This window comes from Mucilaginibacter pallidiroseus (assembly GCF_007846085.1).
GTDB lineage: Bacteria > Bacteroidota > Bacteroidia > Sphingobacteriales > Sphingobacteriaceae > Mucilaginibacter > Mucilaginibacter pallidiroseus.
Genome location: NZ_VOEJ01000007.1, coordinates 1 through 230,686 on the forward strand (window position 1 = coordinate 1; position 230,686 = coordinate 230,686).

Here is a 230,686-nt window from a genome sequence, read left to right on the forward strand (position 1 = left end):
AACCGTACAAAAACATCCGCTCTCAGGAGCCTATCTGTACAACAACTTTACTCTCTTTCAAACCCTAACTCAAAGGGGTCACTTTAGATTGGCGAAGAGGGGTCAACATCAGTGGTATATCCACCTTCACCACCACCTACGATAGCATCAAAGAACTGGAATGCATCGGCGTTCTGTACCACTTCGTAATCTTTACCCACCACCCCTAAAACAGCGTCATTATCATTGCGGACGGTCGCAAAGCAATTGGGCACCTCCGATTTAGAGGTCGCAAAATCGGGGTCGAAGCCGGTTAATTCATTATTCAGTGAATTGGTGAACAAAGGACGTTTCTCCACCGTGTAATCTAAACCTGCATAGCGGATAGCTTCCGCACTGGTGGGGTAATCCTCCACGATCTGCCCCAACCCGTGCCATGCTTTTTCCTTTACACTAAAAAAACTGTGTTTTTCTGACAGTTCGTTATAAAAAAGATTGTGTGCCATTTTCTTGTATTTTAAGGTTAATTTGATTTCCGTACCCTTTAGTTATACTGTTCGCTTGGTTTAATCACGCCCTTTTTGTCGCCTGCCTGTTTAGGTGTGCGTTTATTTTCATTTGCACCGTTCTTTGCCGATTTGGTCAGCATACTGATCTCTTCGGTGCGAAAGCGCAGGCTTGCCATCGGTTCACCATCACGGCTTACCCACGGCTCGGCGGTCATAAAGCCCGATAGCTGTACCAACATGCCTTTAGTTAGAAATGGCGCAATTCCCTCACCCCGCCAGTAGGTGCAATCGATGTAGGCGGTTTCCTCTTTTTGCTCCCCCTGCGATTTGTAACGGCGGTTGACCGCCACCCTGAAATTGGTTACTGTTCTGTCTCCCTCGATGGTTCTTACAGCAGCATCTGCTACCAATCTTCCTGTGATTTCCATGTCCTTGATTTTTAAAATGTTTAATAATTAATGAATACTTGCCTGCTCTCCCTTTCACCTGTGCGACCCTCCCGGATAGCTATTTTTCAAAAGAAAAAACGGTAAAAAAGAAAGTCAAATGAGCGGTCGTAAGGCGGAACGGGAGAACTATAAGTCCCAAAGGGTGGCCGAGCACAGCGAAGGCCATTATGCGTTCGTACGTGACGGCTGACCGAGCTTGACGCCTCTTTTGTCCGTTTCTTTGGGAAATAGCGGAAGGGTCCATTTCCCTAAGCGATCCATCGACTGTTCGACCTCGTTCGCCCTCTATCCTTAAGATGATCGGAACTTTAGTAAATTGTACTAAGAGGTCTGTCATTCGGGAACGTTTCGGATATGCAGTGGTCAGGGCGGGTAGAAATGCAAATGTGGTCAAGGAGCGGATGCTAATGGCAAAAAGCCCGACACCGGTAATCAGGCATGGCTCATTAAAACGCCTGACCTTCTAATGGAAAGAACATCGTCGTAAGCGGTTCGCTCGCCGCTCTTTTTTTTCCGGCGTCATCCGCATTGAGCCGTCGGCCTAGCAAGAGCTAACGCTAAAAGTACAACGCTATAAAACAAGAAAGTGTGGTTTGATGGTCATAGAAGAAGAGCGAAATTCCTGACAGATTGTCTCATTACCTTTCCCCTAATGGTACTCGTTCGAACACAGATCTATGAAGACCACCGACCTGATGATCCGCACCGGCCCGCGTTCAACGCCTCGTTCCCGGAAGTCATTTATAACGATACTTATTTCAGTTATCAGGATTGTAATAGAACAACTTGGAGCAACTGAAGTAATTTACGTCTCAAACAAAGTGGCTTAAGAAAATCCTAGCATTAAATCTTTTATTCGATGAGCGCGATCAGTATCACGTTGAATGTCAAAGGGATTGTTACTTACGCCAAATGACCTGCAGACCCGTTCGATCGTAGCAGCGGTCAAATGATCCCGGGCTTTTCTGGCCTTAAATAACGCTTACGATGGAAAAATTACACCTCCAGGTCAATTCAATAGTCATTACTATGTCGGGAACAGCCGGGCGGAAGCCACCCGTCAATATTGCGTGAGGGCTGATGGCGCCTGTTAAATACCTAAAGAATTTCTGCTATCCATTGCTCACTGCATTCAAGAATAAAACTGCCTTACCATAACCTTCTTATGAAAAACCTTTGCCTGCTGGCCTTTCTACTCTTTACAACATATCCGGCACTCGCTCAGATGAATGACCTTTATAAATTTTCAGAGCTTGAGCTAAAGAAAAAACTGGCAGAAAGTCAAGACGATACTGGAAGGGTCAGGATACAGGTCGGCATTGGCCGGTCGATGTTATATCGTTCAGGAGGCATGCCCAAGACGATCGATTCAGCCATGCTGATGGGCGTAGAAATTGAAAACGATAGCCGGAGACTAAATTACAACTACGGCATCATCAATGGTATGGTCATCAGAACCCTTTGCTTTTATCGTCAGGGTCAAAAGACAAGGGGGATACAACTGGCCAAACAGACACTTATTCTGGCACGAAGTGTAAGAGACAATAACGGTATAGCCGAAGCGTATATCGGAATCGCTGATCAGTACTCGATGAACATCCCAAGTGAGCTCAAGATAAAAAAGCGGTATTATGAGCACGCGACGGATCTTTTCAGAAAAGAGGCTAATTTGCCCCGGCTCGCTGCCACGCTGGAAATGGACGGTGAATTATGCTATTTATCCGGTGAAAAGGCTCAAGCAGTTAAATTGCTGACAGAGGCCCTGAATATTAACAAATCGATCGGAAAAAGAACTGTTCAAGGTATCTATTGGATGATCGCCCGGACCTCAAATAATATGGGAGACTATACGGACGGGGTCAAATATAGCTTATTGGCCATCAGAACAGCGGAGGCGGTCGGCGATTCCACGCTTAAACTTTGCAGCATCTATCATAATCTGGCGACGACCTATATCAATTTGAACGATTATCGTCAGGCGCTTGTGTATTCTTTAAAGGCGTTGCAGATCGCGAGGCGTTTTAAAGACGTTGATTACATCCTCACCGTTGAAATGGCTGCAGCAATGGAGTACACCCACTTAGGGCAATTTCAAAAATCCTTGTCACTTATGGAAGAAATGGAAAGATCGGCCGTAGATATCACCGATAGTATTGCTGTTGCAGGATCTTTCGTTAATAATCTCACCCGGGCCAAGCAGTTTAAGAAAGCCGGCCTGTATGCGAAGAAGCTGACGTACTACTTGTCCAAGATATCCATAGATAATTACAATCAACGTCTTGTACCTTATAATTTCCTGGCGAATCATTACATGCGGACCGGGCAATTAGACAAAGCTGATCATTATATTAACCTACATAGATCCGTACCTCCTGATTACCGTACACCTATAGGCCGTCGCGCCATAGAGATCGCTCAATACAAACTTGACTCGATAAGAGGTAATCTCGCATCCGCTTTTAAACATTACCAAATTTGTCAGCGGATGATCGATTCCGGTCTGAATGTGACCAAAGCATATCAAATGTCCTTACTGCAGATCGAAAATGATACGGAAAAGAAAAACCAGGAGATAGATGTACTCAACAAAAAATCATTGATCAAAGACAACGATCTTAAACGTAATCTACTCATTCAAAAAGTGATCATCGCCGGTACGTTGATGCTGGCGATCATCACGGCACTAATTTATAGCCGTTACCGCCTGAAACAACGCAGCAATACCTTGCTCATGCAGCAAAAGTCCGAGATCGATCAGCAAAATATCGAGCTTCAGTTTTTGGTCAATGATAAGAACGAACTCATCGTTGACAAAGATGTCCTGTTGAAGGAAAAGGATGGACTGCTTTTAGATAAAGATGTATTGCTCAAAGACAAGGACCTATTGATCAAGGAAGTAAATCACCGGGTCAAAAACAATCTTCAAATCGTAATGAGCCTCTTGCAATCCCAGTCCGGCTATCTTAAAGATAAACAGGCGCAGGAGGCGATACTGGAGGGACAGAACCGTGTTCAATGCATCGCACTGATCCATGATCAGTTGTTCCGTAGTGACCATGCAACGGAAGTTGACCTGCCGGCCTATATCGGTGAGTTAGTCGATTGCTTAAATTATTCCATCAACAAAGGCAGCCATAAGGTCGAGATCGGTTTTGATATCGACCCGATCATGCTGGACGTTTCCCAGGCTATTCCCATGGGCATCATCTTGAACGAGGCCGTTACTAACGCACTCAAATATGCCTTCCCTGGCGAAAGGACAGGAAAAATATGGATCTCTGTCAAAGAGTGCAGACAGATCATCACGATCCGGATAAGCGATAATGGCGCAGGCTTGCCGTCAAATTTTACCCTGGAAAAAGTCAATTCGTTAGGCATGACGCTGATCAAGGGGCTGGCAGGACAACTCGACGGCACCTTCGAAATCATTGACAATAACGGAGTGAATATCACTATAGAATTTCCGATGAGCATCCCGGAGGCAGCATTAGCCGTTGCATAATATGTGCCGGATGACAAATGAACGATCACCAACCCGATAGTTTTCGACTTAATCTATTGATAATATTTAAACAATCAATCCTTTGAAAGATCGCGAACCCATGTTTCGGCCGTATGGGCCGGCAGTTATCAAGGATCGCACCGGACAAAGAATTGTTGATTCCGAAGGCGTTACGGATATTGATCATAACAAAAAAACTGCCGCGTTATTTTCCGTAGTAACTAAGCACAGGCGGTGGTTCGATACTTAGCGATTAGGATCTTTGTTAAAATTGAACGGTACTGACGTGATGAATGTCGAATTATCAAGAGGAGTACCGGAAGCATCAAGCTTGAAAATCAGGTTGAGCAGGTTTATGGCTGGAGATGCATTTAAAACCCAAAACGCAGGAGATTTATCAAACCTGTAAATTAACAGTAAAGCCCCGTTACTTTCACGGGGCTTTATTTTTAGGATATCAAAGTCCTGCCAGTGGCTGAAAGCCAATCAGGGAAGATGACAAAGCATGTGTTCATAGAAACTATATCATGGAGGCAATATACTGAGCCACTTCGGCCAGCCGGTTACTAAATCCCCACTCATTATCATACCACGTTGCAATAGACAACAGGTCTCCTTGTTTGGCTGTTAGGTTCAGGTCAATAACGGAAGAATGCGGGTCAGCAACAATTCTGGCTGATGACCACTGGTCTTCCAGTACATCCATAACGCCCGCCAGGTCTGAACCTGACGCCGCCTTGCGGAAAGCATCGTTTACTTCCTCTACCGTACACGGCCGGGTAGTGATCAGGTTGAGCTCCGCTATGCTGCCTGTTCTCGTGGGAACCCGGTATGCCTTACCTGCCACCTTCAGATCGCTCCATATAAATTGTAAAGCTTTCGCGGCACCTGATGATGATGGAATAATATTTTCCGCTGCTGCCCAGGAATCCCGGATGTCTGCCATCGGCTGATCGGTGAGCGACTGAGAGTTGGTATAAGAATGTACCGTGGAAAAAAGCCCGTATTCAATGCCAAAAGCTTCTTTGATGATCTTAATGGGAACAGCCAGTGCATTGGTCGTACAACTGCCCATACTGATGATGTGATGCGCTGCAGGATCGAAATGCTCGAGGTTTATCCCTTTCAGGAGAACAGCATCGCAATCCGCCAGTGACTTGCTCGGTGCGCTGACCAGTACATATTTCGCTCCCTGATCAAGATGGGCCTGTGCACCTTCTCTCTTTGTCGCCCTGCCTGAACAATCTACCACCAGTTCAACACCCATTTTACCCCAGTTAGGTACACCTTTGGAGGAATCTACATAAGAGATTTCATTCCCGTTCAGGTTAAAGGTATTACCTGAAGTGGTTACCGTTCCGTGCCATCGGCCATAATTCGTGTCTACTGCAAATAAAGCACCCAGTGTCTTTAGGTCCTTCAGGTCTGCCACAGCATGCGGAACGAATAATTTTTGTCCAGTGCGATCCTTAACAATTGCCGGCCGATACGGCCAAAGCCAAAAATGGCTATCTTTTTCATAAGCGTAATGGTTAACTGTTTATTTGGTATGGAAGTATATTCTTATTGATGTGTGGATTCAATTAAACGTTTTCGGTTTCCGCACCTGCTGTAACCATGGCCAGATCCGGTATCAACACAGGAAATTCAATGGAAATGGTCACGCCTTCACGGTCTATGATATGGAAAGTGCCGCGGAGCTGACCAGCGAGTCCCCTGATGAGGGTCATGCCCAACGAATTTGCCTTCTCTAACCTAAAGTCGTTAGGCAGTCCAACGCCGTTATCACTGATACACATCCTGATCTGTCCAGCTATCTTCTTGACCGTGATCCGTATTTCACCGGCGCTATGGCCGGGGAAAGCATATTTAAACGCATTCGTCACCGCTTCATTCAAAATTATACCTACTGGTATGGCCTGCGAAACGTCCAACATCATCGCATCTATATCGAACCGGATGTTAACTTTAGTTCCTTCCTTATTAACAGCGAAGTCAAGGGAATGCACCAGGTCGGCAATGTAGCAAGCCAGGTCTATTTCGGTTACGCTATCTGTTTTAAATAACTGATTATGTATGAGGGCAATAGACCGGACACGGTTCTGTCCCTCCAAGATCGCCTGCTGGGCACTTTCATTAGCCATATACGCGGATTGTGACTGCAACAAATTCATAACGATCTGCAGGTTGTTCTTGACCCGGTGGTTGACCTCTTTGATCAGCAGGTCTTTGTCTTTTAAGAGCACATCTTTCTCCAGTAACAGTTCGTCCTTGTCGCAAATAAGTTGGTTCTTGTCACCGACCAGGAGCTGGAGTTCCACGTTTTGCTGATCAATCTCCGATTTCTGCTTCAGCAGCAGCGCGTTGCTACGCTGTTTGAGCCGGTAACGGCTGTAGACTAATGCCGTAATGATTGCCAGCATAACGCAGCCTAAAATGACCACTTTCTGCACCAGCTGATTGCGTTTCAAAATATTATCCTTTGCCAGCGCCTGTTTGTTCAGCGCCTCTATCTGCATATTCTTCTTTTCCGTATCACTTTCGATCTGAAGCAATGATATCTGATAGGCCTTGGTTACATTCAGCCCGGAATCGATTATCCTTTGAACCTGCTGGTAATGATTAAAAGCGGACCTGAAATCGCCTCTGATTGAATCCAAGCTGTAGTAGATACGTTCCCTTGCCCTGTTATTGAGCGGCGTGCGGTTGCCGGCAGGGATTGCCGCCTGCAGATCCGCGTAATGATAGGCCATGTCGATCTGGCGGGTGTCCAAATAATAGTTAGCAAGAATCCCGTAGCATACAATACGTTCATTATAACTGTCTGGTGGAAGTTCTGCCAGATCCTTCTTTAATGTTTCTGCATAGATTGCCGCTTCTTTAAACTGCCTTGCCCATGTCAGGTTATTCAGATAGCATCCCGTTACGACCATTTTTCCATAACCCTCGGTATAAAATTTTTCCATTTCCGCAAGCAGCGGTAAGGCTTTAGAAAATTCATCCAGGCGGGTATATTGAATGGCTAATGCGTAAGCCACCGTCGTAATGTAATCGGGGTCTTTATAACGCCTTGCGATCTTCAACGCCTTTAAGGAATAAGGAAGTGCCTGGCGATAGTCAGTCATGTTCATATAAACGGTGGCCAGGTTGTGGTAGATACTGCATAGCTTAAGCGTTGAATCGCCTACCGCCTCCGCGGTCCTGATCGCTAAAAGGCTGTATTTTACTGCATCCGGGTAGTCCCCCAAGCCATTTGATGTCCGTGCGATCATCCAATAAATCCCGTGGACAGCTTTGTTGCCGAGAACTTCGTTCACATTCAAAGCTTCAAATAACAGTTTGATCGCTTGTGTTTTTTCGTTCGCAAGGAAACACATTTCGGCATCGATCTCCAGGGCCGCGGCAAGCCTGTTCATATTACGTTCTTGTCTGAAAATTGCAGTTGCTTTATGGTAATAAAATGTCTTCAGCCGCAGACTATCGGGAATATGAACAGGAAAAGATTCGGCAATCGCCATGTAGGACTCGGCAATGCCGTTATTGTTCTTTACCTTTTCAGAAAAAGCCAATGCCTCCTGTGCAAGCTTAAGACCGATAGCTGGTTTCCTCTTTTGACTGAAGCATATGGATCTCAATACCACTGCATTGATGACCCCTTCGTGAAAATTGATCTTACGGCTTTCCCGTTCCGCCATGACGCCAAAGTTCATTGCGGAATCGATGGTTTCGGCCTTGTCCCCTGATCTGTATAAAATGGCACGTCCTACAGCTAATCGTGCACGTATCTTATCAGGCCCTTCCTTACTGCGATCCAACTTTTTCCATAACAGGGATTCAGGACCGTCATTGGCGCCATTTCTTTGTGCTTTTATCGGTCTTGAAAACAATACCAGCAAGATCAAAAGGTAATTTATCTTCCTGGACTTCCTAAGAATCATGGTTAGCATCTCCCGAATTTTGCAGTGGCAATTTATCGCTGTTTTCGAACAATGAATAATTACCTGTTTGATAACTCTTATAAGATTTCTGATAGAAAGTTCTCCTGCCTCACAATAAAATCATACCAGATTAAGATGAATGGCCTTTGCTACCGCCTGGCTTTGGGAATTGACCGTCAATTTCCTATAGATGTTTTTTACATGTCCCCTGACTGTCTCCGGGCTGATATTTAATTCCGATCCGATTATCTTATAGGTCATGCCCCTGACTATGGCCGATAGCACATTCTTTTCACGGGGCGTGAGGCCATAATCGGCTGCTGATAAAAAGCCTGCGTTGCGTTTCCCCAGGATCAGGAGCAACTGCCTGGAGATAATTGCACTAAGAATCGGCGCACTTTTTTGCGCCTGCATGAGGACCGGCACGAGGCACGAGTCTATCTCATTTTCCATCATGGCGGCAAAGGCACCTGTACACAGCCAATCGAAAAGCTGATCGTAATTCTGAACTGAGCCTATCGCCAATGCCTGAAGAGCCGGCTCACCGGCTCTCAAAACGTTGAAAAGCTCTTTCTTCTGGGAATTGTCATGTCCTGTATCTGTAATGACGACAGAAAACCTCTCCGGCAATTCATTAACAGGTGCAGTAAGCTGGCTGCAAATTATCGTTTCGATGGCCGGCTCTTCTCTTAAAATTTCCAGAATACTGTCTTGCAGTTTCCCTGCTTTAACCGCGATCAGGACCCGCATACAACCAAATCGGTTACGCAATTGTTCACCTTCACTGCTTTCGTAATTCACCGGTTTAACCCCTTTTCTATTCAGGGCTCAAATTTCGATGCTTTCCCTTTGTTAAGCATTCACCCAGGTTAATAAAGATCGAGTTGCTATGATCATAGCACGTTTTCTAGACAATCTGTTCAACAGTACATTCCTGATCTCCTGTTCAACTCTGATGTGTTGGGGACCACCCTATTTAGGTTATTGCGGCGAACAGCCCGTACCTGTATTTTTGCCGAATGGAAAAACGACTTGTGCTTTTCGCAATCTTCATTCTGGCTCATGCAGGTGAATCGCTGGCGCAATCTCCACCCAGCTTTAAAACAGTTAAAACAAACCAGGAGAAACGGAATGTAATGAGTATTGACCAACCACAACTTTTTCAGTATGGGGTGGCAAACGCCTTTATAGACGGCCTTTATGAGGGCGAACTTTCTGTTGAGCAATTGAAGCGAAAGGGGAACTTTGGCATAGGAGCCCCCAATCACATCGATGGAGAATTGACGATCGTCGACGGAACGGCCTACCAAAGTAATGCTAAAGGACAAACTATTGAAGCGCCGGAAGCGCTTATGACACCCTTTGCATTTGTGACGAATTTCAGGAAGGACACTAATCAAACGTTATCTGATATACACGACCTTAAAGACCTGTTTGCCCGCATCGAAACGCTATTACCCAATCCCAATGCCATTTACGCGTTACGCATAAAAGGCACCTTTTCATCGATACGAACCCGTGCATTTCCACCTGTCCGGGAAAAGCCATTCAAGCCTCTTGCCCAGCTGCTCGATCAGCAGCAGTTCTTTGAGTTAAAAGGAACAGCCGGTGACATGATCGGGTTTTATATCCCCGGATATTTATCAGGAATAAATATTGTCGGTCTCCATTTTCATTTTTTGTCCCAGGATCGAAAGTCAGGCGGCCATGTCGTAGGCGTTCATGCCAAATATCTCACTATAGAAATTGCGGAAATAAAAGCACTCCACCTGCTTCCACAGCACACTGAAGATTTCAAAAATTACAAGTTCAACGGTGTGAACAGCCCGAATTTGCAAAAAATAGAGAAGGGCGCTAATTGAAAACAGCGGAAAGTATCCTGTAATGCAATAGTCCCTGGCGGAGGCAGGCACCTGACCTCGTCATTTTCCTGTTGACCCGTTAAGGCATGTTGGTTTCCATCAACGCGGCTGGCTGGTCGGTTCATTGGAACTTCTTTGCTATGCGATTTCTCGCCGAAATCCCGCGGAGACGATGATCATACCGCCTTCTTATCCGTATTTGGAAGAGAATTTGATAAGTTCCGTCTCTTCTATCAGAAATGACAACTGTTATCCGTATTTTTAACGCGTTCAAAGCAATGAGGCGCGTTGCTAACTAACGAACAATCAATTGCATACGCTTTAACCGGAGGTTAGGAAGCCACTAAAATCACAAGGTTTGGACAGGGAGGATGTGTGATTTCATACCTATGCTGCTATTGTATTATATTCGTGAATTAAAAGTTCCCGACTTATTTGAACCTATCGTCAACACAATTCATGAGAAACGCATTTTTATGCCTTTTCTTACTGCTAACCGCAATACCGACACTGGCTCAAACCAGTAATCTCGATGAATTGCCTATGCCTGTTTTACGGCATAAATTGGCAACAAGCATTAACGATACGAATAAAGTTCAGGTACAACTGGCCTTAGGGCATTTAATGCTTTTGAAACCGACCAAAGGTGAAAAAGACATCGATTCCGCAATAAACTTTGCCTCCCAAGCCTCAATTCTCAGCCGTCAACTTAACTATGATTTTGGAATAATTAATGCAATGCTGCTTCGTGCGGAGACTTTCAAGAACCGGAATAATAGGGAAATGAGTCTAAAGACCGCTCAAAATGCGCTGGCTTTTGCTCAAAAACACAATAATAGTGATGGCCAGGCAAGGTCATACCATGTTATCGCTCAGTATTATAAAGTCTCTGATCCTGCTGAATTGCAGCATCGGATCTTATATATCAATAAGGCAATTGCCATATTCAGGAAAGACCGGAACATTCTTTGGCTTTCTTTTCTGCTGACGGCAAATGCGGACCTTTTATTTCAGGCAGGACGAACAACGGAGGGACTCAGGTTATTGTTCGAAGCGTTAAATCTCGGAAAAGGTGTAAGCCGCAGAACTGTCGAGGGCATCTATTGGAATATCGGCAGGACATCGTTCAGGTTAGGAGATTATACCAATGCGCTTAAATACAATTCATTAGCGCTCAGGACGGCGAGGGAGGTCAATGATACCACCTTGCAGGTAAGCGTAATCAACCATTTTATTGCCTCGACCTATGTTAAAATGCAAGATTACAAGCGGGCAATTCCATATTCCCTCGAGGTACTGAAATTGGCTAAACGCTACAATGACAGCGGCTTTGTCAATACGGAATTGTCGGCGCTTGCGTTGGAATACACACACACCAACCAACTCTCCAAAGCTATAACTATACTCCATGAAATGAAAGGCAGTGCCCGTAGCGATTTGGACAAAATATCGGTCAGCGTGGATTTTCTTAATAATTTAATGTATGCCAAACGCCTGGTACAGGCTGGTCAATATGCACAGGAGGTTAAAGGATTGTTAGCGAGAATCCCCCCTGATAATGTGAAAGAAGTTATGAATGCATACAATTCGCTTGCGTCCTATTATTCCGAGACTGGTCAGGTTAAACTGGCCTATCATTATACAGAGCTATACGCCACCATGGCACATAAGCTGAATTATATTGCAGGCATCAGAACAGCCGAATACCGTTACTACAAGCTGGTTTCTTTGAAGGGTGATCTGAAGTCGGCCATGGCGCATTTTCTTAAAGAACAGAAGATCAAGGACTCCATCGAAAATGCCGAAAAAGTTTATCAGATTTCCCTGCTGCATATTGAGAATGAAACACTGGAGAAAAACAGGCATATCGACTCGCTTACCCGGCAGGCGCAGATAAAAGACAGCAAACTGAAGCGAAACCAGTTGATACAGAACGTAACTATCGGTGGCTGTATCATGCTTTTGATCATCACCGGTTTGATCTACAGTCGATACCGGTTGAAGCAACGCAGTAACGCTTTGCTTACCCGGCAAAAGTCGGAAATCGATGAAAAGAACAGCACCCTTCAACACCTGGTAACGGACAAAAATGAACTTCTGGAAGACAAGGACAGATTATTGCTTGAAAAAGACCTGCTTTTAAAAGAGGTCAACCACAGGGTCAAAAATAATTTACAGATCGTCATGAATTTGCTTCAGTCACAATCCGTTTATCTGTCTAACGAAAGCGCCCAACAGGCTATTCTGGATAGCCAGAACAGGGTTCGCTCGATAGCGCTTATTCATGACCAACTATACAAGACGGAACATATCACACAGATCCATCTCTCCTCCTATATTAGAGAACTGATCCTTTCGCTGGACGGTTCCTTAAATCAGAAAACCAACAATGTAGCGATCGTGTGCGACATTGAAGATATCGCCCTGGATGTGTCACAGGCCATACCTGTAGGTATCATACTCAATGAAATTGTCACCAATGCACTTAAATATGCATTTCCAAATGACCAGATCGGAACAATCAAAATCCTGGTTAAAGAAACAGAAAGTTTTATAGAATTGCAGATCAGCGATAACGGAGTAGGTTTGCCGGAGGACTTCAATTTAGCAAGTACCAAGACTCTTGGAATCACGCTCTTAAAAGGGCTGACGGCACAGTTGAAAGGAACATTTGACGTTGAAAACAAAAACGGCCTGACGATTACTTTAACATTTCCTATTGAAGTTCCCCTTAGTCAGGCACAACTGCAAAGTACCTAACATGCAAAGTTTATTCAGCATCGCTGATCGCTTGTAACACCAGATGCCCAGGTTGGCATCTTATAACCCGAGCACTGTTCAGCATTACAATACATCTGCTCTTTTTGTTACGAATTCATTGCCGCTCAACCATCAGCGAGCATGAATTTCATATCACCACGGTGACTGATCAGGCGGTGAACTTGTTAATGATTGTTAAATGCCCCAAAATATGCCCCTGTGGGCCAACTGACGAACAATAATGCAGTTTCACCAGCGTCCTATTGTCACCGCGGCGAAATCAGAAGGCGCTCTGATAACCGCGATAACTTTATACAAAAACATGAAAAACATTTTATTGACACTGGCCGCAATAAGCGGCACAGCCTGGAGCACATTTGCCCAAACATCGAGTACGCTTCCGAAAGATTCATTGGCAAACGCACCTGACAGCGGCGCACATTTCAGCTTTGGGTTAGAGGGTGGACGTACCGTTCCCGGTCAGGCCAAAGCCATATTGGGAGCATCATTGAAATACGAGCTGCCTTTCGCTGCTCATACGCTCTTTACGGCATCGGTCGGGTACTCTTTCCTGTCGTTCCGTGAAGAAACAAAGAAAGCCCTGAATTTTTATGGCATCAACCAGACCGGAGCGAGTTTTTTACCCGTAAAGGTCGGTGTCAAACACTACCTGAACAATCACTTTTTTGTCGAGGGGCAGGTTGGCGCAGCCATATTACTTAGCGGCGGGAATGCTTACAATCGTTATAGTTCGGCATATATTTATTCCGGCGGATTTGGCTATACCTTTAAGAAAGGGCTGGAACTGGGCGTCAGGTATGAAGACTGGAGAAAAGATGTCAAAATCAGCCAGGCCGCAGTGAGAGTAGCGTACAGGTTTAAATAGACGGTAGTATGCTGACCATTCGCTATAAACAAAGCTTGCTCTAAATGCAATCCGGATGATTCGAAGCGATCAGGGAAGGTCTTCTTTCCCTGGTCGCTTTTTAGTTACACGAGACCATCAAGTGAGCTATCAAAGAACAGCTCATCACAATGGCTACGTCAACCACACTCACCCCTGGATCATGCAAGCAATATTGGTAACACATTTCTGATAGCTCTTATCATTTATATGCTGATGATTCCGGTTGAAGCAACTGTAACTTTATGAAAAAAAGTAGCGGCAACGACTGGTAATATTTCACCAAATTGACATAAATCGTACAAGAGCAATTTGCCGTTCGCTGTCAGGATCGCTGAAAGTATAACAAGATCATGACATTTACCAAATATCTATGCGGGCCAAGCTTATTGTTCCTTTTATTGTCGCTGCGGGCCGCGACACTATCAGCGCAAAGTTTTAAGCTATTACGCTACGATGAGGATTACCATTTCCTGCGGGATCCCAGCGATAACTTTTATAACAGATTGAAATATCTGCCACTTTCAGCCAACAATCTTGTATATATGAGCTTCGGTGGCGAAATCAGAAACGAATACGGGGGCAGGATTGATGAAGACTGGATCAAAGAACAGGGCTATAATTACGCTATTCTCCAGCGTTATTCTTTACATGCGGATTTCCATGCGGGTCCGCAGTTCAGATTTTTTGTCCAGTTAAACAGTGCCCTGGAATATGGCAGCCAATATGGACCTTCGCCTGCAGACGAAGATAAGCTCAATGTTCAGAACTTATTCGGTGAATATAAGATCCAAATGGATCCTGTGCATCAGCTTTCTTTTCGCCTGGGGCGCCAGGAGATCGATTATGGTTCAGGAAGGCTCATCTCTGTTCGGGATGGTAACAATACCCGCCAATATTTTACCGGGGCAAAGCTGCGGTACAGCACTCCCGGATTCACCCTGGATGCTTTTGTCCTTGCTGCAGATGAGGTCAAATTTGGTCTCTTTGACAATCGCCCCAGCCGCCAGGCCAATCTTTGGGGGGTATATTCAAACTTCGGATTTCAAAGAGGAGACAATCTTGATCTTTATTACCTGGGAACCAGGCGTGACAACGGGGAATTTGAGGAAGGTACGGGACGCGAGGTGAGGCATACGCTGGCTGCACGGTATTGGAAGAACGGCAAAGGTTTCACTTACAATGTAGAAGCTGCCTTTCAGTTTGGTAAATTTGGAAGAGGAGATATCGGTGCCTGGACAACGGCGATCGAACTGGGTTATACCTTTGATGATGTTAAATTCAAACCGTCTGTTAATATTCGAAATGATTATGTATCCGGAGATAGGCTGGCGGGGGACGGTAAGCTAAATTCATTTAACCCTTTGTATCCGAAAGGTGGATATTTCGGCTTTAACCCTTTGATCGGACCGTCGAACCTGATCGATATTCATCCCTATTTAACCCTGGCGATCTCTGACCGGCTCGCGATACAGGGTGATCTGGTTTTCAACTGGAGGTACTCCTTGCAGGATGGGTTATACCGGCCAAGCGGCAATTTCAATACTGCCGGGTCAGGTTCAGGTCATCGCTTCATTGGTACAACTTATCTGATCAGCGCAGACTTTCAGTTTAACAAGCACCTTTCCCTTAGCTGCGGTGGGCAATATTTTAGGGTTGGCAACTTTATAAAGGATATAAAGCCGCTTTGGGCGGACTCTAAATATTTCAATGCCCAATTATCTTTTAAGTTTTAGCAGTCCCAGCTAAATTTATATCCGCCAGCCAGTTGAATTAAGCGTCCCGGCAGTCATACAGCAAAATATCATCGTGAAATGCTAAAGGTACCTCTGACGGGTGTGTTCTAATTGCCTGAAAAAGTAAAATGGAAAAGGCAATACTCATATTAGATGATTGCCTTTTCCCTTCATTTCACTGGCCTGCCAGCTTTTGCTTCTTACTTATGTTGATACCCGCCGTAAAAATTCACCGGGCTCCAAGCCGGGAGTGCTTTAGGCACCACAGGAGCTTGCTGTCTGAATTCACCGGAACCGTATACGGCTTTACCATTTAAAATGGTAAGCTCTGACCGGATACTTTTAATATCCTCCTCGTTCATATTCAGGTAATCGCCGGAAAGAATCACCAGATCGGCCAGGTAACCTTCTTTAAGCGTTCCCCTGTCGTGTTCCTGGTGGATCAGTGATGCGCTTCCCTGTGTATATAATTTAAGTGCAGTGATCCTGTCCAGGTAGTTTTCCTTTGCAGTAAATGGAGTGCCACCCACAGATCTCCCGGTGGCGAACTGGTAAATGCCGATCCATGGATTGTAACTGGAAACCCTTGTTCCGTCAGTTCCTCCGCCGACCTTGATATTCTTTTCCAACATCCTTCGTACAGGAGGGGTATTCAGGGCCGCTGTTTTACCGTATCGTGAGATAAATGTCTCTGCCTGAAACGCCATGCGGTCCTGAACCGCTATCCCTCCGCCCAGCGCTTTGATCCTGTCGAGGTTTTCATCGCTGACCGTCTCCGCGTGATCAAAGAACCAGGTAAGCCCATTCAGCGGCGTTTCCTTGTTGACCTGTTCGATCACATTGAGGAACCGGGTAATGCTTTCGTTATACGTCGCATGTAACCGAAACGGCCAGCGATGTTTGACAAGTTCGTTGATGACGGCTTTCAACTGCCCCTCCATCACTGCCGGAAGCTCGGGACGCGGCTTGATAAAGTTTTCAAAATCGCCGGCCGACGAGACCAGGTTTTCTCCGCCCCCCTGCACATGGTATTCAATGGGTTGCTTATCCGAATGGTTATCAGCACTATGTTCTGTGATATCAACCATGCTGATCCACCTGATGTAATCCTGCAGCTCTGTACCGGGCTTCTGCGCAAAAAGGTAGTATGGCAGTCTGACCGTCAGTTCACCTTTTTTGGCTAAAAGGTCGGTAATAGCATAATCATCCGGAAAATTTTGAAAGCCTCCACCAGCGTCCATTACGCTGGTGATGCCGAGAGAATTAAGCTCAGACATAAATTGCCTGGTAGAATTGACCTTTTCTTCCTGGTTCAGTTCTGGCAATTTCGACAACGTAGAGTAAAGGATAAAGGCACTGGGCTCCGCTATCAAAAGTCCCGTTGGCTGGCCGGAGGGATCTTTCTGGATCAGGCCGCCCGTGGGATTTGGGGTGTCACCGGTGATTCCCAGCTTTTCAATACCTGCCTTATTCAAATAAGCAAGGCCGTACAGATAAAGGATAAATGTGGGGGTCTTGCCGGTTGCCTCATTGATCTCGGCTAACGTAGGCAGGCGTTTTTCTTCGAACTGATATTCTGTCCATCCACCCATAACTCTTACCCACTGGCCTTCAGGTGTCCGGGATGCCTGTTCTTTAAGCATAACCAGGGCGCGATTAAGTGTTTTCACCCCGTCCCATCGTAACTCCGTGTTGAAAAACCTTCCCCCGCGTATCACATGAAGATGCGAATCGTAGATTCCGGGAACAACTGTCTTGCCTTTAGCATCTATCATTTGCGATCCGGCACGTTTAAAGCGAAGGATTTGCTGGTTATTTCCCACTGCAACTATTTTGTTACCGGTTATGGCAATTGCTTCTGCTGCCGGGTGCTGATCATCAAGGGTAATGAACTTCCCATTAGTGATGATCAAATCCGCCTTTTGCTGGGCGTAGAGTCCGCTTGTAAAGGCAAGGAATAGGATAATTGTAATTAACGAAGGTTTCATTTCAGTATGTTTAAAAAAACAAAAGGCGGAATCAGATTCCGCCTTTTTGTCGCCAATGTGTTAGTGCTTCATCATTTCCTGTGCATACTGGATGCCGATACCATAAGCGCCCCCGTATTTCTTAACCAGGTCGGTAGTCGCCTTGTAAGTTTCCGAACGGGCCCAGTCGCGCTGGAGCTCCAGCAGATACTGCATTGATGTGATCGGATGGGCGCCTGCCTGCACCATCCTGGTGACCGCCTGATCATGCGCCTCTTTTGATACATCGCCACAAGCATCTGTAATAAAATAAACGGTATATCCGTCGTTGATCGCGGATAAGGCCGGACCAACGATACACACGCTTGTCCATAATCCGCCTAAAACAATCGTTTTTTTGCCTTTAGCGCTAATTGCCTTGTATACATTAGCATCCTCCCAGCTGTTCATGGTGGTCCTGTCGAGAAAGTTCGATGTTGCCTGGGGATAGAACTCGGTTACTTCGGGAAACACCGGACCGCTGAATGATTTGGCAGCAACGGTCGTCACAATTGTAGGAATATTGAAGATCTTGGAAGCGCCTGCAACAAGCGCCGTATTGCTGCGCAATAATTCGATGCCGATATTTTTGGTTGCAAAACCCATCTGACTTTGATAGTCGATCATGACCAACATGTGGTTTGTCGGATTTAATAACGCCGGACTTGGTTTTTGAGCAAAACCGTATAACGATGTCAGGGCAATGACTGATGATAAAAGAAGTTTTTTCATGGTTGTATTTTTATTTGGTGAATTATAATTGTTATGAATTTTCTGGTGTTATATAGCTTGATAGAACTGCCTTTTGAGTCAGCTCTTTGAGAAAAAGTTGGAGAAATCCCAAGGCAGGTAGGAAGATGGCACGCAGCCCGGCAATCTCAGCGCCTAAACTTCCCAGTAAAGTATTTCCAATGAATCCGCAAACCGCAATAGCGAATTTTCTAACTTTCAGCATACATGCCTGCCTGTCCTTATTTGCAAGAAAGTAACTTACTATGTTCAACGACAGCAAAGTGAATCCCACAGGCATTGCTATTATTTCACCATGCAGGCTTTTACTGAAGATATGCTGTGAGCCAAGGTCAAAAACAACTACCGAAACCAGCAGGTAATTCAAAGCTCCGTTGTCATAGTGGAAGATAAAACTCCCTGCACTCCATAAACAGCAGCATGTTATAATAACCCTTTCGGCAAATAACATCCTGCAATTATTGCCTGAGCATAAGCAAATCAGGTATATGGTTTCGGATATCGTTCTGATAAATGACTTCATGGCTTGTAGGAGATGTTTGGGTGTAGCAACCTTTTAAGCAATACAGGATAAGGTTTAAGAAGTCTCCCGCGATTTTTGCGGGAGACTTGCCTTTCATAGGTTGTTGTAAATAAGATGGGTTATTTTTTAATCTTACGATCCAGAAAATCTTTGATCTTTTCAGCGATTTCATTGCCGTGGCTTTCCAATGCGAAGTGACCGGCGTCAAACAAATGAAATTCCAGATTCTTAACATCCTTCTTGTAAGCTTCAGCGCCGCTTACCGGAAAAATATAGTCGTTCTTTCCATAGACAACCAGCATTTCCGGGTTATGGTCACGGAAGTATTGTTGCCACTCCGGATATTTGGGTGGATTGGTGCCGTAATCATAGAACATGTCGAGTTGTATCTGTCCGTTCTCCGGTCTTTCCAGGTGACGAAGGTCCATTTCCCAGTTATCGGGACTAATCACGGAGGTATCAGGCACACCGTGCGTATACTGCCACTTCAAACCATCCGGATTGTGGAAAGTACTTAATGTATGCTCGGCCTCCTTATTATTGTGATCTGCCCAGTAAGCTTTGAACGGATCCCAGAAAGTTTCCAGCCCTTCTTCATAGGCACAACCATTCTGAACGATAAGCGTATCGATCCTTTCCGGATGCTTTGAAGCAATTCTCCAGCCTACGGGGGCGCCGTAGTCCATCAGGTACAAGCTGTATTTGGTAATATTTAATTTGCTCAGTAACTCTTCAATAATTACTGCATAATTGTCAAAAGTATAGTCGAATTCAGCAATAGGCGGCTGCTCGCTTCTGCCGTAACCCGGGTAGTCGGCCGCGATCAAATGATACTTGTCGGATAATTGGTCGATCAGGTTCCTGAACATAAAAGACGATGCGGGGTACCCATGAAGCAATACCAGCGTTGGAGCATCTTTCGGTCCTGCTTCGCGGTAGAAAATGTTGACACCATTGATGTCGGTAAAGTGGTAAGTTGTTTGATTTTTCATGATTTAAAAATTTAATGATTTAAGATATTGGGATAATTTTTTACCGGATTATTGTTTATCACCGGCGACATTTCAAAAGTAGACAGCCCTAAAGTTTTTTGTATATCACGCTAATTATACATGTTATCATTAAATTGATACATATGAGATCAGCCTCATGTACAGGTATTTAGCAACCATTAGAGACCTTTTTAAATCCAGATTGGAAAGCAAGTAAAAAGCTATCCGGTCCAAGGAGAGGTGCATTTTTCGAATCAGTCCGTTAGCAAGTGTTTTGCGCGGAAAAAAAATACCCCCGGGGTGGCCGGAGGTATTTTTTAATCAAATGGGATCAGGAAGGAGAAGTCGTCATTATCGCGTTGGCAGTGCGCTTGCCCCAAATTTTCGTTTGCTCATGCGCTGGTGTGCCGGCTTTTCAGAACAATTTTCAGCAGCTAGATTATAATAGCCGGCGTTATCTTTCAGCTTTCTCCTGCAAAAAGGATCTGATCAGCTGCGCAACCTCAACTCCATATTCTTCAAGCAGAAAGTGCCCCCCGTCGAATAAGTGAAGTTCCGCATCCGGCAGTTCCTTTTGATACGCTAAAGCACCGGTACCCGGAAAGATCGTATCATTTTTACCCCAGGCGATCAACACCGGCGGCTGGTGCTCGCGGAGATAGGTCTGCCATTCTGGGTACCTGGGAAAATTGCTGCCGTAATTGGCAAAAAGTATTTTTTGAACAGCTTTTTTGCCCGGCTGTCCAAAAAAGAAATGATCCATATAGTAACTGTCTGGACTAATACGATCCGGGTGCAGGGTACCTGAAACATATTGTTCTTTAATGCCCTCCAGCGACATCATATACTCGATCGCCGCGTCCAGGCCTGCAAAGTCCTCCGCTGCTGTCAGCGCACCAATCTTTTGTACATCCGGCCCGAGGCCTTCTAAAAATACATTGGCATTTTGAATGATCAGTGTTCTGACCAGTTCCGGCCTTTTTTTTATGATCCGGAATCCGACCGGACCGCCGTAGTCCTGCATATAGAAGCTCATATGCTGAAGCTTTAGCTTATCTATAAATTGCTCAATGATCTCTGCCAGATGGTCAAAGGAGTAATCAAATTCTGAAGGATCCGGGCAACTGCTATAACCAAAACCGGGATAGTCGGGCGCGATCAAATGATATTCCCCGGAAAGCTGTTCAATCAGGTTGCGGAACATGTGCGATGATGAAGGGAACCCGTGAAGCAGTAAGATAGTGGGCTTTTCCGGATCTCCGGCCTCCCGGTAAAACAGTTCTACACCTCCAACCTTCACGGTGTTATAACGAACACCAAGGGCATTGATTTGGTCAGTTATTCTCATAATTTTTTGATTTGTTTTTGTGATTGATACCGGTAAGCAACCGGATAATTAATTCTGAACGTTTCAGCCATGTCAGCTCAGATCAAAATTAAGTCGATCTGTAGATGCCGGTATACCATTTATATAGTAAGTGGTATTAGTTTTATAATAGGTCAGGCTTTTACTTTTGATCGCTTGACGACGTGTTGGCCGCCCGGTCAGGAAAGGTCGAATTCTATTCCACCATGCTTCAAAAGTTTGAACAAAGATTAAGTTCTGTCCACTGTACATCCATGCTGGATAATTCCCTCCGATAAACGGACTTGGAGTCGCCTATGAATTTTATGATAACAGTTATAAGCCGTGTGATGGAGCGCATCAGTTTTGAATAAGTTACGATCTGTAGCTTTGTCCCAACATTTCCCATGCTATGGCACACAACGATTTAGAGAAAAACTCGGAGAAATATGTCGTCGCATATTACGGGAGCAACAGTGTTGCCGGCAATTATTTCCATGATCTCCGACATACTACATCGGTCGTCAAGACGATTAAACAGATTGCCGCACAAAGCGGACTTTCTAAAACTGAAATCCGGTACCTGAAGATCGCCGCCTGGTTCCAGTTTATAGGCTTCCTGGAGTCGCCGGAACGTCCCGAAGAAGCATCGGCGGAACTTGCCATGAATTTTTTGATCCGGGAAAATGCCGGAGATGAACCTTTACGGATCATTCCTGCTTTGATCAGGGCGAAAGCCTCCAAAACTTTCCCCTCCGATCCGTTGGAAGAGACCCTGTTTGATGCCTGCCACCGCTATATGGCCCAGAAATCATTCTCAGATAACAACCGGGCCTTAAAACTGGAAGAGGAGTTCTTCAAACACCAGGAGATCGGCAAAACAGAATGGCTGAAGCGGAGTATTGTGGCGTTTGAAAATTTTCAATATTACACGGCATACGGTCGTACAGCATTCACAAAAAAAAAGGACAGCAACCTGGCGAAATTGAAAAAAGAGCTATGGGTGCGGGAACTGGACCTTGCCGAAAAGCATGCTGAACCTGCGGGTAAAAAAAGTATGGCGATTCATCAGGAAAAAGAAGCCACAGAAAGAGGGATCGATACGATGTTCCGGGTCGCTTGTTCATATAACGAGCGGCTGATTTCGGTCGCGGACAATAAAGCGCATCTCCTTATTACGGTGAATTCCATCATGATGTCGGCGATCATCAGCCTGGTGTTGCGTAAGCTTCCGGAAAATAATTACCTGAGCTTACCAACTTTCATCCTGCTGGTTACCAGTTTTCTTTCGACCATCTTTTCTATTCTGGCGACCCGTCCACCGGTTCCAGCGGGAAAATTTACCCAACCGGAGATGGAGAAAAGAGAAGTAAATCTGCTTTACTTTGGCAATTACTATAAGATGGAAGCAGATGAATACCTGCACAGTCTGCATCAGGTTATAGCCAGCCAGGGGTTTCTTTATGATATGCTGGCCCGAAATATCTATGCCCAGGGTAAGATACTCGGAAAGAAATATGACTTTCTTCGAAAAGCCTATAGTATTTTCCTTTTCGGCCTGACCATTTCCATTCTTGCATTTATGATTGCTTACTTTTTGCGGCCTCTGCCGGAAGTTACGCGTACCTAGCCATTCGGAATTATGAAGAAGTTTCCTTTCATGGTGTTTCCGCAGGTCACTGCGATCTACATCGCCTTTAACTTCAATGCTTTTTACAGCGACTTGCTGTTCAGGCAACGACCAGATATCATAGAGACCGTTTATCCTTTTAACATGAAGACACTCGCATGGTAATTTGTAACAGGTACGGCAGCCAATTCTTCCTGATCAATGAATATTCGGTATATTCGGTCAACAGGATTTTTACCCATTTTACCCGGCTACATCCGATGAGATGCGCTATGAAACCCAAATATCTCAGCATCATTCAAAAAAGGCTTTTGCCGGTTGTCTGGGTGATCCTCTTTGTTTCTTACTTTATCCCCAAAGCAAATGCCCAGCATAATATTGGCGGATCCGAAGGTTTTGCCCGGCAAAACATGCCCGCCCTCACTGCTTTCCGTACGCAGGCCGTCAGTTACGGCGTCATATGGCCGCACATCTGTCAACCAAATAACATTCGCCCGACAGTAAAAAGAATCCCGGACTTCATCTATGGCCCACAACGGACTGAAAAAATTCCCGATCCCGCCTTCAATTACAAGAGCAGTAAAAGCACACATGTTTTATCAGTACGTTATGTGGACGAGAAAGGGGACCACAAAAATATACCTGGTGAAGGCCGGCACCAACCAACGCAGATGACAGGGCGCGTAGCAGATATGAATAAAAATTTAAAAATTGCGGTTGGAGGGCTATTGCTCCTCATAATCGTTCTTTTATTGCAACTTTACAGGATCAGGCTCAACGACAACCGGTCAATGCTAGCCAGCCAACGCGAACTTGACCAGAAAAATACGTTTATCGAAACGCTGAACAGCAATCAGGAAAAATTGCTTAAAGAGAAGGAATGGTTACTTAAAGAAGTGCAACACCGGGTTAAGAACAGCCTTCAGGTGGTCACCAGTTTACTCTATTCACAATCTCTTTATTTAGAAGATGGTGCGGCCATACAGGCTATCAAAGATAGCTTACGACGTATGCAGGCGATGTCACTGATCCATCAGAAGCTTTATCAGGACAACAATACAAGCACCATATCAATGCCGGAATATATTGATGACCTGGTAGCCTATCTGTACGAGAGTTTCGACGCAGATAGCCATATTGTTTTTGAACGGGCTATAGAGCCGATAGAGCTTGACGTATCGCAGGTGCTTCCTTTAGGGCTCATCTTTACCGAGGGCATCGTCAATGCGATTAAGTATGCCTTTCTAAAGGGACAGCAGGGAGTCGTGCGCCTGTATCTGGGTTATGATGGCCCGGGACATTTGTTGCTTGAAATCTCCGATAACGGGATCGGTCTACCGGCAGGCCTGGACGCTATGGAACATAACTCCCTGGGTCTCGACCTTATCCAGGGTTTGTCCAAGCAACTGAAGGGCAACTTTCGGATCGAAAATAACAATGGTGTAAAAATCACGGTGCGGTTTGCTGTTTAGACAGCCGAACGTCAACGTTAATAATCAGCAAAAGTGAATATGAATAAAAAAATACTGATCGTTGAAGATGAATTTGTGGTAGCGAATGCATTGCGTCTGACTTTGGAACAGGCAGGCTATACCATAACCGGCATTGCCTCTTCCGCAGAAGAAGCGGAGAAAATGCTGCAAATTCAAAGACCGGATCTTGTGCTTTTGGATATTCAACTGGATGGAAAGCGTTCGGGCATCGACCTGGCCGGGAAGCTTAATGAAGATGATATCGCCTTCATCTATTTGTCTGCGAATTCCAGCCAAAAGATACTTGAAGAAGCCAAGGCTACCGATCCTTACGGATTCCTGGTCAAACCATTCAGAGAAAGAGACCTGCTGGTAACGCTCGACATCGCCTCATACCGGCAAAGGAGTGCAATGGAGTCCAGGTTGCAGCAGGAAGTGCTCTTGCAGAAACACCTGGCGGACATCGGTAATGAAATTTCGGACGCTAACCAGAAACTATTAAAAGTTGCCCAGGCCATGCGGGTATTTATACCCTTTGATCTTGTTGTTTCGGGTAGTCGACCGGCAAATGCCGGGCAGTTCACTGATTCCGCATACCTACGAATCGGATATGATGAATACCAGTATATCGGTGAAAAGGAATTAATGACCATTGCGGGCCTGAGCAGCAGCAGCCTTTCGGGGATACTCAAAGACAGTTATGAGCTGACCGGTAGTACGCGGTATGAAGGAATATCAGACGAGCTTACCGCATTTACGCCCTTGCAGAAGGTGTGGCTCAATTGCTTCAAAATGAGCTCTTCATTGATGTTCTCGGTGGTTACCGGCAACGGAGCCATGGTAGACTATAGCTTTTATAGCCGTGAGCGCAATGCGTATAAGCAAAAACATGTAGCCGTATTAAGGCTTTTCAAGAACTGTTTGACTAATGTGACTGATAAAATGATGTTGTCAGGAACGGTATCACCTGCCATAGAACACATCACTACCAGTATGGTGCCCGGAATGGAGCCAAACCTCCAGGAATTCAAAGGGATTATCGGCAAGCATCCGCTCTTACTGGCGGCTTTGGATTTTGCCACCCAGGTAGCACCTTACAATACGTCCGTGTTGATACTTGGTGAAAGTGGGACCGGAAAAGAAAAGGTCGCTCATGCCATTCACGATCTGTCAACCAGAAAAAACGGCCCGTTCATCGAAGTAAATTGCGGTGCAATACCGGCCACCCTCATAGAATCAGAGTTGTTCGGCCACGAAAAAGGCGCATTTACAGGGGCTACTGAGAAAAGAAAAGGCAGGTTTGAGCAGGCGGAAGGAGGCACTGTCTTTTTGGATGAGATCGGAGAACTACCTTTAGAAATGCAGGTTAAATTGTTACGTGTCTTACAGGAAAGGGAAATCAATTACGTAGGGAGCAATATTCCAAAGAAAGTGGATGTACGTATCGTGGCCGCTACCAACCGTAACCTAGAGAAAGAAGTCGCAGATGGCAATTTCAGGCTTGACCTGTATTATCGCTTGAATGTATTTCCAATAACATTGCCGCCCTTGCGGGAGAGAAAAAGCGATATTGTGGATCTGATCAACTTTTTTGCCCACAAATTCTGCAATAGTTTCCATAAAGAGTTTAACGGTATATCGCCGTCGATGATCGATGCCATGCTGGCTTATCAATGGCCGGGAAATATCCGGGAACTGGAGAACGTGCTGGAGCGGTCCGTTATCCTCAACAGCGGAAATTCGGAATTGGAATTAAAACAGCACCTGACCGGTGCCACGCCGGAACAGTCAGGCAAGGCCGGTATGGAGACACTTGAGGATGTCAAAAACTCACAGCGCCAAACGGAAAAAGCCTATATCATTTCTGTCCTCAAAAAAACAGAGGGACGAATCCGAGGAAACAATGGCGCGGCGGAACTACTTAACCTTAAGCCTACGACCCTGGAATCAAGAATGGCTAAATTAGGTATAAAGAAGGAAGATTATTAAGGCCCGGGTGGAAGCTGAAGCTGATGAAACATTCCGCAGACGTTTGTAAATACATAATCTCCGTTAGTATCTTAATGATGCGGGCTTCATTTTCAAACCCGAAAAGCTCCTACCAGCATCGCTTAACTCCAATTTTTTCAGAGTCTCATCCAGATCACCTCCGATTTTTTCGGAGGTAATTAATAATTCCGCAATTTAATTAACTATTTAATATTTTATAAATAATTTATTTACAGTTATTTATAAAATTTAAAAGTTAAATAGCCTGTTATAATTTCTGTGGCACGTCTTTGACTATGCTATAGTCATGGAAACGAGCAATCAACCAAAACCAGCAACATTCATCAATCAAAAAGGGCAGCACGTTTACTATCGGAACTGGGTGCCGGAAGGTAAACCCAAAGGCATTATCCTTATCATCCACGGGTTAAATTCCCATGGTGGATATTATCAGAACTTTGCCGCCCAGCTCAGAGAGAATGGATTTGAAGTTTACGCGATCGACCTTGCTGGCCGCGGTCGGTCGGAAGGAGAACGTTACTATATCGCCGATTATCACGACGTGTTTGCCGATATTGACCTCTTGATGAATATCGCCAGTTCTGCGTGTCCATTAAAGCCTATCTTTTTGTTTGGTCATAGCGCAGGCGGCGTTTTCGCATCTGCTTATGCAATTGAAAACCAATCCAAGCTACAGGGCCTTATTTCGGAAAGTTTTGCCTTCAAAATCCCAGCGCCAGCTTTCGCACTTGCGGCCATAAAATTTCTGGCGCGCATCATCCCACATACCCGGCTTGTCAAACTGAATAATGAAGATTTTTCCCGTGATAGTTCAGTCGTGCTGAAAATGGATAAAGATCCGCTTTTGGAGAACGAAAAACAGCCGGCTAAAACCATGCAGCAACTTTTGCTTGCGGCCGAATACCTGAAAAAAGGAATGCCTGCAATTAAGCTTCCCATCCTTATACTACACGGTACAGCGGATAAGGCCACTGAGCCGGCAGGAAGCGAGTATTTCGTGGAACATGCGTCTTCGGCTGACAAACAGCTTAATCTTTATGAAGGGCACTATCATGATCTGTTGAATGACAAATATAACGGGATCGTCAGCAGGGATATCCTGCTCTGGCTGAATCAAAGAGTTTAATCCTATGATACCAGTGCAAATACTCATAACGAACCGATACACATCAAGAAGTATTCAGCATTTCGTTTGCCAGACACAAAACCTGGTCAGCGTTTGCTCCCAATAAATTATTTAAAACACTTAATCCTACAATCTATGATCAATTTAGAATGGTTCAGAACCTTTAAAGTTATTTATGAAGCGGGAACGCTTTCAGCGGCAGCACAAGCTTTATTTATTTCCCAGCCCGGCGTCAGTCTCCATCTTAGTTCGCTGGAATCATATGCCGGCCATCGTCTTTTCGACCGTGATACCCGGAAAATGGTAGCGACAGAGCGAGGTACGATGCTTTATAACTTCATTATAGACCACATGAACAAGCTTGAAGAAGCGGAGCATAATCTTCACCGAAAATCCAAAGTCGAAAAACCGACCGTAAGTATAGGCATGTCTACCGGAATTTTTCAGTATATGCTTGAAGCGCATATTTCCGAGTTGCCTTTCAACCTGGTTACCAGGTTCGGCGATTATCCACAAATGCTTCAGGAGCTAAATAACGGCACGTTAGACTTAATTCTGACGCCTCAAAAAGGCACACAGCATAATCTTGATTATAAGCCGTTCGCCAAAGAGCGGTTCGTCCTGATCTGTGGCAACCAGACAGACACCACTGAGTTTGATGAACTTCTGTTAAAAGGTGACCGGCCGGCGCTGAAGGAGTGGCTCTCCGTGCAGAACTGGTATACTACCGCCTCTGACCAGGAACACCTCAACCGTTTTTGGTCTGCCAGCTTTGATACTTTGCCAAGCTTCCGGCCGAAATATGTCCTACCATCACTCGGCTCGATCCTGCGTTGCATGGCAACGGGTAAGGGATTTGCAGTGGTACCAGATTTCCTCTGTTGTAATGAGATCGCAGGCAATTCCATTAAGGTAGCCTGGGAAGGCAGTCCGCCTGTGGAAGACACCCTATATTTTGGGAAGCGTAAGAATACCGCTTATGCAGAAGAGATCAAATTCCTGGAAGACATTTTAGCCAAGAACTGGCCGAAGTGCCCAGAACTGTTAACGTAGGAAAATTGATACGCAGGAAAAAACGATAAAGAGACCAGAACAAATGAATCTGATCCAGCAGCTTTTTAGTTGAAGGCTTACCTCAAAGCAACGTTTTAAAGACTGAACTATAGAATTCGAAGATAATATCTTATTAAATGAATCCGCTTGTTTGCCGTTTACCCGGCAAGCAAGCGGATTCCCGATTTTTATATAACTGCTGCGTCACAGACACGTTCCGGCTCACCTGCAATTTTCAAATTACACCTGCGCGGTTCATCTGTCCGCAGGGCAGATAGCGGAAGTTCCGCTAAACATCTTGATTGTACGCGGGGAAAATAATGATACCTGAAGTTAGTTCAGGCTTTGAATTTTCTGTTTGTTTCATTTAGCCAGAGACAGTAAGATGGCTGTGAGATTTGTTAATAAAGAACGGGCAAGATACGGGAAGGCTCCTTTGTATTGCCGTCGGATAATTAAAATGCCATTGGATCACCTGCAACCAGAATTGCGTAGTTTTTGATGGTAAATCAACGATGACCAGCAGTGTGCTTATGAAGCATGCTCCTTACGATAGTCAGGCCTGGCTCGTTCAGGCTCGAAGTGCACGCCGGGCGTTAGCCAGAATAAAAGAATGATCCGTGAATACTGAAAAGTAAATGGCCAGAACAGAAAGGCAGGAATCAATGTCGCTGCGATGTATACCCAGGGGTTCCAACTATGGGTAATGATGTAAGTGGTCATTGCAAATGTCAGCATAATGGCCACATTCATTCCGTAGCTGACAAACATGGCTACATAAAAATACCCTGGTTCAATCTCAAATTGAAAGTTACAATGCGGACACCTTTCATTCATTTTCTGACCGAAGATCGCCATAGGGTCTGTCAAAAACATATTGCCCGTGCGACATTTCGGACATTTTCCGTGTAGCGCCGCTTTAAATTCGGAATGAGTATAAGTGCGTTCCTTAATCATTTTATTACCTTTCTTACTATTTTCGAGTTCATTTTTCAGTTATCAGAAAACCTGCCAGTTGAAATTGCAGCGGCCTTATTGTCCTTGTGAGAGCCGAAAACGCTTAATCTCTTCCTCCAGGGATTTTATATATCCATTTCTTTCCGCAAATGCAGCTTCTATTTCTTCCAGGGTGTATCGCGGTGTGATATATTGCGGGCAATTCCAACTGTAACCCTTTACTGAAAAAAGTAACATCCGTTCAGCTTTGTGTTTATAGCCCGCCGGGTCAAGTTGTTTGAAAAGCTCCGGGTCCTCGGAGATCTCCACGATTGTTATATCTGCGAATAGCTTGAGTCGGGCCTTTTGCGGGTAGTCCATCAGGATCAAAGACACTTTAGCGTTATCAGTCGCATTACCAACGGAGATGTATTGCTTATTACCGCTGAAGTCAACCACGCCGAGCGTTGAGTCATCGAGTACCCTGATGAAACCTTTTGGCCCTCCCCGGTGCTGTATATAAGGATAACCCGTCTGGCTGATACTGGCCATATAAAAACTGTCCCTGCTGCTGATAAATTGCTCTTCGGATTCTGTGAGGCCATCTTCATGGTAACCATTTTCCATCCTTTCGTAGGCTGTACGGCTCCCATGCATTTCCTGTAATTTCTTTACCGCGTCGGTAAATGCGATTTGTTCGTAGTTCATATTGCCGGACACTTAGACAGTTCATAAAGTTTTTTCATTCTCCACGATGGCGAGATCATTGATGCTGGCATATCGTTTCTGCATGAGGCCATTCTCATCAAATTCCCAAAGCTCGTTACCATAGCTTCTGTACCACTGACCGGCGGCATCCTGCCATTCATAATGAAAACGTACCGCTATCCGGTTATCATGGAAACTCCAAAGTTCTTTCTTTAGCTTATAATGAAGTTCCTTTTGCCACTTATTGGTCAGGAACGCTTTTACTTCTGCTCTGCCATTAATGAATTCAGCACGGTTCCTCCACTCTGTATCAATAGTATAAGCGAGGGAAACCCGTTCGGGATCACGGCTGTTCCAGGCATCTTCTGCCATTTGAACCTTTTGTAGTGCCGTTTCTAAGTTAAATGGCAGTAGTGGTGCTCTTTGTTCCATGCAAGTGTATATTTTAATTTGTTCTATAATAGTCAATTGGCCTGGTTATCCGTTGATCCCCTTAATTCCCGGCCCAGCGTCCGGATCGAATTCATACTTGTCACAGCGGTCTTCATACCAATCCTTCACAAATTGTTCCTGGCTTTCCAGGTAAGACTCGATGGCAGGTATGCCTTCTGCACAGTTGTCTCCGTCAGCTAATCGAGGCACTGTGGTATTATCGTCTAGGATAAACTCGTACTTTAAGGATGTTCGGTCCAACCGTTCCTTCCAGCCAGTTATATCATGGGCGGCTCCCGGATAATATATTGTGATCATTTTATTGTTCCATTTTTTCTAAATCTCTGTTCAGATCGCTTTGCTCGCAAACCGGTTACCTATTTACCCAGCCGATAACACGAACTTCACAGGACCGATATGCAGGTCAACCAATCCCCTTTAATGCTTTGCAATTTAGAGAGAAAATCCGTTTCCATTCTTCCTTTTGGGATCAGATAAGTAATAAGCGTTATCATTCAAATAATAGAGCGTGACGCCACCAAAAAGCCAATGGTTCAATGGCTGTTGCCAACGCTGTGCGCCCCTAACAGATTGCAAATCGATTTCCACCTGCATCCCTTCGCTTAAATCCATTTTTATCATCAAATGGCTATCAGGGCACATTTTCATATCATATACCTGAAAAAGCTATGGGATAGCATCCTGCGGGCTACTGTTTGTTAAACTGCTGACCACCTAAAGTCAGGAGGTGTTTTTTAACCCAGGTGAATGCTTTACAGATTCTAAGACCTCATTTTTGTCAGGTACAATCACCAGGGATTTAATGAATGAAAAGCGCTATCTGAACCATCATCACAGACACGGGTAGAACCTGATTCGCATCCCCCAATGCTTACATGATCAATATGAAAATGAACGACAATTTAACAAAAAGGCCATTAACGCCGGGCGAAAAGATATACTGGACACTGGAGCAGAAAGGAATGATCCACTTTGTTACCGTGGCAGAAATAGAAACTTCCGTTCCACCAGGAAAAGAAGCCTGGCAAATGGCATTGCAAACGGTTCAAGCAAAGCATGCCGCATTGAATTACAGCATTAAAGGGGAGACGAGCGAAACTGTTCACTTCCAGGAGCACCGAAGCAAGCCTATCCCACTTGAAATCCGCCCGATGCCGTCTGATGGGCTATGGGATCATGAAGCGGAAAAAGAACTTGCAAAGCCTTTTGATCTGAACAGGGCCCCATTGTTACGGGTGACCATCCTGGAGCGAACCGGCGGCTGCGCCGTACTGCTGACCGTTAATCATTCGATCGGCGACGGATTATCCGCCGCTTTTCTGCTGCGCGAAATTGTGGCTACCGTTGCTTCACAAACAACGCTAAGCACTGTCAGGGTGTTAGGGGAAGTATCCGGACAGTACCCGGCCATTCCGGAACGTACCCGCTTTGATAACGCCCCGCCGATTCTCGTCCAGCATGCCGAACTGGGGAGCGAACTGACCTCACACCTTATCGCACGCGCCGGGGAAGAGAAGACCACGGTACACAGTGTCTTTACTGCTGCGGTCGCTATGGCGATCAACAAATTATCTCCTAAATGGCACAGTGAGCAGCTGGGCGTTCTCCATCCGGTTTCTTATCGTCAATTAATGGCTAAAGGTGAAAGTTTTGAATTGCTGGCAGGCATGCAAATCTGCCATTATCCGCTTGACAGGCGGCATTCATTCTGGGCGTTGGTTGAAATCGTCCGCAAAAGCCTGGAAAATGTCCGGAGCCCTGAGACGCTCGGCAGAGAAATGCAGTCGTTAGAACACTTGTTCTCTTCCAATCCCGATACCCATTTCCTGTACCAAACGCTCGACACACTAACACGTCACCAGGTTTTGATCAGTAACCTGGGCTTGGTGCCGGCGGATACTGATTATGGTGGCCTAAAGCTAAAGGCCATTTATGGCCCTATGGTACTTCCGGATCACCAGCATGTCCAAAGCTTCGGTATTACCACCTTGAATGGCAGCCTGACCATAACCTTAACCAGCCGTTGGCCTATCGACGGTCTGCTGGAAGCTGTGAAGGAAATTCTGCAGCAGGTTTAACTTATTATGGGGGCGTTATGCCAGACTATAATGTTCAGAAATCAACAAGGTTTACGAAAGCCGGTTAATAAATTGACCGGCTTTCGTTTTGGCTGTCCATGCGTAGGTTATAGAACCCCGGAAGCGATCTTTCCCCTGATCCTGCTTAACGATTGTGGTGCCACGTTCAAATAGGTAGCGACATAATAATTAGAGAACATGTTCAAAAGATGGGGCTCATTAGCCAGCATCTTTCTATAGCGTTCAGGTGCTGACAACATCATCAGGTTGGTAGCCCGTTCACAGGTCAGTATGTATGCCTGCTCGTTAAGCAGGCGCAGCCAACGCTCTATAGCCATTGAGCCCGCTGAGATGGACTGAACCTCATCAACAGAAAACCTGATTGCCGTAACGGGAGATAGCGTTTCAATGGAAATGCTTGACGGATTCGCAGAAAGGAAACTTTTATAGTCAACTGCAAAAAGATTTTTCAGATTGCTTTCCGGCTTATTGAAATGGAAAAACCAGGTTGTTGTCTTTCCCAAGGAATCAGTGAGGTATGAAATGCACTCTCCGGAGAGGATGAAGTAGAGATATTTACATACACTTCCCATATTCAACAGTCGCTCACCCTTTTCAAATTTTACGAGTTTGCAATGGGTTGCAATTAACGCTCTTGTCTCTTCATCTACGGGAACGCTTTTTGCAACATAATTAAAAAACGGGCGGCAAAATTGTTCTTGGGTACTTGCATCGGCAGCCAGCATATGCTCTTTCATAATATTCCTTTCCTGATGGGTTAAATGACCGATAGGTAAGTGAAAAAACGTTAAAAGCCTGCATGATGATACACCCCGAAGTAATATGTTATTTAAATTACAATCAACAGTTCCTCAAAATCCCATTTTGATCAGGCATTCGGTATCGCTTACTACAAAAAAAAGGGACAGTATACACCGTCCCTTTACATAAATGTCCATAGGCCATTTACGACTACTACTAACTAAACTAACTAAAAAAGTATTGATTTAAGCTCTGCTGTGCGACGCAGAACTGTGATAGAGACCGGTAATGTATATTACAACGGTTACTTTATTTCGCTTGATGATCACGATCTTATCGTTCCTGCAACTTATCCAGTTTTTTTTGGATCTCTATCAGCTCTTCATGCTGTTGTTGTAACGCCGCTACGAGCAACGGTACTAACTGCTCAGCGTTTATGGCTTCTTTACTGGTCGCAACCGGGTTGTTTTTACCTTTCTGCGTCCAGGTCGTCTGCCTGCTGATCAATCCCGGAAATTGCTGTTTGGTCTTTGAGATATCAAAACCGAAAAATTCTTTTTTTGGAGACAGGCTGTGTTCGGGTGCCTTCTTAAGCACTATGGGCTCCAGTTGCATCAGGATAGATACAGGCTGTTTAATCGCACTACCGGATCCTGCCGTTAAATTCTGTCCGACTTGCGCATTCACAGACAAGGTTATGGCCAGTAAAGCGATGGCCGGGAGCATGTTTTTAAGTTTCATTGTTAGGTGTGTTATTTATTGGGTTTCGATCCAGTAATTTCTGGGGTATTGATCTGAGGTCACATTCGATCCGCTACAATGAACGTCAAAGGTTGTTTCTTCCACTTCAAAGATCTCGTCCCAATTTTCGATGCTGAGGCGGATGGTTACAGCACCATAATGGGCTAATCTGGTTTCAAAAAAATCTTTGATCTTAAGTGCGAGTTGGCCTGCCAAAATGGGTATTGCACCCGGGTCTGTATTATTTGCAGCTACAGATGCCACTGTAATCTTAAAGCCTGGTAATTCTATACTATTTTCCATAAGAAAGGGTGTCTTGCGTAAAGACAATTAAGATTATTGCCGGCCTAATCCAGCGCGTTTCGAATCAGTTCATAAAATCTTGCAGCAGACACGTCATCTTCCAGCCAGGGTAAATGTCCGCACTTTTCGATAAAAGAAATCCTGGTTTGCGGGATGATCCGTTTGGTCTCATAGACCGTAGATTCTCCCACCGGATCCTGCCGTCCCTGAATGATGTAAACAGAGCCCCTGAACTTTTTTAGGTTTGCCGCTCTTGACTGTCCGGTTCTCTTATAATCCTGAAGGGTAAGATTATTGATCTTCGCCGCGTTGTGATCGGCAAGGTTGGTGTCTACAAGGCTTTTTGTGGCCATCGCACTTTGCCGGTTAAAAAAGTAGCCAGGCCAGATAGCACTCAGATTAGCCGCCAGACCTTTCGAAGCTTTAGCTTCCGCGAGGTCTTCTTCGCGTAACCGCATCTTCATATTACTATTAAAATATGTAAAAAAATCCCGTGTAATCCCGCCGGAACCAAGCAGTAACAACCGGTCAACATTTTTGGGGTATTTTGCCGCATAAGCCAGGGCGAGCATACCACCCCAGGAATGCCCGGCAAGTACGAGCTTTTTCAATTTAAGATGCTTTCTCAATACGTCCAGGTCCTCGACATACCGGTCTACCTGCATGGTGGCGGAGTCGATCTTAGTTAGGAATGAATGACCGGTACCGCGCTGGTCAGGGACGATAAATTCATACCCCGGTAACGCTTTCCAAATGGGTTCGAGGTAAGCGGCATTAAATCCCGGCCCTCCAGCAAGCAATACAACCGGCTTGCCGCTACCGAATTCATTAACCGTTAGCGTAACATTATCATTTGAATGAATGACAAAATGGTTCTGAGCAATTACGATAGCCGATGGGCAAAGTAGGACGAATAAGATGATTAGACTTCTTTTCATTTCAATCTGTTTAGCGTAACCGACTAATATAATCGGGGCAGTAAATATCAGTCGCCGATTTTAAGCATGCATTCACCTTGGTTAATAAATTAACCGAATGTCAACATTGTTCGTGCGGGAAAGGAAATAGGGGGAAGATTCCGGCGGTAAAAAAATATAGCCAAATTCTAGCGGACCGTTCTGACAAAGGCACGCTTCCTTCATCAACAAAGTCACAACCTGCTTGCGCTACCCGCGAGAAGCTGTGCCTCAAAACAACATGGAAGTTAATGACTGATAGGCAGAACCGGTATGACGTTGCGAACGCCTGCATTCCAGACACGACGCGAAATGAAAGCCAGTGCTAACACCAGTAAAATCAAAAATAACATTGCGGCCGATAAATCAACGCTAAGCAGGGCTGTCATCATCAAGGGACCGCTGCCATAACCGGCGAAAAGGATTGCTGACCCTTTTGCCACTGGCCTTATTGGCGATGAACCTGCCCGGGGCAGTTTGAGTATACCAATAAATAACGGCTGACTACAACCGAACCCGACTGACATGATACCTAGTAAGCATTCGGCCAGCCACAAAGGCAAATTTCCCATCAATGCCAGCAGACCAGCAATGGTAAGACCAAGTGAGGCATAGAGGATAGTGATTACCTTTTTATCAAGCCGGTAAAAATACATCAGCAGGGTGACCACAAATCCGGGCAGGCCGAAAATAAACAGATCAGTCGCGATGTGAAATTCATCTAACCCATAATAGGTGGTGAAATAATGACTGATCCAGACAAATACACCGGAGTGGAACACGCCCGTTAAATAGACGAAGCTGTAGCTATATCTGTTTTTCCATTCGGACCGTGACCTACCCGCGGCTTTTATTATAAATGGTTCGACTCCATCATACCGCTCCCGTCTATCGTGCCTCAAATAAATCAATAATAGTAAGGCTGCCAGCGTCCTGATGATCCTGTAAAGGCATCTCCATCCAATGAATTCGTTCAACCATCCTCCCAAACTTGGCCCGAACGTCATGCCTGTTGCCAGTGCAAATATGACCAGAACCATATATTTAAGCGACCGCTTATGCTCATGAGGCCGTAAAGACAATAATATTGCCGAGGGCAGCATAGCACCGGTTCCTAAGCCCGTCAGGGCCCTGATCGTTAAAAAGCCAACGGCAGAGGTGGCCATACTAAGCAAATAGGTGCCCGCACACAGCGCAACCAGGGAAAATATAAAGTATTTTCGGGGATTTACGGCCGGCTTCACAAAAACCATCGCAACTGCGGAGATCGCAAATGGGATCGCAAAGGCAGGTACAGCGAGGTTTATCAAAGAAGAACTGAAATCCTCTGCCAGGCTCGGAGACAAGGGAGCAATGAGATAAGCCTGAGACATCAACAACATGCATGCTACTGCCGGGATTACCTCAGCCAATGGAAAACCTTGTTTGATATGTTCTTGTTTCATACCCCAAATCTCGGCGGGAGAAGGTTTGTGTGCATATCATATTAATGATATGTGCTATTACCAAATTAATGCTGCAGCAGCAATTCCCAATGGAGTCTCATTCGCAGGAACTTTTTTTGCCAGTCAGTCCTCCAGAATGATGGAGATCAACACGTACAAATCAGCAGCACAGCCATAGAACCGCTTTCCGTCTATAAAAAAGGCGGGCGTCGTGGTCAAGCCGCTTTCCGTTCCAAGCCGGAAGTCTGTATTGATTTTGTAGTGAACATCTTTACTGATAGAATCTGTTACGAACCTGATGTCATTCAGTCCCAGGTTTTCCGAAAGTTTCATGAAAAGGTCATCACTTAAATTGGCCTGATTAGCCATTACGGCTTGATGCATCTCCCAGTACTTACCTTGTTTGCCTGCGGCCTCCACCGCACAGGCAGCATCAAAAGCATAGGGATGGTCGTTGAGCAGCGGATAGTTGCGGAAGGTGAATGAAATTTGCTGCCCGAACTCACGCAAAAGCCCGCGAATAACCGGCTCGGCTGCCCGTGATAAAGGACATTGAAAATCTCCGTATTCTATGATACGGATCTTCGGATTTTCTGCTCCAAGGGAATGCTCTTCCCTTGAAACGATCTGTTTTAACAGTGCCATATAGATTGTTATTTAATTAACTTCATTTACATCTATTCCATCATATTACCGGAGAAATGCAGGTAATCACCTCTGTAATGAGGAGACAACGTTGCAGATGCCGCCGCCTTGCGCTGACAAGCAAAAAGTGCCATTTATGCTTCGCAAAAAAGAGCAGATGCGGCTTAAGGATCATTACCTTGATTATTCTCTTTCGAAGATCAACAGTAAGGCAAGGGATTGAAAATTATTTGCCTTATACCTGTTATCATTATTTTAATAAGAACCACCCGGACTTTGGTAAGCGTACCAATAACTTACTGTCCGGCACCGATCAATAATATCATTTGACTGATAACAGTTAAAAATTCACTGATTTTGATTGCCGGCGTTATAAAAGGAATTTGCCCTGGTCATCCGACGCGCTAACGGAGTACCATGCGGCATGTCGGTAATCTATGTAACTCCGTCGTAATTATGCACGAAAGCCTTTTAATCTGCTTAGCATTGATCTTCAGTGCGTCCATTCTGGTGCTGGTCGCCCGCAAGCTGGCTGTACCATATCCTATATTCCTTGTAATGGCCGGGCTGGCCATCAGCTTTGTCCCAGGAGTTCCCAAAATTCAAATTGATCCCGATATTGTATTTCTCGTCATTCTTCCGCCGTTTTTGTTTGATGCCGCACAGAACACCTCCTGGAAAGCGCTATGGAAATGGCGGCGCATCGTCAGCTTTATGGCGCTGGGCTATGTCATGCTAACCGCGACCGTTGTGGCCTTCGCGGCCAGCTGGCTGATACCAGGGTTTACGCTCTCACAAGGGTTCCTGCTCGGGGCAATAATTTCGCCGCCAGATGCGGCTGCAGCTACCACGATATTGAAGAAAATACGGCTGCCCAAGAGCCTTGTTGCAATCCTGGAAGGTGAAAGTTTGCTTAACGACGCGAGTAGTCTGACCGTTTATCGGTTTGCTTTGGCCGCGATCATTTCCAACCACTTCGAATGGCCCCAGGCTGTCGGAAATTTCCTGCTGATTTCATCATCGGGCATCGCTATAGGATTAATTTTTGGATTGATTTTTTATGCGATTTATAAATGGCTGCCGACAACGGCCAACTTAAATATCGCCCTGTCTTTCGTATTGCCTTACATGATTTACCTGACTGCTGAAGAGTTTCAATCTTCAGGAGTCCTCGCGGTAGTTACCGGCGGCTTGTTTATTGCGTATCAGAATCATCATATTTTTTCGCACAGCAGCCGCCTAAGGTCGAACGCGGTGTGGCTGGCGGTAATCTTTGTGCTTAACGCCGTTATTTTTTTCCTGATCGGCTTACAATTACCCTGCGTTACTGCCGGTATCCCAAATATTACCTCCGCTACGATCATCGCGCTTTTGATCACCACTATCGTTATTGTAACCAGGCTGGTTGCAGGCTATATCTCCGCCCTTTTTACGGCATTTATAGGACGGTATCTCCGGGTTTCCATTAATCATGCAGGCTGGCGAAATCCCCTGATCATCAGTTGGGCCGGAATGCGGGGGGGGTGGTATCTCTCGCTTCAGCACTGGCCATTCCCTTGGTTGTTGCGGAGGGTGTGCCATTTCCATTTCGGCCACTCATCTTATATATTACATTCATTGTTATCATCGTCACCTTAGTCTTCCAGGGACTGGCTCTACCATGGATAGCAGAGGCACTGAAAGCTGAAGGGCTACCCTGCACGAAAGAGGACGAACAGCAACTATTAGAAATTGAAGCCCTGCTGTTCAGCGCCGCCGTTGCAAAACTGAATGCGAGTTACCCGGACGCTATTGAAGAAAACCCGATACTTAGGAATAAAATGGACCTGTTAACGTATAAAGCAGATATTTATCAAAACTTCGGTGACGATGCCGAAAAAAAAGCGGAAGCCGTTGCTATGCATACGCAGTTCAAAGTTATCATGGTACAGGTCATCGAACATCAACGGGAGCAACTCAGCATTTTTCGCCTGAAAGAAGATTTTGACGACGACGTCATCCGCTACATCGAAAACAGGTTAGACCTCGATGAAGAGATACTGGATGATGTTGCGGAATGATGTAAAAGGAGCTGCATGTGTGCATTCAATCAGCCTTTAGCCATAGAATCGGGTCATTAGATATTGTACGCGCTATGATAAATGACCAGTCAGGAAGGATGTCAATTGCCGCAGAAGGCTACTTTAAAAATAGGGATATCGTAATGCCGGACGGGATTAATCAGCGCAGACCTTCAGAGAATAACCTTGCCTCCGAATGTTGACTATCTCTACCGCGGTTTCGTCCCTGAAATGTTTGCGTAGCCGCGTGATATAGACGTCCATGCTCCGCGCGTTGAAGCAATTGTCTTCTCCCCAAAGTTTGATAAGTGCCAACCGCCGCTCAAGCAAATCATTCTTATGCTGGAAAAGGAGCAAAAGAAGGTCTGCTTCCCTTTGCGATAAAAAAATCGCTTTGGAACCCAACAAGAGTTCCTGGTACTGGTGACGGAAACGATAACTGCCGATCAGCATCTCGGGCCCGGCAACAGGAACTGAGCCCGATATTTTCCTCCGAACTAACGCTCTTAACCTTAAAATCAGTTCCTCCATACTGAAGGGTTTTTTCATGTAATCGTCTGCACCGATCTCCAGCCCTTTCAAGACGTCCTCCGTTTGGGTCCTGGCGCTTAGAAAGATGATCGGTACCTGATCATCGATCACCCGGATCTCGGATACCAGGGTAAAGCCATCCTTGCGCGGCATCATCACATCAATGACACAAACGTCCGGTTTGACAGTCTTAAACATCGTCCAGCCCTCAACTCCATTCCTGGCAACATGCAGAATAAAACCACGCTTTTCAAGGGATTCCTTGACAATACCGGCCAATACCGGTTCATCTTCGACCAGCAACACATCTATATTCTCCATGCCTTGTCAAATTTTAATTTAAATGTTGTTCCGCTACCCAGCTCACTGTATACACGAATAGATCCTTTCAATGCAGTGACCAGCTGCCGGACATAAGCGAGGCCAATCCCGTAGCCCTTAACCTCATGCAGATCGCCGGTAGACACACGGTAAAATTTTTCAAATATGTAAGGCAATTCGGGCCGGGGTATGCCCTGTCCCTGATCCCGCACAACTAATTGCCAGCTCTGCGGAAAATCCTCCGCCGTGATTTCGATCACGGCTCTACCGGGCGAATATTTGATCGCGTTATCAAGCAGGTTGACGAGTATGACGCCTAGCATATGCCGATCCGTCTTGATCTCAAGTGAACTATCGATCGCGATCTGCAGTTTCAGATTATCGGTCATCTCGAAGCGCCGGGCAACCTGCCGAACCGTATCGAGCAGCATTACATTTTCATAGACAGGATTCTGTTTTCGTTCCTCAGAACGACTGAATTCCAGGATCCGCTCAATATCTGTATCCAGCGTGTCCAGTACGGATGCGTTCATCCGAAGGTACCTGTTGAGCGATTCGGGATCATCTGCTGCTCCAAAACTGGCCAACGCTTCATTTGACGATTTTAATATGGTCACCGGTGTACGCAGTTCATGGGTAATATTATTGATAAAATCAGTCTTCATCGTGTCCAGCATCATTTGCCGGTTTATTATTCTGCTCATGTAATAAAGACTGCCTGCGGATAGCAAGACCATCAGGGAGGAAACCAGTGCCGGTAAAAAATTACTTACCATCAAGTAATGATGCCCATCCACCATTTCAGCCCTGATCAGTACAGGGTCTTTATAGAAATTCACGGTAGCGGCAACCTGCCCAGGGGATATTGATTTTTGATTCTTATGTGCATACAGCCGGAATTCTTGTGTGAGATAATTTCGCCGTAATTGCCGGTTGAAGATCCTGGTTAAGGTATCGAGATTCAGCGGCAGATGCTTTTGCTGTGACAACAGCCTGCTTACGAGCGCCTTGACTTCTGAAAGGTGCTGCCGGTCAACCGCAACCGTAGCAAATTCAGCGCTGAACCGCCGTTTGGAATCCGGTGTATCCAAGGCCATGGGATCGTTATCAGGCAGAGTCCGCATAAAAAAAGTAAGGGTCGGGTTCTTATGTTTCAACGAGGTAGGCAACTTATTCTGAGCCAATTGATACTGATCAATGCTCTGTCTTAGCGCATAGTTTGCGGTTTGGATGAAGTTCTCTTTCCTGGTTTTATAGTTGAAATAAACCCAATACAGCTGGCATAAGATAATACCACAGGCTGTAACCGCGGCAATCAAAAAAACAAATTGCAATCTCTTTTTCACCAGGGCAAATATTAACGTTTATTGTTTAAACCGGAATTAACGAGGGTTAACACTCGGAAGGAGGAGGTGCAAATTATTTAGTTAGTCATCGCTTTAGTACGTTCCACCAAACCGATCAATTCTCCAGCACTTTCTTCGGCTGACTGCCTTGGATTATAACCGATCAACTGATAACGGATAACACCGTTCGCGTCAATGATGAATTTCGTTGGTACGCCCGGCATGCCATAGAGCAGGTATTGCTTATCTTGCAGGCCGGCGGGCCCCGCCTCATCGAAAACGACATGGAAGGGATACCTGTTTTTTTTCATTTTCGCTTTCACGGTGTTCTGAAAGCCGGGCAATGTTTCCCGGGTATCAATAAAGAGGAATACGACATCTTTATCTGGTGAAAAATGATTGAGGGCTTTCTCCATCGCCGGAAAGCTTTGCTGGCAAGGCACACACCAGGTGGCCCAAAAGTCGAGCACGACCACCTTCCCTCTGAATGCCGATAAGGAAACGACTTTCCCCTCAAGATCTTTTAAGTGAAATTCCGGTGCCGGCCGGTTAAGCACCGGCACGCTGTCCCGGCTCCTTAACAGCCGACCCGCCTTGGCGGGGGCGGCATACGAAAATAATGCGACGGCGATCATAAGGATAATTTTTTGTGGCATAGCGTAATTAATTAAATTTATTTTTAACAACAATGAAGCAAAGTTATCGTCCTGCCAGCATCGGTTTGTTAACGTTATGGAAAACTGTGTTAAGCGGACTTAACATTGGCGTTTAAGTGTGGCTCTCTCAGTAAAAAACAGCGTACGGGCCGTCCAACAGTACAATTGTCAGCTCAATCAGTCTGGTATAGCAGGTTAGTATACCTGTCAGCCGTTGCATAAAGATGTGCCAGATCAAAAGGCTTGCAGATGCAGTCATCAAATCCGTGACCATTATACGTCTCGCCGATGTTGTTATTACAACTTATGGCAATCACGGGCAAGGTCGGGTAGAAACGTTTGATATGGCGGCACCATTCGATACAGAACTTGCCGGCATAAGCAAAATCTAAAAGAATCAGATCCGGTTCATGATGTTTGATCAAAGCCATCAGGTCAGCATTTAAATTACCGAGACCTATTGCAACGAAACCTTGCATTTCAAGGGCAAGACAAATAATTTCCAGCAAGTCGGGATCAGGATCAAATATCAGTATAGTTTTCATCAGTCAGGGATGTAGGCGGAAATTATCAAACAACTCCTCAAATTTCGCTTTGTCTAACCTGATCTAAAAATCAACACACTGATAAGTGCTATAAATGCGCTGATAGGTAGCAATCGAATCCATTAAATCCGAAAATTAAAATACCCGACCTTCAAAGCAACGGTAGTTTTGGTAGCGTGGCCAGACCTGCACTCATTTAATCTGTTCCAGACAGCAATCTGCTTTGATATCCCGATGGTCCAAAAAGCAAAAGCCCCGCACGATACGGTCATGCGGGGCCTTTAAGCATCTGCTCAGTTTTTACTTTGCATCAGCTTTAAATTTCCCCTCATCTACTTCTTTTAAAAATGTGGTCAGGGTACTGAAATAGCGCTGCTGGTCATCATACATGGCCATGTGGCTTCCTTCCGGGCATAAGTATGTACGGCTATTCGGCAACAAGCGTCCTTCTTTCTTCATGCTTTCCGGATTCATTTCATCGTAAACCCCGCCAAGCACCAAAGCGGGGACCTTTATACCAGGTAATCTCGACCAGAAATCCCAGTCCTTAAGATTTCCGGTGACATGAAATTCGTCTACGCCCTGCATCTGAACATAGATTGTCTGGTTTGCTTTTTTGAACGCCCGCGTCAATGGTTCCGGCCATTGGTCCATGGGCAGGCGGCAAATAACCTTGGTATATAGATTATCCATCAAAAGTTCGGTATACTTCGGTGTCGTATAAGCTTTACGCCTGTCCAGCGAATCATATATAGCCCTGTCGCGGGCGGTAAACAACTTTCTTTTAAGCGTTGCCGAATAATCAATATAGTCCCCAATACTTGCTGTCATGTTTGAAAATACAACACCTTTAACGTGTGACTGGTATTTATCGAGGTATTCCATAGCCAACAAGGTGCCCCATGAGTGTCCTACGATGTAAAAATCCTCCAATCCCAGCCCTTTGCGAACCTGCTCGACCTCTTCGACATAACGTTTAGTGTTCCATAAAGAGGTATCGGACGGCGCATCTGAATTACCGCAACCCAACTGGTCATAATAATAGATCTCCATGCCTTCCTTCGGCAGAAAGTCGTCGAAGCACTCCATGTAATCATGCGAAAAACCTGGCCCTCCATGCAGTAATAACACTTTAATCTTTCCATTTCCGACCTTTTTGGTCCATACCTTGTATTTCCCGTCAACGCTGATGAGCCGGTTTCCCCCTGTTTTAATGCTGTCAGCAGTTGCTTCACCCGATGCCGGAGCAGCCTGCTGCGGCTGCTTACAAGCGAATAAGGCGGTCATAGCGACCAATAAAAACTGTTTTTTCATAAATAAATGTTAAAAAATAAAAGTAGACAATGCCAAATTCCCTTGTGTTAAATCGGTAAATGATAGTGTTAACCGGCATTAACAATGCGCGTCCGGCTATGCTTTAAGCCCTGACCGCACCACCTGAAATACGCTGGAACATGAAGACTAAATAACTGATTAACATGATTTTATTTTCATCATTTATCTAATGACAGTTATCATCAGGGTGATGTCAAACTGAGCCTTAGGGTCATCAAAATCCGATACTTTCGTAAACGCTTTGTGAACGATCCTTTCATTTAGAAGCCGCTCATGACAGATGAAGTCTTTTAAAGGATAACCTGCCGGACATCGGCTCGCAGACAGGTAGCGACAATGCATTATTTACTTAACATTAATATTAAAACTATGAAAACAACAATTTTTAAACTAACTGCCATGAGCGTATCGGCACTGATGATCCTATCTACCGCTTTACCGGGAATCGCGCAACAAAAGCCGGTACTGAACGATGCTGAAAAACCGACCATTATTCTCGTTCATGGCGCTTTCGCCGATGGTTCCTCCTGGAACAAGGTTATACCGATCCTACAAAAAAAGGGTTATCAGGCGATTGCCGTCCAGAATCCCCTGACTTCTTTAGGCGATGATGTCGCAGCGGTCGAACGTGCCATCTCAGAAGTAAAAGGAAAAGTGATCCTGGTTGGGCACTCCTGGGGAGGGGCGGTCATTACCCAGGCTGGCAACAATGAAAAAGTTAAGGCACTGGTATATGTTGCAGCCTATGCGCCGAGCGAGGGCCAGAGTATTGACAGTATCAGCAGGGAAGCCTATGCGGAGAGAAAAGTTCCGAATGTACCAGGTTTTAACGATCCGGTTATTACCGACGGATATATTCGTTTAAAGGAAGATGCGATCATTAAATATTTTGCGCAGGACCTGCCCTTACAGGAGGCTAAAAACATAGCCGCCGGACAGGGCCGGTTTCATGTAAGTACGTTAACAGCCAAGATTACCGTTCCTGCCTGGAACAACAAGCCCAGCTTTTACGTCGTAGCAGATAATGATCAAATCATATCGCCGCAGGTTGAAGCCGAAATGGCTAAGAAAATAAATGCCACTACCTCTCACATCCCCGCAAGCCACGTTGTTATGTTGTCCAAACCGGCAGAGGTGGCAGAAGTGATATTCAAGGCCGCAGGTATTAAATAAGCTTAGACCATAAGCCCCAGCAAAGCTACCGCTTTATTGCAGGCAGTAAAATGGTCTTGCGTATTACTACTACGCATTCCCGAATGGATGACAGGCGCTACCTTTTACGGTAACAGGTAGATCTTAACCGGATTTTATAATCCACTAATTATAGCAGCATTAAGCCGACACCCAGTTGGCTTAATGCATTTTGCGTTTAAAAGACCACAGGCGAAAACGATATCAGTATTTAAGGTCAAATCCTGCGGCCACTCTATATCGGTTTTAAAAAGCCGATTCCAAATCGGCAAGATCATCGATCTCTATTTGTAGTGTCGGTAACATTATTGCTAACGGTTAGCGACCAAAATATGAACAGATCGAAGCGCATGATCTGGAAGTAACATAATATTGATAACTATTATCATTCAGGTAATACTCGGGTAATATTCAGGCCAGGTCTGTTAACCCTATATTTGCATGTAACGATTAGATCGAAACCTCGCGAAAGTTCTGAAAACAGAAAAGGGACCAGCTCTGCCCGGAGATAGAGTGTAATTAAATAGTAGCGCATAATTTATATAATGCAGAATCAAACCACTTATAACTACATCGAGGTTGCCGGAGTAAATATCTTTTATCGTGAAGCCGGACCTAAAGATGCTCCCACCTTACTTCTATTACACGGCTACCCGTCCTCTTCTTTCATGTTCAAGGACCTGATCAACGACCTTTCCGATAATTACCATCTGATCGCTCCTGATTATCCCGGCTTTGGCAAAAGCCAACAGCCGGCGGTTGCTGATTTTAATTATACATTTGATAATTATGCGCTGATCATTGAAGAGCTGCTGAGCAAATTGAACGTTGACAAATACAGCTTGTACCTGATGGACTATGGTGCGCCCCTGGGCTATCGGATCGCAGCAAAATACCCGGAAAAGATAGATACGTTAATTGTTCAGAATGGTTGTGCCTATGAAGAAGGCCTTGATACGTTCTGGGAGCCGATCAAGGCTTACTGGCATGACAGGAGCAATAAGGAAGCAGAAGATATACTCCGCAGTTTCTTCCATCCTGACGGGTTGAAATGGCAGTACACACACGGCGTCCCTGACACGACGGTCATCAGTCCCGATAACTGGGAAATGGACCTCCGTCACCTGGAAAGACCCGGGAATGCGCAAATACAACTTGATCTCATCTATGATTACAGGACAAACCCACCCAAATACCCGGAATGGCAACAATATTTTCAGGATCACAATCCCGAAATGCTGATCGTGTATGGTAAAAATGATTACATATTCCCTGCATCTGTTGCAGAGGCCTACAAAAAAGATGTGAAGAATCTTGAATGTCACTTATTCGATACGGGGCATTTCGCACTGGAGAGCCATGGTGTCCAGATCGCGGCGATGATCATTAATTATCTGGACAGGAAGGTGATCCGATGATTTACTTCCAAAAAAGGAGCTACGCCTGCTGAACCATTGCCAAATGACTGTGGTTACCAATTCCCTTCCGGCCGGGCGTTGTCTCTACTCTATTTTTTTAAGCGTAACTGAATAAGGAATTAAATCCGTATTCGCCAGCTTCGTGTGTCGATGTTCCAAGCTATCTGCCGCAGAACAGTATGGAATTGCATTTACCTGAAACTATATTAACGGCTAAAAAAAAAGTTTGGTGTTCATCAAGCGTATCGAGTAATCGCTATAGCCTGCTCGCCGCAGCTTAGAAAGCGGGGTTAAAAGCGATATTTAGCTCGTTCGTAAAGCGTCTCATTTATTTTATAACTTACTATCATACAGGTTATTGCACTTAAATTTCGTTTGGAAAATTCAATTTTACCCCTACTTTTGAGGCGTTGCTGCAGCAGCCAATAAACCAATTAACCAGTTTTTTCACTTTTAACGTCCCTGATGTCATCTAACCGGAGTTGGGCTGAAATGCCTGTACCTGGTTCCAGAAGGATATCAGGCGGAAAGGCGTGAATAACCATTTTTAAAAACCTCAATTATGAAAAAAAGAACATTAAAGATCAGCTTGTTCGTCTTTGCTGCCGCCTGCTCTTTCTGCAGTTGCAAAAAAGGCGATGACATCTCGCAACAAGGCACCGGAGCTGAACAATCTATAAAAGATGAGCCGGCCAAGTCCGTTAACGCTGTAAATGCAAACTGGACGATTAATTGGAATAACCGGGTCAATGGCGCCACTTACACGCAAAGCATGGCCAACACCGATTTCGGCAATACTACGACCTGGTACGGCTCCGGCGGAGCTTACACGACCAACGGTAACGGTGGAACGGTTGGCAGCCGGGTGACGTTACAGCCAAATCTTGATGATGGCGGCGGCCTGATCGCCAATTCCGTAATCGCTGGCGGATCGGCTTACGAGATGGATTACGATGTAAAGTTTCACAGCCAATTCAATTGGGGAAGGGGCGGAAAAGTCGGCTTCGGCTTCGGTATTGGTGAGCATAATACGGGCGGTGACCCCGGGACAGATGGCAACGGTGGTACGCTGCGGCTGATGTGGTATAACACCGGCCAGCGCGTATTTTTTTCAACCTTACCTTTACTACAAAGACCAACCGGGAACTTTTGGCGACACCTTTAGCAGGTCTTTCCCGGGTAGCGGTCAATCTTTGGCGAAAAACCAATGGTACCATGTTCACCTGTACATCAAAAGCAATACGGGCAGCAATACTAACGGTCATGTACAGATCGTGATCGATAACGTAATTGTACTGGACCAGGACATCCGCTGGACGACCAACGATTCTAAACGTATGATCGACCAATTGACCTGGCACACCTTCAGGGGAGGCAATGATTCGGCATGGTGGACGAACACCACAGATTACATCTACTATGACAACCTGGTAGTCCACCGTATCAGTAGCTGATAACCGGACAACGGATCTGGTGGTGCACTGATTGGAGTAAGCCGTCTCTGTATCCCTATAAGGGCCATCAGCAAAACGAACCGGGCTGCTTTCGCTGCCTGGTTCGTTTATTCATTGGTGATAAGGATAGATTAAAGGTGCGCATGCCGACAGGAAGTCTGGCGAAAGGAGATAACTTACAACCTTAGGTTAAGTGACAGATACGGATACCAGCCTTCTTTGGAGTGTCCTGCCAACACCTGGATAACCGCCAAGCTTGCAGGGGCAAAATATACGCCTCCGCCATTGCCGGTATGCCATTTCTCTGAGGACTCACCTTTTACCCAAACGCGTCCGGTATCATAAAATCCCGTTATGCCTAATTGACCCGGTAATATATAGCTGGCAATATTGAACAGCTTTAAACGGGCCTGCAGGTTGTTATACAACATGTGGTCACCTGCAAAGCGGTTGCCCAAATAACCAAGCAGGTTACCCCCTTGTCCGCCCAGGAACATTGATTGGTAGAAGGCTGGCTTACCGATGCTTACGCCACCTCCAATACGATCGGTAAGTACAAAGGTGCCTTTTGAATTAAGGCTGAGGTAATAAGTGAACTCAGGACGGATCTGCGCAAAGGATCGAGTGTAGCTGTTCAGCCCATTGTACGCCTGCAGTGTTACATTAATCAAATAACCACTGCTGGGCAACATATTATTGTCGCGCTGATTACTGTTAAAATTTACCAGTAAGCCCAGATGCGCTTTTTCTTTATTAACGGTCAGACTATCGTACGAATTTATCCGGCCCGGATCATTGATAAAACGACCTGCATTATCATCGGCATCCATCTTGAAATATTGAAAAGATGGTCCCGCGCCGATGGTTGCATTGCTGCCCAGATTCCAGCGCAGGGCAGGGTCAACCTGATAGGTGTTGTAGCGCGTGCGATAGATCCGGCGGTACCCTGGGAATTTAACCAGCGGAATTTCGTTGCCGCGGCCAAAAAAGTTAAGCGTATTGTTAGGCGCCTGTACAAAGGCATTAATCGTCAGGTCAGCATTGCCAATAGCATCGATCCATTCGCCGTTGTAACGTATGCGGAAGGCATCTGTGGCAAAAGCATGGGTAACCATAAGTTGCTGTACGCTGGCGTAGGGCAGTTTACGGAAGCCCTCGCGGCGCGTGTACTTAAAACCCGCACCGATTAACAAGCCATCATCGGCATTAATGGCGGCTGTAGCCAATGGCATCCAGATATTGTAAGGGTTGTTCTGAATGAACCTGGTATTCAACGTATCATTTTTAAGGTGCCTGCTTACCCTTCCATTACCGGTGAACCTAACACTGTCTTTACGACCGTAGATGCGTACGGTGTTTTCAGCCTGTCTGATGTCATACGTTTTTTGCCCGTTTCCGCCAATTACGCGCAATTTGATGGGTGATGAAGCATAATCTACAATTACCTTATCATCGCCGGCTTCCGTGTATATCCTTATCTCCCGGGTGATATCAGGGTCGTAAGCCATGTCGAGAATTTTACCGTTTTTGGCTTCGCCTGCTTTACTCAGCTTAGTGATTTGAATACGTAAGCCTTTGTTGCCGGCGTCGCTGATCATTACCTGCTCACTTTTATCGGTGGTGCGCAGATCTACTGTTTGATTGATAAACCGGTAGTACTCATCCATAGCGGCAGGTATGGCATCGCGCCGTTTTTTCATTTTATTTATAAGCACGTCATGCCGCATTTCATAAACTTCGGGAGGCAGTAGTTTTAACGAGGATTCAAGCACTTCATCGGTTTCGGCTCTTACAAAATCGTTGGCTATACGCATCCATTCTGCATGGGTAAAGTGTGCATCGGGGTAAGCCTGAATAAACCGGGTTTTAAAAAGCGAATACTTCACTCGCGGGATCTCGCCATCGAAGTGATCTAATGCAGGATTGATCCATGAAACTGCTGCCAGCGACGGGCCAAGGCCTTCGCTCAGGTGAAATACCTGGTCGCGGTCGCGTGGAACCGCGTAATAAACTTTTTCTTTACCTTTCTTCCCGTAGGCCCAGCGCCATTGGTCAGGGTGGCGATCCCAGTCGCCGAGGAGCAGGTCAAGCATTCTGGCACGTAAAAACTGTTCTGGCTCAAAACGGTTGTCGTGGTCTTCTTTCAGTTCGCCCAGCATTTTCAAGGTATTATCTGATTTGCCTGCGGGTTCCCGCTCTTCCAGCAATACCACCAATCCGCTGAAAACCTTGCTATACTCGCCCAAGGCCGGGTCGGGTGCCAGAACACCTATAATGGGGTTAGCGTGAGGCACCTTAGCCGCATCGGCCAAGGGCGGCACTACCAATGCCGAAAACGGATGCTGACTGCTCAAGGCGTCGTCTATCCAGTCTACCGCGAAAGTACCCTTGAAATTAGCCGGCAATATGTTTTCAGGTGTTTTCTCAACACTGCGTATTACCCATTCCCTGCCATTTTTATCCTGCAACCGTAACGATTTGGATTGCATACCACCGCCCTCACGAACGGGTTTTAACCCACCGTATACCTCGGAAAGTTTAATCACCGGCAGCTTAACCGGTGTAGCCCATTCCTTGCGGTAATTTTCGCCAAACAGCCAGCGGTGTAAACTGCTGACGCTATCATAAGAGGGATGTACTTTCACGCTGACGCTATCACGAAAAACAGCCGAAGGTTTGCGCTGTGCATAGCTAAATATGGTAACACTCAGTAAAGCCGTGAGGAGGGTAAATTTGCGGATCATAGGAACTAATATCTGAAGCAAAATTAAGTGAAACGGTCGCATCGCATTTACTACAATTCTGATAACTCTTAGTAGAAATCTATAGAATGCTACCATAAAATGGTATATCTGGAAGACGGGAAGAAAATAAATGAAAGATAAGTTGTCCGGAAATGCAGAGATATTCGGCCCGGCAGGACCCCTTCCGACTTCGAAACAGGTCAGCTGATCCCGGTAAGGAATAAGACAAGATCTTAGCAAGAGCTACACCTTAGTATTCGGTAGAAGTGAATAACGCGGGCTAGGTCAGCCCTCATTACTCACTTTCAGATAATTTACGTTATAAAGCAGCAACCCTATATCCGCCATTTAAGAAGACCCGGCTATTTCATAGCAACCACTTTTATTTCGACAACCTGACCGGGTATAGCCAGTTCGCTAACTCCGATGATCGAACTTGCAATCCTTTTTGGATCGGGATAAAATTTAGCGCCTATTGTTTTTCTTGTCTGAAAGCCCGCCTGCATTTCCGTTACATAAATAACCTCCTCCATAATATCATCTTCCAGGTAGCCAAATCCATTTAACAGGTTTTTAATGTTCGTATAGGCTAACGACATCTGCTTTTCCATGCCTTCTGCTAAAGTACCTTTTTCATCATGACCTAATTGTCCCGATACATACACCATATTTCCATTCTTTACGGCCTGCACATAGCCATACTCATCTTCCCAGCTGGCGATCAGCTTACCTTCATCTATGGTTTCATTGACATCAAAATTCAGGGACAAATGAAGCGTACTGGTCTTGGTTCGTATGTTTCGCCCGGCCAGATCTGTCAGCCTGAAAAGCTTGTCGTCAAATGATAATAACCGATCACTTTTGGTGTAACCATTCGTGGCCAGTAGTTGTGCTTTACCTGACTTGACTTTGTTCTCATTGTAGTAAAGAGCGCCATTCAGGCTTTTACCACTTTCAATTTTTGCGACCATAGATCAGCATATTTGTTCATTCTTTCCTTGACCTGATTGATCGATGGCTCCAGCTTCCCATTGATGATTGTCATCAAATTCATCCATAAACGGGTGTCGGGAAAGCCATGAGCGCTATTTATATTCTTAACTGCCTGGTTCAGATTATTGCCGATGTAATTCAACTCCCGTCGGAGCAGGGCTAGTTCCTCCAATATTTCGTCCATAGATTGGTCCCGATGGACTATAGTAACCGGCTCACCTAAAATCATAGCCCGGCTATATTCACTCAGCGTCTGAAAGGTGGATCTTTTATACCGTTTTTGAAGTGAATCTTCTTCGCTGGGTTTCAGCCGGATCTTCAAATACCGCGAACGGTTTTCATCGTTTTTTTCCATGATAAACTTGTCTATATCAAACCGACTCCGGAGTGTTTGACAATGGTCCCGGACCGACTCCGGAGGGAAGGGCAAGATTCGTTTGTGGTACAAACGTACATCTTGCTAACTGCAAAAAGACAGCAGTTTAATCCCTTCCCTATTGTCATTGCATCTCTTCACGGTCTGATTTATTGATCTCCATGTTCCTTCAAAAAGTTCTGTAATGCCTGTATAGTTATATCCTTTTGCGAAATATCATTTCGTGCTCCGTAGGCTTTGATTCTTCTTTTTAATCCTTTAGGGATCCAGTTGTTAAAACGTGCTTCTTCTTCATCCGCAGACACTGTTAGCACCTTGATTGGTTGCACTTGTTGAATAGGCGTTTGAGGCACTTCGTTTTTAATCTTACTTGCCAGGTTACCCAGCTTCTTTTTATAATCATCCATAGCGATCAAACTTTATGAACATTTGTCTAATGCTACAAATGCAGCAATGAATATTTGAATACTTCTTGTAATGAATATTTGAACAGGTCTATATTTGTAGTTTGCTACAAATGCACATTTATACAAACCTACATTTGTACAATTGCAGGTTTATTCAAATGAACGTTTGTACAAATGTTCATTGCTACATTTATACACTGATAAGATCAACGATCTCTTCTGCAAGAAAAGTTATCTCTTCAATTGCCTTTTGATCAGTACTTTTCAGGATGCCGGCTGTCATTGAGGATCGAGCCAGGCTTACCCGGTCAAATACACGTGATTTTAATAAAGGAGTTCCCAGCGTATGAATTAACTCAACAACCTCGGCTGTTATACCAGATCTTGGCTTTAACATATTGAGCACAATCCCCGCCTTTAATCTCTGATTTTGAGCTTGGGCAAATTTGATTAGAGCCAGTGTCGACTTGATCGCCATCACATCAAAGAATCCGGCTTTTGTTGGTACGAGCACATAATCAGAACATCCAAAAAGTTCGTTTAAACGATTAGATAAATAGGGAGGGGTATCGACTATGATCAGTTCATAGTCTAAATAAGGTATCTAACCAATTTTCTCGGGAGCCAGAATCTCAAGTTCCGAAAAATTATCTTTTAAGTGATATATACTGCCCTGTAGATCTGAGTCGATCAGGGCGACCCTTAATTGATCCTTAAAGCATAATGCCAGGTTCAATGCAAGGGTGCTTTTGCCGACGCCGCCTTTCTGGTGCGCCAATGTGATGATCTTTGCCATAACTGATTATTTAAATGTGGACTAATTAATCTCGCATGCTGGAGCGCTCAAGAGATTTCAGAATATCAGAAGGATTAACGGCGCCTCCCCGGTATCAAATTAATGGAGTTGGCAATCTCGGAAAGCGTGCTTTTTTTGCCGGACCTGATCCACTCCAGTAGTTCATTTTTATTAAAGTACAGCTTTTTCCCTTGTTTGCTCACCGGAATTTCGCGGCGGCAAACTTTGCCGTAAATCGTGGAGATCGATAAATTGAGAAATGCCGAGGCCTGCTTTATTGAAAACAAACAATCACTATCCGTCTCATTAGGATGGTCATGACTAAGAATATCTTCAATTTTAGAAACTTTCTCCAAAAGTTCGCTTACCGCCTTGGGTAACTGGTCAAATGTTAATACTTCCATAACAGCTGGTTTTGTTTGTTATGGAGGCAAAGTTATCTACTGAAAACCGGAGGATACTCCGAGTTTGTCCGAGTCGGACAGCTAAAAAATCAAAACATCGGTAATAAAGCAGATTATTCTAAGCGGTAAAGATTTCATCATTGTAAAATTGGGAAGGTAGATTCCGTTTTAAAGGCATTTAAAGCTTCTTAAATGGCTCAAGTCGCAATTGAAAGAATTTTCGTTCTTGTATGCAAGTATTGAAAAACTATGCGAAAACTATGCGAATAAAAAAACCCCACTCGCCAGAGTGGGGTTAAATCATTGATTTTGAGGCTCCTGAGGCTGGGCTCGAACCAGCGACCCTCTGATTAACAGTCAGATGCTCTAACCGGCTGAGCTACTCAGGAGTGTTTTCCGGTTTGGAGAGTGCAAAAGTATGTTTTCTGCTGATATTTCACAATATTTGCGCAAGAAAATTTTAAAAAAAATTAAAAAATATTTTACATGAGTTTGTTAGTTATTGGTACTGTGGCATTTGACGCAATTGAGACCCCCTTCGGAAAAACAGATAAAATTGTTGGAGGGGCCGCAACCTACGCAAGTTTGGCCGCTTCTTACTTTTATGACAAGGTAAAAATTGTTGCCGTTGTTGGCGACGATTTCCCCAATGAGGAAATTGCCGACCTTAATAATCATAAAATCAATACCGAAGGTTTGCAGGTTAAGCAAGGCGAAAAGTCATTCTTTTGGAGTGGCAAGTACCATAACGACATGAATAGCCGTGATACGCTGATCACCGAACTTAATGTTTTGGCCGACTTTGATCCGATCATCCCGGAAAGCTACCAGGACTGCGAATATTTAATGTTGGGTAATCTAACGCCACAAGTACAGCAAACAGTTATTAAAAGGCTTAAAAACCGCCCTAAACTAATTGTGATGGACACCATGAACTTCTGGATGGACATAGCCATGGACGATTTACTTGAAACCATTAAAATGGTTGATGTTTTAACCATTAACGATGCCGAGGCGCGCCAGCTATCAGGCGAGTACTCTTTGGTTAAGGCAGCACGCAAAATTTTGACTATGGGGCCAAAATACCTGATCATCAAAAAAGGCGAGCACGGCGCATTGCTTTTCCACGAGGATCACATTTTCTCGGCCCCGGCCCTGCCACTTGCCGAAGTGTTCGACCCAACAGGTGCCGGCGATACCTTTGCAGGCGGCTTTATTGGCTATATGGCCAAAGTGGGCGCGGTAAACTTCAACAACATGAAAAACGCCATTATCTTCGGTTCCGCCCTGGCGTCATTTTGTGTTGAAAAATTCGGTACCGAAAAAATCAAAAACCTTACCGAAGCAGAGGTTGCTGCCCGTGTGCAGGAGTTTGTTAGCTTATCTTCATTCCAAATCGCTTAATATTTTCAAGCACATACAGCAAGTCCCGGTTGATGTTTTTAATCAACCGGGGCTTCTTATTTATTTGGGCGTTGCCTTCGGCCAGGCTTTCCACTCATACGCCTTCAGGCCTTAGCCACAAGGCCGGTATCCGTTTCAATCCTTAACGCAAGAGAATATGCTGCAAGTAAAGGTGTTTTATCCTTTGAAAGGGATCGTAAAGATGAAGTGGTTGCGTGCCTACGGCACGCATTCCTTTTAGTTTCATACAGCTACAAAGCTTAAATCACTAACGGGACATTCACACGCGCTAACTTTTAACCAAAAAGTCTAATTTTGATTATTCAGCCTGCCGTTCTGCCCCATCCGGGCAAAAGCTTTGTAGAAATCAAGAACATAAAGCATTTGGCTCCGTAGGTGTCAAACAGCCATATATAGCATCAAAATACTCTAATACTCCAACCACTTTTTAATCTTCACGCCTACCTTATCGCCTTCGGTGTATTTGCCGCTTTCGTCGTTTACGGCGCGGAGTAGTACACCGTTATTTTCCAGGATCAGGTCTTCATAAAAACCTTTAAAAAGCACCTGCTTTACTATCCAGGTATTTGTTTTTAAAACATTGCTCAAGCGCACCCATTCAGGATATATCACAACATTACCCTTTTCACTTTTAACGCCCGTTGCGGTAGCAGCTTCTTCGGCGGTTAACACATTGCAGTTGGTTAAAAGTTCGGCGGTATATAGGTTGAGCGGATTGTGATACAATGTTTTTGGGTGCCCGGTTTCCACAATTTCGCCTTGTTTGATTACGATTAGCTCGTCGGCCATAGAGAGGACTTCTGCCGGGTCGTGAGATACCATAATGACCGTAATGCCGGTTTCCTTCACAATCTGCCGTATATCATGCTGTAAGCCTTCTCTAAATGATGTATCAACCTGGTTGAAAGGTTCATCCAGCAGCAAAACTTCTGGGCGTGTAATGATGGCTCGGGCAATGGCAACGCGTTGTTTTTCGCCACCGCTTAAATCTGCAACTCGCTTAAGCGCCATTTGCATCATATTGAGCTGGGTAAGCACCTGCTCGGTCTTTTCTTCTTTAAGCTTAACGTTGGTACTCGGCAGCATGGCCGCAACGTTATCCCAAACGCGGGCAAACAGGTTGAGATCATCGGTATGCTGGGTTACCATTTTCATGGCATCATGGCCGGGTATCAGCTTTTCTTCTGGGCCCCAAATGCGCTCATCTTTAAAAGTTACCTGGCCTTCATCGGGCGATAGTAAGCCGTAAAGTAAACGAAGCAAGGTACTTTTACCGCTGCCGCTTTCACCAATTATCGCCGTGATTTTGCCCGGCGTTATTTCCAAGCTAATGCTCTTTACACCCGACGATGTTGGCCCGCTATATATTTTTGATACTGATTGTGCCTTTAAAAAAGATGATTCTGCCATTTCCGTTCAAAGATAACCGCGATTAAGCAGATTTAAACCGCGATTAAACAGATTATTGAGATTTGCACGATTTTAAACCGTGATTAAGGGCTTGGCACGATATAGTCAAAATCTGATCAATCCCATAATCAGCTTAATCCTGGTTTACCAACCCACGCTCATGCCAAAGTTAAACTGGCGTAGGCCATTTTGGGGAGGGCTATTTTCAAACATATCATTGAAGTAATATTTGGCAAATACACCAATACCGCCGTAACCTATCCTTGCCGCTGCACCGTAACGTACTTTAGCAAAGTGATAGTTTCCACTTAACTTTAGATCGCCGTTTTCTTTGCTCTCCTGTTTAAGGCTGCTGCTGATGAGTATGCCAACATCCGGGCCTAATACAAAGTGCGCGCGCCTGCCGTCAGCATCATCCTTGGTACGAAAATCAAAAGACAGCGGGATGCGGATATATGTTGCCGAAAGGCGGTTCTTATCATACTTTACACCATCGTATATGTAGCTTAGTTGTGGCTGGTCGCGCTGTATGGTAACGCTTTCGCGCAGGCGCAGATTTGTCCAATCGAAACCACCGGCCACATACACCTTAAAGCTGCTGTTGAAGCGGTAACCTAACTGCACAACATCAAAACCAATATTACTGCTGCGCCACGAACGGTAGTTTAAAAACTGATTTTGCGGTTTTAGCGAAAAGCTGCCATTATCATTAAGCGTTGTAAGGCCAATATCAAAGCGGGTAAAAGTAAGCTCGAAGGAAAAGCCCGGCGCTTTTGAGTAAGTGGTAATGGTATCGCGCTGGTTAATGTTAACCTGGGCCACATCATCGCCAAAGCCAAATTTAATGCGACGCGGCCTTGGTTTTTCGTTTTCGCTGGTGTTGTTATTCGTGGTATCGCTGCCGGTTTGCGCAAATACAGTAGCAGCCATAAAACATATGGTAAGGGTAAAAAATAAGCGTTTCATAATGTGTTAATGTGCGAATATAAGCTGATTTTATCAGTCTTGTTTTTTAATTTTCATGAAGCCAAGATTAATACCCGTGATGGTTGCTTCATCGCCATCGGTATTGGTAAATTCAATTAACTTGTCTTTGCGTTTGTCAACCTTGCTTACTACAACGTTAATTAAATCGCCAAGCGTTTTTATGCGTGGTTTTTTATGCGCCACCGCAGCCATGCTTTTTTGCGGCGTTTGCACAGCAGGGTTAAGCCTTGTTTTAAACTGAACATCTTCATCATCAAACTCGGCTGGTTCAACAATGGGCGTTTCTATGCCAGGTACAACCGCAGCCAACAACTCTCCGCGCGGGGCAGCCATCGATTGCTCCCCAATAGGCAGCGCAGCTTTTACAACACGCCTCGATTGGTTATTTGTATGTTTAATTTTAAAACGCGCCGCGGCGATGGCCGTTCTATCAACAGCCGGAGCTTCAGCTATTACTGGCTGCTTTTGTTCAACCTCAATAACTTTTTGTATAGGACTTTTTACGGCTGATATCATTTGGTCTGCCTTATCTTCTTTGCTGTTGTGATTTTTAACAAAGTAAACGCCTGCCATAGCTACAACAAGCAAACTTGCAGCTACGCTTAACCAAGCCATACGCTTTTTGCGTTTGCCGGCATTGATAGTATATGCGATATTTTCCCATACCCTTTCATCGGGTTGTACCTCGAAATTTTGCAGCCCGCTGCCAAACAACTGGTCAATGTCTTTATCTTGCATATTCATATTTTTTTTTATCGATGCTCAACACCTGTTCTTTTAAAATTGCGCGGGCTCTTGATAACTGCGACTTGGATGCACCCTCGCTAATGCCCAATATCTCCGCTATCTCTTTATGCGAATGCCCGTCAATGGCGTAAAGATTAAACACCATGCGGTAACCTGCAGGCAAGCCGGTAATTAATCTCAATAAATCTTTAGCCTCAAGGCTGCTTGCTGCAAGTGCATCTACCGACGGATCGTTGCTTATATCGCTGATATCAACCAACTGCATCATTTTATGGTGTTTGCGGTAATATTCAATAGCGCTGTGCACCATAATGCGCCTTACCCAACCTTCAAAAGAACCATCGCCGCGATAACAATCAATTTTTTGAAACACCTTTATAAAGCCATTCTGCAGCATGTCTTCGGCCTCCATTTTGTCTACTGCATAACGCATGCATACACCCAGCATTTTGGCAGCAAAAAGTTTGTACAATACTTCATGCGCGTTACGCTGCCCGGCTTTACATCGCTGCACCAAATCGTCAATAGAGGCATTAGGTTTCAAAAGCATCATTTAAAGGTTAGATGATGATACTTACCTAATGGTTGCACGAGGTATAAAATATTTTTTAAAGTTTAGTTGGCGCGTAGCTGCTGATAAGCAGACGTTGTGAGTTCCTGAAATAAATTAGGATGACTGGAGAAGTGTGCGACGTAGCCATCATGCCAAGTTACCTGGCATCTTACCGGTAGATTATTTCCGGTGCTTAAAAAGAAAATAAATTCGGGCTACTTCTTTTCCCTAAGATATTTATAGATCTTAACAGCCGACATCAGTATCAGGCTGAAAACAATGATACCAACCACGCCGAAGATCCAATTAACGGCGCTTTTAAGCACCACCAGGAATACTACAGCAAACAGGATGATGGTTGCTAACTCGTTCCACAAACGGAGTTGGATAGATGTCCATTTAAAAATGCCTCGGGCCATTTGTTTCATGATGCGCTGGCAAATGAAATGATATACAATAAGCCCTAAAACAAATGCAAGCTTTACGTGAAGCCACGGCTGTGTCCAGTAATAAGGGTTAAGATACAGCATAGTGGCACCGGCAATAATAACCAGGTACATGCTAGGCGTAGCAATTGCCCACCAAAGGCGCTTCTCCAATATCGCAAACTGGTCTGACAGGATACTTTTAGCAGGCTCGGGCTTTTCTTGCGCCTCGGTGTGGTAAATAAAAAGGCGCACCCCGTAAAACAGCCCCGCCATCCAGCAGACTACAAATATGATATGTATGGCTAAAACGTATTGGTACATATGCAATCTTAGTAAGTGTCATTGCGAGGAGCGGAGCGACGTGGCAATCGCGTCGCGTTTATTATCAGGCGACGTGATTGCCACGCTAACGCTCGCAATGACATTTGGTTTTACTGTCCTCCTTTCAGGAGGCCGGGGGCTCCGTCTTAATATCTAAACTCTTTTACTACCTCTATAGCGTATTTCACGTTATCAAAAGGAATGTCGGGCATAATGCCGTGGCCGAGGTTGAAAATAAAACCCGGCTCGTTACGCATGCGCTCAAACAAGCGATGAATACGATCTTTGATTACCGGTTTATCAGCATACAAAATATGCGGATCAAGGTTGCCTTGTACGGCTACACCTTGCGGCAGGCGTTTTTTAATATCTAACAGATCAACATTCCAGTCAATAGATACCACATCCGGTTTAGCCTGCGCCATTAGCGGTGCGAATACCGAGCTGCCTTTACAGAAAGATATTACGGGGATATCCTTACGTTTCAGTTTGCTGATGATCTCCACAATATAGCGGTGCGAAAATTCGCTGTAATCATCCCACGATAAGGCCAATGCCCAGCTATCAAATATTTGCACGGCATTTACACCGGCTTCAATCTGCAGGTTCAGATAATCGGCTGTTACGGTAGCTATTTTTGATAGTAGCTGATGCGCCATCTCCGGGTGGTTATGCAACATCAGTTTGGTGAGCTTAAAATCTTTTGATGAACCGCCTTCAACCAGGTAGCTCATTACCGTGAACGGCGCACCGGCAAAACCAATAAGCGGTATGCTGCCATTTAAACGCTGCTGAATCACTTTTATGGCATCGGCAACATACTGCAGGCCGTCGCCTACATCTGTTTTTAGATTATCAATATCAGCCTGTGTACGTACCGGGTTGGCAAACTTAGGCCCTACGCCCGCGGTGAAGCTCAGGTCGCCGCCCATGGCTTCGCCTGTAACCAGGATATCTGAAAAAAGGATGGCGGCATCAATACCCAACAGATCAACCGGCAACATGGTAACATCTGCCGCAATCTCGGGGGTTTTGCACATTTCCAAAAACGAATACTTGTTTTTGATCTCCCAATACTCGGGCATAAAACGGCCTGCCTGGCGCATCATCCACACGGGCGGGCGTTCTGTTAAATTTGAAAATGCGGCTTGTAGAAATAAGGAATCTTTCATGTGCTTGGAGAGTCAAGAATTGGGAGACAAGAGTCAGGACAGCAAAGCCTTAACTCTTGATTCTTATATCTTGAATCTGTTTTAATTTTTCTTCAACTCCTGCTCAACTTTATGGATCACATCCTTCATTTTGGCAGTTATTTTATCTTTATGTTTTTCTGTTAATGACAGGTAGGCCCTGGCTTTATCGTAATTACCGTTGCGTATGCTGATGTTCGCCACATGTACCAGCGCGGCCACATGGTCATTAGCGCTGCGTAGCGGGTATTGTGCTGCAAGCTCGTAATGCACACCGGCTTCATCATACTCCCGCTTTTGCATGCAAACGCCGCCGTAAATAAATTCATAAAAACCACGGCGGTTCTTGCTCAGCTTTTCTGGGTCGGGTACTTGCAGCAGCAAGCTTTCGGCCCGTGCGTAGTCCTTTTGGTGAAAGGCTTTAGCCGCTAATACTATTGTGCCTTGTTTATAATAACCCCATACCAATAATCCGATAAATAAAACTGCGAGTGCCGCAATTTCATAAATCTTCATTTGTATGGCAAAAACAGCAATTAGTACAAAAAGCCCGGCTACAAAAATGCGTGCTTTGCTTGTAAACATTTATTAGTGCTGGTTATCAGTAAACTTATACCCTACTCCGCGTATTGAGTGGAAGTACACAGGATTTTTTGGATCCGGTTCAAAATACTTACGGAAGGTAAGGATGAAGTTGTCAATTGTACGGGTAGACGGGTAAACGTCATAGTTCCATACCGTTTCCAGGATCTGCTCGCGAGATACCGCCTCATTACGGCGCTCGATAAGCAGCTTTAACAACATCGTTTCCTTTTTGGTAAGCGGCGTGATGCTTTCATCCTCATTAACCAGCTCGAACGAATTAAAGTGGATAGTTTTGTCGCCTATTTTGTAGCTGTTAAATTCTTTCAAATCATCGCCTTTAAGGCTGCGTTTTACCAGGTTGTTTACGCGTAGTATCAGCTCTTCCAGGTTAAACGGCTTAGTCAGGTAGTCATCAGCACCTTTTTTAAGGCCCGATATTTTATCCTCATTTGTGTTTTTTGCCGTCAGGAACATGATGGGTACCTCAGAGTTTTCCAGCCTGATGGTTTCGGCAACCACAAAGCCGTCAATCTCGGGCATCATCACATCTAATATTACCAGGTTAAAACGCTCTTCCTTAAATATCTGTAAAGCTTTTTTACCATTATTTGCTGTTGATACTTTATAACCTTCCAGCTCAAGGTTCAGTTTTATGGCTTCTAACAAATGCTCTTCGTCTTCGGCCAGCAAAATTCTTTTTTTAGTTAGCATGGTGTCTGTTAATATGATATAGGTTTATGCAAATACAACCTCAAAAACACTGCCGGCAGGGCGGTTATCTTTAACCTTTATACTTGCCTGGTGCTTATCAAGCACCTGTTTAACAATATATAAACCCAAACCGGTACCTTTTGTGTTACGTGTTTCTTCACTACCTACACGGTAAAATCTATCAAAGATGCGGGCCTTCTCCGTATCAGCTATCCCGATGCCATGATCGGCAACCTGGAAATATATTTTGTTATCTTTCTCCCAAAGCTTCACGTTTACAGATTCGCAAGGGCTTGAGTATTTAATAGCATTTTCGATAAGGTTGGTTACCACCGAGGTTAGCGCAAACTTGTCGCCCGTTATTTCAATCTTTGGCTCAATTTCGGCATTGATGATCTGCTGGTTGCAATCGCACTTACTTATTTGCAGGCGGTTAACAATGCTATCAACCAATACAGATAAATTGAACTCTGCTTTGGGGAAAGTATATGAGCGATTTTCGATCTTTGCCGCCAACAGCATGTTCTCAACCATGTCATCAAGCCGCTCGATATCTAATAGCGACTTATCTATAAAATCAAGCACCTGCGCTTTAGTAAGATCGCGCTTCTGGATGGTTTGCAACAGCAACTTGATAGACGCCAGCGGCGACTTCAGCTCGTGCGTTACCGAGAGCAGGAAGTTTTTCTTTTGCTCGTGCAGTTTGGCCTCTTTATTAAGCGATTTGTGCATGAAGTATGCACCGACAGTAAACACCATGATAAACATTGCCCCTTCGCCAAGTATCATGCCTGTGCGTTGCGGCTGTGTTTTAACTAGCATATACCCCCACCAAATTAGCTCGGCAATTGCATAAGTCACAACGGCATAAAATATGAGCAATGTCTTTTTCATTGAGCCTCCTCTAAATCTCCTCCTGAACGAGGAGACTTTTTTTGTTGTTTTTAATCAGCGCTTAATTGTTACTAAATACAATATCAAGGCTATCAAATATAGCAGTTTTTGTGATTTCCAAATCATTTGCGGTATGGGCAGCAGATATGAAGCCTACCTCATACCCCGACGGACCAAGATAAATGCCCCGGTTTATCAGTTCGCGGTGCATGGTTTTAAACTTGATCATGCTTTCCGGGTCGATATCATCCGCAGTTGCTATTCGCTCTTCATTAGTGAAAGCAAACCAAAATATCGAGCCAATGGTAAATACTTTGAAATTGTAATTACGTTGCTCAGCAAAGTCCTGGATAGCTTTTACGAAACCTTCAGTTTTTAATTTCAGATCATTATAAAACCCTGGTTTTAATAACTCAGTTATTTGGGCTATACCGGCGGCCATTGCCACCGGGTTGCCTGATAAAGTGCCGGCTTGGTAAACCGACCCAACAGGCGAGATATGATCCATAATTTCGGCTGAGGCGCCATAGGCACCAACCGGCAAGCCGCCGCCTATTATTTTACCATAAGTAATAATGTCCGGCTGGATGTCGTAATAGCCCGCTGCACCTTCAAAGCCAACACGAAAACCGGATATTACTTCATCGAATATCAGCATAGTACCATTATCGGTACAAACATCGCGCAGATATTGCAAGTAGCCTTTGGTTTGTAATAACAGCCCATTGTTGGCAGGTACAGGTTCAATGATTACCGCAGCAATTTGCCCTTCAAATTTTTCGAATGCTTCCTGTATGGCGCGTTTGTCATTTAACGCTACTACTATTGTTTCATCAGCAAAAGATTTTGGCACGCCTGCAGATGATGTTTCGCCAAATGTTACCAGGCCCGAGCCCGCTTTTACCAATAAACTATCTGAATGGCCGTGATAACAGCCTTCAAACTTTAATATTTTGTCGCGTTTGGTGTAACCCCTCGCCAGCCTGATGGCCGACATAACCGCCTCTGTACCCGAGCTTACAAAGCGTATCTTTTCAATAAAGCTATTGTTGCTTAGTATCAACTCAGCAAGCTCGTTCTCTAAAGCGGTAGGCGCGCCGAAAGACATACCTTTCTGCATTACTTCGGTAACCTTTTCGCGAACGGCTGCATTGTTATGCCCCAAAATAAGCGGGCCCCATGAGCAGCAAAAGTCAATAAACTCGTTACCATCGGCATCCCAGATATGGCTCCCATCGCCTTTTTCTATAAAAAGCGGCGTACCATATACGGATTTAAATGCCCTTACCGGTGAGTTTACCCCACCCGGAAAGTATGTTTTTGCCTTTTCGTACAGTTCTGCAGATTTTTCTCTGCTTATATCGTTTACTTGCATTTTTTTACTTTATGTCATTGCGAACGATAGCGTGGCAATCTCGTCGCTTTTATACCGTCTTGCGCGGAGATTGCCGCGTCGCTACGCTCCTCGCAATGACGCGTTTTGTTGTTTCGGCCAAGAGCTTTATGCTTTCACCTTTCAACTCCCTACAGCCACTTATTCTCCAACACTTCTTTGGCGTGGTAGGTAAGTATTGCGCTGGCGCCTGCACGGCGGAAACTGGTAAGCACCTCGGTAACCGAGCGTTGCTCATTTAACCAGCCGTTGCGTACTGCAGCTTTAATCATGGCGTACTCGCCGCTTACATTGTAGGCAGCTACGGGTAATTCTGTTTGGTCTTTAATCAGCTTAATTACATCCAGGTAAGGCAAACCGGGCTTTACCATTAAAAAGTCGGCACCTTCCAATTCGTCCAAACGGGCCTCGATAAGCGCTTCGCGCTGATTGGCCGGATTCATCTGGTAAGTCTTTTTGTCACCGAATTTTGGTGCAGAATTTAGTGCATCCCTAAACGGACCATAAAATGCGCTTGCATACTTTGCCGAATACGACATGATAGATACGCCCGTAAAACCAGAGTCATCCAACACTTTGCGTATATAACCTACACGGCCATCCATCATGTCTGACGGGGCAATGATATCGGCACCGCTCCGTGCATGTGCAAGGGCCATTTTGCCCAATATCTCTAAGGTTTCATCATTCAGGATCTCGCCGTTTTCAACAATACCATCGTGACCGTCGCTGCTGTATGGGTCCATGGCTACATCGGTAATTACGCAAGCTTCCGGAAACTCTTTTTTAACGGCGCGTATGGCGCGCAGGTAAAGGCTTTCGTCGCGGTGGCTTTCGGTAGCGTGCCTGTCTTTAAGTGCCTCGTCAATGTTCGGGAACAAATCAAACGAGTTTAAGCCAAGCTTCATGCAGCTCTCTATCTCGCGCAGCAGGTTATCTATCGAGTACCTGAAAATACCTGGCATTGATGATACCTCGGTTTTTTGGTTCTCGCCTTCTACAATAAATAACGGAAAAATTAAGTTGGCCGCACTTACGTGTGTTTCCTGCACCATTTGGCGGATAACTTCACTTTTGCGGTTCCTTCTTGGTCGTTGTAACATAAGTCAGTTCATTTGTTCACAGGTTAATTTGTTGACTGGTAAATGGTGTAAACTTGAAATAAGCGACACCAATGAACCATTAAACAAATAAACTATTGAACATTATAGTCCAAACACAGCCTCTGCAAGCCCAACTTCGTCGGGCGAGAAAGGCAGGGTGTACTTTACACCCATTTCTTCAAATTTCCGGCCGGTTGATTTGCCTATGGCTACTACTTTTTGGCCGGGCTCCAGCAGGTTGTCTGCAAAATAAGCTTCCACATTGCTTGGGCTGGTAAATACCAGCACCTCGGCGCCGCTTGGCTCAACATTTTCTTCTAACACGGTTTCATAAACCGGCAGATCGATTATCTTGGTTTCAGCCGATAAACCCTGCTGTATGCTTCGCATTGGGTTATCAGCTCCCGGGAACAATACGTTTTTACCATTTGCCAGCGCTGCAAAATCAGCAGCTACATCCGCCGTGTCATTGCTATCACCAACAAAATCGGCAAAGTGACCATTACGGCGCAGCATATCTTCGCTGCCTGCACCCATTACCCCAAACTGGATCTTTTTGGGGAACTGCGGGTTAAGTTTAAAAAAGTATTCAACCGCATTTTTGCTGGTAAAAAATATCCAGTCGATGTTCCGTAATATGTACGAATCAAACTTTGTGATAACCGGTACGGTGCGTATTAGCGAGCGCGCCTCGATATTAATTTTATGCTTTGACAACGCACGATTAAAATAGCTTGTAGGTGGGATATCTCGCGATATAAACACGCTCGACGGCAACTTCCTATCTTTGGCAAACTTGGCTACAATAGTATCGGCAACGCCGTCTAAGGTATCAGCCTCAATAAAAAACCTATCAGGAAAATCTTCGCCGGTATCACCTTTAGAGGTAAATACCTGGAATTTGCCTTCGTCGCGGCGGCAGTAAACACCTAAGGGTAAATGACAACCGCCACCAAATTTCTTTAGTACGCCACGCTCCAATGCCAGCTCTTCGGCCACATCCGGGTGGTTAAGTGCCTGAAGGGCCTCGAACAGTGCATGATCGCTTTCACGAATCTGGATACCTAATACACCTTGAGCCGGTGCGGGCACAAATTCGGTAGCGGTTAATTCTTCAACATGAAATTCGCTCAGGTCGATACCTAAACGGGTAACACCGGCTTTAGCCAGCATTATGGCATCATACTTTTCGTCGCGCAGTTTACCAATGCGGGTTGGCACATTGCCACGCAACTCATCTATTTCCAGGTCGGGGCGCAGGGCAAGCAATTGTGCCTTACGCCTGTTTGATGATGTACCTACCAAGCCACCGAATTTAACCGATAACTTTTGGCGCACATCAACACAGTCCTTCAAGATCAACAACAGTTCAGCCGGGTCTTCCCGTTCTGAAACTGCTGCGATAATGAGTCCCGGAGGATTTTCGGTAGGCAGGTCCTTGTGCGAGTGCACTGCAATATCAATGGTGCCTGCCAGTAATTCTTCTTCAAGTTCTTTGGTAAAAAACCCTTTGCCTTCAAGCTTATCAAAGCTGAGGTTAAGGATACGGTCGCCCTGGGTTTTTATGATCTTTAATTCGGCGGGTATGTTTATAGCGGCAAGGCTGTCTTTTACAAAGTGAGCCTGCCATAAAGCTAATTCGCTGCCACGCGTTCCAATGATTACTTTTCTGTCCAAAGATTTAAAATTTACGTTACAAATTTAATTTTTTAATGTACAGTAACGCAGTATTAATTAAGGATATGAGAGTATGCTGACGGATAGCAGATTAATGACAGGCTGTAGCAAGTTTAGCGCAGCTTAATTTGCAGCATTCGTTAAAGGGAGGCTGTAGCTTAATTATTGATCAATATATCCTTCGCCATAATCATGGGTACGCTGATATATTTCTTTTCCATGTAGTTGATCACTTTTTCCAGTATTTCGCGCGATTCTTTATCCATACCTTGCACCTCTTCGGCAAACACGGTATTTACGGCATTATTACGGATCTCTTTGATCTTTTCCGGAACCTGGCGCATGGCCAGTTCAATTTTACGCTGTTTAAGCATAACCAAAAACTCGGATATGTTTTGGTCTATAATGGCTTCGGCGTGTACCAGTTCCTGGTAACGCTCCTGCAAATTCTTTTTGGCAACCTCGTTAAGCGAGTGTACCTCTATAAAGTTAACATCAAACTGCTCCAAAACTTCGGGGGCAGTATCATTTGGCACGGCAAGGTCAACAATTGTTTTTTTGCCGGTTTCGGCATTAAGCAATTTGGTGTAAAGCTCAGGGGTGATAATAGGCTCGGTCGCCGATGTACAAGTGATAATGGCATCAAAGCCTTTATCAAAAGTTTGCAAACCTTCTAACGTGAATGCTTCGCCTTTTAAATCCTCGGCCAATTGCTGCGCTTTTGATAGCGTGCGGTTAAATACCGAGAAATTTGAAAATTTATGCTTTTGAAGATATTTTGAAAGATTGCGGTTAGTTTCGCCAGCACCGATGATAAGCACGCGGGCGTTTGAGCAAAGTTTAAGGTCCTTAAGTTTACGGTACGCCAATGAAACTACCGAAATAGGATTTTTTGAAATATTGGTGTGCGTGTAAACCTCTTTAGCCGTTTTTACTACGCAATCCATTATCATGCGCATCTTATCAGACGTGAGGCCCACTTCCCTGGCATCCTCGTAAGCTTTACGCAACTGGGCAAGTATTTCCTTTTCGCCAACTATAAGGCTCTCCAAAGAGCATGACGTACGCAGCAAATGCGTCATAGCTTCCTGCGCTTCGTAAATAGCGGCAGAATCCACAAATACACTGGTTGCATGTGGACAAAGGCCAATACCCATTGCTTCGATAAAAGCGTGGGCAAATTCTCGGTCGACAATTTGCGGCGTAATCATCACAAATTCGACACGGTTACAAGTGGCAAGGTAAAATATTTCATCGATACCAAACCGGGCTTTAACCTCATGAAGTTTATCGGTAAGGTTCTCCTGGCATATTACCAACCTTCCCAACTCTTTAAGCTCGATTTGTTTATGCGTGAAAGCTATTACCTTTAAATACTTCAATGCCTTTGTTTTTGAACCCTACAAAAGTAATACACCATGTAGCATGCTATGTCAAAAATTTGTCAAACAGGGGTATTTAGAATGGTTATAAATTAGAAAGGATTATCAAAATAGCCTATGCGATTTTGCCAATTCATTGTTAAACAAAATAATTAAGCTGTAAAAATTGAAAATCGTTAAAAAAATCAGTCTTTTAGTTTTGATTGCCGGCTACTTTATAGCCGGGTTAAACCACTTTTATAATCCGGCTTCATACGTAAAAATTATACCTGATTATCTACCTTTTCCATTAGTGTTGAATTATCTTTCGGGCGTATTTGAAATACTATTTGCTGCTTTATTAATCAGTACTAAAACCCGAAAGCTTGCTGCTTACGGAATAGTTTTAATGTTGACAGCTTTTTTACCAGTACACATCACAATGCTTATTGATGCACCTATGCAATTGGGTAAGTTAACGGTTACACCTGCACTTGCATGGGTGCGGTTGTTGTTACAGCCCCTGCTGATGCTTTGGGCATGGTGGCACAGGCGTTAAGTTGCCATTAAATTATTATCGCTTGCTACTCCAAACCAAACAATTACAGCTAAACATAGTTAAAAAGGCACTATGGATTTGCAAAGTATTGAATTACGCAACCTGGAGGCACAGGACTACCAGGAGTTAAAAAAGTCAATGAAATCGGCGTACCTGGATATGGACGAAGATTACTGGGACGCCAACTCTATTAAAAAACTCATTAAGCTTTTTCCTGAAGGCCAGGTTTGCGTTACGGTAAACGGTGAGGTGGTTGGCTGCGCGCTATCCATCATAGTTGATTACAGCAAATACGGCGATAACCATACTTACAAGCAAATAACTACCGATGGTAGCTTTAAAACCCATACCGATAAAGGCGACGTACTTTATGGTATTGAAATATTTGTACACCCTAAATACCGCGGACTGCGCCTTGCACGCCGTTTATATGAAGCCCGCAAGGCACTATGCGAAAAGCTGAACCTGAAAAGCATTATTGCCGGTGGCCGTATCCCTAACTACCAGAAATATCAAAACGACCTTACCCCGCGCCAATACATAGACAAGGTAAAATATAAGGAAATATACGACCCTACGTTATCGTTCCAGCTATCGAACGATTTTCACGTGCGTAAAATTTTACGTAACTACTTGCCCGAGGATAGCCGCTCTAAAGGTTTTGCTACGCTGATTGAGTGGAACAATGTTTACTACGAAGAGGTAAGCTCGGTCATCAACCAAAAAACCAACGTACGTATTGGCTTAGTTCAATGGCAAATGCGCTCATATAACAACCTGAGCGAACTGCTTAAACATGCCGAATATTTTATTGACGCGGTAAGTGATTACCAGTCGGACTTTATATTGTTTCCGGAGTTGTTTAATACGCCGCTCATGGCCGAGTATAACCACATGGATGCTGCGAAGGCCATGCGCGAACTGGCTAAATTTACCGAGCCTATTGTTGAGGCGCTATCCAAATTTGCAGTATCATACAACGTAAATATCATTGCGGGCAGCATGCCTAAAATAGAGGATGAATCGTTATACAACGTATCGTACCTGTTCCGCCGTAATGGTAGTATGGAAGAAACCGTTAAGATACATCCTACCCCATCCGAGATCAGTTCATGGGGTATGCGCGGCGGCAACGACATCAAAGTATTTGATACCGATGCCGGTAAAATAGGTATTTTGATATGCTATGATGTGGAGTTCCCTGAGCTGTCGCGCATATTGGCTAACCAGGATATGCAGATATTATTTGTGCCTTTTTTAACCGATACCCAGAATGGTTATAACCGTGTTAAGTTTTGTGCACAGGCCCGCGCTGTCGAGAATGAGTGTTACGTTGCCATTGCCGGCTGCGTGGGCAATTTGCCTAATGTAAATAACATGGATATATCGTACGCGCAATCGGCCGTGTTTACCCCATCCGACTTTGGTTTCCCAACAAACGGCATCCAGTCTGAAGCTACGCCGAACAGCGAAATGATTGTTATTGCCGATGTTGACCTTTCGGTTTTGGGCGAGCTGCACGAATACGGCAGCGTACAAAATCTTAAAGACAGGCGTACGGATTTATACGGTATTATGTATAACGGGCGTAAAGTGTAGATTAGCCGCATGATTCTTACCGAGCAATATACCATTCCCGGAGCTAAGGGCCGCCCAATAACGGCCGATCTTACTTACGATGATACCAATAAGCGCGCGCCCTTGGTTATTTTCGCACACGGCATTCGCGGGTTTAAAGATTGGGGGGGCGCACCATTTAGTTGCCAGATATTTCGCCGAAAATGGTTTCCGGTTTTTAAAGTTCAACTTTAGCCACAATGGTGTTACTGCCGATCAGCCTACCGAGTTTGCCGACCTGATTGCCTTTGGTGATAATACGTTCTCAATTGAATTGGAGGATTTGGGCAATGTGATAGACTTTGCCTGCAGCGGCTCGGCTATACCGGAAGCAGATGGTGTTTACCTTATTGGCCATAGCATGGGCGGAGGCATCAGTATTATAAAAACTGCCGAAGACAGCAGGGTGAAAAAGCTTGTTACTATGGCGGCTATATCCAGCTTTTACAACCTTTGGCCCAAACAAGCCGAAGAACAATGGCGCCTGCAGGGTGTAGTTTACATGAAAAATGCCCGCACCGGCCAGGATATGCCCTACCGTGTTACACTACTCGAGGATGTCGAAAAAAATCCGACAAGGTTGAACATACAGCAAAAAGCATCGGCAATAAAACAACCGTGGTTAATTATTCACGGGGATGAGGATACAAGTGTTCCGCTAAGCCATGCCGAACTATTGCATGAGGCACAACCATTGGCAAGCTTTAAGGTAATTACCGGTGCCGACCATGTATTTAATGCCACTCATCCTTATTTAAAAGATATCCTGCCTGCTCAGCTACATAAATTTTGCGATGAGGCTATTAACTTTTTGAACAAATAGGTCAGTAATATCATATTTCGGTAAGCTTTGCAGCATATTAAACATATTGTGCTGACTTGAAGTTATTATTGCGATATGAATTTGACAGGCTCTATCAAAAAAGGCAAAAAATTTATCAATCCAATCCCTACTGATGAAGCGGGCTTAGATAAGATGATTCCCATCATTGCCGAATATATTTACCATTCGGGCCAAAACGTACCAAAGAAGAAACTGGGGCCTTTTAAAACCGATACTAGTATCTACAACACGTCGCCTGCCAGCGGCCTGCGCGTTACCTGGGTTGGGCACTCCAGCTTGTTTATTGAGGTAGATGGCATCCGTATACTTACTGATCCTGTTTGGAGCCAGCGCGTATCATTTAGCCAGGCAATGGGCCCGAAGCGATTTTTTAATCCGCCAATTGCACTTACTGATGTGCCGAAGCCAGATGTGATCATCGTGTCGCATGATCATTATGATCACCTTGATAAAGCAACCATCAAGTTTTTTGCCGGATCGGATATCCAATTCATCACGCCGTTGGGTGTTTCTAAATACCTCGAGCAATGGGGTATCTTAAAAAACTACATCCATGAGGTTGATTGGGGCGATAGCGTAATGATAAAAGATTGCAACATAACCTCCACCCCATCCAGGCACTTTTCGGGCAGGGGCATTACAAACCGTAATGAAACGTTGTGGTCGTCATTTGTTATTAAAGGGCCGCAGCATAATATATTTTTTGGCGCGGACTCTGGCTGGTTCCCCGGCTTTGAAGATATCGGCAAAGCTTTCGGCCCGTTTGATTTAACCATGCTGGAGATAGGCGCATATGGCAAGTACTGGCCTGATATACACATGGGGCCGGATAATGCATCCAATGCGCATATAGCCCTTAGAGGCGACATTATGATGCCAATACATTGGGGCACGTTTAACCTTGCACCACATGATTGGTTTGAGCCTGCCGAAAGGCTGGAAAAATTTAGCAAAGAAAAAAATATAAAGTTATTTTTACCTGAGCCGGGCAAACCTACAGAAGTAAGTACCTATAATTCCAAGTGGTGGAAACCATTTATGTAGGCTGGCAAAAAACCAATTAAACACCTTCATGAAAACAACGCGCTCAATTTTAAATGTGATATTTTTAATGACCGTGTTTTGTGTAACGGCTAATGCACAAACGGTTATCCCGCTATGGCAAAAAGGCGCACCTGGTTTTGAGAACCGCCGTAACGAGCCGGAAGTTGCCCGCGATTATTATGTGCGCAATATTCACAACCCTTCCTTAACTGTATTTGCACCTCCGGCCGATAAAGCCAACGGTGCTGCCGTTGTAATATGCCCAGGTGGTGGGCATAGGCTATTGGTATATAATTCGGAAGGTGTTGCGCCTGCAAAATTCTTTAACGATTTAGGTTTAACTGTATTTGTATTAAAATACCGTTTGGCATTGGATACCCTATCACCTTATAACGTGGAGATACACCCGCGGCAAGATGCATTACGGGCCATGAGGCTTGTGCGTAGTATGGCTGCCAAATACCAACTGGATACCGCTCGTATAGGCATGATGGGCTTTTCGGCAGGCGGCGATGTGGTGGATATGATGGCATTTAGTAATAACGGCCCAAACCCCTCGGCTAAAGACCCGGTGGACAGGCTTAATGCAAAGCCCGATTTTATTGTACAGGTTTATCCCGGCCCAGGTCACATCCCCGAAAGTGTGCCTGCAAATGCGCCGCCCGCTTTTTTGGTTGCCGCAAATGATGATGCCTGCTGTTCATTATCCATTATAAAGCTGTTACAGGCATACCGTGCAGCCAAAGTACCGGTAGAGATGCACATGTATGCCCAGGGCGACCATGCCTTTAACATGGGGCAAAATAGAAAGCTAAAATCCATAAACAACTGGCCGCAACGCCTTGCCGATTGGCTTACCGACAGTCGCATTTTAAAGCCCGAAGCGAAGAAAGTATTATACTAACTAGAGCTTTGCCGTTCACTTTTATTTGATGTACAGATTGGCTTACAATAAGACAACGTCACTGCGTTTACAATGACGTTGTCTCAGTTTAAATGTATAGCATCGAGCATAATCCCGCAATACGGTTAAAGGACGTTATAGGCTCGAATCAAACTCTACAATCCACTCGATACCGTACTTGTCTCTAAACATACCGGCATAAGTACCCCATGGTGTGTCATCAATATCGCCCTCTACATCTCCGCCGGCAGATAACCCGGTAAATACTTTATCGGCCTCTTCGCGGCTTTCGGCAGCTACCAATATTTTCGACCGGTTTTCGCTTTCGCTAACTTTGCCCATAAAGGCAGGCACATCATTACCTAGTAGTAAGTTTCGCTGTCCAATGGGCAGGGCAATGTACATGATCTTATTTTCTTCACTTTCAGATACCTGGAACTCCTCGGTGGCCAGATCTTTAAAGCGGACTACCTTGGTAAACTCACCGCCGAACACCAATTTATAAAAAGTAAAAGCCTCTTCGGCATTGCCGTTAAAGTTTATCCACGGGTTAATTGCTCTCATAATTTATTATTTAGTTTATGTTATTTAAATAGTTTCTTATTTGATTTGCAGGCTATATTAAGCAGCCATAGCTGGAAATTCAAGGATACATGGAATTGATCATGTGATTATACCCAACGGTTCCTACTTGCAATTTACCTAATTATGGCAAACGTTATTTGGCCTTTACCGTTATTTATTAAAAAATTAAAACTATGGCAAACTTCAAGGATATCATAGCATCAGAAAAACCGGTACTTATTGATTTTTCGGCAGAGTGGTGCGGGCCATGTAAAATGATGCCGCCCATATTAAAACAAGTCAAGGAAGCTTTGGGCGACAAGGTTACCATTCTGAAAATAGATATTGATAAAAATCCGTCGGCTGCAAGTGCCTACAATGTGCAGAGTGTGCCTACGCTAATGATCTTCCAAAACGGCCAGAGCAAATGGCGCCAAAGTGGTGTAATACAAGCCGGCCAGCTACAGCAGGTTATACAACAGTTCATATAAAGCATTTACAAGTAACTTAGCCACCACTGAGTGTGTGTTTTCTTGTAATTGGAAAACCATCTGCATGGAAAATAAAGCAAGAGTATAACTATCAACCACACTACATAAACGCTCGCCAGGTTAAAACCAAAACCTGGCGGTTGAAATAGGAATGGCGTGTTAGGCGTTATAATCTGCGATGTTTTAAAGCCCATGGCAAAAAATACGATCACGTTCAAAAATCTTATCAAGTAAAAGTGTAGCACGTAGTAAAAAAACGGAACGCTGCCATAAACCTTTAAAAATGCCGCCAATTTATTTACAGCTTTTTCGGTAAGAGCCAATACGAACAACCCTGCCGAAAGCGTGAGGCAACAATACATTAACGAAGGCGGATATTTTGATACATTAAGGAAGCTCATAAACGTGTAGATGCTATTTTTTTGAGTAGCCCACGGTGCTGGGTCGCCATATTGATTAATTAAACGTAAGGTTATGAACAATACAAGTGCGGTAAGTGATGAATACAATAGTATCGTCTTACGATTGGCAGCACTATATTCGTTTTTGTATACCGTACCAAAAAAATAACCGAGTAACATTACGCCCGTCCAAGGTAGTATAGCGTATAAATCAAAAATTATATGGCTCTTATCCAGGAAAAATATAGTTCCCTTTGCCGTGAACAAAACCTTTATCAAGACATCTTCGGTGGTGTTTGGTAAAGGCTTCAGGTTGGTTATTATATCATGCCCAAAAATTAGTATCAATCCAATTAGGCCAATTACTCGAGCAGGCAGCCATATCAGTAATCCTAATAAGATCATGCTCATACCTATAGCCCATATCACCTGCAATGCAAATGCGTTATAAAGTGGGTTTAAACTAAAAGCTAATGTTATTATAACAAGCTCTACAAATACCAACCAAACGCCTCTTTTAACTAAAAAGCCTAAAAGCTGTTGTTTGGTACGCCGGGTACCGGCCAGATAAGCCGAAATACCACTTAAAAATACAAAGATAGGTGCGCAAAAATGGGTTATCCAACGCGTAAAGAACAACACAGGATAAGTTGTGCGCATATCAGTTGGATCAACCATTTGGCCTCCAATATGTAAAAAGTCGCGTACGTGATCGAGCGCCATAATAAGCATGATCGCGCCGCGTAAAATATCGATTGATTGAATGCGTGTTTTTCGGGCTACAAAGTTGTCCATTGTCGCTAACTGTCAAAGGTTTACAACATGAAGTTAGCAACATTTTCTATAACACGGGTATGGGTTCATACCGCAATTATATTGATTAGACAAATCATACAACAGTACTTACAGGTTGACGTTCGACGTTGTTCAATTAAACAACTTCAGGCTTAGGCGCTTCGGTATCGTCTGCCTTTTTACGGAGGTACAGCCAGGCTAGCACATATAACGATGGCAAGCCTAATAAAAAGCCGCCAAGAACATCTGTGAACCAATGTGCGCCTAAATAAATACGGGATACAGGAATGGTAAAAATAAAAAAGAGTGAAATAACTATTACCACCGTACGCACCCATTTGGCCACACCTTCCAACTGAAACATCAGCACGATCATGAAACCAAAAAATATAACATAAAACATCATGTGCCCACTGGGAAAGCTTTTCTGGCTGGTTTCAAACACAATCCTCACAATATCTTTTGAGGGCCTTGGCCGGTTTACCAGGGCTTTAACAATTGTGCTTAACAAGCCTGATAGTGCAGTAAGCAAAGTATACCCGGCGGCCTTTTTATATTTAAACAGTAGGAACAACAAGCTTGTTGCTACAATCATAATTGGCGCCTCGGGAGTATAACCTGGTGTGCTTATCAGGTACATGATCTTGTCCAAAACCGGATTTTGGCGCGACTGTATGTAATGCGAAAACTCAATATCGAGGCCGGAAGTAGGCAGCAACGCCACAAGAGCTGTAAGCGCAATAAAGCCAATGCCTAATATAATCAATACTAGTAATATGATATTGTGTCTGCGTTTATTCATAAGTATATAGTAACTTCTGCTACGCGGTGATTGTTTAGCGTTAATACGATTGGCAGGTTTAATTTTACTTTTAAACCTCATGCAAAACAAAACGGCCCATGGTGCATACCACGGGCCGTTCTATATTTTAAAAGCGATAAATTATTCGCCTTTTTCTGCGTTTTCTTCTTTGTCAGAAGCAGCAGGAGTTTCAGTAGCAGGAGCTTCTTCAACCGCAGGAGTAGCTTCGGCAACCGGAGCAACCTCAACAGTTTCAGTTTTAGCAGCAGCTTTAGATTTACCACCACGACGACGAGTTGATTTTTTCTCGGTTGCAGCAGCACCATCTTTGGTGTAAACAGTGTTGTAATCTACTAACTCGATGATAGCCATTTCAGCGTTATCGCCTAAACGGTTTTCTAACTTCACGATACGAGTATAACCACCCGGGCGGTTAGCAATTTTTTCAGCAATTTCACGGAACAAAATGCTCACAGTGTCTTTGTCTTGTAAATAGCTAAACACGGTACGGCGAGAGTGCGTAGTGTCGTTTTTTGATTCAGTCAAAAGGGGTTCAACATAAACGCGCAAAGCTTTTGCTTTTGCTAAAGTTGTAGTAATACGTTTGTGTTGGATCAATGAAGAGGCCATGTTGGCCAACATTGCTTTGCGGTGGCTGTCTGTGCGGCCTAAGTGATTAACTTTTTTTCCGTGTCTCATTTGTTTTTGTGTTGTGGCACGTGCATACCGTTGGGCGGCATTTCTGTCAAGCCCTCGGAATTATGCCGATGTTAGTGATCTGTTGATTAGAGATCAGAGATTAGTCACTATAACCCCCGCCCCGTGTGTATAAAATAAAAAGAGGTTAAAGACTGATCACCAATCTTTAACCTCTAATCATTAATATTATTCTTCGTCTAATTTAAATTTAGACAGGTTCATACCAAAAGATAAACCTTTTGATTTAACCAGGTCCTGAATCTCGGTTAATGATTTCTTACCGAAGTTCCTGAATTTTAACATATCAGCAACGTCGTAAGATACCAGGTCTGCAAGGCTGCGGATATCGGCAGCTTTAAGGCAGTTTAACGCACGTACAGATAGATCAAGATCAACCAATTCAGTTTTCAGGATCTTGCGCATGTGCAGGATTTCTTCATCAACTTCTTTAGTTTCTTCTTTAGCCTGAGCCTCAAGCATCATGTTCTCATCAGAGAATAGCATGAAGTGCTGGATAAGGATCTTAGCAGCTTGCTTCAAAGCATCTTCAGGGTGGATAGAACCATCTGTAGAGATATCAAGGATCAATTTTTCGTAATCCGTTTTTTGTTCAACACGATAGTTTTCTAAAGTGTATTTTACGTTTTTGATAGGCGTAAATATCGAATCAATAGCGATAACACCTACAGCAGCGTCAGGATTTTTGTTCTCTTCGTTTGAGATGTAACCACGGCCTTTAGCAACAGTAAGCTCTACTTCTAAAGTTACCGCTGTGTCCATATTACAAATAACCAAATCAGGGTTTAATACTGAAAAGTTGTTTGAAAACTTAGTGATATCACCTGCTTTAAAAGCATCCTGGCCGTTAATGATCACAAATATCTTCTCATTATCACCAGAGTCGCCTACTTTCTTAAAACGAACTTGCTTTAAGTTAAGGATGATCTCGGTTACGTCTTCAACAACACCTTTGATAGTTGAAAACTCATGAGTTACACCTGAGATACGTACAGAAGTGATCGCAAAACCTTCTAACGAAGATAATAAGATACGACGCAGAGCATTACCAATGGTTACACCGAAGCCTGGTTCTAACGGACGAAATTCAAACGTGCCGTCAAAATCGTTCGATTTCTGCATGATAACCTTATCTGGTTTTTGAAATGCTAAAATTGCCATTTATATCTTTGGTTTATTGTTTGTTAATTTATTTGAGACTTGATTAATCAAAGCAATATCTTACTTTTTGTTAACTAATCAATTCTAACACGCATAAAATGCGAAATCTGCGACAGTTATTTTGTCTCAGATTTCACATCTCATTGCCTATATCTTATTTAGAGTACAACTCGACGATAAGGTTTTCCTTGATGTTCTCAGGGATCTCATCGCGGTTTGGATAGTTAAGGAACTTACCTGTTAACTCGGCAGCATCCCATTCCAACCAGCTGTATTTATTCACTTTGCGGCCGGCAACAGAGTTTGTGATGGCTTCAAGTGACTTTGATTTTTCGCGTACTGCAATCACGTCGCCTGCTTTTAACTGGTATGATGCAATGTTTACAACGTTACCGTTAACAGTGATGTGTTTGTGGCCTACCAACTGGCGTGCACCAGAACGTGTAGGAGCTATACCTAAACGGTATACAGCGTTATCTAAACGAGCTTCTAAAAACTTTAATAAGTTTTCGCCGGTAATGCCTTCTTTAGCTGATGCAGTGTGGAACAAGTTTTCGAACTGGCGCTCTAATACACCATAAGTGTATTTAACTTTTTGTTTCTCCATTAACTGTACAGCGTACTCAGATTGCTTGCCTCTTCTTTTAGAAGCGCCGTGCATACCCGGGCCGTAGTTTTTTCTTTCTAACGCTTTATCCGGACCGAAGATTGGTTCGCGGAACCTGCGTGCAATTTTTGATTTTGGGCCTGTATATCTTGCCATTTTTGTGTGTTTTAAAGTATCAAGCAGCCCGCAGCTGCCGAATCTTAGCTTTAAAAATTAGTGAATTAAACTCTTCTGCGTTTAGACGGACGGCAACCATTGTGTGGAAGCGGTGTAATGTCTTTTATAGTAGTTACCTCGATACCGGTAGTCTGCAAAGTACGGATAGCCGACTCACGACCTGAACCAGGGCCTTTAACAAACACTTCAACTTTACGTAAACCTAAGTCGTAAGCAACTTTACCGCAATCTGCGGCTGCTTGTGATGCAGCATATGGGGTGTTCTTTTTTGAACCTTTGAAACCCATTTTACCTGCAGAAGACCATGACACAGCCTGGCCGTTTTTGTTGGTAAGGGTGATGATGATGTTGTTAAAAGTAGCGTTGATGTGTGCTTCGCCAACAGGCTCTACAACAACAATACGCTTTTTGGTAACTTTTTTAGCTTTAGCCATTTTCTTTGATAATTTTTTACAGATTACTCGGATTATACATAACCCCGGACCTGTAACTGTTTATTTTAATTATATTCCTAACAACAAATGAGCATTGGCAAAAACCAGCACTCATTTGTTATTAATCTTACTATTTAGTAGCTTTCTTTTTGTTAGCAACTGTTTTACGTTTTCCTTTACGGGTACGTGAGTTGTTTTTAGTACGTTGGCCACGCAAAGGCAAACCTTTACGGTGACGTGTACCACGGTAGCAACCTATATCCATTAAACGTTTGATGTTCAACTGAACCTCTGAACGCAATGCACCTTCTACTTTAATTTGATCGTTGATGATGGTACGGATAGCAGTTAACTGCTCATCGTTCCAATCCTGAACTTTGATGTTTTCATCAATACCAGCCTCAGCTAATATATTCTCGGCGGTAGTACGGCCAATACCGTAAATATAGGTTAAGCCTATTACGCCTCTCTTGTTTTTTGGTAAATCAATACCTGAAATCCTTGCCATTTTTGTTGTTTTCTTTTAACGTAATACCGAACGGCGGGCCACCGTTGTACGGCACATTACAAATTCTTAATTATCCCTGACGCTGTTTAAACTTAGGATTCTTTTTGTTGATCACATAAAGTTTCCCGTTACGGCGGATGATTTTGCAATCAGCGCTGCGTTTTTTAATGGATGCTCTAACTTTCATCTTGGTTATTTATATCTATAGGTTATTCTTCCCTTTGTTAAATCGTACGGACTCATTTCAAGTTTAACCCTGTCGCCAGGTAAGATCTTGATATAGTGCATACGCATTTTCCCCGATATGTGGGCAATAATCTCATGACCGTTTTCAAGCTCAACCCTGAACATTGCATTTGACAATGCCTCCCGAATTGTACCGTCTTGCTCGATCGAAGATTGTTTAGCCATATTTTATTGATTATTACTTGTTTATGCTGCCCCAAAACCGGGATGCAAAGTTAATAAAAAAATATTAACTTTTATTTTTTTCTTCCAAAACTTTATCAATGTAGGAAAACGATGATAATACATCTGCTTTCCCCCTTTTTACTGCCACGGTATGCTCGAAATGCGCTGATGGCTTTTTATCTACTGTAGATACTGTCCATCCGTCATCCCAAAACTTAACACCTGCACGCCCTGCATTGATCATGGGTTCAATAGCAATCACCATCCCCTCCTCCAGCTTAACGCCAGATCCGCGCTTCCCATAGTTAGGCACTTCAGGTTTTTCATGTAGGCGTACGCCTACACCATGGCCTACAAGTTCCTTAACCACACCAAAACCGTTCTTCTCGGCATGCTCTTGTACGGCATAGCCGATATCACCAACGCGCATGCCAACAACAGCCTTCTCGATACCCAGATCAAGACATTCTTTGGTAACACGTAAAAGTTTTTGGGTAAGCTCGTCAACCTCGCCAATGGCAAATGTATAAGCCGAGTCGCCGTAGTATTTATTAAGGATAACACCGCAATCAACCGATACAACATCCCCTTCAACTAAAATATGTTTGCCGGGAAAACCATGTACCACCTGGTCGTTAAGTGATATACACAAGGAGTATGGGAAACCTCCGTAATTTAAAAATGCCGGGACCCCTCCGTTGTCACGGATAAAGGTCTCGGCAAGTTTATTTAATTCCATCGTAGTAACACCCGGGCCAATAACCTTAGCTATCTCCCCGTGTGTTTTTGCAACAAGTAAAGAACTTTCTCTTATCAGTTCTATCTCCTCGACAGACTTATAAATGATCTTTGACATGTATTAAATTAGATTACCGGCGGTGTTTCGCCTGCAGCAGTAGGTATTGCCGAACGGCCTTTTACACGACCGGTTTTCATTAATCCGTCGTAGTGACGCATTAATAAATGGCTTTCTACCTGCTGTAAAGTATCTAACACCACACCTACAAGGATGATCAATGATGTACCACCAAAGAACCTTGCAAATAAGCTGCTAACACCAACTAAACTGGCCAGGGCCGGTATAATGGCAACGATAGCTAAGAAAACAGAACCTGGCAGAGTTATTTTTGATATAACTGCATCAATGTAATCTGCCGTGGTTTTACCTGGTTTAACACCCGGTATAAAACCACCGTTCTTTTTCATATCGTCAGACATTTGCGTTGGGTTAACCGTAATGGCAGTATAGAAGTAAGTGAACAGGATAATCAATATCGCGAACACTACGTTATGCTCCCAAGAGTTATAGTTTGATAACGAAATCAAAATACCGTTTGCAGCTGCGTTAGGGAAAAACTGAGCAATAGTAGCAGGGATAAACATCAAAGCCTGGGCAAAGATGATAGGCATTACACCGGCAGCATTAACCTTTAAAGGAATGTACTGACGAACGCCACCGTACTGTTTGTTACCTACAATACGTTTTGCGTATTGTACAGCAATTTTACGGGTACCCTGTACAATAAGGATGGTAAACATTACCACACCTAATAAAGCTACAATTTCAACTATAAAGGTAATTAAACCACCTGCACCGTTTGTACGTGATTGAAACTCCACTACAAATGCGCTTGGCAACTCGGCGATGATACCCGTCATGATGATGAGCGATATACCGTTACCAATACCTTTATCAGTGATTTTCTCGCCAAGCCACATTACAAATAAAGTACCTGCGGTTAATACAAATACGTTAAGTACTGTAAATGCAGGATTGCTTATAAGCATAGCATCAGCGCTAACTTGTGATTTAAGGTAACCTATAGCCTGCGCAGCTGTGATAACAATTGTTAAATAGCGTGTATACTGGTTTAACTTGTTACGGCCGCTTTCACCTTCTTTTTGTAATTTGATGAAGTGAGGCACCGCAATACCCAACAACTGTAAAACAATTGATGCTGATATATACGGCATTACACCCAATGCAAAAATAGAGGAACGTGAAAACGAACCTCCTGCAAACATGTTTAACAATCCTACAAGCCCTTCTTTGTTTTGACCGGCATGCAGCGATGCTGCGTTAACGCCAGGCAATACGATGTATGAGCCTACACGATATATCAAAAGAAATAAGAGTGTGTTTGTGATACGCACTCTCAAATCTTCAATTTTCCAGATATTGGATAATGTGGTGAATAATTTCTTCATCGAAATTTACAACTTAACAATAGTTCCGCCGGCTGCTTCAATAGCTTTTTGCGCAGTAGCAGTAAATGCATGTGCCTTAACTTCCAATTTGGCTTTCAACTCGCCACGACCCAAGATTTTCACTACGTCGTTACGAGATACCAAACCGTGCTCTTTCAGTATATCGAAATCAACCGAAGTTAATGTAAATTTCTCGGTTAATGCTTGCAGCACATCAAGATTTACACCTACATACTCAACACGGTTAGGGTTTTTAAAACCAACCTTAGGCACACGGCGCTGTAAAGGCATCTGGCCACCTTCAAAACCTACTTTAGTAGATGTACCTGAACGTGAACCGGCACCTTTATGGCCACGGGTTGATGTACCGCCACGGCCAGAACCTGTACCACGGCCTATTCTTTTTCTATTTTTAGTAGAACCTTCTGCAGGTTTAAGATTACTTAAATTCATGATATTAAATATTTTCTACTGCTACCAGGTGGTTCACTTTCCTAACCATACCTATAATAGCCGCAGTGGCTTCAACTTCCACACTGTGGTTAATTTTCTTAAGGCCTAAAGCCTCAACAGTTTTTTTCTGGCGCTCGCTTCTGTCGATAACGCTTTTAATTTGTGTTATTTTGATTTTCGACATGACTGATTATCCGTTAAATACTTTGCCTAAATTAATACCACGTTGCTGCGCTACTGTGTACGCATCACGTAATTGAGCTAATGCAGATACGGTTGCTTTAACCACGTTGTGCGGGTTTGACGAACCTTTTGATTTTGCCAATACGTTATGTACACCGGCACTCTCTAATACTGCACGCATTGCACCACCTGCAATTACACCGGTACCGTTAGCTGCTGGCTTGATGAAAACAAAACCACCGCTAAATTTACCTATCTGCTCATGAGGAATAGTGTTGTTGATGATAGGAACCTTTACCAAGTTCTTTTTAGCATCATCAATACCTTTAGCAATAGCTTCAGTAACCTCTTTTGCTTTACCTAAGCCGAAGCCTACTACACCATTCTCATCACCTACCACTACGATAGCAGAGAAGCTGAATGTACGGCCACCTTTGGTAACTTTGGCTACACGCTGTATGCTAACCAGGCGATCTTTTAATTCGATCTCGCTGGTTTTTACTCTTTTTATGTTGATTGTTGACATTTCTGTTTTCGATTAAAAGTTTAAACCGCCTTCACGTGCACCTTCTGCCAATGATTTAACACGGCCGTGGTACAAGTAACCATTTCTATCAAAAACAACGTCTTTGATACCTGCAGCAATAGCTTTTTCAGCTACCAATTTACCTACAGCTATTGATTGATCTGATTTGCTACCTTCAGCAGTAAACTCTTTTGATAAAGATGATGCTGAAACGATAGTTTTACCAGTTACGTCGTCAATGATTTGTGCATAAATGCCTTTGTTGCTTCTGAATACAGATAAACGTGGGCGTGCTGCTGATCCTGAAAGGCGTTTACGAATGCCTTTTTTAATCCTGTCTCTTCTTGATAATTTCATGACGATTATTTTTTAGATGCTGATTTACCTGCTTTTCTTCTCAATATCTCGCCAACAAACTTGATACCTTTACCTTTGTAAGGCTCTGGTTTACGTAACGAGCGTATTTTCGCAGCTACCTGACCAATAAGTTGTTTATCGTTTGACTCCAGGATGATGGTCGGGTTTTTACCCTTTTCAGCAGTGGTTGAAACTTTAATTTCTTGTGGTAGTTCAAATACATAGTGGTGAGAATAACCCAACACTAAATCTAATGTATTGCCGGTGTTAGTTGCGCGGTAACCCACACCTACTAATTCCTGCTCAATTTTGTAACCAGTGGTTACACCAACTACCATGTTATTTAAAAGCGCGCGGTATAAACCGTGTAACGCTTTGTGACGTTTTTGATCAGAAGGGCGTTTAACCAACAATTGGTCGCCTTCAGTCTCTACTGTGATATCTCTATCAACAGCTTGTTGCAATTCGCCTTTTGGGCCTTTTACAGTTACAACGTTATCTGCAGATACAGTAACGGTAACGCCGGCGGCTAATGCAATAGGTGCTTTTCCTACTCTTGACATTACTTAATTCTCCTTCTATTAATAAACGTAGCATAAAACTTCGCCACCTACATTCTGTGCACGTGCTTCTTTATCGGTCATAACACCTTTAGAAGTTGACAGGATAGCGATACCTAAACCATTTAATACACGTGGCATGGTGTCCATACCGGCGTATTTCCTCAAACCTGGTTTACTAATACGGTTAATGCTGCGGATAGCAGGAACTTTAGTAATCGGGTGGTACTTCAAAGCAACTTTAATAGTGCCTTGAGGACCGTTTTCCTCAAACTTGTAATTAGCAATGTAACCTTTGTCGAAAAGCACCTTAGTGATTTCCTTCTTCAGATTTGATGCAGGAATTTCAACAACCCTATGGTTGGCTTTAATAGCATTCCTTACTCTTGTAAGATAATCTGCGATTGGATCTGTATTCATTATTATTGATTATGATGGTGGTTTCCTTCCGGGTAACATCCCCGGCGACCTTCCATCGGTTAATTCTTAAAAAATTGAGCCGCAAAAGTACAAAAAAATTCAAAACATATTGTAGTATGTTTTGAATTTCCTCACTCGAACATTATAAAGCTTAACGCCTTACATCATCCGGGCACTCGCATTAGTTTGTGCCTTCTGCCTTTTGGTAAATTACCAGCTTGCCTTTTTCACTCCCGGGATTTTACCGGCAAGTGCCATTTCACGGAAAGTTACACGAGAGATGCCGAACTGGCGCATGTAACCACGTGGGCGTCCTGTTAATTTGCAACGGTTGTGCAATTTTACCGGAGATGCCGCTTTAGGCAATTTATCTAATGCGATGTAATCGCCTGCTGCTTTAAGCTCGGCTCTTTTTTCAGCAAATTTTGCTACTAACTTAGCACGTTTTACTTCACGTGCTTTTACGCCTTCTTTAGCCATTGTTATTTTGATTTTTAAATGGTAATCCAAACTGTTTCAGTAACTCCAATGCTTCAACATCGTTAGTTGCCGAGGTTACAAAAGTGATATCCATACCCTGGATCTTGTTGATCTTGTCAATATTGATCTCCGGGAAAATGATTTGCTCTGTAATACCTAAAGTGTAATTTCCGCGTCCGTCAAAACCTTTATCGTTAATACCTTTAAAGTCACGAATACGTGGCAAAGCTACAGCTATTAAACGGTCAAGAAACTCATACATTGTGTTATCACGTAAAGTAACACGTACGCCTACAGGCATGTTTTTACGCAATTTGAAGTTAGAGATATCCTTTTTTGATTTTGAAGAAACTGCCTGCTGGCCAGTAATGGTAGTTAGCTCAGTGATGGTGTTCTCGATAAGTTTTTTATCGGTAGTAGCACCGCCAACACCCTGGTTAATGGCAATTTTTTGCAACTTAGGAACTTGCATTACGCTTTTGTACTGAAATTTATCTTTCAGTGCGGTGCGGATCTCCTCTTTGTATTTTGATTTTAATCTCGGTGTGTAAGTCATTACTTAATTTCCTCCCCTGATTTTTTTGAAACTCTAACCAATTTGCCGGCATCGTTCAATTTACGTCCAACGCGGGTAGTTTTACCTGTTTTAGGCTCAACCAGCGCCAGGTTTGAAATGTGTATAGCAGCTTCCTGCTTTACAATACCACCGTTAGGGTTGGCTGCATTAGGCTTAGTGTGTTTAGATACCATATTGACACCTTCAACAACAGCCCTGTTTTTATCAGTAATTATTTCAACTATCTTACCTTGCGAACCTTTTGAGTCGCCGGCGATAACCTGTACCAAATCACCTTTGCGGATTTTTAATTTGGCTGGTTTTGTTACTTTCTTTTCCATATTATAATACCTCCGGTGCTAATGATACAATTTTCATAAATTGTTTTTCACGTAACTCTCTGGCAACTGGGCCAAAAATACGTGTGCCCCTTGGCTCATCCTGGTTGTTTAACAAAACAGCAGCGTTATCGTCAAAACGGATATATGAACCATCCTTGCGGCGAATCTCTTTTTTAGTTCTAACCACTACGGCTTTAGATACGGTACCTTTTTTAACGTTACCTGACGGTATAGCGCTTTTAACGGTAACTACAATCTTATCACCGATAGATGCATAACGCTTACCGGTACCGCCCAATACGCGAATAACTAAAACTTCTTTAGCTCCGCTGTTGTCGGCTACATTTAATCTTGATTCCTGTTGTACCATGTTATTTAGCCCTCTCTAAAATTTGAACTAATCTCCAGTTTTTGTTTTTGCTCAACGGACGAGTTTCCATAATCAATACGGTATCGCCAACACCACAGGTGTTTGCTTCGTCATGAGCCATAAATTTGGTAGTTTTCTTTACGAATTTACCATAGATAGGGTGTTTCACCTTACGCTCTACGGCAACAACAATAGATTTTTCCATCTTATTGCTAACTACCAGGCCGGTACGTGTTTTTCTTAAATTTCTTTCCATTATTTCCGACGCTTAAAATTTAATTCTGTTCAGAAGCTGCCGCCGCTTTGCGTTTGGTTAATTCAGTAGTTAAACGGGCGATATCCTTACGCACTTTAGTGATACGTGAAGGGTTTTCAATTGCTGAAACCGCGTGAGCAAATTTCAATTTAGTAAGAGTACTTTTCTCTTCGCCCAGTCTTGCTGCCAATTCTTCGGTTGAAAGCTCTAAAATCTCTGAGTTTTTCATTTTCTTTAATTAATTGTTGTAATGTTTGAAAGTCTTAAAGTTGTTATGCTCTTGTAGTGTTGTATCTAAAAGACCAACTTTTTAGTCTTCAACTTTACAACCTTCCAACTTACTTATTTATGCTTCTACGTAATCCCTACGTGTTACAAACCTGGTTTGTACAGGTAATTTTTGAGCTGCAAGGCGTAATGCCTCTTTAGCAACCTCCAAAGGCACACCTTCGGCTTCAAAAATCATACGGCCCGGGCGTACAACGGCAACCCAATATTCTGGGGCACCCTTACCTTTACCCATACGTACCTCTGCTGGTTTTTTAGTTACAGGCTTGTCAGGGAAAATCCTGATCCACACCTGGCCTTCACGTTTCATAAAACGTGTTACAGCGATACGTGCAGCCTCGATCTGACGGCTGGTGATCCATGCCGCTTCGAGTGATTTTATACCGAAAGATCCGAATGAAAGCTCAGCGCCACGGCTGGCTAAACCTTTCATTCTGCCTTTTTGCATCTTTCTGAACTTCGTTCTTTTTGGCTGTAGCATTTTGTTAAAGCTTTGAGATATCAAGTTTGATTTGCAGGGCCGGCATAACCGGCCCCTTTACTCAAATCTGTATATCTTAATTTTTTGTTACTTAATTTAACTTCAGACATTGCGGCCGGAGATATTTGACATCGATATCGCTCGGAAACAGGATCTGTTGTCTTTTACTAATTATCTCCTTGGTGCACCACCACGGTTTCCACCACCTTGACCACCACGGTTGTTGTTAGCACCCGGGCCGCCTCTGCGGTCGCCACCTGGTTTACGATCGCCACGACGTTCACCGCCACGTTCGCCACCTCTTGCATTATCACGTCCGCCAAAGCCGGCACCACCTTCTGGGCGGCCACCTTTAGTGCTTGCGTTGCTTGTGCTGCCAATGTTTGGAGACAAGTCACGTTTGCCATAAACTTCGCCTTTGCAGATCCATACTTTAATACCTATTTTACCATAAGTTGTCAAAGCTTCGCCTAATGCATAATCAATATCAGCGCGGAAGGTATGTAACGGAATCCTTCCCTCTTTATATTGTTCGGTACGTGCCATCTCGGCACCACCTAAACGTCCGCTTGTCATTACTTTGATACCTTCGGCACCCATTCTCATGGTTGCAGCAATGGTAGTTTTCATGGCACGACGGAACGATATACGTGCTTCAAGTTGTTTAGCAATACCTTCGGCAACTAACTGAGCATCAAGCTCAGGGCGTTTAATCTCGAAGATGTTGATCTGAACATCTTTCTTTGTTAATTTTTTTAACTCTTCTTTGATCTTATCAACTTCCTGGCCGCCTTTACCAATCACAATACCCGGACGGGCAGTGTGGATGGTCACAGTGATGCGTTTTAAAGTACGTTCAATAACTACTTTAGATACGCCGCCTTTGTTAATACGGGCTGATAAGTATTTGCGGATTTTTTCGTCTTCAACTAATTTGTCGGAGTAGTTATTTCCACCGAACCAATTAGAATCCCAACCACGGATTATTCCTAACCTGTTGCCTATTGGATGTGCTTTTTGTCCCATTTCAAATTAGTTGTTATCGTTTTTACTATCCACAATAAGGGTAACATGGTTAGAGCGTTTGCGGATACGGAAACCACGGCCTTGCGGCGCAGGGCGTAACCTTTTTAGCTGACGGCCACCGCCTACTGAAATCTCTTTTACAAAAAGATCATCGGCGTTTTTACCTTCGTTTTTAGCTTGCCAGTTGTTGATTGCTGATAAAAGCAATTTTTCAACGCGTATAGCTGCTTCTTTATTTGTGAACTTTAAGATGCTTAACGCTTTAAATACGTTTTCACCACGGATCAAGTCAACCACCAAACGCATTTTGCGTGGTGATGTTGGGCAGTCCTGTAACTTAGCAACAGAAGCGCCACCTGTCTGAGCTTTAGCAGCTTCTTTTTGTTGCCTGATCAGTACAGACTTTTTGATTTTTGTTGTTGCTTCCATTGCCTGTTATTTTTTCTTCTCTGCGTGACCGCGGAATGTACGGGTTGGTGCAAATTCTCCCAACTTGTGACCAACCATGTTTTCTGTTACATACACAGGTATAAATTTGTTACCGTTGTGTACTGCGAATGTATGACCAACGAAATCCGGAGAAATCATGGAACGACGTGACCATGTTTTTACAACCGATTTTTTATTTGAATCATTCAAGGTAAGAACTTTTCTTTCCAAGTTATGATCAATATATGGTCCTTTTTTAATTGAACGTGCCATTATTTTTTCCTTCTTTCAATGATATAACGATCAGATCCTTTTTTCTTGTCGCGGGTTTTGTAGCCTTTAGCTAACAAACCTTTGCGTGAGCGTGGGTGTCCACCTGATGAACGGCCCTCACCACCACCCATAGGGTGATCTACCGGGTTCATGGCAACACCACGAACGCGAGGACGACGACCTAACCAACGGTTACGACCAGCTTTACCTAATACCGCGTTTGATTTCTCGCCGTTAGAAACGGTACCGATAGTTGCCAAGCAAGTTGACAGGATCATGCGGGTTTCGCCAGAAGGCAATTTGATAATAGCGTATTTACCATCACGAGCAGATAACTGGGCATAAGTACCTGCACTACGTGCAATTGTACCACCCTGACCAGGGTTAAGCTCGATATTGTGAATAATTGAACCAAGAGGGATGCTCTTTAATGGTAAGGTGTTACCAACTTCAGGAGCAACGTTCTCGCCAGATACTACAACCATTCCAACAGTTAAGCCTTCCGGAGCGATCATGTATCTTTTTTCGCCATCAGCAAAGTGTAACAGGGCTATACGTGCAGATCTGTTTGGATCGTACTCGATAGTTGCAACTTTTGCAGGGATGTCAAATTTATTACGTTTAAAGTCAATTAACCTGTATGCTTGTTTGTGGCCACCACCAAGGTAGCGCATAGTCATTTTACCGCTGTGGTTACGACCACCAGACCTGGTATTAGCCGATACTACCAACGACTTTTCAGGAACGTTTGTTGTAATATCTGAGTTAGATACATCAATCCTGAAGCGGGTACCCGGTGTAACCGGTTTAAATCTCTTTACTGCCATGTCTTATATTATATATTGCTGTAAAAATCTATAGTTTCACCATCCTTCAGTGTGATGATGGCCTTTTTGTATGTAGCAGCGCGGCCTGATACTGCACCTGCTTTTGTGTTGCGGGTTTTAAGTTTACCTACATACTTCATTGTATTAACAGCTGTAATGTTAACACCGTACATAGCCTCAATAGCGCTTTTGATCTGAATTTTGTTGGCTCTGTGATCAACTTTGAAAGCATAACGGTTAAGCTTCTCAGTTAATTGAGTTACCTTTTCAGTAAGTAGTGGTTTTTTAAGAATTTCCATAATTACTTAGCTAATGCTTCCTCCAAAGTTTTAACAGCGCCTGTTGTTAACAAAAGTTTGCCTGCGTTTAACACATCATAAGTGTTTAACTGATCGGCAGTGATAACCTTTGCTTTTTTCAGGTTTCTGCTTGATAAATACACATTGTTATTTGCAGCCGGTAGTACCAACAAAGTTTTCTCGTTAGTTACGTTAAGGTCTGCTACAAGCTGGATGTAGTTCTTGGTTTTGATAGAATCGAAATTGAAATCTTCCAATACCAGGATGTTGTTATCCTGAGCTTTGTATGACAAGGCTGATTTGCGGGCCAATGATTTAAGTTTTTTGTTCAACTTAAAGCTATAGTCGCGCGGTTGCGGGCCAAATACACGGCCACCACCATTAAACAATGGCGATTTGATGCTACCTGCACGGGCGCCGCCTGTACCTTTTTGTTTATGTAATTTGCGGGTTGAACCTGCAATTTCATTACGTTGTTTTGCTTTGTGCGTACCCTGGCGTTGGTTTGCTAAGAACTGCTTAACATCTAAATAGATGGCATGATCATTTGGCTCTACACCGAATACGGACTCAGGAAGCTGCACCTTGGCACCTGTTTCTTTACCTGATACGTTTAATACGTTAACTTCCATGTTATTTATCCACTATTACGAATGATCCCTTAGCTCCTGGAATGGAACCTTTAACTACCAATAGGTTTTGCTCTGCAAATACTTTAACCACTTGTAGGTTTTGTACTTTAACACGTGCATTACCTGTTTGACCAGCCATGCGCATACCTTTAAATACGCGTGAAGGCCATGATGAAGCACCCAATGAACCTGGCGCACGTAAACGGTTGTGCTGACCGTGAGTTTGCATACCCACACCGCCAAAACCGTGACGCTTTACAACACCCTGAAAACCTTTACCTTTAGAGGTACCAACCACGTCAACAAAATCACCTGCCGAGAAAATCTCTACGGTAACAGTGTCACCAAGATTTTTTTCGTCTTCAAAAGTTTTGAATTCAACAAGTTTACGTTTTGGAGCAGTACCAGCTTTTTGGAAGTGTCCTTTTAAAGGAGCCGAGGTGTTTTTTTCCTTTTTTTCGCCATACGCCAGCTGAACAGCAGCGTATCCGTCTGTTTCTACAGACCTGATTTGGGTTACCACGCAAGGGCCAGCTTCGATAACGGTGCAAGGGATATTCTTGCCTGTCTCATCGAAAATGCTGGTCATTCCTACTTTTTTACCAATAATTCCTGACATTTTATTTAATTTATTTTGTGCCCATCGAAGCAGTAGGGCTTCGTTCAAGGCATATTACTCCCCTTAAGGGACGGCAAAGATAGGAATTTTGTGTTAACTCTCAAATAGTTACTAAATTATTTTTAAATATTTACAGCGCCCGCATTTTGGCCCGAACAGCTGTGATTATCAGGCACCAATTGCACAGTTAACCGCAATAATTTATATTTACTGCCAACCTCCTAAATTTTAAACACATGGCCTGGGGCATTTCGCCGCGCAAAACCGCGGTTATACCACTCAATAATTATAATACCGACCACTATTTAACCCTCCTTTACCACGCTTTTAACAGCCTTGGCTGGCACATAAGTTACTTTGATCGCGATGGTATTATAGGTTACACTAATATATCATGGCAATCCTACTCCGAAGAGATTTCGGTTCGGATTATAGACGATCATGCCCATGTTAAAAGTGAGTGCGTAGGCTATCAGATGCTATTTACCGATTATGAAAAGAACGAGAAAAACCTAGAACTGCTTTATAATGAGATAACGTATATCGAGTTTCACTTACAGCATACCCTGCAAACAGATACCGATGAACTTATAGCAAGCATACCTGAAAATCAGTTTGTTAGCTTTAGCAATCCGCCGCTTGGTTACAAGGGTAAACTTAAACGCTTCCTATCAGTATTTACGCCAAAGCCGGGCTATTCGGTAACGCCAATACTTGTTCTTGCAAACATTGCCGTATTTATAATAAGTTATGTAATGATGCTTGCCAGGGTGGTGGCAATGCTTTCAGTCGCCCGAGAGCGCAGCGAAACAGCACCGCCAATTAACATGGAAGACATATACTTGTCGTTTGGCTTCAGCAACCGGGCACAGGTGTTGAATGGCGACATTTGGCGTTTGATAACCAGTACCTTTCTGCACTTTTCATTACTGCATATAGCTGGTAACATGATTGCGCTGATTTACATAGGCTCGCTTATAGAAAGCAAACTTGGCCGATGGAATTTCCTGTTATTGTATTTACTGACCGGCCTTTGCGCAAGCATAACATCAGTAGTTTGGCACACCAGTAAAATTATGGCCGGTGCGTCGGGAGCTATATTTGGTTTATTTGGTGTGCTGTTGGCATTGCTAAGCACCAATTTTTATGAACGCAACGCCCGCAGGGCGCTGCTTATAAGCACTGCAATATTTGTAGCATTCTGCATTATTCCTATCGGCAAACATGTGGATCATGCCGCACATCTAGGCGGCGTGGTTTCGGGATATATACTAGGGTTACTTGCTTACTACGGATTGCAGACACAACAGCGAAACTTTGTAGCTGTAGCTGCAAGCGCTGTGGCCATAGTATATACGGCGGCATGCCTTATGCTAGCTCCAGCTTATCAAATAAAGGAGTACAAAGAGATAAACCGACAGACGGAAAAAATCTCTTCGGCTCTTATCAAAGATTTTTATCAGACTGATAGCCTTAACCGCGACGAGCGGCTGCTGCTGCTTAAAAACAGCGCATTGCTAAAGATGGATACGCTTCATACACTTGCCAGAAAGCTAAGCGGCTTGACGTTGCCAAAAAAACAAAAAGAAATTGCAGCCATCCGCTCCAAAATAGCAATGATGGAATGCGAAGTTTACAAGCTGGTTTACCAGGAATTTTTGGAAGATGATAAACTAAAATACCGAACCCGGATATACAATACCACGCAAAAAATCAACGACCTAAGATACAAGTGGGGCCAAATAGATGATTATACTGAAGATGAGTAGCAGCGGCTTTTATTTGATTTAACTTTTACAAGCACCCACATTTGCGTTACTTTGCCTGCATGAATTTTTACACGCGTAAATGGGTAAAACCGGAGGACTTAAATGCACATGGCACACTATTCGGCGGGCGCCTGCTAAGCTGGATTGACGAGGAAGCTGCAATTTATGCCATTATACAACTCCAAACTAATGGTTGTGTTACCAAATACATGTCAGAAATTAACTTCATCAGCTCGGCCAAGCAGGGCGATATTGTAGAACTTGGTATAAAAGCAACTCATTTTGGCAACACCTCAATTACTTTAGCTTGCCAGGTACGCAATAAAATTACCCAGAAAGTTATTGTAACGGTTGACAAAATTGTTTTTGTAGCCCTCGATGAAAACGGCAAACCTGTAGCCCACCACAAAACGGCTATCCATTATACAGATGAGCGGCTAAGGGAAGATTAATTACTAATTTTTTTAGGATTTGATAAATTTTAATATAATTTAGAAGAATATTTAATTACCAATTCCTAAATTAATTCATGAAAAAATTTTTACTGATTCTTATCACAGTACTGCCTACAACACTATTCGCGCAAAAGCTGCTGAAACCTGCGGTTGACAAAATTACCGGCGACACAACATGGAATACATCTAAAGAAAAACTGTATATCCATGGTAATTATCTAACCGGACAGGCCGAGGGTGTTATTACCTGGGTTAAGGTCAACAAGCTTGGAAAAGCTTTGATACTAAATCCGCAAACAACAAATCAGCGTAGTGTTTTTATGCTTACCAAGGACGATAAGGCTTATTTAAAGCTAAGTGACAATACTACTATAACCCTTGTATGTGCTACAAATGATATTGGCCGATCTGGAGCGTTCCTTGCCGGCGACAACGTAATAACGAATGGAAGCGCTTTTGGTATTTATGATTTAACGCCGGAGGATATTGAGAAACTTTCTACAACAGCGCTTACGTTTTTACGAATTGAGTCTTCTTCAGGCAATTTCGATTGCGAAATCAAATCCAAAAATGCCGAGATGTTTAAAAAACAATTTGCTCTTGTTGCCAAATTAAAATAGTTACACAACACCCTTATATAAGTAAAAGCCCTTGTTAATGAATTTAACGAGGGCTTTTATTCTATTCCATCAACCTTCTTATCAATTCGGCGCTTTGCTTTTTGCCTTCTTCAAGGCGGCCGTCAAAAAATTGCTGCACTTCGTTAAAGTGTTTTTTGTAGCCTTCCATATCTCCATAACCTATGATGGCGCTCCATTCGCGCACTGCAGAGTGAAACTCTAAATCATCGCCACGGATGGTTTTATCGTAAAGGGCCGTTTCAATGGATTCTTCCAGCAGCGCTTCGTTTTTAAAAAGATATTCGGCAATACCCAGGCGCAGGCGGAAAGGCGGAGTCTGGCAAATTAGATTGTCATACGGGTTTACGCCAAGGTGGTACCATGCATCAACCATGCTTAGTATGCTAAGGTGCGAATTGGGCTTTTGATGACCGGCATCAGGCGAAAGCGAAAATTCGCGCATGATATCATCATTAAACATAATGGGTTTGCGGCTTTCATGAAATACGAAATCCCGGGCCTTGTACAGTCTATCTCTGAAAGCCTGTTCCTCCTCCTTGATCATCAGCTTGAACAACTCCGACTCCGAATTTGCATACTGCCTTACCTGCTGGCGCGCGTAAGGATTTAATATAGCAAGCCCGGCGTAGACGTGGGCCTTGTAACTAAATATCCGGAGCGTGGTCAGAATCTTAACATTATCTATGCCTCCTACATAAGAAGCGTTTTCCCACGGAAAAAACCCGGCAGATTTCCAGGCCGTACCCATGCTCTCGAAGCCCACGTGTGTAACCGCTTGCGTATCTGCTACTATCTTATCGTGCTCATGATAGTCAGCTATTTCAACTATGTCAGTCTGCAACTGGGCAAATAGACTATACATCCGCTGGTATGCATCTTTACTACCCCTGTGCGGTATCAAAATCAGCTTCTGCCCTTTTGGCTCAAACCCGGGACCGTGCATGGCATGAAAAGTTATGATCTGTGCATCGGCAGGCAGGTGTTTTTCGAAGATGGCAATCTCGGGATGCTTTACAGATGTTTGCCCGGCAACTATGGCACCATATTTAGTAGACGGACCACACTCGGCAACTACCTGCTCCAATTTTTCGGCCTCTACCGAGTAAATTACAAGGTCGCTTACGCGAGCCACGTCTTTGCCGTTTTCCATAACGGTAATACCAAGCGGGCTTAGTTCACCTTCCAGCTTATCACGGTTAGCAGGGAGGTCGCAACCACATACAATATAACCTGCCGCGGCAAAGGCCTTTGCGTACAAACGCCCCATATCACCCAAGCCAATAAAACCAATTTGCATATCTACAGTTAAAGCGACTAAGATAAATGCTTTTATAAAAAACCGCGCATTTATAGGCTGTTAACATCCTTTTTTATACATTTAAAAAGTAAAATCAAATTTTACAGAAATAAACAGATAAAAACCAGGCAAACCTATACCGCCAATTTTGTTTAAACTTTACATTAAAAAATAACGTTAAACTACAAACGGCTGTCCGCCTTCCAAACCCTTTACATACATGATAAAGCTTTTAACACTACGCGCGTTTATTTTGGCAGTTTTAATAACATGCAGCAATGCAGTACAGGCGCAGGACAGTATTAAAAGGAAAGCTCCTGCTAAGCCGGCCACTGTTGCACCCAAAAAATACACCCCGTATGTTAAACCCGCAACGGCAGGTAGCCCGGCAGTTAATTCCGGCAGCTATCGCCAGCCTGCTGCCCCTGCCGCACCTGTTGATAAAAGCTTGCGCGGGCAATACCAATACCTGCTTACCAAGGTTTACAACTACCAGCAGCCACTTGTATCGGCACTGGTTAAAAACTATAATGATACGCTATCTACCACACGTAAACAACTAAAGGCGGCCCAGGCAACCCTTGCGCAGCAAGCCCAAACTATAGATACGTTAAAAGCCACTGCAAATAATAAAGATCAATCATTAGTACAGGCGCAAGCCAAAGTTGATGAAGTGAGCCTTCTTGGCATCCCCATGAAAAAAACCACCTACAACTGGATCATGTGGGGTTTGGTAATTGTATTTGGTGCCGTTGCTGCAATTGTGCTGGCCCGATCTGGCGCTCATAGCCGCGAAGCAAAATATCGTATTAAGCTTTACAATGAGCTCGACGAGGAGTACAAAACTTATAAAGCCAAAGCCAACGAGAAAGAAAAGAAACTTGCCCGTGAGCTGCAAACCGAACGCAATAAGCTTGACGAATTGTTAGGCAACAGCTAGGCGAACCTGCCCTTTGAAAGGTGCGTAAAAGATGACAGATCAATTTACATTTTCTGATTTCGATTCCCACTTCAGGGGGTTAGGGGGCAAAGCGTACCTCTTTGGCTGGAATCCTCATAAATTTGCATGGGAAAATATCGACGATGATATTGAAAAGCTAAAAACTACCGGCGAATTGGAAGATAACTGGAGCGTTGCAAGCCACAAAACCATCAAGCCCGGTGATAGGGCATATATCGTTCGCGTAGGTGTTGAGCCGAAAGGAATATTTGCTTCGGGTTATATATCATCCGAACCATTTCTCGCTTCACGTAAAGGCCGAACTCATCATCGCATCAAAATCAAGCTTGATGTTTTGCTAAATCCCGATAAACAACCAATATTATCTTTGGATATACTTAAAACCGGCAATCTTGCGGAACAAACCTGGACACCGCAGGCTTCAGGAATTTCTATAAGACGGCACCTGGTAGATGAACTTGAGGGTGTTTGGCTTAGCTTCCTGGATGAAGCCGGCTTTATTGATGAGCTATAGTTTGTCGCATTTGCCCCGCTAACTTGTCTGTATTACAGGTTTATCATGCAGTTCTATCGGCTTATATTTGAGTAAACTAAACACTCAAAATATGGCAACTCAAATTTTTGTAAACCTTCCTGTTACCGACCTCAACAAATCAGTTGAGTTTTTTACCAGGCTTGGATATACGTTTAACCCGCAATTCACAGATGAAAAAGCAACCTGCATGATTGTAAGTGATACTATTTATGTAATGCTGCTTACAAGGCCGTTTTTTCAAACATTTACTAAAAAAGAAATTATTGACGCCCATAAGCAGATAGAATGTACCATTTGCTTATCTACCGATAGTAAAGTAGCTGTTGATGACATGGTGGCCAAGGCAGAGGCAGCCGGAGCAACTATACCTAACCCGGCAACAGACTACGGCTTTATGTATCAGCACAGCTTTGCCGACCTTGATGGCCACCACTGGGAAGTTATGTGGATGGATCCAGCAGGCCCGCCGCAGCAGGCGTAAGTGATCAACCCATGCATGCAATAAGCTGGATTGCTTTTTCAGCTTATTGCTATTTTATTTTTTCCAGATGTGCACAATAGGTCTTCGTAACTTTACAATCAAACTCGAGGTTTAAGGCCGCCCTATCATTTATCGCCGGAGTTGTTGATTTTGTGACGCTAACTTTGTCGACCCTACGAAATTTCGATTTGGCGCAGAACTCCAGTACCCGGATCGTATCACCTTCGCTTGTTATAACTATTGCGGAGGTAGCCACTTTAGAATTGCCAAGGTGGCAAAAGCCTTTGTTGTAAGCGATAACCGAGGCTGTTAAATCTTTATCTAAATTGAAATATCGCCATTGGGCCTGGCATTTGTATGTGGCTTGCATTTGCCGCCTTATATTGGCCGGTGCGCAGGAAGCAATGAATAAAACAATCATTAGTGATAAGGTTCGCATGTTTTAAAGATATGCGATTTAACGCAAAAAAGCCACCCTTTAACAAGGATGGCTTTTGTATTTTCGGATCTTCCGGTACTATCACACTTTGATCTCAACTTCAACACCGCTTGGCAATTCAAGCTTCATCAAAGCATCTACAGTTTTTGAGTTTGAGCTGTAGATATCCAATAACCTCTTGTAAGAGCATAATTGGAATTGCTCACGTGCCTTTTTGTTTACGTGTGGTGAACGTAATACAGTGAAGATTTTTTTCTCGGTTGGTAAAGGAAGCGGTCCGCTAACTACGGCACCGGTAGGCTTTACAGTTTTTACGATCTTCTCAGCAGATTTATCTACCAAGTTGTAGTCGTAAGACTTTAATTTGATCCTGATTCTTTGGCTCATGTTAATTGTTTGTTAATGGCTATTCCTAAGAGCTATTTATTAGGGCAGCCGGTTTATTTTAAAAAGTTGACTGAGTAACCAATCTCTGATCACTCAATCAACTAATCTATAATTTACGCGTTAGCAGCAGCTTTTTTTCCTTTAGCTTTAGCAACTACTTCGTCCTGTACGTTACGTGGTGCTTCAGCATAGTGATCAAACTCCATGGTTGAAGTAGCACGGCCAGAAGTGATAGTACGTAACTGCGTTACATAACCAAACATTTCTGAAAGTGGTACAGTAGCTTTAATTACCTGTGCACCATTACGTGAGTCCATACCCAAAAGCTGGCCACGACGACGGTTCATGTCACCGATAACATCACCCATGTTTTCTTCAGGGGTAAGGATCTCGATTTTCATGATCGGTTCAAGCAATACCGGTTTACATTTCGGCAATGCTTCACGGTAAGCCATTTTAGCTGCAAGCTCAAATGACAATGCATCTGAATCGACCGCGTGGAATGAACCATCGATCAGGCGTACTTTTAAGCTGGTTAATGGGAAACCTGCTAATACACCGTTCTGCATTGAAGCTTCGAAGCCTTTTTGTACAGACGGGATAAACTCACGAGGGATTGAACCACCGCTGATCTCGTTAACAAATTGCAAGCCTTCTTTACCTTCATCATTTGGTGATAATACAACTTGAATATCAGCAAATTTACCACGACCACCAGTTTGTTTCTTGTATGTTTCGCGGTGTTGAACAGTACCTGTGATTGACTCTTTGTAAGCAACCTGTGGAGCACCCTGGTTAACCTCAACCTTAAACTCGCGTTTAAGACGGTCCATGATGATATCCAGGTGAAGCTCGCCCATACCGCTGATTACAGTTTGACCTGTCTCTTCATCAGAGTTTACACGGAAGGTTGGATCCTCTTCAGCAAGTTTACCTAAAGCCATACCCAATTTGTCAACGTCAGCCTGAGTTTTTGGCTCGATAGCTAAACCGATAACCGGGTCAGGGAAGTTCATCGACTCAAGGATGATAGGGTGTTTCTCGTCGCAAAGGGTATCACCTGTTTTGATATCCTTGAAACCTACTACCGCAGCAATATCACCGGCACCTACGTTAGGGATAGGATTTTGCTTGTTAGCATGCATCTGGAATATACGAGAGATACGCTCCTTGTTATCTGAACGCATGTTGTGTACATACGAACCTGCATCAAGGTTACCAGAGTAAACACGGATAAAGCACAGACGACCTACGAATGGGTCAGTTGCGATTTTAAATGCTAATGCAGCAAATGGCTCTTTAACATCTGGTTTACGAAGGATTTCTTCGCCTGTATCAGGGTTGGTACCAACAATACCTTCAACGTCCATAGGTGAAGGAAGTAACTCCATCACATAGTCGAGCATGGTTTGTACACCTTTGTTTTTGAAAGATGAACCGCATGTCATTGGTACAATTTTACCAGCTAAAGTAGCCTGGCGTAAAGCGTCCAATACTTCGCGCTCAGTGATGGTAGTTGGATCATCAAAGAATTTCTCCATCAATGTATCGTCGTACTCAGCAACTGCTTCTAATAATTTCTCTCTCCACTCAGTAGCTTCGTCAACCAAATCATCAGGAATTGGCACTTCGGTAAAGGTCATACCTTTATCGTGCTCGTTCCAAACAATACCACGGAAGTTGATCAAATCAACTACACCTTTAAATTGATCTTCGGCACCGATAGGGATTTGCAATGGCACAGCGTGGCTGCCCAGCATATCACGTACCTGCTTAACAACTTTTAAGAAGTCGGCACCGCTACGGTCCATTTTGTTAACGAAACCAATACGGGCAACGTTGTAGTTGTTAGCCAAACGCCAGTTAGTTTCTGACTGAGGCTCAACACCATCAACCGCAGAGAACAAGAAAACCAAGCCGTCCAAAACACGTAATGAACGGTTTACCTCTACGGTAAAGTCCACGTGTCCTGGCGTATCAATGATGTTCATGTGATAGCTGTTGTTCCTGTATTTCCAGTTAACTGTTGTAGCAGCAGATGTAATGGTAATACCACGCTCCTGCTCTTGCGCCATCCAGTCCATTGTAGCTGCACCTTCGTGTACCTCGCCAATTTTGTGGCTGACACCGGCGTAGTACAATATACGCTCTGTTGTAGTGGTTTTACCGGCATCAATGTGAGCGGCAATACCTATGTTTCTTGTATATCTTAGATCTCTTGACATTTTATTTTTTTTGTGATTTCACTAATTTATAAAACGATTACACTGATTTAGAATCAGCTTAAACGCAATCTTACTAAATCAGTGTAATCTTAATATATAATCGGTGTAATCCTTTTATATCGGTGTAATCCCTTTTAATTAGAAACGGAAGTGAGAGAACGCTTTGTTGGCTTCAGCCATTTTGTGCGTATCTTCTTTCTTTTTAACAGCAGCACCTTCGCCTTTAGCAGCAGATATGATCTCGCCGGCTAATTTCTCCATCATGGTTTTTTCACCACGACGACGTGCATAGCTGATTAACCATTTCATACCCAAAGCAATTTTACGCTCCGGACGAACCTCTGTAGGCACCTGGAAGTTAGCACCACCAACACGGCGGCTTTTTACTTCAACAGCTGGCATTACATTGTTCAACGCTTTTTTCCAGGTATCTAAACCGCTTTCGTTGGTTTTTTTCTCAACGATGTCAACTGCGTTATAAAATATAGCGTATGCGGTAGATTTTTTACCATCATACATCATGTTATTTACAAACCTTGTTACCAGGGTATCATTAAACCTTGGATCAGGAAGGATAATTCTCTTTTTTGGTTTTGACTTTCTCATTGCTTTCTATCCTCCTTAATTATTTCTTTTTACCTTTTGTTGGAGCAGCAGCAACCTGACCTGGTTTAGGACGCTTGGTTCCGTATTTAGAACGACGTTGGTTACGGCCGGCAACACCTGATGTATCTAATGCACCACGGATGATGTGGTAACGTACACCCGGTAAGTCTTTAACACGACCACCACGGATCAAAACAATTGAGTGTTCTTGTAAGTTGTGGCCCTCTCCTGGGATGTAGGCGTTAACTTCTTTACCATTTGTAAGGCGCACACGTGCAACTTTACGCATTGCTGAGTTTGGTTTTTTAGGGGTAGTGGTATACACACGGGTGCATACTCCTCTTCGCTGTGGACAGCTGTCCAACGCTGGAGACTTACTCTTGTCTTCCAGAGCTACTCTACCTTTTCTAACTAATTGCTGAATAGTAGGCATTCTTTCCTTTTTTGTTTACTTGTTGTTATCCCGCATTTCGGGACTGCAAAAGTACAAACATTATTTTTGATTTTCAAGCAGTTGCAAAAAAGTTTTTTAAAGTGATAATCAATCGTATAGCAAACATTAATAACATGCAATCATTTTAAATTATTTGAGGGCATCCCTACCGCCTCTTCACCTCATCCAGCATAAATTTTCTGAACTGCCCTACGGCTTTCTTTTCATAAACATCGGTCATGGTAATGATCATGGCCTTGCGTACCATATTTTTACCCTTGATAGGTACTGCGCTTAGTCCGCTACCTTTTACTGTTGTTTTGGCCAGTATTGTATACCAGTTGCCCGCCTTTACAAGGTCGAGCAGCGTGGGGATATCATTAATCTCCAGCGCAATATTCGGCGATAGCTTATTTTGAAGCAGCGTATTGTTTATAAACTCCCGTGTGCTGAAACCATTTGATGGCAGCACCAGGGGCAGCGCCACCACATCTTTTAACAACACCTGATCATGCTGCGCTACGGGGTCTTTTGCTGATGATACCAAACAAAGCGGCGACTCGAACAACAACTCGTACGTTAAATGTGCATCATGCACCACCTCTTCAAACGTTAGCAAAATATCAAGTTCCAGGCTAAGCAGCCTATGCCGCAACTCTTCCGACGTGCCAAACACCACCTGCACTTTTACTTTTGGGAACTTTCTTAAAAAGCGCATCAATGCAGGTGTTAATAAATATCGCAAACCATAAGTTACGCCAATGTTTAACGAGCCGGCCTGCAATTGGTTCAACTCCTGCAACATCAGCTTACCGTTATTGGCGCGGTTTACGCTCTGCAGTGCGTAATTATAAAACAACTGCCCGGCCTCGGTAAGTGCTATACGTTTACCTATTCTGTTAAATAGCGGGATATCCAGTTCATCTTCCAACTGCTTTATCTGTTGCGAGAGCGTGCTTTGGCTGATGTTAAGCGAATCTGCAGCCTCGGTAAAATTGAGCAGTTCTTTGGCCTTTATAAAATATCTGAGCTGACGCAGTTCCATTTTCTTAAATCGGTTTTATCGATTGATGTTATAGAAAAATAACGTTTTACAAATATATGCTTAATGCGGACATTTGTGACGGCAAAGGATAAAGTCTTTTGCAAGTACTTTATATGAATATATTTCGATCTCTTAAATACCGCAATTTTAAATTATTCTTTTACGGCCAGTCCATATCATTAATGGGCACCTGGATGCAAAAAACCGCAGTGGCCTGGCTGGTGTATCGCTTAACCGGATCAGCTTTTTTACTTGGACTGGTAACGTTTGTAAGCCTTATCCCCTCTCTTATACTACCACCATACGCGGGCAGCTTCATTGACAGACATGACAGGTTCAAGACTTTGGTAAATACCCAGATCATATCAATGATACAGGCGTTTGCCCTGGCAGCCATGATCTACTTTAAGTTTTACAGCATAACGGGCATTATCTTTTTAAGCTTGGTGCAGGGTGTGGTAAATGCCTTTGACGTTACCTGCCGCCAGTCGCTAATGATTGACATGGTTGACGACCCTGCCGATTTACCGAACGCCATAGCCCTTAATTCCAGCATGACCAACCTGGCCCGCATTGTAGGCCCTGCCATTGCCGGTGTTGTATTGAGCACGTTAGGTGAGGACTTTTGTTTTGTAAGCAACTTTTTAAGTTACATACCCGTGCTCATCTGTTTATATCTAATGAGGATCAACACATCAGTAACAGAACGGCCGGAGAAAAAGATTTGGGTAGAGCTAAGAGAAGGCTTTTCATACATATCATCAGAAAAGGAATTGAGCAGCCTTATTGTATTACTGGCCATAAGCAGCATGTTCGTGATCCCGTTTAACACTTTAATGCCCATTTTTGCTAAAGATCTGTTTCATGGCACTGCAAAAACCTTTAGTTTATTTGAAAGTGCCATTGGCCTTGGCGCACTTATAAGCGCGGTATATCTGGCCAACTTAAAAACGAGCGAGAATCTTATTAAGATAGCTATTGTAGCTTGCCTATTGTTTGGTGCCGGTATCCTGTTGTTGTCGCTTACCCGTTTTCTGCCGGCATCGTTGTTTTTTATGGTACTTAGTGGCGTAGGCATGATGGCCCAAACATCTGCCATTAATACTTACATACAAACACACGCTGCGCCAAATATGCGTGGCAGAGCCATCAGTTATTACATAATGGCTTATCAAGGGGTGATACCTGTGGGCAGTTTGTTAGTTGGCGCATTGGCCGAGGTTGTAGGCGCCAAAACTACGGTAGCAATTGAAGGCATCATTGGGATAGTTGCAGCAATCGGCTTTGTTTATTACCGTGTTTATGTGCGCGGAAGCGGCAGGCTAAGTCTTGCGGGAATGCGTGCTAAATAATATTTTTAATTTGTAAAATAATATTTATACTAAAAATATAAATATGCAGTTAAGTAGCTAATTAACAGATTCATTAACGGATCAGTTAGTAGTTAATTAAGATTTACGAGAAGCAGGTATAGCGCAAGGCCAAACCTGCTTTTTTTATGTCAAATAAAAAGCCCGCAATCTTTATCAACTGCGGACTTTTACTTATTTGAAAACTATAATCAGTATTATTTAAGCACTTCTCGGCTTATTACTATCTTCTGTATCTCGGAGGTACCCTCGCCTATTGTGCACAGCTTGGCATCGCGGTAAAATTTCTCTACCGGGAAATCTTTTGTGTAACCATACCCGCCAAAAATTTGCACGGCATCATTAGCCACGCTCACAGCCACTTCCGATGCGTAATATTTGGCCATTGCCGATTGTTTGGTAACCGGCAGATGCCTGTTCTTAAAATCGGCAGCCTGCATAATCAACAACTCAGCAGCCTCGATTTGGGTAGCCATATCGGCCAGTTTAAATGATATGCCCTGGAAACTGCTTATAGGCTGGCCAAACTGATGACGCTCTTTAGAGTAATTAACAGCTGCCTCAAATGCGCCTTTGGCAATACCTAATGATAGTGCCGCGATAGAGATGCGGCCGCCATCCAATATCTTCATGGCCTGTGCAAATCCATCACCTTCATTACCCAAAAGATTTTCCTTTGGCACGCGGCAATTATCAAATATCAGCTCGGTTGTTTCGGATGCGCGCATCCCTAACTTGTTCTCCTTTTTACCCGCGCTAAAACCCGGTGTACCTTTTTCAATAACAATGGCCGATATACCTTTCGAGTCGCCTTTACTGCCGGTGCGTACCATTACTACGGCCACATCGCCGCTTTTGCCATGCGTTATCCAGTTTTTCGATCCGTTAATAATGTAATGGTCGCCATCTAATACAGCAGTGGTAGCCATGCGCATAGCATCGCTGCCAGTATTAGCTTCGGTAAGCCCCCAGGCACCTATCCACTCAGCAGTGGCCAGTTTGGGAAGCCAGCGTTGTTTTTGCTCCTCGTTTGCAAAATTCATAATATGGCCTGTACACAACGAATTATGCGCAGCAACAGATAAGCCAATAGAGCCGCATACTTTCGCAATCTCGCTTATAACGGTTACGTATTCTGCGTAGCCAAAGCCCGAGCCGCCATACTCTTCGGGCACCAAAACGCCCATCATGCCTTGTTCGCCAAGTTGCTTAAACAGCTCCACAGGAAAATATTGCTCTTCATCCCACTTCATTACATTGGGGCGAATGTAACGCTCGGCAAAGTCTTTGGCCATTTGGCCTATCATCCTTTGGTTTTCGGTCAAATCAAAGTTATAGGCACCCTCAACCGGGCTATCAGTTAACATGGTATTCATTAAAAAGTAGATTTATAATTGGTTGATGTAAAGCTAATAAAAATAAATTTACTATGCATGCATAGTAAATAATAAATATCAAAAGCTTTAGATTGTTTTGGAGTAAGTGTATATAAGTAAATTACGTTGTCATGCCGAACATAGTGAAGCAGCTACTCTTCGACAGAAAGGCTTGTAAGCAAATTCTTCGTACCTCAGAATGACAAAGGCAATATTTGCAAATTACTCCTATTGTACTGAGGATAATGAACCACCCTCATATTTGCTGCGCAGCGGTATAAATAGCGCTTTATCAGACCATACGCTCTCGCACAGGATAACAAAGCACTATCTCACAAAAAAGCCCCTGCCTTCAATTGAAAACAGGGGCGCTAATCTAATGTTATGTAAGTTTTAATTCACCGTAAGCTTCACTATGGTATCTATAGGGTCAAGTGTTAGGCCATCGGTATAAACAAACAAACCTTCGGGCTGTTGCTTAAATTTTATGGCAGGGCCGCCTGCCAGTAGTGCTGCACTCTTGACGGTGCCTTTCACATCTGGGATAAAAATATATTTTTCGGCAGGTGCGGTAGTTATGTGTGCATACATCGTTTTACCCTTTACCGTTACCACACCCCACTGCTGTGCCGGCACTACAGCGCCGCGTGTTCCATAAATGCTTTCGCCATTTTTTTGAACCCATTTGCCAACTACTGCCATCGTATCGGTAAATTCGGGCTGTATTTTGCCATTAGGCATAGGGCCAATGTTTAACAGGAAGTTTGCATTTTTCCCGGCAGCATTCACCAGATATTGGATAATTTGTTTGGTTGATTTATAATGATCGTCCTTAATGTTAAAGCCCCAGTTGTCATTTATAGTCTCACAAGTTTCAAGTGGTAGCTCACCAATTTTTGAATCGGCACTAAAGCCCGTGGTGTTTGCACCCGGCAGGTCTTTTTCAAACATCTGGAAATCTTCACCCTCTTTTGGTGCCAGGTGGTGATTATTACCAATCAGTATCGATGAATTTAATTTGTGTATAGTTCCGTAGATATCATCATAATGCCAATCGGCTTTTGGGCGTTCCCAGTTACCGTCAAACCAAATACCTTTTACCCCTGGGTATTTTGTAATGAGCTCGGTAAGCTGCCCTTTCATAAAATTAATATAACCAAGCCAGTCGCCAGCTTGCGGCTTGCCATCAACTACAGTAGTGCCGTAAGCATAATCGGGCCTACCCCAATCAAGCAGCGAGTAATAAAAGTGCAACTCAATGCCTTCCTTTTCGCACTCTTTGGCAAGCTCCATCATTGGGTCTTTCTTGTAAGGTGTGGCATCAACAATATTGTAAGCAGACAAACCTGTTTTGAACATACTGAAGCCGTCATGATGGCGCGATGTAACAGTAATGTATTTCATACCCGCTTTTTTTGCAAATGCAACCCACTCTTTGGCATTAAACTCCTGCGGATTAAAAAAATCGGCCAGCCGCTTATAATCATTATATGGAATTTTACGCTGATTCATAACCCATTCGCCGTCCCCCAAAATACTGTAGATACCCCAGTGGATAAACAAACCAAATTTCATATCCTGGAAATGCCTGCGTGCAGCCATGTTCCCTACAGTTGGTGTGTATTTTGCCTGTGCAAAGGCGCTGCTTAAGCAGCACAGCACAACCAGTACGGCAAGAGTTAGTTTTTTGATCATAGCAGTGTATTATAGTGTAAATATGTTATCCATTAACATCCATTTCTCTCCGGCGACAGCCTCTTTCAAAGGTTGTTGGTATTTCCACATCAAGGCCTCCCACTCCTGCACTTTGGCATTACCTTCGTCCATAGCTGCCTTATGTTCAAAGCTGAACTCATCAGTAGTGTCCATAATCATAAAAAGGCGCGTGCCGAGGCGGTAAATTTCCATAGCGGTAATGCCTGCTCCGGTGATGCTTTCTTTGATTTCAGGCCAAACAGCATGGTGATGCGCTTCATATTCGGCTATTAATTGTGCATCATCTTTAAGGTCAAGCGTGAGGCAATATCTTTTCATATAGTAGGTTTAAAGCTAAAGAGATAAAGCTTGTGGCATACAAATAAGCAAATGTTTAAGGTAAAAGCAATAGCTTAGGGTTTAATTTTTAAGGATGAGTACAATAGCACAATCAGAGAATTTAATATTACGCCAGTTTACCCACACTGATGATGCCTTTATTTATGATTTGCTGAACACCCCTACCTGGCAGGAATTTATTGGCAACTTTCAGATAAATGAACTTGCCGACGCATTGGCCTATATCAATAACGTACCCTTAACATATTATACGAAACATGGGTTTGGCCCCTGGCTGGTGGCTTTAAAAACCGGCGAACCAATAGGGATGTGCGGCCTGTTCAAGCGTGATTACCTTGACCAACCCGACCTTGGCTTTGCCTTTTTGCCCGGTTATGCAGGCAAGGGCCTTGCTTACGAAAGTTGCCTTGCAGTACTTGATTATGCTGTAAAGCATTTCAACCTCACAACACTTTATGCCACTACCTCGCAAAACAACCTGCGGTCGCAAAATTTACTAAAGCGTTGCGGCTTCGGGTTCGAAGGAGAGATAACGGTAAACGATATGGGCAGGCTGTCACTTTATAAACTTAGTTTACAAAAAAATAACGCAGCGGTTATTTAAGCGGCTGATAAGTTTATTTGTGATTGATAATTTTGTGTTATGAGTGATTCGAGAAGAGATTTTCTTAAAAAGGCCGCCTTTTTAGCAGGAGCTACCGGCCTAAGCAGCATTTTGCCAGCATCTATACAAAAGGCTATGGCCATAAACCCTGCACAGGGCAGCACCTGGCGCGATGCCGAGCATGTGGTAATATTGATGCAGGAAAATCGTTCATTCGATCATTGCTTTGGCACATTAAAAGGTGTTCGCGGGTTTAATGATCCGCGTGCCATCAGCCTGCCAAACAAAAACCCGGTTTGGCTGCAGTCAAACAAAAAGGGCGATACCTTTGCCCCATTTCATCTTGATATAAAAAACACCAAAGCCACCTGGATGAGTTCGCTGCCGCATAGCTGGAACAACCAGGTAAATGCCTACAACAACGGCAAGCACGATCAATGGCTTATTGAAAAGCAATCGGGCAACCCCGATTATAAGGATATGCCCCTTACCATGGGTTACCATACCCGCCAGGATTTGCCCTTTAACTATGCCCTGGCCGATGCTTTTACCGTTTGTGATCAGTACTTCTGCTCATCGCTAACCGGCACAACGCCAAACCGGAACTATTTATGGAGCGGCACTATCCGCAAGGATCAGGACGAACACTCGAGGGCAAACGTGTGGAACGAGGATTCAGACTTTAGCTCACAGGATTGGACATCCTTTCCGGAGCGTTTGGAAGATGCAGGTATATCATGGAAATGCTACCAAAACGAAATTTCGGTAGGTGTAGGGTTTGAGGGCGAAGAAGATTCATGGCTAAGTAACTTTACCGATAATAACCTAGAATTTTTCAAGCAGTACAATGTAAAACTACATGCCAAGCACATTGCATATTTAAAAAAACGCCGGGCAGAACTTCCGGCGCTGATTAAAAATGCGCAGGCAAAAGTTGAAGGCTCAGCTGCCGAGGGCAAAGAACTACTTAAGTTAAAAAAGCAACTGAAGCAATTACAAAATGAACAGGCATCAATTGAAAAAGACAACTGGATTTTTGAACCCGGTGCTTTTGACAAACTCACACCGCGCGAAAAAAGCTTGCATCAAAAAGCTTTTACAACAAACCAGGGTGACGCTGATTACCATAAACTTGCTACCCTTAAATACGACGACAATGGTACCGAACGCAGTATGCAGGTACCTAAAGGGGATGTGCTTTATCAATTTCGGCAGGATGTAAAAACCGGGAAATTGCCAACCGTGTCATGGATAACAGCGCCTGAAAACTTTTCGGACCACCCAAGCGCGCCATGGTACGGCGCCTGGTATCTGTCGGAAGTGCTGGACATCCTTACCCATAACCCGGAGGTTTGGAAAAAAACCATCTTCATCCTCAATTACGATGAAAACGACGGCTACTTTGATCACATTCCACCCTTTGTGGCGCCTCACTCGCATAAGGAAGGTACAGGCAAGGTATCTGACGGGATAAATACCCGCGTTGAATTCGTAACGCTGGACCAGGAGCTTGACCGCAAAGGTTTCCCTAATAATTACAAACGTGAAAGCGCCATTGGCTTAGGCTTTAGGGTGCCCATGATTGTTGCATCGCCTTGGAGCCGGGGTGGTTACGTAAACTCCGAAGTTTTTGATCACACATCAACCCTGCAATTTTTAGAAAACTGGCTACAGCATAAAACCGGCAAAAAGATTAAGGAAGAGAACATCAGTGAATGGCGACGAACCGTTTGCGGTGACCTTACTTCTGTTTTTCGCTCTTATAACGGCGAGAAGCTGCCTGCGCTTACCTTTTTAAATAAAGATCAATCGGCCGAGGACATACACAAGGCACAGTTTAAAAAACTGCCCGATGATTTTAAAAAGTTTAGCCAGGAGGATATCACAGCGGTAAATAAAAATCCGCTTACATCGCCATTACTTGCCAGGCAGGAACCGGGTATTAAACCAGCCAATGCCCTACCATATGAACTATACGTAGACGGGCAGCTTGATGAAGATCGTCAAAGCTTTAAGCTCACATTTAAAGCGGGCAATACATTTTTTGGCAAGCAGTCGGCGGGCAGCCCTTTGCTGGTTTATGCACCTGGTAATTACACATCTGTTACTGCCCCTCAGACAACCGAAGCGGCGCGTACATGGAACTACGCCGCCAAACCCGGCGACCAGTTACAAGACACTTTTAGTCTGCAGGATTTTGAAGATGGCAACTATCATTTGCGCGCATATGGCCCCAATGGATTTTACCGCGAATTTAAAGGTGACAAAAACGATCCGGGACTATACGCGGCGCTGACTTATGAAACTAAAGACGGCAAGCCTACCGGTAACGCCGTACTTACATTTTCGATAAGCGGAAAGATCGCGCCTCTGAAAATAGAGGTAACCGACAATGCCTACAAAACCGGAACCAAAAAATTCGAGGTACAGCGCGAAAGCTTTGCTCCACAAACTTTAAAACTCGACTTATTAAAAAGTTACGGCTGGTACGATGTAACGGTTAAAGCAAACGGCTTTGCACAATTTAAAAAGAGGTTTGCAGGCAGGGTTGAAACAGGCCAAGCTACGCAGACCGATCCGCTAATGGGCCGAGTGGTTTAAAAACTTACCTAATTAAAACCACCTGCATGGTATCTAACACCTGAGGGCGGTTTTTGTAATTTAAAAACTGTGGCTTAAGGCGCGATATCCAATAATGCTGGAACTGTGCTACGGGCTGGGCTGTCATCCCCCTATCGGTAAATGTTTTAATGCCATCGGCGTTGCCGTAAAATAAAAATGGCGGCTTGGGTAGTTCAACGGGTTTGTCAGGGTATATAGTTACAATGGGCTGTGCAATATAAAAATCCATTGGGTGAGAGTTATTCTCATGCAACTGCACCACAGGTAGCTTTTCAGGATTGTTACGATTGATCCACATTGCGGCCTCGCTGCCCGACTGGTATTTAAGCAGCGATGGATAAAATGCCAGGTTTAAATACAAGTTTACTACAAAAGAAGCTATTAGTGTCCGGTAAGCCATCTCCCTGAAATCCGTAGCTGTAAAATTGCCGGGAACGATAACCAGCAATAATAACCATACCGCTACTGTAAACCCAATATGCCAATTGAATTGTGAGGGCCTAAAGTAGAAATGCAATACGCCTATAACAAGCAACAAAACCAGCACCAACCCTAACTGTACATTACGAACCAACGTAATTGTCTTCGGCGTTTTAAGGCCAATAACGTACTGCGCCGTAATAATGGCAAAAAACGGAAACACAATATTTAAATAATGAGGCAGCTGGAACTTTGATGCCGAGAATAATAGAAAAGTAAGCATGGCACCGTTTATGCAATACCACTCATGCGACTTTACATCTTTTACGCCTGTTTTTATAAAGCGATAAATAGCCGCAAAAAGGATAAGCGACCAAGGCAAAAAAGCCCACAGCGTAGTATGAATAAAGAAAGATGGGTCGCCGTGGCCTTTTATAGGGCCCGTATTGAAAAAGCGCCCAAACTGGCTGTCCCAAAAAAAGAATTTGATGCCCGATACATGTGTTTGCCCGAAGACAACCTTCTGCGGCTGTGCATCAAACTGTACGTATAAACAATAAATTTCCGGCAGGATAAAAATCAAAACAAATACAGCAGCCAACAACCAGCGCAAATTGAATAATGCCCTCCATTGCCTGGTTATGGCTAAATGGCCCGCAATTGCACCACCTATAGGCACCAGGGCAAACATTCCCTTTGTCATGATAGCGCAGGCGGTAAACAGGCTGCCCAATAACAATTGCCAAAAGCTGTTGCGTGTATAAGCCCTGTAGATATGATATACAGCCGCTATTATCAATCCCGTTAAATAGGGCTCGGCCCTAACATCATTATTAGATAATATGATGTGTTGTGATGTAAGCAGTATCAAAACCGCCCAAAGGGCTACCTCTTTGGTGTAAAGGGCCTTTGCAAACAGGTAGGTGTACCAACTGCCCATCAGCATAAATAAAATACCCGGAAGCTTATATGACCAGGTGCTGATCCCGAAAATTTCAAAAGATAGCGCCGTTATCCAAAACGGGAAGTGTGGTTTATCAAGCCAGTCGGCGCCGTAGGCAAACAGGTTAACAAAGTCATTATGCAAAGCCATTGTTTTGGCTATACTGGCGTAAAGTGTGCCATCGGGGCCAATCACAGGTACAAATAACCCACTGAAGTTTAGTGCTACGGCCAAAGCAATGAAAATGTATGGCCAGTTAGCTTTATCGGCCCGGGCAATCGCGCTCATGCGTTAAAGGTAAAAAGTTGTGCCGATATATTTGAGGAAGGCTAAAATTTACACGGGAAAGTGCAAATGCTCGAAAGCTTAATTACTTGTGAAATCCTTTTGGTTGATCTTTACCAGGCCACGGCTATCTTTCACGCTGATGTACATGGCGACGGAATAAAAATCATTATCGAACAGGTAAATATTGTTGTTAGCATCTACTCCTTGAAACTTCATAATAAGCTTCGCCCGCTTTGCCTGCCCTATCATATTTACAATGTGTTGCGGGTCGAATGTTTCATAGGTAACGGTGTGAAGTACCGTTCCGTTGCTTAAAATTTCCTTTACCCCTATAGTAATATTTTGGGGCTTTACTTTGTTATTGATGGTAGTAAAACGTTCCAACCTTTTGCCGCCTACCTCTTCAACATACTGTTGCTTAAACACTTTACCAAGCGTTAAATAAGTGTGCGCCTCGCCATCAGTTAAGTTGGTAAGATTGGTAAGGTCATAAAAAGATATGCTTTGCGCATAACCGCCCGCAGCAGTAATTAACAGTAGCAATAAAAGGCTTATACGTTTCATATACTACGGCAAATATAATTTATTGCAGGTAAAGTAATTACGCAATAGCCAATGAGTCTTAAACATAAAAGCTCTTAACGCTACCCGGATCAAACCGCCAGATATTATAATAACTTTTTAACAAATGAGCGATCTGGCAACACATTTGTCAATAAAATGTCGAAAAGACATCAAAAGCGCTATTGGCTTTGGTGCGCGCAGCATCATTGTGTACCTTTGACACTTACAAGAATCTATCTATCCACGATAGCGTTTTTTATTTGAATTAGGCGGCCTATTGGCCATATCTATAAAGAACTTGGGTAAGCAAGCATATTATCTGAGGTTTAGTTGATCAACATTATTTGAATGATGTTGTTGTGCGTCCTGGGGTGAGATACGGGACGCACTTTTTTTACCCGCTACCGCTCTCTGTACATGCTATCTTAAATAGTCCCCTCTTTTTTGTATTCGGCCATTAACAACGCAACCATACGGTTATACCTGCGCATTCCCTCGGGCTGGTTATTAGCCTTCAGGAAATTATCGTAAAACACGCTGCTTATCGCATTTAACTTATTAATATAAGATAGCCAGTACAAACGCTCAGCTTTATAATCAGCTAACACTTGTGGCGATATTTTCTTCTTGAAAGCCTTGTATGTAACAGAATCTTTTGCCCGCAGGCTGTACATACATTCCTGCAAACCCTGGTAGTAAGCCGAATACTGCAGCAATTTATCTGCCGACCTGCTGGCTGCCAGGTAGCCTACAAAATTGGCTTCATCTTCCGGGCCGTAACCCATCTGGTGGGCCATTTCATGGCAGGCAACAAAGGGGCGTGTGTGTACCGGCATTTGGTAGTTAAGCTGCGCTTCGGTAGTAAATGGGTTGTAATAGCCCGATGTACCAATATAATTGGTGATGAAGGTGAGCAGAGAGGGCTTAATACGCGGGCTGTAAGTATGATAACTTACCGACGTGCTGCCCAGTTGCTTAACAGCACTTATAGCTTGCTGATAAATTGTGTCATTACCTTTCTTAAAATCAGCTGAAGTGAGACGCCCCCGCGAAGTATTTGCACTATCAATAAGCTGGTTGGTGACCGCTTTAAGATCCTCAAAATTTAGTGTGCTGTCGCGCAGGCCAAGCCTAGTGGCTGCCGAAGGCCGGAAATAGTTTAAGCCCCATAACAGGTAAAATATTATTATTCCTGCTTGCACAGCTATAACTATACCTAAGAAAAAACCGGCTGCCCGCTTAAACTGCGTTTTGATTAACAGAACAACTACCCTGAAGAGCGCATAGATGAACGCACATACAACCGAGATGTAGAAGATATCTCCCAAACTAAATGGAAGTATATTTAATACCGGGTGCAGTATCAAACAAATGCCCTTATATAATCCCTGCGAATAATATTGCTCCACTGCCTGCGGGTGCCGCGCAAAAAGCATTAGCAATTGCAAAAGCAGGTAAAGTGCAACAATAGCGATTACACGTTTAACAACAGGTTTTTTTAAATAGGGGTAACGCATGTAATGCAGTAAATATACACAACCAGGCTGCAACAAAAAAGCCCCGGATTAACCGGGGCCTTAACTTCATTAACAAGCGATAATTATTTTATTGATACCGGTGCACTTATAGTATCCCAGTTAAGCGAAAAGCCTTTTTTATCTATTTTATAAACTAAGCGCTCGCTTTTGCTTGCTTTTTTAGGTGTAACCATAACGCGCAAAGCATCCTGCGATTCTTCATATTTATATGCGCCCCATTGTTTAGCCACCTTATTGAAAATAATTGTCCATTTGCCTTCTGTTGGTATAGCAAATAAGCCATAGCTACCGGCTGGTAAGGCCTTACCTTCAACCATAATATCTTTAGATGTGGTAAATACGGTAGCTTCGTTAGCACCTGCACGCCAAACTTTGCCATATTTCTCCAACTCGCCAAAAACCTTACGGCCTTTTACCGAAGGGCTACCATAATTAATTGTGATGGTTGCACCTTTAATAACGCCGCTTACACTATCGCGAGGGCTCGGGATTGGCTTTTGCGCAAAAGCAGCAGCGCTAAATAAAACGGCAACAACAAGCAGTAAAGCTTTTTTAATTTGAAACACTTTTTTCATAAATATTTTAGTTTACCCGGTGGCGGTTAAAGCGTATTAATCACCGGCATACAAATATGTATAATTATCTACTGATGCCCATATTATCAAACCTTAAATTTTTTAGAATTTATAAGGCCACTTAAAAACTTTAATTACCTGAGCATGTTATATATACACAGAAAATCACATTGCAGTTAGGAATAGACCGAAAGGTTAAAACAATTGTTGTGAGTTTTTGCCCCCGCCCTAGGTGGGGGTTTTTTTTTGCCCTTTATGGCGGGGGCCGAGGCTGATACAACGGCAAGACAGATTATTATATATTTGCTGCGTTACACGCAACAATGAACAATACCGTAAAACCGTTATACCTGCTAATTTTTGTACTGGCGCTTGCGGTAAACTTTGCGGGCATAAATACTGACTTTTTTAGTGACGATCCCGGCCTTTATGCATCTATAGCCAAAAATATGATGTATAGGCATAATCTGCTGCAGTTGTTTACCTACAACCAGAATTGGCTCGATAAACCTCACTTCCCTTTTTGGGCAATTTGGCTCAGTTTCAAAACATTTGGCATAAGTGTTTGGGCTTACAGGCTGCCTGCCTTGATTTGCTTTTTATTAAGTGCCCTATACACCTTTTTATTTAGCCGTAAATTTTACGGCACAGAGATAGCCATAACTGCCGTACTTATATTGATGACGGCGCAGCATACCATGCTATCGAACGTAGATGTACGGGCCGAGCCTTATTTAATGGCTTTTGTAACGGGCGCTATTTACCATGTAGCCCGCCTGAACCAGCGCTTTACTTTTACCGATTTTTTACTAGCCGCTCTGCTTACTGCATTTGCCGTGATGACGAAAGGTATTTTCCTGATAGGTGCCGTTTATGGGGCATTACTGGGGCAACTTGTATTCACAGGTCGTTTTACTTCAGCTTTTCGTCCGGTTTGGGTATTTCTTTTTTTAACTACCGCCCTTTTTACCCTGCCAGAGTTTTACGCTCTTTACATCCAGTTTGATGCACATGCCGAAAAAGTTGTATTTGCACGAACCAATGTATCGGGCATTAAATGGTTTTTGTGGGACAGCCAGTTTGGCCGGTTTGTGAATAATGGCCCTATCAAACAAAAGTCATCAGGCAGTATATTATTTTTTGCGCATACCCTGCTTTGGGCATTTTTGCCGTGGTGCCTTCTATTTTATTATGCCATTTATAAAAACACCAGGCAAATCATCAGCAAGATTAAACTACCTGAATACTATGCTTTAAGCGGTGGTTTATTATTGCTGCTGTTATTTTCACTATCGGGTTTTCAGTTGCCTTTTTATACTAACGCAGTGTTTCCGCTTTTTGCCATTGTAACGGCACCTTACTGTTACGCAAAGCTGTCCAAAGCAGCAGAAGTGTATAGACAAGTCGCCACATGGCTTTTTATTGTTGCGCTCCCGCTTCTGATTATAACTGTACATATCTTCTTGAAGCCGCCAAGCCAATTACTGTTTGTACTGTCTTGTCTGTTGTTTGGTGCAGTCGCATTGGTGATCATAAGAGCCAAAGCCGCACCTGCCTATCGCAACTTCTTACTGGTATGTTGCGCTGTGCTATTCGCCAACTTTTATATGAATACAGTATTCTTTAACATGTTGGCATCGTACAATGGGCAGATAACAGCGGCCAGTTATATTAATCAACCTAAGTTTGATAGCTATAGCGTTTATTCACTCAGGCAATCAAATAACGTGTTTCAGTTTTATAACAAGCGGCCTGTTGCTTTTATAGCGCCGGAAGCTTTTGACAAGACCCCTCCACAGTCGTTATTTTTTGCCAACCAATTAACTCTCGACCAGCTCACTCAGCAAAAGTCAGCCTTTAAAGTAGTTGCATCGTTTGCCAATTACCCGCAAGAAAACATTTTGCCAAAGTTTGTAAATAGCGCAACGCGTAACCAGGTGCTCGATAAAGTTTATATCATAAGCCACTAAGCGGGGCGCTTACTTAACGGTATAGCTTGTAACCGAAGCTGCCGGGTAACCATTAGCATCAATACCTTCAACAGTTACCCTGTAAGTACCAGCAGGGCTATTGCTATTGAAAGACACAACGGCGTTTCCGTTTTTATCTGTCACCACGTCAGGGTTCCACATAATTGTTTTACGTGGGTTGTTAATAGCTGTATTTATATTTGGCGTATAAAATTGTCTTGCCGCATAAAAGCCCTGCGGCATAATGGCAATTACACCCGGCGACATTTCGCGGGCGAATGATGGTTCGCTTTCGCCGCCCTGCTTAGTGTTAATTACTATTACCCCTGCGCCCCCGGCCATACCGTAAATACTGGCGTTTGATCCTCTTAATATCTCCACGGTTTCAACATCATTAGGATTAAACGAGTCGATATCTGCTGATGTGATGGTGCCATCAACCACCAATAACATCGGCTCATTAAACGCTTGTGCGTTCGAGCCAACAATCCTGGCGCGTTGATATGCTTTACCCGCCTCGAAACGTATTCCGCGTGCCACGCCATCCAAACCTGTAGTTAAAGTAGATGCATTGCGGAATGATGTTTTGTATATTACCTGGTCCGCATTGCCCGCCCCGGCCAGGTTTGATGACCGGTAAACTGCATTTTTATTGGTGAGCAATGCATTGCTTAGTTTTGGATTGCTCAAATTATCGTTATTAGCATAGCTCTCCCCCTCCGGCAAGTTAGCCATAGTTTTTTCTGATGGATAGCTGTCGGCTGGAATCGGTGGTAAGTTGTGGGTTTTATCGAGCACAACATGCAGTTTGTTTTTTGTGGTAGCATTATCTATTTTCAGCAAAAAGCCGGTTCGGTCCATAAAGGCTATCTTATCAAATACAAAACGGCCGTCTCCATCTGTCTGGCTGTTTAAAAGCAGGCCACTTTGCTTAGCCATCAATACAACCTTGTTATTGGGCACAGGCTGATTAGCCTGGTTCAGTAATACACCGCTTACTTGTAAAGCCGTTTTCGGCACGTAACTATTTGCCAATATGTTACCGGTAAGTACATCCTTCCATACAAAACCGCGGTAGCCTTGCGTCAGCATCAAAAGGTCTAAACTTTTGCGGGTATCTGCATTAGGGTTATTAAAATAGTAGCCAGGCTGCTCCACATAACCCGTGAGCTCAGGTGTTAGCAGTAAATCGGTTACTATGTTACCCCTATTTTCATCCGTCGGCACCTTGGTATCATTAACTACCGATAATGAAAAATATCCCGTTGACTGCTTTTGGCTGTCGGCTGTTTTAGCGTTTAGGTTCAGCTGTACATTATCACCTCTGGCATAAGCTGCTTTGTCGCTGTTTACCATCACGTTTAGTTCAGCCCGGTTTTGAATAAAAGCAAGGCGCTCGTTTACAGGGCTTCCATCCAAAAATAATGTGACTTGCGCTACACCAGTACGTAGATCTTTCTTAGCCAAATCAAAACCTAAAGATTGATTATCAAGCACGGCTTTTACCGTTTTAACTATCCCGGCATTGTAAATTACCACCGCAAGTTCCTTATTTTTATTGGCCAGATAGAAAGCCTTGTTGGCATTTATCTCTACCGACATTTTATCTTCAGCATCGTTATTAACCGTAAGGGTCATCCCGGCAGGCACAGCTTTAGGCAAATCAACCGAAGCTGTCTTACCATCGGGGTAGGTGACCTTTGCCCGATAAGTTTTGCCGTCTTCGGGCGTTAAAAAGAATTGCCCCAAGCCAACGCGTGCGGTGGTAAATTTTCCGACTACTTTATTTAAATTATCAACAACTGTTCCTTTGATATTGATACCAAGACCATCTGCCCCTACCGCCTTAAAAGATATTCTTGATGGTAAACCAGCTACAAAACTACCACCCTCTGCAAAAAATTGAACATCGGGATTTGCGGCTGCAGGCGTTACCTTGGTCAGACTGTGCCCGGTAACAGATATTGTTCTGTACGACAAATACTCCCCGCCCTGGCTTTGCATAAATTGCGTATAAGCACGTATTCGGTAATTACCTTTTGTAAGATACTTCGGCAGTTCAAAATCGCCGTGTGCCTGGCCATTATCAAGCTGCAATATGATAGATTGCATGAGCGAATCATTCTTACCTATTAAATCGGCATACAAAACCGAACTGCCTTTTGAGATCTGATGCTGACTGCCTGCAGTTACATAAGCCTTAAAATATATGGTATCGCCAGGGTCGTAGTATGGTTTATCTGAATGAATATATACCCTTTCAACCGTTGTGGCAGCCAGGGTTGTTTGCAACTTGCTTACAATTTGCTTGATATCGTTGTCGGTTCTTGGCGCAGCTGTAGTTTGCGCGTGCAGGGTATATTGCAGGCAAATGCAGGCAAACACCATTAAAAGGGGCTTTTTCATGATCAGGTATATTTAATTATTCAAGAAGACAGGCAGCTGGTTCGGCTGCTTATAATTGGCAAATAAATATACTGATTATCAGACGAGTAAAGCAAATAATTAATTAGACGTAATTATTCCCCAACCTTCACCTCTTCCCAGTAAATAGTGTCCTGGTTTAGGCGGTTTGTGCTCGCAACCTGAGCCTTAATTTTATTAAGTTCGGCTTTAAGCTCATCGGGGTTCAATTCTGTAGCGAACGAGCAGTAATGTATAACATTGCCTGTGCGGCTGTTGATGATTTTAAAATGTTTAGCAGTAGTATTCATGGTACTTATAGCTATATAATGCACAATAAAAAAAGGCCGCCTTTTGTTTTAAAGGCGACCTTAATCATAGGTATTAAATATTATTTTGTACCGCCACCCTCTGGTGCCGATGGCATGTTTTCGCCGCCTTCATTATTACCTCTTTCGCCTTTATTTTTTGAGAACTCCAGCTTACCAAATTTGTAGCTAAGCGTTATACCAAACGACTGGAACGGCAGCTGCCTTAAGTTTAATTGGCGAAATCCAACACCTTCGGTAACCGAGCGTTGGTTAACATACAAACCAAACGGATTTGTTGCCATTAAGCCAATGCTGGCCTTTTTATCCATAAACTGTTTACGCACCGCAAAATTGTAAAAGAAAAACTGTGGCCTTGTACCCTGCAAAACCCTTTGCGATGAATTATAGTTACCAAAAGCCTCGGCTGTAAGGTCATTACCAAATTGGTAGCTCGCGTTTAAATTGATACGGTAACCAAAGCCTGTAACGTTTGCAATGCCCGGGTTGTTATTATTACGGCTTATCAGGAAAACATTACTGCGCAGGTTAAATTTGCTGGTTACCGGTACCGAAGCAAATAAATTACCGCCTACAGATGTTTGCGTGCCAATGTTTGCACGCTGGCTTAGCAATACATCATAATAATCACGACCATTAATGGTTAGCACATCATAACGGGTGCTGTAGTCTTGCAAATCGTCGCTGTTATGGCGGTAAAATACATTGGCCGAAAAGCTTGCGCCGCTGTTAAACGATTGGTTGAAGCCCAACTCGAGGCTATTGCTTTTTTCGGGTTTAAGGTTAGGGTTACCTGTGCTGATATTGTACGGATCGCTGATATTATAAAACGGGTTCACATCCCTGTAATCTGGCCTTTCTATGCGGTAATTATAACTTAACTTAATTGATTGAGCATCATTAAACTTGTGCGATAACACCATTGATGGCACGAGCGTGTTGTAGCTGGGAATAGTTACGTTTTGGAAATCGGCGGTGGTAGTGGTGTACTCGTTACGTAAGCCGGGCTTCAAATCCAGGAACTTATTAAACACCGAAAACGTTGCCGACACGTAAGCCGCGTAAATATTGCGCTTGTAGTTAAATCCGTAAGTTTGGTCGGCGTTGTTTATGTAGCTGCCATCATTCAGCAAACTATCTGTTACAACTGAGTTGCTCAGGTTATTAATGACAACCTTTGCGCCTGTCTCCAATGTAAAGCTTTTGGTAACAGGCTGCACGTAATCAAGTGAGACGTTTGTTTCCCTGTCCTTACCGGGATTGTTTGCCCTTGAGCCTGTGCTTGGGTAGCCTCCTGTAAGATAATCTTGTTGCTGAGAATATCTTGATGTATTGTTGCTGCGGCTCGAGTTAAATAAAAACTCCAGCGTTTGCCCTTCGGTTTTAAAGTTCTTTTTGTAAGCCAGGCTCCAGTCCACAGCGTTTGCACTAAAGCGGCTGTCGGAGTTACGGGCACTTGCCAGCGTAGATAACAGGGTATTTGCCGGGTTATATTGTTGCTGTAACTGGTTTGTCAAACCGGCGTTACTGTTACCAAAATGGTTAAAACCAACGGTTGCGGTGAACTCATCTTTAGGCGTAATGCTCCAGTTGAAACTCAGGCCCGATTGATAGCCGCTCCTTTTTGATGATGCACTGCCATTTTGGGCAAGGGTACTTACATTACCATCAGCATCTGTCGATGTACGGGTGCTGTTACTTAACACCGTTGTATTTAACTGCGCGTTGCCGCTAAAAAAGGCGTTAATGCCAACGTTACCTTTACGCGCGCTAAAGTTGAAAGAGCCGTTTTCGCGGCGGGTGGCCGCAGCAAGGTTAATGCTTCCATTTATGCCCTGTACTTTGTTGTCTTTTAATATAATATTGATGATACCACCAGTACCGGCCGCATCGTAACGAGCACCAGGGCTGGTAATTACCTCGATACTCTTTATCTGGCTGGCAGGTATGGCCTGCAAGGCATCGGCAAGGCTTGCGCCAAATATGCTGGATGGTTTACCGTTAATAAGGAAGCGCACATTGGCGTTACCCTGCAGTTCAACATTACCATCGATATCCACCGTAACCTGGGGTACCTTCTTTAAAACATCTATTGCTACCCCGCCTTGCGAAGTAAGATCATTAGCGGCGTTGTAAACCGTCTTGTCGATACGATTTTCGATGATCGGAGCCTTTGCTACCACATTCACGGTTTGCAATTGCTTTGATGATGGCTGTAATAGGATATTATTTAATACGGACGTAGATGGATTGCCGCCCACAATAACATGCTCGATGGTAGTTTTTTGATAGCCCAAAAAGTCAACCGTTACTTTATAATCGCCTGCAGGTACGTTGTCAATTTTAAAGCTACCCTTGGCATCGGTACTCATACCATTGAAAGGGCTGGTCGATCCTTGCTTAAATATCGATACCGTTGCGTAGTCTACTGGTTGTTTGGTATTAGCATCGGTAACTTTACCACTGATAGATCCCTTCGCCCCTCCCTGCGCATATGTATTGTAGCTGTAAGTTAAGAGGATAGAGATGATTATTAAAATTGCCTTGCGCATGGTTATAACTTATAATTGGAGGGGCAAAAGTGGCAAGAAACTTTTACAAAGCAGGGCAAGGTTTCTTAATTGTTACATAAACAATAACAATAGAATTTTTAAACCAATCATCAATTTCTAAATCATAAAGCAGCGCTTATTCCGTTAGTACTTTAATTTCAATTATCAATTTTTTAACTTGAGTGAAAATTTTAAGAATTCTAATTTTTAAATTTTACAGGAATCTGATATTTTATCTATACCTTTATTTCTTATACCCAACGTATAAACACTAACATAACATATGAATAAGAAAACCGATTTTGTTTACTCGCAAGAGTCGGAACCACACCGCATCCGTACAAAAAAGATCCTTAAACAGTTCCCTCAGTTAAGGCAGCTTATAGGTAAAAACCCTAACACCATTTTTGCTATTATAGGCCTGGTAGGCTTTCAAATTGTTATGGCCTGGTTTCTGCGCGACCAACCCTGGTGGGCAATTTTAGCCGGTGCATACCTGCTTGGTGCTTTTGCAGACCACGCTTTGTTTGTAATGATACATGAGTGTACACACCAGTTATTGTTTAAAAACCGTAACGCAAACCGTTGGGCATCAATGTTTGCCAACTTGCCGCAAATATTGCCAAGCGCTATATCATTCGAAAAATATCACATTAAGCACCATGCCTTCCAAGGTGTGCACGAGCTTGACGCCGACTTACCAAATCACTGGGAAGCAAAATTGATTAATAACTCATTTTTAGGTAAAGCTGTTTGGTTGTTATTTTTCCCGGTTTTCCAGGTGTTCCGTTTATCAAGGTTACGAGAAATACACCCTATTGACGGTTGGATTGTCACCAACTTTGCAATACAAGTTGCATTTACTACAGCTATATGGTATTTTATGGGATGGCCTGCGGTAATTTATTTGCTGCTTAGCTTCTCATTTTCTGTTGGCTTGCACCCGCTTGGTGCCCGCTGGATACAGGAACATTACCTTACACACAGTGCCGAGCAGGAAACATACAGCTACTATGGTAAACTTAATAAGGTAGCTTTCAACGTAGGCTTCCATAATGAGCACCACGATTTCCCGTCTATACCTTGGAACAAATTGCCGCAAATACGCAAAACAGCGCCTGAATATTATGACACGTTACATTATCATATGTCATGGACAAAGCTGTTCTTCCGCTTTTTGTTCGACCGTGAAATATCGTTGTTTAACCGTATCCTGCGTCGCGAACGCGGCAAGGTTGCTTTAACCGACGTATCAAAACCTGATGCCGAGATTAGCTTTGCGCCACCCGTTGGTAAAAAAGAGAGCGTTGTTGTTGTAACAGAATAACAATTACAAAAATAATATGGAGCCCTGGCCTTGGCCGGGGCTTTTTTATTGCTACTTTACAATAAGTGGGTGGACAACATAAATTGCTACCTTTGTTACAGTAAAGCAATAATGCTGCAAACTTCATAATATATTACCCTATTGGCTGTTATAAATGCACAAAAGATGAGTCGCAGAAAAAAGTTAAGGATAATAATACCTGTTGTTGCAGTGTTTTTTTTAGGTGCTTACGCCAAGCACAGGCTGATTGACAGCAAAATACAGCCCGGTGGCATACTGTCAGACAAGGAGATGGACGAAACATCGGGCATTGCCGCCTCTACGCTACACCCCAATGTTTATTACGTTCACAATGATAGCGGCGACACCAGCCGTTTCTTTGCTATTGATCCGCAGGGAAAACTACTTACAACCATTTACTACACAGGCAGCGGCCATGGCCATGGCGCTAACGACGTTGAAGATATTGCAGTTGGTCCGGGGCCCAAAAAAGGCAAAAGTTACGTTTACCTTGGCGACGTTGGCGATAACTCAAGTACAAAATCTTTTGTAAACATTAGCCGGTTTGAAGAAAAGGCCGATTGGGGAAAAGAAACCGTTGCCCACACTGCGCCCTCAACCTTATACCTCAAATATCCCGACAGCCCGCGCGATTGCGAGGCTATAGCTGTTGACCCGCTTGAAAAACTACTTTATGTGATAACCAAGCGCTGGGACAGCGTAAGTGTTTACACTACACCTTTAAAATTTACGCCCGGCGACACGGCCGTACTTACCTTCCGCACCCGGTTATTCTTCCCCGGCATAAAGCCCTTTAAGTGGATAACTGCAGCAGATATATCCAAAGATGGCACACAGGTATTGGTAAAAAGCTACGAGAAGGTATATTACTGGCAGCGAAAACCCAATGAACCTATATGGCAAACATTGCAGCGCCCCTACCGTGAGCTTCCGTACAAACAGGAAAGGCAGGGCGAGGCTATCGGCTTTACGCCCGATGGCAAGGGTTACCTCACCACCAGCGAAGGCGTTTACGCGCCAATTTATTACTACGATATCCCCGCCAAATAATACCGGCTTTTACTTAGCCAACAGATCTACCGACTTAACCGCCTGCGGGAACCAAACCATCATTTCGCCCTTGCCGCGATTGGCCCAACTGTAATATGGTATAGCTGTAAGTGTTGCGTTACGTGTCACGATGTTTTGCCCATTATCATCCACGTCAACAGCTTTTATAGGTGCGGATAAAGTCATTACGCCATTTAATAATTGTGGTTGATATTGCGCTGTAAAGGTTGACGTTTGCGGCAAAATGATATTTGATGCCTTACCATTATTGTCTTTCCATTCGGCACAATACATTAGTGGGCCGCGCTGCAATGCAACTTTGTTATTATCATCGGCCAATTTTTCGTTGGCAGTAACACGGCGAACTTCCATAGGCAGATTGACTTCAACTTTATCGCCCTTTTTCCACTTCCTGCTTAACACGGCATAGCCGTTTTGCATTGCATAACTGGCAGGCTTGCCGTTAAGTTTAATCTCCACCTTTTTGTCAGAGGCTTGCTGATAGCCATAAAGGTCTGACGGTACAGCCTCATTTTGTGCCCAACCTGGTATGCGTATCTTCAGGTTGGCTGCCAAACTACTTGCGGGGTTCACCGTAAATGCCAGGCCACCATCCCATGGGTAATTATTTTGCTGTACAATTTGCAGGCTTTTGCCATCAACTTTTAAATTACCGGTGCCGCTTATAAACAGGTTAACAAAAACATCCTTGCCATTTTGCGCATAAACATAGCCGGGTATTGACGGCATCAGGCGCGCCACGTTTGTTGGGCAGCACGAGCAGGTAAACCAACCGGCGCGTTCGCGCTCAATGTCCGGGTGGTTAAAAGCGTCGGTAATTTGCATGGCGTTGGTATAAAAAAATGATTTACCGTCCAACCCTACGCCGGATATCAGCCCGTTATAAAGCGTTTTTTCCATTACGTCAATATACTTGGCATCGCCGTGTAATAAAAACATACGCTGATTCCAGTATACATTCCCTATTGCGGCACAAGTCTCATTGTATGCGGTGGTATTCGGCAATTCGTAGTTGGCACCAAAGCGCTCACCGTCGCCAACGGCGCCAATGCTGCCTTGCACGTACATTTTTTTGCCAACCATATTGTTCCATATTTTATCAATAGCGGCAAGGTAATCTTTGTCGCCAGTCAGGGCGGCCACGTCGGCCATGCCCGAATACAGGTACATAGCTCGTACGGCATGACCTTCAGCTTCGTCCTGCGCAATTACCGGCTTATCATCTTGCCAGTAAACGCCGTTTTCCCAGGCACTTTTGCTTTTGGTGTTATATTTCTTTTTGCCCCGTTCATCAATAAAAAACTTAGCCAGATCAAGGTATTCCTTTTTACCAGTTATGCGATATAGCTTCACAAGGCCCATCTCAACAACCTCGTGCCCGGGCGCAACATGGCGTTTGTTTGGCCCGAAGGTTTTTACGAGCAAATCGGCATTTTTAAGGGCAATGTTTAAAAAGTTGCGTTTACCGGTAGCCATGTAATGCGCAACTGCACCTTCATACATATGGCCTGCGTTGTAAAGCTCGTGACTGTTTTCCTGCTCAAGTACCCAGCGTTCGGGGCCCGCCCAGCTGCCGGGGTGCAATGGGTCGATAGTGCGTGATGTGTACAAATAGCCATCCGGCTCCTGCGCCTTGCCTACTATGGTAATCATCGAATCGAGATAAGCTTCCAGCTTTTTATCGGGATGCAGGGCAAGTGAGTATGATGCCCCTTCTACGGTTTTATAAATGTCTGTATCATCAAACGGGTATGTAGTACAAAACTTGCCTTTACCCGCTGCTGCCATTTCAAAGTTCTTGACGCGGCCAGTGGCTTTGCAACGCTCAAAAGATGCGGGGATGGTAACCGTACGGTTGGTTTCGATACGAGAGTTCCAGAATTTATCGCTCAGTTTTACGCTTGTAAACGCAACAGGCTGTATAGGATAGTCCTGCTGCTGCGCAAAAACGGGAACACTCAACAGCATAAATAAAACAGAGGAAAGCTTTTTCATTAATTGTACGTTAGACAGGTAAAACTAATAATTATTATGAACGCCAGGCACTAATTGTAATTAAATACACAATTTATATGCATTTTATTGTAGGCGCAACCGGTTTGATAGCAAATTATTGCCAAGGTTCTTACTCCTAATTAATTTAATACCTTATTGATGATTTCTTTTTAATAAAGGCTTATATTTAAGACGACAAATTTAAACTCGATTATGAAAAGAAGATTTTTTACTACAGCCTTATTGGTATGCTGCGTAGTTTTTGCAATGGCAGCCGTATTTGCAGACCTGAACGGAAAATGGAGCGGCGTTATCAACACACCTGATGGCCAGGCGCTCGACGTTTCTTACGATTTTAAAGTAGATGGCGAAAAGTTAACAGGTGTAGCCAAATCACCAATGGGTGATGTAGCTGTTGAAAATGGCAAAATCAAAGGAGATGATTTCTCTTTCACTGTAAACGTATCAGGAACAGATTACCCGCATAAAGGTAAAGTATATGCCGACTCTTGCGGCGTTGACCTTGACTTCGGTGGAGCGTCTACCCACTTTACTTTAAAACGCGCAAAATAGCCTTCAAACCAACCTTATAACACTAAACGCCTGCTACCTTGTAACAGGCGTTTTTTTATGCAGGTAAATTTAAGGCAGCGTGTAATAATGTGCAGCGCAAGCTTTACCTTTGCGCCGATATGCCGAAACGTTTAACCGCTTATTTGTTAATTGTGGCCCTGCTATCAGCCAACTTCTCCCGCCTGTTTGTATATGCGGGGTTTGAGCTGAATAAGGACTACATTGCGGCCAACCTTTGCGTAAACCGCAATAAGCCGCAGTTGCATTGTAACGGTAAATGCTATTTCATGAAAAAGATAAAACAAGCCGAGCAAAAGGACAAGTCCGAAAGCCAGCAAAACCAAAAAAATCTTTTCCAGGAGGCATTTTACCAGCAACCCGAGCCGTTTAAATTTCACTCCGTGCTGCTTTCGGTTACACAGGTACCAAACCAGCGTGTCGAGTTGCCACTGCGCTACAGCGCTATCTTCCAGCCGCCACGGCTATCATAAAGCATTTTTAGTTTACTGATGTAGCGCAAACGAATTAATAATTACTCGTTTGCTGCGCCATGCTGTGGTGCCTTGATTGGCATTGCTGTATGCTGTATCTCATTATTTAATGCTGCCTTATGCAGGCAGCACAACCACGCTTTATGAAAATTTATAAACTATTACTCTATATAATACTCCTCATCCCCGTTCTGGCGAGTGCCCAGGAAATCACGGGAACCGTTACCGACGCCCGCACCAATGAGGCCATCGCAGGTGCCACTATACGCAGTGCCGATAGCGGCAGCGTTATTAAAGACTTAACCCGTACCGATGCCAAAGGCCGTTTTACCCTTGACGCCACAGGTATTAAAAGCCTGCGTTTTTGCATGGTAGGTTATAACGATAAATTGTACACTTTCACATCGGTCAAAACAATTCACATCACGCTCGAGCCTTCGACTATTGATCTGCAACAGGTTGTAGTTTCGGCCAGCCGTGAGCGTCAGGCCAGACAGGACGCACCAATAGCCATCAGCAAAATAAATGCTACGCAGATCCACGATACCAAGGCCACGGCCCTTTATCAATTACTTAACAAGGTAAACGGCGTGTACATGGTTGACCTTGGCAACGAGCAGCACACCATGGCCATACGCCAGCCCATTACTTACAATGCACTTTATTTATACATGGAGGATGGTTTACCCATTAGACCTACCGGTATCTTTAACCACAACTCGCTTTACGAAATTAACATGAGTGGCGTGCGCGATATTGAGGTTATTAAGGGCCCGGCATCCTCTTTATACGGAAGCAACGCCATTGGAGGTGCCATAAACTTTATTACCCAGGGGCCGCCGGCAGGGTATGCAGGAAACATAAGCCTCCAAGGCGATAACAACAACTACCGTCGTATTGATGCCGATGGTGGTTTTACCAGCGGCAAGTTTGGCCTTTACGCAGGTGGCTATGCTGCACGCCAACGCAATGGCTGGCAGGATTATACCGACTTCAACAAATACTCGGTAAACCTAAAAAGCACTTACGACTTTGATGCAGCTACACGGCTAACAGCCGCTGTTGCCTATAACTACTTGAACACCCAAACGCCGGGCAGTTTAGATAGTGCGAAGTTTTACAGCCGCAGCTATGGCGCAAACCAGCGCTTCACATACCGCAAGGTGGAGGCCCTGCGTGCAAACACCAAACTGGAGCATGCATGGAACAACAAAAGCAACACGTTCCTGACCTTGTTTTACCGCAACAACTCAACCGCGCAACTGCCAAGCTATTTTATATCAGACGTGCGGGATGCAAATGGCAACTACCTCAGCTCGAACGGGCAGGAGAACGATCAGAGCTTCCATAGCCTTGGCTTGCTTGCCCAGCACCGCCAGGATTTTGATTTTTTGAGATCAAGATTAATAGTGGGTGTTTATGCAGATAATAGCCCCAGCTCTTACTATGCTAAGTTTTTGGACATCCAAAAAGATGTTGCCAACAACTTTTATACGGGCTACACCAGTACCGGCCGCTATATTGATGATTATCGTATAAAGCTTTTTAACACTGCAGCATATACACAATATGAAATAAGGCCAACCGACCCGCTGCGCATTGTTATGGGATTGCGGTACGACAGGATCCATTACAATTTCACCAACCGCATACCCGCAGGGAGCACCAAGTACAAGCAGCAGGAAACAAACGACTTTAACATTGTGGCTCCTAAACTTGGCTTAACCTACAACTTTGGTAACAATAAAGGTTTGTATGCCAATTACAGCGTTGGTTTTCAACCGCCGGAAACCGGCGATTTGTACAGCGCCCGTCAGCTTACGCCACTTAAGCAGGCAACTTTTAACAATTATGAAGCGGGTGGCTGGTTTGCCGCCTTTAATAAAAAGGTTTATGTAGAGGTTACCCTTTACAACCTTGAGGGCCGAAACGAAATCATTAGTCAGCTATTGCCAGATAATACTACTCAAAACCAAAATGCCGGCGCAACACGCCACCAGGGTATCGAGTACAGCGTGGCTTATGCACCATCGAAAGAATGGGCTTTCAGGTTCAGCGGCACCAATGCAAGACACACCTATGTAGACTATAGTGAGGTAACTACCAACTACGCGACCGGGACAACCACTGTTACCAGCTTCAACGGCAACCGCATGACCAACGCACCGGCATGGATAGCCAACTCGGAACTTACTTACAAGCCGGCTTATTTGCCGGGCTTTCGCATAGCACCGGAGTGGCAGCACATCAACCATTATTTTACAAACCCGGCCAACACAAAATCATACGGCGGCTATGATATTTTTAACCTGCGTTTAGGTTATGATGTAAAGGGCAACTTGTTAAAAGGTGCAGGCATATGGTTTAACGTTATCAACGTAACCAATCAATTGTATGCTACTACCGTGTTGGCAAACCAATATGGCACAACCTATAATGCCGCCGCGCCAAGGGTATATACACTGGGCATAAGTTATTCATTTGCTAAAAACTAAGCTATGGCAACTGCAAAACAAAACTTTTACAAATGGCACCGCATATTGGGCCTGATAGCCCTTGTGCCGGTAATCAGTTGGGCATTGAGCGGGCTTTCGCATCCGTTCATGTCAAATTGGTTCAGGCCTACCATTGCGCAGGAGGTTTACAAGCCTGCTGTGCAAAGTCAACTAAAACCTGCTTTATCTTTAAAGCAGGTTTTAGATAAGAACAAGATTAGCCAATTCAGGAATTTTGGATTGGTTAACTTTTATAACCATACCTACTACCAGGTTATGGGATTGGATAGCGTCATTAATTATTACTCAGCCAATGACGCAACGCTACTAAATAACGGCGACCAGCTTTACGCGACTTACCTAGCGCGCTACTTTACTGCTGATAGTACATCCAAGGTTAAAAGCATCACCCTCCAAAAAACATTCGACGGGCAGTATCAGCCTATTAACCGTTTGCTGCCCGTTTGGAAGGTGAGCTTTGATACGCCAAATGGCATGGATGTGTACATAGAAACCAGCCAAAGCCGCATGGGCACATTTAATAACACCACCCGCAAAGTAATGCTGGTGGTGTTTGAGCAGCTGCATACCTGGGCTTTTTTAAAAACATGGTTTGGCGAGCGTGTGCAATTAATGGTGCTCTTTATAGCAGTGTCTGCCATGCTGTTTTCCCTTATTTCGGGATTGGTGGTGTATGGCCTTTTCTGGAAGAAGTTTAAAACTGTACAGCAAGCCCGCCGGGAGCAAGGGAAAGCTGACAAGCGTATTGTTCATCGTTATCATAGGCAGATAGGACTAATCGTATCGTTTGTGATGCTTACGTTTGCTGCGAGTGCGCTGTTTCATGTTATTGTTAAGCTTAACAATGTCGAACCGCAAAAAATATCTTACAGCCAGGTAATTAACAGCAACGATCTTAAATTGTCAAACCTAAGCCTGCCAATTAACGATTCGGTAATTGTTAAATCCGGATTGGTGAAATTTCAGGATAGTACCTATTACCAGGTGAGTGATAACAAAAAGATAGTTCACTATATCAACACAGCTACCGGCAATCAGCTTAACAATGGTGATAACGCATATGCTGCTTACTTAGCCGCATTTTACCGCCGGAACGAAAACCAAAAAGTTTATGGCCAACCCAAAATAAGCCAGGTACGCCAGTTTGATAACGAGTATGGCTTCATCAACAAACGCCTGCCTGTGCAGAAGATCAGCTACCCCGACGGGCAAAATTGGTACATCGAAACCACCACATCCCAATTGGCAACCAAAGTTGCAGGCATTGACCGTGCCGAGGGCTTTTCGTTTATCTTTTTGCATAAATACTTTGGCATGTCGTGGGCAGGCAAAAACGTCAGGGACATTGTGAGTATGCTTGCTGCGCTTGGCGTACTTGTTGCGGCCCTATTCGGCTTTGCAGCTTTTATTAAAAACAAATAATCAACATCATGAAAATAAAAATCATAACATTAGCTATTGCATCCGTACTTGCCGTAACGGCCTGCAACAGCCAGTCTGCAAAAACACAAACCAAGGTCGGCGAGAAAACTGCTGCTGCAAAAAAGTACTACTGCACCATGCACCCGGAAATAGGTTCGGACACGCCAGGCACTTGTTCGAAATGCGGCATGGACCTGGTGGAACGGGATACTGTAGCGAAGTAATTCATCATTGTCTATTCCTATGTCATTGCGAGTAGCATAGCGACGTGGCAATCTATCGCATTCATGATCAATGCGACGAGATTGCTTCGTTGTCGCTTGCACGTTTATTTTGATTAGTTTTAAGTCATTGCAATCAGCGTAGTAATAAGGCAAGGCAATCAGGTAATTAGTGCTTCGTTAGTAACGGCTGTGATAATTAAGTTAGACCTGTGGATGTCACTTTCTTTTCTCCCAAAAGAAAGTAACCAAAGAAAAGTCGCAGCTTGGTAACGCCCTATTAAAGTCAGTGCTTCAGCAATGTCTGTGCTATCCGTGCGTTACACTATGCTGCATTTTGAGCCTAAATCAGGACAGTGCTATTGAATTACGATAATTTTTTAATAAAGCGAAGAGCGATGGCTCCGATGAAAAAGCAAGGCCGATGCGTTGGAACAGCACGATGAAGATTATTAAAGTAACTAAGCCTAGCGGCTATTAACGACTAATCTTCATCAATGTCAAAAACCTATAAATACTGATTTCTTTTTTACTTTCTGCTTACCCTTCACAAAACCACCCCGGCTATCTTTACATAACAAGATATACGCTTATGAAAGTTGAAATTTGGTCTGACGTGATGTGCCCGTTTTGCTATATCGGCAAGCGCAGGTTTGAAGCTGCCTTGCAAACATTTGAGCATAAAGACGCTATTGAGGTGGAGTGGAAAAGCTTTCAGCTTAACCCGGACATGGTTACCGATCCTTCTTTAAACATCAGCCAGTACCTGGCAGACGTAAAAGGCTGGACGTTGGACTACGCCCAACAGATGAATAACCACGTAACTCAAATGGCCGCCGAAGCCGGCTTAACCTACAACTTTGATAAAGCCGTTGTTGCAAACAGCTTCAACGCGCACCGCTTTACGCACCTGGCTAAACAACATGGCCTTGGCGATGCTGCAGAAGAGCAATTGTTTAAAGCATATTTTACCGACGGTAAAAACACCGACGATGCCGAAACACTTGCAGCCCTCGGCGAAGCAATTGGGCTAAAACGTGAGGAGGTGCTTAGTATGCTAAACAGTGATGCTTACACCGATGCTGTTAAATATGATATTGCACAGGCGCAGCAACTAGGCATAAGGGGCGTACCGTTTTTTGTGATGAACAATAAATATGGCGTATCCGGAGCGCAGGCTACCGAGGTATTTACACAAACGCTTGAAAAGGCATTTGCCGAAACCAAGGCCAAGCTTGATGTGGTTGAGGGCCCAAATTGCGGGCCGGATGGTAACTGTTAACCATCAATATACTGCAAGTAAATACGATAGGTTTTTTGTAGATTTGTTTGTAAACACACCTGCATGAAAAATCTTATCAAGCTTTTTTTGTCGTTTTTTGCAATTGCTATGCTTGTTTCGGGCTGCAAACTTGATCCGCCAGACTATGCCGAAGGGGTTGAAACAAAGCTTGGAACAGGCACTTACACCATTAACGGTGCTACAACAACCCGTAATAACCTATCGTTTGTTGTTACGCCCGCAGATGGTGCCACCCCTGCATCAATATCGATAGGTAATGATATTGATTTTGGTATTGCCAGCGAACTGCCTTCAGGTAATGGTGCAATTGAAGGTATATTTATCATCGGTGATCAGTTTGGCTCGGGCACGGTTACATTTACAACCAACAGCGCCACATCAAACTCAAAAGGTACCGTTAAAGGAACATTTACAGGCGAACTTGTGGTTGATATAAATAACGGCACAACAATACCGTTTACGGGCACTTTTGATATTACGCAATAACAGCTAAGCTACCGCTAAGGTAATAGACTTCTTCATTTGGAAACTACTTTATCATCATACCTGTACTCAAGAAAAGTTTTTCGCGCGGCCGTTGGGACCATGTTTTTTATGGCGGGGCTTTGCTTTGCCAGTTGGGCATCGCGCATAGCAACCATACAACAAAACTTAGGTTTAAGTGATGCTGCATTAGGCGGTGTGTTATTCGCCCTGCCGGTTGGCCTGATGTGCTCTCTCCCATTTTCGGGATGGATAATAACCAAGATAGGTAGTCGTAAATTATTGATATCAGCTATAACGCTGTACAGCCTAGCCCTTGTTACACTGGGGTTGGCTCAAAATACTTTTCAGTTAATTATATGCTTACTCGTATTTGGTTTTACAAGCAATGCCGTAAATATATCTGTAAATACCCAGGCAGTAGCTGTTGAGAAAGCTTACAAAAAGCCCATATTGGCATCATTTCATGGTTTATGGAGCCTTGCCGGTTTTACAGGGGCGGGCATTGGCACTATCATGATAGCCAACCATGTGATCCCACCCTATCATTTTAGCATAGTGCTGAGCATTATCTTGATCGTGACGATCATCACATCCAAATATTTAAAAGATGACAAGGTAGCTGATGCCGGACCGGTATTTGTAATGCCCGATAACTCGTTGATAAAACTCGGCATAATTGCCTTCTGCTCGATGATATGTGAGGGCGCAATGTTCGATTGGAGCGTGATTTACTTTAAAAAAGTTGTGCTGGCACCTGTCGCTTTAGTTGGTTTGGGCTACACCGCATTTATGTTTACCATGGCAACAGGCCGCTTCATTGCCGACTCATTTGCCCACAGGTTTGGCCTTAAACGCACGTTGCAGGTGAGCGGCTTACTAACAGCAACTGGACTAACTATTGCAGTATTATTTCCGCAACTTTATACGGCATTGCTTGGCTTTTTGCTGGTTGGCTTTGGCGTATCATCTGTAGTGCCGCTTGTTTATAGCGCCGCCGGTAAATCAAAAACCATGGCACCCGGTGTTGCAATAGCAGCAGTATCTACCATAAGCTTTATGGGCTTTTTAATAGGCCCGCCGGTTATAGGTTTTATTGCCGGACTGGCCACACTAAAGGCATCCTTTATACTTATAGCCGCAATGGGCCTAAGTGTTTTCGTACTATCAACCAAGGCAAAAATCTAATCGCCTTTTTCCAGGTCGTACTCGGTGGGATTTAGTATGTATTCGAAGGTTTCGTGCCCGTTATGAAATATAAACTTCAAGCGCTCTTTTGGTAGCGTAATATCCAATGACACGGCTGCCAGCGTTTGGGGCAGGTTATCACGAATCACTTTAAGATCGGTTACATTGGGCATCTCCACGTAAATGTCCTTGCCCTGCGGTTCAATTTTCCAACCGTTCAGGCCCGCTCCGCTTAAAACATCTATCCACTTTTGCTGATAAGCACTCATAGCTTTTAAAATTAGTACATCATATCAACATGGTTGGGGATATTAAGTTTGTATAATTTAGGCTATTTAAAAGCTGTAATGTATTTACCATACACGGCAAGCGGCGTTACCCTGTTCTGAAAAAGCATTTTGGAGCTTTTAAAAAACTTTCGAAAATCGCCCTCACTTACTTGCCCGGGATATGGCACATAGTAATGATCGTGCCGTCCGTTGCGCCATGCCATTACGTACGATAGCTTGTGCTTCGAAAGAACCGGTAACAACTCTTTGGTCCACCAGTCAGATTGTGGTATTTGCTCATAGCCTGTTTCGGCAAGGCAGGTAAGCTTTTTGGTTTTGGCGGCGATTGCCTCAAGCAGGGTGAGGCGTTTATCTAAATTAGACACATACTGCTTTACATCTTTGTAGCAATAGTTATCAAAGCCTATAAAATCCACATATTCGTTCCCGGGGTAGCGCAACATAAAATCTGACTCAGCGTCGAAATCCGCTACAGAAAATACGATAAGCAGGTTATGCAGCCGCTTGTTAACACGCAGGTAATTGATGGTAAATTGCCAAAGGCTTTTAAACTCCTCAGGCGTGCTTAATTTGGCTCCCCACCAAAACCAGCCGCCGGTTAATTCATGAAACGGCCGGAATAATACCGGGATGGGTTCGCCTTGGTGACCTTTCATTGCGGCCAGGTGTTTGGCTGCCTTATCTAAATAGGTAACGTATGTTTGATGTTGCGCACCACCCGGCAATAGCTCTTTGATGGTTACCGTTGTGGTATCCCATGCATCCTTGCCGGTAACCGGGTTATCCATGTGCCAGCAAAATGTATTTATCCCTCCCCTGTCGTAAGCTTCGCGCACAAGGTCCTTCTGCCAGTAAAACGGGATGCCGTTTATATCGCGCAGGCTATCCTTCTCTATCTTAGCCAAATCCCATCCGTAAACTGCAGGATAGCTGCCTGTAACAAACTTCACGTCAGATTTTCCCTGCTCCATGCACCAGCCAACGCCGTATGCGGTATCATCATGATGGCCAAACATGATACCCGCGTCTGTAAGTCTTTGCATACTGTTATACAATTCGCGGGTTTCATTGGTTGCCTGTGCATCGCTGGGGGCACTAAGCTGGCCCATCACTTTAGTTGATGTCAACATTGCCAGGATTATCATAAAGCAAAGGCTTTTCATAGCTTACAAGAAGTTTACTGCGCTAAGATAACCATGTATGGACGATTACTGTAAGGGTTAAGCTTTAAATTGTTCGATGCTAAAACTTATTGAGGTTGAAAACATTTGCAACATCAAAACATTTACCCCTTAACTTTATTGTTCAAGAAGTCGAATTATCTAAATATTGTAATATTAGCAATATATATATTATAACCAGCAAACAATTAGGGCCTATAAGTTATCTATATTTTACATTAATCATACCTTTGCCCCATTAATGGAAACCGCCGAAAGTACACCCAAATCGCAGCCCTCCCGCATTGACAGAATGCGTTCGGCGGTGGCCGATTTTTTCCTGATGCTTTACAGGATCTATCTCTTTTTCCTTCAGTTTTTCAAAGAGGTTTTTCTGCCCCCTTATGAGTGGAAAGAGGTTTTCAGGCAATGTTATGAAGTTGGTGTAAGGTCATTTACACTTATAACGCTTACAGGGTTTATTATAGGTGTAATATTTACAAAACAAAGCCGCCCTTCATTATTGGAGTTTGGCGCAACATCATGGTTGCCATCATTGGTATCCATTGCCATAATGAAAGCATTGGCACCGTTGGTTACGGCGCTTATTGCTGCCGGTAAGGTTGGCTCAAGCATTGGTGCCGAACTTGGCTCGATGCGGGTTACCGAACAGATTGACGCCATGGAAGTATCGGGCACCAAACCTTTCAAATTTTTGGTCTGCACCCGCGTATTGGCCACTACCTTAAGTATACCACTTTTGGCAATTTATGTGGCACTAATTGCCCTGTTAGGCGGTTACCTTAATATCAACCAGAACGAGGGCACCAGTTACAGCACATTTATACAGCAGGCTTTTGAGCCATTAACCTTTGTTGACTTTTGGGCATCATTAGCTAAAGCCGTTGTGTTTGGGTTTACTATAGGTATAGTTGGTTGCTACCAGGGCTACAATGCCGATAAGGGTACCGAAGGTGTTGGTAAAGCAGCCAATGGCGCGGTGGTAACTGCCATGTTTATTGTATTTATTGAAGAAGTATTAATTGTACAAATTGCCGGTTGGTTCCGCTAATTGATATATGCAAAAGGAAAAAGTAAATATCGATAAGAGTAATGAAGTGATCCGCATCAGAGGGCTTGAAAAGTCTTTTGGCGATTATCACGTTTTGCGCGGCATCGACCTTGATTTGTATCAGGGCGAGAACCTGGTTGTACTTGGCCGCTCGGGTACCGGTAAATCTGTGCTAATAAAGTTAATTTCCGGTTTGTTGAGGCCCGAGCAAGGCAGTATAAATGTTTTGGGTAATGATGTGATCAACATAACCGAACGTGAACTGGAAGCACTACGTATCCGCATCGGGTTTTCCTTTCAGAATAGTGCGCTGTATGATAGTATGACCATACGCAAAAATCTGGAGTTTCCGCTGGTGCGTAACCGCAAAAACCTTACCCGTAAGGAGATTGATGATAACGTGCACAGCGTGCTGGAAGCAGTGGGCCTTTTACAAACCATCAATCAGATGCCAGCCGAACTTTCGGGCGGGCAACGCAAGCGTATAGGTATAGCGCGCACGCTGATATTAAACCCGGAGATTATGCTGTATGACGAACCTACAGCCGGCCTTGACCCTATTACTTGTATTGAAATTAACGACCTGATAAACGAGGTACAGCAACGCTATAACACATCATCCATTATTATTACGCACGATTTAACGTGTGCAAAACAAGTTGGCGACCGCGTAGCCATGCTGCTCGACGGGCAGTTTCAACGCGTGGGAACTTTTGACGAAGTTTTTGCGACGGATGACCCTCGCGTTAAACCGTTTTACAATTACAATTTTACAGAATAATATTATTACCATTTATATATGGACGCAGCAGAAAGAAAAAGATCAGTTTTGGTAGGCGTGTTTATCTTTTTAGGGGTAGCACTGTTTATCATAGGGATATTAACCCTCGGCGGATCGCAAAAAACATTTGTAAAAAGTATACACATCAGCGCTGTGTTCAGCGATGTGCAGGGCCTTAAAAAAGGTAACAATGTTTGGTTCTCGGGTGTTAAGGTAGGAACTATAAAAGACGTTAAGTTTGTTGGTACATCGCAGGTTAATGTAACTATGAGCGTTGATGCGGCAACACAGCCTTACATACATAAAAACTCAGGGGTGCGTATCAGCAGCGATGGTTTGATAGGTAACAAGATCATTGTTATCGACGGTGGCAGTCCATCAGCACCGGTAATTGCCGATGGCGATGTTTTGCAGACCGAAAAAATGCTGTCTACAGATGATATCATGAAAACGTTGCAGCAAAACAATCAAAACCTGCTTGCCATCACTACCGACTTTAAAACCCTCGGCCACGAGATATTGGCCGGCAAAGGTACCGTGGGTGCATTATTAGCCGATAGTTCAATGGCAATGCAATTACGTTCGGCAATGAAAAACCTGCAGGCTACTACAGAGAGTGCATCGCGTATGGCTGTGCAGCTTAACAAGTTCACCGCTAAAATGAACACCAGAGGTGGCCTCGCCGATAATTTACTGACCGATACTGTTACATTTAACAGGATTCGCGCTTCGGCGACACAGTTTCAGCAGGCGGCAAATAATGTAAGCGAAATGACTATCAACTTAAACAAGGCAAGTAACAAGCTTAACAGTACAGATAATGCAATAGGCATTTTACTTAACGATCCTAAAAGCGCCGCTAAAGTACAAAGCACCATAAACTACCTGCAGCAAAGCTCAGTTAAGCTTAACGATGATTTGGAAGCGGTGCAGCATAACTTTTTACTGCGCGGTTTCTTTAAAAAACGCGAGAAAGCAAAACAGGATAGCCTTAATGGCAAATTATAAACAAAACAACAAAGAGCGGCAACCAAACCGCTCTTTTTATTTAAATACACCACCCAATCAAAAACCTAAAAGCACCACACCTGTTGTTACAGCATGGCAAACGGAAAAGTATTATTCCAGGTAATTGGTTTAGGCGCAGTAGCAGGTATGCGCGCATCATTGGCAACAGCTATTACAAGTAACTATCTACGCAATCATCCAAATCCTGCAATCAGCAGGTCGATGTTCAGATTTATGCAGATGCCGGTGACTGCGGTAACTACACAGTTGGTATCTGCGGCAGAAATAAGCAACGATAAAATGCCCGGCACGCCCGACAGGATAGAACCGTCACAAGTAGCGGCCAGGGTACTATCAGGCGCGTTTGTAGGTGCAACCATTGCTAAAGCCAATAGGGAAAGTATACTTACCGGCATGTTACTGGGTGGTGCATCAGCATTGGCTGTAACATTTGGCAGTTTCTTTTTGCGCCAATACGTAGAAGAAAACACGCACTTAACCGATCCTGTTGCCGGTGCTTTCGAGGATGCCTTTGCGATAGGCAGCGGCGTATCACTTATGAAAATTTAATTGATAACAAGGGGCTCCGGGCTACGCTTGTCAGCAGGTAAGTCCTGGTATTTTTTGTAACAATCGTTAAGGTAAGGTATCAACTCAAAGTTGCTCTTGGTGTATACCTTTACACTCGGTGTATATAGCGATATAAAGTTTTGCATATCCTGCCCTTCCAAAGGCACATATCTTGATAAGCTTTTTGCGTTAAAAACAGCTGCAATCCTATCCATTGTCTCAAAATCCTTCAGTTGCTTTTGCAGTTTGGCTTTCTTTCTCTCGTCCTTTTTCCAGTACCACATCCGCACAACTATTCCACCCGTAGGATAACCTTTTTTATCGCGCTGGTAAACTACCGTTTGCCCGTGGTACAATGGGTCATAGTAGGTATTCATGTTACTGGTTTCCGTAGTTGTAATATTTACCTGGGCCAGCTCATTCTTTTTTGGTGTTAAAAAAATCTCCTTTTCGTTCAGGTCTGTCACCAGTACAGTATCATGCATATAAGCAAAACCTTTTAACGTGAGTATATCACCTGCTTTAGCGTTGATGTTGAAACGTCCTTTAGCATCTGTAAAAACACTTTGCTTGTTTGTGATGTTCTCAATAAAAACATCGCTTAAACCAATGCGTGTTTGATGCTCGAAGACCCTGCCTCTTAATTTTTTTTGACCAAAGGCAACCGTAGCTAAAAAACAAAAAAATAGAGCCAGGATATAGCAACGCATAATTAAAGCTACGAATAACACACAGGGCTGCAAAGCATAATGTGTGTATTTAACCTTAATTAACATTTCAATAGTTGCGGTAAAGTTAAAGTACTGGCTTTGTGAAATTTATTGCCCGAAACGATTTGTTTTTACGCTTGGCTATTTGCAGGCTATGTATTATTATATTTATATTTGAAGAACTGATTTTTTTTATACTAACCCCAATTTGGAACAACAGCTAATACCTGCCGATAACGCTTTTCAAACCGGCGCATTGACAAAGCACACCCTATATACCAAATATAGCGGCATGCTGCTGGGTTATATAGCTGAAGTTGTGAACAACAATAAACTGGCCGAGCAATACCTGGTAGACCTGTTTACCGAATTGAATGAGCCGCAGATAAAGCAACTTACCCAGCCCGGGGTTAACACATTTATTGGTTTACAGCAAATGGCGCGCAAGAAGCTTGCTGCTTTTGTAGCTACGCTTGCTGATTGCAAGCCCGATGAAAGGCCGAAAACCGAACCAATCAAAAATTCGTATATCGAGCGCATGAACGCAGAACAACAATTTGTTTTTTGCGGAATACACTATCACAGCAAAACTATAGGTACATTAGCTATTGAGTTGGATAAGACAGAGGACAGGATTAAGCAGATTTTAAAAGAATCATTTACCATAATTAGAAGTACCCGTGATACCGCAACAGTTCATAAATAGCGGCATTTTAGAAGCCTATGTAACAGGTTCTGCCTCTGAGCAAGAGGTGCAGGAACTGCTTTACATGAAAGCTACCTACCCAGAGGTAGATGAGGCTTTGGCGGAACTTGAACTTGACATGGAACTTATTGCCCGCGAAATGGCTGTGATGCCGCCGCCGGGAACCTGGGGCAAAATATCTGACCGTATAGACGACTTAATATTACGCCCGAGTGAAGAGCCTGTACCTTACCAGGCGCGACAACAGCAAAAAGAGCAAACTTACAATAATGGCAGTACCCAAACCGGGCCTCAATACATCGAGGTTGAAGGCGAATCGAGCCACATGCGTATTCACAAAGCATGGCGCTGGGCTTTTGCTGCGGTATTTGTATTAGGAAAAATATTTTTAGGCTGTGCCATTTACTTTTATCTGGAAAACAGGCAGGCGCAAATGCAAATGCAGGAACTTAAAACTGAGTTAAAACAGTTAAAAAAATAATTCGGCTAAACACACTTTTTCGGATTTGGGATTTCCTTAAACCATTTTGACTACTGTGAGTTGTATTATTAAACAGCTTACCATTATGGCAACACAATCTAATAATCCTGATAAAGAGGACAAGAATTTGAATCCTCAAGAAGAAAATGATACTGAAAGCCTGAGTACTGAAAGGCCCTTAAGTGAAAAAGATGAAATAAAGGAAGCCGAAGAACGGACGAATGAAGAAATTAAAAAGGATGCCTAAATGGTGTCTTTTTTAATTTACGGACCATTTATCCGGCATTAGTTGCTTTTTCAACATTGCAGAAGCGATATTATCAATTAAGTTTTTCTCGGTAAAAGGTTTCAGTACAACACCTGTTATACCCACTGAAAGGTATTTGTCTCTATCCTCTTTAAGCACATTAGCCGTTAGCGCCAAAATAGGAACTGATGCCTTCGTTTCATTTCCGTTGGCGCGTATTACCTGCGATAATTCTATCCCCCCCATTTCGGGCATCTCAATATCAGTTAATATTACATCGTAGTTGTTATCCTCAAACTTTTGCAATGCCTGCCTGCCGTCACAAGCGGTATCAAAACTTACATTCCATTTCTTTAAAATGGTACTCACCAGTAATACATTAAGTTTATTGTCATCAGCTACCAGCACTCGCTTACCTGCAATTATATTAGCCTGCTGATGCATATCATCCCCATCACTATTTACTTTATATGCTTCTACAGTGCTTACCTCAAACGGAATTTTAAAACTGAATATAGTCCCCTTGCCTACCCTGCTGGCAACTTTAATGCTGCCACCCTGTAACTCAACAATTTTTTTGCTGATAGCCAGGCCCAGCCCGGTACCCGGTTGTTTAGAAACCTTTTGTGCCGATTTAACCTGCGAAAACTCATCGAATATATAGGGCATATGTTCGGCATCAATACCTACGCCGGTATCCCTTATGGATACGTTAAGCATCTTAAACCCGGAGCGGTTGGAATCGTCTGTTAAAAAAGCCTTTACGGTTACGCTGCCCTGCGCTGTAAACTTAATAGCGTTACCTACCAAATTCATCACCACCTGCTTAAGGCGGTGGTAGTCACCATTAAAAACAAGACTTTTCTTAAATTCAATATCCCGTTTAAGTAAAATGTTCTTTTTGTTGGCCTGCACACGCATGCTGGTTGCAATTTCTTCAATGGCCTCATACGGCGAAAATGGCGTACTGTCAAAACTCATCTTCCCGGTTTCGTACTTCGAGAAATCCAGTATCTCATTCACAACATCAAGCAGCATTTTTGATGAACTGCGGATAGCGTATATCTGCTCGGATTGTTCTTCGGTAAGCTTGCTTTGTGTTAACTGCTCAGAAAAACCAATGATCGAGTTTAAAGGCGTACGTATTTCATGGCTCATATTGGCCATAAAGCGGCTTTTTGATTGGGCATGTATCTCTGCCTTCTCGGTATAAACAACCAGTTCTTCCTGATCCTTAAATATTTTCCAGATATTATATAACAAGATCACAACAACTGTGGTCATCAATAAAAACATCAGGCCTGATATTTTTCGATACTCATAAAGCACGGTTGCCAGGTTGCTGTTCATTTCGGTTTTGCTTGAGGCTATGTAATTATGCTCGGCTACCTTATATTTTTTGAGACTATTAATAATTTGATTAATAAGGCGGTTATTAATCTCGAGCATTTCGCGCTCGTTTGCCCGTAAGCGATTATTTGTCTGGTAAATTTTATCATAGTATTTACCGTAAACTTCGCTAACCGCCGGTAAAACAGTCATTGTGGTAATTACCGTATCGGTACGGCGCTCCACCAATACGGGTTGCTTTTTTGCTTCCTGTACCTGCTTATCTTTTTTGCTGAATACCGAGAACACTTTCCCAAAGAATCCTTTCTTCTCCTTTACCGGCTTGGCTGCAGCTACGGCTGCCACGGGCTTAACCGTATCTATTTGGACCCGAGTTTTAATTCGCCTAAGTACCGGGCGCTTAACCAGGCTCTTTTCGTTTTTCCTTAACGACTCATTTATTTTTGATGCCGACTTCATTAAGCTGTCAGACAGCGTCATGAGGCGTATATAGCTATCTGTTTTTAGCGCCTTTTGGCTTATCAAATCCTGCAGCCCTTTATCAACTCCAAGGTCAATAGCGCTTTTATCATTTGCATTTATGTTGCTGATGATTTTACGGATATCTTTAATTTGCCTTGAAAACTCTTTAGAATAATATGTTTTACCAGTTAAAGCAAACATACGGCTACTGTTGTCTGCACTGTAAAGCTCAATGATACAGCTATCTATCAAAGCTGAGTTTTCTCGGGCTGTTATCATTTTCTGAAAGGTAGTTCGAACCTTTTCGGCTTTGCTATAGTGCAGATAAAGGTAAAATGCGCTACCAAATAACACCACTATGAGCACTACGATGAGTCCGTATCTCAAAAATGATGTCCTCTTGAAACCTGTTATCATATACTATTAAAGAAAAACTACTATCGGACTGCAATGCCGGTAACTATGTACAACTGTTATAAACCTCTTTTAGCAATGGCGGTGCCACCAAACCCAATATTCCAGAAAGGTGTGGATTATAAAACTGAATGTAAATGAGCAATATGCAACTGTCTTTTTTACACTAATTAACGTTTAAACATCATTTAGGCGGTATAAATAATGACCTGTTTTTGCGCCACAGCATAAATTCTTATTAGACAACCTGCACGGAGCATTAGTGTTTGATTTGATATCCATAGCTTATAAAGCATAATCTTACAGGATATTATTAATAAAACTTGCTACATTAGGTGAGTCGGGCATGCCGGCCGTAAACTAATATACCAATTCAAATATTTAATAATGCTGGTAATACTACTTTGCATAATAATGCTTATTGTGCTTGTTAGCTGGGCAAAGCTTAACCCCTTTGTTGCTTTTCTGCTGGTATCAATAGCGGCGGGCTTAATGCTGGGCATACCTATAAACAAAGTCACCGCTTCGGTACAAAAAGGCATAGGCGATATTTTAAGCGGGCTTGTAATTATTATTTGCTTAGGTGCGATGCTTGGCAAAATGGTGGCATCAAGCGGGGCAGCGCAAAAAATTGCAGAAGTGCTGGTACAGGCGGTTGGTCAAAAATATATTCAGTGGGCCCTGGTAGCGGCTGGCTTTATCATTGGCATCCCTTTGTTTTACGGTATTGGCTTTGTGCTTATGGTGCCTCTTATTTTTTCGGTAGTTTATAAGTACAAATTGCCGGCAGTATTTATAGGCCTGCCCATGATTGCCTCCTTATCTGTAACACATGGTTTTTTACCACCTCACCCGTCTCCATCGGCATTGGTAGTATTGTTCCATGCAAACATGGCTACCACTTTTGTTTACGGACTAAGCATAGCCATACCTGCCATTATATTAGCCGGACCAGTGTTTGCCCAATTCCTCAGGAAAATCCCGTCAGAGCCTTTAGCAACCTTCAGAGCTGAAGAAATCCCTGCTGATAAGTTACCAAGCGGAGTTGTCAGCTTTTTCACAGCCCTGTTGCCCGTACTGCTTTTAATGTTTACAGCCTTCTTTCCGTACCTCGGTGTAACCAATGATAGTGTATTAAAGCTGGTTGCTTTTTTGGGCGATCCATCAATAGTAATGCTGATCGCCTTGATTTTTGCCACTTATACACTGGGTATAAAACAAGGCAAAAGCATGGGGCAGATAAGTGTTTACTATACGGATGCCGTTAAAGATATTTCGTTAATACTGTTGATTATAGCAGGATCGGGCGCGTTTAAAGAAGTATTAACCTCAAGCGGTGTAAGCAATGAAATTGCCGAAAGCCTTAAAAAATTTAACCTGCCGCCTTTGGTACTGGGCTGGGTAATAGCGGCTATTATCAGGGTAAGCCTGGGTTCGGCTACGGTTGCTGGGCTAACTGCGGCAGGCATTGTTGCATCACTGGTAGTGTCAGAGCATGTTAATCCAAACCTCATGGTGCTATCTATCGGCGCGGGCAGTTTGGCATTTTCGCACGTTAATGATTCAGGCTTCTGGCTTTTTAAAGAATATTTTAACCTGAGTATAAAGGACACCTTTCGCTCATGGTCTGTCATGGAAACCCTCGTATCAGTCATTGGGTTAATTGGCGTAGTGTTGCTGGATATTTTTGTGTGATAGTTATATAGATGAAAAAATTTGCCCTTGTAATTGCAATTGTGCTATCAGTTGTCACACTAACATTTGCGCAGAGTACCCCGGAAACATATTATATATCTTTCGACGGTACAAAAATTTATTACGAAGTGCAGGGCAGCGGCTATCCGGTGGTTCTGGTTCATGGCTTTACCAATAACAGCCAAAGCTGGAAACGCGGTAAACTTTACCAGGAGCTGCTTAACCATGGGTATAAAGTTATCATTATGGACCTTCGTGGCAACGGACGTTCCGGCAAACCACATACCGACGCTGCCTACTCAAATGGTGCCGAAGCTAAAGATGTAATGGGCTTGGTGAGCAGCCTTGGTATTAAGCGGTATGCAGTAGTTGGCTACTCGCGCGGCTCGATAATAACATCCCGCATTATGGTGCTTGATAAGCGCGTAAACAAAGCTGTTATGGGTGGCATGGGCGCTAATTATACCAACCCAAACTGGCCGCGCCGTATACACGCCTATGAGGCCTTAATGGGCGATACCACTCACCACGATGTTGATGAAATGATGGGTTGGATACATCGCAACAACTTTGATAATACTGCGCTTGCGTATCAACAAAAACACCAGCCATCTACCAGTGCTGCCGAGCTTGGTAAACTTAGGATACCTGTGTTACTTATTGATGGTACCGAAGATGACACAAACGGTGATGTTACTATTTTACAAAAGATGATACCCGGTTCTAAACTAATTAATGTACCTGGAAATCACGACAATGCAGGCAATTCTATACAATTTTCTACAGCGGTACTTAACTTTTTGAAATGAAAGAGTCTAACATCATGAATGCAGTGCAAAACAATACTGGCCTGCAATTTGTAGTTGGCAAATAATAAACATTAAAATAAGAGGAACTACTATATGAAAAAGATCATTGCATTTAGCGGCCTTGCGTTAACACTTATGTTTGCAGCAAGCCCAAAAGCCGAAGCTCAGATAAGTAAACAAGGTAAAGGTGCCATTATTGGCGGTGCTGGTGGTGCCGTAGCAGGTGGCCTTATTGGTAAAAGTGTTGGCGGCGCCGTTATTGGCGGTGCAATTGGTGCCGGCGGTGGTTATATTATTGGTAACGAAGCCCGCAAACGCGAAGAAAAAAGGAAACGTCAGGCATACTTAAGACGCCGTGCAGCCTGGAAAAGAGCTCATCCAGGCAAAGCCTATCCATATTAATAACAAGTAATTTTGAATACTTTGGAGCCGCAGTTTAATACTGCGGCTTTTTTGTTGGTCATTATGTCGGCAACACAACTTTTACGCTGCAATTAACGTAAACTATACAAAAACGTAACTATTACGCAATTATTCATTATTATAATACAATGACGTTGCGTTTAATTTATAATATAAATTTTTATACTAATTTTGTTGCCGGCAATAGGCCCTTAAACTGTTGCCATATCAAGCTGTTTTAAACTATTTAGACGCTAAAATACCTTTGCCGGCTTTTAGCTATAAATTGAAAATTTATGGTGAAGCGTATTTTAGTATTAGATGATAACCAGGATATCCTGGAAATTGTGCACGAAACCCTTACCTACGAAAACTTCGACGTTAAAAGTACCGGCGATCCATCAGTTGTATTGGAATACGTTGCCGATTTTGCACCTGACCTTGTAATTTTAGATTACCGTGTAGCGGGTAGTAACGGTGGTGAAATTTGCCGTGCAATAAAATCAAATCCCGAATACTGCAACACACCGGTTATTATTTTTTCGGCATACGTAAATCGCGATTCGGAGCTTTTAGCTTACGGGTGCGATGCCATTATTGCCAAACCATTTGATTTAACGGAATTGGTTGAAAAAGTAAATAATTTGATTAAATCGTAAACGTTAATATTAGCATCTGTTAAACGCTAATAATCGTAATGCGCTATATATATCTTGTACTGATTGCTGCCCTTTCTTTTTTTGATATTAGTAATGGCTACGCGCAAAGCAGCTACACCAGCACCGACTTTTTTGTACCCAACGGCGATTTACAAATCCAGGTACGTAAAGTAACCGAAAACACTTATTCGTCACGTAAAAAGAAACCTTTGCTGCTTGTAAATGGCAGCGTGGGGGCTACAGCGTTGTTTGATCTGCCAGTAGAAGATGCCTCGTTTGCCAAAGCACTGGCCGATGCTGGCTTCACCGTATATATGATGAACGTTCGCGGGTGGGAACGCTCAACAGCACCTGCCTACAACACCACTGATACGGCGCTTGTTGCAGGTTCCTGTCAGGAGGCATCACTGGACATTGATGCAGTTATAAATTACATTGCCAAGGACGTACCTGACGGTAAGGTTAACCTCTTAGGCGCCGAAGCCGGTGGGCATTGGGCGTCATTCTACACCAGCTTACATGCAGACAAGGTTTTGCATCTTATTGTTCTTAACTCGTTATATGGTGTTAAGGCACCCTGGAAAGCAATAGCTGTAGCAATTCCCAACTACAACAACTGGCTGTTAAGCGAACAAGCCATTGCAAATAACTGGGCTAACACCTCAGCTACAGATACACTAATGCAGGTAGATTCGCTGGTAGGTAATACCTTTGCTAAAGCGGCAACCGGCTACAGCCCCAACCGGCTGCTAAAAATACCCGGTGGATTTATGAAAGAGAGCCTGCAAATGGCGCAGGGCAAAAAGTATTGGGACGCTAAAGATATTACGGTGCCTATCCTACTTGTACGTTGCGAGCACGACGAGTGGTCGAGGCCCGAAGACCTGGAAGCTTACTTCAACGAACTACCTGCCGCTACACCTAAAAAGAAACTTGTTATCTCTCACGCTGATAAATACGTTGCGCTCGATAGAAATACCGCAGCACGCCGAAGCCTTATTATCGCCATTGATAACTTTATTAAAAAGGGGATTTAATCTGGCTTACCGGCCTGCATGTTTGCGCCTGGGACGCTGAAACAAGTTAAGCAGCACCGCTCCATCGATTAGGGAGGTTTCTAAACAAAAAATGCCCCGGCAATTGCTTACCGGGGCACTTCATTTATATATCGAAGTGGTTATTTTACTTCTTCAAAGTCAACATCGGTTACATTGTCTGCACCTTGTGCATCACCGCCACCTTGCTGGCCTGCATCAGCACCCGGCTGTTGGCCTGCTTCGGCAGAAGCTTTGTACATATCTTCTGATGCTGCGGTCCATGCCGTGTTCAATTCAGTTTGCGCTGTTTCGATCTCGTCAAGGTTTTTAGCAGAATAAGCAGCTTTCAATTTCTCAAGACCGGCTTCAATAGGTGCTTTTTTGTCAGCAGGTATTTTATCGCCGTACTCTTTCAATTGTTTTTCGGTGCTGAAGATCAAAGCATCAGCAGAGTTCAGTTTTTCAACTTCTTCTTTTGCTTTTTTGTCAGCATCAGCATTTGCTTCAGCTTCCTCTTTCATCTTCTTGATCTCGGCATCAGTTAAGCCCGATGAAGCTTCGATACGGATCTTTTGCTCTTTACCTGTTGCTTTATCTTTTGCAGATACGTTTAATATACCGTTGGCATCAATATCAAAGGTTACTTCAATTTGAGGAACGCCACGTGGAGCAGGTGGTATACCATCCAGGTGGAAACGGCCTATGGTACGGTTACCCGATGCCATTGGGCGCTCACCCTGTAATATGTGGATCTCTACTGACGGCTGGCTATCGCTGGCAGTTGAGAAAGTCTCTGATTTTTTGGTTGGGATAGTTGTGTTTGATTCGATCAACTTGGTCATCACACCACCCATAGTTTCAATACCTAATGATAATGGAGTAACGTCTAACAACAACACATCTTTAACCTCACCGGTTAATACACCACCCTGTATAGCTGCACCAATTGCTACAACCTCATCAGGGTTAACACCTTTTGAAGGCGCTTTGCCAAAGAATTTTTGTACAGCGTCCTGTATAGCAGGGATACGGGTTGAACCACCTACAAGGATGATCTCATCAATATCTGATGCACTGTAACCTGCATTTTTCAAAGCAGTTTTACAAGGGTCAATGGTTCGTTTAATCAGGCTATCAGCCAATTGCTCAAATTTTGCACGGGTTAAAGTTTTAACCAAGTGTTTAGGGCCTTCGGCACCTGCGGTGATATATGGCAGGTTAATTTCTGTTTGCGTAGTGCTTGATAATTCAATCTTAGCTTTCTCGGCAGACTCTTTTAAACGTTGCAAAGCCATTGGATCTTTACGCAAGTCAACACCTTCATCGCTTTTAAACTCATCAGCCAACCAGTCAATAATTACCTGGTCAAAATCGTCACCACCTAAGTGTGTATCACCATCTGTTGATTTAACTTCAAATACACCGTCGCCAAGCTCAAGTACAGATACGTCATGCGTACCACCACCGCAGTCAAAAACTGCAATTTTCATGTCCTTGTGTGCTTTGTCCAAACCGTAGGCAAGTGCAGCAGCAGTAGGCTCGTTAATAATACGACGAACTTTTAAGCCTGCAATTTCGCCGGCTTCTTTAGTTGCCTGGCGCTGTGCATCGTTAAAGTATGCCGGTACGGTAATAACCGCCTCTGTAACTTCAGTACCTAAAAAGTCTTCAGCAGTTTTCTTCATTTTTTGAAGAATCATTGCAGATATCTCCTGAGGAGTATATTTACGGTCGCCAATTTCAACGCGTGGGGTGTTGTTATCACCTTTAACCACGTTGTATGGAACACGCTCAGCTTCTTTAGTAACCTCGTTGAACTGGTTACCCATGAAGCGTTTAATTGAATAGATAGTTTTTGTTGGGTTTGTGATAGCCTGACGTTTTGCAGGATCGCCCACCTTGCGTTCGCCATCGTTGACAAAAGCCACAACTGACGGCGTGGTACGTTTACCTTCGCTGTTTGCTATAACTACAGGCTCGTTACCTTCCATTACAGCCACACAAGAGTTGGTGGTACCTAAGTCAATTCCGATTATTTTAGACATATTATGATTGATTTTTCTGTTGTTAATTAAGTTGCTTACTCCACCTATTTAACAATGCATGTGCCAATATGTATTTGGCAGAAAAAATCAATTTGAAGTGTCATTTATTATACAAACAGTCAGGATTGCTTTGCATACCGGTGTCAGTTTGGCAGGGTTTAGATATAGGTTTGGATATAAAAAATATTAGAGTACATTTTACTCAACCGGCTCTATCCAGTTGCCGTCACCTTTAATGATGCCTATTAGTTCATCGAGTGCATTGGCCGAATTGATGTTCTTTTTAACGGCTTGCTGTCCGCGGTAAAGGGTTACTTTATCTGTACCCGAGCCTACATAGCCATAATCGGCATCAGCCATTTCGCCGGGACCATTTACAATGCAGCCCATGATGCCAATTTTTAATCCCTTTAAATGACTTGTACGGCTGCGGATCATCTGCGTGGTAACCATCAGATCGAACAGCGTTCGGCCGCAGCTTGGGCATGATATGTATTCGGTTTTGGAAATTCGCGAGCGGGTTGCCTGTAAAATACCAAAGGAGGTAGATGTAATTACCGAAGCAGGTATGCCCGGCGCATCAATCCAAACACCATCGCCAAAACCATCAACAAGCAAAGCACCGAGGTCTGTTGAAGCATATAGCTGTAATTTAGTATTGAGATCCGAGATTTGAGATGTGAGATCAGCTTCTGTATTTTGACTTTCGACTTTTGAATTTTGACTTTCAAACGCGTAGCTTCTCTTGATGATCACAGGCACATCTAACCCCATTTCCTGCAGTTTCAGGAAAAAAGATCGCTGATCGGCCATGCCGTGCAACTCATTGGTTTCTAAAACAAATACCAGGCTGTTATCAAGCGGAATATTTCCAAAGGCGTCAGTATCCAAATCGGCATTGGTAATGCGCACAAGGTTTAATGCTGATGTACGGTCGGTTGCTTCGATATATTCCGGAAGCGTAAATACCGGGTGGCTTAATGTTTTGTCGGCCAGTTTTTGCCAGGTGGCATAATTATATAATTTGCGCAGGTTGCCGGGCATGTTAAACGATGGCAGGCTATCGCCCATGTAAACAAAATCAACCGACTGCTCGGCCATGTTGTATTTATCCAGTATCGGCGAGTATAAATAGCCGGCATCATTCAATACGGCAGGGTCTTTCAAATTGGCCGCCGACAAATCAATTACCACCCTTGGCACCATGTGGCCGCCAATAAAAGCGTTGGCTTCCTGGCTTTCACGTTTTTTGTATTCGTAGGGATTATGAGTTGAAGGTTGAAAGTTGAAAGTTGAAACTTCTTCTGACTTTTTACTTTTAACTTTTAACATTTCACTCCTAACGGAGTATCGATTCACCAGCGCAATAGCAACCGGTGCTTCAGCTTCAGGTTCTTCGGTAAGTGATACACGAACGGTATCCCCAAGGCCATCTTCGAGTAGGGTACCAATACCAACTGCCGATTTTATGCGGCCGTCCTCGCCGTCGCCGGCTTCGGTAACGCCAAGATGCAGCGGGTACTTCATACCCTCGGCCACCATGGTTTCAACCAGTAAACGGTAAGCTTGCACCATAACCTGCGGATTGCTGCTTTTCATGGAAACCACCAGGTTATAATAATTAAGTGATTCGCACATGCGGATAAACTCCATAGCGCTCTCCACCATGCCTTGCGGTGTATCACCATAACGGCTCATAATACGGTCGCTCAGCGAACCGTGGTTGGTACCTATACGCATAGCGGTGCCGTATTCCTTACAAATATTTACCAACGGGGTAAACTTTTGCAGTATGCGTTCTAATTCACCATTGTATTGAGCATCAGTATATTCTATCTGGTCAAATTTCTTTTTATCGGCATAGTTGCCGGGGTTCACCCGCACTTTTTCAACTATGCGCGCAGCAACTTCGGCAGCGTTTGGTGTAAAGTGGATATCGGCCACAAGCGGCACCTGGTATCCGCGCGCGCGCAATTGCTTTTTTATCTCTGCCAAGTTGTTGGCTTCCTTGATGCTTGGTGCCGTAATGCGCACATACTCGCAACCTGCATCAACCATACGGATGGTTTGCTCAACCGTACCAAGGGTATCCATGGTATCGGTAGTGGTCATGCTTTGTATGCGGATAGGATTGTTGCCACCCATTGGTACATTGCCTATGTTTACCTCACGGGTAACAAAACGCGAATATTGGGTTAACGAGTTACAGTAACGGCCTGGCAGCATTTTAACGGCATCAGCATTCATGCAGGGGATGGTATTAATAAGATGCAAAAATACAAAATCTTTCACATCAAAACTTAACGATGGCTGCAGGGTTTATTAAACGGGCATTAATATTATATTAGAGGAATAGCAATTACGTAACATGAAGAAAATAATAGTATGCGCAGCCCTTTTGCTTTTTTTTGCCTCTTGCAATAACGACGACCAAAAATCGTCAGATAAACCCCTCGATCAATCGCAGGATATGATACAGCAGTTTAAGCCTGTCATAAATGGTGTTTGGGTCAAAAAGAATTACATTAAAAAACTTATCAAGGAAAAATCGGCAGTTGAAGTGGCCGACCGGGCAGAAGGCATAATGGTATTTGCTATTGATACCGATAAGCTTAAAGCGGATAGCATTACCGTGCCTGTAAGCTACAGCAATAAAAAAAATGGTGTTGTAAGTTTAAAATTTCACCCCGGTCGCAATAGTACTACAATTATGCTTGGTAGCGATGAACTGAGTTATACTATTAAGAACCAAGACACCACACTGATTATTTACCATTACGATGAAGCTAAAAGAGAAACCGCAACTGATAAATACATAAAGGCCTTTAATAAACAACAAACCGACGACCTTAGTTATGCCATGACTTACCTTATTAACAGGGGTTTATTAGCAGGAAATTACCAGGGAGTTGATGATGCCGGGAAGAAGTTGAATATTATGCTTTCCGAAGATGGTAAAATAAAAGGCTACCCTGGTTTAAGCAGCTACTACTTGCAAAACTACCCGGATGCACCTTTGAACAAGTTTGATGTAATTACCTTCAACAAAGGTACGCCCAAAGAGCAAAAGCTTGCTTTTGAAATGAAGAAACGAACACTCACGCTTTACCCAACTACCGCTAATGCCGACTCGACCCTGGTTATGACCGACAAACCTTATATGACCTTAACCAAGGACCGAAAGTAAAGGCGCAACATTATCATCGTAATACTTTTTCACCAGCAAATTGATAAAGCGCTTAAGATGCATTTCGTTGAGGAAAACATTTGACCAATTGTCAAACCTTTGGCATTGTACGCCCAGGTAGAAAAAATACATACTCACGCCGAGCGCTGGCAACAGGCGCTTTTCCTCGTCACTTATTTTCGTTATCGATTCATAGCCTGATAAGAAGCCTTCTTTTTTCGCTTGGCGTTCCGCCTCATCCTTTTCGGTACTGTGCAACTGCAGAACGTAATAGGCTATATCAAGGCATTGCCAGCCGTTACCGCAAAAGTCAAAATCGAAGATATTGATATGGCCATCATCCGTAATATTCATGTTATCGAACCAAATGTCCATATGTACCGGGCCTACCCGCAATTGCGTAAAATCTGCTTTGGCCAGTATATCCAGTAGTACTTTTTGCGTCGATTGCATCCATTGCATTTCCTCAGTATCGGCAGACAGAAAGTTATTGAGGTATCTGAATGGATCCTGCAGTAATACTTTCGGCGTATAATGTACCCTTGCCAATTCCATATCCGTTTGGTGCATGCGAGCCATAGCTTCCCCAACTTTGTAATGGGTTTCCCCAGGAAAATTGAGCAGCTTACCACCTGCTGCAAAAGTAAAAAGCACACCATACCGCAAGCCTTCGGGTGCGTTCAGTGCATAAAGGTAGCTTCCATCCTCTCCCGGTAAGGCGTATGATATAGGCAGGCTTTTTTCCTTCAGCGCATCAAGCAACCTTATCTCCTCTTTGATCTCGGTAACTGTGCGCCAGTTGAGACTATAAACCCTGAATACAAATTTATCTGCACCATCCGTTATCAAATAACTATGGTTAATACCAGTTTTTAATAGCCGGGCATTTGTGGCTACCCCAAGGTTATAGCGTTGCTGCACAAAAACAGCAAGGGCATTAGAAGCAAGGGTTGAGTTACTTACCGGGATAGTTTGCATGTAATATGAGATTGATTTGGCCGACGCAAAGAAACAAAAAAGCCGCTGCAAAAGCAGCGGCCTGATATCACTTACCTGGCAATTAATCTTCCAGGTGCTTTTTAACAGCTATTAAATCCTCGTCGCCTACAGTGGCTTTTGCATTATTATAGGTTTGCAGGGCTGCCCTTCCTAATGGTGTTGAAAGGCCAATATCTGCAGCCAGGCCAAGATCTTTTGCAATATTGTTCACTGTAAACGCAGGTGCATAGTTATCAGCAATAATTGCTTCGCCCTTAATTTTCATAAATGGGTTTGCCATAGCGCCATCGTTCAGCAAAGCCATCAGCGTAGCTGCATCAATGCCATTTTTACCGGCAAGTATAATCGCCTCGGCAAGGCCCTGCGCATGTATGGCCAATAAGGTGTTTATGGCAAGCTTAGCTGCGTTGCCCGCACCTGTATCGCCAAGATGAGTTGCCTTTTTACCCATTGTTTCAAGTATAGGCTTTACTTTTTCAAATGCGGTCGCATCACCGCCTGCCATAATAACCAACTGCGCGGTTTCGGCCTGTTTCACACTACCAGATACCGGCGCATCAAGGTAATGCGCTCCCTTGTCAGCACAAGCCGCAGCCATTTGCTTACTTATAGCCGAGGATACAGTGCTCATATTCACAATGATTTTTCCGTTGATATCGGCCGCCAGCAAACCGTCCGCACCATTAAATATCTGCTCAATGGCATTATCATCGGTGACCATTATAATGATTACATCGGTTTGCTGCACTAACTGCGCCGGAGTTGCAGCAATTGCAGCACCCTGTTCTTTTAAGGCGACTTCTTTATCCCTACTCCGATTATAAACCGTCAGCGGGTAGCCGGCCTTTAGCAATTGTGCCGACATTGGATTGCCCATGGTACCTAACCCTATCCAGCCTATTCTTGTTGATTCCATACCGTAATGACAAAATAAATTACATTAATGTTTCCAAATATGGCCCGTTTTTAGCTTTATCTTTGCAAGCTAATGACAGATTACTACTACCTGCAAAAGGACGGTGAAAAAACCGGCCCTTATAATTTTGACGAACTTACCGATATGGGCCTGGAGGTTAACGACCTGCTTATGGAAGACAATGGCAGCAAGTGGAGGCCAGCATCTGATATGCCCGAGTTTTACGATTACTTTAGATGGCGGGGTTACCTTTTCCCCACAGAGGATAACCTTGCCGGCTTCTGGTGGCGTGCGCTTGCCTATTTGATAGACATGTTCATCGTGGTAACCGTTGCTTACATAGCCATGCCCGATTTGCTTATCAAGATATATAACGCGCAGCTTAACGGCGATACAAGCGAAGCCCAGCAAATGGCCCGGGTACAATTTAATTTACTCGTGCTGGGTATTGCAACCCTGTACAATTCCATATTGGAGGCAACGCCTTTACGCGGTAGCATAGGCAAAAAAATCTGTCGTCTCTCTGTAGTAGATGCTAACGGGCAACGCCTTACATTTTTACGAGCACTTGCCCGCAATGCAGGCAAGATCATATCAAACCTTGTATTTTACGTAGGCTCGCTAAACATCTTATGGGACGAACATAAGCAAGCCTGGCACGACCAGTGGGCGGGTACTTATGTTGTAATTAACAATCCCTCTCGATATTTATAAAATAAAGCCCCGGTCATAATGCCGGGGCTTTTTACTTACAGGCCAGTTACAAATTGAAGGTGACTTTTGCCAGCAGGAAGCGGCCTGGTATATTGTATGAGCTTTGCGTAAAAGTGTTAGCCGACAGATACAATGCGCTGTAGCTGGTTGTGTTAAAAAGGTTTTGAGCACTCAATTCAATATCTGCCTTAATCTTGGTAAACTTATAACGCAAACTGGCATCAGCAAAAACATATTCAAGATCATTAGCCTGTTGCTGGTGAGTAAAATAATGATCGGCAGAGACTGCGAAGAACAAATTGCTCAGCGGGTTATAGTTAACGGATCCCTGCTGTGTTAGCTGCTGAAACTTGCTTGACGATGTTATAGCGGGCGATTTGCTTGTTGTTTGCCCGTAATTAGCTTTATAGCTGAAATTTACTTTACTGCTCACTTTGGTATCGGCCCCAATACCTACGTTGTTTGATATGGTATTATAGGGCAAAATAATACCGTTAAAAATTTGGTTGTACCTGGTGGTTTGTATTGATGCCCTTGCGCTTAACGTGGTGCGCAGCGGGAATATGTATTTACTCGTATTCACGCTTCCCGACCATGAATCAATATTATTATCAAACGGCAACACTACACGTTGCTGGATATTATTGGTAATTAAGCTTGATGCAATGCTGTTGGCATTTTGATGGCTGTAAGAAAGGTTTGCACCAAAAAAGAACAGCGTTATAGCCTTACGATAGCTGAAGCCCAGGTTAGCCGCCTGCGTTTTGCGCTCAATTAAATCGGCGTTATTTGCATACAGCGTGCGGTAATTAGTATATATATATCCGCGGTAAACATCTTGTATAGTACCAATATCATTGCGGAACGAATAACCTAATGACACAAAATTTTCTACCCCTGTTTGGTACTTGAGCATAGCGCGTGGGTTAAAATATAGCCTGTCCAGGTGCTTTTTAAGAGAGTAGCTGCCGTCGCTGTAATCGGTTTGCTGATAACTCACCGGCAGGGTTACATTCAACTTAAGCTTGTTACCGGGAACATCAAAGCCAGCCTCGGCATAAAACTTTTTACGTTGCCAGTCCAGGTTATTCACCGCGCTATCGCCTAATAAATTGGTACTGTTATTTAATTGAGTGAGGTTAAGGTTTGAAAAAAGTGTTTGCGACTGTATGGCGAAACCTGCCTTGTAACTCTGTGTAAAGCTATTTCCCGGAATACGGTAGCTGAGGTAGTTATTGGTAAACCACGTAGGGATATCAACCGTTTGTGTTATTTGTTTGTAGGCAACGCCGTTGTTAAATATCTCAGGATTTAAATTTGGTTCTATTATCCTGTTTTCGGGTTCGCGGCTGCGGTTAATGTAACTGAATACCTCGATAATGTTATTGCTTTTGAAGGTATTCATGTAATTGAACTCATTGGAGATATTAGTTAAATTATCTCTGAATAACTGGTTCACGGGCACACCGTTAGTATTTAAAGCCGAGTAACCGGTATTGCGGCTGTAATCGGTTATAAAATTGTTGTTGAGATAGTATTTATCCTTATTAATATTGATGCCTATCTGCGCATGCAATAGATCGGGCCGGCGGCGGTTGTTTTGCAGCTCGGTATACCGCACGGTATCATTAGGCAAATAATATTCGCTAAAGCGCCTGTAAATTTGCTTCTGGTCGTCGCGCAGATACGAGGCATTCACCTTCAACTGCACGCCCGGTTTAACATTAACCAAATTGTTGAGGTTAATTATGCCAGCCTTGTTAAAAAGATAGCGGTTACGCGGCAGGTCGGGGTCGCCGGCCGTACCCAATGATAGCAGTGTACCAGGCTTGTCGTTATCAACACGCTGCATATAATTTCCAATGTTGTGCGATATTAAATCGCCCGAAAGGTCGTAATTGGTATTGTTAGCTTTGATATAGTTTATGCCTTTATACTTATCCTTAAACATCATGGCATTAATATCTGCATAGTACTTATCAGGCAAGCCTGCACCGAGTGTTTCCTGGCCAACCAATTGCAGCTTTGCATCCTTTTTAATGGTTAAATTTAAGGCTACATCATCACTTACCACTTTATCCTTCAGCATTTTTACGGGTTGATGGTTCTCCATCACCTGTACCTTTTCAACCACGCCATTGGGTATGGTATTGGTAGCAATGTTATACTTGTCATCCAGCAGGTTATCGCCGCCGATATAAAGGCCCGATATGGATTTGCCGTTGTAACTGATCTTGCCGTCCTTGGCTACATCAATTCCGGGCATCTTTTTCAACACATCACCAATTACCCTGTCCTGAGGTGCGCTAAAATCGGCCACGCGGTAGTCGAGCGTGTCGCCGTGTGCACGTAGCCTCGGCCTGTCATCTTTTATCACAACAGTTTTAAGTTGACTTACCGATGCCGACAATTTAAAATTATGGGAACTGGTGAAATCAGTGATGGGCTGTGCCATTTTTTTGTAGCCAATACAACTTACCTCTACCATTAAGCTCTTCTTGTCGGCATCGGCAGGGATACTGAGCGCATATAATCCTTTGTCGTTGGTAGTGGTATAGGCAATTATTACATTACCTGCACTCTTAAGGTTTACCCCTGCGTATGCAATGGTTTTTCCCAAACTATCTGTAACGAAGCCTTTTATTGTTTGCGAAAAGGCAAAGGCCGGGCCCAGCATACATACAATGTACACTATGCCAATTTTTAAAAGCCTTACCATGTTACTTCTTTTCGGGTAGTTCTATAGGGTTATTAATGGCGTCGGGCTTACCTGTCATGTTAACAGATACCGAATTTATCTGGCCGGCCCCGCCGGTCGGTCGGCCGGAAACAACAACGTTACCCACATTGTTACCACCCATAGCAGCCATAAATGCCTGCGGATCTTTCCGCATGGCTTCCTGCAACTTGGTAAACTCCTTCTCAGTTGTTTTAACGGCATTGGTTGGTAAAGCAATCAGGTTTGGATTTTTATTATCATCGTCACTGCTAAATTTAATTACGGTTGTGGGGCCGGATGCAGGTGCCGCACTTTCTTGCGCAGCTACAGCTTTAGGGTCAACCGGCTTTACCTGTTCAATACCATCAAATTTAAATTCAACTTCTTTATTGGTGTCATACGCCTCAACTATTAAACCGGGCAAACCGTTAAGTTTCCATGGGCCAACCCTGAAAGGCAGATCCGGAGAAAACCATGCTGTATAATCACGCCCCTTGAAATGGCCTGTAGCCTTTTGGCAGTGCAAAGTACCAATGGTGGCTGTATCGGCAGTGATTTTCCACTTAATAACCGGCATGGTTTCTTCTATCAGATATGGTGTTATCAAATTGTCCTTGCGTACAAACTTATTAATGGTTGGAAATTGGTACAACTCTGTACGGGTTACAGGCTTTCTGCTTGTTAATTTAAAATCCATGCGGCCGCCACTGGCTTTTTGCTCGGCCATTTGTTGCGCCAGTTGCTGGCGCATTAGGGCTTCCTGCGTTTTACGGTCGAAACTTTTATAAGCGCTCGAGGTTTCGCCCAAAAACAGCACCATGTTCTCGGTGTAAGGCTTATCTCGTTGGGTGGTGTCGCGTATGTGCGAAAATTTATATCTAACAATAGCCTTAGCCATTTCGGGTTGTTGGGCTTTGGCAAATATTGCGGCGCCAAGGCAAACGGTCAGGATGATTAATTTTTTCATTGTGATGAATAATTTACAGTTTAGCGTAATCGATTACATCACAAATATAACTAACAGAATAGTTATTCTACGATAATTTCGTAAAAAATTAACTTATTTTAACAAATGTCATTCAAATGCGCAAATCTAACAATCGCAAATGCCTGTATACTAACTAATTATTCAATCTATCCTGTCTTTAATTACCGCTGTACCCGCAATAATATCATGAACACATTGCCGCTTCGGCGTAAAAAAAGCTGTTAAATAACCTGTAAACAGCGGAAGAGTTGACAGCAGCTTGCAAAAATTACGCGAAAAGGCTTTACTTATATCAATACGTTGCCCGTCTACATCGGTTACACGTATTTTTTGTAACTGTTTGCCGTACGTAGCCTGTTTATCTGAACTTTCCATTACGATATGATAAACAAACTTGCCAAGGGGCACCAGTACGAGTAAGCTTAAGGCTATCAGCAGTCTGAGCTGTTTATCTTCCGCAAGGTAAACGGCCGCGAATGCAGGGAGGAGAAAAGCAGCAAATATGATAAACCAATCTATCACCGAAGCCAGCATGCGCTGGTCAAAACTGCCAAAGTATTGCATAGGCAATGCCTGCTGCTTAAAACCAAACAACTGCCTCAATTCGGCAATTTCATGGGCTTCCTTATAATCGTCCATGCCGGTAGCCTTTAAAAAATCACCGGGTTTTATACCGATAGTTTTTAAGTCGGCCAAAGAGTAGGGTCCTTTAGGCTTACCTGCAACTACAAGCATGAATTGACCGCTTTGCGGCGGTGCAGAAATATCAAAGCCGGAGGGTTCCATCATCATCAAATTTAAAAATTAGAATGATAATTGAGCCTCCGGCTTTTAATGGAAAAGACAAGTAAGTATTAGTAGCGGCTCACGCTGAAATCTGATAAGCCGCCTTTCATCACAACGTAGATTTTATTAGTTGCTTTATCAAAACCAGGGGTTTGATAAATGTTGTCTTTCACTTTGTCAAACCCGGCAAAATTGTTTGATGACAAGCCTGAGCTGGTTGAAATTTGGCAAGCTGCGGTTTGCGGCACTTTAATCTTAATTTCGGAAACGCCTGTAGATACATCAACTGTGGTTTTTGCCAGCGGCTGGCCAAGCTTAATATCGAATGAACCGGCACCGCCATTTAAAACCAGGCTACGAACTTTAAATTTTTCAAGGTCAAAGTTTAGTTCAGTAGCGCCTGCGTTTACATTAATATCCCACTCGGGTTTGGTGTTCAGCATAATGTTTGCCGAGTTGCCTTTTTCGCTATCCCACTGAAAATTACCCTTGCCGGTTTTTTTCATGTGCAGGCTAAGTACAGGCATAGTGCCATCCATTGTTTTATTGTAAATGTAGCGGCTAAAAAACTCTTTGGTATCGGCTTTAAACAAGTCGCTTGTGGTATCCTGCAATGTATACTTGGTACCGCCGCCGCTTATATCAAGCTTGGCTGCAGTTACAACGCTGTCCATTCTCTCGGTAAAAACGCTGCTGCCTTCCAGTTTGGTGATGCGGTTGCCATTGTTGTCATCGTCGTCGTCATCATCGCCATCAAAGTTCAAATAATAGTCGTGACGTGGAAAAAAGCGATGGTTATCAAAGTGTGAAAACAGTATCAACCCGAAACCTATTATCACAACCGAGATCTTTAAAATGGTTGCCCATGCAGAGCGGTTGTTGGCAAATACCAGGTTTACACCGGCCATTATCAAAAACACCGGCCAAAGGTGCCAAAGGTTGCTCCATCTAAAATCAATTATGTTGAAGTTATTAAGCAGGAACAGTGCGCCTAACAGAACCAGGATCAGGCCTGGCATTATTTTTTCGCTTCTCATGGCTTAAAAGTTTGTAGGGTTATGGTTTGGGTTTTCTTCGCTACCGGCATCTTTACCTTCGGTATTAGCTGCAGTTGTTTTATAAGGATCTTCTTTAGGTGTGTTAAAGTCGCTTATTACCGGTTCTTTTTTCTGCCCGTTAAAAATAATCAAGCCACCTATGGCAATTAATACTACCGGCCAAAGCTTTTCAAAATCAAGTTCTGGCATAATGTCAAGTCGGTCAACCAAAAACAGGGCACCAAGCACAATTAATATCACACCAAACATGGCCGGTGCTTTTGAAGGCTGCTTCACCGGAGGCACAAACGGGGCACCAGTTGGCGGCACGTTGTAATCAACATTGTTGTAGTTGGTATTGTAGTTGGCGTTAAAACCGCCATCAACAGGGCTGCCAAATTCGTTATAACCGTAAGGCTTTTTAGGTAATACTGCCCACAATACAATGTATGGCAAAAAGCCCACACCTTTTAATAAAAGGGCAAGTACAAACACTACCCTTACAACTGATACATCGACACCGAAGTATTCGGCTAAGCCTGCGCAAACACCGCCGATTGATTTGCGGCGCTCGTCACGATAAAGTCTCTTTTCCATTTTTTTAAGTTTTAGTTAGTGAACTGATGATTATAACTGGCCCTTTGCAGGTTTAATGATCAGTTGGTCAACATTGGCGCCGGCACTCATATTTACTATACTTGTTATCGCCGCTGCAACATCTTCAGGTAAAACCATTGTGTCTTTATCAACCTCAATGCCCCGCCACGAATCTGTCAATGTCGACCCAGGAATTATTGCTGTTACTTTAACACCGTGTTCCTGCATCTCGAGCCTCATTACGTTATTAAGACCTAACAGGGCATATTTTGTTACGCTATACATACCTGCCTCTACTACAGGGTTTAAGCTGGCTACAGAGCATATATTGAATATATGCCCTTTACCGACAGAAACCATGCGTTTACCGAAGAAACGGTACAGTTCATGGGCCGGCATCAAGTTGGTGTCTATCTGTTTTTGGAAGGTATTTTCGGCATCATTAAGTATGGATGACGGTGTGTACATACCCACATTATTAACAACAATGTCGACGAAACCCATATTTTTCTCGGTAAAAACGGCAAAGTTTTTTACATCATCGCGCTTGCTGCAGTCGGCAACCATGCTTATAACGCGCACACCGGGGGCTACAGAAGCAAGTTCGGCCTCAAAATCCAATAAATCTTGCTGATTGCGCGAACAAATTGCCACGTTTATTCCTTGTTTAGCAAAAGCTATAGTTACAGCGCGGCCAATACCCTTGGTGGCGCCGGTTATTAATGCAGTTTTCATTGATGATGGCATGGTCATTAAAAGTAAATGATATTATAACAGGCCGTAAAGCTTAAACTAAAAAATGTATTTTTAACCGAATTTTTAATAAAACATGTTCGAAAGCTTAGGAAAATATATACTCTTACTGCGCTTAAGTTTTAAAAAGCCCGAGAAATCGTCGGTTTACTGGAAAGAGATCATGCGCGAAATGGTATCCGTTGGCGTTGGTTCATTGGGCATTATCAGCATCATTTCCATTTTTATTGGTGCGGCAACAACCATACAGGTGGCGTTCCAGCTATCCAGCCCGCTTGTACCACTCAGCATCGCCGGTAAAATATCCCGCGACTCAAACATTCTGGAGTTTAGCCCTACCATTTCGGCACTGGTGCTGGCAGGGCGTGTGGGCTCAAACTTTGCATCGCAAATTGGCACCATGCGTGTGACCGAGCAAATTGATGCACTTGAAATAATGGGTGTAAATGCACCGGGTTACCTCATATCTCCTAAAATAATTGCCTCTATAACCATGATACCGTTATTGGTTATCATATCAATTGCATTAGGCATCACCGGCGGTTATATTGCCTGCGTTGTTACAGGCAGCATTAGCCCTGCAGATTACCTGATGGGTGTAAATGATGGTTTTGATCCGCTGACCATTAAGGTAGCGCTTGTTAAAGCTTTTGTATTTGGTTTCCTTATTGCCTCAATATGCTCATATCAGGGTTTTTATACTTCGGGCGGTGCACTTGAGGTTGGCCAATCGGCTACGCAGGGCGTGGTTTTTAGTTGCGTTTGGATATTATTTGCCGATCTTATTATTACCAGCTTAATGCTATGATCAACATTAAAGACATTTACAAAACCTTCGGCGACAACGACGTATTAAAAGGCATCTCAGCTACTTTTAAAACCGGTAAAAACAACCTGATTATAGGCGGCTCTGGGTCTGGTAAAACTACCTTGCTTAAATGTATAGTGGGCCTGCATGAACCAACTAAGGGCCAGGTTTTTTTTGAGGACGAGAACTTTACCGAGATGGATTTTGAGCAGCGTGTACCCATCCGCACGCAAATTGGTATGCTGTTTCAAAACTCGGCCCTGTTTGATTCCATGACGGTAGAGGAAAACATCATGTTCCCGCTTAACTTGTTTACGGATCAATCTATGGCAGAAAAACGCGACCGCGCCAATTTTTGCCTGGAGCGTGTAAACCTGAAAGACCGTAATAAACTGTACCCATCAGAATTATCGGGCGGTATGAAGAAACGTGTGGGTATTGCCCGTGCTATTTCCATGCAGCCAAAATACTTGTTTGTGGATGAGCCAAACTCCGGCCTCGACCCAAAAACTTCGATATTGATTGATGAACTGATTGCCGAACTTACCGTTGAGTATGACATGACAACTGTTATTGTTACGCACGATATGAACTCGGTAATGGGTATTGGCGACCACATCATCTTCTTACACCAAGGCCAAAAAAACTGGGAAGGCACAAATAAGGAGATAGCCCATACCGATAATAAAGAACTTAACGACTTTGTATTTGCCAGCAAGTTTATGCAAGCGGCGAAGGAGAAGTTGTAGGTTAGTATTGAGTAGCTAGTATCAGGTAGCAAGACTCCAGATTATGAAATGCTACGTGCCGCAAAGCTTAAGTCGCTCCAAATTTGTAGTTTTGCCTTTTACAAGTATCTCGATACTTGATACTAAATACTTGATACTTCAATAATGATCCAACTCCTTACCCCAACCCACTGGAAAGATTACGAGCTGATTGACTGCGGCGACTTTGAAAAACTGGAACGGTTTGGCAATATGATATTGATACGCCCCGAGCCGCAAGCGGTTTGGAGCAAAGCGCTGCCACAATCTGAGTGGCAAAAACTCCATCACATAAAATTTAAGGGCCGCAGCGCTACAGCCGGAGAGTGGTTAAAGAAAACGCCACAACTGAATGATCGCTGGCATATCGAATACAAGAATGATGATGTTGCCATTAAGTTTCGCCTCGCGCTTACATCGTTTAAACATGTGGGCATTTTCCCCGAGCAGGCCGTTAACTGGGATTATATATCAGGTAACATCAAAAAATTCAAGACGCCTAATCCGAAGGTTTTAAACCTTTTTGCCTACACTGGCGGTGCATCGCTTATAGCTAAGGCTGCCGGTGCCGATACCACTCACGTGGATTCGATAAAGCAGGTAGTTACCTGGGCTAACGAAAACCAGGAATTATCGGGCATATCAGATATCCGCTGGATGGTTGAGGATGCCTTAAAATTCGTGAAGCGCGAAGTAAAGCGAGGCAAAACCTATAACGGCATCATCCTGGATCCGCCGGCTTATGGCAACGGCCCTAACGGCGAAAAATGGAAGCTCGAGGATAACATCAACGAGATGATACATGATGTAATCAAGCTGCTTGATCCGGAAGAGCACTTCCTTATCCTTAATACCTACTCTCTTGGTTTTTCATCAGTTATCATCGAAAACCTGATTAAAAATGCGTTCCCTACAGTTCAGAACCTTGAAATAGGCGAACTATACTTGCAGGCAACTGCCGGCCCTAAATTGCCGTTGGGGGTGTTTGGCAAATTTTATAAAAATAAGTCTTGATAGTTTTAGGCTATTTATATCTTTACGATAATATACTTAACGCAAGTAATCATTTTTTTAACACAAACAACTATTAACTGCTGCTTCGGCGCGCTCTATCTATGAAATTAAAAGGTGTATTATTCTCAACGCTGATCTTGTCATCAGCATTACTTTTATTTACCAATTGCACACAAAGCAGTGGTAGCAAACCCGGAGCTTCAAATAAAGCAGATACCGCAGCAGCCGCAAAAACAGGCGAAGAAGCCGATACCATAAGTGTTGTTAAAAGCAGCTATCCGCCAGTAAACAAAGCACAGTATGACTCGCTGATGAAACGTATGGCCAATGGCGATACCAGCGGCAGATGGCCTGTAAAAAACGCACCTTATCCATTGGGGGGTGCTGTATTACCTTTTAAACGTGTAGTTGCGTTTTATGGTAACTTATACTCTAAAAAGATGGGCATTTTGGGCGAGTTGCCTGCTAACGAAATGCTTGCCAAATTAAAAGGCGAAGTAAAAAGCTGGGAAAAGGCAGATCCTAAAACGCCTGTGCAACCAGCCTTGCATTACATTGCAGTAGTAGCCCAGGGCGATGGTGGTAAAGACGGCAAATACCGTTACCGCATGCCGTTTAAACAGATTGACAGCGTGCTAGTATTAGCAAAAAAAGGCCACGCACTGGTATTTTTAGATGTACAGGTTGCCTTAAGCACCATACAAGCCGAGCTGCCATTACTTGAAAAATATTTGAAGATGCCGCAGGTGCATTTTGGTATGGACCCAGAGTTTTCGATGAAAGATGGCACCAAGCCTGGCAAGAAAATAGGTACTTATGATGCTAATGACATTAACTACGTAAGTGGCTATTTAGCTAACCTTGTTAAAAAGAATGGCCTGCCGCCAAAAATGCTGGTTGTACACCGCTTTACCCGTAAAATGGTCACCAACTATCAAAACATTAAACTACGCCCAGAGGTACAGGTTATTATGGATATGGACGGCTGGGGCGAACCTGATTTGAAATTTGGTACATACCGCCACTTTATTAACCCGGAGCCGGTGCAGTTTACAGGCTTTAAATTGTTCTACAAGAACGATTTAAAGAAAGCGCCTCACCATATGCTTACCCCGCAGGAAGTTTTGAAATACAAACCTGCGCCGATGTATATTCAGTATCAGTAACCTGTAGAGGTTAGAGATTGGAGATAAGAGACTAGTTCTTTAAACCAAAGCCCTGGATTCAAATAATCCAGGGCTTTTTCATTTTTAGTTTTTTAATTTTGACTTCATGATAAAGTGGGGAATAATTGGTTGCGGCCGTATATCGCATCGTTTTATGCAGGGTTTGGCTGCTGTTCCGGATGCGGAACTTGTGGCATCATGGTCGCGCAGGGACGAAACTGTGGATGCTTTTGTAGCCAAGTATGGTGGTACGGCATGCCGGTCGGTAGAGGAACTGCTGGCAATCGATATTGATGCTGTTTACATCTCTACCTTGCCTGATAGCCATGCGCATTACGCCATCATGGCCATGCAGGCCGGCAAAGATATACTTTGCGAGAAACCGGTTACACTTAACCTTATACAGCTTGATGAGGTTTTAGCGGTTGCCAAACAAACCGGCCGTTTATTTATGGAGGCCATGAAACCACCATTTTTTCCGCTGTATGTAAAACTAAAGGAGCACCTTGAAAAAGACACCATTGGCAAAGTGGGTTATGTTCGTGCGGGGTCGTCCGTAGCAGATATCAGTCGCGATCACCCAAACTTTAGTTATGAATTAGCAGGCGGCAGCCTGATGCAAATTTGCATTTACGAGGCCTTCCTGGCTATTGACTGGCTGGGCGAATCGGTGGAAATACAAACCATGGCCGACTATAGCGGTATGCAGGTAGATATGTTCAGCATCTTTCAAAGCAAGCACAAAGGCGGTTACGCGCAAATGTATGGGGGCTTTGAGCTGCATGGTAAAGGCGATGCCCTGATATGCGGAACACTTGGCCATGTAACCATCCATAAAAACTGGTGGAACCCGGCTAAAGCAACAATTAGTTACCTTGACGGACGTGCCGTAGTTATCGACGAACCTTTTACAGCCGGCGGTTTAAATTATGAAATAGCACATTTTTGTGAATTGATAAACTTAGGGATTAAAGAAAGCCCCGTGCTCCCCCATACTATGTCGAGGCAAATGATAGCAATGATTGATGAGGCCCGCAGGCAAATCGGCTTAAAATTTATTGGTGAATAACCAGCTTCCTATGCTTCACTACCGGCAGGACTTTCGCTCTTGGCGTTGACATTCCAGATCTTTTCTGCCTTGCGGCCTATCAGCCAAAAAGATAGCGCGAGTATGGAAAAGAAAAGTGTTTTGTTGGTATGGTCCCAAAAGTATTCGAAATACTTGGTATACAAAAAGATGATCAGGAACGTAATTCCAAATTCCCGGGCAATAACATCCTTGTTCTTCAACCCATATAATAAGAACAGGCCGGCAACCACAGCCGATATAATGCCCCAGTAATAAAGGCTTATCTGCCGTATGGTCCACCATGTATCAAGGCTACCGTAGTTACCAAAAATACTTAGCAGCCACAGCGATATAAACAGGTACAGCATTCCTACTACATAGGTAAGCTCCCAGAAATATTTAAACCATTTTTTGTTTTTGAGCAGGTAGCATGCTCCTACCAACAGCAAACCAAACAGCACAAAACGCAATGGGTAATTCATCCCTAAAAAGTATAGCGCCCAATTGGTTTGATAGCCTGTTTCGGTACCAAACCAGCTACCCAAGGATACCAGTGCAAAAAGCCAGATGAGCCGGGATTGCATGCGCCAGGCAAGTACGCCATACACAAAAACTGATGCAAGAAACAATAGAGAGTAGTGGCCCGAACCATTATCGAAGGTTTTACCCAAGTATGCTATGCAGCAGGCGGTGAAAAACACGCCAAGGAATATTACAGCTTCGTTGCTGAAAACCTTCTCGGGATGTATTTTTTCGCGGCGGCGACCAAACAGAAATAAACCTGCGGCGGCCATTCCTGATAATATGCTGATCAATATATCCGGGGTGTAGTAAAGGCCTTGCAGCCATTTTATAACGGCATCGTCAACGATGATGGATCCTATGGCAATGGCGCCGCAGAACAGGGCAACCCAAATCGAGTATTTTGCCAGGCGCATCCAGTCAAATCCTCTTACTTCGTATGAGTTACGTAAGCGGCCGGCGGTATCGGTATCTATCAGATGTTCCTTTTCCCAGCGGGAAATGGTATCATTCAGAAATTCGCTCTCCTGCCTGTCGAGGTTTAATTTTGACATCTTATAGTTGTAAGCAAATACTAATTTGCATTAATTTAAACAGACTGCAAAATTAATTAACAGTAAACATTTTCAGGATCAGGTATTAAACTGCGGCTTATCAAGAATGAGTAAGGCCATTACATCTTCCTTATCCTTACCTAACTGCACCACCAATTCATCTAATGATGAAAATTTTACATCCTCGCGCACAAAGTGCAAAAACTCCATGCGTAGCTCCTTATTGTATATATCATCGCTAAAATCGAAGATGTTTACTTCGATGTTACGCGTCATACCATTTACGGTAGGTCGGTGGCCAATGTAAGCCATGCCCGTATAATCTTTAGCCTCTACGCGTACATTTACGGCGTAAATACCATCATTGGGAATCAGCTTGTACTTTTCCTCTATCATGAGGTTTGCAGTAGGATAACCCAATTGCCTGCCCAACTGATCGCCACGAATAACCTTGCCGGTTATAAAAAACGGATAACCCAGGCACTCATTAGCAATGGCTATATCGCCATCAACCAGTGCTGCCCGTATCCGTGTCGAACTGATGGCAACATCGTTGATATCCTGCTCGGGAATCTCAACAACCTCAAAGCCATACACGGCTGCATGTGCAAGCAAATCGCTCAACCCGCCACTGCGATCCTTCCCGAAGCGGTGGTCATACCCTATCACTATTTTTTTGGTGCCGATCTGGTTTACGAGTACATCGCGAATGTAACCTTCGGCAGATTGATTGGAAAAATCCCTTGAAAATGGTGTAATGATCAGGTGGTCTATACCTAAACGCTCCAATAATGCTGCTTTTTCCTGCATGGTTGTAATCAGCTTGAGGCTTTCATCTTCCGGATGCAGGATCATCCTTGGGTGCGGAAAAAAGGTAAGGATTACGGTTTCGCCGCCAATGCTATCAGCCAGTTCCTTTAACCTTGCAATAATTTTGCGATGCCCAATATGCACGCCATCAAACGTACCAATCGTAACAACGGCATTTTTAATGGGCTCAAACTCATCTATATGATGGTAAACTTTCATAGATATAGCGCAAAGGTAAAAGGAGAAAGCATAAAGCAGAAACGTTTTTGCTTATTTACAAATAGGTTACACAGTAAATTAAGCTTTACTAATGGCGTCTTTATCCTTAAGTTCGCGTATAGCCGATACTAACTCAAGCACTTCATGAGCATCATCTATTCGGTAATTACCACTTCGTGTACGGCGCAGGCGCGACATGTATGCCCCGTTTTCGAGCGTCGCACCAAAGTCGTTAACTAATGATCTTATATAGGTACCCTTGCTGCACACCACCCTGAAATCTACCTCGGGCAGCTCAATCCGGGTTATCTCGAATTCGGTAATGGTAACGGTGCGGGCTTTTAGCTCCACTTCTTCGCCGCGGCGGGCTTTTTCGTATAGGCGTTCGCCACCTACTTTTATGGCCGAGTGGGCGGGCGGATATTGTTGTATTTCGCCGGTAAAACGGGCGGTGGCTGTTTTTATTTGTTCGTCAGTAAGATGATCAAACTCAAACTTTTTTTCAGGCTCACTTTCCAAATCGTAGGTCGGCGTGGTCGAACCCAGCACCATTGTGCCGGTGTACTCCTTTTCTTCGGCCTGAAAGGTATCTATCTGTTTGGTCATTTTACCGGTGCAGATGATAAGTAAACCGGTTGCCAGCGGATCGAGCGTGCCGGCATGACCAACCTTTAGCTTAAGCGGTTTAAAAGCATTACGAATTTTGCCAACCACATCAAAGCTGGTCCACTTGTATGGCTTATTTACCAGCAATAACTGGCCATCGGCAAAGTCTTGTATAGAATTGAACATGTAACCGCGATTAACGGATTATTGGATTAATGGATTTGATAAAAGCCGCAAAGGTAACTATTTATCCTGCCAAACTTATGTTATCGCCAGATATAACGCTTCTATATAACCTGCAGATTATGCCCTGTCAAGTAAAGGCCGATAATAATGCCACCTACTACAATACGGTACCAGCCGAATAATTGGAAGCCGCGTTTCTCTAAAAAGGTTATAAATGTTTTTATGGCTAACAAAGCTACCACAAATGCGATAACGTTACCAATTGCCAAAAGCTTCACTTCTTCGCCGGTAAACACATGGCCCTCTTTATAAAAGTCATACAGTTTTTTGCCGGTTGCTGCAAACATGGTGGGTACTGCCAAAAAGAAAGAGAACTCGGCAGCTGCTTTTCGACTCAACTTCTGCGCCATACCACCAACGATGGTAGCAGCCGAGCGCGACGTGCCTGGTATCATGGCCAAACACTGGAACAAGCCGATTTTAAACGCAGTTGCGTATCCAATTTCTTTACTTTCCTTTTCATCAACCTTATTAAACCACTTGTCGACAAACAATAAGATAACACCGCCAACAAAAAGCGTAATACCTACCGTAAGTGCGCTCTCCAGTAACTCATCTATTTTCTTGCTGAAGGCCAAACCAAAAACTGCGGCCGGGATAAAGGCAACAACCAGTTTAAAGTAAAAATCTATCGATTGAAAAAAGCGTTTGAAATACAATACAACAACAGAAAGGATTGCGCCTAGTTGTATAGCAATGGTAAACAGTTTCACAAAATCGTTAGCTGCAATACCCATTACGGATGATGCAATGATCATATGCCCTGTTGATGAAACAGGCAGAAATTCGGTAAGGCCCTCAATGATGGCCAGCACCACAACGTGAATTAAATTCATGCTTTGGTCGACGGCTTTTTAAGGATGGCCACAAAACCAAGTGCAAAACCGGCTAATACAACGATAGGTGCAATAACAATTTTGGTAGTGCTGTAAATATCTGTAGTGCCGCTCATCAGTACAAAGCCAAAAGCTACTATAGCAATGCTGATGATAAGCAAACGGTAATTTTCTTTACCGAATATAAACTGGACCGGGGCCACCTCGGTCTCTTTTGTGGTTGTAGAGGCAGGTTTAGATTGTAGTGCCATATATTTTCTTTTTATTGAAGTAAATTTAAATTACCTGTACAGGTCGTAAATTTTTAAGCGTAAAAACCTGTTCACCGCCAGGAAAGTGCTGAAGCCGGCAATAAAAATACCGATTACGATAACACCCAGGAAAACGATACCGAACTCGGTGTAGCTTTGAAGAATGATAAGATCAGGAATTTGCTTGTTTGCAATATATAGCGTAAGTACCAATATCACAATGGAGATTAATGCACCAAGCAAGCCGTGCCATATACCATAAAGCATAAACGGTTTGCGGATAAAACCCTTTGTAGCACCAACCAACTGCATCGATTTAATTAAAAAGCGCTGTGAGTAAATGGCCAGCCTGATTGTGTTATTAATAAGCGCTACAGACAGGATCACAAATATACCGGCGAAAGTTAATATCACTAAGCTGATAGAAGTAAGGTTAGAATTCATCTGGTCAACCAGTGACTGCTGATATTTCACTTCTTTAACCAATGGGTTTTTTAACAGCTCGGCCTTAAATTTATCAATACCTGCGTTGTTGGCATAGTCAGCCTTCAGGTAAATATCCAGCGACTGCGACAATGGATTATAGCCCAGGAATTTTACAAAGTCTTCACCCAGGTCTTTTTGTAGATTACGGGCGGCAAGCTCTTTACTTACATATTGGGTTTGCTTAACCATTGGGTTGCCATCCAGTTGCTTTTGCAGCTGCAGCACATCGGTTTCGTGCGCCGAATCGTCCATAAAAATATTGAGTACAATATTTTCCTTCACATAGCGCGACAGGTTGTTGGCGTGCACCAGAATAAGGCCCAGTAATCCAATCATCAATAAAACCATGGCTATACCAAAAACGGTAGATATGTATATCGTTTTGGTTTTCTTAGCCGATTCGCTTGCTTCAAATTCTTCCATTCTATTTTAGCTATGGGATATAGGCCCTCTTCCCTATCCGTTAGGTTGCGAAATTAACAAACCCGCTTTAAAGGTAAAAGTTTATATCTGATAATTAACAATTATTAACGTAGTGCGTTAGCGATGCCTGTGCTATCCCATACGTTACACTATCCCTATTGAGGAGGTTACGTTATAGCAGTGCTTTTAACCGGCCGCTTTGCAAACTACTAATTTCTATTAAAGAGCGGTGGCCATGACGAAAAACCGGGGCCGACGCGAGGGCCTTGTGAGGGGAAGGATTTTTTCGTCTTGACGTTATTCGCTTACTATTGTTATAAGACGTGCTCATGAGCTCGCTAAAGCTCGGTCTTGCTTCTTTTCTTTCAAGAGAAAAGAAGTAGCCTCCGCGGCAATGAGCGGACCAACGATCGTTATTGCACAAACGCGGTTATCCGCAAATAGGTTTTCCATTTATATTTAGCAACTGATAATACTTATTATCTCACCCTATATAGACTAACTTAGTAGTCATTACCTAAAAAAATCGCATCTTTGCGTTCGACACCTTATGGCGAATATTAAACACATCGCCGTGAGTATTATTAATTTATACATTAACAAAAAACAATGAAAATCGCAGTTGTTGGTGCCACAGGCTTGGTGGGCACTAAAATGTTGCAGGTTCTGGCAGAACGCAACTTCCCTGTTACAGAATTAATCCCCGTAGCTTCTCCTAAAAGTATTGGTAAAGAAATCGACTTTAAGGGTAAGAAGTTTAAGGTGGTTTCTGTTGAGGATGCGATTAAACAGAAGCCGGATATTGCTTTGTTCTCTGCAGGTGGCAGCGCTTCTTTAGAGCAGGCCCCATTGTTTGCCCAAGCTGGCACAACCGTGGTTGATAACTCATCGGCATGGCGTATGGATCCTACCAAAAAACTGGTAGTACCCGAGGTAAATGCAAACGTGCTTACTGCTGATGACAAGATCATTGCTAACCCAAATTGCTCAACCATACAAATGGTAGTGGCCTTAAAACCACTGCACGATAGATACAAAATTAAACGTGTTGTGGTATCAACCTATCAATCGGTAACCGGTACCGGCGTTAAAGCCGTTGACCAGCTGTTTAACGAGCGTAAAGGTATCGACGGACCAAAAGCTTACCCATACACTATTGACCTTAACGTGTTGCCTCAGATAGACGTTTTCACTGAAAACGGCTACACAAAAGAGGAAATGAAAATGGTTAAGGAAACCAACAAGATCATGGGCGACGACAGCATCCGAGTTACTGCTACAACGGTGCGTATCCCGGTTATGGGCGGTCACTCGGAGTCGGTTAATATCGAGTTCGAAAACGACTTTGACCTGGCCGAAGTGCGCGAATTATTAAGTGCTGCGCCAGGTGTAGTTGTGGTTGACGATACCGCCAACCTTAAATACCCAATGCCGCTTGACGCACACGATAAAGATGAGGTTTTTGTGGGCCGTATCCGCCGTGATGAAAGCCAGGATAAAACACTTAACTGCTGGATAGTAGCAGATAACCTGCGCAAAGGTGCAGCTACCAATGCCGTGCAGATTGCAGAATACCTGGTGGCCAACCATTTGGTAGGGCAAGCGGTAGAAGCATAAGTAGAGAAAAGTGAATAAAAAGCAGAGATTAGTTTTCTGCTTTGAAAAATAGATGAATAGGGATGATCGGAAGATTATCCCTATTTTTTTACAATCTTAAATTTACTAAAACTATAAAAACCATTACCTGTAGTTAATAATACATCTATATAAAAAACAGTATTATGGCTAATTTAAATAACAAGAAGGTAGCAATGCTTACCGAGGAAGGTTTTGAGCAGGTTGAGTTAACAAGCCCTAAAGAGGCACTTGAAGCTGCCGGTGCAACCGTACACATTATATCTCCACAAAGCGGAAAAATTAAAGCATGGGACCATACCGATTGGGGTATTGAGGTTGATGTGGACAGGGTGTTGAGCGAAGTGAGCCCGGATGATTATGATGCACTTGTATTACCCGGCGGTGTTTTAAACCCGGATAAGCTGCGCCAGAATAAAGACGCAGTAGCATTTGCATCAGCATTTTTGGATGAAGGAAAACCCGTAGCTGCAATTTGCCACGGCCCGCAATTACTGATAGAAACCGGCATGATCAGCGGCAGGCGTTTAACATCATACCCATCATTACAAACTGACCTTAAAAACGCCGGTGCCGAGTGGGTTGATGAGCAGGTGGTAACAGATAACGGCTTAGTAACCAGCCGCCGACCTGATGACCTGGATGCTTTTAATGCAAAAACCATTGAGGAAATTGGTGAAGGGGTGCACGTATAAATAAAGGCATAACTCATGTCATTGCGAGCGAAAGCGTGGCAATCCCATCGCGTGCATATTTGAGCGCGATGAGATTGCCGCATCGCTACGCTCTTCGAATTGACATTCTTTATTTCGGTTCCCCCTTCAGGGGGTTAGGGGGCTTTCAGGGCTTTTCCTATCTTTATCGCCTCATGGCTAAACAAAAAGCACTTATTGTAGGCGCGGGTATTGCAGGCATTGCCACTGCTATAAGGCTGGCAGTTAAAGGTTACGATGTTGAAGTATTCGAAGCCAACGCTTACCCGGGTGGCAAGCTGTCTGAAATTGAAACCAATGGTTATCGTTTTGATGCCGGGCCAAGTTTGTTTACCATGCCGCAATATGTTGATGAGCTTTTTACCCTGGCAGACAAAAATCCTTCGGATTATTTTGCTTATCAAAAACTTGATGTTGTTTGCAAATACTTTTATCCAGACGGCACACGCCTAAACGCCTATGCCGAAACCAAAGCCTTTGCCAAAGAAATTGAAGAAAAAACATCTGAACCGGCACAAGCCCTTGTAAACTTTTTGGCTTATAGCCGCGATATTTACAGCATTACCAACCATGTATTTTTAGAGCGGTCGTTACACCAACTGAAAACGTTTTTGCGCTGGGATACGGTCCGCTCTATATTGCGGTTCCCAAAAATCGACCCGTTTCGCACGATGCACCGTGCCAATGAATCATCTTTTAAGGATAAGCGCGTAGTACAATTGTTTGACAGGTATGCCACCTACAATGGCTCAAACCCATACCAGGCGCCGGCAACGCTGAACGTTATACCACACCTGGAGCACCATTATGGTGCCTACTTCCCGGCTGGCGGCATGTACAGCATTACGCAAAACCTTGTAAAATTAGCCGAAGATGTAAGCGTAAAATTTACCTACAACTCCCCTGTTGATGAAATAGTGGTTATCAATAAACAGGTGAAGGGCTTGCGCACGAAAGGACGGGATGTGTTAGGCGATGTTGTGGTGTCAAACATGGATGTTTGGTTCACCTACAAAAAGCTGCTTAAAAAGCATGAAGCCTTGCATCCGCAAAAAATATTAAACCAGGAACGCAGCAGTTCGGCATTGATATTTTACTGGGGTATAAAAAAGCAATTTCCTCAACTCGACTTGCATAATATTTTCTTTGGCGGTGATTATCAGGCAGAATTTGATCACATATGGCTGAAGAAATACATCTACCAAGACCCGACGGTTTACATCAACATCAGTTCGAAGTACAAGGCTGATGATGCCCCGCCGGGCTGCGAAAACTGGTTTGTAATGATTAACGTACCGGCAAACAGCGGGCAGGATTGGGACAAGCTGGTCGAAAAGGCACGTGAAGATATACTTGTAAAAATTTCGAAAGAACTGGGTGAAGATATAAAACCCTTGATAGCCTGCGAGGAAATCCTTGACCCGCGCAGTATTGAAAGTAAAACATCATCATACCAGGGATCGCTATACGGCACCAGTTCCAACAACCAGTTTGCTGCATTTTTGCGTCACGCCAATAAATCCTCAAAAGTAAAAGGCCTGTTTTTTTGCGGGGGTAGCGTACACCCAGGCGGAGGCATTCCGCTGGCTTTGCTGTCGGCGAAGATAGTAAGCCCCCTAACCCCCTGAAGGGGGAACCGAATACAATTCGCTCAAAACGTACCAAAAAAAATGCCCGACCAACATCGGGCATTAAGCTTTTACCCCCACCCTTCAGGGGGCTGGGGAATTAATTAACCATTCCCGCCAATGCCTCAATCCATTTTGGTTCGGCGTTAAGGCTTTCTACAAGCTGCACGTGCTCGCCGCCAAGTGCTTTAAATTCGTCGCCATACTCAGTTGTTACTTCGTAAACAGTTTCCAGGCAGTCGGCCACGAACGCCGGGCAAAATATCAGCAGGCGCTTTTTACCTTCTTTCGCCATCTGTGCAATTATCTCGCTGGTATAAGGCTGCACCCAGGGGTCGCTGCCCAGGCGCGATTGAAAGCAAACGGTATATTTTTCTTTTGGCAAGTTCATTTTAGCCGCAATCAACCGCGCTGTATCATGTGATTGTGCCGAGTAACAGAACTTATTGGTATCGTTAAGGGTGTTGCAGCAACCGTCAACTTTAAGGCAGTAGTTGCCTGTATGGTCGCATTTTTTTAGCTGGCGCTGAGGCAAGCCGTGAAAGCTAAATAACACATGATCGTAACTTTCCGGATTATGCTTTGCAGCATTATCAGCAAATGTTTCGATCATCAAATCATTATCATGGAACGAATTAATGAAGCTTATTGGCGGCACGGTTTGCCATGTGCTAACAATGCTCATCACCTTTTCATGTACTGAACCTGTACTTGCTGATGCATATTGCGGGAACATTGGTATAACCTGGATCTCACCTACCAAAGCCTCCTTAAGGCGCTGCAATGCCGAGTCTATTGATGGGCTCTGATAACGCATGGCCAGCTCAACTATATGCTCATCGCCAAGGCGCTGCTGTAAAAGCTGCTGCTGTAAAAGGCTGTAATGCAATAAAGGCGAACCGGTTTTTTCGTCCCAAATAGCGCGGTAGAGTTTAGCCGATTTCGGTGCCCTGAAAGGTACAATAACCGTTTTAACTAAAAACGTACGCAGTACAGGATTAACATCAATAACCCGCGGGTCCATCAAAAACTCATCGAGGTATTTACGTACATCAGCTGTAGACGGACTATCGGGCGTACCCAAATTAATCAGTAAAATTCCTTTTTTAGCCATAATTTTAAGAGGGGTAAAAATACGACATTTTACCCCCTATCCCGCTTGCGTAATAACAAATTACAAAAAAATGATTGCTGATCTGAATTTAAAATCCAGTAAAATATTAAGTCAGAGAGGTCATGCTAAACTTGTTTCAGCACCTCACAAGCAAGGCAAACACTTTTCTTATTCAACTTTTGCAATGAGCTGCCGAAAATAAATTCGGCATGATAAACTGTTGATTTTTTTCTTCTCGATATTTTGTGTGCCTACTACATTACAGGCGCGTTGTTAACACCATCGGCAACGTTTCCACCGCGACCCTTCACATCAAACGCACGGAACTTTACAGCACCTGTTGCGCTTACCGGGCTGCTGTAAACAGGGCTGCTCGCGGTTGGCTCGGTGCCGTCTGTAGTATAACGAATAACCATACCCGGGAACTGCACATTAGCCGCATATTTACCGTCTTGCAAAATGACGCCCGGCTTAGGTATCCTAAAATTGTAACCGTTGTTATAATAGGCAATTCTTGGTAGCTCGCGTTTACCCAACACATTTAAAAATTTGCTCCACTCCTCGTTGTACATAGCTGCGGCCTTTGCCGGGTCTTTCTCTGTGGTCCATGCGGGATCTTGCGCCCAGGCCCGTTCGCCCAAGGCAATCAGTTTAGGGAATATCATGTAGTCCATACGCTCAGGCGTTTTTACCGTTTCGGTCCATAAGGCACCTTGCAGGCCCACAATATTTGTTTTGCCGTAATCAGTAAGGCGTTGTTTGCCAATAAAAATATTACGGTTTACAGGCAGCCCGTTCTTATCTACATCCGCATTTTTAAAGTAATCGTAGGGGATGAACGAATAAAATTTATCAATGCCCAAAAATGCGCCCCAATAATAGCCAGGCTCATCAAATGATTTATTGTTGGCCATGTCAAAATAAAGGTTTGTAACGCAGGTTAGCACCGTTTGGAAACCGCCATTAGCCAGTTTATAAGCCAAATCTTCCTGACCGCCGCCTAGTACGTTATTCCAAACATCTACACGCATACCTTCATTAGCAAATTGCGGGTTGGGCACGTAAGCATCCTGCCCGTCAATTTTTGTTTTGCGCAGCGCCATTTCTTCCCATCCGGCCAGCTTAATGTTGCGTTTTTTAAGGATATCATTAACGCGGCCATAAAAGTAGTACCAAAGGTCGCCGGTGTTTTTAACTTCCGGATGCGTTTTCTTAAGCGCCAGGTACGCAGGCGATTTTTCCCAGACACCCGCAGGCACTTCGTCGCCGCCAAAATGAATGGTTGGTAACGGCGCACCGGCTTCTTTATAAATGTTTATCAAATCACCAACCACCGTTTCAATATAATTATAGGTTGATGGCAGGGCAACATCCATTACGTTGTCATTCCAGTATTGAACCGAGCGATAGTCAGACTTATCGCCCGCGCTGTAAAGCAAGTAACGCTCGGCACCGACTTTGTCACCAGCCGCCATCAATCGGGCGTAACGGTTTGCCATAGCCTTGATGGCACCGCGTGCGTGTCCCGGTGCTTCAATCTCTGGCATTACGGTTATATGGCGCTCGGTAGCGTATTTAAGTATTTCGATGTAATCTGCTTTTGAGTAATGGCCTGTACCGGCCGGGTTACTGAAATCCGGGCCAGAGCCATGGCCCGCAGGCAGGAAATTTTTACTATCAAGCGTATGCCCGCGTTTCGAGGCAACGTTGGTAAGCTCGGGTAATGAAGGCAGTTCTATCCGCCAGCCTTCATCATCAGTTAAGTGAAAGTGCAGGGTATTAAGCTTGTAAACAGACATCAGCTCGAGCAATTTTAAAACCTGCTGTTTGCTTTGAAAATTACGGGCAACATCCAGCATAACCGCACGGTAACCAAACCGTGGTGCATCGGCAACATTTACACCCGGTATTTCCGCATAAGCAGGTGCCGACGCTACCGCAGACGGAGGAATTAATATTTTAAGTGACTGCAAGCCGTAGTAAACGCCGGCATTGTTGCTTGCTGCAATAGTAATAGCGCCGGGCTTAACGGTGAGCTCATAACCCTCCTGACCCAGACCTGCTTTGTAGCTAAGTGTAATTGTATTGTTTGACGCTTTATTGGCAGTGCGCTTTCCAAATAATTTCTTTAGGTAAGCATCGAAGCCTGCTGCTTCTTTTTTATAAGCTTCATGCGTGGTAACAACGTTAACATCGGGCTGCAACCTGAACGAGCCGCCAGTTTCGGTATAGCTTACCGGTGTAGGGATAATTTTGGTAAGCTTTTCTGCCGGGATATCAATAATGGTTTTGTTTTGATTGTACAAAACTTCGGGCGTAACCAAGCCTATATAATTTGGAGTAAAAGGTTTTACAACAAAATTGCCGATGCTATAACCTTTGGCGGGTTCGGCATCCCAAACAAGGTACGGGCCCTCAATAGCATCTGTAAAATTTACTACAGTAGCTTTGGTTATATACTCGATCCTGCCGCTTTCGCCGGGTTGGATAGCCTTAAAATTTGCGTTGGGGGTTATGCTATACAGGTCGCCGTTAACCTGCTCAATTGTTGCGTTGCCGCTGGTGGCATCGGGCACAAAATCACCCGCAGCGTTAAAATATATTTTCCAGCCACCGGCAGGCAGGGCATCGGTACCTTTATTTGCAATAACAAGCTCGGTAAGTGCCATTTGCTTGTTTTCATAAACATATTCGTTGTTTACAACCTGCCAGGTAACAGACAGTTGTTTTGGATCGAGCCTTGGCAGTGCGGTATGGGCAGCCATAGCATTTACACTAAACACCACTGCAAGCAGTATTGACAACATTCGGCGCATAAAGAAATATGATTTAACGGTTTATAACCGTAAATATAATCTTTAAAACTTCTTAAAATATTTTTTAAAGTGCAAATTTCACAAATCCAGACCCTTCGTTACCAAATATGAATTGTTTAGGATGGATAATTTCGGCTAGAATCTCTAATGAATCAACTAGACATGGGCCGGGGCGGTTGAAATAGTGGTTACCGTCGGCAATGTAAACGCGGTTGTTTTTTACAGCTTTTAAGTCATTAAAGCCTTGCTGCTGCAACAGCAGGTAAACTTCGCGCATTGTCCGTTCAATGGAAAACCCACATGGCATTAAGACAATCACTTCCGGGTCTTGCGCTAATATGTCGCCCCATTGCACATAAGGCGAATGCTTACCTGCCTGGGCTAATATTGGTATGCCGCCTGCAATGCTAACCAGTTCGGGCACCCAATTACCGGATATCATAAACGGATCGAGCCACTCTATACATGCCACAGTTGGTTTGTTCTCCATAAATTTAAGCTTATGCCGAACGATATTCACGCGCTCATCAAGATCTTCAATCAATCGTTCCCCAGCCTCGGTAACACCTAAAGCTTTGGCAACTGTGGTTATATCTGCAAAAACATCATCAAGACTATTTGGCTGTAGTGAGATAATTTGTACAGGTTTATCGAGGTAATTCTCAAGTGCTTTCTCCACATCGGCAAGGGTGACAGCGCAAACTTCACATTGCGCCTGGGTAATAATTACATCGGGAGCAAGGGATTTTATCACTTCTTTTTTTACAGTGTAAACAGATAATGCATCGCTCAATATTTCCTTCACTTTAGCGTCAATTTCCCCACTGCTCAACCCTTCAGGGATATTAGCTTCAGTACAAACGGGCATGTTGCTTACACCATCAGGAAAATCACACTCGTGCGACCGGCCAACCAGGTTACCCTGCAAGCCAAGTGCGCAAACAATTTCGGTAGCTGAAGGCAAAAGAGATATTATTTTTTGCTGATACATATATTATCCGGCGGTGGTTTAAAGCTGCAAATATGCAAAAATGCATGTTGGGCAGGCGTAAAAAATGTAACGGTGGCTTTGCATTTTATTAAAGATATAATTACACGTATTAATATATCTTTGCTGCCCATGATATTCCTAACCTTTTTTATAGGTATAATAGCCAATTTTATAGGATACATACCACCCGGTAACATTAACCTTACATTGGTGCGTATTGCTGTTACCCGTGGTATAAAGGAGGCTTTTAAGTTTATCATAGCTTTTTCATGCGTGGAGTTTTTCTTTACCCTGTTTGTTATGCAGGGTGCCAAATGGTTATCTGAGCAGGTAAAACTTGATGTAATTATCGATTGGGTAATGGTAGTACTTTTTGGTGTACTCGGCATAGTGGTTTGGACCAACCGCAACAAGCCGCCGAAAACCAAACACTCCGATCATGCCAGCATCAAATACGGTATCATCCTCGGTTTTTTAAACCCAATGCAAATCCCCTTCTGGATGGTTACCGGCACTTATCTAATCACTCATGAATGGATCTCAGAAGATTGGTTTTCGCTAAGCATCTTTAGCCTGGGTTCTGCTGCTGGTGCCTTTCTCGCACTGTTTTTATATGCTAAGTTTGCAGGGTATATACAACGTAAGTTTGAGCTAAGCACCCGGGTAATTGATACGGGTATCGCTTTTTTGTTCTTTGGGCTGTCGGCTTATCACATTATTAAGCAGGTTTATCTAATGACAAGGGGCTAAACCTCAAAATAAACTTGCAACTATAGGCCTATATTCATCCCAAAATAGTAGTTCCGTAATGGCGAGGGATTGAAGTAACGGTTACCCACGGCGTTCAAATCATTTCCTAAGCTATATTTCTGATTTAGCAAATTATCTGCCCCGGCAAAAAAATCAAGTTTTGTTTTTCGGCCTATGGTGTGCTGCCATGATGCTTTGGCCTGCAGCAAGTGATATTTGTTTGCATAAACTGAATTGGCATCATTGAGCGGTATTGATGAAGTATAATTATGCTGCACAAATAATGACAGGCTTTGTGGCAGGTTGAAAAGAACGGATGAAACGATAACCGTTTGCGGCACTCCCGTTAAACGCTTACCCGAAAAATTACTGCCCGCCACCTGGTAATCCCTGAATTTAAATTTACTTACTGCAACAGCGGTATTAAATTGTAAGCCCCTGATAAAATCAGAGTTATTGCGGCGCACGAACCAATTGCTGAAGGCAACCTCCACGCCCGGCTGGTTTGCTCCGCCGGCGTTTATATAATATTCTGTTTCATCGGGGTTGAGCCTGCGTACAATGGCTTTATCTAAACGATAGTAAAACACCGAAGCATCGAGGAACATACTTTTATCACGGTTACGCAAACGAAAACCAGTTTCGTAATTCCAGCCAAATTGTGCCTGTAAAGATGTATTGATAACATTGTTGGTTGGCCGTATTTCGGCCGTAGTTGGGGTTGAATATCCCCTGCTTACCGATCCGCGCCAGATAAAGTTGTTGGTCACTTCATAACTTAAAGCCAGCCTTGGCATAACCTGCGGACTAAAATCGCGTTCGCCTTGCCCATTAGCTGCCGCAAGCTGGCTGTAATAATCATAGCTGTAATAATTCAAACTTACGGCAGCTTCGGCATGTAACCGCTTAAAAATATCGGCAGCATAACGGGTAAAAAAGAAGTGCTGCCCGGTATTGATCTTATCGCTCAAATTAAGATTACCCTTAACCCCTGCGTTGTTATCATAATTCTTAATAAGTGAGTTGGTTTGTTGCCACTCCACCCCTACGTTCAACTTCCAATCAAAGTTTTGTTGTGGGATGGCTGCCAACTCAAAATAGCTGCGCAGTCCGTAAGTGCTTTCATTGCGCTCTTCGTAATTGGTGATAAATGGATTTGCAAAATTTATATGATTACCAAATACAGCTGTTACATTGCGTAAGCGGCTATTGAAATGATATTCGTTGGTTAAGCCACCCAAAAACATTTCGGTAGTAATGCCAATTTTTTGCTGAATTGCGCCCGGTAAAGTAGCTGTAGGCAATCTCGCTGACCGCGGATTTGCCTGCATTTGCGCAAACGTTAACCCACCGGGTGTTTTGTAATTCAGGTCGGAATATAGTGCTACAGCACTTAACTGGTTATTCGTGCCATACCTATAAGTATCACTTGCCTGGAAATAAGCCCTGTGCATCCGGCTGTTTTCACGATAGCCATCATAGTTTTGGTATGACTGATTTAGGTTAAATGTATTTTTGGCCTTCCCAACTTGCAAAGCAGCCTTTTGATGAAACAAACCATATGAGCCGCCGCTTATGCCGGCATTTAAATATGTACTATCGGGTATGCCGCTTGCGGTATTTAGCAGAACCACACCGCCAGAGTTTGCACCAAACAAGCTACCATCGGGGCCTTTTAATACTTCAATGCGGCCTATGCTGTTAATATCGAGCGCGTTTAAGTAGGTGTTGCCCCCTGCGTCTGTCAAAGGTATACCGTCAAAATAAACTTTTACATCCCGCACCCCAAAAGGCGAGCGCAGTAAACTACCCCGTATAGAAAGACGATAGCTACCAGGTGAACGCTCCTCGGCACGAATGCCCGGTACAGTGTTCAGTGTGTTAACAAAAGAAATATCGGGCTGCTGCTTTATTTGTGATGCACCAATAACGCTTACAGATGCAGGTACACTTAAAACGGGCTGTTCCGATAGGTAACCCTTAACGGTAACCTGCTGCAATTGCCTTGCAGTATCGCGCTTTGCAGGTTTGCTTTGCGCTGACGCATAATTTATAATAAGAGAGAAAAAACAGCCCAGGTAAAATTTATTCATAGATAGCGCGAAGCTAATAATAAAGCCCTTTACCGGGATAAAGGGCTTATGTCAATTTACAATTAAAATATTATTTAGCACTTACGCGCCATATGCGGTTGCTGGCATCATCTGCAACAAGCAATGATCCATCTTTGGCAACGGCCACGCCAACAGGGCGGCCATAAACCTCACCCTCTTTTTCATTGGCTACAAAGCCTGTTAAAAAGTCTTCCATTTTTGCAGCGGGCTTGTTATTTGTAAAAGGTACAAAACCAACCTTATAACCCACTATTGCCGAGCGGTTCCATGAACCGTGCTGGCCAACAAAAGCACCATTTTTATAACTAGCAGGGAACTTATCGCCGGTAGAAAAAGCTATGCCCAATGATGCCGTGTGCGAGCCCAAAGCAAGGTCGGGCACCAGGGTTTTGGCTACCATATCCGGGCGTTTAACTTCCGGGCGCGGGTCTTCATGCTTGCCAAAGTAAGCCCATGGCCAGCCATAAAAGCCCCCTTGTTTAACACTTGTAAGATAATCGGGCACCAGGTCATCACCTAAGCCGTCGCGCTCATTAACTACTGTATATAAAGTTCCAGTGCCTGGTTGCACAGCGATACCAACCGGGTTACGCAACCCGCTTGCATAAATTATTTCGCCGGTGCCATCAGGGGTTATTTCCAATACATTTGCGCGGCGCTTTTCATTTTCTATGCCATGCTCTGCCACGTTACTGCCCGATCCTACGGCTACCAATATTTTTTTACCGCTTGCATCGGCTATAATGTTGCGCGTCCAGTGGTTGTTGTAGCCACCTGCAGGTAACGATAATATCATTTTACCGGCACCAGTAATTTTGGTTTGGCCGGTTTTATAGTCATACTTCCATATGCCGTCGGTATTGGCAACATAAAAGCTGTTACCCATAATTAACATACCGTAAGGCTGATTAAGCTTACTTAAAAACGTTTCGCGCAATTCATATTTGCCATCGCCGTCGGCATCACGCAAAAGGGTAATTTGGTTGGCGCTTTTGCCCATGTTTTGTGATTTGGTTACCCCCATTACAGTTGCACCAACTTTTTTAACACCCTTGACTTCTGTGTTGGCTTCAGATACTAAAATATCGCCGTTTGGCGCTATGTATATATTACGGGGATTTTTTAGGGAGTCGGCAAAGAGGCCTACGTTGAATCCGGCAGGCGCCACGGGCGTTTTACCAGCAGGCCAGCCAATTACCTTGCAGTAATTGCGTACCGATTTAGTTTGATATGGTGCAGGTAATGCAACTTCCTGTTGCGCGCTTGTATTAACTTCGGCAGCCTTGCTTTGGTCGGGCTTTTTTTGTTGCCCGCAGGCAGATAGTAACACGATGCCTATGGCGGATGTAAATAGATATTTCATAGCAGATGTTTAAACATAAAGCAACTGTTATAACATCTATTTGTTTTTTTAACATCTCTATAAATTTAAGCCGAACAAAAATTTATTACTCTGATAATGTGTGTAGTAAATAATTATATTTGAGCAATGCGCCTGCACCTTTCATAAATGCAGCTAACCAATTTTAAACTTTTATTAACCGCGCTTTTTTTAATGGCCGGGCTCAACTTGCATGCGCAAAGCCTGGGCAACCCCGTGCTGTTTGAAGATTTTGGCCGGGCGGCATCAGTTTACCAAACATCAGGCCCACCATTAGCCCCCGGTGTCACTACCTTAACGCCAACCGGAACGCGTTGCCCCGGCGATGGCTCCTACTCGCTGGTTACCAGTACCGACAATTGCTTTAGCAATACCTGGATAACTGTTAATAAAGATTACGGCAGCACTGATGCTTTTGGCTTCATGATGATCATAAATGCATCTAATCAACCTTCGGTATTTTATACACAACGCGTATCGTCAGATATTATGTGCCCCGGATCGGCGTACGAGTTTTCGGTTATGATAACTAACGTATTAAGGCCAACAACCAATAACAATTTCGTAAGGCCAAACATCAGGTTCACGGTAACAAAAGCCGACGGAACCCTGATAGACGACTCCTACACCACCGGCGAGATACCTGAAACCGATGCCGCAACATGGAAAAAATATGCCATTAGGTTTGAGGCTCCTGCCGATGGGCAAGGCATTATTGTAAAGCTGAGCAATGAAGTGGCCGGCAGCCTGGGTAATGACTTTGCTATGGATAACATAACTGTGAGCCCTTACGGTAATTTAATAGATGCCGGTTTTGGCACTGCTACTGGCGATAAAGAGAAAGTTTTATGTGTTGGCCAGGGTGTGGTTAATTACACCCTTACTGCCGATGCATCTACCTATACAAGCCCAAGATATCAATGGCAAATAAGCACCAATGATGGCAGTTGGCAAAATATAGCAGGAGCCACCAGTGCTACTGTTAATGTAAACGTGCCTGATGTCGCCGGCAAATACCAATATCGCGTGGGTGTGCTTGGCGGTGTGGCTACATCCCCAAACTGCCAGATATTTTCGGATCCGCTGGTTGTTGGCCGTTTTCCGGTTCCTGTATTTACATTACCTGCTACAACTACCGTGTGCCAGGGCGAAACACTGATGTTCAGCGCAGACAGGGGCACATCCTATCAGTGGTCGGGACCAAATGGCTATACATCGACAGATCAAAACCCGTTGGTATCTTCATCGGCAACGGCTAACATAGCGGGTGAATACCGGGTTATTATTACCAAAGACGGCTGCTCAACCACAGCAACCACTAATGTGATTGTGGCACCACCTTTAACTGTAGCTGTAAACAACCGCACGCCCCAGGTTTGCGAAGGCAACAGCTACCAGATGGTGGCAAGCGGCGGTACAACTTACCGGTGGCTACCAACGACGGGCTTAAGCAACCCCAATGCTGCCAACCCTACAGTCACACCGCAAAGTGATATCGAATACCAGGTATATATAGGCAACGGCGGATGCGAAAAAATAGAAACGGTTAATATTAATGTAATTAAAAAGCCAACGGTAAGCGCCGGATCCGACCGCGCCATGGCCGAAACGGAATCTACAACCATAAATGCATCGATAGCAGGCAATTATGAAAGCTTTTACTGGACGCCCAACACCTACATACAGGACCCAACCTCTTTAACACCAACCGTAAACCCGCCAGACGATATTACCTACACACTGCATGTACTGCAAGCCAATGGTTGTGGCGAAACTTCTGATGATGTAGCCGTTCGCGTTTATAAAAAAATATCCCTGCCTAATACCTTTAGCCCCAATGGCGATGGTGTGAACGATACCTGGCGAATAGCCAAACTGGCCAGTTACCCCAATAGCGAGCTAACTATATTTACACGGAACGGGCAGCAGGTTTTCCGCACCGTAGGCGATGCCAGGCAATGGAACGGGCAATATAACGGAAAGGAGTTACCCGCAGGAGTGTATTATTACGTTATCGATTTAAAAGACAACTTGCCAAAACGTTCAGGCTGGGTTATGCTGATTAGGTAGCGCCTTAAAAAGCTATAAATTTTTCTATCTGCTCGTCTGTATAGCGCAGGGTATCTTGCTGGGTTAGCAGGCCGTCCTCGTTCATTTCGGCGCGTATTGCCGAGATATGAATTTTTAAGGGCATTACATTCAAATGCAGGTAATGGCAAACCCCTGTTAGGTGATCTATACCGCGTATGTTACCATACTTGCCGGATGATAAACCAACCAACGCAGCTTTTTTATCATAAAAACTCTCAGGAAAACTGCAGGCATCGATAAACACTTTCAAAACTCCAGGGAAACTGCCGTTATACTCGGGCACTACAAATAAAAATTTTGTTGTATCAGCAATCAGCTTTTGTATGGGTTCAAATTCGGCGCTTCGTTTACCGTACAGGTCGGTTTGCAGCAGGTTGGCCGGCAAATCCATCAATGAAAGCAGGTTGGCTTGCATCCCTTTCTCAGCAAGTCGGTTTTGGTAGTATTTAGCCAGCTTTAATGTTGAACTGCCCGGGCGATTAGTAGAAGCTATGATAGTAACCATTGTTGATAGGTAAAATTGAAATTTGCGGGCAAAAAGTGTTCTTAAAATGCTAATCCACTTAATTACAGTAGCTTTTTAATATTATAAATTGCCAGCCCGAAACCACCTGCAGGCCCTATAATGTTTGTAAGTTGGCCAAACCTGTGGATTTCCGAATTATTTTAAATACGTATCTTTATCGGCGGATAAAAAACATTACAAACATAAAAATTAATGTGTTTGTTTCCCGTTGATATATATCTCCGTATTATAAAATATTGACCAGACAAGAATGAGTAAAATTATTGCTTTAGCCAACCAAAAAGGAGGCGTCGGGAAAACTACATCATCTATAAACCTGGCCGCGAGCCTTGCTGTACTTGAATTTAAAACCCTATTGGTTGATGCCGATCCGCAGGCAAACTCAACTTCGGGTATAGGTTTCGATCCGCGTAATATTAAAAACAGCATCTATGAGTGCATTATTAATGATATTAATCCTCATGATGCCATACAAAAAACTGATACACCTAATCTTGATTTACTGCCCGCCCATATCGACCTTGTGGGTGCGGAAATTGAGATGATTAACCTTGCCAACCGCGAGTATAAAATGAAAGCGGTACTGGAAAGCGTAAGAGATGAGTATGACTTCATCATTATCGACTGTTCGCCATCATTGGGTTTAATTACCATCAACGCGCTTACTGCTGCAGACAGTGTTATCATTCCGGTACAGTGCGAGTACTTTGCGTTGGAGGGTTTAGGCAAGTTGCTTAACACCATTAAGATTGTTCAAACCCGCCTAAACACCCAGCTGCAAATTGAGGGCATTTTATTAACCATGTATGATGTGCGCCTGCGCCTGTCAAACCAGGTGGTTGATGAGGTTAAAACGCACTTTGAGGATATGGTTTTTGATACCATTATACAACGCAACACCCGCTTAAGCGAAGCGCCAAGCTTTGGTATATCTGTTATTATGCACGATGCTACCTGTAAGGGTGCCGTTAACTATCTAAACCTTGCCCGCGAGATCATCCGTAAGAATGGGCTGGTGAAAGATGAAGCTTTGGCTACAGAAACTGTTTAACATTTTATGAGTACAGAAAAAAGAAACGCCCTTGGTAAAGGCCTTAGCGCATTGCTTAACGATACCGAAAGCGTACTTCCGAATAAGAATAATTTTAACAGCACGGTAAATAAACGCCCTGCTGCTGCCGAGGCTGGCAATGTAAATACCATTGGGGATGTGCCTATAAATGAAATTGAGGTTAACCCGTTTCAACCCCGCACCGAGTTTGATGAACAGGCACTTGCCGATTTATCAGCGTCTATTAAATTGCAGGGCCTTATACAGCCGATAACTGTACGCCGGGTAAATGCAAACAGCTACCAGCTAATATCGGGCGAGCGCAGGTTACGTGCCAGCAAACTTGCCGGGCTTACCAGCATACCTGCCTACATCCGTACAGCTAATGACCAGCAAATGCTGGAAATGGCACTTATCGAGAACATTCAGCGCGAAAACCTGAACGCCATTGAGGTGGCCCTGAGCTTTCAGCGGATGATTGATGAGTGTAACCTAAAACAGGATGAACTTGGCGACCGTGTAAGCAAAAACCGCTCTACAGTTACCAACTATTTGCGCCTGCTTAAACTGCCGCCAACCATACAGGCTTCCCTGCGCGATAATGAAATAAGCATGGGCCATGCAAAAGCCTTGCTATCTGTAGATAACCCGGCTACCCAGGTTTATATCCATCAGCAGATCATCAAACAAGGCCTATCTGTACGTAAGGTTGAGGAGATGGTGCGCGAGATACAGCAGGCACCTACCAAAAAAGAAGGAAAACAGCCCGAAACACTGTCATACCAACTGCAAAAGGTACAGGACGACCTGGCTTCGAAATTCAGCACCAGGGTAAAACTTAAAGTTAACAGCCAGGGCAATGGATCAATAGAAATTCCGTTTCTGTCTGAAGATGACCTTGGCCGAATACTCGAAATGCTGGATTGGTAAAATGCTGAAGCAACTGTTTCTTATCTTATTTTTTGCGGTAATAACCATTACTGCAATGGCGCAGGGTGCAGACACGCTTAAAAAAAGCGCTGCAGATACCATACCTGTTAAAAAAGATTCGGTTGCGAGAACCTCATTTTTGCCTAAAGTAAAAAAAGAAAAAGTTTACCATCCGGATAGTACGCACAGCGTTAGCAGGGCCCGCATACGGTCGACCATTATACCGGGCTGGGGGCAGTTTTATAACCGTGCATACTGGAAAATACCTATTATTTATGGTGCGCTTGGTGCTTTGGGATATAACATTGTAACCAATGGCCAACAATATCAAAAATATCTGGCGGTAGCTCAGGTTAAAAGAACAGCCTCTATACCAGAACCCGGGGATGCGTTGTACTCGAAATACATTAACAACAAGGAACTGTATGATCAACTTGCACCCTACTCGGCAGAAACGGTAGCCAGTGCTGCCGATAACTATCGCCGTAACCGCGACATCAGCATACTTGGTTTCTTACTTTCCTGGGGCCTTAATATTGTTGATGCCTATATTGATGCGAAGTTTATAAATGCCTTCACGGTTGATAATAACCTGTCTTTTAAAGCCACTCCCGGCCTTATAAGCGGGCCAACATACGCTTCAAATTTTAATACGCCTTATATTCCCGGTTTAAAACTTACCTTTACCCTTAGATAAAGAAAGTTTAAAATTCCTTTCAATGAAAATTGCATTATTAGGTTACGGTAAAATGGGTAAGATCATCGAGCAGATTGCCATTAGCCGTAAGCACGAGATCGTTTTAAAAATCGGCTCGCAAAACACCCACGAACTCACTAGCGAAAACCTGCAAAAGGCCGACGTGGTAATTGAGTTTAGCACACCGCATACTGTTTTATCAAATATTGAAAAGTGCTTTGCTGCAGGCGTGCCTGTTGTAGTGGGCACTACCGGCTGGCATAAGGAGATGGACCAGATAAAGGAGCAATGCAATCATTTTAACGGCTCATTAATTCATGGAACAAATTTTAGCGTAGGTGTAAATATATTTTTTCACGTTAACAAATTGCTGGCAAAGCTGATGAACAACTACCCGTATTATGAAGTACAGGTAGAAGAAATTCATCACACCCAAAAGCTTGACGCCCCAAGCGGCACCGCCATTACCATTGCCCAAGGAATAATTGATAACCTGGATAGCAAACAGGAATGGAAGAATGTGCTGGTTACCGACGATAAAGCCGATGATGATACCGCTGCTGCAAACGAGGTACTGATAGAATCGTTAAGGATTGAGAACGTACCGGGCACCCACACTGTTATTTACGATAGCGAAATAGACACCATTGAGTTTAAGCACACCGCCCACAACCGCAATGGTTTTGCATTAGGTGCTGTGCTGGCTGCCGAGTGGTTGCAAAACAAAAAAGGCTTTTACCCGGTAGAGGCTATGTTTAATTTTAACAATTAGTATTAATTTGCTGCCCTATACAATTAATAGATGAACTGGAAATTCTGGAACAAGAACAAAGAAAATAACGAAAACAAGAAAAAGAAAAGCGCTGCTCGTGAGTGGACCGACGCCATCATTTTTGCGGTGGTTGCCGCAACGCTTATCCGTACTTTGTTCATCGAAGCTTATACCATACCTACCCCTTCAATGGAGCGCTCACTTTTAGTAGGCGACTTTTTGTTTGTGAGCAAGGTTAACTACGGTGCCCGCACACCCATGACACCCATTGCTTTTCCGTTTGCACACCATACAATGCCCGTAATTGGCACTAAAGCTTACTGGGAAGGTGTAAAGTTGCCTTACTATCGCTTACCGGGATTAAGCGAGGTTAAAAGAGGCGATGTAGTAGTATTTAACTACCCTATGGAAGCTGATAGCCCTTACTATCGCCCGGTAGACAAGCGCGAAAACTATATTAAACGTTGCCAGGGTGCGCCCGGCGATACCCTTAGCCTGGTTGATGCACAAGTTTACGTAAACGGCAAAGCTGCCCCTAACCCACCGGGAGAGCAAACCGATTATACTGTTAGCACTAACGGTGTTGATTTAAACCCCGAAATACTGAGCGAGCTTGGCGTATCAAATTACGATAACGTGCCATACCCAACCATGACCAAACAAGCGGCTGCCGCTTTAAAGGGTTATTCAAACGTAAAATCGATCAAGCCGAACATCCAGCCAGCCGGCACTACCGAACCATTTAACCCGGTATTCCCGGCCGCGTTTCCTAAGTATAAGCTTAACCCTAAAAACAAAGATTTCGACTGGAACGTAGATAATTTTGGGCCGGTGATTGTTCCTAAAAAAGGCTGGACCGTTAAATTGGATAGCCTTACACTGCCTGTGTACGGCCGCGCCATTGAAGTTTACGAAGGCAATAAATTACAGATTGTAAATAACGAGGTATTGATAAACGGCAAAAAAGCCGACAGCTATACCTTTAAAATGAACTACTACTGGATGATGGGTGATAACCGCCACGACTCGCTCGACTCACGCTACTGGGGCTTTGTTCCGGAGGACCACATTGTTGGTAAAGCGCTGTTTGTTTGGATGAGTTGGGATAGCAATGCCGACTTTTTCAGCAAAATTCGCTGGAGCCGTTTGTTTATGGGCATTCATTAACAAGACATACAAAGTTAAAGCGCCTGTTCATCATTGGACAGGCGCTTTTGTTTTATACCTACCACTGTAATTTGCAGGCTAAACAAAAGCCCGGGCATCCTGTTACTTAAACATGACAAAGCCAGCAAACGATCAAGATAAACCATCACCATCAGACACCCCGACAGAAAGGCCCGCTGATGACGGACATAAAGCGGTAATTGAAAAAGAAGACAGGCAATATAACGCAGACGAGCCGGAGCAAGAGAATATTGCTAAACGTACCGAAACGCAGGAACAGCCTATTAACCCGGTAAAAAGCCCGCCGGCTAAAAATCAGCCCGATGCATCTGACGATGACGAGCGCCGCCTGGAATCGAAATAGTAGTCTATTCTAAAGGTTTTGCTATACCTGCAGAATTAAATTGCAGATCGTAGAGTTTACGGTAATAACCACCCTCTATTTTTAGCAACTCCTGATGGGTACCCATTTCCTTGATTTCGCCGTGATCAAGCACAATGATCTTATCGGCGTTTTGTATGGTTGATAAACGGTGCGCAATCACGATAGCCGTACGCCCTTGCATCAGCTTGTTGATGGCATTTTGTATCAATATTTCGGTTTCTGTATCAACCGATGATGTGGCTTCGTCTAAAACCAGTATAGCAGGGTTATAAACCAATGCACGGATAAAAGATATCAGCTGCGCCTGCCCTGCGGAGAGCGTTGAGCCGCGTTCCATTACATTGTAATCATAACCGCCGGGTAACCGTTCAATAAAATCATGCGCGCCTACATCCTTTGCAGCCTTAACAATTTGTTCCCGGCTTATAGTTGGGTTATTGAGGCTGATGTTATTGGCAATGGTATCACTAAACAAAAACACATCCTGTATAACGGTGGCAATTTTGGCACGCAGGTATTTAAGGTCGTAATCTTCAATACTGGTACCGTCTACCTTAACCTCGCCCTGCCCAATATCATAAAAACGGTTGAGGATATTAATAGTTGATGATTTACCGGCACCGGTTGCACCCACCAGCGCAAGCGTTTCGCCGGGTTTAACGTGAAAGCTAATATCCTTCAGCACCCAGTTATCATCAATGTAGGCAAACCAAACCTTTTTAAATTCAATTTCACCTTTTAAAACGGCAGGCGTTAGTTTCCCACTATCAGGCGCAACATCATCTGTATCCAATACTTTAAAAATCCTGTCCGCCCCTACCATACCCATTTGCAGGGTGTTAAATTTATCGGCTAACTGGCGTATCGGGCGAAAAAGCATATTCAGCAATACTATAAACCCGGTTATAACGCCCGGCGTAACACCATTTGGCGATGCCGACAGCATATGCATTTGCTGATCATTCAAAATCCGCTTACAGCCGTACCAAACCAATAGTGCAATACAAACGGCAAACAAGATCTCAACCACCGGGAAAAAGATAGAGTAATACCAGTTCGAGCGGATGTTGGCATCGCGATATTTTTTGTTAACCGCCACAAACTTGCGCATCTCCTGGTCTTCGCGGGCAAAGTATTGGATGATGCTGATACCGCTGATATGCTCGGCCAAAAAAGTATTGAGTTGAGCTACCTGTGTGCGCACTTCCTGGAAAGACGATTTAATGGCTTCCTTAAACACATACGTGGACGCAAACAAAAATGGCATGGGTATAAGCGTTACCAACGCCAACCGCCAATCTTGCCATAGCATGTAACCAACCACGGCAAGCACAAGCAGCATATCGCCCAAAATTGAGATTAAGCCTTCAGAGAAAATATCAGCAATAGTTTCCAAATCGCTTACGGTGCGGGTTATAAGCATCCCGATAGGTGTACGATCAAAGTAACGCAGGCGCAAGCTGGTTATGTGGTTGAAAATATCAATACGCAGATCCTTTATTACCGATTGGCCCAGGTAGTTGGTTAAATACGTTTGGTAATACTGCGCTATGGTTTGCACAAACAGCTGCCCTATCATTAAGGCAACCATCATAACCAGGCCATTGTAATTATTGGCCAAAATATATTTATCAAGCGTTATTTGGATAAGTATGGGCTGCAAAATGGCAACCCCTGCCAAAAACACAGTAAGGATTGCAGCTACTACAAAAACCTTTCTGTAAGGCTTTACATAATGCATAATCCGGGTAAGCAATTTCCAGTCGAAAGCCTTGCCTGTTACGGACGCCCCCCCGCCACCTGAAGGAGGAGCTTTTGATGCGCCGCCTGTTGAATTTCCGGCTTGGGCTGCTGCAGAATCTTTATTATCTTTCTCCTTACTCATAGTTATTAAATTTCACTCCCCTTCAGGGGGTTAGGGGGTTGATATTTTACTTCAGTTAAATATAACCCGCAGGCTGGTACAGATGTTCCGGCTTTGCTCCTGTTTTTGCTCTCGATAATGTCGCGAACCTGCGCGGGAGCTATTTCGCGCCGCCCAACCATAATTAGTGTGCCCACAATAGCGCGCACCATGTTGCGCAAAAACCTGTCGGCAGATATTTTAAAAACGATGCCATTAAGCGTTTGTTCCCAACGCGCGTTAACAATTTTACAGTTATTGGTTTTAACCTGGGTATTTGACTTACTGAAACAGCTAAAATCTGTATATTCCATGACTATTGCCGCCGCCTTATTCATTAATTCAATGTCGAGCTTGTCGCGCAGCAGCCACGAGTATCCGTGCCTAAAAGGATCTTTCTCAAAATGAATATGGTACTCGTAGGATCTTTTAACAGCATCAAACCTTGCATGTGCCTCAGGTGCTACCTCGAAAATACGTTTAACAGCTATATCATGAGGCAAAAGGGCGTTGAGTCCCCTAACCCCCTGAAGGGGGAACGGAACCACCGCTTCTTCCACTCCCCCTTCAGGGGGTTGGGGGGCGTCGTGTACATCTATATGCGCAAAATACTCAGTAGCATGTACACCGGTATCGGTACGGCCGCAGCCTACGGTTTGTATAGGCTGGCGCAGCACCGTGCTCAGCGCCTTATCAAGCATCTCCTGCACAGTGATGGCATTGGGTTGTATCTGCCAGCCATGGTACCTCGTGCCATCATAACTCAGTTCAATAAAATATCTTTTGATGTTTGCCACAAAGCAAAGGTAACATGATTTGCGATTTTAGATTTACCAAATACCCTTCTATATTTGTTGCCTATACAAAACACACAACAATGATACAACGCGTACAATCTATATACCTTTTATTTGCTTCGTTAGTTATACTTGGCTTATTCCTTTTCCCGCTGGCGCATGGGCTTTATGTAAATGGCAAGCTGGTTGACATTGCCATTACCGGTGTTTATGAAAACGTTAACGGCCAGCTAAAACCTGTTGAAACGTTTGTTGCCCTTACCGGCGTTACTATCTTAGCAGCAATTATTCCGCTTGTTATCATATTCTTTTACAAAGATCGCAAAAAACAAATTGCGCTTTGCTACAGTGCAATATTCCTGCTTATTGGCTACAGCTTCTGGATGGCCCAGACTGTGAAGAAAGTGGTTGGCGAAATTACGCTTGAGTATAAAAATATGGGGATCGGCATATTCCTTACCTCGCTAAGCATTGTGCTGATTATCCTGGCTGCGAAGTCAATCAAACGCGATGAAAAATTAGTGCGCTCGGCAGATAGGCTAAGATAGTTACCTTTATCCTACATGAACCTTGCTTCCTTTTCTATTGTACGATAAGGCTTAGAAAAGAAATTGCCTACTACAGTATTGAACATATCTTTATAAACCAGGGGTGTGGCGTGGCCGGAATTGGGCAGTATCCATAGATACGCTTTAGGAATACTTTCAAAAATTTCTAACGTATGGCGTGTAGTAATCACGTCATGGTCGCCACCTATTACAAGTGTAGGACAAGCAATTTTTTTAAGAGCTGAAGATTTTATATTTGGCTCGTACGACAATAGGTGCATCAACTTTAGCTGGTTTTTCATAGCTGCCGTTGGGTTCTTTACACGCCTAAGCGAATCGGCACCTTTAATATTTTCACTGAGTACCATTTTCTGCACATACGGATCCACAGCCGTAGAGTCCGGACGAAGATTTGCGCCCGTAATAGCCAATTTTTTAACCTTATCGGGGTGATTAATGGCAAGTAGCAGGCCTTCTATACCGCCATCGCTCCAACCAATAACATTGGCATTCTTTATTTTCAAATGGTCGAGTAATCCGTTTAGGTCATCAGCGATCATTTCATAGCTAAGCGAATCGGCATTGTCTAAAGTTTTGCCTTGAGCCCGGCTATCGGCAAGTATCACCCGGTACTTTTTCGAAAAATAAGGTATCTGGTATACAAAGTTTTTGATTGAACCGCCGTTGCCATGTATAATGAGCAATGGCTCCCCTTTGCCATATTCCTCATAATACATTTTTATCCCTCGAATTTCGGCGTATTTACCAACCGCTTTGTTACGACCGTACATCGTAGTGTTCATGTCCTTTTCAAAGTTTTGGGCTTTCAGGGTAAAACCGCTCACCAGCATGGTACAAGCTGCGAGTAGGATTCTTAATTTGGTCATAAGTTTAAGTGGGAAAAGACTTATAAATATATTAAAAAACATTTGCCAACATGTTTTAATAAAAGATTAAAATTTAATAAAAGAGAAGATTTGGAATCAGCAAGACTTTTTGATATTGGTAATTTAACTTGTAAAATCATGCTGATTTACAGGTAATTATTTTAGTTAACAGTCATTAAATTGCCATTTACATAAAATTCAAAATTGATATTTGATTATATAAATTATAATCTTACCTTTGCACCCGATTTGGCGATGTAGCCAAATACGTTATTTTAATTCATGAACCCATTTATTGAACTGGGACTCCGTCATGATATTGTTAATGCCATCAACGAGTTAGGATTTGAAAAACCTACTCCAATCCAGGAACAGTCAATCCCGGTATTGTTAACAGGCAGCAACGATTTTGTCGGATTAGCCCAAACCGGGACCGGTAAGACAGCTGCCTTTGGCCTTCCATTAATTGAACTTTTAGATTTCGAAGAAAATCATCCGCAGGCACTTGTTTTATGCCCAACCCGCGAACTTTGTTTACAGATCGCGAACGACATTAAAAACTTTGCCAAAAAAATGAACAACGTAAACGTTGTTGCAGTTTATGGCGGTGCAAGCATTTCTGACCAATTGCGTCAGATTCGCCGTGGTGTGCAAATTGTTGTTGCAACCCCGGGCCGTATGCTTGACATTATTAACCGTAACGCGATCGACTTTTCGCAGGTTAAGTATGTTGTATTGGACGAGGCTGATGAGATGCTCAATATGGGCTTCCAGGAAGACATTGACAGTATTTTATCAACCACCCCCGAAGAGAAAAAAACCTGGCTGTTCTCGGCCACCATGCCATCAGAAGTACGCCGTATAGCAAAACGCTACATGGACAACCCTTTTGAGTTAACCATGGGCGAGAAAAACACAGGCAATGCAAACATCGAGCATGAGTACTATGTGGTACGTGCCCGTGACAAATACGCTGCCTTTAAACGTATTGTTGATTTTAACCCTGAGATTTTTGGTATAGTATTTTGCCGTACTAAAATTGAAACGCAGGAAATTGCCGAAGCCCTTATTAAGGATGGCTACAATGCCGATTCTTTACACGGCGATTTGTCACAACAACAGCGCGATAAGGTAATGAAACGTTACCGTGAGCGCAGCCTGCAATTATTAATTGCTACTGACGTTGCTGCACGTGGTATTGATGTTAACGACGTTACACACGTAATTAACTATTCGTTGCCTGATGAGATCGAGAATTACACCCACCGTAGCGGCCGTACAGCCCGTGCAGGTAAAACAGGTGTATCTATCGCTATCATCAACAGCAAAGAGCTTGGCAAAATACGCCAGATTGAACGCGTTATTGGTAAAAAGTTTATCAAGGCTGAGATCCCTACAGGTTTCGATGTTTGCGAGAAACAACTTTTTGCATTGGTACACAAAGTACATAATGTAACTGTTAACGAGCAGCAGATTGAGCAATACATCCCTCGTATTATGGATGAGTTTGCCGACCTGAGCAAAGAGGAGGTTATAAAACGCTTTGCGTCGCTTGAGTTTAACCGTTTCCTTGATTATTATAAAAACGCACCTGATTTGAATGCTCCTGCAGATGATTTCCGCAGAGCCGAGGGACAGGGTGGCGATCGCTTTAACCGCGATGGCATGCGTTCTGAATACACCCGCTTGTTTATTAACCTGGGTAGTGTTGATGAGTTTAACCGCGGCGATCTGTTAGGTTACATTTGCAACAACTCAAAAATAAGCGGCCGTACCGTTGGTAAAATTGATGTTAAAGGTGTTTACTCATTCTTTGAAGTGAACAATGGCGATGTTGACCAGGTGATGAACGCATTTAAAGAAGTTGAATTTAAAGGCCGCCCTGTTAGGATTGAAATATCCGGCGAAGGCACCAGCAGCAGCCGTAGTGGCGGCGGCAGGCGCGAAGGCGGCTACCAAAAACGCGAAGGTGGATTTAACCGCGAACGTAGCTACGCAGGTGGCGGCGAGCGCCGTGAAGGTGGCAACCGCGAAAGAAGCGGTAACACCGGTGGTGGTTTCCGTGACTTTTCGGGCAAACGCCGCGAAGATCGCCCGGAGCGCAAAAGACGATTTTAATTTTAGTTAGTTTTCATAAAAGTCTTTCGGAGTAGTTAACCGAAAGCGTTAGTTTTAGTTTAGTTTTGTTTACAAAGCCTCTCGTTGCATCAGCACACGGGAGGTTTTTGTTTTTAGGCTATTGTATACAAGGCAGCCTTACAATTCTTGACTAAGCTATTTTCTAAACTCTACCAATACCGAGTCGGGGAACATCAGGCTAAGCTCTTTATCGGTGAGCTTTTTTATCAGGAATTTAGTGTACGGCTGGTTACCTTCAAAAGAGGTTAAAATGGTATCGCCCTTTGTAAAATAATCTTCGGGAATAGGTTCTCCGTTGTCAAGTATAAACTGCTTAGTGCTTATCTGGAGTTTGGTTTCGCCGTCTTTAGATATCCAGTTACCAATAAGTTTGGGGTTGCTTTCGTGTTTGTTGTTGCCACTACAGGCCCATAAAGATAGAGCAACAAAAGCGAGAAATAGGAACGATAGGTTTTTCATGGGTAAAAAAAGATGATAAAACAACAGCGCCTGTTAATATTAACAGGCGCTGCAATGTATGGGTTAATCGGCAGGCTTGTCTTTAAGCAACGCTTTTTTTACATAAACGTGGCGGCCTTTGCTATTTACGTAGTAGTACGCCGAATTTTTATCTATGTAAATGGTTTGGCCGTTAGGGCCTACTTTACTGTCGTACTTTTTATCCTTTACAGCAGAATATCCTTCCGATGCAATTTCGGCAGTTTTGTTACCCACCTTTTTGGCTGTCTTAGACGTTGCATGGCCAACTTTTTTCGCAGTAGCACCAATTTTTTGACCTACTGTAGTGTCTTTATGGGTTTGTGCATAACCTTGCGAGGCTGCAAATAAGCCCGCAGCAAACATGGCTGTTGTGAATATACGTTTCATTGTCTCTGAAATTAAGTTAATGTACTTATCAACTCAATTTTTCTGCCAATTTGCGCATTTCAAATACCGGCGAACTTTTTTTATACAAAATGCTGTAAACGGCTTCGCAAATGGGCATTTCAACATTGTGCTGCTTGTTAACCTGGTGTAGGCAATTTACTGCATAGTAGCCTTCTGCAATCATATTCATCTCCAGTTGTGCACTTTTTACAGTATACCCCTTGCCTATCATGTTGCCAAAAGTGCGGTTACGGCTAAACTGCGAGTAGGCCGTAACAAGCAAATCGCCTAAGTAAGCCGACTCCTTAATATCACGATCTATAGGATGAACGGTATCAACAAAACGCTCAAGCTCTCGTATAGCGTTTGATATCAGTACCGATTGGAAATTGTCGCCGTAGCCTACCCCATGGCAAATGCCGCTTGCAATGGCGTACACGTTTTTAAGCACGGCGCCATACTCGGTACCATAAATATCATCAGATACAATGGTTTTAATATAACGTGTATTCAGCATCGCGGCGAACCGCGCAGCCAGGGCAGTATCAGGTGAGGCTATTGTCAGATAGGATAATTTTTCCAGAGCAACCTCTTCGGCATGGCAAGGGCCGCTTAACACCAGTATATGGCTGAATGGAATACCGTAATGTTGATTTAAAAACTCGCCTATAATAAGGTTTTCATCGGGTACAATACCTTTAATAGCCGATACAATATACTTGTCCTTAAGGTCATCAGCGGTTACGCCTTCAAGCGCCTCTTTCAAGAACGCGGCAGGGACATTTAGCAATAGAAAGTCACAAGCGCTTATTAAAGATTTTAAGTCAGTAGAAATATTTTGCGAGGGCACCTTGATCTCGACAGAGCTAAGGTAATTGGGGTTATGCCCAAATTTGTGGATATGTTCAACCGCCTGCTCGTTGCGCATCCACCAAAAAATCTCTTTATCGGTAGTGTTGTCAGCAAGCATTTTAACGTTAGCTGTGGCCCAGCTGCCACCACCAACAACGGTAATTTTGTTTCTTATGTTCGACATTAATAATGTAAAGGTACACCGGGCCAATTGGTTTGCCAGCGGCCGAACAAAGTAAGGAAATATATTTTACAGCCTAAAGTTAAATTGGCTACGCTTGCAACTGCCTATCTCACATTTGCTATTCGGGATGCCGTAAAGCAAAACGAGGATAAGAAAATACATCCTTACCCTTGTTGCTGAATATTTATTGGTTAAATTACTTTTTATCGTCGTTAGCAAACAGCTTGGCTTTGTCAACCTTTTCTACCTGCATGCCATCGTTAAGCGTTTTTGAAATTGCAGCAAACGGCGCCGATACCACTTCCTCGCCACCTTTAAGGCCGCTTAATATTTGTATATAAGTATCATCCTGTATACCGGTTTTAACTTCAACCTGTTTTACTTTACCGGCGCTGTAAACGTAAACGTACTCTTTAACCGGTGCTGCGCTGGCGGTAGCTTTTTTCTCGTCATCATTGTCGGCGGGCTTATCAGTAGTTTTCTTTTTCTCTTCGCGGGTAGTAACGGATTGTATTGGTACCGAAAGCGACTTTACATGATTGGTATTGATATCTACAGTAGCTGTCAAACCCGGACGAAACGGCGATGTGTTGGCAGATTCATTCTTCATCAAATCGGCGTATGATTTTGCATCGATACGAACCTTCACGGTAAAGTTGGTAACCTGGTCGGCATTGGTACCTACTACATTGGCCGAGCTGCCTATCTCTATAACCTCGCCATCAAACTTTTTACCTAAAAATGCATCAATCTCGATCTTGGCTTTATTGCCTACATTAATACGGTTAATATCGTTCTCGTTAACATCTACGTTAACATCAATTTTGCTCAGGTCAGATATCGTCATAATCTCGGTACCTGCAAATTGCTGTGTACCTAAAACACGCTCGCCCTGTTCAATAGAAAGCTTTGATACCACACCATCTACAGGTGCGTAAATAGTGGTTTTTGCCAGGTTATCCTGCGCCTCTTTAACAGAAGCCTGCGATTGTGCCAAGCCGTAATTGGATCCTACCACGTTTTGCTTAGAAGCCTCTAACGATGCCTTTGCACTTTCATAATCGGCTTTTGCCTGCTCAAACTCGGCGGCAGTAAGCACCTTATTTTTATAAAGCTCGCTGCTGCGTTTGTATTTTGACGCCTGATTCTCGAAAGCGGCCTGGGCCTGTTTAAGCATTTGCGACGAGTTGCCAACGCTTGCCTTTTGGGTGTTGTATGATGCAACTGCACGCTCATAACCCGACTTTAAGATATCCGGGCGGATACGGCAAAGCAACTGACCCTTTTTAACCACGTCACCTTCTTTAATAGGCAACTCAACCACCTCGCCAGATACCTCGGGGCTTATCTTCACTTCAACATGCGGTTTTATTTTGCCACTGGCAGATACCGTTTCGTTGATGTCGCGGGTTTCAGCTTTCTCAACTGCAACCTGCGTCAGTTTGGGTTTACCAATTATGCCTGCTGCCTTAAGCACCACCAATAGTACAATAATGGCACCAGCACTTATTAAAAGGTATTTTGTAGTTTTTCCCATGATAGTATTATTTCAGGATTTTTTTGGTTTCGGGTTTATAGTTTAATAGGATTGCCAAGGTAGTAATCAATTATTTTACTTCTGAAAACCACTTCATATTGCGCCTGGATCATATCAAATTGCGACTTATTTAAGTTGGTTAATGAAGTATTATAATCGAGCGAGTTTACCAGGCCCACATTATAGCGTTGTTGTATCACGTTAAAAGCTTCCTTATTTGCCTGGTAGGTTTGCTTGGCGCTTTGGAATTTTTTATCGGCAGCCTGCACGTCCCATACAGCCTGGTAAATTACTTTACCCAATGTAGTGCGTGCCAGCTGGGCAGTTGTCTCGGCCTGCTCGTTCAAAATCTTGGCTTTGCGCACATTGGTGCGGGTACTAAAACGGTTGAATATAGGTATCTGCAAACTTATCCCTACCGATTGGTTGAAGTTGTCGCCAATTTGTTTAGAGAAAGGATAGTTCAAATAAATAGGGTCAACACCCGGTGAAGTAATGGGCGTTGCCATGTTGCCGTTAACAAAGCCCAACGTATCTATCCGGCCGTTTGGCCTTGCCCCACCCACTTGTTTACGTGCATCAGAGTAATTACTACCTATCTGCCCAAACAATACAATGCTTGGGTAATAACCGCCGCGGGCAATTTTGATATTTTGCGCGGTTACTTTTTCGCGGGCTTCGGCAAGGGCTACATCAGGGTTAACAGCCATCGAGGTTTTTAAAACCACCTCCGGGTCAAACATAGTGCTTACGTTTTGCAGCTTGGTGAGATCCGGCTTCTCTACCGCTATAGGCGTAGAGGGAGGCATCTCCATGTATTGCTTCAATGTGATAAGCGATAGCTCCAATTGGTTTTGTGCCGTAGTTATATTTAAATCGGCGGTTGAGCCCTGTGCTTTGGCCTGCGACAGGTCGGCAAGGGTTTGCTGGCCGGCATCAAAGTTTTTCTGCGCCCTGTCTAACGTTATTTTAGCAATCTCAATTTGTTGTTTGGCTGCGGTAACCAAATCCTGGTTGGTTAAAATGTCCAGGTAAGTTGTTACAACGTTAAGTATCAAATCATTTTTAACCTTGGCCGTATTACTGCGGTCGGCATCCAGTTGAAGTTTGTTTGCAATTACCTGGTTACGCAATTGCCCGCCCTGAAATAAGGTTACCTGTGTAGTAAGGTTACCATTTAAGGCAAAAATACGCTGATTGGTAAATTGGTTGGTAGATGGGTCGATATTACGGCCGAAGTTGAATGAGCCCTGCGGGTTGGCCGTTAGGTTTGGAAGCTGGTTATACCTTGCCTGTTTTACATCCTCGGTGGTAAGGGCCTCATTAAACTGAGCCTGTTTTATATTTAAATTCCGCTCGAGTGTAAGGTCGATAGCGCGTTGCAATGTAATAACCTCCTGCGCATTGGCTTTTATTGAAAATATAAAAAGCAATGTGAGGCAGGCAGTTGTTATTTTTGCGACAGGTAATTGTAATTTCATATAGTTTAAAATGTAATTATCGGGTAATTACTTAGTGCACCTAATGCTTTGTTTTATTCACTATTAAAATTGAAATGTACCTGGTAAAAACACCTTGGCTGCTTAAAAAGCTTTATCCGCAACTGATATGGAGTGCCCGGCGCGATACAAATACAATTTTTTTGACGTTTGACGATGGGCCTATACCCATTGTTACACCCTTCGTATTAAATACTTTAAAAAAGTATAATGCAAAGGCAACCTTTTTTTGCATTGGCGATAATATAGCAAAGCACTCGCAAATATTTGAAAGCCTTAAAGCCGATGGCCACGCCATTGGCAACCATACTTATAACCACCTAAAGGGATGGGATACCGATAGCCGTGTTTATCTGGATAACTACTTAAAAGCCGATCAGTTGCTTAATGCGCCTTTGTTTCGCCCACCTTATGGCCGTATAAAACGCGAGCAAATCAAGTTGCTTAAAAGCGCCCGGCCGGATATCAAAATCATTATGTGGGATGTTTTAAGCGGCGATTTTGATATCAACCTGAAACCGGAGAATTGCCTCAAAAATGTATTGAAGCACACAAAACCCGGGGCCATTATTGTATTCCACGATAGCCAAAAAGCCTTTGAGCGGTTAGCGTATGTTTTGCCTCGCGCCCTGGAGCACTGGAGTAAATTAGGTTACAACTTCGGGTTGCTATAGCAAATAAGCTGTTCTTTTCATTCCGTAAATTATCATTGCAACTTTTTTAGTGTACGTATGTTAATAGGTTATCCCCCACCGTATTTACCTAAAAATTCTTTTTATGAAAAAATGGCTATTTTGTTTAGCAGCGGTAAGCCTGTTTCTTTTCAGCGCCTGCAAAAAAGATAATGCGACAGATAACGGCGGGGACGAGCCTGCTGCTGACGTAAAACTAACTGACGCGGTACTTGCACAGGGGCTTTCATTTCCCTGGGAAATTTTATACGGCCCCGACAACATGCTTTGGATAACCGAGCGCAGCGGGAAGATAAGCCGGGTTAACCCATCAACAGGTGCCGTGATGCCGGTGATCACGCTAAGCGATGTAGTATCTCAGGGTGAAGGCGGCCTGTTGGGGATGGTATTGCACCCTGATTTTGCAACCACACCCGAGGTATTTGTAGCTTACAACTACAATAAAAGCGGCGTTTACACCAAAAAGGTAGTAAAGTTTACATACAACGGCAGCACCTTGGTCAACCCTGTTGTGCTGATTGACAACATACCTGCGGCATCTACCCATAACGGTACGCGGCTGGCCATATCGCCCGATAAAAAATTATTCATTACCAGCGGCGATGCTGCTACAGCCTCACGCGCGCAGGATCAAAACAATACCGCGGGCAAAATACAACGCATTAACCTTGATGGCACCATACCTGCAGATAACCCTAACCAGGGTAGCTCGTTATGGAGCTATGGTCACCGCAACCCCCAGGGCCTTGTATTTGTTGGCGATAAGTTATACAGCTCGGAACATGGCAATACCACCGATGATGAGGTAAACATTATTTTAAAGGGCCGCAACTATGGCTGGCCAAATGTTGAGGGCCTTTGCAGCACAGGCAGCGAACCCGGTTTTTGCAATATAAACAACGTAGTAGAGCCCATTTTTGCCTGGACGCCAACCATCGCACCATCGGGCGTTGATTATTACAACAGCGATGCTATCCCGCAATGGAAGAACTCCTTGTTATTGGCTGTGCTGAAAGATTCTGAGCTACTGCAATTAAAGCTTAATGCTGCGGGCGATAAGGTGGAAGTGGTAAACACCTTTTATAAAAGCGCATACGGGCGCATGCGCGACGTGGCTGTTTCCCCTGCAGGCGAAGTTTTTATTATTACCAGTAATGGTAATAACGATAAGATTATAAAGGTGGCGAAGGAATAATTGCTCCCTGGCCCCCTGAAGGGGGAACAGAATAGACTTAATAAATTCATTCCCCCTTTAGGGGGTTAGGGGGCGCACCTATTTAGAACCTATCCAAATAACAATTGCACAACACGCTGACTGTGAATAATTGTTATATTTTGTAAATTCGCGGCGGTAGCCTTAAATGGGTTGCAACATCTTTTTACTACACCAAAAAATCAAACAATATGGCTTTTGATTTAGATATGATCAAAAAGGTTTATGATCGCTATAACACCCGCGTTGATGCGGCCCGTAAAGCGACCGGTAAATCTCTTACTTTAACTGAGAAAATTTTATATGCACACCTTACCGAAGGTGATGCTAAACGTGCTTTTGAGCGTGGTACCGACTACGTTGACTTTGCACCAGACCGCGTTGCCATGCAGGATGCCACAGCGCAGATGGCTTTATTGCAGTTTATGCAGGCAGGCCGTCCGCAAGTTGCTGTACCGTCTACCGTGCATTGCGATCACCTTATACAGGCTAAAGTTGGCGCTGATACCGACTTAAACACAGCTGTTGACATTAACCGCGAAGTTTATGATTTCCTTTCATCTGTATCTGATAAATACGGTATCGGTTTCTGGAAAGCCGGCGCAGGTATTATACACCAGGTAGTGTTGGAAAACTATGCTTTCCCGGGTGGTATGATGATTGGTACCGACTCACACACACCTAACGCAGGTGGTTTGGGTATGGTTGCTATTGGTGTTGGTGGTGCTGATGCCTGCGACGTTATGGCAGGTTTACCATGGGAGCTAAAATTCCCTAAATTATTGGGTGTTAAATTAACCGGAAAACTATCTGGCTGGACTTCAGCTAAAGACGTTATATTACGTGTTGCAGGTATCCTCACCGTAAAAGGTGGTACCGGCTTTATTGTTGAATACTTTGGCGAAGGTGCCCGTTCACTTTCTGCTACAGGTAAAGCAACAATTTGTAACATGGGTGCCGAGATTGGTGCAACTACGTCAATTTTTGGTTATGATGAAAAAGCAGCCACTTACCTGCGCGGTACAAAACGCGAAGAAATTGCTGACATGGCTGATGCTATTGCACAGCACTTAACCGGCGACGAGGAAGTTTACGCTAACCCTGAGCAGTATTTTGACCAGGTTATTGAAATCAACCTGGACGAACTTGAGCCGCACATTAACGGCCCGTTCACACCGGATTTGGCTTGGCCTATCTCTAAATTTGCTACAGCCGTAAAAGAAAATAACTGGCCTACTGCATTAGAAGTTGGTTTGATTGGTTCATGTACCAACTCATCTTACGAAGATATTACCCGCTCTGCATCTATCGCACAGCAGGCAATTGATAAAAACCTGAAAACAAAAGCAGAGTTTACCATCACTCCGGGTTCGGAGCAGGTGCGTTACACTGTTGAGCGCGATGGTTACTTAGGTACTTTTGAAAGCATGGGCGGCGTTGTTTTGGCTAATGCCTGCGGCCCTTGTATTGGCCAGTGGGCCCGTCATACAGACGATCCTACCCGCAAAAACTCTATCATCACATCGTTTAACCGCAACTTTGCTAAACGCCAGGATGGGAACCCAAATACACACGCATTTGTGGCTTCTCCTGAAATTGTTACTGCATTTGCTATTGCAGGCGATTTAACCTTTAACCCGTTAACAGATACCCTTACCAACAACAATGGCGAGCAGGTTAAATTTGACGAGCCACAAGGTTTGGAAATGCCTATTAAAGGTTACGCTGTTGAAGATGCAGGTTATCAGGCACCAGCCGAAGACGGCAGCGGTGTACAGGTAATTGTAAGCCCTACATCGGCACGTTTGCAGTTGCTTGAGCCGTTTAAGGCTTGGGAAGGCACTGATATTACCGGCCTTAAATTGCTTATAAAAGCTAAAGGTAAATGTACTACTGACCACATCTCGATGGCAGGCCCTTGGTTGAAGTTCCGTGGTCACCTGGATAACATATCAAACAATATGTTAATTGGTGCCATTAACTACTTTAACCTGAATGCCGATAGCGTTAAAAATCAGCTTACCGGCGAGTACGGCCCTGTGCCTGCTACCCAGCGCGATTACAAAGCAAATGGCATTGGTTCAATTGTAGTGGGCGACGAAAATTATGGCGAAGGTTCATCACGTGAGCACGCAGCTATGGAGCCTCGTCACTTAGGCGTACGTGCTATACTGGTAAAATCTTTTGCCCGTATTCACGAAACCAACCTTAAAAAACAAGGTATGTTGGCTATTACCTTTGCCGATAATGCCGATTACGATAAAATACAGGAAGACGATGTTATAGACATTACCGGTTTAACTGAATTTGCCCCGGGCAAACAGCTAACCGTTGTGTTACACCATGCCGACGGAACAACAGATTCGTTCCAGGTAAACCACACTTACAACGCGCAGCAAATTGAGTGGTTTAAAGCAGGTGGTGCATTAAACATCATTCGTAAGCAAATGGCTAACTAATAAGTTAAAAGTCAAAACTAAAAATTCAAAAGCCTTCCCAATTGGGGAGGCTTTTTTGTGCGCTGATGTTTGCTGATAGCAGTGCTCTGCCACGCGCGAAATCGTCGGGGAATATTATCTTTACGCTGTGAGTTTTGAGCCTATCCCCTTTACGCCTAAAAGCCCGGAGCTACAAAAGCATATCAGCTATTTTTATTTTTTAAGTACTGACGATAACTTTGATACCAGCTATTATGCTTTCCCGCATGTAAATACGGTTTTAAACATTCACCAGCGGGCAAATTTCGAAATTAAAGATTACTACACCCGCGTTTATGGAGATACACAAACCCGTTACGCTGCCTGCGTTCAGGGCATTCGCGAGTACCCACTACTCGCACATCTGCATGGCCGGCTCAATAAAGTAACTATACTATTCAGGCCACTTGGCATTAATCAATTTGGTATAGAAAACTTTGGTGCTAAATACGGCCAGCCCAGCATGGTATTCAACTCATGGGATACAAATCCGCTATATCATGACTTCCTCGCAGCCTTTTATAATACTGAGAGCATCACCTCGCGCTGTGAGATATTGGAAACTTTTCTACTCAAAATATATCAACCAATAGCCGCACATACTGCATTGTTTAAAGCCATAGAGATGTTAAATGATGTGGAAAATGATATATCTGTAGATGAGATAAGTACTGAGCTTGGATACAACATCCGCACATTTAACCGCGTATTTAAGAAAGCATTAGGTGTGTCGCCGGTGGCCTACCGTAAGGTTGCAAGATTTAGGCACTCGCTACAGAATAGGATGCTAAGCGCCAGCCTTAAAAAGCTTACAGATATTGCCTATCAAAGCAACTATTACGACCAGGCCTACTTCAACAAAATATACCGCAGCCTGACAGGAACAAATCCGCAACGATTTTTTGATAAGATTGACAGCTTTGCAGATGACCGGCTGATATTTGAGTTCATGACCAGGTAATTAATTAGGTGCAGCTGTCCGAAAAATACAATCAAACGTAGTTAACATGCCGTTTCTTTGTTATATAAAACAACCATATGAAACTAATTTTACGCCTTGCCATTGTTGCTGCACTTACAGTAAGCATTACCGATGCTTTCAGCCAGACCAATAAAAAACTGATAGCCCAACTGGACACTATTTTAAAGGACGATCAGCGCTACCGCCGTATCAAAAATGCTTCGCCTCAACAGGATAAAGAGAATATGCGCATGCAGCATACGCTCGATTTAGCCAATCTTGCTAAAGTGGAAAAGCTTATAGACCAATATGGCTACCCGGGTAAAAGCATGGTGGGTGTAAAACATCAGTCGACTGTGTTTTTGGTTATCCAGCATAATGATACCGAGGCTCAGGACAAATACCTTCCTTTATTAACAAAAGCTGCAGGCAAAGGCGAACTAAGGGCATCATCATTAGCTATTTTAATAGACAGGGTTAAAACCGGCCATGGCCAGCCGCAGATTTATGGTTCGCAAACCCATGAAACTAAGGATGGTGTTAAGCTGTACCCTATAGAAGACGAATGGCAGGTTAATACCCGCAGAGCAAAAATTGGTTTAGGCCCCATTGAACCCTACTTAGCACAATGGCATATCAAATACAAAGTACCAACCAAAGAGCATAACCCAAACCCCGCCAGTATTTACTACGATGAAAAAAAGCGCGAAGTTATAGCCATTGAGGCTGTTGGTGGAGATACGGGGATTTTTGAACGCTTACAGTATCCTGCAAGAGCTAAAGAGGCCGGGATAAAAGGTTCGGTACTGGTTGAATTTACTGTTGGTGCAGATGGTAACACCAAAAATATTATTGTAGTGAACGGCTTGGGATACGGCTGCGATGAAGAAGCAATACGTGTAATAAAAGAAACTAAGTACAACAACAAAGCAGGTGAAGATGCCGACATGCGCATGAAGTTGCCTTTCCCATACAAAGGTTAAGTTAACAACCACAATAATAACATCCACTTAACATTGCTTTATTTTAAGGCTTTAATCGCTCGTTTTTTGTATTTAGCTTTAGCTAATTTATACAAGAACGAATGACAAATGAAGAAATTAAATTATGGCACAAGATAAGTGCCTTTGAACTGGACGACCCGGCTGTCGACTTTAAGTTTTCGGCACGCCTGGCACGGGAAAATGGATGGACAACAGCATACACCGCCCGTGTAATTGACGAATACAAAAAATTTATCTTTTTATGCTGTGTTACCGAAACAGGCGTTACCCCGTCTAATCCTGTTGATCAGGCCTGGCACCTGCATTTAACATTTACCAGGTCTTACTGGATCGATCTGTGTAAAAACACGCTTGGACGGGAAATACATCATAATCCAACCAAAGGCGGTAAACGTGAGGCAGAAAAGTTTGATGGTTTCTACACTTCATCGCAATCTTTATATGCCAACAAATTTGGGACCCCACCACCTGCCGATATATGGCAAAACAACCACGAAAGGTTTTCTGACATCAATTTCAGGCGGGTTAATCTCGATAGATATTGGTTGGTTAAAAAGCCTGAAGGGTTGTTGCTAGAACTGACACTGCCGACATTATTGCTAAGCGCGGGATTGTTTATACAAGCATCCGAATCTACTATTATACCTTTCCTTGTCTTTGTTGTCGTGGTAGTTGCAATTGGGGTTTATCGTGATATAAATGACACTCAAAACAAAAGAAATCACGACGGCAATGGGTCCGGCGGAGACGGTTGCAGTGTAGGCTGTTCTACATCCCATCATGGCGATCACCACGGCGGTGATAGTGGTAGCAGTAGCGGTTGTTCGGGATGCTCAAGCTCCGGCTGCAGTGGTTGCGGTGGCGGATGCGGAGGAGATTAAAAAAGCGACAGGCCTCAACCCATCGCTTGTATTTAATAAATCTTTAAAACTAATCTCTGCTACCTAATCTCTAATCTCTAACTAAGAAACCGCTCCTTCAAAAATTTACCAGTATAGCTTTCGTCAACTTTAAGCAGGTTTTCGGGCGTGCCTTCAAACACAACTTTACCGCCGCGGTCGCCACCTTCGGGGCCGATATCAATAACCCAGTCGGCACACTTAATAACATCCATATTGTGTTCAATTACAATTATGGTGTTGCCATGCTCTAAAAGGGCGTCGAATGATTTTAGCAGCTTTTTGATGTCGGCAAAGTGCAAGCCCGTTGTAGGCTCGTCAAATATAAAAAGCGTTTTATTGGTATTGTTACCCTTCACCAGGAAGGAAGCCAGCTTTATACGCTGCGCCTCACCGCCCGACAAGGTGTTTGATGACTGCCCTAACTGCACATATCCTAAACCAACATCAACCAGGGGTTTTATCTTGGCAAGTATCTTGGGCTCTTTGGCAAAAAACTCCACACCTTCGTCAATGGTCATTTCCAACACTTCAGACACATTCTTTTCATTGTAAGTGATGTCCAGAATGTGCTGTTTAAAGCGTTTGCCACCGCAGGTTTCGCAGGTCAGGAAAATGTCGGCCATAAACTGCATCTCTATTTTCACTTCACCCTCTCCCTGGCAAACATCGCAACGGCCACCCTCTACGTTAAAGGAGAATGCAGATGGTTTTAATCCGCCGGCTTTGGCTGCTGGTTGCGAAGCATACAGGTTACGAATCTCGTCCCACGCTTTTACATAGGTAACCGGGTTGGACCGCGATGAGCGGCCGATCGGGTTTTGGTCAACCATTTCTACCTGCTCAATCTTTGCATAATCGCCGTCAATGCTATCGTAAGCACCTGTTTGGTCGCCATTATAATTACCTAATGCTTTTTGCAAGGCAGGTGCTAAAATGCGCTTTACCAAACTGGTTTTACCCGAGCCGGATACGCCCGTAACAACCGTAAGCACACCTAACGGAAATTTGGCGTTCACATGCTGCAGGTTATTTTCTCGCGCACCCTTAATTTCGATATAGTCGTGCCATTTGCGGCGGCTCTGCGGAATTGCAATATCCTCGCGCCCGCTTAGGTATTTACCTGTAAGGCTATTGTCGTCAACAATTATCTGGTCATACGTACCAGTAAATATCAGGTTACCGCCATGCGTACCCGCTTCGGGGCCAATATCAATAATATGATCGGCCGCTTTCATGATCTCTTCCTCGTGCTCCACCACCAAAACGGTGTTGCCTACATCGCGTAACGATCGCAATACGGTTATCAGCCGCTCGGTATCACGTGGGTGCAAGCCAATACTTGGCTCGTCCAGCACATAAACCGAACCCACCAAACTGCTACCCAATGAAGTTGCCAGGTTAATACGTTGCGACTCGCCGCCAGACAGCGTATTCGACAAGCGGTTAAGCGTTAAGTAGCTTAAGCCTACGTCATTTAAGAAGCCCAGGCGGTTTGTAATTTCCAGCAACAATCGGTTACCAACCTTAACATCGGTTTCGCTTAGCTCCAATCCCTTAAAAAAATTAAAAGCTTTATCAAGCGGCATCAGCACCACATCGGTTATCGACATGCCGTTGATCTTTACGTACGATGCATCCTGGCGCAAACGGCTACCCTTACAATCAGGACATGTAGTTTTTCCACGATAGCGTGATAGCAATACCCGGTATTGGATCTTGTAGGTTTGCTCCTCCATTTCCTTGAAGAAAGCATCCAGCCCGCGGAAGTGTTGGTTACCCTTCCAAAGCAGGCGCTGTTGCGCATCGGTAAGCTGATTGTATTGGCGGTGTATCGGGAAATCGAACTTAATAGCATTTTTTACCAGCACATCGTTCCACTCGCGCATCTTTTCGCCGCGCCATGGGGCAATGGCACCCTCATAAATGGTTTTGCTTTTATCAGGTATAACCAGGTCCTCATCGATACCTATTACCTTGCCATATCCTTCGCAGCGCTTGCAGGCACCATATGGGTTATTAAAGCTGAAGAAGTTGGCAGTAGGTTCCTCAAATTTTATTCCGTCCAGTTCAAACCGGTCACAAAAAAAGCGCTCAGGTTCCTCATCCTGTTCCGGTTGGCGATAGCGAACAAAGCAATCGCCTTTACCTTCAAAAAATGCGGTTTGTATCGAGTCGCCCAGTCGGCTTATGGTTTCGTCGTCCTCACTTTTATTAACACGGTCAATAACAATCCTTACGTTCTCGGGCTGTATTTGTGTGTCAGCAGCAATGCTTTCATCTTCAAGCATACCTTCAATGCGCGATAATTGACCATTAAACTCCACGCGTACAAAGCCTTTTTGCAATAGCACGGCAAGCTCCTCTTTAAGGCTGCGGTTATTATGCGGGTGTAGTGGGCAAAGTATAGTTACCTGTGTATCATTTGGCAGGCTCAATATAAAGTTGACCACATCGGTAACGTTATCTCGCTTAACAACCTCGCCGGAAACCGGGGAAATAGTTTTACCAATACGCGAAAAAAGCAGCTTCAGGTAATCATAAATCTCTGTAGAAGTACCAACGGTTGATCGCGGGTTTGATGTAATAACCTTTTGCTCTATGGCAATAGCCGGTGCAATGCCTTTGATATAATCAACGTCGGGCTTATTCATACGGCCCAAAAACTGGCGGGCGTATGATGAAAGGCTCTCCACGTAACGGCGCTGGCCCTCGGCATACAAAGTATCAAATGCGAGTGACGACTTGCCCGAGCCCGACATGCCCGTTACCACCACCAGTTTATTTTTAGGGATGGCAACGTCAAGATTTTTAAGGTTGTGTACGCGGGCACCTTTAATTATAATATGTTTCTGCGGATCTTTATCTGCTTCTTTGATCATTTGATGTTGTTATTGCCTGCTATTGGCGGCTTAAAGCCATAGTTACAACCAATTAAATATGTTAAGGTTTAAACTATCGCTGCAAACGCGAGTCTAACTGCGAAAGACGTTACTGCAACCGACAGCAATTGTAAGGCGAATTTTAGAACGCAAAAATCCTAAAATTTTTAGCCTTTTGCAAATGTGTGCTGAAGTTAAAAGTTGGTTTATAGACGCTTAATAAAAACTTAAATTTCACAGCGCAAATTATATTTGGTTAAACACACCATTCCCGGCTAAAAAATATTTGTTTTTATTTTTTTAGATTATTATATTTGAGGGTAACATTTTTCTTAACCCTAAAAAGAAACGCTATAGATAGAACTCTACTTTTTATAACTAACGTCTAAAAATTAAAATTAGTTTATAGTAGTTTTCTATGGATTTTCAATTGAAAAGTGATCAGGATCTAATCCATCTTTATATTGCCGGAGACGAAGCAGGCCTTGTGGAGTTGATACGCCGGTACCAGTCAAAAATTTACACGTCGATTTACCTGCTCGTTAAAGACGAAGCATTGGCCGAAGATATTTTCCAGGATACGTTCATCAAGGTTATTAATACGCTTAAAGCCGGGAAGTACAATGAGGAAGGTAAGTTTTTACCATGGGTAACCCGTATTGGGCACAACTTGGTTATTGACCATTTCCGTCGCGAAAAACGTGCGCCGATGATTAACAATGGCGACGACTTTGACATTTTCGAGGTGCTTGGCCAGTACGATGAGAGCGCCGAAGACAAATTGGTGCGCGAACAAACGCACAAAGATCTTAAAGCACTTATTCAGCTTTTGCCTGATGAGCAAAAAGAGGTTTTGATAATGCGCCACTTTGGCGACATGAGCTTTAAAGAAATTGCTGATGTTACCGATGTAAGCATAAATACTGCGCTTGGCCGTATGCGCTATGCCTTAAATAACCTGCGTAAAATGATGCAAAATAAGGAGCTTAGTTTAAAAAACTAAGCATACCTAAATAATACCAATAGGGTTGAAGTATTGTACTGATAGTTAAGCACCGTTACCCGGGCTTAAATTTTTATCAGCTTACAATATCTTCAACCCTTTTTAGTTTAATATACAATTCTTAAAGCCTGCCTTAGCGCTCAAAAACTAATCTGAAAAAATTTCATCAAAATTTCATGTTGGTATAAAATATTGTCAAATAACTTTCGTTACTTTTATAATTAAACAACAAATAGCTTATGGGCGAAACCTTTACAAATTTAAATGCGCTCACAAATCAAGCTCAGGTGAAAGAAGTAGATGTTCATTTACAGGAAAATCTTGAAGCGGATGATGTGATTTTTTATCACGCCATACGTGCGGAACTGGATCTTTTGAAAAAGAACCCTCAGCCGCAAACTGTGCATAACATTCTTAACTATTCAAAAAGCCTGCGTTAGTATTTACGCTGACCGCTGTAAGCACTGGTTCGTAGAACATTGCCGCTGATGAAACGCTCATCAACTGTTTTGATCTATGAACCTTTCTATTTTTATGATTAGCCTGTTGGTTTAATTGTTGATTAGTTTATTGGCGGATAGTTGATAATTTTGCGGTGCCGGCAATAGTTCCAGATACCAATGAACCATTGACCAATAAACTACTGACCATAACCTAAAAGATGCTCAAGAAAGAACGCTATCGTCACTTTGTAGAATATTTTTCGAAAAACCAGCCCGACGCCATTACCGAACTTCATTATAACAGCCCTTACCAATTGCTTGTAGCGGTGGTGCTGTCGGCACAATGTACTGATAAGCGTATCAACCAGATAACACCGGCCCTTTTTGAGCGTTTCCCGGATGCATACGCTCTTGCCGCTTCTGATGCCGACGAGATATTTACCTACATCCGCAGTGTAAGTTACCCAAATAACAAGGCAAAGCACCTTGCCGGCTTGGGTAAAATGCTTGTAGAAAAATTTAACGGTGCCATACCTGCGGGGCTGGATGAGCTGCAGCAATTGCCCGGCGTTGGTCGCAAAACGGCAAATGTTATTGCCTCGGTTGTTTTTGATGCACCGGCGATAGCGGTAGATACACACGTATTCAGGGTAGCAAACCGCATAGGGCTCACTATAAAGGCTACTACCCCACTTGCTGTAGAAAAACAATTGGTAGAGTATTTACCAAAAGATACGCTTGCCATAGCGCATCACTGGCTGATTTTGCATGGCCGATACATTTGCCTGGCCCGCACACCCAAATGTAATATTTGCCCGCTCACCTGGTTTTGCAAGTACTATGCGCAACACAATACCGAAACTGCCCTGCTAAAAGCTGAAGCAGCAAGACTGAAGAAAGCAAAAGATGCAAAAAAGAAAAAAGCACTTAATGCTATTGCAAATGAGCTAGCCAAACGCAGTGTTGATAACAATACTTGATTACCGGCAACAGGTTAGCTAACTTCACAAGCCAACAACATAACACCTTCAAAATCAATTAAAATATTTACTAAAAAAATTAGCATTTATAAAAACTTAATTTTATATTTGTTACATTATAATAAGCGATGAGCAATACAGAAAAACTAAAAGCACTGCAGCTTACTCTTGATAAGCTGGAAAAATCATACGGAAAAGGCACCATCATGAAAATGGGCGAAACTGCGGTTGAGGCGGTCGAATCGATCTCTACCGGGTCGTTAGGATTGGATATTGCATTAGGTATTGGCGGTTTGCCAAAGGGCCGCGTTGTTGAAATATACGGCCCCGAGTCTTCTGGTAAAACAACCTTGGCTATTCATGCAATTGCCGAAGCACAACGCAAGGGCGGCATTGCAGCTTTTATTGATGCTGAGCATGCTTTTGACAGGTTTTACGCTAAAAAATTAGGTGTTGATGTGGAGAACTTATTGATCTCTCAGCCGGATAACGGTGAACAGGCCTTAGAGATTGCCGACAACCTGATCCGCTCGGGCGCAATTGACATTCTTGTTATTGACTCGGTTGCAGCATTGGTGCCAAAAGCGGAGATAGAGGGTGAAATGGGCGATTCAAAAATGGGTTTACAGGCACGTTTAATGTCGCAGGCATTGCGTAAGCTTACCGGCACCATCAGCAAAACCGGATGCTGCTGTATTTTCATTAACCAGTTGCGCGATAAAATTGGTGTGATGTTCGGTAACCCCGAAACTACCACAGGTGGTAACGCATTGAAATTTTATGCATCGGTACGTTTGGATGTACGCCGTATATCACAAATCAAAGATACGGATGAGGTATCTGGTAACCGCGTTAAAGTGAAGATCGTTAAAAACAAGGTAGCTCCGCCGTTCCGTATTGCCGAGTTCGACATTATGTTTGGCGAAGGTATATCAAAAGCAGGCGAGATCATTGACCTGGGTGTTGAATACAACATCATTAAAAAAGCAGGTTCGTGGTTCAGCTATGGCGAAACCCGTTTGGGCCAGGGTCGTGATGCAGTTAAGCAACTCATACTGGATAACCCGGAACTTTCTGAAGAATTGGAGAACAAGATTAAAGAGACCGTTACCGGCGAGCATTTAGCCGAAGCATAATCAACAAGCTCAATATTCGGCTTAATAGCCCATTAATAAAATGAAACGAAAACGCCTCCTTATCAGAGGCGTTTTTTTGTTTATCCTGTTTAATATATCTTTTATCCGTTTCAGTCGTGCCGAATTTACCCGTCATCTCATGAGGTTAATGTAAACGCTGTGATACTTAGATATCACATAGGCATAGTAACAAATAGTCAGATGGACAAGCGTCTATTTGCCACCTGTTTTTAAGTACATATAGGTTATCCCTACAATAAGCACTATAGCAAGCACAATAAGGCCGGTTACACCCTTGCGCTTATCCTGGCGTAATATCCAAACCATAAAACCAATAAGCGGAATGGCAAATACTGCCCAGAAAATCAGTGAAGGAAAACTCATTATTTATAACTAATTTGATTGTTATGTTGACTGCCCGGCAATGCCTACTACATTGGCATCCTCGCCAATGGGGCTACAGATTGGTCAACAAAATCATTTTTTAAAAATTTATGGTAACCGGCAATGGCAATCATTGCAGCATTATCGGTACAGTACTCAAATTTGGGGATAAAAACGTTCCAACCCTGCTGCTTACCCAATGCCGTTAAGCCCTCGCGCAGCCCGGTATTTGCAGATACCCCACCTGCAAGAGCAATATCTTTAATGCCATACTGCGTAGCGGCAGCTTTCAGTTTATTCAGTAAGATAGTAGCAATCCGTTTTTCGACAGAAGCGCAGATGTCTGCCATGTTCTGTTCAATAAATTCAGGGTTTTTGGCAACATTATCACGGATGAAATATAGTATGGAGGTTTTTAAGCCGCTAAAGCTAAAATCAAACCCCGGGATCTGCGGCTCCGGAAACTTATACGCATCCGGGTTACCATTGCGGGCGTTCTTGTCAATTAATGGACCACCCGGATAAGGCAGGCCAAGTATCTTGCTGGTTTTATCCATCGCCTCGCCGGCTGCGTCATCAAGTGTTTGCCCTATTACCTCCATATCAAAATAGTCTTTCACCAAAACTATTTGCGTGTGCCCGCCCGATACCGTAAGGCACAGAAACGGAAACTGTGGCTTTACATCGGCAATAAAGTGAGCCAGAATATGGGCTTGCATGTGGTTAACTTCTATCAATGGCAGCTTACGGGCAAGGGCAAAAGCCTTTGCAAATGATACGCCTACCAATAATGACCCTAAAAGGCCCGGGCCGCGGGTAAAAGCAACCGCATCGATATCATTTTTGCTTACTTTTGCGTTCAATAGTGCTTGCTGTACAGCCGGGACAATATTTTGCTGATGCACCCTCGAAGCCAGTTCGGGCACAACGCCGCCATAAGCTTCGTGAATGGTTTGGTTAGCAATAACATTGCTCAATATCGCACCATCGGCACAAACCGATGCCGAGGTTTCATCACATGAAGATTCGATAGCTAATATTATAGGCACTGTTTTAAATCAAAAGCCCAAAGTATAAGGCGTAACGCCAAAGCCTTGGATAAATAATTGATAAATAAATTCAAAAAGTAAAACACTTAATGCTGTTTTGAATTTTTACTTTTGAATTTTTAATTAATCGCAAAGTTATTAAAAAACTACTCAAAATAGCGTTAAGCGTTGTACTGATAATTTTGATACTGATAAGCATCATATTAATGCTTTTTCAATACAAACCGGTACAAACCTGGGCAGCTAAAAAAGCAACCGCATATCTGTCAAAAGAGCTTAACACTACCGTTGGTGTTAACAGCTTGTATGTGCGGCCTTTTTCTGAGGTGGTGCTGGAGGGCTTTTACATTCTCGACAAGCAGCAGGACACTTTATTGAGCACCCCAAAGCTGGGCGTTTCGCTGAGTCAGTTCTCTATATTCAATAGTCTTAAGCAACGCAAAATTAATTTCGAGTCGATACAACTGGACAACGGATCAGTTTATCTTAAAAAGCTTAAAGACAGCACCACCAACCTGCAGTTTGTGATCGACTACTTTAACGGGAAAGATACTGCATCGACCAAATCGAAACCATGGACACTCAATTTCGATAAGATAACGATCAACAATTTTCACTTTCGCTATAAAAACAACCTGCGTAACAAGCCGGTTAGCGGTGTTAATTTTGATGATTTGGATGTACGTAATTTTACTACCATAGTTCGCAATATGGATATCCGCAACCATTTGTTTAAGGCGAGGGTATCTGCACTAACGTTAAGAGAAAAAAGCGGTTTTTGGGTAAAAAACTTTAATGCCAATGCCACGATAGATACCAACCTGGTGCTGCTGCAAAACTTGCATATCCTTACCCCAAGCTCAAACCTGCGCAACTTCTTTAAAATGAAGTTTAAATCATTTGATGATTTCAGCGATTTTGAAAACAAGGTTACCATGGATGGCGACTTTAAATCGTCCCATTTATCGTCAAAAGATATTGCATACTTCACACCATCGTTAGGAAAAATTAATTTTGAGTTGGGTGTGGACGGGCGCATACGCGGCCTTGTAAATAACATACGTGCAACCAGGCTGACAGTTACCGCTGCGCAATCAACCTATATAAAAGGCGACTTCCACCTTACCGGCCTCCCCGACTGGGAGAACACCTTTTTGCAGCTGAAAGTTGACCAGATTGCCACCAACAAAAAAGACCTTGATTACCTGTACAGCCACTTTACAGGCGTAAATAACAGGAAGGTGCCTGCCATTGTAGCAAAATTTGGCAATATTGATTTTACCGGCAGGTTTACCGGTGTGCAAAACGATTTTGTTGCCTTCGGTACATTCAAAACCAAACTTGGCCGGTTTGACCCGGACATTAACCTTAAAATAAACAAGGCAGGCGTACCCAGCTATAGCGGCAAAGTAAGTACATCAAACTTTGATTTGGGTGGCTTGCTGGATAACAACTCAATTGGCCGCACTACACTTACGGCAAATGTTACAGGCCGTGGCGATGATTTAAACACACTAAACGCCCGAGGAGACGCACGCATTGCCTACATCACGCTCAAAGGTTATAACTATACTAACCTGGTGACAAGCGGAACTGTTGCCAACAAAAAGATCACCGGCAAATTAAATGTAAATGACAAAAACGTTAAATTAAATTTGGTTGGTAGCGTAAACCTAAACCCAACGCTACCGGTGTATGCCGTGAGCGGTACTGTTAATAACGCCCGCTTAAACAGATTGAAAATCCTGAAGGACACAATCACCTTTAATACTGAATTAAATACAAATTTCTCGGGCAATAGCCTCGAAAACCTGGATGGCACCATACTGCTAACTAAAATTTCACTTACCGACCCTAATAAGCGTTACGTGATAGATTCTGTTGCTGTTACGGCTAAAGGTAAAGGCGAAGGACGTGTCATATCTCTTCAGTCGGATTTTGCAGATGGAAGCATAAAGGGCAGTTATGACCTGGCCACGCTACCCGATTATTATAAAACCATTGCTAAGAAGTATATCCCATCTTTAAAAACAACCATCAGGCCGCATAAGCCGCAAAACTTTGATTTCACGCTAACACTAAAAGACCTTTCGCCGGTCACGGCCATGTTTATGCCCAACCTGCAGATACCCGAGCAGGGTACATTTTTGGGCAAGTTTAACTCCAATAATAAAACGGCAACACTAAATGGTTACATAAAAACCATAAAATTTGGTAAGATAGTTCTGCATGATTTCATTATCGATGAAAGCACTACAGACGATTTCCTGGGCCTCAACGTGTCGTTAAGCAGGGTTGATTTAACCGACAGTCTCTTTATAAAAAACATAAACGTTACCAACTTCCTAAAAAGAGACAGCCTGGACTTTAACATCAAACTATCTGACAAGGATGCAACCAACCAGTTGGATTTGTACGGGCTGGTTAAGTTTGGCAGGGACACTACTGCCAAGCTGATGATTTTACCATCGGACATTATCCTGGAGCGCGAAAACTGGAAAATTGAGGACCAGGTACGCATACGCCTTTTGGACGGTAAAACCCAGGTACAGGATTTTGAAATGTCGCACGGGCAGCAAAAAGTAAGGATAGACGGTTTTATATCTGACAATAACGCCGATAAGCTAACTGTGGACTTTGAGAAGTTTAGCATGGCTACGTTAAACCAGCTTACTAAATCTGCAGGGGTATTTTTACGCGGATCGCTTAACGGCAAGGTGGAGCTTTCGGGCATTATGAAATCGCCGGGGGTTGATGCCAACTTGGGTATTGACTCGCTTACGCTGAATAAGACTTTGGTGGGCGATGTTAAAATAAAATCTAAATTGGATAACGAGCGCCGTCTGGCCGACGTAAATGTTGGCATTACCCATCAAGGTTTAAAAACGCTTGATATCGACGGCATTTACAGCCTTGGCAAAGACACCGAGGACAATCTTGACTTTAACGTTAAGATGGATAAAACCGAAGCCATTATTTTTGAGCCCTTCATCAAAACGTTGGTAAGTAACATCAAAGGTACCGTATCTGCGGATCTTAAACTTACCGGCTCGCCTTCGTCGCCCCAGTTAAACGGCGATATCAGTTTCAACAATACTGGGCTTACTGTAATTTACCTTAAAACCGCCTACACTATTAATGATAAGGTTAGTGTAAAAAATAGTATTATCAGCATTGATAAGATGGTTGTTAAGGACTACCGCAACGGTGCAGGCGAAGTTAACGGCACGGTTGACCTGAACAAAATCTCTAACCCAACGCTCGACCTTACTTTACGAGCCAGAAATTTGCAGGCCTTAAACACTAATTTTAAAGACAATCACCTGTATTACGGGGTTGCCTACGGTACAGGAACTTTTGGATTTAAAGGGCCGATAGATAATATGAAGATAGATATTACGGCCACAACCGAGGCAGGTACCATCTTCAACATTCCACTGAATACCTCCTCTACAGCAACGGATTATGACTTTATCCGCTTTGTCGACCATAATGATACTACCCGAAAAGTGGTGCAAAAGGTAAATGCCTTTAACGGTATCACCCTTAATTTTGACCTTACCATTGGCGAAACCACAACCGTGCGCATAAGTACCGACTATGGTGTGTTAGAAGGAACCGGGCAGGCCCGTAACCTGAAATTAAATATCAACAGCCTTGGTGACTTCGAAATGTTCGGCGACTTCCTAATCACATCCGGTAAGTTTGAATTTACGGCTAAGGACTTCATTAGTAAAAACTTCACGGTAAACCAGGGGGGTACCATCCGATGGACGGGCAATCCATCAAACGCTGAGATTAACCTGAAAGCCATTTATGAGGTGCGTACCAATATTGCGCCGCTGTATGCCGCCGCGGGTTTGCAATCGCCATACGGTAACAAACAGGTGCTGGTACAGGCCGAGTTGTTGATTACCAAATCGCTCATCCAGCCTAATATTGATTTTAACTTCAACTTCCCGGTAGACCCATCTATCGTAGATGACTTGAGCACATACCTTGCCGATAATGCCAACAGAAGCCAACAGGCATTAAGTATTATCGTGCGGCGTAACTTTGCATCCGGGCAGGGCAGTAACTTAACCAACCAGGTTTTGGGCACAGCCGGCGAGGCGGTAAGCGAGTTTGCCTTCAATAAATTGAATAGTGTAATCTCACAGTCGAACATTAAAAACGTCGACGTAAACATTCGCTCATTAAACGATGCCAGTTTAGGGTTCAGGTTTTTCAATGACAGGCTTTCAATAACCGGAAGTTTATACTCTACCAGCGGTACCAGCGACCTTTTCAACAATCGCAGCAACTTGTTTAACTCCAACTTCAACTCGCTAACCAAGGATTTTGAGATGCAGTACCTGATACGTAAAGACGGTAACCTGCGGGCTCGTTACTCCTACAGGGCGCTAAACAGCACCACGCTTAATACCATAAACGATCAGCTGGGTGTACAATATGTAAACGGTGTGGGTTTGGTTTATCAGCGCGATTTTGACACCTTTGGCGAGTTTATACGCAATATATTCAGGCAAAGCAGGCGAACAAGGGCACCGGTAACGCCATCGCCGGTACCATCAACCACCACAATACCGGTATCCCCGGCGCCAACGAAACCATCGCCGGACGAAGACGACAACGATAAGGATGATTAGTAAATTAAAAAGGGGTTGCCAAATATTTGGCAACCCCTTTTTATAATTAAATACTGCCGTCGATACGCCGACGATCTCAAATCTTTAAAACTCTTTATTAATGTTCACGCATAATGGCATGATCCATTTTATCGCGTTTGGTACGAAGGTAAGCTTCGTTATGCGGATTCGATTCAATCTCAATAGGCACATTCTCAACCACCTCCAGGCCATAACCTATTAAGCCTGCGCGCTTTTTAGGGTTGTTGGATAGCAAGCGCATCTTTGATATGCCAAGGCTGCGTAATATCTGCGCACCAATACCATAATCACGCTGGTCCATTTTAAAACCGAGGGCAAGGTTTGCATCTACAGTGTCCATACCGTTTTCTTGCAAGTGGTATGCCTTAAGCTTATTAACAAGCCCAATACCACGGCCTTCCTGGTTCATGTAAACAATAACGCCTTTGCCTTCATTGCTGATTATCTCCATTGCCTTGTGCAACTGCGGACCGCAATCGCAACGGCATGAGCCAAATATATCGCCGGTAACGCATGAGCTATGCACGCGCACCAACACAGGTTCGCCGGGCTCCCATTCGCCTTTTATTAAAGCAAGGTGGTTTTCGCCGGTATCGAGCTGCGTGTAGGCAACCATATCAAAATCGCCCCATTGGGTAGGCATCTTTACCGATACCTCTTTTTTGACTAATGATTCGGCACCCAGGCGATAAGCGATCAGATCTTTGATTGATACGATAGGCATATCAAAGTGCCTGGCCATCTCCAGCAACTCGGGCAAGCGCGCCATCTCGCCGTCTTCGCGCATAATTTCACAAATCACACCAGCAGGCTCAAACCCTGCCAAAACAGACAGGTCGACAGCTGCCTCGGTATGCCCGGTGCGCCTAAGCACGCCGCCATCTTTAGCAATAAGCGGGAATATGTGGCCAGGCCTGCCCAAATCTTCGGGCCTTGTTAATGGGTTGATAAGTGCCAGGGTAGTTTTTGACCTGTCGGACGCCGAGATACCGGTGGTGCAACCGCTACCAAGCAAATCTATAGATACAGTAAAATTGGTTTCGTGCGATGTGGTATTACGGCTTACCATCGGCCCAAGCTCCAGCTGTTTTGCACGCTCCAGCGTTATAGGAGCACATACCAACCCACGGCCGTATTTTACCATGAAGTTTATTGTTTCGGGTGTAGCATTACGGGCGGCGGTTAAAAAGTCGCCTTCGTTTTCACGATCCTCGTCATCAACTACTATAATTGTTTTACCTGCTTTAATGGCCTCAATGGCCTCGGGTATAGTATTTAACATGATGTATCTTTTAAAGCCGGCAAAAGGTTTAAGCGTCCCGGCATACTAACAAAGTTAAGGGTTAATAAGATGATTAGCGTAAACCATTTGTAAAACTGTGCTTACGCCTTGGCCCCTTTGTGCGGGAAGATCTTGCGGAAGAAACGCTTATACATGTCCATATCAAACAAAGCCGAATCCGTTGCGGCTTTGTAGGTTAAAAACACCCCTACCGGGAACAGTGCAATGATAGCTATCCAGGCACCGATAAACGGAGACAGGTCTCCCTCCTTGGCCGATTTTTCGCCTATCGTGCCCACAATGTGGTAAACCAGGAAAAACGCTACCGAGAAAACTACCGGCAAGCCCAGCCCCCCTTTACGAATAATGGCACCAAGAGGCGCCCCTATCAGGAACAAAACAATGCATGCTGCGCCAAGTGTAAACTTTCGCTGAAACTCCAGCGTGTAACGGCGGATACTTTTTGAGGTATCCTGGTAATTGTTTACCCTGAAACGCAAAAAATCCTGCACCTGGCGTATCTCACTGCTGGCATTACTTAGCGCGCTAAGCTGTTCACTTTTGTTTTTAATCTTATACAGGCTGTCTACAGGCAGCGCCTTAGCTGTTTTTGAAGATTTTGGAATGGTGAAGTATTTAATGTTAGGCGTAAGTAATTGGTAATTTACGCTCAGGTTGCTATCAACCTGTTTCCCTGCCGAATCGATATAGCGTCTTAACTGTTTCAGGTTCATCATTGCCGATGCACTCCTGAACTCGTTCTGGTCGGTACGGGTCATTTTAAAGTCGCTTAAATCCAATCGCTGCTCGGTTTCACCAAAGCGATAACGTATCAGTCGTTCCCGTTCGTTAAAATTATTTTCGCCTTTTTGTTCAACGTAGGTAACGCCATCTTTTAGTTTAAGTATCAAGAAGAGATCGTCTTTTGAGCGGTACATCAAGCCCGATTTTGCAAACGTTACCGACTGGTTCGCTTCTCTCGGCTCCTTCTTATAAATCATGATGCCGTAAAGGGTTTGCCCGTCCGGGTCTTTCCGCTGCACTTTTATGGTGTACCCCGGAAAGCGGTTTGTAAAAACATTCTCGGGCAGTAAATCGGCCGACTTCTGCTTACGGGCATCATACAGTAAAGAGTAATATTTAAGGTTTGCCACCGGCAACATATAATCAGAAAACAGGAAAGCAGCAAAACTCAGTATCACCACCACCACCATCATAGGGTACATGGCCCTGCGCAGGGATATGCCTGCAGATTTAATGGCAACCAGCTCGTAGTTTTCGCCAAGGCTGCCGTAAGTCATGATAGATGACAAGAGTACCGATAAAGGCAACGCCATTGCCAGGTTAGTAGCCGAGTTGTACATCATCAGCTCCAGTATAATGTACCAAGCAAAGCCCTTGCCTATCAAATCATCAATGTATTTGAACAGGAACAACATCAATAGCACAAACATTACAATAACAAGCGTTACTATAAATGGCCTTATGAAAGATTTGAGCAGTAAAAGATGTATTTTCTTCATCGAAGCAATTGCAACATGTAACGTGCCGGCAGCCAAATAATTGTTAGGATAACCCCACTACAGCTCGCAAAAATACGTTTACTCGGCCACATATTAAATTGGCTATTTTTTGTAATAACCGCTTATTAACTTTAGCTTGGCTACACCAACTACAAAACCCTTTATGCTTCAAAAAAAATTAAAGCCGCTCTTTATAAAAATGGCTGCAGCAAGTATAGTTTTACTTGCTGCCTGTACTAAGCCCGCAGATTTGCCTAACACCTTAACTGATGAAGAAAAAGCCGACGGCTGGCAACTTCTCTTCAATGGCAAAGACATGCAAAACTGGCATATTTTTAACCAGGGAAACCAAAAAACGGCCTGGAGTGTGAAAGACGGCGCATTGTGGGCCGACCCTTTAAAGGTTAACGACAAGCACGGCGACTTGGTTAGCGATAAAATTTATGAAAACTTCGACCTGAAGTTTGAATGGAAGATAGCCAAAGGCGGCAACAGCGGTGTGTTTGTTGATGTACAGGAAGACCCTAAATACGATGCTACATTTGTTACTGCGCCCGAGCTGCAATTATTGGATGATGCCAATGCCGAAGAACGTCACAAAAAAGATTCGACACATTGGGCAGGGGCTATGTATAACGTGATAGCACGCAGCAAAGACGCCAAGCCAAACCCATTTGGCCAATGGAATACATCGCGCATTGTGCAACAGGGTGGTAAAATTACCTACTGGCTCAATGGCGTTGAAAGCGCGAAGGCTGATCTTAAAGATGCCGGCTGGCCAAAACTAATTGCGGGTACGCCCATGAAAGCCTATCGTGATTTTGGGAAGTTTACAAAAGGGCATCTGGCCATACAAGATCATAACAACGAAGTGTTTTTACGCAGTATAAAAATAAAGCAGTTGTAAAGTAAAGGCTCCCGGTATCCGGGAGCCTTTACTTTTATTCGCTATCCTGTTCGTCCTGAACGGGCTTGTCTTTGGTATTTGCCTTCAACATAACCCTGCCTTTTTTTGTAAGCGTACAAACCGGCGACCGCTGATTTTCTTCGCCTTTGGCAATATCTATCAGCGTGTAGGCTTTCAGTTTTTGCAAATCCTCTTTGCTTATATTTATGGCTCTACCCTTTTCGGCAATTACTTTAAGGGCAGCTACTACTTCGTCGTGTTTCATAATTCAAAACACAAAGATAATGCTTTTACGCTTACTCAAATACAGTTACATATATGGCCGTAAGTTTACCTGCGGTGAATTTCATTTGTACCTGTGTGTAACGCTTACCCTCACCCGGCGAAACAAAATACCACTCCGGCGATTGCGCCATTAAATCATCATAAGGTTTCACAATGTCCTTACTAAACATCGACACACGCTCGAATAATGCAGTAAAGCCGGGGTTTTTCCTGATGTTATACAGTTTTGCATATACACCGCTAATAGCTTCGCCCGTTGTGATGGACGCTTCGTTTCCTGTGTTACCAGGCCATCTGTTAAGCTTTGCCCCGTTATTGGTATAAATAGAACTTACTTTATCATTGGTAAAATAAATTTGAATACCTGCGGATGAGCCCACAGCATGATCAAGCAGAATAGATTTGTAGAGCGGCAACCTATTTTCTACACGCTCCAATTGGTCGAAAACGTTGCCTACAATGCCAATTTCGGACATTTTCTTTTCCGGTTGCATGGCTTGCA

At 43.8% G+C, this 230,686-nt stretch carries 225 protein-coding genes, 1 tRNA gene and 1 pseudogene (1 of these 227 cut by a window edge); 89 read left to right on the forward strand and 138 right to left on the reverse strand.

Going from position 1 to position 230,686, the window contains the following annotated elements:
• Positions 1–122: 122 nt before the first annotated feature.
• A pseudogene (locus FPZ43_RS14185) lies at positions 123–485 on the reverse strand (DUF932 domain-containing protein); the annotation flags it as partial.
• Positions 486–523: 38 nt separating this feature from the next.
• Positions 524–916, reverse strand: a complete 393-nt coding sequence (locus tag FPZ43_RS14190) for a single-stranded DNA-binding protein (RefSeq protein ID WP_146382598.1) — start codon at positions 914–916, stop codon at positions 524–526.
• A gap of 1,186 nt (positions 917–2,102) precedes the next feature.
• On the opposite strand from FPZ43_RS14190, the gene FPZ43_RS14195 reads away from it, so the two are divergent.
• Positions 2,103–4,439 carry a sensor histidine kinase gene (locus tag FPZ43_RS14195; RefSeq protein ID WP_146382599.1) on the forward strand — a complete coding sequence of 779 codons (2,337 nt, stop codon included), beginning with the start codon at positions 2,103–2,105 and terminating at the stop codon, positions 4,437–4,439.
• 246 nt (positions 4,440–4,685) lie between these two features.
• On the opposite strand, the gene FPZ43_RS14200 is transcribed toward FPZ43_RS14195, so the two are convergent.
• The 4 genes from FPZ43_RS14200 to FPZ43_RS14215 form a co-directional block, all read right to left on the reverse strand.
• Complete coding sequence (locus FPZ43_RS14200; protein ID WP_146382600.1) at positions 4,686–4,925, reverse strand: hypothetical protein; 240 nt, start codon at positions 4,923–4,925, stop codon at positions 4,686–4,688.
• A gap of 34 nt (positions 4,926–4,959) precedes the next feature.
• A complete protein-coding gene (locus FPZ43_RS14205; RefSeq protein ID WP_222430982.1) occupies positions 4,960–5,871 on the reverse strand; it encodes a type I glyceraldehyde-3-phosphate dehydrogenase in 912 nt (303 codons plus the stop codon).
• A 151-nt stretch (positions 5,872–6,022) separates the two neighbouring features.
• Entirely contained in the window at positions 6,023–8,335 is a 2,313-nt protein-coding gene (locus FPZ43_RS14210) for a histidine kinase dimerization/phosphoacceptor domain -containing protein (protein ID WP_186461845.1), read from the reverse strand.
• A 162-nt stretch (positions 8,336–8,497) separates the two neighbouring features.
• Positions 8,498–9,178, reverse strand: coding sequence for a helix-turn-helix transcriptional regulator (locus FPZ43_RS14215; protein WP_146382602.1), 681 nt, complete (start codon positions 9,176–9,178; stop codon positions 8,498–8,500).
• 218 nt (positions 9,179–9,396) lie between these two features.
• Between FPZ43_RS14215 and budA the strand changes: the two genes are divergently transcribed.
• The 4 genes from budA (at position 9,397) to FPZ43_RS14235 (ending at position 15,639) form a co-directional block, all read left to right on the forward strand.
• Positions 9,397–10,239, forward strand: coding sequence for an acetolactate decarboxylase (budA, locus tag FPZ43_RS14220; RefSeq protein WP_146382603.1), 843 nt, complete (start codon positions 9,397–9,399; stop codon positions 10,237–10,239).
• Between the two features lie 459 nt (positions 10,240–10,698).
• Positions 10,699–12,999, forward strand: a complete 2,301-nt coding sequence (locus FPZ43_RS14225; protein ID WP_146382604.1) for a histidine kinase dimerization/phosphoacceptor domain -containing protein — start codon at positions 10,699–10,701, stop codon at positions 12,997–12,999.
• Positions 13,000–13,321: 322 nt separating this feature from the next.
• A complete protein-coding gene (locus tag FPZ43_RS14230) occupies positions 13,322–13,885 on the forward strand; it encodes an acyloxyacyl hydrolase (protein ID WP_146382605.1) in 564 nt (187 codons plus the stop codon).
• Between the two features lie 371 nt (positions 13,886–14,256).
• Positions 14,257–15,639, forward strand: coding sequence for an alginate export family protein (locus tag FPZ43_RS14235; protein ID WP_146382606.1), 1,383 nt, complete (start codon positions 14,257–14,259; stop codon positions 15,637–15,639).
• 200 nt (positions 15,640–15,839) lie between these two features.
• Here the strand turns inward: FPZ43_RS14235 and FPZ43_RS14240 are convergent, their stop codons facing one another.
• The 5 genes from FPZ43_RS14240 to FPZ43_RS14260 all read right to left on the reverse strand — a co-directional run bounded on the left by FPZ43_RS14240 (position 15,840) and on the right by FPZ43_RS14260 (position 21,258).
• Positions 15,840–17,627 (reverse strand): amidohydrolase, encoded by a 1,788-nt coding sequence (locus tag FPZ43_RS14240; RefSeq protein WP_146382607.1) that lies wholly within the window; start codon positions 17,625–17,627, stop codon positions 15,840–15,842.
• 60 nt (positions 17,628–17,687) lie between these two features.
• Entirely contained in the window at positions 17,688–18,377 is a 690-nt protein-coding gene (locus tag FPZ43_RS14245; protein WP_146382608.1) for a hydrolase, read from the reverse strand.
• 31 nt (positions 18,378–18,408) lie between these two features.
• Positions 18,409–18,846, reverse strand: coding sequence for a hypothetical protein (locus FPZ43_RS14250; protein WP_146382609.1), 438 nt, complete (start codon positions 18,844–18,846; stop codon positions 18,409–18,411).
• A 191-nt stretch (positions 18,847–19,037) separates the two neighbouring features.
• A complete protein-coding gene (locus FPZ43_RS14255) occupies positions 19,038–19,910 on the reverse strand; it encodes an alpha/beta fold hydrolase (RefSeq protein ID WP_146382610.1) in 873 nt (290 codons plus the stop codon).
• A 454-nt stretch (positions 19,911–20,364) separates the two neighbouring features.
• Positions 20,365–21,258: an alpha/beta fold hydrolase gene (locus FPZ43_RS14260; protein WP_146382611.1), complete on the reverse strand. Its 894-nt coding sequence runs from the start codon at positions 21,256–21,258 to the stop codon at positions 20,365–20,367.
• Positions 21,259–21,667: 409 nt separating this feature from the next.
• Between FPZ43_RS14260 and FPZ43_RS14265 the strand changes: the two genes are divergently transcribed.
• From FPZ43_RS14265 to FPZ43_RS14285, 6 genes are all read left to right on the forward strand, one after another.
• Positions 21,668–22,885 (forward strand): Pycsar system effector family protein, encoded by a 1,218-nt coding sequence (locus tag FPZ43_RS14265; protein ID WP_146382612.1) that lies wholly within the window; start codon positions 21,668–21,670, stop codon positions 22,883–22,885.
• A gap of 12 nt (positions 22,886–22,897) precedes the next feature.
• Positions 22,898–23,050 (forward strand): hypothetical protein, encoded by a 153-nt coding sequence (locus FPZ43_RS19325; protein WP_186461846.1) that lies wholly within the window; start codon positions 22,898–22,900, stop codon positions 23,048–23,050.
• Positions 23,051–23,157: 107 nt separating this feature from the next.
• Positions 23,158–24,357: a sensor histidine kinase gene (locus FPZ43_RS14270; RefSeq protein WP_222430983.1), complete on the forward strand. Its 1,200-nt coding sequence runs from the start codon at positions 23,158–23,160 to the stop codon at positions 24,355–24,357.
• Between the two features lie 39 nt (positions 24,358–24,396).
• The gene (locus FPZ43_RS19685) at positions 24,397–26,346 is read left to right on the forward strand and encodes a sigma 54-interacting response regulator (protein ID WP_146382614.1); all 1,950 of its coding nucleotides are present in this window, start codon (positions 24,397–24,399) and stop codon (positions 26,344–26,346) included.
• Between the two features lie 307 nt (positions 26,347–26,653).
• The gene (locus FPZ43_RS14280) at positions 26,654–27,493 is read left to right on the forward strand and encodes an alpha/beta hydrolase (RefSeq protein WP_146382615.1); all 840 of its coding nucleotides are present in this window, start codon (positions 26,654–26,656) and stop codon (positions 27,491–27,493) included.
• Between the two features lie 135 nt (positions 27,494–27,628).
• Positions 27,629–28,546, forward strand: a complete 918-nt coding sequence (locus FPZ43_RS14285) for a LysR family transcriptional regulator (protein ID WP_146382616.1) — start codon at positions 27,629–27,631, stop codon at positions 28,544–28,546.
• A gap of 531 nt (positions 28,547–29,077) precedes the next feature.
• Here the strand turns inward: FPZ43_RS14285 and FPZ43_RS14290 are convergent.
• The 5 genes from FPZ43_RS14290 to FPZ43_RS14310 form a co-directional block, all read right to left on the reverse strand.
• Complete coding sequence (locus FPZ43_RS14290; RefSeq protein WP_146382617.1) at positions 29,078–29,503, reverse strand: DUF983 domain-containing protein; 426 nt, start codon at positions 29,501–29,503, stop codon at positions 29,078–29,080.
• 75 nt (positions 29,504–29,578) lie between these two features.
• Entirely contained in the window at positions 29,579–30,190 is a 612-nt protein-coding gene (locus FPZ43_RS14295; RefSeq protein WP_146382618.1) for a pyridoxamine 5'-phosphate oxidase family protein, read from the reverse strand.
• Positions 30,191–30,211: 21 nt separating this feature from the next.
• On the reverse strand, positions 30,212–30,622 hold the full coding sequence (locus FPZ43_RS14300) for a nuclear transport factor 2 family protein (RefSeq protein ID WP_146382619.1): 411 nt from the start codon (positions 30,620–30,622) through the stop codon (positions 30,212–30,214).
• Positions 30,623–30,667: 45 nt separating this feature from the next.
• Positions 30,668–30,883, reverse strand: coding sequence for a hypothetical protein (locus tag FPZ43_RS14305; RefSeq protein ID WP_146382620.1), 216 nt, complete (start codon positions 30,881–30,883; stop codon positions 30,668–30,670).
• Positions 30,884–31,075: 192 nt separating this feature from the next.
• Entirely contained in the window at positions 31,076–31,255 is a 180-nt protein-coding gene (locus FPZ43_RS14310) for a hypothetical protein (RefSeq protein ID WP_146382621.1), read from the reverse strand.
• 272 nt (positions 31,256–31,527) lie between these two features.
• Between FPZ43_RS14310 and FPZ43_RS14315 the strand changes: the two genes are divergently transcribed.
• Positions 31,528–32,721 (forward strand): condensation domain-containing protein, encoded by a 1,194-nt coding sequence (locus FPZ43_RS14315; RefSeq protein ID WP_186461847.1) that lies wholly within the window; start codon positions 31,528–31,530, stop codon positions 32,719–32,721.
• A gap of 107 nt (positions 32,722–32,828) precedes the next feature.
• On the opposite strand, the gene FPZ43_RS14320 is transcribed toward FPZ43_RS14315, so the two are convergent.
• The 6 genes from FPZ43_RS14320 to FPZ43_RS14345 form a co-directional block, all read right to left on the reverse strand.
• A complete protein-coding gene (locus FPZ43_RS14320; RefSeq protein ID WP_146382623.1) occupies positions 32,829–33,479 on the reverse strand; it encodes a Crp/Fnr family transcriptional regulator in 651 nt (216 codons plus the stop codon).
• A 337-nt stretch (positions 33,480–33,816) separates the two neighbouring features.
• On the reverse strand, positions 33,817–34,224 hold the full coding sequence (locus tag FPZ43_RS14325) for a hypothetical protein (protein WP_146382624.1): 408 nt from the start codon (positions 34,222–34,224) through the stop codon (positions 33,817–33,819).
• Between the two features lie 15 nt (positions 34,225–34,239).
• Positions 34,240–34,527 (reverse strand): hypothetical protein, encoded by a 288-nt coding sequence (locus tag FPZ43_RS14330; RefSeq protein ID WP_146382625.1) that lies wholly within the window; start codon positions 34,525–34,527, stop codon positions 34,240–34,242.
• A gap of 44 nt (positions 34,528–34,571) precedes the next feature.
• Positions 34,572–35,465 (reverse strand): alpha/beta fold hydrolase, encoded by an 894-nt coding sequence (locus FPZ43_RS14335; RefSeq protein WP_146382626.1) that lies wholly within the window; start codon positions 35,463–35,465, stop codon positions 34,572–34,574.
• Between the two features lie 266 nt (positions 35,466–35,731).
• Positions 35,732–36,928 (reverse strand): MFS transporter, encoded by a 1,197-nt coding sequence (locus tag FPZ43_RS14340; protein ID WP_146382627.1) that lies wholly within the window; start codon positions 36,926–36,928, stop codon positions 35,732–35,734.
• A gap of 123 nt (positions 36,929–37,051) precedes the next feature.
• Positions 37,052–37,573: a DsbA family protein gene (locus FPZ43_RS14345; protein ID WP_146382628.1), complete on the reverse strand. Its 522-nt coding sequence runs from the start codon at positions 37,571–37,573 to the stop codon at positions 37,052–37,054.
• Between the two features lie 456 nt (positions 37,574–38,029).
• Between FPZ43_RS14345 and FPZ43_RS14350 the strand changes: the two genes are divergently transcribed.
• Entirely contained in the window at positions 38,030–39,211 is a 1,182-nt protein-coding gene (locus FPZ43_RS14350) for a cation:proton antiporter (RefSeq protein ID WP_186461848.1), read from the forward strand.
• Complete coding sequence (locus FPZ43_RS14355) at positions 39,148–39,633, forward strand: cation:proton antiporter (RefSeq protein WP_146382630.1); 486 nt, start codon at positions 39,148–39,150, stop codon at positions 39,631–39,633. Before FPZ43_RS14350 ends, FPZ43_RS14355 begins: the two co-directional genes overlap by 64 nt.
• A gap of 156 nt (positions 39,634–39,789) precedes the next feature.
• Here the strand turns inward: FPZ43_RS14355 and FPZ43_RS14360 are convergent, their stop codons facing one another.
• The 5 genes from FPZ43_RS14360 to FPZ43_RS14380 form a co-directional block, all read right to left on the reverse strand.
• Positions 39,790–40,485: a response regulator transcription factor gene (locus FPZ43_RS14360; RefSeq protein ID WP_146382631.1), complete on the reverse strand. Its 696-nt coding sequence runs from the start codon at positions 40,483–40,485 to the stop codon at positions 39,790–39,792.
• Positions 40,473–41,831 (reverse strand): sensor histidine kinase, encoded by a 1,359-nt coding sequence (locus FPZ43_RS14365; RefSeq protein ID WP_146382632.1) that lies wholly within the window; start codon positions 41,829–41,831, stop codon positions 40,473–40,475. The genes FPZ43_RS14360 and FPZ43_RS14365 overlap by 13 nt, the downstream gene beginning before the upstream one ends.
• Positions 41,832–41,908: 77 nt before the next feature.
• Complete coding sequence (locus tag FPZ43_RS14370; protein WP_146382633.1) at positions 41,909–42,487, reverse strand: TlpA family protein disulfide reductase; 579 nt, start codon at positions 42,485–42,487, stop codon at positions 41,909–41,911.
• Positions 42,488–42,660: 173 nt separating this feature from the next.
• Entirely contained in the window at positions 42,661–43,032 is a 372-nt protein-coding gene (locus tag FPZ43_RS14375) for a response regulator transcription factor (RefSeq protein WP_146382634.1), read from the reverse strand.
• A 300-nt stretch (positions 43,033–43,332) separates the two neighbouring features.
• Entirely contained in the window at positions 43,333–44,319 is a 987-nt protein-coding gene (locus FPZ43_RS14380; RefSeq protein WP_222430984.1) for a proline iminopeptidase-family hydrolase, read from the reverse strand.
• 417 nt (positions 44,320–44,736) lie between these two features.
• Between FPZ43_RS14380 and FPZ43_RS14385 the strand changes: the two genes are divergently transcribed.
• The 4 genes from FPZ43_RS14385 to FPZ43_RS14400 all read left to right on the forward strand — a co-directional run bounded on the left by FPZ43_RS14385 (position 44,737) and on the right by FPZ43_RS14400 (position 48,430).
• Positions 44,737–45,540: an alpha/beta fold hydrolase gene (locus tag FPZ43_RS14385; protein ID WP_146382636.1), complete on the forward strand. Its 804-nt coding sequence runs from the start codon at positions 44,737–44,739 to the stop codon at positions 45,538–45,540.
• A gap of 563 nt (positions 45,541–46,103) precedes the next feature.
• Complete coding sequence (locus FPZ43_RS14390) at positions 46,104–46,976, forward strand: alpha/beta fold hydrolase (RefSeq protein WP_146382637.1); 873 nt, start codon at positions 46,104–46,106, stop codon at positions 46,974–46,976.
• Positions 46,977–47,538: 562 nt separating this feature from the next.
• Positions 47,539–48,141 carry a polysaccharide lyase gene (locus FPZ43_RS14395; RefSeq protein WP_146382638.1) on the forward strand — a complete coding sequence of 201 codons (603 nt, stop codon included), beginning with the start codon at positions 47,539–47,541 and terminating at the stop codon, positions 48,139–48,141.
• A 28-nt stretch (positions 48,142–48,169) separates the two neighbouring features.
• Complete coding sequence (locus tag FPZ43_RS14400) at positions 48,170–48,430, forward strand: polysaccharide lyase (protein WP_146382639.1); 261 nt, start codon at positions 48,170–48,172, stop codon at positions 48,428–48,430.
• Between the two features lie 176 nt (positions 48,431–48,606).
• Here FPZ43_RS14400 and FPZ43_RS14405 read toward each other — a convergent pair whose 3' ends face one another.
• The 8 genes from FPZ43_RS14405 to FPZ43_RS14440 all read right to left on the reverse strand — a co-directional run bounded on the left by FPZ43_RS14405 (position 48,607) and on the right by FPZ43_RS14440 (position 54,539).
• Positions 48,607–51,174 (reverse strand): BamA/TamA family outer membrane protein, encoded by a 2,568-nt coding sequence (locus tag FPZ43_RS14405; RefSeq protein ID WP_186461849.1) that lies wholly within the window; start codon positions 51,172–51,174, stop codon positions 48,607–48,609.
• 362 nt (positions 51,175–51,536) lie between these two features.
• Positions 51,537–52,145, reverse strand: coding sequence for a Rid family hydrolase (locus FPZ43_RS14410; protein ID WP_146382641.1), 609 nt, complete (start codon positions 52,143–52,145; stop codon positions 51,537–51,539).
• Entirely contained in the window at positions 52,112–52,522 is a 411-nt protein-coding gene (locus FPZ43_RS14415; RefSeq protein WP_146382642.1) for a plasmid mobilization protein, read from the reverse strand. Before FPZ43_RS14415 ends, FPZ43_RS14410 begins: the two co-directional genes overlap by 34 nt.
• Before the next feature lie 170 nt (positions 52,523–52,692).
• A complete protein-coding gene (locus tag FPZ43_RS14420) occupies positions 52,693–52,950 on the reverse strand; it encodes a hypothetical protein (protein ID WP_146382643.1) in 258 nt (85 codons plus the stop codon).
• Between the two features lie 190 nt (positions 52,951–53,140).
• On the reverse strand, positions 53,141–53,554 hold the full coding sequence (locus FPZ43_RS14425) for a ParA family protein (RefSeq protein ID WP_146382644.1): 414 nt from the start codon (positions 53,552–53,554) through the stop codon (positions 53,141–53,143).
• Positions 53,555–53,746 carry a nucleotide-binding protein gene (locus FPZ43_RS19440; protein ID WP_146382645.1) on the reverse strand — a complete coding sequence of 64 codons (192 nt, stop codon included), beginning with the start codon at positions 53,744–53,746 and terminating at the stop codon, positions 53,555–53,557.
• A gap of 74 nt (positions 53,747–53,820) precedes the next feature.
• Positions 53,821–54,150 (reverse strand): helix-turn-helix domain-containing protein, encoded by a 330-nt coding sequence (locus FPZ43_RS14435; protein WP_146382646.1) that lies wholly within the window; start codon positions 54,148–54,150, stop codon positions 53,821–53,823.
• A 315-nt stretch (positions 54,151–54,465) separates the two neighbouring features.
• Positions 54,466–54,539: transfer RNA gene (locus FPZ43_RS14440), tRNA-Asn, on the reverse strand.
• A gap of 97 nt (positions 54,540–54,636) precedes the next feature.
• Here FPZ43_RS14440 and FPZ43_RS14445 point away from each other — a divergent pair.
• Positions 54,637–55,554, forward strand: coding sequence for a PfkB family carbohydrate kinase (locus FPZ43_RS14445; protein ID WP_146382647.1), 918 nt, complete (start codon positions 54,637–54,639; stop codon positions 55,552–55,554).
• Between the two features lie 429 nt (positions 55,555–55,983).
• On the opposite strand, the gene FPZ43_RS14450 is transcribed toward FPZ43_RS14445, so the two are convergent.
• From FPZ43_RS14450 to hemA, 13 genes are all read right to left on the reverse strand, one after another.
• Entirely contained in the window at positions 55,984–56,985 is a 1,002-nt protein-coding gene (locus tag FPZ43_RS14450) for an ABC transporter ATP-binding protein (protein ID WP_146382648.1), read from the reverse strand.
• A gap of 144 nt (positions 56,986–57,129) precedes the next feature.
• Positions 57,130–57,951 carry an outer membrane beta-barrel protein gene (locus FPZ43_RS14455; RefSeq protein ID WP_146382649.1) on the reverse strand — a complete coding sequence of 274 codons (822 nt, stop codon included), beginning with the start codon at positions 57,949–57,951 and terminating at the stop codon, positions 57,130–57,132.
• Between the two features lie 33 nt (positions 57,952–57,984).
• Positions 57,985–58,710 (reverse strand): hypothetical protein, encoded by a 726-nt coding sequence (locus tag FPZ43_RS14460; RefSeq protein WP_146382650.1) that lies wholly within the window; start codon positions 58,708–58,710, stop codon positions 57,985–57,987.
• Entirely contained in the window at positions 58,700–59,272 is a 573-nt protein-coding gene (locus FPZ43_RS14465; RefSeq protein ID WP_146382651.1) for an RNA polymerase sigma factor, read from the reverse strand. The genes FPZ43_RS14460 and FPZ43_RS14465 overlap by 11 nt, the downstream gene beginning before the upstream one ends.
• A 215-nt stretch (positions 59,273–59,487) precedes the next feature.
• Positions 59,488–60,021, reverse strand: a complete 534-nt coding sequence (locus FPZ43_RS14470) for a CopD family protein (protein WP_146382652.1) — start codon at positions 60,019–60,021, stop codon at positions 59,488–59,490.
• A 146-nt stretch (positions 60,022–60,167) separates the two neighbouring features.
• Entirely contained in the window at positions 60,168–61,193 is a 1,026-nt protein-coding gene (hemE, locus tag FPZ43_RS14475; RefSeq protein WP_146382653.1) for a uroporphyrinogen decarboxylase, read from the reverse strand.
• Between the two features lie 81 nt (positions 61,194–61,274).
• Positions 61,275–61,796 (reverse strand): tetratricopeptide repeat protein, encoded by a 522-nt coding sequence (locus FPZ43_RS14480; RefSeq protein WP_146382654.1) that lies wholly within the window; start codon positions 61,794–61,796, stop codon positions 61,275–61,277.
• 3 nt (positions 61,797–61,799) lie between these two features.
• Entirely contained in the window at positions 61,800–62,507 is a 708-nt protein-coding gene (locus FPZ43_RS14485) for a response regulator transcription factor (protein WP_146382655.1), read from the reverse strand.
• Positions 62,508–62,531: 24 nt separating this feature from the next.
• Complete coding sequence (locus FPZ43_RS14490; protein ID WP_146382656.1) at positions 62,532–63,401, reverse strand: sensor histidine kinase; 870 nt, start codon at positions 63,399–63,401, stop codon at positions 62,532–62,534.
• Positions 63,402–63,462: 61 nt separating this feature from the next.
• Positions 63,463–64,776, reverse strand: coding sequence for a glutamate-1-semialdehyde 2,1-aminomutase (hemL, locus tag FPZ43_RS14495; RefSeq protein WP_146382657.1), 1,314 nt, complete (start codon positions 64,774–64,776; stop codon positions 63,463–63,465).
• Between the two features lie 149 nt (positions 64,777–64,925).
• Complete coding sequence (hemB, locus tag FPZ43_RS14500) at positions 64,926–65,897, reverse strand: porphobilinogen synthase (protein WP_146382658.1); 972 nt, start codon at positions 65,895–65,897, stop codon at positions 64,926–64,928.
• Between the two features lie 102 nt (positions 65,898–65,999).
• Positions 66,000–67,574: a hydroxymethylbilane synthase gene (hemC, locus tag FPZ43_RS14505; protein WP_146382659.1), complete on the reverse strand. Its 1,575-nt coding sequence runs from the start codon at positions 67,572–67,574 to the stop codon at positions 66,000–66,002.
• Between the two features lie 158 nt (positions 67,575–67,732).
• Positions 67,733–68,956, reverse strand: a complete 1,224-nt coding sequence (hemA, locus tag FPZ43_RS14510) for a glutamyl-tRNA reductase (RefSeq protein ID WP_146382660.1) — start codon at positions 68,954–68,956, stop codon at positions 67,733–67,735.
• 166 nt (positions 68,957–69,122) lie between these two features.
• On the opposite strand from hemA, the gene FPZ43_RS14515 reads away from it, so the two are divergent.
• The 5 genes from FPZ43_RS14515 to FPZ43_RS14535 all read left to right on the forward strand — a co-directional run bounded on the left by FPZ43_RS14515 (position 69,123) and on the right by FPZ43_RS14535 (position 73,903).
• On the forward strand, positions 69,123–69,494 hold the full coding sequence (locus FPZ43_RS14515) for a DoxX family protein (RefSeq protein ID WP_146382661.1): 372 nt from the start codon (positions 69,123–69,125) through the stop codon (positions 69,492–69,494).
• 72 nt (positions 69,495–69,566) lie between these two features.
• Positions 69,567–71,093, forward strand: coding sequence for a bifunctional GNAT family N-acetyltransferase/carbon-nitrogen hydrolase family protein (locus FPZ43_RS14520; RefSeq protein ID WP_146382662.1), 1,527 nt, complete (start codon positions 69,567–69,569; stop codon positions 71,091–71,093).
• Positions 71,094–71,172: 79 nt separating this feature from the next.
• Positions 71,173–71,934 (forward strand): alpha/beta hydrolase, encoded by a 762-nt coding sequence (locus FPZ43_RS14525; protein WP_261381093.1) that lies wholly within the window; start codon positions 71,173–71,175, stop codon positions 71,932–71,934.
• Between the two features lie 75 nt (positions 71,935–72,009).
• Positions 72,010–72,999 (forward strand): MBL fold metallo-hydrolase, encoded by a 990-nt coding sequence (locus FPZ43_RS14530; RefSeq protein WP_146382663.1) that lies wholly within the window; start codon positions 72,010–72,012, stop codon positions 72,997–72,999.
• A gap of 28 nt (positions 73,000–73,027) precedes the next feature.
• Positions 73,028–73,903: an alpha/beta hydrolase gene (locus FPZ43_RS14535; protein ID WP_146382664.1), complete on the forward strand. Its 876-nt coding sequence runs from the start codon at positions 73,028–73,030 to the stop codon at positions 73,901–73,903.
• Positions 73,904–74,038: 135 nt separating this feature from the next.
• Here FPZ43_RS14535 and FPZ43_RS14540 read toward each other — a convergent pair whose 3' ends face one another.
• Positions 74,039–74,467: a VOC family protein gene (locus FPZ43_RS14540; RefSeq protein ID WP_146382665.1), complete on the reverse strand. Its 429-nt coding sequence runs from the start codon at positions 74,465–74,467 to the stop codon at positions 74,039–74,041.
• Positions 74,468–74,661: 194 nt separating this feature from the next.
• Between FPZ43_RS14540 and trxA the strand changes: the two genes are divergently transcribed.
• Positions 74,662–74,958 carry a thioredoxin gene (gene trxA, locus FPZ43_RS14545; RefSeq protein WP_146382666.1) on the forward strand — a complete coding sequence of 99 codons (297 nt, stop codon included), beginning with the start codon at positions 74,662–74,664 and terminating at the stop codon, positions 74,956–74,958.
• Positions 74,959–74,963: 5 nt separating this feature from the next.
• Here trxA and FPZ43_RS14550 read toward each other — a convergent pair whose 3' ends face one another.
• The 31 genes from FPZ43_RS14550 to rplC all read right to left on the reverse strand — a co-directional run bounded on the left by FPZ43_RS14550 (position 74,964) and on the right by rplC (position 92,555).
• Positions 74,964–76,154 (reverse strand): DUF1624 domain-containing protein, encoded by a 1,191-nt coding sequence (locus tag FPZ43_RS14550; protein ID WP_146382667.1) that lies wholly within the window; start codon positions 76,152–76,154, stop codon positions 74,964–74,966.
• A 136-nt stretch (positions 76,155–76,290) separates the two neighbouring features.
• The gene (locus FPZ43_RS14555) at positions 76,291–76,956 is read right to left on the reverse strand and encodes a phosphatase PAP2 family protein (protein WP_186461850.1); all 666 of its coding nucleotides are present in this window, start codon (positions 76,954–76,956) and stop codon (positions 76,291–76,293) included.
• A 141-nt stretch (positions 76,957–77,097) separates the two neighbouring features.
• Positions 77,098–77,655, reverse strand: a complete 558-nt coding sequence (gene rplQ / locus FPZ43_RS14560; RefSeq protein ID WP_146382669.1) for a 50S ribosomal protein L17 — start codon at positions 77,653–77,655, stop codon at positions 77,098–77,100.
• Positions 77,656–77,841: 186 nt separating this feature from the next.
• Positions 77,842–78,834, reverse strand: coding sequence for a DNA-directed RNA polymerase subunit alpha (locus FPZ43_RS14565; protein WP_146382670.1), 993 nt, complete (start codon positions 78,832–78,834; stop codon positions 77,842–77,844).
• Between the two features lie 154 nt (positions 78,835–78,988).
• A complete protein-coding gene (gene rpsD / locus FPZ43_RS14570; RefSeq protein WP_146382671.1) occupies positions 78,989–79,597 on the reverse strand; it encodes a 30S ribosomal protein S4 in 609 nt (202 codons plus the stop codon).
• 65 nt (positions 79,598–79,662) lie between these two features.
• Positions 79,663–80,052, reverse strand: coding sequence for a 30S ribosomal protein S11 (gene rpsK / locus FPZ43_RS14575; RefSeq protein ID WP_146382672.1), 390 nt, complete (start codon positions 80,050–80,052; stop codon positions 79,663–79,665).
• Between the two features lie 130 nt (positions 80,053–80,182).
• The gene (rpsM, locus tag FPZ43_RS14580; RefSeq protein WP_146382673.1) at positions 80,183–80,560 is read right to left on the reverse strand and encodes a 30S ribosomal protein S13; all 378 of its coding nucleotides are present in this window, start codon (positions 80,558–80,560) and stop codon (positions 80,183–80,185) included.
• 70 nt (positions 80,561–80,630) lie between these two features.
• Positions 80,631–80,747 carry a type B 50S ribosomal protein L36 gene (ykgO, locus tag FPZ43_RS14585; RefSeq protein WP_022833269.1) on the reverse strand — a complete coding sequence of 39 codons (117 nt, stop codon included), beginning with the start codon at positions 80,745–80,747 and terminating at the stop codon, positions 80,631–80,633.
• Positions 80,748–80,752: 5 nt separating this feature from the next.
• Positions 80,753–80,971 carry a translation initiation factor IF-1 gene (infA, locus tag FPZ43_RS14590; RefSeq protein WP_022833270.1) on the reverse strand — a complete coding sequence of 73 codons (219 nt, stop codon included), beginning with the start codon at positions 80,969–80,971 and terminating at the stop codon, positions 80,753–80,755.
• A gap of 64 nt (positions 80,972–81,035) precedes the next feature.
• On the reverse strand, positions 81,036–81,827 hold the full coding sequence (map, locus tag FPZ43_RS14595) for a type I methionyl aminopeptidase (protein ID WP_146382674.1): 792 nt from the start codon (positions 81,825–81,827) through the stop codon (positions 81,036–81,038).
• An 8-nt stretch (positions 81,828–81,835) separates the two neighbouring features.
• Positions 81,836–83,179: a preprotein translocase subunit SecY gene (gene secY, locus FPZ43_RS14600; RefSeq protein ID WP_146382675.1), complete on the reverse strand. Its 1,344-nt coding sequence runs from the start codon at positions 83,177–83,179 to the stop codon at positions 81,836–81,838.
• A 6-nt stretch (positions 83,180–83,185) separates the two neighbouring features.
• A complete protein-coding gene (gene rplO, locus FPZ43_RS14605) occupies positions 83,186–83,632 on the reverse strand; it encodes a 50S ribosomal protein L15 (protein WP_146382676.1) in 447 nt (148 codons plus the stop codon).
• Positions 83,633–83,636: 4 nt separating this feature from the next.
• Entirely contained in the window at positions 83,637–83,816 is a 180-nt protein-coding gene (gene rpmD, locus FPZ43_RS14610; RefSeq protein WP_067059736.1) for a 50S ribosomal protein L30, read from the reverse strand.
• A 6-nt stretch (positions 83,817–83,822) separates the two neighbouring features.
• Positions 83,823–84,341, reverse strand: coding sequence for a 30S ribosomal protein S5 (gene rpsE, locus FPZ43_RS14615; protein ID WP_146382677.1), 519 nt, complete (start codon positions 84,339–84,341; stop codon positions 83,823–83,825).
• A gap of 12 nt (positions 84,342–84,353) precedes the next feature.
• Positions 84,354–84,698 (reverse strand): 50S ribosomal protein L18, encoded by a 345-nt coding sequence (rplR, locus tag FPZ43_RS14620; protein ID WP_146382678.1) that lies wholly within the window; start codon positions 84,696–84,698, stop codon positions 84,354–84,356.
• Between the two features lie 5 nt (positions 84,699–84,703).
• Positions 84,704–85,261, reverse strand: a complete 558-nt coding sequence (gene rplF / locus FPZ43_RS14625; RefSeq protein WP_146382679.1) for a 50S ribosomal protein L6 — start codon at positions 85,259–85,261, stop codon at positions 84,704–84,706.
• 18 nt (positions 85,262–85,279) lie between these two features.
• The gene (gene rpsH / locus FPZ43_RS14630) at positions 85,280–85,678 is read right to left on the reverse strand and encodes a 30S ribosomal protein S8 (RefSeq protein WP_146382680.1); all 399 of its coding nucleotides are present in this window, start codon (positions 85,676–85,678) and stop codon (positions 85,280–85,282) included.
• Positions 85,679–85,888: 210 nt separating this feature from the next.
• Positions 85,889–86,158, reverse strand: a complete 270-nt coding sequence (gene rpsN / locus FPZ43_RS14635) for a 30S ribosomal protein S14 (RefSeq protein WP_146382681.1) — start codon at positions 86,156–86,158, stop codon at positions 85,889–85,891.
• Positions 86,151–86,714, reverse strand: a complete 564-nt coding sequence (rplE, locus tag FPZ43_RS14640) for a 50S ribosomal protein L5 (RefSeq protein ID WP_146382682.1) — start codon at positions 86,712–86,714, stop codon at positions 86,151–86,153. The genes rpsN and rplE overlap by 8 nt, the downstream gene beginning before the upstream one ends.
• Complete coding sequence (gene rplX, locus FPZ43_RS14645; protein WP_146382683.1) at positions 86,714–87,055, reverse strand: 50S ribosomal protein L24; 342 nt, start codon at positions 87,053–87,055, stop codon at positions 86,714–86,716. The genes rplE and rplX overlap by 1 nt, the downstream gene beginning before the upstream one ends.
• 1 nt (position 87,056) lies before the next feature.
• Positions 87,057–87,425 (reverse strand): 50S ribosomal protein L14, encoded by a 369-nt coding sequence (gene rplN, locus FPZ43_RS14650; RefSeq protein ID WP_067059744.1) that lies wholly within the window; start codon positions 87,423–87,425, stop codon positions 87,057–87,059.
• Position 87,426: 1 nt separating this feature from the next.
• Positions 87,427–87,681 carry a 30S ribosomal protein S17 gene (gene rpsQ, locus FPZ43_RS14655; RefSeq protein ID WP_129876199.1) on the reverse strand — a complete coding sequence of 85 codons (255 nt, stop codon included), beginning with the start codon at positions 87,679–87,681 and terminating at the stop codon, positions 87,427–87,429.
• Between the two features lie 19 nt (positions 87,682–87,700).
• Positions 87,701–87,910, reverse strand: coding sequence for a 50S ribosomal protein L29 (gene rpmC, locus FPZ43_RS14660; protein WP_146382684.1), 210 nt, complete (start codon positions 87,908–87,910; stop codon positions 87,701–87,703).
• Between the two features lie 117 nt (positions 87,911–88,027).
• Complete coding sequence (rplP, locus tag FPZ43_RS14665; protein ID WP_146382685.1) at positions 88,028–88,450, reverse strand: 50S ribosomal protein L16; 423 nt, start codon at positions 88,448–88,450, stop codon at positions 88,028–88,030.
• A 171-nt stretch (positions 88,451–88,621) separates the two neighbouring features.
• Positions 88,622–89,476 (reverse strand): 30S ribosomal protein S3, encoded by an 855-nt coding sequence (gene rpsC / locus FPZ43_RS14670; RefSeq protein ID WP_146382686.1) that lies wholly within the window; start codon positions 89,474–89,476, stop codon positions 88,622–88,624.
• Between the two features lie 6 nt (positions 89,477–89,482).
• A complete protein-coding gene (rplV, locus tag FPZ43_RS14675) occupies positions 89,483–89,905 on the reverse strand; it encodes a 50S ribosomal protein L22 (protein WP_146382687.1) in 423 nt (140 codons plus the stop codon).
• Between the two features lie 6 nt (positions 89,906–89,911).
• Positions 89,912–90,178 (reverse strand): 30S ribosomal protein S19, encoded by a 267-nt coding sequence (gene rpsS, locus FPZ43_RS14680; RefSeq protein ID WP_066006044.1) that lies wholly within the window; start codon positions 90,176–90,178, stop codon positions 89,912–89,914.
• Entirely contained in the window at positions 90,178–91,005 is an 828-nt protein-coding gene (rplB, locus tag FPZ43_RS14685; protein WP_146382688.1) for a 50S ribosomal protein L2, read from the reverse strand. Before rplB ends, rpsS begins: the two co-directional genes overlap by 1 nt.
• Before the next feature lie 8 nt (positions 91,006–91,013).
• Positions 91,014–91,304, reverse strand: coding sequence for a 50S ribosomal protein L23 (rplW, locus tag FPZ43_RS14690; protein WP_146382689.1), 291 nt, complete (start codon positions 91,302–91,304; stop codon positions 91,014–91,016).
• A 2-nt stretch (positions 91,305–91,306) separates the two neighbouring features.
• Positions 91,307–91,936 carry a 50S ribosomal protein L4 gene (gene rplD / locus FPZ43_RS14695; RefSeq protein WP_146382690.1) on the reverse strand — a complete coding sequence of 210 codons (630 nt, stop codon included), beginning with the start codon at positions 91,934–91,936 and terminating at the stop codon, positions 91,307–91,309.
• Between the two features lies 1 nt (position 91,937).
• A complete protein-coding gene (gene rplC, locus FPZ43_RS14700) occupies positions 91,938–92,555 on the reverse strand; it encodes a 50S ribosomal protein L3 (protein WP_146382691.1) in 618 nt (205 codons plus the stop codon).
• A gap of 236 nt (positions 92,556–92,791) precedes the next feature.
• Between rplC and FPZ43_RS14705 the strand changes: the two genes are divergently transcribed.
• From FPZ43_RS14705 to FPZ43_RS14715, 3 genes are all read left to right on the forward strand, one after another.
• Positions 92,792–94,324 carry a rhomboid family intramembrane serine protease gene (locus tag FPZ43_RS14705; RefSeq protein WP_146382692.1) on the forward strand — a complete coding sequence of 511 codons (1,533 nt, stop codon included), beginning with the start codon at positions 92,792–92,794 and terminating at the stop codon, positions 94,322–94,324.
• Positions 94,325–94,383: 59 nt separating this feature from the next.
• Positions 94,384–94,776 carry an acyl-CoA thioesterase gene (locus FPZ43_RS14710; protein WP_146382693.1) on the forward strand — a complete coding sequence of 131 codons (393 nt, stop codon included), beginning with the start codon at positions 94,384–94,386 and terminating at the stop codon, positions 94,774–94,776.
• Positions 94,777–94,853: 77 nt separating this feature from the next.
• Positions 94,854–95,399 carry a hypothetical protein gene (locus FPZ43_RS14715; protein WP_146382694.1) on the forward strand — a complete coding sequence of 182 codons (546 nt, stop codon included), beginning with the start codon at positions 94,854–94,856 and terminating at the stop codon, positions 95,397–95,399.
• A gap of 61 nt (positions 95,400–95,460) precedes the next feature.
• On the opposite strand, the gene FPZ43_RS14720 is transcribed toward FPZ43_RS14715, so the two are convergent.
• Positions 95,461–96,717, reverse strand: a complete 1,257-nt coding sequence (locus FPZ43_RS14720) for a prephenate dehydrogenase (protein WP_146382695.1) — start codon at positions 96,715–96,717, stop codon at positions 95,461–95,463.
• Between the two features lie 220 nt (positions 96,718–96,937).
• Between FPZ43_RS14720 and FPZ43_RS14725 the strand changes: the two genes are divergently transcribed.
• The 3 genes from FPZ43_RS14725 to FPZ43_RS14735 all read left to right on the forward strand — a co-directional run bounded on the left by FPZ43_RS14725 (position 96,938) and on the right by FPZ43_RS14735 (position 98,694).
• Complete coding sequence (locus FPZ43_RS14725; protein WP_146382696.1) at positions 96,938–97,657, forward strand: hypothetical protein; 720 nt, start codon at positions 96,938–96,940, stop codon at positions 97,655–97,657.
• Positions 97,658–97,688: 31 nt separating this feature from the next.
• Positions 97,689–98,192: a hypothetical protein gene (locus FPZ43_RS14730; protein ID WP_146382697.1), complete on the forward strand. Its 504-nt coding sequence runs from the start codon at positions 97,689–97,691 to the stop codon at positions 98,190–98,192.
• Between the two features lie 91 nt (positions 98,193–98,283).
• Entirely contained in the window at positions 98,284–98,694 is a 411-nt protein-coding gene (locus FPZ43_RS14735) for a VOC family protein (protein ID WP_146382698.1), read from the forward strand.
• 520 nt (positions 98,695–99,214) lie between these two features.
• Here the strand turns inward: FPZ43_RS14735 and rpsJ are convergent.
• The 5 genes from rpsJ to FPZ43_RS14760 all read right to left on the reverse strand — a co-directional run bounded on the left by rpsJ (position 99,215) and on the right by FPZ43_RS14760 (position 103,829).
• Positions 99,215–99,520 carry a 30S ribosomal protein S10 gene (rpsJ, locus tag FPZ43_RS14740; RefSeq protein ID WP_022830652.1) on the reverse strand — a complete coding sequence of 102 codons (306 nt, stop codon included), beginning with the start codon at positions 99,518–99,520 and terminating at the stop codon, positions 99,215–99,217.
• A gap of 113 nt (positions 99,521–99,633) precedes the next feature.
• Positions 99,634–101,745, reverse strand: coding sequence for an elongation factor G (gene fusA, locus FPZ43_RS14745; RefSeq protein WP_146382699.1), 2,112 nt, complete (start codon positions 101,743–101,745; stop codon positions 99,634–99,636).
• 138 nt (positions 101,746–101,883) lie between these two features.
• Positions 101,884–102,351 carry a 30S ribosomal protein S7 gene (rpsG, locus tag FPZ43_RS14750; protein ID WP_146382700.1) on the reverse strand — a complete coding sequence of 156 codons (468 nt, stop codon included), beginning with the start codon at positions 102,349–102,351 and terminating at the stop codon, positions 101,884–101,886.
• A 19-nt stretch (positions 102,352–102,370) separates the two neighbouring features.
• Positions 102,371–102,784: a 30S ribosomal protein S12 gene (gene rpsL / locus FPZ43_RS14755; protein ID WP_022830655.1), complete on the reverse strand. Its 414-nt coding sequence runs from the start codon at positions 102,782–102,784 to the stop codon at positions 102,371–102,373.
• 166 nt (positions 102,785–102,950) lie between these two features.
• Positions 102,951–103,829 carry a LysR substrate-binding domain-containing protein gene (locus tag FPZ43_RS14760; protein WP_146382701.1) on the reverse strand — a complete coding sequence of 293 codons (879 nt, stop codon included), beginning with the start codon at positions 103,827–103,829 and terminating at the stop codon, positions 102,951–102,953.
• Positions 103,830–103,942: 113 nt separating this feature from the next.
• On the opposite strand from FPZ43_RS14760, the gene FPZ43_RS14765 reads away from it, so the two are divergent.
• Positions 103,943–105,181 (forward strand): MFS transporter, encoded by a 1,239-nt coding sequence (locus FPZ43_RS14765; protein ID WP_186461851.1) that lies wholly within the window; start codon positions 103,943–103,945, stop codon positions 105,179–105,181.
• 215 nt (positions 105,182–105,396) lie between these two features.
• Here FPZ43_RS14765 and FPZ43_RS14770 read toward each other — a convergent pair whose 3' ends face one another.
• The 3 genes from FPZ43_RS14770 to FPZ43_RS14780 all read right to left on the reverse strand — a co-directional run bounded on the left by FPZ43_RS14770 (position 105,397) and on the right by FPZ43_RS14780 (position 108,609).
• A complete protein-coding gene (locus FPZ43_RS14770; protein WP_146382702.1) occupies positions 105,397–106,575 on the reverse strand; it encodes an acyl-CoA dehydrogenase family protein in 1,179 nt (392 codons plus the stop codon).
• A gap of 393 nt (positions 106,576–106,968) precedes the next feature.
• A complete protein-coding gene (locus tag FPZ43_RS14775) occupies positions 106,969–108,270 on the reverse strand; it encodes an alpha-L-fucosidase (RefSeq protein ID WP_146382703.1) in 1,302 nt (433 codons plus the stop codon).
• A gap of 9 nt (positions 108,271–108,279) precedes the next feature.
• Positions 108,280–108,609 (reverse strand): L-rhamnose mutarotase, encoded by a 330-nt coding sequence (locus FPZ43_RS14780; protein ID WP_146382704.1) that lies wholly within the window; start codon positions 108,607–108,609, stop codon positions 108,280–108,282.
• A 94-nt stretch (positions 108,610–108,703) separates the two neighbouring features.
• On the opposite strand from FPZ43_RS14780, the gene FPZ43_RS14785 reads away from it, so the two are divergent.
• On the forward strand, positions 108,704–109,234 hold the full coding sequence (locus FPZ43_RS14785) for a GNAT family N-acetyltransferase (RefSeq protein ID WP_222430985.1): 531 nt from the start codon (positions 108,704–108,706) through the stop codon (positions 109,232–109,234).
• A gap of 39 nt (positions 109,235–109,273) precedes the next feature.
• Positions 109,274–111,835 carry a phosphocholine-specific phospholipase C gene (locus FPZ43_RS14790; RefSeq protein ID WP_146382705.1) on the forward strand — a complete coding sequence of 854 codons (2,562 nt, stop codon included), beginning with the start codon at positions 109,274–109,276 and terminating at the stop codon, positions 111,833–111,835.
• Between the two features lie 4 nt (positions 111,836–111,839).
• Here FPZ43_RS14790 and FPZ43_RS14795 read toward each other — a convergent pair whose 3' ends face one another.
• The 4 genes from FPZ43_RS14795 to FPZ43_RS14810 form a co-directional block, all read right to left on the reverse strand.
• Positions 111,840–113,507: an ArnT family glycosyltransferase gene (locus FPZ43_RS14795; protein ID WP_146382706.1), complete on the reverse strand. Its 1,668-nt coding sequence runs from the start codon at positions 113,505–113,507 to the stop codon at positions 111,840–111,842.
• A 78-nt stretch (positions 113,508–113,585) separates the two neighbouring features.
• The gene (locus FPZ43_RS14800) at positions 113,586–114,071 is read right to left on the reverse strand and encodes a hypothetical protein (protein WP_146382707.1); all 486 of its coding nucleotides are present in this window, start codon (positions 114,069–114,071) and stop codon (positions 113,586–113,588) included.
• Between the two features lie 425 nt (positions 114,072–114,496).
• The gene (locus FPZ43_RS14805) at positions 114,497–115,588 is read right to left on the reverse strand and encodes a DUF3810 domain-containing protein (RefSeq protein WP_146382708.1); all 1,092 of its coding nucleotides are present in this window, start codon (positions 115,586–115,588) and stop codon (positions 114,497–114,499) included.
• An 83-nt stretch (positions 115,589–115,671) separates the two neighbouring features.
• The gene (locus FPZ43_RS14810) at positions 115,672–116,184 is read right to left on the reverse strand and encodes a DUF2911 domain-containing protein (RefSeq protein WP_146382709.1); all 513 of its coding nucleotides are present in this window, start codon (positions 116,182–116,184) and stop codon (positions 115,672–115,674) included.
• Positions 116,185–116,507: 323 nt separating this feature from the next.
• Here FPZ43_RS14810 and FPZ43_RS14815 point away from each other — a divergent pair, with 323 nt between their 5' ends.
• Positions 116,508–118,154, forward strand: a complete 1,647-nt coding sequence (locus FPZ43_RS14815) for an ArnT family glycosyltransferase (protein ID WP_146382710.1) — start codon at positions 116,508–116,510, stop codon at positions 118,152–118,154.
• 9 nt (positions 118,155–118,163) lie between these two features.
• Here FPZ43_RS14815 and FPZ43_RS14820 read toward each other — a convergent pair whose 3' ends face one another.
• The 3 genes from FPZ43_RS14820 to FPZ43_RS14830 all read right to left on the reverse strand — a co-directional run bounded on the left by FPZ43_RS14820 (position 118,164) and on the right by FPZ43_RS14830 (position 123,438).
• Entirely contained in the window at positions 118,164–120,560 is a 2,397-nt protein-coding gene (locus FPZ43_RS14820; protein ID WP_146382711.1) for a carboxypeptidase-like regulatory domain-containing protein, read from the reverse strand.
• A gap of 113 nt (positions 120,561–120,673) precedes the next feature.
• Positions 120,674–120,868, reverse strand: coding sequence for a hypothetical protein (locus FPZ43_RS14825; RefSeq protein ID WP_146382712.1), 195 nt, complete (start codon positions 120,866–120,868; stop codon positions 120,674–120,676).
• An 80-nt stretch (positions 120,869–120,948) separates the two neighbouring features.
• Positions 120,949–123,438, reverse strand: coding sequence for a TonB-dependent receptor domain-containing protein (locus tag FPZ43_RS14830; protein WP_146382713.1), 2,490 nt, complete (start codon positions 123,436–123,438; stop codon positions 120,949–120,951).
• A 283-nt stretch (positions 123,439–123,721) separates the two neighbouring features.
• On the opposite strand from FPZ43_RS14830, the gene FPZ43_RS14835 reads away from it, so the two are divergent.
• Together FPZ43_RS14835 and FPZ43_RS14840 are read left to right on the forward strand one after the other, a co-directional pair.
• Positions 123,722–124,765: a fatty acid desaturase gene (locus tag FPZ43_RS14835; protein ID WP_146382714.1), complete on the forward strand. Its 1,044-nt coding sequence runs from the start codon at positions 123,722–123,724 to the stop codon at positions 124,763–124,765.
• Positions 124,766–124,930: 165 nt separating this feature from the next.
• Positions 124,931–125,836 carry a hypothetical protein gene (locus tag FPZ43_RS14840; protein ID WP_146382715.1) on the forward strand — a complete coding sequence of 302 codons (906 nt, stop codon included), beginning with the start codon at positions 124,931–124,933 and terminating at the stop codon, positions 125,834–125,836.
• A gap of 9 nt (positions 125,837–125,845) precedes the next feature.
• Here the strand turns inward: FPZ43_RS14840 and FPZ43_RS14845 are convergent, their stop codons facing one another.
• On the reverse strand, positions 125,846–127,852 hold the full coding sequence (locus FPZ43_RS14845; protein ID WP_146382716.1) for a glycoside hydrolase family 127 protein: 2,007 nt from the start codon (positions 127,850–127,852) through the stop codon (positions 125,846–125,848).
• Between the two features lie 213 nt (positions 127,853–128,065).
• On the opposite strand from FPZ43_RS14845, the gene FPZ43_RS14850 reads away from it, so the two are divergent.
• The 8 genes from FPZ43_RS14850 (at position 128,066) to FPZ43_RS14885 (ending at position 136,049) form a co-directional block, all read left to right on the forward strand.
• Positions 128,066–128,425 carry a glycoside hydrolase gene (locus FPZ43_RS14850; protein WP_146382717.1) on the forward strand — a complete coding sequence of 120 codons (360 nt, stop codon included), beginning with the start codon at positions 128,066–128,068 and terminating at the stop codon, positions 128,423–128,425.
• A 119-nt stretch (positions 128,426–128,544) separates the two neighbouring features.
• Entirely contained in the window at positions 128,545–128,916 is a 372-nt protein-coding gene (locus FPZ43_RS14855) for a hypothetical protein (RefSeq protein WP_146382718.1), read from the forward strand.
• A gap of 143 nt (positions 128,917–129,059) precedes the next feature.
• Positions 129,060–131,411: a TonB-dependent receptor gene (locus FPZ43_RS14860; RefSeq protein ID WP_186461852.1), complete on the forward strand. Its 2,352-nt coding sequence runs from the start codon at positions 129,060–129,062 to the stop codon at positions 131,409–131,411.
• Positions 131,412–131,414: 3 nt separating this feature from the next.
• Positions 131,415–132,854, forward strand: a complete 1,440-nt coding sequence (locus tag FPZ43_RS14865; protein ID WP_146382720.1) for a PepSY-associated TM helix domain-containing protein — start codon at positions 131,415–131,417, stop codon at positions 132,852–132,854.
• Between the two features lie 8 nt (positions 132,855–132,862).
• On the forward strand, positions 132,863–133,078 hold the full coding sequence (locus FPZ43_RS14870) for a heavy metal-binding domain-containing protein (protein WP_146382721.1): 216 nt from the start codon (positions 132,863–132,865) through the stop codon (positions 133,076–133,078).
• A gap of 589 nt (positions 133,079–133,667) precedes the next feature.
• Positions 133,668–134,357 (forward strand): DsbA family oxidoreductase, encoded by a 690-nt coding sequence (locus tag FPZ43_RS14875; protein WP_146382722.1) that lies wholly within the window; start codon positions 133,668–133,670, stop codon positions 134,355–134,357.
• 63 nt (positions 134,358–134,420) lie between these two features.
• Entirely contained in the window at positions 134,421–134,864 is a 444-nt protein-coding gene (locus FPZ43_RS14880; RefSeq protein WP_146382723.1) for a hypothetical protein, read from the forward strand.
• 36 nt (positions 134,865–134,900) lie between these two features.
• Complete coding sequence (locus FPZ43_RS14885) at positions 134,901–136,049, forward strand: MFS transporter (RefSeq protein ID WP_261381094.1); 1,149 nt, start codon at positions 134,901–134,903, stop codon at positions 136,047–136,049.
• Here FPZ43_RS14885 and FPZ43_RS14890 read toward each other — a convergent pair.
• On the reverse strand, positions 136,046–136,318 hold the full coding sequence (locus FPZ43_RS14890; protein ID WP_146382724.1) for a hypothetical protein: 273 nt from the start codon (positions 136,316–136,318) through the stop codon (positions 136,046–136,048). The two genes, FPZ43_RS14885 and FPZ43_RS14890, sit on opposite strands and share 4 nt — an antisense overlap.
• A 62-nt stretch (positions 136,319–136,380) precedes the next feature.
• Positions 136,381–137,484, reverse strand: a complete 1,104-nt coding sequence (locus FPZ43_RS14895; RefSeq protein ID WP_186461853.1) for a glycoside hydrolase family 26 protein — start codon at positions 137,482–137,484, stop codon at positions 136,381–136,383.
• 328 nt (positions 137,485–137,812) lie between these two features.
• Here FPZ43_RS14895 and FPZ43_RS14900 point away from each other — a divergent pair, with 328 nt between their 5' ends.
• From FPZ43_RS14900 to FPZ43_RS14915, 4 genes are all read left to right on the forward strand, one after another.
• Positions 137,813–138,571, forward strand: coding sequence for an MlaE family ABC transporter permease (locus tag FPZ43_RS14900; RefSeq protein WP_146382844.1), 759 nt, complete (start codon positions 137,813–137,815; stop codon positions 138,569–138,571).
• A 7-nt stretch (positions 138,572–138,578) separates the two neighbouring features.
• A complete protein-coding gene (locus tag FPZ43_RS14905; RefSeq protein WP_146382726.1) occupies positions 138,579–139,352 on the forward strand; it encodes an ABC transporter ATP-binding protein in 774 nt (257 codons plus the stop codon).
• An 18-nt stretch (positions 139,353–139,370) separates the two neighbouring features.
• Complete coding sequence (locus FPZ43_RS14910) at positions 139,371–140,360, forward strand: MlaD family protein (RefSeq protein WP_146382727.1); 990 nt, start codon at positions 139,371–139,373, stop codon at positions 140,358–140,360.
• Between the two features lie 93 nt (positions 140,361–140,453).
• Positions 140,454–140,930 (forward strand): DUF4126 family protein, encoded by a 477-nt coding sequence (locus tag FPZ43_RS14915; RefSeq protein ID WP_146382728.1) that lies wholly within the window; start codon positions 140,454–140,456, stop codon positions 140,928–140,930.
• Here FPZ43_RS14915 and FPZ43_RS14920 read toward each other — a convergent pair.
• Positions 140,927–141,640 (reverse strand): hypothetical protein, encoded by a 714-nt coding sequence (locus tag FPZ43_RS14920; protein WP_146382729.1) that lies wholly within the window; start codon positions 141,638–141,640, stop codon positions 140,927–140,929. The genes FPZ43_RS14915 and FPZ43_RS14920 overlap by 4 nt on opposite strands.
• Positions 141,641–141,848: 208 nt before the next feature.
• Here FPZ43_RS14920 and FPZ43_RS14925 point away from each other — a divergent pair, with 208 nt between their 5' ends.
• The 3 genes from FPZ43_RS14925 (at position 141,849) to FPZ43_RS19330 (ending at position 143,074) form a co-directional block, all read left to right on the forward strand.
• Positions 141,849–142,346 (forward strand): hypothetical protein, encoded by a 498-nt coding sequence (locus tag FPZ43_RS14925; RefSeq protein ID WP_146382730.1) that lies wholly within the window; start codon positions 141,849–141,851, stop codon positions 142,344–142,346.
• Entirely contained in the window at positions 142,321–142,827 is a 507-nt protein-coding gene (locus FPZ43_RS14930) for a hypothetical protein (RefSeq protein ID WP_146382731.1), read from the forward strand. Before FPZ43_RS14925 ends, FPZ43_RS14930 begins: the two co-directional genes overlap by 26 nt.
• Positions 142,828–142,912: 85 nt before the next feature.
• Positions 142,913–143,074, forward strand: a complete 162-nt coding sequence (locus tag FPZ43_RS19330; RefSeq protein ID WP_186461854.1) for a hypothetical protein — start codon at positions 142,913–142,915, stop codon at positions 143,072–143,074.
• 12 nt (positions 143,075–143,086) lie between these two features.
• Here FPZ43_RS19330 and FPZ43_RS14935 read toward each other — a convergent pair whose 3' ends face one another.
• Complete coding sequence (locus tag FPZ43_RS14935) at positions 143,087–145,303, reverse strand: ATP-binding protein (protein WP_146382732.1); 2,217 nt, start codon at positions 145,301–145,303, stop codon at positions 143,087–143,089.
• A gap of 384 nt (positions 145,304–145,687) precedes the next feature.
• Between FPZ43_RS14935 and FPZ43_RS14940 the strand changes: the two genes are divergently transcribed.
• From FPZ43_RS14940 to FPZ43_RS14960, 5 genes are all read left to right on the forward strand, one after another.
• Positions 145,688–146,995 carry a gluconate:H+ symporter gene (locus FPZ43_RS14940; RefSeq protein ID WP_146382733.1) on the forward strand — a complete coding sequence of 436 codons (1,308 nt, stop codon included), beginning with the start codon at positions 145,688–145,690 and terminating at the stop codon, positions 146,993–146,995.
• Positions 146,996–147,006: 11 nt separating this feature from the next.
• Complete coding sequence (locus FPZ43_RS14945) at positions 147,007–147,804, forward strand: alpha/beta fold hydrolase (RefSeq protein ID WP_146382734.1); 798 nt, start codon at positions 147,007–147,009, stop codon at positions 147,802–147,804.
• 93 nt (positions 147,805–147,897) lie between these two features.
• Positions 147,898–148,206 carry a glycine zipper 2TM domain-containing protein gene (locus FPZ43_RS14950; RefSeq protein ID WP_146382735.1) on the forward strand — a complete coding sequence of 103 codons (309 nt, stop codon included), beginning with the start codon at positions 147,898–147,900 and terminating at the stop codon, positions 148,204–148,206.
• A 296-nt stretch (positions 148,207–148,502) separates the two neighbouring features.
• Positions 148,503–148,865: a response regulator gene (locus FPZ43_RS14955; RefSeq protein WP_146382736.1), complete on the forward strand. Its 363-nt coding sequence runs from the start codon at positions 148,503–148,505 to the stop codon at positions 148,863–148,865.
• 38 nt (positions 148,866–148,903) lie between these two features.
• Positions 148,904–149,902: an alpha/beta fold hydrolase gene (locus tag FPZ43_RS14960; protein ID WP_146382737.1), complete on the forward strand. Its 999-nt coding sequence runs from the start codon at positions 148,904–148,906 to the stop codon at positions 149,900–149,902.
• Positions 149,903–150,042: 140 nt separating this feature from the next.
• On the opposite strand, the gene dnaK is transcribed toward FPZ43_RS14960, so the two are convergent.
• Together dnaK and ispG are read right to left on the reverse strand one after the other, a co-directional pair.
• Complete coding sequence (dnaK, locus tag FPZ43_RS14965) at positions 150,043–151,947, reverse strand: molecular chaperone DnaK (protein WP_146382738.1); 1,905 nt, start codon at positions 151,945–151,947, stop codon at positions 150,043–150,045.
• A 198-nt stretch (positions 151,948–152,145) separates the two neighbouring features.
• Entirely contained in the window at positions 152,146–154,194 is a 2,049-nt protein-coding gene (gene ispG / locus FPZ43_RS14970) for a (E)-4-hydroxy-3-methylbut-2-enyl-diphosphate synthase (RefSeq protein WP_146382845.1), read from the reverse strand.
• Between the two features lie 121 nt (positions 154,195–154,315).
• Here ispG and FPZ43_RS14975 point away from each other — a divergent pair, with 121 nt between their 5' ends.
• Positions 154,316–155,134, forward strand: coding sequence for a hypothetical protein (locus tag FPZ43_RS14975; protein ID WP_146382739.1), 819 nt, complete (start codon positions 154,316–154,318; stop codon positions 155,132–155,134).
• Here FPZ43_RS14975 and FPZ43_RS14980 read toward each other — a convergent pair.
• Together FPZ43_RS14980 and FPZ43_RS14985 are read right to left on the reverse strand one after the other, a co-directional pair.
• Positions 155,114–156,112 (reverse strand): phosphotransferase enzyme family protein, encoded by a 999-nt coding sequence (locus tag FPZ43_RS14980; RefSeq protein ID WP_146382740.1) that lies wholly within the window; start codon positions 156,110–156,112, stop codon positions 155,114–155,116. The two genes, FPZ43_RS14975 and FPZ43_RS14980, sit on opposite strands and share 21 nt — an antisense overlap.
• Before the next feature lie 82 nt (positions 156,113–156,194).
• Positions 156,195–157,049 carry an NAD(P)-dependent oxidoreductase gene (locus tag FPZ43_RS14985; protein ID WP_146382741.1) on the reverse strand — a complete coding sequence of 285 codons (855 nt, stop codon included), beginning with the start codon at positions 157,047–157,049 and terminating at the stop codon, positions 156,195–156,197.
• Between the two features lie 72 nt (positions 157,050–157,121).
• On the opposite strand from FPZ43_RS14985, the gene FPZ43_RS14990 reads away from it, so the two are divergent.
• Positions 157,122–157,763 (forward strand): RDD family protein, encoded by a 642-nt coding sequence (locus FPZ43_RS14990; protein WP_146382742.1) that lies wholly within the window; start codon positions 157,122–157,124, stop codon positions 157,761–157,763.
• Positions 157,764–157,809: 46 nt separating this feature from the next.
• Here the strand turns inward: FPZ43_RS14990 and FPZ43_RS14995 are convergent, their stop codons facing one another.
• From FPZ43_RS14995 to FPZ43_RS15020, 6 genes are all read right to left on the reverse strand, one after another.
• A complete protein-coding gene (locus FPZ43_RS14995) occupies positions 157,810–160,482 on the reverse strand; it encodes a TonB-dependent receptor (protein ID WP_146382743.1) in 2,673 nt (890 codons plus the stop codon).
• A 1-nt stretch (position 160,483) separates the two neighbouring features.
• Entirely contained in the window at positions 160,484–161,449 is a 966-nt protein-coding gene (locus FPZ43_RS15000; RefSeq protein ID WP_146382744.1) for a GLPGLI family protein, read from the reverse strand.
• 162 nt (positions 161,450–161,611) lie between these two features.
• On the reverse strand, positions 161,612–162,262 hold the full coding sequence (locus FPZ43_RS15005) for an RDD family protein (protein ID WP_261381095.1): 651 nt from the start codon (positions 162,260–162,262) through the stop codon (positions 161,612–161,614).
• A 62-nt stretch (positions 162,263–162,324) separates the two neighbouring features.
• The gene (locus tag FPZ43_RS15010) at positions 162,325–163,293 is read right to left on the reverse strand and encodes a LiaI-LiaF-like domain-containing protein (RefSeq protein WP_146382745.1); all 969 of its coding nucleotides are present in this window, start codon (positions 163,291–163,293) and stop codon (positions 162,325–162,327) included.
• 3 nt (positions 163,294–163,296) lie between these two features.
• Complete coding sequence (locus FPZ43_RS15015; protein ID WP_146382746.1) at positions 163,297–163,890, reverse strand: PspC domain-containing protein; 594 nt, start codon at positions 163,888–163,890, stop codon at positions 163,297–163,299.
• A 30-nt stretch (positions 163,891–163,920) separates the two neighbouring features.
• Positions 163,921–164,625: an SDR family oxidoreductase gene (locus tag FPZ43_RS15020; protein ID WP_146382747.1), complete on the reverse strand. Its 705-nt coding sequence runs from the start codon at positions 164,623–164,625 to the stop codon at positions 163,921–163,923.
• 94 nt (positions 164,626–164,719) lie between these two features.
• Here FPZ43_RS15020 and FPZ43_RS15025 point away from each other — a divergent pair, with 94 nt between their 5' ends.
• The 5 genes from FPZ43_RS15025 (at position 164,720) to FPZ43_RS15045 (ending at position 169,467) form a co-directional block, all read left to right on the forward strand.
• Positions 164,720–165,451, forward strand: coding sequence for an MlaE family ABC transporter permease (locus FPZ43_RS15025; protein ID WP_146382748.1), 732 nt, complete (start codon positions 164,720–164,722; stop codon positions 165,449–165,451).
• The gene (locus tag FPZ43_RS15030) at positions 165,448–166,200 is read left to right on the forward strand and encodes an ABC transporter ATP-binding protein (protein WP_146382749.1); all 753 of its coding nucleotides are present in this window, start codon (positions 165,448–165,450) and stop codon (positions 166,198–166,200) included. The genes FPZ43_RS15025 and FPZ43_RS15030 overlap by 4 nt, the downstream gene beginning before the upstream one ends.
• 144 nt (positions 166,201–166,344) lie before the next feature.
• Positions 166,345–167,232 carry a class I SAM-dependent methyltransferase gene (locus tag FPZ43_RS15035; RefSeq protein ID WP_146382750.1) on the forward strand — a complete coding sequence of 296 codons (888 nt, stop codon included), beginning with the start codon at positions 166,345–166,347 and terminating at the stop codon, positions 167,230–167,232.
• Between the two features lie 101 nt (positions 167,233–167,333).
• The gene (locus FPZ43_RS15040) at positions 167,334–168,398 is read left to right on the forward strand and encodes a hypothetical protein (protein ID WP_146382751.1); all 1,065 of its coding nucleotides are present in this window, start codon (positions 167,334–167,336) and stop codon (positions 168,396–168,398) included.
• 106 nt (positions 168,399–168,504) lie between these two features.
• Positions 168,505–169,467: a Gfo/Idh/MocA family protein gene (locus FPZ43_RS15045; protein WP_146382752.1), complete on the forward strand. Its 963-nt coding sequence runs from the start codon at positions 168,505–168,507 to the stop codon at positions 169,465–169,467.
• An 8-nt stretch (positions 169,468–169,475) separates the two neighbouring features.
• Here the strand turns inward: FPZ43_RS15045 and FPZ43_RS15050 are convergent, their stop codons facing one another.
• From FPZ43_RS15050 to FPZ43_RS15075, 6 genes are all read right to left on the reverse strand, one after another.
• Positions 169,476–170,543: a DUF2157 domain-containing protein gene (locus FPZ43_RS15050; protein ID WP_146382753.1), complete on the reverse strand. Its 1,068-nt coding sequence runs from the start codon at positions 170,541–170,543 to the stop codon at positions 169,476–169,478.
• A gap of 78 nt (positions 170,544–170,621) precedes the next feature.
• Entirely contained in the window at positions 170,622–171,572 is a 951-nt protein-coding gene (locus tag FPZ43_RS15055) for a bifunctional riboflavin kinase/FAD synthetase (protein WP_146382754.1), read from the reverse strand.
• Positions 171,573–171,650: 78 nt separating this feature from the next.
• Positions 171,651–172,364, reverse strand: a complete 714-nt coding sequence (gene truB, locus FPZ43_RS15060; protein WP_146382755.1) for a tRNA pseudouridine(55) synthase TruB — start codon at positions 172,362–172,364, stop codon at positions 171,651–171,653.
• A gap of 101 nt (positions 172,365–172,465) precedes the next feature.
• Entirely contained in the window at positions 172,466–173,260 is a 795-nt protein-coding gene (locus tag FPZ43_RS15065) for an undecaprenyl-diphosphate phosphatase (protein WP_146382756.1), read from the reverse strand.
• Positions 173,257–173,511 carry a DUF3098 domain-containing protein gene (locus tag FPZ43_RS15070; protein ID WP_146382757.1) on the reverse strand — a complete coding sequence of 85 codons (255 nt, stop codon included), beginning with the start codon at positions 173,509–173,511 and terminating at the stop codon, positions 173,257–173,259. Before FPZ43_RS15070 ends, FPZ43_RS15065 begins: the two co-directional genes overlap by 4 nt.
• Before the next feature lie 30 nt (positions 173,512–173,541).
• Entirely contained in the window at positions 173,542–174,420 is an 879-nt protein-coding gene (locus FPZ43_RS15075; protein ID WP_146382758.1) for a cell division protein FtsX, read from the reverse strand.
• 609 nt (positions 174,421–175,029) lie between these two features.
• On the opposite strand from FPZ43_RS15075, the gene FPZ43_RS15080 reads away from it, so the two are divergent.
• From FPZ43_RS15080 to crtD, 3 genes are all read left to right on the forward strand, one after another.
• Positions 175,030–176,037, forward strand: a complete 1,008-nt coding sequence (locus FPZ43_RS15080; protein WP_146382759.1) for an aspartate-semialdehyde dehydrogenase — start codon at positions 175,030–175,032, stop codon at positions 176,035–176,037.
• Between the two features lie 164 nt (positions 176,038–176,201).
• A complete protein-coding gene (locus FPZ43_RS15085; RefSeq protein WP_146382760.1) occupies positions 176,202–176,750 on the forward strand; it encodes a type 1 glutamine amidotransferase domain-containing protein in 549 nt (182 codons plus the stop codon).
• A gap of 173 nt (positions 176,751–176,923) precedes the next feature.
• Positions 176,924–178,396, forward strand: a complete 1,473-nt coding sequence (crtD, locus tag FPZ43_RS15090) for a 1-hydroxycarotenoid 3,4-desaturase CrtD (protein ID WP_146382761.1) — start codon at positions 176,924–176,926, stop codon at positions 178,394–178,396.
• 100 nt (positions 178,397–178,496) lie between these two features.
• Here the strand turns inward: crtD and hemH are convergent, their stop codons facing one another.
• From hemH to FPZ43_RS15105, 3 genes are all read right to left on the reverse strand, one after another.
• Entirely contained in the window at positions 178,497–179,510 is a 1,014-nt protein-coding gene (gene hemH, locus FPZ43_RS15095) for a ferrochelatase (protein ID WP_146382762.1), read from the reverse strand.
• A 254-nt stretch (positions 179,511–179,764) separates the two neighbouring features.
• Positions 179,765–182,317 carry a family 20 glycosylhydrolase gene (locus FPZ43_RS15100; protein WP_261381096.1) on the reverse strand — a complete coding sequence of 851 codons (2,553 nt, stop codon included), beginning with the start codon at positions 182,315–182,317 and terminating at the stop codon, positions 179,765–179,767.
• Between the two features lie 73 nt (positions 182,318–182,390).
• Complete coding sequence (locus FPZ43_RS15105) at positions 182,391–183,317, reverse strand: cobalamin-binding protein (protein ID WP_146382763.1); 927 nt, start codon at positions 183,315–183,317, stop codon at positions 182,391–182,393.
• 129 nt (positions 183,318–183,446) lie between these two features.
• Between FPZ43_RS15105 and FPZ43_RS15110 the strand changes: the two genes are divergently transcribed.
• The gene (locus FPZ43_RS15110; RefSeq protein ID WP_146382764.1) at positions 183,447–184,067 is read left to right on the forward strand and encodes a LysE family translocator; all 621 of its coding nucleotides are present in this window, start codon (positions 183,447–183,449) and stop codon (positions 184,065–184,067) included.
• Positions 184,068–184,087: 20 nt separating this feature from the next.
• Here the strand turns inward: FPZ43_RS15110 and FPZ43_RS15115 are convergent, their stop codons facing one another.
• Both FPZ43_RS15115 and FPZ43_RS15120 read right to left on the reverse strand, forming a co-directional pair.
• Positions 184,088–186,160, reverse strand: a complete 2,073-nt coding sequence (locus FPZ43_RS15115; RefSeq protein ID WP_146382765.1) for a TonB-dependent receptor — start codon at positions 186,158–186,160, stop codon at positions 184,088–184,090.
• Positions 186,161–186,230: 70 nt separating this feature from the next.
• Positions 186,231–187,544, reverse strand: a complete 1,314-nt coding sequence (locus FPZ43_RS15120; RefSeq protein ID WP_146382766.1) for a PQQ-dependent sugar dehydrogenase — start codon at positions 187,542–187,544, stop codon at positions 186,231–186,233.
• Positions 187,545–187,691: 147 nt separating this feature from the next.
• Between FPZ43_RS15120 and FPZ43_RS15125 the strand changes: the two genes are divergently transcribed.
• Entirely contained in the window at positions 187,692–189,632 is a 1,941-nt protein-coding gene (locus FPZ43_RS15125; protein ID WP_146382767.1) for a gliding motility-associated C-terminal domain-containing protein, read from the forward strand.
• A 4-nt stretch (positions 189,633–189,636) separates the two neighbouring features.
• On the opposite strand, the gene FPZ43_RS15130 is transcribed toward FPZ43_RS15125, so the two are convergent.
• Positions 189,637–190,158 (reverse strand): NADPH-dependent FMN reductase, encoded by a 522-nt coding sequence (locus FPZ43_RS15130; RefSeq protein ID WP_146382768.1) that lies wholly within the window; start codon positions 190,156–190,158, stop codon positions 189,637–189,639.
• 271 nt (positions 190,159–190,429) lie between these two features.
• Here FPZ43_RS15130 and FPZ43_RS15135 point away from each other — a divergent pair, with 271 nt between their 5' ends.
• The 6 genes from FPZ43_RS15135 (at position 190,430) to FPZ43_RS15160 (ending at position 195,160) form a co-directional block, all read left to right on the forward strand.
• Complete coding sequence (locus FPZ43_RS15135) at positions 190,430–191,230, forward strand: ParA family protein (protein ID WP_146382769.1); 801 nt, start codon at positions 190,430–190,432, stop codon at positions 191,228–191,230.
• Positions 191,231–191,236: 6 nt separating this feature from the next.
• On the forward strand, positions 191,237–192,160 hold the full coding sequence (locus FPZ43_RS15140) for a ParB/RepB/Spo0J family partition protein (RefSeq protein WP_146382770.1): 924 nt from the start codon (positions 191,237–191,239) through the stop codon (positions 192,158–192,160).
• Position 192,161: 1 nt separating this feature from the next.
• On the forward strand, positions 192,162–192,857 hold the full coding sequence (locus FPZ43_RS15145) for a DUF5683 domain-containing protein (protein ID WP_146382771.1): 696 nt from the start codon (positions 192,162–192,164) through the stop codon (positions 192,855–192,857).
• A gap of 22 nt (positions 192,858–192,879) precedes the next feature.
• Positions 192,880–193,629, forward strand: a complete 750-nt coding sequence (gene dapB / locus FPZ43_RS15150) for a 4-hydroxy-tetrahydrodipicolinate reductase (protein WP_146382772.1) — start codon at positions 192,880–192,882, stop codon at positions 193,627–193,629.
• A gap of 30 nt (positions 193,630–193,659) precedes the next feature.
• Complete coding sequence (gene lepB / locus FPZ43_RS15155; RefSeq protein ID WP_146382773.1) at positions 193,660–194,796, forward strand: signal peptidase I; 1,137 nt, start codon at positions 193,660–193,662, stop codon at positions 194,794–194,796.
• 112 nt (positions 194,797–194,908) lie between these two features.
• Entirely contained in the window at positions 194,909–195,160 is a 252-nt protein-coding gene (locus tag FPZ43_RS15160; RefSeq protein WP_146382774.1) for a hypothetical protein, read from the forward strand.
• A gap of 4 nt (positions 195,161–195,164) precedes the next feature.
• Here the strand turns inward: FPZ43_RS15160 and FPZ43_RS15165 are convergent, their stop codons facing one another.
• Together FPZ43_RS15165 and truA are read right to left on the reverse strand one after the other, a co-directional pair.
• On the reverse strand, positions 195,165–196,922 hold the full coding sequence (locus FPZ43_RS15165; protein ID WP_261381100.1) for an ABC transporter ATP-binding protein: 1,758 nt from the start codon (positions 196,920–196,922) through the stop codon (positions 195,165–195,167).
• Positions 196,923–197,071: 149 nt separating this feature from the next.
• Complete coding sequence (gene truA / locus FPZ43_RS15170) at positions 197,072–197,881, reverse strand: tRNA pseudouridine(38-40) synthase TruA (RefSeq protein WP_186461855.1); 810 nt, start codon at positions 197,879–197,881, stop codon at positions 197,072–197,074.
• 80 nt (positions 197,882–197,961) lie between these two features.
• On the opposite strand from truA, the gene FPZ43_RS15175 reads away from it, so the two are divergent.
• Entirely contained in the window at positions 197,962–198,429 is a 468-nt protein-coding gene (locus tag FPZ43_RS15175; RefSeq protein ID WP_146382776.1) for a DUF4293 domain-containing protein, read from the forward strand.
• Positions 198,430–198,440: 11 nt separating this feature from the next.
• Here FPZ43_RS15175 and FPZ43_RS15180 read toward each other — a convergent pair whose 3' ends face one another.
• On the reverse strand, positions 198,441–199,316 hold the full coding sequence (locus tag FPZ43_RS15180) for an alpha/beta fold hydrolase (protein ID WP_222430986.1): 876 nt from the start codon (positions 199,314–199,316) through the stop codon (positions 198,441–198,443).
• A gap of 282 nt (positions 199,317–199,598) precedes the next feature.
• On the opposite strand from FPZ43_RS15180, the gene FPZ43_RS15185 reads away from it, so the two are divergent.
• Positions 199,599–201,434 carry a DEAD/DEAH box helicase gene (locus FPZ43_RS15185; RefSeq protein ID WP_146382777.1) on the forward strand — a complete coding sequence of 612 codons (1,836 nt, stop codon included), beginning with the start codon at positions 199,599–199,601 and terminating at the stop codon, positions 201,432–201,434.
• A gap of 156 nt (positions 201,435–201,590) precedes the next feature.
• Here FPZ43_RS15185 and FPZ43_RS15190 read toward each other — a convergent pair whose 3' ends face one another.
• The 5 genes from FPZ43_RS15190 to FPZ43_RS15210 all read right to left on the reverse strand — a co-directional run bounded on the left by FPZ43_RS15190 (position 201,591) and on the right by FPZ43_RS15210 (position 206,376).
• Positions 201,591–201,914: a hypothetical protein gene (locus FPZ43_RS15190; protein ID WP_146382778.1), complete on the reverse strand. Its 324-nt coding sequence runs from the start codon at positions 201,912–201,914 to the stop codon at positions 201,591–201,593.
• Between the two features lie 63 nt (positions 201,915–201,977).
• A complete protein-coding gene (locus tag FPZ43_RS15195) occupies positions 201,978–202,322 on the reverse strand; it encodes a hypothetical protein (protein ID WP_146382779.1) in 345 nt (114 codons plus the stop codon).
• Positions 202,323–202,350: 28 nt separating this feature from the next.
• Entirely contained in the window at positions 202,351–203,358 is a 1,008-nt protein-coding gene (locus FPZ43_RS15200; RefSeq protein ID WP_186461856.1) for an NAD(P)H-dependent glycerol-3-phosphate dehydrogenase, read from the reverse strand.
• Positions 203,359–203,554: 196 nt separating this feature from the next.
• Positions 203,555–204,895 carry an efflux RND transporter periplasmic adaptor subunit gene (locus tag FPZ43_RS15205; RefSeq protein ID WP_146382780.1) on the reverse strand — a complete coding sequence of 447 codons (1,341 nt, stop codon included), beginning with the start codon at positions 204,893–204,895 and terminating at the stop codon, positions 203,555–203,557.
• Between the two features lie 35 nt (positions 204,896–204,930).
• Positions 204,931–206,376, reverse strand: a complete 1,446-nt coding sequence (locus tag FPZ43_RS15210) for a TolC family protein (protein WP_146382781.1) — start codon at positions 206,374–206,376, stop codon at positions 204,931–204,933.
• Between the two features lie 74 nt (positions 206,377–206,450).
• Between FPZ43_RS15210 and FPZ43_RS15215 the strand changes: the two genes are divergently transcribed.
• The 6 genes from FPZ43_RS15215 (at position 206,451) to FPZ43_RS19335 (ending at position 213,622) form a co-directional block, all read left to right on the forward strand.
• Complete coding sequence (locus tag FPZ43_RS15215) at positions 206,451–207,068, forward strand: polysaccharide deacetylase family protein (RefSeq protein ID WP_146382782.1); 618 nt, start codon at positions 206,451–206,453, stop codon at positions 207,066–207,068.
• Positions 207,069–207,171: 103 nt separating this feature from the next.
• On the forward strand, positions 207,172–208,281 hold the full coding sequence (locus FPZ43_RS15220) for a PQQ-dependent sugar dehydrogenase (protein ID WP_146382783.1): 1,110 nt from the start codon (positions 207,172–207,174) through the stop codon (positions 208,279–208,281).
• A gap of 209 nt (positions 208,282–208,490) precedes the next feature.
• On the forward strand, positions 208,491–210,758 hold the full coding sequence (locus FPZ43_RS15225) for an aconitate hydratase (RefSeq protein ID WP_146382784.1): 2,268 nt from the start codon (positions 208,491–208,493) through the stop codon (positions 210,756–210,758).
• 127 nt (positions 210,759–210,885) lie between these two features.
• Positions 210,886–211,737 (forward strand): helix-turn-helix domain-containing protein, encoded by an 852-nt coding sequence (locus FPZ43_RS15230; RefSeq protein WP_146382785.1) that lies wholly within the window; start codon positions 210,886–210,888, stop codon positions 211,735–211,737.
• 77 nt (positions 211,738–211,814) lie between these two features.
• Entirely contained in the window at positions 211,815–212,720 is a 906-nt protein-coding gene (locus tag FPZ43_RS15235; protein WP_146382786.1) for an energy transducer TonB, read from the forward strand.
• A 101-nt stretch (positions 212,721–212,821) separates the two neighbouring features.
• The gene (locus FPZ43_RS19335; RefSeq protein ID WP_186461857.1) at positions 212,822–213,622 is read left to right on the forward strand and encodes a glycine-rich domain-containing protein; all 801 of its coding nucleotides are present in this window, start codon (positions 212,822–212,824) and stop codon (positions 213,620–213,622) included.
• Positions 213,623–213,699: 77 nt separating this feature from the next.
• Here the strand turns inward: FPZ43_RS19335 and uvrA are convergent, their stop codons facing one another.
• Positions 213,700–216,522, reverse strand: coding sequence for an excinuclease ABC subunit UvrA (gene uvrA, locus FPZ43_RS15245; protein WP_186461858.1), 2,823 nt, complete (start codon positions 216,520–216,522; stop codon positions 213,700–213,702).
• A gap of 418 nt (positions 216,523–216,940) precedes the next feature.
• On the opposite strand from uvrA, the gene FPZ43_RS15250 reads away from it, so the two are divergent.
• From FPZ43_RS15250 to recA, 4 genes are all read left to right on the forward strand, one after another.
• Positions 216,941–217,525, forward strand: a complete 585-nt coding sequence (locus FPZ43_RS15250; protein WP_146382787.1) for an RNA polymerase sigma factor — start codon at positions 216,941–216,943, stop codon at positions 217,523–217,525.
• A gap of 239 nt (positions 217,526–217,764) precedes the next feature.
• A complete protein-coding gene (locus FPZ43_RS15255) occupies positions 217,765–217,965 on the forward strand; it encodes a hypothetical protein (protein ID WP_146382788.1) in 201 nt (66 codons plus the stop codon).
• 221 nt (positions 217,966–218,186) lie between these two features.
• Positions 218,187–218,948 (forward strand): endonuclease III, encoded by a 762-nt coding sequence (gene nth, locus FPZ43_RS15260; protein WP_146382789.1) that lies wholly within the window; start codon positions 218,187–218,189, stop codon positions 218,946–218,948.
• Positions 218,949–219,076: 128 nt separating this feature from the next.
• Complete coding sequence (gene recA / locus FPZ43_RS15265; RefSeq protein ID WP_146382790.1) at positions 219,077–220,084, forward strand: recombinase RecA; 1,008 nt, start codon at positions 219,077–219,079, stop codon at positions 220,082–220,084.
• Positions 220,085–220,297: 213 nt separating this feature from the next.
• Here the strand turns inward: recA and FPZ43_RS19340 are convergent, their stop codons facing one another.
• Complete coding sequence (locus FPZ43_RS19340) at positions 220,298–220,468, reverse strand: hypothetical protein (protein WP_186461859.1); 171 nt, start codon at positions 220,466–220,468, stop codon at positions 220,298–220,300.
• A 47-nt stretch (positions 220,469–220,515) separates the two neighbouring features.
• Complete coding sequence (gene tsaD, locus FPZ43_RS15270) at positions 220,516–221,517, reverse strand: tRNA (adenosine(37)-N6)-threonylcarbamoyltransferase complex transferase subunit TsaD (RefSeq protein WP_146382791.1); 1,002 nt, start codon at positions 221,515–221,517, stop codon at positions 220,516–220,518.
• 206 nt (positions 221,518–221,723) lie between these two features.
• On the opposite strand from tsaD, the gene FPZ43_RS15275 reads away from it, so the two are divergent.
• A complete protein-coding gene (locus FPZ43_RS15275; protein ID WP_146382792.1) occupies positions 221,724–226,166 on the forward strand; it encodes a translocation/assembly module TamB domain-containing protein in 4,443 nt (1,480 codons plus the stop codon).
• A 97-nt stretch (positions 226,167–226,263) separates the two neighbouring features.
• On the opposite strand, the gene FPZ43_RS15280 is transcribed toward FPZ43_RS15275, so the two are convergent.
• Together FPZ43_RS15280 and FPZ43_RS15285 are read right to left on the reverse strand one after the other, a co-directional pair.
• Complete coding sequence (locus FPZ43_RS15280; protein ID WP_146382793.1) at positions 226,264–227,469, reverse strand: bifunctional 3,4-dihydroxy-2-butanone-4-phosphate synthase/GTP cyclohydrolase II; 1,206 nt, start codon at positions 227,467–227,469, stop codon at positions 226,264–226,266.
• Between the two features lie 101 nt (positions 227,470–227,570).
• Positions 227,571–228,992, reverse strand: coding sequence for an LptF/LptG family permease (locus FPZ43_RS15285; protein WP_146382794.1), 1,422 nt, complete (start codon positions 228,990–228,992; stop codon positions 227,571–227,573).
• Positions 228,993–229,191: 199 nt separating this feature from the next.
• On the opposite strand from FPZ43_RS15285, the gene FPZ43_RS15290 reads away from it, so the two are divergent.
• Positions 229,192–229,899 carry a 3-keto-disaccharide hydrolase gene (locus FPZ43_RS15290; RefSeq protein ID WP_186461860.1) on the forward strand — a complete coding sequence of 236 codons (708 nt, stop codon included), beginning with the start codon at positions 229,192–229,194 and terminating at the stop codon, positions 229,897–229,899.
• Between the two features lie 34 nt (positions 229,900–229,933).
• Here the strand turns inward: FPZ43_RS15290 and FPZ43_RS15295 are convergent, their stop codons facing one another.
• Together FPZ43_RS15295 and FPZ43_RS15300 are read right to left on the reverse strand one after the other, a co-directional pair.
• Entirely contained in the window at positions 229,934–230,164 is a 231-nt protein-coding gene (locus FPZ43_RS15295) for a hypothetical protein (RefSeq protein WP_146382796.1), read from the reverse strand.
• Between the two features lie 31 nt (positions 230,165–230,195).
• Positions 230,196–230,686 carry the 3' portion of a hypothetical protein gene (locus FPZ43_RS15300; protein WP_146382797.1) on the reverse strand. Its footprint extends 187 nt past the window's final position, so 491 of the gene's 678 nt are visible here — the last part of the coding sequence; the start codon falls outside the window, past its right edge — the gene reads right to left on this strand; the stop codon is at positions 230,196–230,198.

What these genes read in the sequence shown, in the direction of transcription:
- FPZ43_RS15085 (WP_146382760.1), top strand. Translation starts at nt 176,202, where the DNA reads ATGGCTAATTTAAATAACAAGAAGGTAGCAATGCTTACCGAGGAAGGT.
- FPZ43_RS14920 (WP_146382729.1), bottom strand. Translation starts at nt 141,640, where the DNA reads ATGCGTTGCTATATCCTGGCTCTATTTTTTTGTTTTTTAGCTACGGTT.
- ykgO (WP_022833269.1), bottom strand. Translation starts at nt 80,747, where the DNA reads ATGAAAGTTAGAGCATCCATTAAAAAACGCAGCGCTGATTGCAAAATC.
- rplW (WP_146382689.1), bottom strand. Translation starts at nt 91,304, where the DNA reads ATGGAAATTCTTAAAAAACCACTACTTACTGAAAAGGTAACTCAATTA.
- FPZ43_RS15015 (WP_146382746.1), bottom strand. Translation starts at nt 163,890, where the DNA reads ATGGAAAAGAGACTTTATCGTGACGAGCGCCGCAAATCAATCGGCGGT.
- FPZ43_RS15165 (WP_261381100.1), bottom strand. Translation starts at nt 196,922, where the DNA reads ATGCATTATGTAAAGCCTTACAGAAAGGTTTTTGTAGTAGCTGCAATC.
- FPZ43_RS15145 (WP_146382771.1), top strand. Translation starts at nt 192,162, where the DNA reads ATGCTGAAGCAACTGTTTCTTATCTTATTTTTTGCGGTAATAACCATT.
- lepB (WP_146382773.1), top strand. Translation starts at nt 193,660, where the DNA reads ATGAACTGGAAATTCTGGAACAAGAACAAAGAAAATAACGAAAACAAG.
- FPZ43_RS14985 (WP_146382741.1), bottom strand. Translation starts at nt 157,049, where the DNA reads ATGGAATCAACAAGAATAGGCTGGATAGGGTTAGGTACCATGGGCAAT.
- FPZ43_RS15280 (WP_146382793.1), bottom strand. Translation starts at nt 227,469, where the DNA reads ATGTTAAATACTATACCCGAGGCCATTGAGGCCATTAAAGCAGGTAAA.
- FPZ43_RS14250 (WP_146382609.1), bottom strand. Translation starts at nt 18,846, where the DNA reads ATGTTATTTGCCGAAAGGGTTATTATAACATGCTGCTGTTTATGGAGT.
- FPZ43_RS14520 (WP_146382662.1), top strand. Translation starts at nt 69,567, where the DNA reads ATGGATTTGCAAAGTATTGAATTACGCAACCTGGAGGCACAGGACTAC.
- FPZ43_RS15185 (WP_146382777.1), top strand. Translation starts at nt 199,599, where the DNA reads ATGAACCCATTTATTGAACTGGGACTCCGTCATGATATTGTTAATGCC.
- infA (WP_022833270.1), bottom strand. Translation starts at nt 80,971, where the DNA reads ATGGCTAAACAATCTTCGATCGAGCAAGACGGTACAATTCGGGAGGCA.
- FPZ43_RS14785 (WP_222430985.1), top strand. Translation starts at nt 108,704, where the DNA reads ATGAGTACAATAGCACAATCAGAGAATTTAATATTACGCCAGTTTACC.
- FPZ43_RS14385 (WP_146382636.1), top strand. Translation starts at nt 44,737, where the DNA reads ATGAAAACAACAATTTTTAAACTAACTGCCATGAGCGTATCGGCACTG.
- FPZ43_RS14395 (WP_146382638.1), top strand. Translation starts at nt 47,539, where the DNA reads ATGAAAAAAAGAACATTAAAGATCAGCTTGTTCGTCTTTGCTGCCGCC.
- rplQ (WP_146382669.1), bottom strand. Translation starts at nt 77,655, where the DNA reads ATGAGACACGGAAAAAAAGTTAATCACTTAGGCCGCACAGACAGCCAC.
- rpsN (WP_146382681.1), bottom strand. Translation starts at nt 86,158, where the DNA reads ATGGCTAAAGAAGGCGTAAAAGCACGTGAAGTAAAACGTGCTAAGTTA.
- FPZ43_RS14995 (WP_146382743.1), bottom strand. Translation starts at nt 160,482, where the DNA reads ATGGTAAGGCTTTTAAAAATTGGCATAGTGTACATTGTATGTATGCTG.
- FPZ43_RS14865 (WP_146382720.1), top strand. Translation starts at nt 131,415, where the DNA reads ATGGCAACTGCAAAACAAAACTTTTACAAATGGCACCGCATATTGGGC.
- FPZ43_RS14835 (WP_146382714.1), top strand. Translation starts at nt 123,722, where the DNA reads ATGAATAAGAAAACCGATTTTGTTTACTCGCAAGAGTCGGAACCACAC.
- FPZ43_RS19440 (WP_146382645.1), bottom strand. Translation starts at nt 53,746, where the DNA reads ATGGCAAAGATCATCACATTGGCGCACCAGAAAGGCGGCGTCGGCAAA.
- FPZ43_RS15025 (WP_146382748.1), top strand. Translation starts at nt 164,720, where the DNA reads ATGTTCGAAAGCTTAGGAAAATATATACTCTTACTGCGCTTAAGTTTT.
- FPZ43_RS14850 (WP_146382717.1), top strand. Translation starts at nt 128,066, where the DNA reads ATGAAAAGAAGATTTTTTACTACAGCCTTATTGGTATGCTGCGTAGTT.
- FPZ43_RS14935 (WP_146382732.1), bottom strand. Translation starts at nt 145,303, where the DNA reads ATGATAACAGGTTTCAAGAGGACATCATTTTTGAGATACGGACTCATC.
- FPZ43_RS14830 (WP_146382713.1), bottom strand. Translation starts at nt 123,438, where the DNA reads ATGCGCAAGGCAATTTTAATAATCATCTCTATCCTCTTAACTTACAGC.
- FPZ43_RS14465 (WP_146382651.1), bottom strand. Translation starts at nt 59,272, where the DNA reads ATGATGCTTTTGAAACCTAATGCCTCTATTGACGATTTGGTGCAGCGA.
- FPZ43_RS14775 (WP_146382703.1), bottom strand. Translation starts at nt 108,270, where the DNA reads ATGATCAAAAAACTAACTCTTGCCGTACTGGTTGTGCTGTGCTGCTTA.
- FPZ43_RS14225 (WP_146382604.1), top strand. Translation starts at nt 10,699, where the DNA reads ATGAGAAACGCATTTTTATGCCTTTTCTTACTGCTAACCGCAATACCG.
- FPZ43_RS15200 (WP_186461856.1), bottom strand. Translation starts at nt 203,358, where the DNA reads ATGTCGAACATAAGAAACAAAATTACCGTTGTTGGTGGTGGCAGCTGG.
- nth (WP_146382789.1), top strand. Translation starts at nt 218,187, where the DNA reads ATGCTCAAGAAAGAACGCTATCGTCACTTTGTAGAATATTTTTCGAAA.
- FPZ43_RS14855 (WP_146382718.1), top strand. Translation starts at nt 128,545, where the DNA reads ATGCCGAAACGTTTAACCGCTTATTTGTTAATTGTGGCCCTGCTATCA.
- FPZ43_RS19325 (WP_186461846.1), top strand. Translation starts at nt 22,898, where the DNA reads ATGAAGAAGTTTCCTTTCATGGTGTTTCCGCAGGTCACTGCGATCTAC.
- dnaK (WP_146382738.1), bottom strand. Translation starts at nt 151,947, where the DNA reads ATGTCTAAAATAATCGGAATTGACTTAGGTACCACCAACTCTTGTGTG.
- FPZ43_RS15000 (WP_146382744.1), bottom strand. Translation starts at nt 161,449, where the DNA reads ATGAAAAAATTAATCATCCTGACCGTTTGCCTTGGCGCCGCAATATTT.
- FPZ43_RS15210 (WP_146382781.1), bottom strand. Translation starts at nt 206,376, where the DNA reads ATGAAATTACAATTACCTGTCGCAAAAATAACAACTGCCTGCCTCACA.
- FPZ43_RS15045 (WP_146382752.1), top strand. Translation starts at nt 168,505, where the DNA reads ATGATAAAGTGGGGAATAATTGGTTGCGGCCGTATATCGCATCGTTTT.
- FPZ43_RS15010 (WP_146382745.1), bottom strand. Translation starts at nt 163,293, where the DNA reads ATGAGAAGCGAAAAAATAATGCCAGGCCTGATCCTGGTTCTGTTAGGC.
- fusA (WP_146382699.1), bottom strand. Translation starts at nt 101,745, where the DNA reads ATGTCAAGAGATCTAAGATATACAAGAAACATAGGTATTGCCGCTCAC.
- FPZ43_RS14485 (WP_146382655.1), bottom strand. Translation starts at nt 62,507, where the DNA reads ATGCTAACTAAAAAAAGAATTTTGCTGGCCGAAGACGAAGAGCATTTG.
- FPZ43_RS15080 (WP_146382759.1), top strand. Translation starts at nt 175,030, where the DNA reads ATGAAAATCGCAGTTGTTGGTGCCACAGGCTTGGTGGGCACTAAAATG.
- FPZ43_RS14720 (WP_146382695.1), bottom strand. Translation starts at nt 96,717, where the DNA reads ATGCAAATTGGTTTTATTGGCTTGGGTGATATGGGGCGTTTGTACGCA.
- FPZ43_RS14780 (WP_146382704.1), bottom strand. Translation starts at nt 108,609, where the DNA reads ATGAAAAGATATTGCCTCACGCTTGACCTTAAAGATGATGCACAATTA.
- FPZ43_RS14820 (WP_146382711.1), bottom strand. Translation starts at nt 120,560, where the DNA reads ATGAAAAAGCCCCTTTTAATGGTGTTTGCCTGCATTTGCCTGCAATAT.
- FPZ43_RS15220 (WP_146382783.1), top strand. Translation starts at nt 207,172, where the DNA reads ATGAAAAAATGGCTATTTTGTTTAGCAGCGGTAAGCCTGTTTCTTTTC.
- FPZ43_RS14905 (WP_146382726.1), top strand. Translation starts at nt 138,579, where the DNA reads ATGCAAAAGGAAAAAGTAAATATCGATAAGAGTAATGAAGTGATCCGC.
- FPZ43_RS15100 (WP_261381096.1), bottom strand. Translation starts at nt 182,317, where the DNA reads ATGTTGTCAATACTGCTTGCAGTGGTGTTTAGTGTAAATGCTATGGCT.
- FPZ43_RS15190 (WP_146382778.1), bottom strand. Translation starts at nt 201,914, where the DNA reads ATGAAAAACCTATCGTTCCTATTTCTCGCTTTTGTTGCTCTATCTTTA.
- rplN (WP_067059744.1), bottom strand. Translation starts at nt 87,425, where the DNA reads ATGGTACAACAGGAATCAAGATTAAATGTAGCCGACAACAGCGGAGCT.
- FPZ43_RS15055 (WP_146382754.1), bottom strand. Translation starts at nt 171,572, where the DNA reads ATGAAAGTTTACCATCATATAGATGAGTTTGAGCCCATTAAAAATGCC.
- rpsC (WP_146382686.1), bottom strand. Translation starts at nt 89,476, where the DNA reads ATGGGACAAAAAGCACATCCAATAGGCAACAGGTTAGGAATAATCCGT.
- FPZ43_RS14265 (WP_146382612.1), top strand. Translation starts at nt 21,668, where the DNA reads ATGGCACACAACGATTTAGAGAAAAACTCGGAGAAATATGTCGTCGCA.
- rplO (WP_146382676.1), bottom strand. Translation starts at nt 83,632, where the DNA reads ATGAATTTAAGTAATCTTAAACCTGCAGAAGGTTCTACTAAAAATAGA.
- FPZ43_RS15110 (WP_146382764.1), top strand. Translation starts at nt 183,447, where the DNA reads ATGATATTCCTAACCTTTTTTATAGGTATAATAGCCAATTTTATAGGA.
- FPZ43_RS14280 (WP_146382615.1), top strand. Translation starts at nt 26,654, where the DNA reads ATGGAAACGAGCAATCAACCAAAACCAGCAACATTCATCAATCAAAAA.
- rplF (WP_146382679.1), bottom strand. Translation starts at nt 85,261, where the DNA reads ATGTCAAGAGTAGGAAAAGCACCTATTGCATTAGCCGCCGGCGTTACC.
- FPZ43_RS15030 (WP_146382749.1), top strand. Translation starts at nt 165,448, where the DNA reads ATGATCAACATTAAAGACATTTACAAAACCTTCGGCGACAACGACGTA.
- FPZ43_RS15005 (WP_261381095.1), bottom strand. Translation starts at nt 162,262, where the DNA reads ATGATGATGGAACCCTCCGGCTTTGATATTTCTGCACCGCCGCAAAGC.
- FPZ43_RS14910 (WP_146382727.1), top strand. Translation starts at nt 139,371, where the DNA reads ATGGACGCAGCAGAAAGAAAAAGATCAGTTTTGGTAGGCGTGTTTATC.
- rpsD (WP_146382671.1), bottom strand. Translation starts at nt 79,597, where the DNA reads ATGGCAAGATATACAGGCCCAAAATCAAAAATTGCACGCAGGTTCCGC.
- FPZ43_RS14895 (WP_186461853.1), bottom strand. Translation starts at nt 137,484, where the DNA reads ATGATAATCCTGGCAATGTTGACATCAACTAAAGTGATGGGCCAGCTT.
- FPZ43_RS15075 (WP_146382758.1), bottom strand. Translation starts at nt 174,420, where the DNA reads ATGGAAGAATTTGAAGCAAGCGAATCGGCTAAGAAAACCAAAACGATA.
- hemB (WP_146382658.1), bottom strand. Translation starts at nt 65,897, where the DNA reads ATGTTACAACGACCAAGAAGGAACCGCAAAAGTGAAGTTATCCGCCAA.
- FPZ43_RS14390 (WP_146382637.1), top strand. Translation starts at nt 46,104, where the DNA reads ATGCAGAATCAAACCACTTATAACTACATCGAGGTTGCCGGAGTAAAT.
- rplX (WP_146382683.1), bottom strand. Translation starts at nt 87,055, where the DNA reads ATGGAAAAGAAAGTAACAAAACCAGCCAAATTAAAAATCCGCAAAGGT.
- FPZ43_RS14535 (WP_146382664.1), top strand. Translation starts at nt 73,028, where the DNA reads ATGAAAACAACGCGCTCAATTTTAAATGTGATATTTTTAATGACCGTG.
- rplB (WP_146382688.1), bottom strand. Translation starts at nt 91,005, where the DNA reads ATGGCAGTAAAGAGATTTAAACCGGTTACACCGGGTACCCGCTTCAGG.
- FPZ43_RS14255 (WP_146382610.1), bottom strand. Translation starts at nt 19,910, where the DNA reads ATGAAAAATCAAACAACTTACCACTTTACCGACATCAATGGTGTCAAC.
- FPZ43_RS15215 (WP_146382782.1), top strand. Translation starts at nt 206,451, where the DNA reads ATGTACCTGGTAAAAACACCTTGGCTGCTTAAAAAGCTTTATCCGCAA.
- FPZ43_RS15205 (WP_146382780.1), bottom strand. Translation starts at nt 204,895, where the DNA reads ATGGGAAAAACTACAAAATACCTTTTAATAAGTGCTGGTGCCATTATT.
- FPZ43_RS14435 (WP_146382646.1), bottom strand. Translation starts at nt 54,150, where the DNA reads ATGGAAGTATTAACATTTGACCAGTTACCCAAGGCGGTAAGCGAACTT.
- FPZ43_RS15065 (WP_146382756.1), bottom strand. Translation starts at nt 173,260, where the DNA reads ATGAATTTAATTCACGTTGTGGTGCTGGCCATCATTGAGGGCCTTACC.
- FPZ43_RS14955 (WP_146382736.1), top strand. Translation starts at nt 148,503, where the DNA reads ATGGTGAAGCGTATTTTAGTATTAGATGATAACCAGGATATCCTGGAA.
- hemL (WP_146382657.1), bottom strand. Translation starts at nt 64,776, where the DNA reads ATGCAAGTAAACGATATAAGCAGAGAAAAATCTGCAGAACTGTACGAA.
- FPZ43_RS14245 (WP_146382608.1), bottom strand. Translation starts at nt 18,377, where the DNA reads ATGAAAAAACTTCTTTTATCATCAGTCATTGCCCTGACATCGTTATAC.
- FPZ43_RS15160 (WP_146382774.1), top strand. Translation starts at nt 194,909, where the DNA reads ATGACAAAGCCAGCAAACGATCAAGATAAACCATCACCATCAGACACC.
- FPZ43_RS14915 (WP_146382728.1), top strand. Translation starts at nt 140,454, where the DNA reads ATGGCAAACGGAAAAGTATTATTCCAGGTAATTGGTTTAGGCGCAGTA.
- FPZ43_RS15180 (WP_222430986.1), bottom strand. Translation starts at nt 199,316, where the DNA reads ATGACCAAATTAAGAATCCTACTCGCAGCTTGTACCATGCTGGTGAGC.
- rpsK (WP_146382672.1), bottom strand. Translation starts at nt 80,052, where the DNA reads ATGGCTAAAGCTAAAAAAGTTACCAAAAAGCGTATTGTTGTTGTAGAG.
- FPZ43_RS14525 (WP_261381093.1), top strand. Translation starts at nt 71,173, where the DNA reads ATGATACCAATAAGCGCGCGCCCTTGGTTATTTTCGCACACGGCATTC.
- FPZ43_RS14945 (WP_146382734.1), top strand. Translation starts at nt 147,007, where the DNA reads ATGAAAAAATTTGCCCTTGTAATTGCAATTGTGCTATCAGTTGTCACA.
- rpsL (WP_022830655.1), bottom strand. Translation starts at nt 102,784, where the DNA reads ATGCCTACTATTCAGCAATTAGTTAGAAAAGGTAGAGTAGCTCTGGAA.
- FPZ43_RS14330 (WP_146382625.1), bottom strand. Translation starts at nt 34,527, where the DNA reads ATGGAAAATAGTATAGAATTACCAGGCTTTAAGATTACAGTGGCATCT.
- FPZ43_RS15040 (WP_146382751.1), top strand. Translation starts at nt 167,334, where the DNA reads ATGAAATTAAAAGGTGTATTATTCTCAACGCTGATCTTGTCATCAGCA.
- map (WP_146382674.1), bottom strand. Translation starts at nt 81,827, where the DNA reads ATGTCAAAGATCATTTATAAGTCTGTCGAGGAGATAGAACTGATAAGA.
- truB (WP_146382755.1), bottom strand. Translation starts at nt 172,364, where the DNA reads ATGTTCAATTCTATACAAGACTTTGCCGATGGCCAGTTATTGCTGGTA.
- FPZ43_RS15275 (WP_146382792.1), top strand. Translation starts at nt 221,724, where the DNA reads ATGCTTTTTCAATACAAACCGGTACAAACCTGGGCAGCTAAAAAAGCA.
- hemE (WP_146382653.1), bottom strand. Translation starts at nt 61,193, where the DNA reads ATGAAAGATTCCTTATTTCTACAAGCCGCATTTTCAAATTTAACAGAA.
- FPZ43_RS14315 (WP_186461847.1), top strand. Translation starts at nt 31,528, where the DNA reads ATGAAAATGAACGACAATTTAACAAAAAGGCCATTAACGCCGGGCGAA.
- rpmD (WP_067059736.1), bottom strand. Translation starts at nt 83,816, where the DNA reads ATGTCGAAAATCAAAATAACACAAATTAAAAGCGTTATCGACAGAAGC.
- rplC (WP_146382691.1), bottom strand. Translation starts at nt 92,555, where the DNA reads ATGTCAGGAATTATTGGTAAAAAAGTAGGAATGACCAGCATTTTCGAT.
- FPZ43_RS19335 (WP_186461857.1), top strand. Translation starts at nt 212,822, where the DNA reads ATGACAAATGAAGAAATTAAATTATGGCACAAGATAAGTGCCTTTGAA.
- FPZ43_RS14825 (WP_146382712.1), bottom strand. Translation starts at nt 120,868, where the DNA reads ATGAATACTACTGCTAAACATTTTAAAATCATCAACAGCCGCACAGGC.
- FPZ43_RS14325 (WP_146382624.1), bottom strand. Translation starts at nt 34,224, where the DNA reads ATGAAACTTAAAAACATGCTCCCGGCCATCGCTTTACTGGCCATAACC.
- FPZ43_RS14470 (WP_146382652.1), bottom strand. Translation starts at nt 60,021, where the DNA reads ATGTACCAATACGTTTTAGCCATACATATCATATTTGTAGTCTGCTGG.
- FPZ43_RS14360 (WP_146382631.1), bottom strand. Translation starts at nt 40,485, where the DNA reads ATGGAGAATATAGATGTGTTGCTGGTCGAAGATGAACCGGTATTGGCC.
- FPZ43_RS15140 (WP_146382770.1), top strand. Translation starts at nt 191,237, where the DNA reads ATGAGTACAGAAAAAAGAAACGCCCTTGGTAAAGGCCTTAGCGCATTG.
- FPZ43_RS14370 (WP_146382633.1), bottom strand. Translation starts at nt 42,487, where the DNA reads ATGCCACAAAAAATTATCCTTATGATCGCCGTCGCATTATTTTCGTAT.
- FPZ43_RS14240 (WP_146382607.1), bottom strand. Translation starts at nt 17,627, where the DNA reads ATGAAACCTTCGTTAATTACAATTATCCTATTCCTTGCCTTTACAAGC.
- FPZ43_RS14415 (WP_146382642.1), bottom strand. Translation starts at nt 52,522, where the DNA reads ATGGAAAAAAACGATGAAAACCGTTCGCGGTATTTGAAGATCCGGCTG.
- FPZ43_RS14940 (WP_146382733.1), top strand. Translation starts at nt 145,688, where the DNA reads ATGCTGGTAATACTACTTTGCATAATAATGCTTATTGTGCTTGTTAGC.
- FPZ43_RS14550 (WP_146382667.1), bottom strand. Translation starts at nt 76,154, where the DNA reads ATGGACAACTTTGTAGCCCGAAAAACACGCATTCAATCAATCGATATT.
- FPZ43_RS14840 (WP_146382715.1), top strand. Translation starts at nt 124,931, where the DNA reads ATGAGTCGCAGAAAAAAGTTAAGGATAATAATACCTGTTGTTGCAGTG.
- rplV (WP_146382687.1), bottom strand. Translation starts at nt 89,905, where the DNA reads ATGGAAGCAACAACAAAAATCAAAAAGTCTGTACTGATCAGGCAACAA.
- FPZ43_RS14565 (WP_146382670.1), bottom strand. Translation starts at nt 78,834, where the DNA reads ATGGCAATTTTAGCATTTCAAAAACCAGATAAGGTTATCATGCAGAAA.
- FPZ43_RS14725 (WP_146382696.1), top strand. Translation starts at nt 96,938, where the DNA reads ATGATAAAGCTTTTAACACTACGCGCGTTTATTTTGGCAGTTTTAATA.
- rpsH (WP_146382680.1), bottom strand. Translation starts at nt 85,678, where the DNA reads ATGAATACAGATCCAATCGCAGATTATCTTACAAGAGTAAGGAATGCT.
- FPZ43_RS14870 (WP_146382721.1), top strand. Translation starts at nt 132,863, where the DNA reads ATGAAAATAAAAATCATAACATTAGCTATTGCATCCGTACTTGCCGTA.
- FPZ43_RS14230 (WP_146382605.1), top strand. Translation starts at nt 13,322, where the DNA reads ATGAAAAACATTTTATTGACACTGGCCGCAATAAGCGGCACAGCCTGG.
- trxA (WP_146382666.1), top strand. Translation starts at nt 74,662, where the DNA reads ATGGCAAACTTCAAGGATATCATAGCATCAGAAAAACCGGTACTTATT.
- FPZ43_RS14295 (WP_146382618.1), bottom strand. Translation starts at nt 30,190, where the DNA reads ATGAACTACGAACAAATCGCATTTACCGACGCGGTAAAGAAATTACAG.
- FPZ43_RS14805 (WP_146382708.1), bottom strand. Translation starts at nt 115,588, where the DNA reads ATGCGTTACCCCTATTTAAAAAAACCTGTTGTTAAACGTGTAATCGCT.
- FPZ43_RS15235 (WP_146382786.1), top strand. Translation starts at nt 211,815, where the DNA reads ATGAAACTAATTTTACGCCTTGCCATTGTTGCTGCACTTACAGTAAGC.
- FPZ43_RS14310 (WP_146382621.1), bottom strand. Translation starts at nt 31,255, where the DNA reads ATGGATTTAAGCGAAGGGATGCAGGTGGAAATCGATTTGCAATCTGTT.
- FPZ43_RS15035 (WP_146382750.1), top strand. Translation starts at nt 166,345, where the DNA reads ATGATCCAACTCCTTACCCCAACCCACTGGAAAGATTACGAGCTGATT.
- FPZ43_RS14765 (WP_186461851.1), top strand. Translation starts at nt 103,943, where the DNA reads ATGAATATATTTCGATCTCTTAAATACCGCAATTTTAAATTATTCTTT.
- ispG (WP_146382845.1), bottom strand. Translation starts at nt 154,194, where the DNA reads ATGAATGCTGATGCCGTTAAAATGCTGCCAGGCCGTTACTGTAACTCG.
- FPZ43_RS19340 (WP_186461859.1), bottom strand. Translation starts at nt 220,468, where the DNA reads ATGAGTTTTCCTTCACTGATTTTCTGGGCAGTATTTGCCATTCCGCTT.
- rpsJ (WP_022830652.1), bottom strand. Translation starts at nt 99,520, where the DNA reads ATGAGCCAAAGAATCAGGATCAAATTAAAGTCTTACGACTACAACTTG.
- FPZ43_RS14190 (WP_146382598.1), bottom strand. Translation starts at nt 916, where the DNA reads ATGGAAATCACAGGAAGATTGGTAGCAGATGCTGCTGTAAGAACCATC.
- FPZ43_RS14340 (WP_146382627.1), bottom strand. Translation starts at nt 36,928, where the DNA reads ATGAAACAAGAACATATCAAACAAGGTTTTCCATTGGCTGAGGTAATC.
- FPZ43_RS19685 (WP_146382614.1), top strand. Translation starts at nt 24,397, where the DNA reads ATGAATAAAAAAATACTGATCGTTGAAGATGAATTTGTGGTAGCGAAT.
- FPZ43_RS14375 (WP_146382634.1), bottom strand. Translation starts at nt 43,032, where the DNA reads ATGAAAACTATACTGATATTTGATCCTGATCCCGACTTGCTGGAAATT.
- FPZ43_RS14320 (WP_146382623.1), bottom strand. Translation starts at nt 33,479, where the DNA reads ATGAAAGAGCATATGCTGGCTGCCGATGCAAGTACCCAAGAACAATTT.
- rpsG (WP_146382700.1), bottom strand. Translation starts at nt 102,351, where the DNA reads ATGAGAAAGTCAAAACCAAAAAAGAGAATTATCCTTCCTGATCCAAGG.
- rplD (WP_146382690.1), bottom strand. Translation starts at nt 91,936, where the DNA reads ATGGAAGTTAACGTATTAAACGTATCAGGTAAAGAAACAGGTGCCAAG.
- FPZ43_RS14795 (WP_146382706.1), bottom strand. Translation starts at nt 113,507, where the DNA reads ATGAGCGCGATTGCCCGGGCCGATAAAGCTAACTGGCCATACATTTTC.
- FPZ43_RS14290 (WP_146382617.1), bottom strand. Translation starts at nt 29,503, where the DNA reads ATGATTAAGGAACGCACTTATACTCATTCCGAATTTAAAGCGGCGCTA.
- FPZ43_RS14490 (WP_146382656.1), bottom strand. Translation starts at nt 63,401, where the DNA reads ATGAAAAAGACATTGCTCATATTTTATGCCGTTGTGACTTATGCAATT.
- FPZ43_RS15285 (WP_146382794.1), bottom strand. Translation starts at nt 228,992, where the DNA reads ATGAAGAAAATACATCTTTTACTGCTCAAATCTTTCATAAGGCCATTT.
- FPZ43_RS14710 (WP_146382693.1), top strand. Translation starts at nt 94,384, where the DNA reads ATGAATTTTTACACGCGTAAATGGGTAAAACCGGAGGACTTAAATGCA.
- FPZ43_RS14350 (WP_186461848.1), top strand. Translation starts at nt 38,030, where the DNA reads ATGCACGAAAGCCTTTTAATCTGCTTAGCATTGATCTTCAGTGCGTCC.
- FPZ43_RS15295 (WP_146382796.1), bottom strand. Translation starts at nt 230,164, where the DNA reads ATGAAACACGACGAAGTAGTAGCTGCCCTTAAAGTAATTGCCGAAAAG.
- FPZ43_RS14410 (WP_146382641.1), bottom strand. Translation starts at nt 52,145, where the DNA reads ATGGTCGCAAAAATTGAAAGTGGTAAAAGCCTGAATGGCGCTCTTTAC.
- FPZ43_RS14730 (WP_146382697.1), top strand. Translation starts at nt 97,689, where the DNA reads ATGACAGATCAATTTACATTTTCTGATTTCGATTCCCACTTCAGGGGG.
- FPZ43_RS15120 (WP_146382766.1), bottom strand. Translation starts at nt 187,544, where the DNA reads ATGAAATATCTATTTACATCCGCCATAGGCATCGTGTTACTATCTGCC.
- FPZ43_RS14260 (WP_146382611.1), bottom strand. Translation starts at nt 21,258, where the DNA reads ATGAGAATAACTGACCAAATCAATGCCCTTGGTGTTCGTTATAACACC.
- FPZ43_RS14445 (WP_146382647.1), top strand. Translation starts at nt 54,637, where the DNA reads ATGAGTTTGTTAGTTATTGGTACTGTGGCATTTGACGCAATTGAGACC.
- FPZ43_RS15195 (WP_146382779.1), bottom strand. Translation starts at nt 202,322, where the DNA reads ATGAAACGTATATTCACAACAGCCATGTTTGCTGCGGGCTTATTTGCA.
- rpmC (WP_146382684.1), bottom strand. Translation starts at nt 87,910, where the DNA reads ATGAAAAACTCAGAGATTTTAGAGCTTTCAACCGAAGAATTGGCAGCA.
- FPZ43_RS14405 (WP_186461849.1), bottom strand. Translation starts at nt 51,174, where the DNA reads ATGATCCGCAAATTTACCCTCCTCACGGCTTTACTGAGTGTTACCATA.
- FPZ43_RS14770 (WP_146382702.1), bottom strand. Translation starts at nt 106,575, where the DNA reads ATGAATACCATGTTAACTGATAGCCCGGTTGAGGGTGCCTATAACTTT.
- FPZ43_RS14715 (WP_146382694.1), top strand. Translation starts at nt 94,854, where the DNA reads ATGAAAAAATTTTTACTGATTCTTATCACAGTACTGCCTACAACACTA.
- rpsE (WP_146382677.1), bottom strand. Translation starts at nt 84,341, where the DNA reads ATGTCAACAATCAACATAAAAAGAGTAAAAACCAGCGAGATCGAATTA.
- FPZ43_RS14480 (WP_146382654.1), bottom strand. Translation starts at nt 61,796, where the DNA reads ATGTTTACAAGCAAAGCACGCATTTTTGTAGCCGGGCTTTTTGTACTA.
- FPZ43_RS14300 (WP_146382619.1), bottom strand. Translation starts at nt 30,622, where the DNA reads ATGGAACAAAGAGCACCACTACTGCCATTTAACTTAGAAACGGCACTA.
- rplR (WP_146382678.1), bottom strand. Translation starts at nt 84,698, where the DNA reads ATGAAATTATCAAGAAGAGACAGGATTAAAAAAGGCATTCGTAAACGC.
- FPZ43_RS14530 (WP_146382663.1), top strand. Translation starts at nt 72,010, where the DNA reads ATGAATTTGACAGGCTCTATCAAAAAAGGCAAAAAATTTATCAATCCA.
- recA (WP_146382790.1), top strand. Translation starts at nt 219,077, where the DNA reads ATGAGCAATACAGAAAAACTAAAAGCACTGCAGCTTACTCTTGATAAG.
- rpsQ (WP_129876199.1), bottom strand. Translation starts at nt 87,681, where the DNA reads ATGGAAAGAAATTTAAGAAAAACACGTACCGGCCTGGTAGTTAGCAAT.
- FPZ43_RS14975 (WP_146382739.1), top strand. Translation starts at nt 154,316, where the DNA reads ATGAAGAAAATAATAGTATGCGCAGCCCTTTTGCTTTTTTTTGCCTCT.
- FPZ43_RS14890 (WP_146382724.1), bottom strand. Translation starts at nt 136,318, where the DNA reads ATGAGTGCTTATCAGCAAAAGTGGATAGATGTTTTAAGCGGAGCGGGC.
- FPZ43_RS14900 (WP_146382844.1), top strand. Translation starts at nt 137,813, where the DNA reads ATGCGTTCGGCGGTGGCCGATTTTTTCCTGATGCTTTACAGGATCTAT.
- FPZ43_RS14540 (WP_146382665.1), bottom strand. Translation starts at nt 74,467, where the DNA reads ATGAGAGCAATTAACCCGTGGATAAACTTTAACGGCAATGCCGAAGAG.
- FPZ43_RS15255 (WP_146382788.1), top strand. Translation starts at nt 217,765, where the DNA reads ATGGGCGAAACCTTTACAAATTTAAATGCGCTCACAAATCAAGCTCAG.
- dapB (WP_146382772.1), top strand. Translation starts at nt 192,880, where the DNA reads ATGAAAATTGCATTATTAGGTTACGGTAAAATGGGTAAGATCATCGAG.
- FPZ43_RS14705 (WP_146382692.1), top strand. Translation starts at nt 92,792, where the DNA reads ATGGCCTGGGGCATTTCGCCGCGCAAAACCGCGGTTATACCACTCAAT.
- FPZ43_RS19330 (WP_186461854.1), top strand. Translation starts at nt 142,913, where the DNA reads ATGGCAACACAATCTAATAATCCTGATAAAGAGGACAAGAATTTGAAT.
- FPZ43_RS14760 (WP_146382701.1), bottom strand. Translation starts at nt 103,829, where the DNA reads ATGGAACTGCGTCAGCTCAGATATTTTATAAAGGCCAAAGAACTGCTC.
- FPZ43_RS14960 (WP_146382737.1), top strand. Translation starts at nt 148,904, where the DNA reads ATGCGCTATATATATCTTGTACTGATTGCTGCCCTTTCTTTTTTTGAT.
- FPZ43_RS14460 (WP_146382650.1), bottom strand. Translation starts at nt 58,710, where the DNA reads ATGCAAGATAAAGACATTGACCAGTTGTTTGGCAGCGGGCTGCAAAAT.
- FPZ43_RS15125 (WP_146382767.1), top strand. Translation starts at nt 187,692, where the DNA reads ATGCAGCTAACCAATTTTAAACTTTTATTAACCGCGCTTTTTTTAATG.
- FPZ43_RS14880 (WP_146382723.1), top strand. Translation starts at nt 134,421, where the DNA reads ATGAAAAATCTTATCAAGCTTTTTTTGTCGTTTTTTGCAATTGCTATG.
- FPZ43_RS14810 (WP_146382709.1), bottom strand. Translation starts at nt 116,184, where the DNA reads ATGAAAAAAGTGTTTCAAATTAAAAAAGCTTTACTGCTTGTTGTTGCC.
- FPZ43_RS14420 (WP_146382643.1), bottom strand. Translation starts at nt 52,950, where the DNA reads ATGGATGATTATAAAAAGAAGCTGGGTAACCTGGCAAGTAAGATTAAA.
- FPZ43_RS14950 (WP_146382735.1), top strand. Translation starts at nt 147,898, where the DNA reads ATGAAAAAGATCATTGCATTTAGCGGCCTTGCGTTAACACTTATGTTT.
- FPZ43_RS14270 (WP_222430983.1), top strand. Translation starts at nt 23,158, where the DNA reads ATGAAACCCAAATATCTCAGCATCATTCAAAAAAGGCTTTTGCCGGTT.
- FPZ43_RS14980 (WP_146382740.1), bottom strand. Translation starts at nt 156,112, where the DNA reads ATGCAAACTATCCCGGTAAGTAACTCAACCCTTGCTTCTAATGCCCTT.
- FPZ43_RS14235 (WP_146382606.1), top strand. Translation starts at nt 14,257, where the DNA reads ATGACATTTACCAAATATCTATGCGGGCCAAGCTTATTGTTCCTTTTA.
- FPZ43_RS14285 (WP_146382616.1), top strand. Translation starts at nt 27,629, where the DNA reads ATGATCAATTTAGAATGGTTCAGAACCTTTAAAGTTATTTATGAAGCG.
- hemH (WP_146382762.1), bottom strand. Translation starts at nt 179,510, where the DNA reads ATGGCTAAAAAAGGAATTTTACTGATTAATTTGGGTACGCCCGATAGT.
- FPZ43_RS15175 (WP_146382776.1), top strand. Translation starts at nt 197,962, where the DNA reads ATGATACAACGCGTACAATCTATATACCTTTTATTTGCTTCGTTAGTT.
- FPZ43_RS14195 (WP_146382599.1), top strand. Translation starts at nt 2,103, where the DNA reads ATGAAAAACCTTTGCCTGCTGGCCTTTCTACTCTTTACAACATATCCG.
- FPZ43_RS15115 (WP_146382765.1), bottom strand. Translation starts at nt 186,160, where the DNA reads ATGAATAAATTTTACCTGGGCTGTTTTTTCTCTCTTATTATAAATTAT.
- FPZ43_RS14875 (WP_146382722.1), top strand. Translation starts at nt 133,668, where the DNA reads ATGAAAGTTGAAATTTGGTCTGACGTGATGTGCCCGTTTTGCTATATC.
- crtD (WP_146382761.1), top strand. Translation starts at nt 176,924, where the DNA reads ATGGCTAAACAAAAAGCACTTATTGTAGGCGCGGGTATTGCAGGCATT.
- FPZ43_RS14815 (WP_146382710.1), top strand. Translation starts at nt 116,508, where the DNA reads ATGAACAATACCGTAAAACCGTTATACCTGCTAATTTTTGTACTGGCG.
- rpsS (WP_066006044.1), bottom strand. Translation starts at nt 90,178, where the DNA reads ATGGCACGTTCAATTAAAAAAGGACCATATATTGATCATAACTTGGAA.
- FPZ43_RS15130 (WP_146382768.1), bottom strand. Translation starts at nt 190,158, where the DNA reads ATGGTTACTATCATAGCTTCTACTAATCGCCCGGGCAGTTCAACATTA.
- FPZ43_RS15050 (WP_146382753.1), bottom strand. Translation starts at nt 170,543, where the DNA reads ATGTCAAAATTAAACCTCGACAGGCAGGAGAGCGAATTTCTGAATGAT.
- FPZ43_RS15250 (WP_146382787.1), top strand. Translation starts at nt 216,941, where the DNA reads ATGGATTTTCAATTGAAAAGTGATCAGGATCTAATCCATCTTTATATT.
- budA (WP_146382603.1), top strand. Translation starts at nt 9,397, where the DNA reads ATGGAAAAACGACTTGTGCTTTTCGCAATCTTCATTCTGGCTCATGCA.
- rplP (WP_146382685.1), bottom strand. Translation starts at nt 88,450, where the DNA reads ATGCTACAGCCAAAAAGAACGAAGTTCAGAAAGATGCAAAAAGGCAGA.
- FPZ43_RS14380 (WP_222430984.1), bottom strand. Translation starts at nt 44,319, where the DNA reads ATGACCGCCTTATTCGCTTGTAAGCAGCCGCAGCAGGCTGCTCCGGCA.
- FPZ43_RS15135 (WP_146382769.1), top strand. Translation starts at nt 190,430, where the DNA reads ATGAGTAAAATTATTGCTTTAGCCAACCAAAAAGGAGGCGTCGGGAAA.
- FPZ43_RS15020 (WP_146382747.1), bottom strand. Translation starts at nt 164,625, where the DNA reads ATGAAAACTGCATTAATAACCGGCGCCACCAAGGGTATTGGCCGCGCT.
- FPZ43_RS15070 (WP_146382757.1), bottom strand. Translation starts at nt 173,511, where the DNA reads ATGGCACTACAATCTAAACCTGCCTCTACAACCACAAAAGAGACCGAG.
- FPZ43_RS14790 (WP_146382705.1), top strand. Translation starts at nt 109,274, where the DNA reads ATGAGTGATTCGAGAAGAGATTTTCTTAAAAAGGCCGCCTTTTTAGCA.
- FPZ43_RS14860 (WP_186461852.1), top strand. Translation starts at nt 129,060, where the DNA reads ATGAAAATTTATAAACTATTACTCTATATAATACTCCTCATCCCCGTT.
- FPZ43_RS14845 (WP_146382716.1), bottom strand. Translation starts at nt 127,852, where the DNA reads ATGAAAAAGCTTTCCTCTGTTTTATTTATGCTGTTGAGTGTTCCCGTT.
- secY (WP_146382675.1), bottom strand. Translation starts at nt 83,179, where the DNA reads ATGAAGAAATTATTCACCACATTATCCAATATCTGGAAAATTGAAGAT.
- FPZ43_RS15105 (WP_146382763.1), bottom strand. Translation starts at nt 183,317, where the DNA reads ATGTATCAGCAAAAAATAATATCTCTTTTGCCTTCAGCTACCGAAATT.
- FPZ43_RS14990 (WP_146382742.1), top strand. Translation starts at nt 157,122, where the DNA reads ATGACAGATTACTACTACCTGCAAAAGGACGGTGAAAAAACCGGCCCT.
- FPZ43_RS14345 (WP_146382628.1), bottom strand. Translation starts at nt 37,573, where the DNA reads ATGGCACTGTTAAAACAGATCGTTTCAAGGGAAGAGCATTCCCTTGGA.
- FPZ43_RS14450 (WP_146382648.1), bottom strand. Translation starts at nt 56,985, where the DNA reads ATGGCAGAATCATCTTTTTTAAAGGCACAATCAGTATCAAAAATATAT.
- FPZ43_RS14335 (WP_146382626.1), bottom strand. Translation starts at nt 35,465, where the DNA reads ATGAAAAGAAGTCTAATCATCTTATTCGTCCTACTTTGCCCATCGGCT.
- FPZ43_RS14555 (WP_186461850.1), bottom strand. Translation starts at nt 76,956, where the DNA reads ATGAATAAACGCAGACACAATATCATATTACTAGTATTGATTATATTA.
- FPZ43_RS15290 (WP_186461860.1), top strand. Translation starts at nt 229,192, where the DNA reads ATGGCTGCAGCAAGTATAGTTTTACTTGCTGCCTGTACTAAGCCCGCA.
- rpsM (WP_146382673.1), bottom strand. Translation starts at nt 80,560, where the DNA reads ATGGCAAGGATTTCAGGTATTGATTTACCAAAAAACAAGAGAGGCGTA.
- FPZ43_RS15225 (WP_146382784.1), top strand. Translation starts at nt 208,491, where the DNA reads ATGGCTTTTGATTTAGATATGATCAAAAAGGTTTATGATCGCTATAAC.
- FPZ43_RS14735 (WP_146382698.1), top strand. Translation starts at nt 98,284, where the DNA reads ATGGCAACTCAAATTTTTGTAAACCTTCCTGTTACCGACCTCAACAAA.
- FPZ43_RS14800 (WP_146382707.1), bottom strand. Translation starts at nt 114,071, where the DNA reads ATGAAACGTATAAGCCTTTTATTGCTACTGTTAATTACTGCTGCGGGC.
- rplE (WP_146382682.1), bottom strand. Translation starts at nt 86,714, where the DNA reads ATGACTTACACACCGAGATTAAAATCAAAATACAAAGAGGAGATCCGC.
- FPZ43_RS14455 (WP_146382649.1), bottom strand. Translation starts at nt 57,951, where the DNA reads ATGAAACGCTTATTTTTTACCCTTACCATATGTTTTATGGCTGCTACT.
- uvrA (WP_186461858.1), bottom strand. Translation starts at nt 216,522, where the DNA reads ATGATCAAAGAAGCAGATAAAGATCCGCAGAAACATATTATAATTAAA.